The organism is Sorangium sp. So ce426, from assembly GCF_051475585.1.
GTDB lineage: Bacteria > Myxococcota_A > Polyangia > Polyangiales > Polyangiaceae > Sorangium > Sorangium cellulosum_B.
This window is the reverse complement of the sequence record NZ_CP150341.1, coordinates 2,016,120-2,245,840: the sequence shown is the minus strand read 5'-3', so window position 1 is coordinate 2,245,840 and position 229,721 is coordinate 2,016,120. Positions and strand designations below refer to the sequence as shown.

Sequence of the window (229,721 nt, the reverse complement as noted above, 5' to 3'; positions counted from 1 at the left end):
CCACCTCCCTCGCCGACGCGAGGAAGGTCCGCGCGGCCACGAGCGGATAGGCGAGATCCGCGGTGCCCATCACGAGCGCGATGGCCGGCCCCGCGGGCTCGATCGGCAGCGACTGGAGGAAGGAGGCGAGGTCGTTTCTGGGCTCGGAACAGACGATCTTGAGGAAGCTCATGGTGCTCGGCAGGGGCATCCGCGGAGGAGCGCAACCGCCCTCGCCGCCGCCAGGCGGCGTCGAGGGCCGCGCATGGCGCGGAGCGCTCCGCGCCAGGATACGGCGCATCACCCGGCCGGCCGAGACCCGAAAACGCCCGCGCGACCCGGCACACACCGCCGCACCCGGATTACCAAGGTGTGCGCGGCGTCGGGGGATTCCTTGTTTTGCCTCGAGGGAACCCGTCCGCGCGTCACAATCTGCCCCATGGGGCACTTTGGCGCGCCGGCCTGCGGTCTCACCGCGTCAGGGCACGACGTCGACGCGGGCACCGCTCGACGACACCGCTGCTGGTAGCCGCGCGGCGCCACCGGAACCTCGCCCGCTCGCCCCGGACCGACGGGCGCGCGTTCGCCTCTGTATTCGCGGGAAATCCGGCGTGAAGGGCGACCTGGCGAACGAGCGTGCAAACACCCGCCGCGCGCGCTCGAGCCCAGCTCTGCGCGCGCTCGTACCTCCTGTGGCTGTGTACGACTGCGGACCGGACATACGGGCACGATCCTTGAATTCGCTCGCTCCGCGCAGCCATGAAGACCCTTACTTCGGATCGACCCCTGGCGATGAGGAGCAAGCAGACGCGGTCATTGGCTGCGTCCCATCCCGCGGTGTCCACCGCGCGTCATCCCGTCCTGCAGGGCGTGACGATGACGCCGGCGAACGTCTCCGAGGCGCTGATCGCGCTGGAGACGGTCGCCGCGCGGCTGCGCGAGAGGAACGACCCGCGGGCGGTGTTCCCCGACGTCTACGCCGTGATCACGCGCCGGGTGAAAGAGGCGGTCGTCGACGGCTCGGACGGCCGGTTCCTCGAGCCGGCGTGGATCTCGCGCCTGGCGGGGATCTTCTGCGAGTACTACCTGACGGCCCTCGCGGCGTCGCTGGAAGCGCGGTCGACGGGCATCGAGGCGTGGGACGTCGCGTTCCAGTGCGCCAGCGCGGGCGGGTCGGCGGCGGCGGCGCACGGGCTGCTCGGCATCAACGCGCACATCAACTACGACCTGGCCCTCGGGCTCTACCGGAACATCGTCCAGCACGGCGCGGCGCAGGACGCCCGGCTTCTCGACCGCTACCGTCACGACCACGACCTTGTGAATGAAATTCTCGCGGCGGCGATGCCGGAAATCTTCGCGATCCTGCGCGCTCGTTATCGCTGCCCGCTCGCCCGGATCGCGACCTTCAGCCGGGACGTGGAGCGCGCCATCTCGAGCGTCGTGATGTTCCTGCTGAGGCGCTGGCGCGACCGCGTATGGACCGACCTGCTCTCCTTGCTCGCGACGCTCGGGCGCACCGGCGAGACGGGCAAGCGCGCGGTGCTCGTCCGGATGGACCAGCGTTCGGGGAAGATCGCCCGTACGTTCGCGGCGGGCCACGGGGCGCTCCGCGCCGGGGCCCCGCTCGCCCGCGGCGCCGCCCTCACGCTGGCTCTGGCTGCCTGACGCGGGCCATCCCCGCGAGCTGACCGCAGGCGCCGCCCACGTCGCGCCCCCGCGGCCGCCGCACGAGCGTCGTGACGCCGTGGCCGGACAGCCGCGCCACGAAGGCGTCGAGCCGCGCGGCGGACGGCGGGCGCAGCGCCGGATCCGGGCCGGGGTTGCAGGGGATGACGTTCACCCGGCACCGGAGCCCGGCGACGTACGCCGCGAGCAGATCCGCGTCCTCCGGGGCGTCGTTGAAGCGATCGAAGAGCACATACTCGAAGAGCACGCGCCGCCCCGGCGGCAGCGCCCGCGCGATCGCCTCCTTCAGCGCCGCCATCGAGAAGCGCGCGTTCACGGGCATGATCGCCTGCCTGCGGGCGTCGTCCGGGGCGTTGAGGCTGACGGCGAGCTCGGCGCGCGCGTCGCGGAAGAACGGCTCGATCTTGTCCGCCACCCCGACGGTGCTCACGGTGACGTGCGACGGCGCGAACCGGAACGCCCGCGGATCGGTGAGCAGCCGGATGGCCTTCAGCACCTCGCCGAGGTTATCGAACGGCTCGCCCATCCCCATGAAGACGAGGTTCCTGAGGGGCGCGCCGCCGCGCTCGGCCGCGAGCGCCCGGGCGATCCGGACCTGATCGACGATCTCGCCGGCGGCGAGCTGGCGCTCGAGCCCGAGCCGCCCCGTCTCGCAGAACGAGCAGGCCCGGGCGCAGCCGACCTGGCTCGAGACGCAGAGCGTTGTGCGGGCGGGCCCCGGGATCAGCACCGACTCGATGAGCGCGCCGTCGCCCGCGCGCAGGACGAGCCGGAGCGTGTCGTCCTGCGCCGGCGCCCGCTCGGCGATCTCGAGCGACGGCGCCGGATCGAGCGCGAGCAGCGCCTCGTGCGCCCAGGCCCCGACGCCCAGGGCGGCGAGCGCGCGCGCGTCCCAGGCCGGCGCAGGCGCGCCCGGCTCGGCGCCGAAGGCGTGGCGCACCACCTTGCCGGAGACCGCGCGCGCCGCCGACGCCGTGCCGCCGGCCTGCCGGAGCAGCTCCGCGAGCGAGGCCGCGTCGTGGTCGGCGAGCCGCGCGCGCCAGCGTGGGACGCGCGCGCTCCTCCGGATCAGCGGGCGCCCTGCGACCTGCGCCGGCGGGTCGCCGGCGCGCAGGGGCGACGCCATCTCTTCGGGGATCTCCGGAACGCGCATGCGCACCCGCTAGCACGCCGGGCGCGGCGCCGCGCGGCCCAGCGACGCAGCGCCCGGCGCGGCCGCCTCACCCGGACGGCCGCCGGATGGACCGCTCGCCGGGCGCTCTGGCCGGCCGAGCCCCGGCGCCCGCGCGTCCGCCGGATGGACGCTCGCCGGGCGCTCCAGCCGAGCCCCGGCGCCCGCCGCCTCCCCCACCCAGGTCATCGCGAGCTTGTCAATCGCATGTCGATCGCCACCCGAAAGACAAGCGAGAACGCGCCCGGCGCCCCCCATCCGACACGAAACCTGCGCGCCGTCTGGGGCCATCAGGTGGCCAATCTGTGGACAAGCATGTGGACTGTCAAACCGGGCTCGGGAACGTGATTTTTGGGTTGCAGATTGGTTCCGAAGGAGGGAGTTTAGCGCCCGGAAGTCGGGCGGCGCGCCGGGCCACGGAGCGCCAGAAATCGCAGAAAAATCAGTTGCATCGGTGTGGGCGGCGCGTCCATGCCCGGGCTGGCTTCGGCCGGCGCCGGGGCTTGGAGGGGCTGCCGCCCCGCGATCGGCGCAGGACGGGCAGCTCCGCGGAGTTGCCAGGGTCCCACGGGGTTTCCACAACCTGGGAACAACCTGTGGATTATTTGTCCCTCCTGCGTGTGGCGTGTTCCAGGATCGGGTGAGCGGGCTTCCCGTCCCCAAGCTTTTCTGGCGCTCGCTGACACACCGGTGGGCTACGTTGCGCGCCGATGTCCGCACGCAACGGCCCTGTTTCCCGCGCGCCGCGCGCGTCCCCCGCGATCGCGGGGAGCCTCGCCGGGTGGCTCGCCGCGGGCCCGGAGGTCTCCTCCGCGTTCGAGCAGGCGCGCGCGGCCACCGGCGCCGGGGTGACCGGCGCCGATCGAGGCCCTCTCGCCGAGCCTCGCGCTCCGCGCGAGCCTCACCTTTCCTGCCGTGACCGCCGTCCTCTCCCCGGAGGTCGGTCTTTCCCTGGGGTTCTGAATGGCTGACACCTCGGATATGCGCCGGGGGGCGACTCCCCCGGGCGCGCTGCGCAACCCGAAGATCGACGCGGCGATCGAGCGCGCCGCGCAGAGCGGCGATCCGGCCGAGCTGCTCGCGCTGCTCGATCGCAGCTCCGGGCTGCCCGCCCGGCGCGGTGGGGTGCGCGCCCCCGGCCCCGACCTCGGGCCGAACGCCCCCTTGCCGCGCGTGAACCTGGATCTCGCGCGGGCGGTCGGCGCGGCGATCGCGGACCGCGGCGCGCCGGCCGAGCGGCTCGTGCGGGCGCTCTGCGCGACCACCGAGGAGTACGCGCTCATCGTGGCGGCGCAGGCGCTCGCGTCGCTCGCGGTGCAGGGCGCGGCGCGGGCGGGCGGAGCGGGGCAGGCGCCGCGCGCGGGCGGCGCGCGCCGCGGGAAGGGCGGGCTCGATCCGCTCGAGGCGCTCGAGGAGCTGGCCGAGGACCCGCGGCGCATCGTGCGCGACGGGGTTGTGGCGGCGCTCCGCGCCGTCATCGCGGCGCGCGGCGACGCGGTGGTCGGCGAGCTCTCGTCCTGGACCGACGGCTACCTGCAGGCGTACGTCGCGCTCGAGGCGCTCGCCGAGCGCACGCTGCTCGCCGGGCTCTCGGCGGGCGCGGAGGTGGTCGCGCGCCTCGAGGAGGCGTTCGTGCTGTCGGATCGCTCCCCGCGCGCGGACGAGCGGCTGCAGGGCCTGCGCCTGCTCCGGCAGGGGATGCCCGCGCAGATCGCGGCCCTCGCCGGCCGCTTCCCCGAGGTCGTGCGCTGGCTCGAGGAGAAGACGGGGGCGGAGCGCCCCGAGTCGCGCGACGTCGTGGCGGGCGCGATCACCGCGCTCCGGAAGGCGTCGTTCTCGGATGCGGAGGTCGACCGCCTGTCCGCGGCGCTCGGCGCGACCGCCCCGACGCCGCGCTACGCGGCGCGCATCGTCCAGGGGACGCGCAAGCGGAGCAAGGGGCGGCGGTAGGGGCCAGGCGCCAGAGGGGACATCCCGGCAGAACGATTCGCGCTTCGGAAGGGCGCTCTGCAGGCGCCATCGAGGCGAGCCCGGCGCGGGACACGCGGCCTACCGCTTCCGCTCCCGCGTTCTTTTGCGCGCACCAACGGCTGGAGCTTTCGTGGGAGGATGGGCCTTCGCGGCGAGCTTCTCAGCCAGCATTTTCATCTGGGGCCAGCGCATGCCGAGCCTGGACAGGACGATACTCCGCACCATGCCTGCATGCAGGCGCTCCTCACCGCCGAGCGAGACCAGCGCCTCGGCGTGGATCTGCGCACTATCGAGCTTGCCGTCGACGAGCGCCTGTTCGAGCCCTCTCGCGTGCCGGGTCGCGTCCTCCGCGAAGCCCTGCCGGACATGGCGCAGCGATTCACGGCGGGAAAGCCCGAGCGTGCGGATCGTCGCCTCCCCATACTCGCTCCCATGGCGGGCGATGATGTCTCCAAGCGCGCTGAACTCCAGGTGCTCGACGGGATCTTCCACGCCGTACGGGTTCAGGAGCAGCGGCGTGTAGCGCCGGCCCGGCGCGGGCGGGCACGGGTGCGGATGTTCTCGCACCGGAAAGAGCGATCGCTTCCAGCCCGTGTTGCAACGCTCGCACGCAAGCAGCCAGTTATTCCAGTCATAGGCAAGCCAGTGATACCCGGTCGGGCTGATCTGTGCCGTGGCACGATCTCGGACGCCATAGAGCCCGTCCGCCTCGATCCCCTCGCTGGCCAGAGCCTCGACTTCGCCCTTCGGCGCGTAGTGCTCGATGGCTGGGGGGTGGTTCAGCGAGTACGTCTCGCAGTAGCCACATTTGCCGTGCTGTGCGGCCACAAACTTCCGCTTGTACTCGTCCTTGCGCCACAAGGGGAGGAAGTCCGGCACCTGCCCCGCGGCGCACGCGCTCGCCACGGCGCGGCGGACCGCACCGACCTCCTTCGCAAACCCCCTGGGGCGCTTGGGCCGCCGGAACCCGAGCATGTCCCCGCTCAACCTGCTGATTGCTTGGGCCGTCTCGCCTTTGGCTTGCTCTTTATGGGCGCCGGCTTCACCGGCCCCGGCTTTTCATCGAGCATCGCCGCGACCGTCGCCCGAGCCTGCTTCCGCTCCTCGGGCGTCAGCTCGCGCAGATCCTTCTCGACGTGCTCCGCCATCGCTTCGTGCGCCAGCCGCTCCACCCGCGTATCCGCGAACGACCCGAGCCGCCGCCGCAGCTCCTCCTCGAGCTTCACCGCCTCGGGCGCGTCGAGGCCGCGCTCGCGGATCAGCCGCTGGTGCTTGGCGAGCATGTCCAGCGTCTCGTCGTCCAGCGTTGACGGGAGCCCGAACCACTCGCCGGTGAGGATCCGTTCCGCGCCCGCGCCGGGCGGCAGATCCCGCTGGAGGATCTCCACGTTGCCTTGCGCATCCCGCCGTAGCACGTAGATTTCTCCAGGTTGTGCGCCGAGAAGCGTCAGCGGGTTGTGCGTGGTGACCACGAAGCTCATCCGCGGGAAGTGTCCGCGCACCATCGAGATCACGTCACGCTGCCATCGCGGGTGGAGGTGCAGATCGATCTCGTCGACCACGGCGACGCCGGTCATCTTCTCGTGGAAATCACCGTCGACCTCGATGTTGCGCCGCCTCGCTTCCTCGACCCAGCGCGCCACCATGTCGAGGATCCAGCCCATGGTCGTACGGTAGCCGTCGCTCAGCGCTCCAAGCGGCACCCGGCCGAGGGTGGGGCCCTCGACGTCGACCCCCTTTGCGCTCACGTGGACCGCTTTGACGTCAGGAAGCAGCTCGCATAGCGTGGAAAGGATCGCGTCGAAAAAGCGTGCATCCTGCGAATCCTTGCCGCCCTGCAACGCTGCGAGCTGCCATCGGATGAGCCAGGAATCCGGCTGCATCAGGCTGGCGCCCTCGTCGAAGAGGGTCTCGACGGCTGCGAGGGGCGTGGCATCGGCGCTGCGTCCCGAGTCGAGGAGGCCGGACCCGCGGCGGGAGCCGTAGGCCACGACGAAAGGCATGGCGGCTTCGGTGAATGTCCGCCGCCGGAGGACTTCGCCGCCTGGAGATGGCTCCAGGGTGAGCGTCGTGAGATCGTCTTCTTCGTGAGCTCCCAGGCGGATGATGGCCTTGGCACTGCCGGCCCGCACGGTGGGAGAGGTGACCCCCATTCTCCCCAGCACGGCATGAACCACATCGCTCGGAGAGAGTGCGAGCGTGAGGGCGCGCAGGATGGTGGTCTTACCGATCCCGTTGTCGCCAAGGAGGACGGTCCACTGTCCCTGGTCCTGCTTGGCCGGCGGTTTCATCGGAAGCTCTAGCAGGGGAAATCCTCGCACCCACGACAGAGATAGGCGCTTCGCCCAGAAGACTCTCGTGAGGTCGACCTCCCTCTCGGAGGCTGCCTCGGTGGCTGCTGCAACGTGCGCGGCCGCCCGGAGTGGCTCGATGGGACGCGCCTGCAAGAAGGCTAGCGCGAACGATGTGGCCACCCGACAGGCGTACGGAATCCATGCAGGGTCGCGCTCCATGCCGATGATTTCACTGATGCCTCTGATCGACATGATGGGCAGCCCGCGCACATGCGCCGCGCCGTACGCATTCAGGGACTTTACCTCGACGGCGCGGACGCTGTGCCGCAATCCATTAAAAATGGATCTCAGATCGTCGTCGCTCATCACGTAATCGCTCGCGACGATTGCACCTGCCACACAGCGAGACTTCCCGACTTTCACTCGCGGAATCGAATTAGCCAGCGTCGAGGGTGGCGTAAATTGACGCTTAAGCGACAAGGACACTTCATCTTTGAGCGAGACATCTCCTGCAAATTCATGGGCTATACTGGGAGCCGGGCCCGTGAATTCTTGATGGTTCCACCCCGACGAGATCAGCACTGGCAGGCTCGACGCCCATTTCACGACGTCTTTATGCATGTGCTCTATCGAAAGAGGCTGAGATTCACGCATTGCTTTCCTGCTCGCTTTGACGACGGCGGTCGCTACCACGACGTCTCCGAGCGTGACCTCCTCGGACGGTATCCCTGCCGCGATGCCAACGATGAGCAGCAGTCGAGGTGCCAGGTCTTGGACGAGCTCGTCGATGGCCCCCACGACATCGCTGCTGGGGAAGTCCGCGACGCAGCGGGTTACCGCGACGGTGTAGCTCTCACCTTCCTCGATGGGTAACCGGCTAATACTGTAAATCCGCGCTCTGGAGACGGTCGTCTCCCGCGGAAAGCGCTCCAGGACGGCCTCGAGCTCGTCCTCTCGGAAGGTCAAGATCCCGACATCTACCCTCGGCAACGCTTCCCGCATGCGCAGGCCCACGTCATACCACGACCGGAGGCACACGGCGGCCCTTCCGAGCGATCAGGCGTGCCGCGTACGCCGCCGAGGCGCTTGCCGGCCGCAGGTCGCCGTTCAGACGGCCTGCTGCGCCTCGTCGTTCCCCCCGCCAGCGCCCCCCTGCCGCTCCCCGGCGGCCTCGGCGAACAGGAACTGCAGCGCCCCCGGCGCGCGCCGGCGCCATGCGTCCTCGCAGTGGGTCCCGTCCTCGTCCGGGCAGAAGAGCAGGTCGGCCTCGCCGTAGCCGCGCTGGCGCAGGTGAGCCACGAGGCGCGCGGCGTCGCGCAGCACCGAGCCGTCGTCCTCCTGAGCGCCGGCGTCGATATACAGCCGCGAGCTCGCCGGGACGGCCTGGGAGGCGATGAAGTCGAAGATCTTCCGCTCCGCGAACCAGAGCGACGGCGACATGCAGAGCGCGGCCCCGAGCACGTCGGGGCGGCGGAAATGGGCGTAGAGCGCCGCGAGGCCGCCCATGGACGAGCCGCCGATCGCCGTGCCGGCCGGGTCGCGCCGCACCGCGAAGCGCTCCTGTACGGCCGGCACGATCTCGGAGGTGATCCAGCCGAGGAAGTCGTCGAGCCGCCCGTCGCTGCCGTCGCCCGGGAACGGCGACAGCTCGGTCAGCCGCTCGCTCCCGCCGTGATCGATCCCCACGAGGACGGGCGCCACGAGGCCTCGGCCCGAGAGATCGCGCACCGCTTGGTGCAGGTGCCAGCCGCCGCTGTAAGACGGGTCGTCGTGAAAGACGTTCTGCCCATCGAACAGGAAGAGCACAGGCGACGGCCCGGCGGGCGCCCCCTCGCTGGGCAGGTAGACGCGGACGTCGCGCTCCCCCTGGAAGCCGGGAATTCGATAAGGACCGAGGAGATAGATGATGTGTTCCGCCATGAGAGCTTCGAGACGGATGACCGGCGCAGCTCGTTTGCTCCGAGCACACAACCGCTCCGTCGTCCGAAGCTCAAAGCAATCGCCGGGCCGCCACTCGGCCGCTGCTCTCCGGCCGCGGAGCGCGGCGCGGCCCGGGCCATCTCGGCTCCCGGGTCGCGCCGCCCCGCCATGGCAGAACGCCTCATGCGTGACAGGCTGCTGCGAGCAGGCGGCCGCCGCCGCGGGTGCCTGGCCTAATTGCAGCTCGCCTCGGAGCTGCCGCCGAACACCGTGGTCCAGTAGGACCCGTAGGTCCCGCCTCCGGTCGCCCGCCCGATGCCGATGACCTTGTAGGCGGAGCCGAGCATGTTCTTGTTGTGGCCGTCCGAGTTCTTCCACTGCGTGAACGTCGCCTGTGCTGCCGAGTTGCCAGCGGCGATGTTCTCGGCCATGGCGGTGCCCCCGCAGCCGAGCTCGTAGCAGGCGTTGCACATGCGGGTCCAGGGCGTCCGGCCGTCGAGGCTCGTGTGCGAGAAATAGTTCTGATCGCGCATGTCCTCGCTGTGCCCCTGAGCGGCGCGGTTCATCGAGGTGCAGGCCGAGAGCGCCCCGAGGCCGTTCTGCGCGCGATACTGGTTGATGATGGTGAGGAACGCCTGCTCCTCGGTGTCGAGCGGAGTCGTGCTGGGCCCGGCGCCGCTGCACATCTGGCATGCGCCGCAGTCGCTCGAGCAGCTCGAGCAGTCCTCGCCCGCGCCGCAAACCCCATTGCCGCAGACCTCACCGCCCGTGCCTCCGGTGCCGCTCGTCGAGCCGCCCGCGCTCCCGGTGCTGCTCGTCGAGCCTCCCGTACCGCCCGCGCCTCCCGCGCCTCCCTCACCGCCCGTGCCGCTCGTCGAGCCGCTCGCGCCGCTGCCCGGCGTCGCGGGGCCGCACGCCGCCTGCACGTAGAGCCGCTTCGCGGTCCTCCTGCACGGATCACCGGAGAAGGTCGCGTTGCTCGCCCGCACGGCGCAGCTCGCCTTTCCGAGGCACGCGCGCTCCACGACGGCCTTCGACGTCGGCGCGTTGCACGAGGTGGCCGCGTAGCCGCCGCAGACGCCGCGCGGCCTGCCATAACTCGCGAACTGGATCGCCGTGATGACCTCGCCGGCAGGACAGGAGAGCTCCACATCCGAGCCCTCCGACGCGGTATCGCAGACCGCCCCCGCGAGCGGCGAGGACTGGTCGTCCGACAGCTCCGCCGACGGCTCCTCGCCGACCTCGGTCGAGGCGAGACAGCCGACTGCAGAACAGCCAGCGATGAAGGCGAGGACAAGCGTCCTGTGCAAAGCGCTCATATGCATGCTCCTTGGTTCTCTGGGCCCGTCCGAGCTCGGCCCGCCCCTGCGTCGCGGCTCGCGCCAGCACGTACGCCGGGGCACACGACACCTCGACGGGCCACCCCAGTACAGCGTTGTTCAGGGGGCGGAGTAGCGCACAGCGCGATCCCACGCAGCGCAGCGCCTCCCTTCGATTCGCTCACGACACGGTGTCACCTGACCGCTGGCATGTCCAGGCACGAAACACTCTGGCACGCATGATTTGCCGCCGGATCACTGGATCTTTTCAAGACCCATGAAACCGAGCTTCCCGGAGCTCGACGACACAGGATTTCTTCACACGAGGACGGTGTGAGACATGGAGCCATCAGGGCACAACATCTCCCCTGGTCCGAAGGGTGGGTGTCCGTGTCCGACGACAGACCGCGATCGGAAGCCCGTGGGGGCGACCACACCCTGCGAGCCTCCGCCTCCGCCCGCCGTGGATCGCGCGTCGACGCGCGCCGCGGGGAGCCACGCCGCATATCAGCAGCAGGTCAATCGAACGCCCATGAAATCCGCGCGACTCCCCCGCTCCTCGCCACACCGCCACACCGCCACACCCCCACACCGCCTGGCCGCTCGCCTGAGGGCCCTCGCCCGCTCACGTCCGCGGCAGAGCTCGCCCCTGCGTCACGCGCGGGGTGGTGGTGGATGTGGCCTCCCGCCGTACGCGCGCGCCATCTCATCCGCCCGGCACGCCGGCTGCCGCGCTCGTGGAAAGGTGGAAAGGCGGAAAGGCGGCCCGACGGCCCGATGACCCGATGACCGCGCGGCGACCCCGCAGCACGGCCGCTCGACCGCGAACCGCGAGGCCGCACCCGCGGCGGCTCCTGTGCTATGACCGCCGACCATGCGCCTCAAGGACCGCGTCGTCTTCATCACAGGAGCTTCCCGCGGGATCGGACGGGCCGTCGCCCTCGCCTGCGCGCGAGAAGGCGCGGATATCGTCGTCGCCGCGAAGACGGAGGTCGCCGAGAACCCGCGCCTCCCGGGCACGATCCACGACGTCGCCCGCGAGGTCGAGCAGCTCGGCCGCCGCGCGCTGCCCATCAAGCTCGATGTCCGCGACGACGAGGCCTGCAGGGGCGCCGTCGCCACGGCCGTCGAGCGCCTCGGGCGCATCGACGCGCTCATCAACAACGCGGGCGCGCTCTGGTGGGCCGACGTCGTGGACACACCCATGAAGAAGTTCGACCTCATCATGGGCATCAACGTGCGCGCGTCGTTCGCCCTCTCGCAGGCCGTCCTCCCCCAGATGATCGCGCAAAAATACGGCCACATCATCATGATGTCGCCCCCCGTCGACGCCGGGGCCTGCGCCCACCACGGGGCCTATGCGGTCTCCAAATTCGGCATGACGATGATCGCCGACGCCATCGCCGGCGAGTACGCCGAGCACAACATCACGGCCCACGCGCTCTGGCCCGCGACCGCGATCGAGAGCTTCGCCACGATCAACTTCGGCCTCGGCGGCCCGGAGCTCTGGCGCAAGGCGGATATCCTCGCCGACGCGACGCTCGCGCTGCTCTCGCGCGAGCCGTCGGCCCGGCGCGGCAAGGCGTGGATCGACGAGGCCCTGCTCCGCGAGGAGGGCGTCACCGACTTCTCGAAGTACCAGTGCGTGCCCGGCGTGGAGCCGCCGCACTTCCCCTTCACCGCGATCCCCAAGGCGACCACCACCAAACCATGAGGCGCGACCCGTGACCCGCGACGACGACAAGAAGACGCGCACGGCCGCCGGCGGCGGCGTCGATCCCGGGCCAGAGCTCGCCGCGGTCTTCGACGACCTGGAGACGCTGCTCAAGAACGGCGACGTGATCGAGGCGCTCACGGCGCGCGGGATCAACGCGAGCCTCGCGCTACTCGCCGCCGACGCGCTCCGCGCCTACCTTGCGGGCCGCAAGGCCGACGCGGCGGAGGACTTCGCGACCGTCGCGGAGGAGATCCGCGGCCGGCTCGCCGCGAGCGCCGAGGCGCGGGGGTCGGACGACGGATCGCCAGGGGAGCCGTCACGCTCGAACGGGAGGCGCTGAATGGGCACGAGCTTCGAAGCAGAGCAGACACCGAGGCCAGGCGAGGGCGCGCGGCCGGCGCCGCCCTGGGAGCCGGCCGCGGCCCTCTCCGGCGCCGACTACTCGGCCGTCGAGCTGGCGCAGGGCGACGACCGCGTGTTCCTCCTCGAGCAGCGCGAGCTGCCCGAGCGCGAGCGCTACCTCACGCTGACCGACTCCGCCGGCGTCGCCGAGGCCATCCGGACGATGGCGGTCCGCGGCGCCCCGGCCATCGGCATCGCCGCCGCGTACGGGATGGCGCTCGCCGCGCGCGCCGCCCGCGACGAGGGCGCCTCCAGCTACGTCGCCGCCATGCGGGCGGCGGGGGAGCACCTCGCCTCGGCCCGGCCCACCGCCGTGAACCTCGGGTGGGCGGTGCGGCGCGCGATCGCCGCGGCCCTGCAGAACGCCGGGCGCCGCGGCGAGGAGCGCGCGCGGGAGCTCGCCGAGCTCGCCCGCGAGATCCACCGGGAAGACGTCGCCGCCTGCCACCAGATGGGCCGCGCCGGCGCCGCGCGCCTGCCGGAGTCGGGCACGGTCCTCACCCACTGCAACGCGGGCGCGCTCGCGACCGGCGGCTACGGCACGGCGCTCGGCGTGATCCGCGCCGCCATCGAGGAGGGCAAGGCGCTCCGCGTGCTCGCGTGCGAGACCCGCCCGTACCTCCAGGGCGCCCGCCTCACCGCCTGGGAGCTCCAGCGGGACGGCATCCCCGTCGAGGTGATCTCCGACTCGATGGCCGCGTGGTTCATGCAGAAGGGCGAGATCGGCGCCGTCGTCGTCGGGGCCGACCGCATCGCGCGGAACGGCGACGTCGCGAACAAGATCGGGACCTACGGCCTCGCCTGCCTCGCGCGCCACCACGGCATCCCGTTCTACGTGGCCGCCCCGTGGAGCACGATCGACCTCGCCACCGACAGCGGCGCGTCGATCCCGATCGAGGAGCGGAGCCGCGACGAGCTCGCCGTCGTCGGCGGCCGCCGGGTCGTCCCGCCCGGGGTGCCCGTCCGGCACCCGGCGTTCGACGTCACCCCCGCGGAGCTCGTCACGGCCGTCTTCACCGAGCGCGGCAAGCTGACGACGCGCGAGATCAGCCGCTCCGTGCCGCCTGCGCCGCCGGCCGGCTAGCGCACCTCCCCCTCGCGCTCCCCCGCCGCATGGGCTAAGGACACCCCTGATGGCGCAGTTCTCGCCCAAACCTGAATGGCTCAAGGTCCGCGCTCCCGGGGGTGACACGTACCACCACCTCAAGGAGACGTTCCGCAAGCTCGATCTCCACACGGTCTGCGAGGAGGCGCGCTGCCCGAACGTCGGCGAGTGCTGGCGCGAGGGGACCGCGACGGTGATGCTCCTCGGCGACGTGTGCACGCGCGGCTGCCGCTTCTGCGCGGTCACGACGGGCGATCCGCGCGGCGCGGTCGACGTGCGCGAGCCGGAGCACGTGGCCCGCGCCATCGCCCGGCTCTCGCTCCAGTACGTCGTGATGACGATGGTCAACCGCGACGACCTGCTCGACGGCGGGGCCGAGCACGTCGCCCGCACGGTGAGCCGCCTGCACGCGCTCCGGCCCGACCTGCTCATCGAGACGCTGGTCGGCGACTTCCAGGGCCACATGAGCGCCGTCGACATGGTGGTCGACGCCGGGCCCGACGTCTTCGCCCACAACGTCGAGGTCGTCCGCCGCATCACGCGCGTCATCCGCGACGTCCGGTCGAGCTACGACCAGTCGCTCGCCGTGCTCCGGCGCGCGAAGGAGCGCCAGCGGCGCCTCGCCGCCGAGGCCGCGGAGGCCGGCGCGCCCGCGCCGCGGCGGCTCACCAAGAGCTCGATCATGGTCGGCATCGGCGAGACGGACGACGAGGTCCTGGAGGCGCTCCGCGACCTTCGTGAGGCCGGGGTCGACATCGTGACGATCGGCCAGTACCTCCGCCCCTCCTCGAAGCACGCGCCCGTGCAGCGCTTCGTCGAGCCCGAGACCTTCGCCGCGTTCGAGCGCGCGGCGCTCGAGATGGGCTTCCTCTACGCCGCCAGCGCGCCGCTCGTTCGGTCGAGCTACAAGGCGGCCGAGGTCTTCGTCCGCAGCCTGATGGACCGAGGCGGCGCGGCGCTGCCCGCCGGCGCCTCCCCGGGCGGCGCGCCGGCCGTCGAGGCGCTCCTCGAAGAGCGCCTGGCCGTGGCGCGCCGCGAGGCCGCCCGCCTCACCGCAGAGCTCGACCCGGACGAGCCCCGCCCGCCCGACGGCCCGGCGGCCGCGTCCGCCAGCGCCGCGCGCCTCGTCCCGGCGGCCTCCCTCGTCCGCCGCTAGAGCGCCACTCAGCAAGCGGCTTGACGCTTCCGGGCGTTTGGCCGAGCGTGTTGGACGGCAGGAGGGTCCAACACAACGATGTCCGCTCCCATCAACAGGCGCCCCGGCGGCATCGCGCCTCGCGCATCGCGCCTCGGCTCGGAGACGCCGCGCGTGCGCGTGGCGTCGATCCTGGCCCAGGCCGCGAGGGCCTACAGCGCGCGCCCTCCCATCGAAGACATCACGATGCCCACCGGCTTCGATCCGGCCGCGGTGGCGCTCTTCGAGACGATCATCGAGGCCGCGTTCCTCGTCGCGAACGCCGACGGCCACTTCGACGACGAGGAGCGCGGGCGCTTCCAGGCGATCGTCGCCGGCGCCTGCCAGAACCTCGTCCACGAGAAGCAGATCGAGGCGCTCCTCGCCGACCTCGGCGAGATGCTGGCCGAGGACGGGCTGGAGAAGCGCATCAGCATGGTCGCCCGCACGATCGCGCGGACCGAGCACCAGCGCGAGGTGCTCCGCGTGGCGGCGTCCATGGCGCACGCCTCCGGCGGCGTGAGCGCGCAGGAGCACGGCGTGCTCGAGCAGCTCGCGCGCGGCTTCAAGCTCGACGTGGCCGCCGTCGACGAGGCCCTCGCGCAGGCAGCCGAGCCCGTGAACGTCTAGCGTGGACATCAGCGCCGCCGCGTACGGCGGGAGACGCGCATCAGGGCGCGCCGGTTCGAGCTCGCCGCGGCGAGTCAAACCCCGAGGCTGATCGCTGCGACGAGTCAACGTCACCCCAACGTCACGCGTAAAGCGAATGAGCGTACGCCGCGTCTGGGCACTGGTCTCTGGCAGCGCCTTTGGTTAGTGTCCCGCGAACCGATGAGCACCGCGACGTACTCCACCGACCGCCCGCCGAACGTCTCAGGGGCAAGCCTCGAGCCGCAGGCTGCCGTCGCGCGGCACCCGCTCGATACGTGTGCCGACGACGTGATCAAGGTCCTGCGCGACGACGGCTCGCTCGACCCCGCGCACGATCCGAAGCTCGAGCCATCGGAGGTGATCGCCCTCTACAAGGCCATGTTGCGCACGCGCCTGCTCGACGAGCGGCTCGTGGCGCTGCAGCGCCAGGGGCGCATCGGGTTCCACATCGGCTCGCTGGGCGAGGAGGCGACGGTCCTCGGCAGCGTGTCCGCGACGCGGCCCCAGGACTGGGTGTTCCCGTGCTACCGCGAGTTCGGGGCGGCGCTCTGGCGAGGGCTGCCGCTCCAGCGGTACATCGACAACATGTTCGGCAACGCGAACGACACGGTGAAGGGGCGGCAGATGCCGGACCACTACACCTACCGCGAGGGCCACTTCGGCTCGGTGAGCTCGCCAATCGGCACGCAGATCACCCAGGCCGTCGGCTTCGCGTGGGCCGCCAAGCTGAAGCGCGACGAGCTCGTCACGCTGGCCTACTTCGGCGACGGCGCGACGAGCTCGTCGGATTTCCACAGCGGCCTGAACTTCGCTGGCGTGTTCAAGGTGCCGGTCATCTTCCTCTGCCGGAACAACGGCTGGGCGATCAGCGTGCCGACCGAGCGCCAGACGTCGAGCAACACGTTTGCGGGCAAGGGCGCCGCGTACGGCGTCCCCGGGGTGCGGGTCGACGGCAACGACGTGTTCGCCGTCGTGAAGGTGACGCGCGACGCGATCGCGCGCGCCTCGCGCGGCGAGGGCGCGACGCTCATCGAGGCGATGACGTACCGCCTGTCGGGCCACTCGACGAGCGACGACCCGAAGGCGTACCGCCCCGACGCATGGCTCGACCCGTGGCGCCGGCTCGATCCGATCGCGCGGCTGCGGCAGCACCTCGAGCGCACCCAGGGCTGGACGGAGGCGCAGGATCGCGAGATCGAGGCGGCGGTCGACGCGGAGGTCAAGGCGTGCATCGCGGTCTCGGAGAAGGTCCCGCCGCCGCCGCTCGACTCGATGTTCGAGGACGTCTATGCGGAGCCGCCCTGGCACCTCGTGGAGCAGCGGGAGCAGCTCAAGGCGGGCCCGAGGCCCAAGGGCCACGGCGGCCACTAGGCCGCGCGGCCGGCGGCGGCGGCGTGGCGGCTCGCCGGACGGCGGCGCGGCGGGGGTGGCGCCGCTGCCCGCGATCGGCGGGGACCCCCGGGGGACCGGGGCGCCGGTGAGGTTGTACCCCCACCTGTTGGCCGAGAGACGGAGACGAAGAGCATGCCTCAGATGAACATGGTCCAGGCGATCAACGACGCGCTACGCCACGAGATGCGGCGGGACGCGCGGGTCGTCGTGCTCGGCGAGGATGTCGGCAAGGTCGGCGGCGTGTTCCGCGTGACCCAGGGCCTGTTCGACGAGTTCGGGGACGACCGGGTGATCGACACGCCGCTCTCGGAGAACGGGATCGTGGGCACGGCCATCGGGATGGCGCTCTACGGGCTCGTGCCGATCCCGGAGATCCAGTTCGCCGATTTCATCTATCCCGCGTACGACCAGATCGTGTCCGAGCTGGCGAAGTACCGCTACCGCTCGGGGGGCGAGTACCCGTCCAAGCTGGTCATCCGGACGCCGTTCGGCGGCGGCATCCGCGGCGGGCACTACCACTCGCAGTCGCCCGAGGCGCAGTTCATCCACGTGGCGGGCCTGAAGGTCGTGTGCCCGTCGAACCCGGCCGACGCGAAGGGGCTCTTGCTCTCGTCGATCCGGGATCCGGATCCGGTGCTGTTCTTCGAGCCGAAGCGCATCTACCGCGCCGCGAAGGGCGACGTCCCCGAGGGCGAGTACACGGTCCCGCTCGGCCAGGCGAAGGTGGTCCGGCCGGGCTGGCACGTGACGCTCGTCGTCTGGGGCGCGATGCTCTACGAGGCGCTCGACGCGGCGAACCAGGCGGCCGCCCAGGGCGTCGAGTGCGAGGTGATCGACCTGCGCACGCTGTGGCCGCTCGACATCGACACGGTGATCGAGTCGGTGAAGCGGACGGGCCGGTTCATCGTCGTGCACGAGGCGCCGAAGACCTGCGGCCTCGGGGGCGAGCTCGTCGCGCTGGTCAACGAGAAGGCGTTCCTCCACCTGGAGGCGCCCCCGGTCCGGGTCACGGGCTTCGACACCCCGTTCCCGTACACCCTCGAGAACGAGTATCTCCCTCTGTCCCATCGTATCCTTCCGGCGATCCTGGAGACGGCGAGGTACTGACGCATGGGCAAGTACGAGTTCAGGCTTCCGGACATCGGCGAGGGCGTCACCGAGGGCGAGATCGTGACCTGGCTGGTGTCGCCGGGCGACATGGTCGCCGAGGACCAGCCGATGGTCGAGGTGATGACCGACAAGGCGACGGTGACGATCACGTCGCCGCGCACGGGCAGGATCGTGGAGACGCGGGGCAAGGTGGGCGGGGTCGTCCCTGTCCACTCGGTGCTCGTCGTGTTCGACCTCGACGACCGGCCTGGGGCGGCGGCGGCGCCAGCGTCGGGGGCGGGGGTGCGCCAGGCGGCTGCGAAGGCCGGGGCTGCGGAGCCGCCTGCGGCGGCCGCGAAGTCCGGGGCCGCGGAGCCCGCGGCGACGGCGGTCGGCGACATCCGGGAGGACCTCCCGGGGATGAACCTGGTGGCGCCGCCGCGGTCGGCGTGGGCGAACGGCAGCATCGGCGCGGGGTCGCGCGCGGCGGCCTACTTCAACGAGAAGCCGCTCGCGACGCCCGCGACGCGCAAGCTGGCGCGCGACCTCGGGGTCGACCTGCGGCGCGTGCCGCCGACGGGCCCGGCGGGCCGCGTGACGAAGGACGACGTGCGGGCGCTCGAGGCGCCGGAGGTCGAGCCCCCGACGGCTCCGATGGTGTTCGATCCGGGGCATCACCGGGCGGCGGCGCCCCTGGACGCGGGGGAGCGCGCCGCGGCCGGGCGGCCCGAGGAGGACCGCGGGCGCGGGGTGGCCCGGCCCGAGGGGGAGCGCGGCCGGGAGCTGCCGTCGGGGCCAGGCGACGAGCGCATCCCGCTGCGGGGCGTGCGCAAGCGGATCTTCGAGGCGATGTCGCGGTCGAAGCACACGGCGGCGCACTTCACCTTCGTCGAGGAGTGCGACGTCTCCGCGCTGAAGGAGCGCCGCGCGCGCCTGCGGCCGCTGGCCGAGAAGGCGGGCGTGAAGCTCACGTTCCTGCCCTTCTTCGTGAAGGCCGTCGTCGCGGCGCTGAAGAAGCACCCGATGCTGAACAGCGCCTTCGACGAGGCCGCGCAGGAGATCGTCGTCAAGAAGAGCTATCATATCGGCATCGCGTCCGCGACCGAGGCCGGGCTCATCGTGCCTGTCGTGCGCGACGCGGATCGGCGGAGCGTGCTGGAGATCGCGCAGGAGATCGCGCGGCTCGGCGAGGACACGAAGGCGGGGCGGGTGAAGCCGGAGGATCTCGGCGGCTCGACGTTCACGATCACGTCGCTCGGCCAGCAAGGGGGGCTGTTCGCGACGCCGATACTGAACTTCCCGGAGGTCGCGATCCTCGGGATCCACCAGATGAAGCAGAAGCCGGTGGTGCGCGACGGGCAGATCGTGATCGGCGAGGTGATGCTGGTGTCGCTGTCGTTCGACCACCGGATCATCGATGGGCACGTGGGGGCGGCGTTCGCGTACGAGATCATCGGGTACCTGGAGGATCCGGATCGGCTGTTCCTGGAGATGAGCTGAGCGGCTGCTGCGCGCAGCGGCTGCCGCGCGCGGCAGCAACCCACCCACGGCTTGTCGCGCGGGGCCGGAACCGGCAACATCGCGCGCCGTGATCGCGATTCCCAAGACGCTCGAGGACGCGCTGCGCGACCGGTTCGTCGTGCCCTTCGTCGGCGCCGGCGTGTCCATGGCCGCGCTGGACCGGAACGGGAAGCGGATGTTCCCCAGCTGGGGAGACCTGCTCCTCGGGGCAGCCGCGCGCCTCCGCGAGGACGGCAAGCGGCCCGAGGCCAACGTCGTGGAAGGGCTGCTGGAGAAGCGGGCGCCCGACTACTTCGAGGCGGCCCGGCACGCGCGCGAGGGCATGGGGCCGGGCTGGTACCGCTACCTCCGCCAGGTGCTCGATCCGCCGGGCAATCGCATCGACACCGGATCTCTGTCGCTCGCGCGCGCCGTCTGGCAGCTGCCGAGCAGGCTGGTGATCACGACCAACTACGATCAGATCCTCCGTTACGCGCTCGACGATCCGAACGATCTCGTGCAGATCAGCGTCGACGCGACGGCGGAGCTGTCCGCCATGCTGCGCGACGAGATCGATCGCCCGACGGTCTGGCACCTGCACGGCTTCATCCAGCAGCCGCAGCGGCTGATCCTGACGCCGGACGGCTACCGCGAGCTGTACCCGAGCCAGGAGGACGAGGTGCGCTACCGCGGCGCGCTGCAGGCGCTGCGGCACCTCCTTGCGGCGCGCACGTTCCTGTTCGTCGGCTTCAGCCTCGACGACGCGATGTTCGGCAACCAGATCGCGTGGGTCCAGGAGGCCTTCGGCGGCGCCGCGGGGCCGCACTACATGCTCGTCCGGGCGCGCGAGCTGCGCGATACGCAGCGGCGCCTGAGGGACCTGAGCTGCATCGAGTTCCTGCCGTTCGAGGAGTTCGGTGATCCCCTGGTGGCGCTCGTCCACGCCCTCGGTTCCGCCGGGAACCGGGAGCCCACCACGCCGCCGCCGCTCATGGCGGGCGCCCCTCGGCCCACCGCGCACCTCGAGGTGGCAGCCGCGCCGTCCCCCGCCGGGCCCCTCGCATTCCTCGCCGACGAGGTCGAGGTGATGGTCCCTCCCGTCACCCGGGTCGCACACCGCTCGCTCCTCACCGAGGCGGCGCCCGCCCCGCGCGCCGCCACCGCCGCGACGCCTCGAAGCCTCGAGACGGCCGCGGGGGACGGCGGCATCGACATGGCGCTCGTGAGGCAGAGCTATCGGCTCGTCCACCAGTATCAGCGCAGCGTCTTCGATCGGCTGGCAGAGCTGTCCGATGCGCTCGCGGGCATCGGGCTCGCGTTCGAGCGCTGGGATCCGTCCCTGTTCTCGCGTCACCCGAAATCGACCACCGAGTTCTTTCGCCGCAAGTACTGGGCCTGGGATTTCCTGCCTGCGTATCGCCTCCAGCTCGTCTGGCAGTCATCGGCCAGCACCTCGCGGAGCGTGGTCCTCGAGGTCGTGTCGGACACGGGCTTCACGCGCAGCGGGGGTGATGAGCCGGATCCGACGCGCTTCGGCGGCGCGCGCGCGGCGGGCTCCGAGCTGCAGATCAGCCTGATGCGCTCCTCCGTTCGGAACCTGCCCTGGAACCAGATCTGGTCGTCCTTGAGCGAGCAGGAGGACACCATCTACGACGGAAGCGATCACGACCTCGACGCCGGCGGGCGCCCGTGCACCTACCGCTACCTCCGCGTCGATCTCGGCGCCGCGCTGGACAAGGAGGCGTTCAGCGAGCGCGTCATCGCCCCTGTCACCGCCTGGCTCGCTCGGTGATCGAGATCCTCGGACGAGCGCGCCCCGCGCGGGCGCAGGGGGCAGGAGGCTGAATCGATATGCTGTTCGGCGATCGGCTGGACTTCGCCATCGAAGCGGACGTGGAGCCCAACCTGGAGCCCCCGAGCGCAGTGTGGGGGCGCATGTGCGTCTGGTGCCGCGGCGTGGCCCTCGGAGACCTCGGGGAGTCGCACTGTGCGCTGTACCCGGCTTACCGCTCCTTTCGCTGGCTGCCCTCCAACCTCGACCGCCTGTGGTCCGAGAAGCTGGCCGGGCTGGACGACATCGCTGCCTGGAACTTCCTCGACGAGCAATTGTACGGCCATCCAGGAGACGTCGAGGTGCCCGATACCCGAACGGCCGAGGAACGCCGCCGGGACTGGACGTTCTGGAGCGCCCACGATTTCCTGACCAACTGGGGCGAGCAGTTCGGCGGATGCAAAGCATTCATCCTCTGTCCGCCCGGCGGCTCGGTTCGCATCCTCTCTCGCGAGCTACCCGGGCACATGGGCCGCGGCGTGGAGGTGTCGCGGGCCGGGCTCGTTGCGGCCGCCGAGGGGTTCACACGCTGGTTCGAGCAACAGGCGCGGCGTCTGGAAGGTGGTCGGGTCTAGCGCATGGCGCGCACGGAATGCAGCACCCAAGGTCCGGCTGCGCAGCGCGGACGCGGAGGATCTCGTCGCCCGGCACGGCGTCTCCGTCCGGCAGCTCTCGAGCTTCCCACTCGACCAGCCGGTCGCAGTGGACGTGGATCACGGGCTCTCCGCATCGTCTGCTGGCGGCCGCGTCTGATATGCTTCGACGGCGCCCCGCCAGGCTCGACATGGTTTCTCGTCCGCATTCCAGTCCCTGGTCTCATCCATCCAGCGCCCCCAGCCCGGCGCCCACTTTCCCACGCCTTCATCCCAGTGTCGCACATCACCGGATTCGTACAGGCGCACGTGCCCCCCGAAGATCTCCCAGACGCGGCAGGAGAGCGTCGGCGCTGGCGCCTCCCGACCGTCACGCGCTGCGAGGCGTCGCTCCGCGTCGGTGCGGGCCTCTGACTCATTGGTATAGAGCGCGATCTTCGACCGCCGCTCCGCCCAATCGCCGCGGCCAAGGAAGAACATCGTCGCGGTCGACCGGATCAGATCTGCAGGGGTGGACTCGAAGCAGATATCCGCGAGCTCCGCGACTGGCCCAGGGTCCACCACGCACCACATGCGCTCGATCTTCATGCCGTCTCCTCCTGCTGCCGCTCCGACGCCTCGCTCGCCGCCCGCGCGGCCTTCTTCCCTGTCCCGCGTTCGTCCGCGAAGGCCGCCGCTCGGCCAGCGGGCGCGTTACGACATCGGCGCAAGCTACCCCAACGGCAGCGCAATCGTCCCGAACAAATTGACCATGGAGGTCATCGATCGCTCCACCGGACGCAGCGACCTCATGTCGTTCTCGAATCCAGACGGAAGCGGCTCGAACGTTACCTCGGAGAAACACCGCGGGGCTGCGTTGCTCGGCAGCAACGGTCGAGAGCGGACTCGAAGGGGCGATGTCTCGTCGAGGTCGGCGGCAAGCAAGACGCGCTTCGCGTTGACCTCTATGTGGGCGCCGGCCTCGATCCCGCGCTCTTGCCCGAGGCGGACGCGCCTCAGGCTGTCCAGCCACGCCTGACCGCCGGAATCCGAGGCGAGCGCGCCGGAGACCGCCAGCAACGCTAAAAAATTCCTCCCGAGCACGATCGAACAGGCGCGCGCGAAAGCCGCGAAACCGACCTGCCCTCCGTCGCGTAGCACCATCGAACGACGCGCCACGAGCCATCGCTGGTGGAGGCGGGCGCCCGCGCCCGCTCCGGTCTCAGGGGTGTGCCGGAGGACCGATCGCCGCGACGCCGCTCGCCGCGGCGGAGGCGATCCAGGTCGCGTCATCTCAATCACCGCTTCTGGAGGATGGTCATGAAGATTCGGAATCGCGCGCTGTCGGCTCTGCCCCTCGTCCTCACCCTCGCCGCCGCTTGCGGCGACGGCGAAGGCGGCGATACCACCGGCGCCGGTGGCATGGGCGGGGGAGGCGCGAGCGGGCCCGGCGGCGGGGACGCGGCCACGAGCTTCGACGTGACCCTCGAGAACGTGACGCCCGCGCGGGATTACCGGGTGGCCGGCGTGTTCGACACGCCCGTGGGCGAGAGCATGCCCGGGCCGCTCTTCCCCGAGAAGAGCTTCGAATTCCGCGTCGGCGCCCTGCCGGGCGACAGGCTGTCGTTCACGACCATGTTCGGGCAGTCGAACGATCTGTTCTATGCGCCCGATGGCGCCGGGATCGCGCTCTACGACGAGTCGCGCAAGCCGGTGAGCGGGGACGTGACCGACCAGGTCCTGCTGTGGGACGCCGGCAGCGAGGCCAACGAGGAGCCGGGCGCGGGGCCGAACCAGGCGCCCCGGCAGAGCGCCGCGAACACGGGCGCTCCGGACCCGGACAACACAGTGCGGCTGGTCCAGGATGGCTATACCTACCCGGCGGTCGAGGAGGTCATCCAGGTGACGGTGACGCCGGAGCCGGGCAATGAGTTCACGATCCGGATCACCAACATGTCGGAGGTGGGGACGCTGATGCCCGAGGGCGGGGAGCCGGCCGCCGTGCCGCTGTCGCCGGGGCTCTTCGTGGTGCACACGATGGACAACCCGCTGTTCACGGTCGGGCAGGCGTACCCCGACAACGGGCTGGAGGCGCAGTCCGAGGACGGGAACCCGAGGATGCTGCACGAGGGGGTCATTCCCCGCGCGGGGCTGACCTCGCCGGTTGCGCCGGGCGTCGCGGTGGTGCACGGGCCCGGAGCGCCCCTGTTCAGGACGGGCGAGGCGGACCGGGGCAAGGGCCTCGAAATGCTGGCCGAGGACGGGAATCCGACCACGCTCGCGGCGTCGCTGGAGGCCGAGGTCGGGGGCGAGAGCGGGATCTCGTCGGTGCTCGTCTACAACACGCCCGTGGGCGCCTCGGCGCCGGGGCCGCTGCTGCCCGGCGCGAAGTTCAGCTTCACGGTGACCGCGCGGCCCGGCGAGCGGCTGAGCTTCGCGTCGATGCTGGGGCAATCGAACGATCTGTTCTTCGGGCCGAGCGATGCGGGGATCGCGCTGTTCGACGCGAGCGGCGAGCCGGTGAGCGGCGATGTCTCCGACCAGGTCACGATCTGGGACACGGGCACCGAGGCCAACCAGTGGCCCGGCGTGGGCCCCGACCAGGCGCCGCGCCAGGCCGGGCCGCAGACGGGCGCCGACGATCCCAAGGACCAGGTGCGCAACGTCGATGACGGCTATCTGTATCCTGCGTCGAACCAGATGCTGAAGGTGACCATCACCCCGGCGCGGTAGCGGGGGCGCGAGCGGCACCCCAGGGCCGCTGGACCACGGCCCGGGGGTGCCAGGCGGCCGCGCGGGGCGCCTCCGCCCAGCACTGCCATGGTGGCGCCTCCTCAGGGGCCTGCCGCCTACGGAGGAGCCTGCCGGTGCTGGATGGCGTGCTCGGCCTCCATCGTGTACCGGCGGCTCTCGGCCTCGTCGGGCTCGAGCCCCAGCTCACCATAACGATAGGCCATCGCCAGCGCCTGGAGCGCCGCCGGGTGCTCCCGCTCGCCAGCGCTCTCGTAGAGCTCCACGGCTCTTCTGTCATTCCTCGGCACGCCCGCGCCCGCGCGATACGCGTTGGCGAGCAGGAACATCGCGTCCGGCGACCCTCCGCGCGCCGCGCTCTCGAACCAGCGCGCAGCCTCCGCGGGGTCCGCCTTCACGCCATCGCCGTTCTGGCTCATCACGCCGAGGAAATACGCGGCGCTCGGGTGCTGCGAGGGGACGGCGCGCAGCAGCCAGGCGCGGGCGCGCGCCGCGTCCCTGGGGACCGACGGGAGCCCCTTCAGGTAGATCCTTCCGAGCGACACCTGCGCCTCGACGTCTCCCTGCTCGGCCGCCCGCGCGAGTGAATCCATCCCGGCGAGGACCTCCCCGGGATCCGCCAGCGTGAGCAGGCGAAAGCCGAGCGCCCGCGCCTCCATGCCGCTCGAGGGCGGCGCCCCGGGGCGCGACGGCGGCGAGGGCGCCGCGGCGGCCGTGAAGCGCTCCACCTCGGGACGATCGCCCTCGCGCAGCCCTCCAAGGGACAGGGCGGCGGCGCCGCCGAGCACGAGGACGCCGCCGACACGCACGGCGAGCCGCACGGGACGCGGGGCGCTCATCGGCTCAGGTCGATGGAGTAAACCGAGAGCATCTTGCCGCTGCCGTCATCCTGCGCGACGAGCGAGAGGTTGGTCAGCCCGGCGGCCTCCGCCTTCGGGAGCGCGTTCTGCGCGGAGGTGAAGGTCACGGGGCCCATCGTCGTGACCCGGGCGAAGCGCCAGCTGCGGGCAGAGCCGTTCTGGGCCCGCGTAAGGTTCTCGATCTTCTTGATGTACGTGATGAGCACGTCGCGGTTCGTGTCCGGCGCGGCGTAGATCGTCTTCGTGCCGTCGAGGCCTGGGAAGCTGCCGCCGCCGCTCGCGCGGTAGTTGTTCGTGGCCACGATGAACTCCGCGGCCAGATCCATGGGCTCACCGTTCCACTGGAGGTCCTTGATCCGGCCGCTCGCCTTCATCCCCGTGGGCGGGAGCGGCTGGGTCACGTCGATCTCGTACGTGATCCTGCTGTCCGTGAACATGTCGAAGTTGTATCCGGGCATCGCGCTGTTGATGAGCGGCTGAGGCTCCGTCTTGCTCGGATCGATCGGATTGAAGCGCGTCGCGGCCCTCTCCAGCCAGTCGAGGATGTCCGCGCCGGTGACCTTCACCGCCTGGACCGTGTTCGCGTACAGGTAGAGATCGGCCGCGTTGTTGATCGCGATGCTCCCCGCCGGCACGTCGGTGTAGTCGTTGCCGCCCTGAAAGCCGGACTTGAACGGCGCGCTCACCGAGAGCACGGGGAGCGACGCGTACTGGGGCAGGTTCTCCTCGATATAGCGGGCGACGTAGTCGGCCTGGGCCTGGTTGACGATCTGGATCGCGCTGGCGTCCCCCACGTCGGCGAACATCGACGACATCGCGAAATCGCTCGTGCCGATGGGCGTCTTGACGTAGGCGACCGTCGCCTGGTGCTCGGCGTCGAGGAGCGGCGCGAAGGAAGCGTCTGCCGCGACGAGGACCTTCGTCTTGTCCGGCTGCGCGTCGCAGAGGGTCGCGAACGCGCAGGGCGCCCCCGTGCGCCAGCGCTCCATCGCATCACACGCCTCGGGGAGCCCCCCCTTGCAGGTCGTGGCGATCGGCCGGGCCTCGACGACCGTCTTCGCCTTGTCGACCGTCCAGCCCTCGCCGTCGTGGGTGAGCCCCAGCTTGATGACACCGAGGTGCTGGCCCCAGAAATTCGCCATGACGGCGGGGACGCCAGCGACCGTGCCCGCGTCCTTGTCGACCTGCGGCAGGCTGAACTGCGCCACGGTGCTGCTCGGGTTGGGGAAGATCTGGTGCGAGTGGCCCATGAGCATCGCGTCGATGCCGGGCACCTGGGCGAGGTGCCACGCCTGGTTCTCAAGGGTGGGCGAATACGGCGCGTCGTCGAGGCCGCCGTGGATGATGGCGACGACCAGCTCGGCCCCCCTGGAGCGGAGATCGTCCACCAGCGGGGCCGCGACCTCCTTCACCCCCTTCGTGAAGACCTTGCCGTCGAGCCATTTCTTGTCCCAGCTCAGGATCGTCGGCGGCGTGACGTCGATGAAACCGACCTTGACCACGCTCTCGATGGCGCCTCCGCCCGGCGCCGTCGCGGAGAGGGTCTTCTCGACGAGGACGGCCTTCGGGAAGAGCGTCTCGCTCGTCTTCAGGCTGAAGACGTTGGAGTTCACCAGCGGGAACCGAGGGCCCTCGCAGCCCGCCGATGCGGCGAGATCGAGCCCGTCGACGTCGAACGGGGTGTGGGTCACCTGCGAGAGAAAGGCGAGGCCGAAGTTGAACTCGTGATTGCCGATCCCGCCGACGTCGAACCCGAGGTGGTTCATCGCCTTGTAGATGGCCAGCGTCTCGCCGCACGCGATCGGCTCGACGAGCGCCTGATGGTCGGCGAGCACGGTGCCCTGGATCGTGTCGCCGTTGTCGATCAGGAGAGTGTTCGCGAACTCGCCCCGCGCCTGGTGGATCAGGGTCGCGGTGCGCTCGAGGCCAATCGATGGCTCAGCGACCAGCTTGAAGTAATCGAAGCCGAGGAGGTTGGTATGGAGATCGGTGGTCTCGAGCAGCGCGAGGTCGGCCGTGGCGCCGCTCGGCGTCGCGGGCGCCCCTCCCGCGCCGCCTCCTCCCTCCCCGCCTCCTCCCTCCCCGCCTCCTCCCTCCCCGCCTCCCCCCTTGCCGCCTGAGCCTGAGGAGCTGGCGGAGCTGGAGGAGGGGCTGGAGGCCGATGCGCCTGTGTCGCCCTGGTCATCGCCGCACGCGGTCAGCGCGGTCATGGCCAGAATCAGCGACGAAACCGACGCCACCCGTCCGACTCGACCTGTCATCGTGAACACCTTTCCGAGCGCCGCTTCGGCCGATGCCACTCCGCGCGCCGCTGCGTCAATCCGATGGACGGCTGGTAACAGTCTCGTCAACGCTCGCCACGTGCGAAGGACCGCGTGGCCTCAAAACACGATCGTCCAACCCGGATTGCTCACCTGCTGCTTCGTATAGGACACGCCGTCGACCTTCAGCCCTTCGGCGTTGAGCAGCGTGATGAGCCCGCCCTTGTTGGAGAGGACCATCGGAGCCTGGACGACGACCGTCGTCAGCCCGCCCGGCTGAAGCTCTCCGGTGAGCGCCATCCTCGATTTGGCCTTGTCGGCCAGCGACCAGCCAGCGAGGTCGATCTTCCGGTTCGACGTATTCAACAACGTAACGGTCTCTCGCTCGGGTGTGCGCACGTCGTTCACGAGGGCGGCGACGATCCGCACGATCCCGTCGGGCTGCTCCACCGTGGGGAGCCCACCGCCTCCGCCGGCCACGTCCGACGGCGGTCCGGATACCGGGACGTCGAGCGTGTGCCCTGTCTTGTCGTCGGTGTGCCACGCCTGCGTCTGAAACTTCAGGAAGATCGCGACCCACTGGTCCCCACGCGGGAAGTGGATGAGGAGGCCGCCGTCCTGCCAGACACCATCATCCTTCTTGAAGCGGGCGTCGTTGCCCTGGTTCATGTGGATATCGTGGATGCCGTTTCCGGGCAGGAAGCCGAAGATCTTGTCCTTCTTCCCGTTCTCGGGGCCCCAGCGCTCCCCGAAGGCGTACAGGAGCGCCGTCTCGTCGGACATCGCCCGCTGCACGTAGTGATCGAGCTTCTCGTTGAGGTCGTTGTCAGGGCCCGGGGCCGAGAATGGCAGCGGGACGAACTCCGTCCGATCCAGGAGGTTTCCCCGGATGAAGTCGAGCCCGAGCCCGCCCGGCTTGCTCTCCAGCGGATGAAAGCCCGGCTTCAGCTCGTGGATCTCTTGAAGCAGCGGGTGCGCAAAATGGGACTTGACGACATATTCGACCTGGGAGCCGTCCTGCGACTGCACATTGACCGCGATGCGATAGTCTACCGTGTCGTCCACGACGTGGATCTGATAGTGCGGGTTCGCTCCCGACGCGAAACGCCGATCGATCACTGTACCCTTCAATACGCCATAGCTCTTCAGCGGCATGTTGCCTCCCGCATCCATCGGCTGAGCACGGCCGGTGCCCGCCTGTGAGATAGCATCAAAACCCTACTTCACTGCTTCGAATGGCGATGAATCATCCGGCATGCGCTCCCCCCTTGGAGCCGGTGACCGACGGATGTTGAATGGAACGCGCGACAGCGCCTTTTACACCATGTGAATCCGTCATTTCTTTGAAGTCAAGAGTGAACTGCCCGTGGACTCGGAAATTTCGCCGCCCTGTCACGCAATGGTCCATGCAGCGGAACGCCAGGGAGCTGACGCCGGAACCCCATCATCTCTCGAGCGGCCAGCGCCGAGCCGAGGCGCACGCCACTTAACTTACAGGCACATCAAATTCATCATGGATTCGCTCGCGCGGCGGAAGACGCGCTTCGAGTCGATTTCGGCCGCGACGGATCTCGCCGGAGCCGTGTTCGAGGTCGGCCGGACCGCTGCCGGCGCGGTTCGCCTTCACGGTCGACCCACCATCGTCTCACGGCCGGAGGGAGCCGTTATCCGCGGTACTCGCGCAGCGCCGTGCCCTGGGCGCGGCCCAGCATGGCGAATGCGCGGCGCTCCGCCTCCCAGAGGATTCGCTCCTCGTCGAGCGTGAGCAGCTCGTGGTCCTTCATGACGAGCCGCCCCGCGATGATCGAGTGGCGAATGTCGCTGGACCTCGCCGAATACACGATGTTGCCGACCAGGCTAGTGCGAGGCCGGGTGTGCGCGTTCCAGAAGCCGGGCAGGGCGATGAGATCGGTGCCATCGAGCACCTCGTCGGCGAGAAAGCCGGGGGGCGCCTCGCCAACAGCCACGATCGAGCCGCCCTCGATGGCGATATCGACCCCGCGGAGCACATCGCCGGCGTCGTTGAGGGTGATCACGTCGACGGCCTTGCCGAGGAGCGACGGCATGATGTTTTTACATCATTCTTTGCGCGAGGGCTCAAGACCCATGCGCGTTTTCACGACGGACGTGATGGCTCGTCGGGCGGCTGCGCCCGGCGCGCGCCGGGTCGGTCGCCGGCAGCTCCCCGAGGAGGTGGTCGATGCAGGTCCGGACGGCGGCCGTCAGGGCGCGATGCGAGCGATAGAGGAGGCTGACGCCGCCGGCCTCGGCCTCGTAGCCCTTGAGGACGCGGACGAGGCGCTTCGCGGCCACGTCCTCGGCGCAGAACACCTCCGGAAGCAGCGCGATGCCGACGCCCGCGAGCGTCGCGCGGTAGGCGGCGGAGGACTCGCTCACATAGAAGCGGGGCTCGAAGGCGACGCGTCGCCTCCGGCGCCCCTGCCCGAGCGTCCACGTGGCCATTCCGTCCGTCGCGTGCACCGCGATGCAATCGTGACGCGCGAGGTCCTCGACCCGGTGGGGAACGCCCCGCGCCTCGAGGTAACGCGGGCTCGCATACAGCAGCTTCCGCGTCGCCCGCCAGAGCTCTCGCGCCACGAAGTCGGTGGTGTCGTCCACGTGACCCGGGACGATCGCGATGTCGAAGCCCCCGGCGAGGAAATCGACCCGCCGTGAATCGATCTCGAGGTCGACCGAGACGCGGGGGTGCTTCGCGAGATAGGTGCAGACGGCGCTCGCCACCGCGGCGCCGAGGGCGATCGGCGCCACGATCCGCACACGCCCGCGCGGCTCACTCTGGAGCTCGCGGACGTGGTGCGTGCCTCTCGTGAGATCGTCGATCGCCCGCTCGGCGTGGCCGAAGTACGCGCGCCCGGCCTCGGTCAGGTCCAGCCGCCGCGTGGTTCGCTCGAGGAGCCGGACACCGAGCGCGGACTCGAGCCGCGCGATGCGCCGGCTCACCGTGGAGACCGGCACGCCGCGCTCGCGGGCGGCGGCCGAGAAGCTGCGCGTCCGGACGACGCGCACGAGGAGCGCGGCGTCGTTCAGGTCCAGATCGATTCGTGCGTCCACGGCAACAGTTCCTTCCCTCCAGGCACACTAATGCGCTCCGGTGGCCGCCGCTAGGCTCGACGACGTGAAGAAGCCCATCGTCACCGGGCCAAGCGGAGCACGGTGCGCCGCGCCCGCGTGATCCCTGGGATGACCGCGCAGGGTCGCTGCGCCGAACGCAGCAGGAGGAGATTGTCATGATCATCGTCACTGGAGCCAACGGTCACCTCGGCCGAGCCATCATGGAGCGGCTCCTCCAGCGCGTGCCCGCCGCTCGGCTCGGCGTCAGCGTCCGCGATCCGGAGCAGGCCAGCGCGCTCGCCGAGCGCGGCGTCCGCGTGCGCCGGGGGGCCTTCGACGACGCCGCGAGCCTGCGCCGCGCCTTCGAGGGCGCCTCGCATGTCCTGATCGTGTCCATCAACAGCACAGGCGAGGCCGCGGTGCGCCAGCATGAAGCCGCGCTCGAAGCGGCGCGCGCGGCCGGCGCCCGGCGCGTCCTCTACACGAGCCACATGGGCTCGAGCCCGGCGTCCCGCTTCGAGCCCATGCGCGACCACGCGGCCACCGAGGCCTCGCTGCAAAGGTCGGGGGGCGCTTTCACCTCGCTCCGCAACGGGTTTTATGCGGCGTCCGCGCTCATGCTCCTCGAGCGGGCGCTCCAGACGGGCAAGCTCGTCGCGCCAGAGGACGGCCCGGTCTCGTGGACAGAGCACGCCGACCTGGCCGACGCGGCGGTGATCGCGCTGACCGACGAGGCGCGCCTCGACGGGGTGACACCGCCGCTCACCGCCTCCGCGGCCCTCGATCTCACGGAGATCGCGGCGATCGCCTCGGAGCTCGTCGGGCGCTCGATCACGCGGGTGACCGTCAGCGATCGCGCGTTCAGGGAAGACATCATGTCTCACGGCGTCCCCGAACACCGGGCGGACCTGTTTCTGGGCATGTTCGCGGCGAGCCGAGAGCGCGAGTTCGCCGCCGTGGATCCGACCCTGGAGCGCCTGCTCGGCCGAGCGCCGATGTCCATGCGCCACTACCTGACGGCGCGCCTGTCGCGCTGAGGCAGGGGGCGCAACGCGGCGGGGCGCTCACGACCGCAATGGGTCCGGCGGATTCGACCCGGCGCCTTCGCCCGCGTCAACGTCGCGCGCCGTGAGACCGAGGGTGTCTCCCCGCCGCTTCCGGATGCGCACGGGTCTCTCCTCAGAGCCCTCGGCGCGACCGTGTTCCAGGCGACGTTACGCCCACGCGTGAATGAACCGACGAGCCGAGCGCGGCCGGTCGCGTCGGCGGGTCGAGCGCTGAGAGCCCCCTTCCTGCGGGATGGACACCATGGCGGCTACACCGAGCGCCCGCTCGCACACAGGGATCCATCGCTCGCCCCTGGATCACGACGATCTTCGCGGGGTGATCTTTTGGTACTGTGGTCGCAGGCGCCTCGCCTGCCCGATGCGCGCTCGCTCGATCGAGCAGGGCGCGCCGTGTCGGCGCCTGGCGCGCCTGATGGGGTTCGAGGGAGGGGCATGACAACAAAGGCCTTCATCAAGCGAGGGATATTCCGTGCTGTCGCGCTGCTGGCGCTCCCTGCGCTCGGCGCGTGCGGCGCGGAGACACCGCCGTACGACGACCTGCCGCTGCGCGACGCGCTGAGCGCCGCGCCGGAGGTCCTCGCCGCCTTGCCGGAAGAGGTCCTGCGCGACGTGGCGGCGCGGCTGGAGGAGGCGCACGGCGAGCCGGGGGACGAGACGGCGATCGACGGCGCGGAGATCGCGAGCGTCCCCGCGCTGGTCCGCAGCGCGGACGCGGCGCGGGACGAGACGGGGAAGGACGCGATCGTCCTCGGCGCGCTCGATCCGTCGGAGGACGGGTTCGTGCTCCGCTCGGTCACGCCCATCGCGGGGACGCGCGGGCCCGAGGCGCCGCTCGATCGACCTGTGCCCACCCTCGCGGGGCCGCCGGCGTCGCCGGAGACCGCGCCGCTGGAGGACGCGGCGCTCGGCGGCCGGGCGGGCGAGATCCTGGCGGAGCTCGCGCGGCGCGCGGACGCGCAGGCCCTCGTCCGCGTCACCGGCCTGCCGGCGGGCGTCATCGCCCAGGATCACACGGTGTACGTCAACGCCGCGTGGCTCGTCGCGCTGAGCGCCCTCTCGCCCGAGGACGCGCCCGCGCTCCCCACCCCCCCGGGCGGCGCCGCGATGCCCGCGTGGCCCCGGAGCGAGCCGCGATCCGTGCGCATCAACCCCTATCACCTCCCCTCGTCCGTCGCGGAGTGCGCCGCCGAGGTGCGGGACGTATGCACCTGCGCCGTGGCCGGGCAGTGCGAGCACGACCGCACCGACCCGGCGTTCGCGGACGCCCAGGCGGAGTGCTCCTGGGTCAACGCCGGGGCGCTGAACGCCGAGGCGCTCTGCATCCTCGCGCTGCTGAGCATCGACGGGGTCAAGGAGTGCGTCCTCTCCGCGGGCAGCGGCGCGTGCGCCGCGCTGCCGATCGCGGGGCGCGACGGCGCGCTGGCGTTCGCCGGGGACGAGGGCTGCATGGCCGTGCTCGACCGCTGCCTCCAGTACGGCAGCCCGACGGTCCCGGCCGTCACCCCGAGCGCGCCGAGCGGCTCGTCGAGCAGCGACGACTGCGGCAGCTGCGGCGGCTGCGACAGCTGCAACGAGGACGTCTCGGGTTGCAACCAGAACTGCAGCGACTGCAACCAGAACTGCAGCGATTGCAACCAGAACTGCCGCGACTGCAACCAGAACTGCAAGGACGGCGATCCCTCCACCGGCAGCAACTCGAGCTGCAGGCTGAGCGCCGGCCGGCGCGATCCCGGAGGCGGCCTCCCGGGCGCGCCCGTGCCCCTCGGCGCCGCGTTCTGGCTGCTCCTGCCGGCGGGTTACATGCTGCTGCACATCCGGAGGCGGCCGTGAACCGGGCGGTGATGCTCTGGCTCGCGAGCCACGGCCTGCCGCCGTGGCTCGCGCCGACCTACACGATGATGGTCGCCCTCGCGGGGCTCGCCGGGGCGGCGGCGTTCTTCTGGCTCGTGCGCCGGGATCGGGGGGATGTGGCCGTGGAGGGCCGGGCGCTCCTCTCGGGCTACATCGCGGCGCTCCTGGGCGGCTACGTCTTCGAGGCGCTGCGCGCCGCGCCCGAGGCGCTGGCGAGGGGCTCGTGGGGTCCGATGCTCCACGCCGGCCGCGCGGCCTATGGGGGCCTCATCGCCGGCGTCGCCGTGGCCGGCCTGGTCCTCCACCGCCGCGGCGCGGCCGTGCTCCCGTTCCTCGACCGGCTCGTGCCAGGGCTCGGGCTCACCTACGCCTGCGTGCGCACCGGGTGCTTCCTCGCGGGGTGCGACTACGGCCGCGTCACCGGGGGCGCGCTGGGCGTCCGGTTCCCCGCCGGCAGCCCCGCGGCGGCGGACCACGCGGCGGCCGGCTGGGTGCCCCTCGGCGCGCCGAGCCTGCCCGTGCACCCCACGCAGCTCTACGAGGCGGCGCTCGGGGCGATGGCGAGCGCGCTCGCCGCCCTCTGGCTCGCCCGGGGGCACCGCGACGGGCGCGCGTTCGGGACATGGCTCGCGCTCTACGCGGCTGGCCGGTTCTTCATCGAGCTCCTCCGCGGGGACGCCGGGCGCGGCGTGTACGGGGGCCTCAGCACCGCCCAGCTCGTCTCGCTGGCGCTCCTCCTGGGGCTCGCGGCGGCCGTCGTGCTGGCGCGTCGGGCCCGCAGCGCGCGGCGCGCCGCCGCCGTGGCGCCCGCGCTGGTGGCGCTCGCCTCCCTGAGCCTCGCCGCGGGCGAGGCCGCGGCCCAGCCGGCTCGCCCCGCGCCGCCAGCGCCAGCGAGGCCCGAGGCAACGACGCCCGCGGCCGCGAGCTCCGCGCCGGCTCCGGCGCCTGCTCAGAGGCCGTCGCCGGCACCAGCGCCCCACCCGCACGCGCCGCCCCCCGCGGGCGGGCCTCCCGCGCCCTACCCCTACCCGCCGCCCTCGGGCGGGTATCCCGCGCCCTACCCCTACCCGCCGCCGCCCTCGGGCGGGTATCCCGCGCCCTACCCCTACCCGCCGCCCTCGGGCGGGTACCCCGCGCCCTACCCCTACCCGCCGCCGCCCGCAGGTGGCCCTCCCCCGGCCTACCCCTACTACGCGCCGCCGGCGGGCGGATACCCCGCGGCCGCCCCTCCCTCGCCCGCGGGTCCCGCACAGCCGCAGAGGCGCACCCCGGAGACGTCGCCGGGGCCCGCCGCGGAGCAGCGCGCGACGGGTCATCAGGCGGAGGCCAACGCGCGGCGGATGGCGCTCTCGCTCGGGATCTCCGGCTACTTCGTGCCGGGGCGCTTCACGGTGAAGGACGGGATGTCCGTGGATCTCGACGTCCTCGCGCGCCTCCGCCTGAGCGAGACGCGCCGCTTCGAGGTCGGCCTCGAGCTCAGGAGCGTCTCGACAACCGACGTCAACCAGCTCGCGGTTGGCGCGCCGCTCCGGCTCGTGATGGGGGTCGGCTCGCACGTCGAGATGTCGGTCGGGATCACGCCGGGCTACCACCGCATCTTCTTCGACTCCCCCTACTTCGAGAGCGTGGGCGCCTTCGGCGCTCGCTTCGGGTGGGGGATCCAGCTCCCGATCACCTCCCACCTGTTCCTCGGCTTCTCTCCGCTGAGCTTCCTCGTGCTCGCCTCGGACGACGTGGACGCGCTCGTGGCGTACGAGCCCGGGCTCTGGGCCGGCGCAGGATTGCTGTGACCGCCGTCGCTGACGGCAGCTCCTCGACCTCGAGGGCGCGGCCGTTCTCTAGCCGCGACCGATCCTGGTCGCGATGATGAGCCCTGACGACCAGCAGAGCTTCGTCAGCACGAGATCCTGGCGTCGCTCGAGCGCGGCGATCAGCTCTGCCACCTTGGGGGCGTGGTCATCGGGCCAGTTGGGCTGAGGGAGCATGTCGTCGATGACATAGAGCCCGCCGGGCTTGATCAGGCTCAGCGCCTCGTCGAGGGCGTAGTACTTGCCCGGCCATGTATCGGCAAAAACGAGCTCGAATTGCGGACCCTGGACCGAGCGCAAGAAGGCTTCGCCATCCATGTTCTCGAGCGTGAGGCGGGGGTCGCCTCCGAGGTGCTGGCGCGCCACGGCCTGGACCTTCTCGTCGTGCTCCACGGAGACGAGCGTGGAGCTGGCATTCATGCCATCGAGGATCCAGCACGTAGAAATGCCCGTGCCGGTCCCGAGCTCGAGGAGAGCGCCCGACTTGGCGGCGGCGAGCGTACGCAGCATCGAGCCTGTCTGCCTGTCGCTCGCCATGGCAAACCCGATCTCCGCGGTGGCCCGCTCGATCTCCTCGAGCACCGCGGGCGGTCTCAAATTCTCCAGATCCTTCATGACCTGATCCCTCTTCACGCGGCCAGTCGCGCGTCACTCTACAGCACCTCGTTCTGGCGGCCCCCCTGGAAAGAGCCAGCGGTGGAGGGCGTGCTGCGCGGGGGGGCGGCGGGGCAGGCCCCCACAAACCCCGAGCGCCGGCCCGCAGCGCAGCGGGTCGCCCCCTGATCTCGTCTCCCGCACAGCGGGCAATAGCCCCCCAAAAGGCGCGAGTTTGTGGGACAGCCCCGCCGCCCCCCCGCGCAGCACGCCCTCCACCGCTGGCTCCGCTGCAGCCGGCTAGACCGACCGCTCTCCCGCGCCCCCCGCGCCCCCCGCCGGCACCTCAGCGATCTCATCGAAGCGCTCAGCCACCGCGTGGCGGCTCTCCGCGTCCCGCGCCGTCCCCGGCCGGAGCAGCTGCACCGTGCGCATGCCGGCCGCCGCCGCGGCGTCGAGCTCGGCCACGATGTCGGACAGGAACAGCACCTCTCCCGGCTGCAGCCCGAGCGCCTCCGCGATCCGCTGGTAAGCGCCCGCCTCTCGCTTCGGCCCGGTCGTCGTGTCGAAGAACGCCGTGAACAAGCCGGTGAGATCGCCGGCCGTCGTGTGCCGGAAGAGGAGCTGCTGCGCCTCGACGGACCCGGAGCTGAACACGGCGAGCGTCACCCCGAGGTCTCGCCATCTCCGCAGCGCCGGCTCCACGTCCGGATACACGTGGCTCCGGAGCCCCCCCGACTCGTAGGCGCTGCGCCAGATCTTGCCCTGGAGCGCCTTCAGCGTCGTCTCCTTGCGATCCTTGTCGATCCACGCGAGCAGCGCCGCCGCGAGCTCGCCGTCGCTCACCGCCTGCTCGCCCTCGCCCCGCTCGCGCGCGACCGCGCGCCGGGCGGCCTCGACCTCCGGGCTCCCGGCGTGCGCCGCGACGTACGCGGCCAGATCCCGGCGCGCCACGGAGAACAGCGTGTCGTGCACGAAGCGCACGTCGGTCGTCGTCCCCTCGATGTCGACGAGCACCGCGCGCGCAGGGAGCGGCGCCACGCTCACGCCTCGAGCCGCGGGAAGCGCGACGCGATGTCCGACCCGGTGTGCTCGGCGACCCACCCCTTCGGGTCGGAGAACCACCGGATGCAGGTGAACGAGGGCTCCGGCCCCATGTCGAACCAGTGCCGCGTCCCGGCCGGCACGCTGATGAGATCCCCCTTCTCGACGAGGAACGAGAGCACGCGCTCGCCGTGATGGATGCAGAACAGCCCTCGCCCCTCGACGAAGAAGCGCGCCTCGTCCTCGGTGTGGATGTGCTCGTCCAAAAACTTCCGCCTGAGCTCGGCGTGGTTGGGGGTGCCCGGCGACACCGACACGACGTCCGCCGTCACGAACCCGCACGCCTCGGAGAGCTGCTTCACCGGCCCCGCGTACGCCTCGAGCACCCGCTCCTGCGCCGTGCCCGGCGGCAGCGGGCGCTCGGCGGACCAGCGCTCGAAGCGGATCTGCGCCTCGGCGGCGACGCGGGCGATGTCCTCGAGCGTCGTGTATTCGTCGGCCCTCGTCGGGTCGCTCTCCCGGTAAACCCGCAATCGACTCATGATAGCCCCCCTTCCAGCAGCGCGCAGTCCAGCATGAACTCGATGGCCTCGATGTGGCGGATGGTGCTCGCGATGTCCGATCCCCACGTGTACAGGCCGTGACCTGCGATGAGGTAGCCGTACACGGGCGGATGCGCCGACATGAACGCATCGACGTCCTCCGCCAGCCTCCGGATGTCCTGCGTGTTGACGAAGACCGGGAGCAGCACCGTGGCGGAGTGCGTCGTCATCCCGGAGAGCGCCTTCGCCACCTCGTAGCCCGAGAGGGTCACGTATCCCTCCTGCGCGCACCGGCGCGACAGCACCGTCGCCGCCCGCGAGTGGGTGTGCGCGACGGCGCCGATCTCGCTGGAGTGCCGGTAGAGCTGGCAATGCAGCGCCGTCTCGGCCGACGGGCGGGCCGGCGAGGGCCCGGTCAGGCGGCCGTCCGCGTTGACGACGACGATGTCCGACACGCCGAGCGCGCCCTTGGGCCGCCCGGACGCCGTGATCGCCAGGGAGCCGTCGCCGAGCCGGGCGGAGAAATTGCCGCTCGTTGCCGGCGTCCAGCCGCGCTCATGGCAGAAGCGGGACAGCTCGATGAGCTCGGCCGCGACCGAGGAGAACGATGCAAACGACGTCCCGCGTACACTCACGGCGCAAACATACCAAAGCGAACGCGGGCGATCAACGCGCCGCACCGCCGCTCGAGCCGCGTCCGGGCCGCTGAACCCGGGGATCACCCGCGCTGCTCGCGCTCACGGCGCCGGAAGGCGCTCGGCCTCGCGCCGGCCAGCGCCGTCCCGCGCGCCGCGGAGCAGGCCGGCCCAGAACCCGAGCCCGTGCGCGGCGTGCACCGCGGGGAAGATGGCGCAGAGCAGGGGGAAATCGCGCGGCGAGGCGCGCCGCGCGAGCCGGAGCGACTCCGCGATCACGAGCGCGGCATAGGCGAGCAACGCGAGCGCCAGCGCCGGGCGGACCGCCGGCGCGAGCGCCGACGCGAGCGCGAGCAGCGCTCCGGCCGTCACCATGAAGAACGGCAGCGCCGGCCGGAGCGACAGGAACCTGCGGCGGCACAGCAGCGTGCGCGCGCGCCCCTTGCCATACGCGAAATACTGCCGAAAGAGCGCGGCGAACGACGACCGCGGGTAGTAATAGGCGACGATCTCCCGGGACAGGTAGACCGCGCCGCCGGCCTCGATGATGCGCTGGTTCAGCTCGGCGTCCTCGTTGGTGATGGCGGCCGGGTCGTAGAGGCCGGCGATCTCGAACGCCTCGCGCCGGAAAGCCCCGTTGAACACCGACTCGACGAACCCCTCGCGCGACGGGTCCCTGTACGCCGAGCCGCCCACGCCGAGGGGGCTCGAGAGCGCGGCGCAGAGCGCCCGCTGAAAGCCGTTCCGGTGGCGCGGCCGCGCCGCGCCGCCCGCGTTGAGGGCGCCCGTCCTCCGGAGCGCCGCGACCGACGCAGCCACGTAGTCGCCGGCGTAGTCGGCGTGGGCGTCCATCCGGACGATCACCTCACCTCGCGCCCGGCGAATGCCGATGTTCATCGCGGCGGCCTGGATCCGGTCGGGGTTGTGGAGGAGCGTCACCCGTGGATCCTCCGCCGCGACGCGGCCGACGAGCTCCCGTGTGCCGTCGGTCGAGCCGCCGTCGACAACGAAGATCTCGAGGAGCTCTGGAGGATAACGCTGCTCGAGGGCGCAGCGGAGGACGTCCTCGATGTAGCGCTCCTCGTTGTAACAGGGAATGACGATGCTGCACCGCGGCCGCTCGGCGAGCGGGCGCAGAGAGAGACGCCCGCCTCGAGGCGCGCTCGCTGTTCGATCCATGGACTCCCCCTGTCTCTCGCGGGTCGAGTCGACCCGCAGCAGGACTGCGACAGCCGCGGATACAATCGCGGGGCCAGGCGATCTCGCGGGGTCGCCCGGATCGAACTGCACTGCGCGACGCGGCCTGGACCCGGCCGGGGCAGGCCGCTGGGCTCGGGCTGCACACCGGCGGGCTCATGCGAGGGGCGCGCGGCGCGAGCGCGAAGGTACGAGCGCTCGACCTCATGCTGGCAGGGCAGCGGCCCGAAGGGCGCGGCCGCCGGGGCGCGAGCGCCATGGAGCCCGGATCGGGGGGCGCGCGGCCCGCGCGGAGCTCATGCTCCGCTCCACGGCCATGCCCCGGTCCGGTGGGCTTCCCACGGTCCCGCGTGGCCGGCGAGCGAGCTCCTCGAGGAGGCGTGCCGATGGACTTCGATCTCGTGATCTCGCGGGGAACGATCCTCGATGGCAGCGGTCAGCCTCGCTACGTGGCGGACCTGGGGATCCGGAAGGGCAAGGTCGCCGCGATCGCCGGGCCAGGCGCGCTCGCGGGAGGGCGAGCGCTCGACGCCAGCGGGCTCGCCGTCGCGCCCGGCTTCATCGATATCCACTCGCACGTCGACTGGCTGCTCGCGCTGCCCGACCACGAGGACGTCCTCGCGCCGATGGTCGCCCAGGGCATCACGACCGTTGTCGCGGGCAATTGCGGTCATTCGCCTGCCCCGGTCACCGAGGCGTCGATTCCGCTGGTGGAGCACTCCGCGGAGATCCTGAAGGACGGAGCGCTCGCCTACCGGTGGCGCTCGATGGGCGAGCTGCTGGCGGCGCTCGAGGCCGGCGGGCTGCTCGTCAATGCGGCGCTCCTGGTTGGCCACGGCACGCTCCGCCAGGCGGTCATGGGCAACAGCGCCGCTCCCCCGAGCCAGGAGCAGCTGGACGCGCTCTGCGCGCTCGCGCGCGCGTCGCTCCGCGAGGGCGCGTTCGGGCTCTCCGCCGGGCTGGCCTACACGCCCGGGGTCTTCGCGCGGAGGCGCGAGCTCCTGACGCTGCTCCGGGCGGTGGCGGACGAAGGGGGCGTGTTCACGGTCCACGGCCGGGCCTACACGTGGATATCGCCGTTCTACAGGCCGCTGCTCCTCGGCCCGCCGCACAACCTCCGCTCCGTCCGCGAGCTGCTCGGCCTGGCCGAGGAGAGCGGCGCGAAGATCCAGCTCTCGCACCAGATCTTCATCGGCCGGCGGACGTGGCCCACGGTGCCCTGGGTGCTCCGCGCGATCGAGCGGGCCGTGGACAGAGGGGTCGACGCCGCCTTCGACGCGTTCCCCTACACGGTCGGCAACACCACGGTGAACGCCCTCTTCCCCGCCTGGGTGCTCGACGACTTCCGCGCCCGCATCGACGACCCGGCCGTCCTCCGCCGGCTCCGGCGGGAGTTCGCGATGTTCCGGCGGCTCCTCGGGCTCTCGTACGCCGACATCCGGCTGCTCTGGGGCGGAGCGCCGGAGCTCGCGGCGCTGGAGGGGCTCGATTTCGAGGCGATCGCGGGGCGCCTCGGCGGGAGCGGGTTCGACGCCTACGTGCACGTCGCCCGCGTGAGCGACGGCAAGGCGCGCGTCCTCCTGAACACGTACTCGGGCGTCGACGCGCACGACGAGCCGCTCCGGGCCGTGCTCTCGCACCCGCTCTGCGCGTTCGAGACCGACGCGATCCTCACCCGGCGCGGCCAGCACAACCCGGCGTCGTTCGGCGCGTTCCCGCGGGTGCTCGGCCACTACAGCCGCGACGTCGGCCTGTTCCGGCTCGAGGAGGCCGTGCGCCGGATGACCTCGCTGCCCGCCGAGCGGATCGGGCTCCGCGACGTGGGGCGCATCTTGCCCGGGCACTGGGCGGATCTCGTCGTCTTCGATCCGGCCACGGTGGCGGACAACACGACGCCGCGGCGGGCCGACGCGCCGCCGTCGGGGATCCGCGCCGTCCTGATCACCGGCGAGGTGGTGGCGCAGGACGGCGCGCTGACGAGCAAGACCCGGCAGGGGCGCCTCCTGCGCAGGTAGGCGGGGCGGCCAACCCCTTCGTCAGATCCAGTCCGCGCCAGCGGACGCGCGGTTTGTGTTTGGCGGCTCGACCGTCCAGGGAGGACGCCGCTGTTTCAAGCCTCGGGCGCGACGCAGCCTGTTCGAGTAGACTTCGCAGGCATGGGTCTTCCTCGCCGAGCCCGGACAATTGTGATCGACGACGAGCGCTACCGATGGCTCGTTACCGAGCCGGAGCGTTGGATTGAGAACGCCTCCGCATGGGACGATGTCCTCCGGGCCCGCAGGCTCACCCTCGTCGTTCAGCATGAAGGCGGTCGTGGTCAGAAGCTGCTCGCGTGGGTGCCGGTCTATCGCACGCCCATCCACCACGCTGAGGTGACCGTTCCTTGCGGAAACGGCGTCGTCTCCCTGCTCACCCCTCATCAAGAAGCCGTCGTCTCATCGGCTCTCGTACGACGGGTCATCGAGTATACATTGCAGCGAGGGTGGAAACCGTCAGAGTCCGGCAGCGACTTCATCGTTCCAGAAGATGCGCTCGGAACGCTGCTGCACGAATCTCAACCTGGGCTCAAGTAAGAGCTCGCGGCTTGACTGCTATCGCGCGAAGCGCGGTTTCGTTCAAACGCGGATCAGTCGATCGTACTTCTTGTACGCTATGCCAACTGCCGGTCGTCAACGAAAAATTCTTGTCAGGCCGGAATGGCTTGGCGCGGGCTATCCTCGGTGGCACGCCAGCGCGAACGCTTGGACGGCCTCGAGCTCGTCAAGGCGAGCCCGCGGCGTCGCGACGAGCACCGGCGGTCCCTCGGGCCGCTCCTCTCCGCCGTCGTCCCGTCAGCTGAAGACAGCCAGTCTCTCGATCCATTACAATCCTTATTACACGGAGTTGAGATTACCATGCTCAGAAATAAAGTCGTTTTGATCACCGGGGCCACATCGGGGATCGGGGCCGCGACAGCGATCGCGGCGGCGCGGGCCGGCGCCAAGGTGGTGCTGGCCGCGCGACGCCAGGAGATGGGCGACGCGCTCGTGGCCCGCATCAAGGTGGAGGGTGGAAGCGCGCTGTTCGTCCGCACCGACGTCACCGTCGAGGCGGACATCCAGGCTCTGATCGAGCGCACCGTGGAGGCCCATGGGCGGCTGGACAGCGTCTTCAACAACGCCGGTATCGCCACCGCGCTCGGGCCGCTCGCGGACGTGCCGGTCGCCGATTACCTCGCTCTCATGCAGGTCAACCTGCACAGCATCTATCTGTGCATGAGGTATCAAGTGCCCGTCATGAAGAAGGGCGGCGGCGGCTCGATCGTCAACTGCGGCTCGATTGCCTCCACGGTCTCTGCGCCCGGGTTCGGCGTCTATGCCGCGACCAAGCACGCGATCCTCGGCCTCACCAAGTCTGCGGCCATCGACTACGCGGCGGACAAGATTCGCGTCAACGCCATCCTGCCCGGCCCGGTGGAGACCGAGATCTGGGGTCATATGCAAAGCGGCGAGCAGGTGCTCGACGCCTTCGGCGCGGCCACGCTGATGAAGCGGTACGCGCACGCAGACGAGATCGCTCGACCGGCGGTCTTCCTGCTGTCCGACTGGTCGTCGTACATGACCGGCACGCAGCTGACCGTGGACGGCGGCTACACCGCAGTGTGACCCGGGGCAGCGCGCCTCGGAAGATCCAGGCGCGCTGCCGGCACCTACGATCTCGGCGCGCACGTCGAGGCGACGGTCCACGTCCGGCGGATCGAGCCCACGCCGGACTTCGGACCCGGGCGGAGGGCGCCGTCGATTCGGGTCCTGGTCAGTCCTGCGTAGCCTGCGTCTCCGCGGTATTGCCGCCTGCGCTGGCGCCGGAGCAGTCGGCGGCAACGGCCCGGAGCGCCGCGACGCCTCCACGCGGAACGGCGTAGGTGATCGCAAAGGCCTCGCCGGACCAGGCGACCTGCGCGCGCGTCGCTGGCGTCCGGATCGGCCTCGCGCAGGTCGATGTCCTCGCCGACGGTGCGATGGAGCCACGTTCGCCGCCGGAAGCGCCCGCGCTCGCCGTAGGGCTCGACGTACTCGGCGAAGGGCGTCCGGAGCGCGCCGCGCTCGGCGGCGCCGTCGAGGCGCAGCGCGAGGTGGTCGAGGGCGCCGCCGGCGCTGGCCGCGCCGGGAGCGTCGATGGCGTCGAGGACGGCGTACTGGACGGTCTCCATGGAGATCAGCCAGACCTGCCGCGCGACGTGGATCCTGCCGTCGGGCCCCCAGCGGGCCTGGAGGCGGGCGTCGAGGAGCCGCCCGGAGAGCGCGTCGGTGAAGTTGCCTTGTACCGAGCGCACGCCGCCGGGGCCGACGACGCGCAGCGCGCCGCCCTCGTCGAGGAGCAGGAGGGTCGGCGGGCCGGAGCCTCGCACGGGAAGCGCGTAGTCGGCGGCCGGCAGCTCGCTCCTTGTCACCTCGAGCGCGTCGCTGGCCGGCGCGCGTGCGGCGCACGAGCGCACGGCCGGCGCGCGTGCGGCCGGCACGTGGATCGAGATGAAGTCCTTGCCCGTGACGAGCGCGAAGGCGCGGTCCGTCCCGGGGATCACGGCTTCGATGTCGAAGGGGCCGCCCTGGAGAGGCACCCACGCGCCGAGAGCACATCCTGCGGAGTCGGTGCGCTGGGCGACGAGGCCAGCCGGCTCGAGCCCGGGGCACGGGCGCCAGCAGGGCCGGGAACAGACGTGCGGTTGCGGCGTGCCCGCCGGCCACGAGGAGCAGGTCGCGTCGACGCAGCGCGACGCGCAGGCGCGCGGGCGCACGCCGAGGCGCTGGGCGAGCACGACGAAGCCGCCGGCGACGGGCACCACCTCCCGCGGCGCCGCGTCCTTCGGCAAGGCGAGCGCGACCTCGGCGCCCACCGGCTCCGCGAATGCCGTGAGCGGCCTCGCGCGTGCGCCTCCAGGGCCGGCCCACACCGCGAGCCCCCCGCGGTCGCCGAAGCCCAGGGCGAAGGCGCCTCCGGCGGCCAGGGCGCCAAGATCGGAGGGGCCGCGGAGCTGGCAGCGCGCCGCGCCGGCGTTGGCGGTGGTCGCCTCGGGCGGAGGGCGGCGAGGGGCGGCGGGAGGAGGTTCGCTCGCGGCCGCCGGAGCCGGAGCCGGGGCGAGCGTCGGGGCGGGGACGCAGCGGGCCGCGGCGAGCGAGGCGAGGACGGCAGCGCAGGTGCGTCGGGAGGGCATGATCAGGCGCCCTGGAAGCCGCCCGCGCGGTACGTCAGCACCAGCGTGTCGCGATGGCCGAGCTCGCCGGCGGGCTGGATGGGCGTCGTCTCGTGGATCACGCGCTCATCGTCCAGCAACAGCAGGCTCCACGGCTCGGTGAGCGTGAATCGCTGGCCTGCGGGCCCGTCCGCCTGGAAGACACGCGTCTCGCCGCCCTTGATGCCCTCACGCCCGACGAGGAACACCGCCACGAGATCCACGCCGTCGCGGTGCGCGCCTTCCGGCGTGGGGCGGCCGATCCCCCCTTGCGTATCGATGCGGAACTGGTGCGCCTCGACGAACCAGGGCTGCTCGCCCTTGCGGCCGGAAGCGACCTGCCCGAGCGCACGCAGCAGGCGCGCCCAGGCGGGCGGATCCACCACCTGCGGCTGCATCGGCTCGAACCACCGCTGCATGCCGCCGTGCAGCGCGTTGTATTCGACGGGCTGCCAGTGCGCGCGACGCGGCGCCTGGCGCACCGCGCCGCCTTCGACCACGAAGCACGAGTGCCGCCGGCTGCGGTAGCGCCCGCCGTCCTTGAGGTAGCGGTCCGGCGGCAGGTCGTCCCAGGAGGGCCGCAGCGCATGCAGCTCGCCCAGGTCGCAGCCCGTGAGCTCGGCGACGCCCTGCGGGCTGAGCACCGCATAGCCCTGCTGGCGCAGCAGCACGGGCACCTGCGCGGGATAGGTGAAGGCGGGCGTGAGCTCCATCGCCTGCGAGTTTACCAGGCAACCGGCCGCGCTGCCCGCGCTGCACCTGAGCAGCGCGGGCTTCGGCGGTCGCGCGGGCCGCTGATGGACCCGCCACCCTCCTTCAGCCACGCGGGCAGCCGAGCGCGGAGTGACGATCCAGAGCCGCGCGTCGCAGGCGCCGCGCTTCACAGGCGCGCGTCGCAGGCGCCGCGCTTCACAGGCGCGCGTCGCAGGCGCCGCGCTTCACAGGCGCGCGTCGCAGGCGCCGCGCTTCACAGGCGCGCGTCGCAGGCGCCGCGCTTCACAGGCGCGCGTCGCAGGCGCCGCGCTTCACAGGCGCGCGTCGCAGGCGCCGCGCTTCACAGGCGCGCGTCGCAGGCGCCGCGCTTCACAGGCGCGCGTCGCAGGCGCCGCGCGACGCCACCGACACCCCCGCCGCGTTCGCGGTGCAGGCGTTGCTGTACGTCCGCCCGTCGCAGCCGCAGACCGGGTTGTACACATGGAGGCAGGCCTGCGGGGTGGGCTCGCACGTGCCCATCTGATCGCCCGCGCCGCACTGGGCCTCCGGGCTGTAGTCGCAGAAGAACCCGCGCTCGCACGCGAGGCCGGCGATACCGCCGCACGCCTGCTCCCCGACATCCCCGCACTCGCCGGACGACGCAACCGACACGCCCGCCGCGTTCGCGTAACAGGCGTTGCCATACGTCTTCCCGTCGCAGCCGCAGACCGGGTCGTACACGTCCAGGCACGCCTCCGGGATGCGCTCGCAGGTGCCCGTCTGATCGCCCGCGCCGCACTGGGCCTCCGGGCCGTAGTCGCAGAAGAACCCGCGCTCGCACGCGAGGCCGGCGATGCCGCCGCACGCCTGCTCCTCGGGAGCCCCGCACGCGCCGAGCGACGCCACCGACACGCCCGCCGCGTTCGCCGCGCACTCGTTGCCGTACGTCTTGCCGTCGCAGCCGCAGACAGGGTCGTACTCCTTCGTGCACATCTTCGGGATGGGCGTGCAGGCGCCCCACTGATCGCCCGCGCCACACATGGCATCGATCTCGTAATCACAGAAGAAGCCGGGCTTGCAGGTGAGGCCGAGCAGGCCGCCGCAGAGGGCCACCGAGATGGTGCCGCCTGCCCTCGCCTCCTGCGCCTCGGAGGCGATCGGCTCGACGGCCTCGTCGGCCACCTCCACCTGACAGCCCGCGGCGAACGGCGCCATCGAGAGCGCGAGCCAGAGCGCGGAGGCGAATCGATGAGTGTTGATACGACGCTGAACGTTCATGATGTCTCTCCATGGGGCCGCGCCGTTCCCGGCGAGGCGGTTGCAATGCACGAGCATCTCCCTCCGCGGCGGCGACATCCGCAGCGTCGAAGCGAAGGATCGACGCGTTGCTCGACGCGGCGATCGCCGTGTCGAGGACGCCTCGGCGACGCGCCATCGGGGGTCGGTCGCCGTGTTGCGGAGGCGTGGTTCCCTTGGCAGGAGTCGGGCCACGCGGCTTTTGCGGGGTTCACGCCTTTCCGCGGTCCCCGGGCGGTCCGGATCGGGCAGGGGCTTGCTCAAATGGGGTAGAGCTTGCGCAACTTGCGCGACAGCGCCCCGCAGGGGACTCCGGCCCGCGGTTCTTGGTAGGGAGCGCGGATGCACCGCCGCCTTCGCCCCGCCGCCCTCACCGCGCTCCTCAGCAGTTGCAGCGCCACGCCCGACGCCGCCTGACGACACCATGGCCGCGCGGGCGCTCGCTCGCCGGCGCGCCGGCTACCGCGGCGCCCTGGCCGGCGCCGCGCCGCGGGCCGGGAGCGGCATCGCCGATCACCTGGGGGAGAAACGGATGGCCGCGAGCAGGGCATCGAACACTGCGCGGTCGAGGCGGGTGGTGTAGATCATGTACCTGCGGCGCGCGGGAGGAGGCCCCTCGACGTGGGCGACGAGGACCTCCCTTTCATGGCCGAAGAAGTGGCTGGTGCGGCTGACGGTGGCATCGGCGGAGCCCACCTGGACCTTCCAGGTCTCCACGGCTTTCATGGGGCCTCGGTCGCGCGTGGGTGCACCTTCCCAGGCAAAGAAATAGAGGCCCTGTCCGGAGGCGTCCTGGTAGCTCCGGAAGTGCTCCACGGCGGGGCTCCCCGGGATGAGGGAGGAGACCTCCTCGCGGGTATCCGCCTGGAGGGTGAGCCCGGTGGGAAGGGTCAGAACGAGATCGACGAAGGTAGATGTGCTCGATGTCATGGTCGGGCTGGTGCCAGGGGCGGAAGCGGCGGTGGGAGGTGGAGCAGCGTGTTCGGTCGAGGTGCCGCTGGAACAGGAGAGCGCGAGGGCGGAGGCGAGCCCCTGGACCCAAGGTCGCATGCCCGCAGGGTACAGGAGATCGAGCGTGCGAGAGAGCAACTCTGCGGGGCGCCAAGGCGGTGGGCGGCGCGCGCGTCGCCATAAGGAGGGACGCCGCCCCGTCGCCGCGACGCCGCGACGCCGAGGATTACGTCCGGAGTATGCGAAGATGGCCGGAACGGTGCCAGGGGCGTTCTGAAACGGCGGCGTTCGAGGAACGGAACATCGAGCTCACTCCTTCGTGTGAGATCGTCCACCCCACGCTGGTGACAAGACCATGGATAACGAAAAGCCCCAGACCCCCACGCCTTCCCTCACCGATCTGATGGGCGCGATGGCGGCGGCCCAGGCCGCGCAGGAGCCGTTCTTCCTCGGCCGCCTCCGCGGGCACTTCGGCGCCGACCCCCGCACCCTCCCCGTTGTCGCCGAGGAGTTCCCGGCCTCGGACCACCCGAACTTCCAGCTCGCGATCGATACCCACCTCCGCGACGGCGGGTTCACCTCCGAGCTGCTCGGCGTCTCCGGCGGCGACATGTTCCGGGGGGTGAGCCTTCCCGATCTCCTCTCGCCGCCCCCGGCGATGCCCGGGATCGGCGGACCGCCGCCCTCGCAGGGGCCCGTGCAGTACCGCAACGTCCACCTCGACGCGGAGCGCCTCATCGCCTGCGTCGTCGGCGGCCTCTATCTCTTCGCCCGCGGGGGCGACCGCTTCGCGCTCCTGGTGCGCGGCCCCAGCGACGCCGGGTTCCGGCGCAGCCAGCTCGCCGTCGAGCTGATGGCGGGGGACAACGAGCGCGCCCAGCGCCTCCTCGCCGAGCTCCGCGTCCTGATGCGCCGGCTCAACGTCTACCGCAGCCGCGTCGTCACCCTGAGCGAGACAACGGACGGCTTCTCGGCCGCGACCAAGATCGAGCTCCAGAGCCTCCCGCGGATCGAGCGCGACGCGCTCATCCTGCCCGCGGCGCTGCTCGCCCGGCTCGAGCGGTCGACCATCGGCTTCTCCCGGCACAGAGAGATCCTGCTCAGCTCGGGGCGACACCTGAAGCGCGGGCTGCTCCTCTACGGGCCCCCGGGCACCGGCAAGACCCTGACCGCGATGTACCTGGCGGGCCAGATGCGGGAGCGCACCACCCTGCTCGTCACCGGGCTCGGGGTGAAGCTCCTCAAGGAGGCCTGCGCGATGGCGCGCTCGCTCCAGCCCTCGCTCGTGGTGCTCGAGGACGTCGATATCATCGCTCAAGACCGCGAGAGCGCGGACACGAGCTGCCGCTCACCGCTGCTCTTCGATCTCCTGAACCAGATGGACGGCCTCGCGGAGGACACCGACGTGATCTTCGTCTTGACCACCAACCGCCCGCAGGCGCTGGAGCCGGCGCTGGCGGCGCGGCCAGGGCGGATCGATCTCGCCGTGGAGATCCCGCTGCCGGACGCCGACTGCCGGCGGCAGCTGCTCGCGCTCTACGGGCGCGGCCTCTCGCTCGAGGGCGACGACCTCGCGCCGCTCATCGCGCGGACCGAGGGGGTGAGCGCGGCGTTCATCCGCGAGCTCCTGAGGCGGGCGGCGCTGTTCGCGGCCGACGCGGGGCGCGGCACGGCGGTCGACGAGGAGCACCTCAAGGAGGCGCTGCACGAGCTGCTCGTCGACGGGGGGCCGCTCACCCGGAGCCTCCTCGGCGCTCACGCTCACCGCCCCACGTGATCACCGAGACCCACCCATCCGCTACGTTTGCATCTCCGCCGGCGGCGTGCCGGGCGGTTTCACTGCTCGACGCCCTCGAGCGTGTGGCAGCCATTGCACGAGAAGTCGCCGGTGTTGGTCATCGGGTCGTACGCGGCGATCTGCAGCACATCGGCCATCCGAGGCATGACCGTCTCGAACATCCATGTGCCCCACCGCTCGATCTCCGGATCCTTCACGTACTCGGCGAACGCCTCCTCGGTGGCGGGGAGCGGGGGGAGGTCGGGGCTCGGCATCGCGAAGGTCCCGTCGGCCGCGCCGCTGCCGTGACAGGTCACGCACGTCATTCCCTCGAACTTCGCGTCGAACGCGACGAAGGTCTCCTTCATCTCCGGCAGGACGACATCCTCCATGAACGCGAAGCGCTGATCGAAGCTCATGTCCTCCCACGCGACGGGCGCGTCGTCCTCCTCACCCCCACATGCAGCGACGAACAGGCACATCGCGATCAAGACGCGCTTCATGACCATATTCCTTCTCCCTTCGTGACAGCTCGCGCGGCGTCTCATCCGGCGGCTCGAACCGCTCTTCCCGGTCGCGGCGGCGACGAAGGCCGCATGCCCCGAGCGCCGCCGCCGTCCCCGGCGACAGCCGGCGTCATGATCCCGACCGGCTGTACCCCATAGACCCCGCTGCCCGAGGAAACTCATCGCTGAAAAAAACGCGGGGGAGAAAAATCGAACGCCCATCGGCCCAGACCGCCGCCCGGCCTACTGCGCCCTCGAGAAGGACACGCTCCACGTCGGCGCCACCTCGGCAAGGATCTCCCTGAACCGCGGCGGGATGTCCGAGAGCTCCGTCATCTGGTGGATCGTGAGCACCTCGGCGCTCCCGAGCCCGACGGGGCAGCGCAGCGCCCAGGCGATCGCCTCTTCCTTCGAGCCCACCTCGATCAGGTAGAAGCCGCCGACGAGCTCCTTCGACTCGGCGAAGGGCCCGTCGAGCAGGACGCGCTTCCCCCCCGAAATCCCGACGCGCGCGCGCGCCCCGGCGGGATTGAGGCCCTCGGACGCGATCAGCACGCCGGCCTTCTGCATGTCTTCGTTGTATTTCATGTACGCGGCGAACAGCGCCTCGTCCGGGGGCGCATCCTCCGCTGCCTGTGCGTCGTGCTTCGCGTCGTCGGTCGACCGTGCCGCGGTGATCATGAATCGCATCGTCGAGTTTCCTTCCGGTTCGAAGAGGAGCGCCCCGGCGGCGTCGACCGCCCGGCCCCGCCTCCACCGTCACGACGAACGGGCGACCACGCGATCGACACGCGGGGCGATCTTTTTTTGAAAACCACCTAACACTTCGTGATCACGAGGTTTTTTCTGACGGGCGGAAGCACCTGGTCCGTCCTCCGGGAACGGTGTACTGGTCGATGCTCCGGTTCAGACATCGACAGGGGCTCCCGGCGGTCTCCCTCCGCCGGCGTGGGATCGAGGAGGGGCAGCGTGGCCGAGAGATCCCGGAACAACGAAGCAGCGACGGCGCGGCGGGGGCTCGTGGCAGCATGTATCGCAGATGTTCATGGAACCATTGCACACCGGCTACGTCTTCCACGGCGATCTGAACGGGAGGTGATCTGGAATGAGTCGTGACATCAATCACCTGCACCACGTAGGCCATGTGGTGAGCGATATGGAGGAGGGGCTCGAGCTCTACCGGCGCCTCGGCTTTCATCTGTCGCCGCCCGCCTACCCCGCGCTGTCGCCCGCGGAGGGCGAGCCTCCCCGGCCGTTCGGCGCGGCGAACACCCACGCCGACTTCCCGCGCAGCTTTGTCGAGCTGATGACCTGCGTCAGGGACGACGGCTCCGCCCGGATCCCCGCCGGCGCGAAGATCATCCCCCTCCAGGCTCCCCCCGAGCACCTGCCGCGGATCATGCAGGCCATCCGCGCGACGGTCGCCAGGATCGCCGCGTGCCTCGCGCGCTTCCAGGGCCTGCACATCCTCGTGCTCGGCGCGCCCGACGCCGCCGCCCTCGCCGGCCGCCTCAGCGCGGAGGGCGTCCGTCACGGGGGCGTCAACACCGTGCAGCGGCCGGTGGAGACCGCGGAGGGGCTCCGGATGGCGCCGGTCCGCCTGCTCGAGCTCGACAGCGGCGATCTGGAGGAGGCCGGGTCAGGCCGCGTCCCCGAGGGGAGGATCGCGATGGCGGAGGACCTGCAGGCGGAGCTGCTGCAGACGCAGCTGCGCATGGATCATCCGAACGGCGCGGTGGACCTCGTCGACTCCGTGCTCTGCGTGGCCGAAGCTGATCTGCCCGAGGTCGAGCGCCGCTACGAGAAGTACACTGGCCGCAGCGCCCGCGCCGACGGACCGACGCGCGTCTTCGATCTCGAAGGCTCCCGGATCACCCTCGTCGCCGACTCCGATCTGGAGGCGATCTTGCCGGGCGAGCGCGCCCCCGCGCTCCCGGCCTTCGTGGCCTACGCGGTCGCGGTGCGGGACGTCGGCGCCGCGCGGAAGCTGCTGGAGGAGAACGGCTTCCCGCTGAGGGAGTCGGCCTCCGGGGACATCTTCGTTCCAGCCAGCGCGGCGCTCGGGACCGCCGTCATCTTCCGGAGCGCGGGCTGAGCACGCCCGGCGAGCGAAGGTTGCCCGTCCGCGATCGCACAGATCGCCCCCTCGGCGCCCGAAGGCGATCCGCCAGATGATGGCGGCCGAGCACGCCATCCAGCACCGGCAGGCTCCCCCGTGAGCGCCCGGGCGCCCACGCGGTCGCGACGTGTCAGCGCATCGCCCGAGGACCGAGGACCGAGGGTGAGCTGGTCCCTCGCCGGCAGCCAGCCGGGCGCGGCGCGTGCTAAAACGTCCGCATGGAGGCGATGAGGATCGAGGGAAGCGAGCGCGATCTCGAGACGTTCGCGGCGGGGATCCTCCAGGGCGCCGCGCCCATCGAGACGCCCACCCCGTTCGAGCGCCAGGTGCGCTGGGACCTGCAGGGCAACACGGGCCTCATCAGCGCCTCCACGCTGCGCTCCGGCATCTCCCTCTCCGCCACCCGGTTCCGGTGGGCGTGGGCGTCGGGGATGGTCATCGACCACGCGCCGACGGGGCTGGAGTTCGTCCTGTCGCGGGGACCCCACATGCGGGTGAGGAGCAGCGAGGGAGACGGCTTTCTCCTCGGGGGCGGGACATTCCGCATCGGCCAGGTGAAGAGGCCGCTGAAGCTCGTGTGCGAATGGGACGAGTCGACCCTCGGTCAGGATCAGGACAGCCTCTGCCTCACCATCGACGCATGGCGGCTCCGCGCGCTCCTGGGCTCGCAGGTCCTGCCTGCGCCCCTCGAGCGGATCGTGGCCCACACCGGGGGTTACCCGCGCGCGACGCACGCCATGTCGCCGACCCTGTACCGGCTGCTCGACGAGATCCTGGGCTGCGACGCCAGGGGTCTCTCCCGGCAGCTCTACCTGGAGGCCAAGGGGCTCGAGCTGATGGCGGCCATGATCGATCAGCTGGAGGAGAGCGAGAGCTCCGCGTCGCCGCTCCTCTCGCAGCACGACATCGCGCGGCTCGAGCGGGCGCGGCACGCCCTGCTGGCGCGCATGGTGGACCCGCCGACGCTCCCGGAGCTCGCCCGGCACGCCGGGCTGAACGAGGTGAAGCTCAAGGCGGGGTTCCGCGCGCTCTTCGGCGCGCCGGTCTTCGCGTACCTCCGGAGCCACCGGCTGGAAGAGGCCCATCGCCTGTTGCGCCAGCGGGCGTGCAACGTGACCGAGGTGGCGCAGCGGGTGGGGTACGAGAACCCGAGCAAGTTCGCGGCCGCGTTCCGCAAGCGGTTCGGCGTGCCCCCGTCGACGGTGGGCTGAGCGCCCTGGGGGCGACGCTCGCTGCCGCGGACGGCGAGGGGGCGCGCGGGGAGCATCGCCACGAGGGGTAGGCGCTGCCAGGGGCCGGATCGAGGCACGGTCCTCCCGCCGGGAGCTGAAAGGCTCCTGCGTGGAGCGGCGGCGCGCGGCCTCCGGAACCACCATCGCAGCGGGCGGCGAAGGGGCTCGCCCCGGGAGAATGCGATGAAGGCGATTGTTCAGTACGAATACGGTTCGGCGGACAACCTGCGGCTCGAGGAGATCCCCATGCCCGCGCTCAGGGACGACGGTGTGCTCGTGCGGATCGAGGCCGCGTCGGTGAACGCGGCCGACTGGCACATGATGCGGGCGGATCCGTTCTTCCTTCGGTTTCTCGGCTTCGGGCTCTTCGCGCCGAAGCACCGGGTGCCCGGCGCCGACATCGCCGGTCGGGTGGAGGCGGTGGGAAAGAACGTGACCCGGTTCCGGGTGGGCGACGAGGTGTTCGGGGATCTGTCCGCTCACGGGTGGGGAGGCTTTGCGGAATACGTCTGCACGTCGGAGCAGGCGCTGGCCCCGAAGCCGTCGAACGTGAGCTTCGAGGAAGCGGCGGCCGTCCCCTTGGCGGCGCTGGCTGCGCTCCAGGCGCTCCGCGACTGCGGGCGGGCTCGGGCCGGGCAGCGGGTGCTCGTCAACGGCGCCTCCGGAGGGGTGGGGACGTTCGCTGTCCAGATCGCGAAGGCCCTGAACGCGGAGGTGACAGGGGTGTGCAGCACCAGGAACCTCGATCTGGTGCGGTCGCTGGGCGCCGATCACGTCGTCGACTACACGCGCGCGGACGTCACCCGGAGCGGGCACGAGTACGACCTGATCGTGGACGCGGCGGCTTACCGATCCGTCTCGGACTACCGGCGCGTGCTCCGCGATGGCGGCACGTACGTGCTCGTCGGAGGGACCACCGGGGCGTTTCTGCGGGTCGCGCTCCTCGGGCGATGGTCCGGGTCGAAGGCGATGAAGGCGCACGCGTCGCGTCCGAGCGCCGCCGATCTCATCGCCCTGACGAAGCTGATCGAAGCGGGCACGGTCAGGCCGGTGCTCGATCGGCGTTATCCCTTGAGCGGGGTACCGGAGGCGGTCCGCTACCTGGAGAGCCGTCGCGCGCGGGGGAAGGTGGTGGTTACGCCCGCCACCGCCGTCGTCCCGCCGTCGTGACGCCTGGGAGCGGCGATGCAGCCTGATCAGCGACAATTACTGTCGCTTGACACTCCGGACCCCCCAGGACGCCGCCCTCCGATGTCCGCGACCCTGCCAGAGCCGTTCGCCACGCCCTACCTACACCTCGTCGCGCCGCGATCGGGCTTGTTTTACTTACGCGCCACCGCGCTGGAGGACTCCGAGGCTGCGTAGCGGAGGCGAGGACCAACGACCAGGCGCCGGCGTCGAGCCATAGGAATACAGGGCCCCAAGTGGGCGCTCAGGAGGGGTCCGGGGCTGCGCAGGAGGAGTCCGGGGCTGCGCAGGAACCACAAAAACGTGTGATAGGACATGAAATTGGGTACGCGGGAGGGCCGCTGGGACCGCGCAGGAGCCACGCGATCGTACGAAAGGACACCAAAGTGGATGCGCAGGAGGGGCGCCAGGGCCGCGCAGCAGGGCGCCTGAGCCGCGCAGCAGGGTCGGCGGGACCGCGTAGAAGGGCCGCCGGGGCCGCGCAGCAGGGCCGGAAGACCGCGCAGCACGGCCGCAGGGGCCGCGCAGCAGGGCGCCAGGGTGAACGACCGGGAGCCCTGGTAACACGTTAGACCGGGAGCCTAGAGGACCGATCTCGTTGAAACCCGGAGAATTTTCACAGGGAGGCGGGGAGGCGGGGAGGAAGAAAGAATGAATTTCTTTCTCTTGCCGTCTCTCGCTCCCCGCCTCCCCGTCTCCCTGTGAAATTCTTGCTTTTTCTCGTGGTTTCAACCCGTTTGTCGCTCTAGGTGACACTTCCTTGAGCCACGGGCCCCTGCTCCGGGAGGACTGGACACCTACCCGTTGTGCGACGCCCCGTCCGTCATCGATCAGGAAGGAGCCCTCGCCACGCCGCTCGTGGGCCGCTCGGCGGCGCGCGCCGCGCTGGAGGAGCTGGGCGCGTAGCCGTACTGGAGGATGGGGGTGCTGCCCTGGACCGTCGTGCCCTGGAGCACCACCACGCTGCTCCCGGTGCCCTGCAGCTGGAGATCGATGTCGCCGCCGTCCGTGTCGCACTCGGCCTTGAACTTGATCGAGGTGCCATAGAGGTTGTTCGAGGTGTCCGTCCACATGACGGTGAAGTAGTCGTTGCTGCTGGGCACGAGCGCGGCCATCCACCCCTGCGCCAGGGTGCTCTGGCCATTCGCGACGTTCTCCCCGATCCAGCACTCGGTCCACGGGGTCTCGCTGGTGGTGTGCGCGAGCCAGACCTGGCCGATCCCGTAGCCGAGGTTGTTGGAGACGTAGATGTTCACGTAGGTATTGTCGGACATGATGATTCCTCCATGCGCGGTCCACGAGGGGTCCGCGCGGTCTGTCCGCGAGCGAGCGAGATGCCCCTCGCGAGCCGCCGTGGCGCGGGGTGCACGGGTGGAGCGAGCCGTCGCTCCTGCCCGTCGCCCCGCGGGTACAGAGGAGTCTTAAGCCGCCGCGCCCGACAGCGCCATTACACGAGTCTTACGCGCCCGCGCCCGCCGCCGGCATCGGCGTGATCACCAGCCGCTCCGTGCCCACGCGGAGCTGCCGGCTGCTGCGGCGCCGCTCGATCACCGCGGCGGCTCTGGCGAGGCCGGCGGCGCTCATCTCCTGCCGCACCCGGTAGATCTCGACGTTGAGCTTGTTCTCGTCCATCGACAGCATCCGGCAGAGATCGTCGACGAAGACCCAGCCGCGCTGCGGGGGGCCGAGCGACCCCGCGTCGCGGTCCCGGAGCCGGGCGCGCGCCAGCGTGAGCAGCATGTAATGGTGCGAGCGGGGCGGGAGCACGCGCGCGTCTCCGCCTCCCGCCACGGTGAGCTCGACCGCCTCCTCGTCGCGGCTGACCCGGAAGCGCAGCTCGGTCTCGTCGATGCGGGCGGCGTGCTCGCCCGCGTCGTCGGTGGCGGCGGGGGGCGTGGGCAGGTGCAGCGCGAACGCCTCGCCCCCGAGCTGCAGGACCTCGCCGTCCTGGGCCGGGCGCGATTGCCCGTCGATCTCCACAAGGAAGCTCCCGCCCTCGACCTCCACCACGCAGGCGCGCAGATCGTCCGCCGAGGGCAGGGCGAGCAGGGCGCCCGCGCCGGCGAGGAGCGCGCCGTCGGAGAGCCGCCGCGCCATGGGCACGGGCGGCGAGGCGTCGGCGAGGGTCCACGTCGCCTCCGGATCGCCGAACGCGAGCTGGTCGCCCCCGGCCAGGGCTCGCGCGCTCCCGGGCGCGAGGCGCTCGCCGTTGACGAAGGTGCCGTTCTTGCTGCCCAGATCGCGCACCGACCAGGCGCCGTCGCGGTACGACAGGCGCGCGTGCTCCGCGGAGGCGAGCCGCACCTCGATCCGCACCGCGCACACCGACGACCGCCCCACCAGCGCGTGCGCCGCGAGCGCCGCCCGGGTGCCGCCGCCGCGTTGCTCCAGGATCGCCACGGTCGCGAGGCTACCACCGCCCCCCGCGCGGAAAGAAGGGGCAGCTGTAAGGTTCGCGTCATGGATGCTGCCCGGCAGGTGCTTTAAAGGTGGGATCGACAAGGAGGACGAGGATGACGAAGCTCGACGAGGCCGCCGTGGGATCGAAGCCGCGGCCGTATCAGCTCACCCCGGACATGAAATATTCGCTGTCGATCTCGGGCGTGACCAGCGCGTCATGGGCTGTTTACGTGACGGGCCCGGCGTCGGGTTTCGGTGTGACCGACCCGGCGTCATCCAGCAGCAACAGCTACCCGACGAACACGGAGCTCTGGGAGATCGATCCCACCTTCCTCCATGACCTGAAGAACCCCGAGACGGGGACGACCCAGATCACGATCGGACCAGGGGAGGAGCTGGGGAATGCCCCTTCGACCCCGCCGCCGGTCGACATGCCCGCGCAGAGCCTGTGGACACCGGTGACGGCATCGGCGTTGCCCCCGGCCGGCCTGTTCCTCGGCACCAACGCCGCCGGGGACCAGGTAGGGCTCGATTTCGCGCTCAAACACAAGACGCCCTGGCGAGGGACCGTGACCTGGTATGTCGGCACGCAGAGCGGAAGTCCGCCGCAATATGCCGTCGACAGCAACGGAATCACCCTGACCTACGACACGGTGAGCTCCCCCGCCGGCGTCACGTGGTACAAGATGACGCAATCGCCGCTGTCGTGGGGCCAGCCGGCGACCGTCGGCGGCGCCGCGCTCGGCGTGGGGCTCGCGCAGCTGGGCGATACGTTCTACCTCGCATTCACGAACGCCAGCGACAGCACCGTCTCCTGTTCCACCTCCGGGGACGGCGCGACGTGGTCGGACCCGACCTCGATTGGCATATCGGCCGCTGGCGAGCCGGCGCTGGCCTCGCTGGACGGCACGCTGTACCTCGTCTACCAGAAGAGCGGCTCGTCCTCGGTGAAGATGTGCACGAACGCCGGCGAGGGCTGGTCGAAGAGCACCCACACCGGGGCCAGCGCCTCGAGCGCGCCGGCGCTGAGCGTGGTTTCCGCCGGATCGACCAGCGTGTTGTGCATGGCCTACCTGACCGCGTCAGGGAAGCCTCACATGCACGTGCGCACATGGAACGGGTCGCGCTGGTCTCCCAACCATGGCAGCCCGGGTGTCGAGGCGGCGGGCGCGCCCGCGCTCGTTGGCTATAACGGGCAGCTGCTCCTCGCCCAGCAAGGCGCCGCCTCGCAGACCATCGAGATCTACGCGACACACGACGTCCAGGCCTCGCCCGAATCGTGGTCCTGGCACAAGACGGCGCGCCTCTGGGTGGACGCGTCGACCTTCACGGTCACGAGCGATCCTTCGGCGCCGGAGCCCGCGAGCCCCCTCGTTCTCTCGAACCCGAGCTTCTGCGCCTACCTCGACCGGCTGTACCTCGCGTTCACGGACGCGTCCCAGAACGTCTGGATCTGCTCCAGCGACGACGGCAAGAGCTGGTCTGGCTTCGCGCAGCTCCCTGAGCAGATCGCCGGCTGTGAGGCGCTGGCGAATCCGGCTCTCGCGGCGTTCACCCCCAGCAGCGGCATCCCCACGCTCGCCCTCGCGGTCGTCACAGGGAGCGGCGTCTCCGTGCTCACCGCGACCTGATCCCGATCAGCCCGGTGCCGGAAAGGAGCGCGCCGGCCGGATGCCCACGAGCGGCCGGCGGATCCCCGGGCGCGCGCCGAAGCGCACGGCGGCGCGCGAATACGCGATCGAGCTCCCCCAGCCGCCCCCGCGGATGGCGCGGAAATCGTCGTCCTCCGGGTCGGCCGCCTCGAGCCGCAGCCGCCCGCCCTCCACGGGCGGCCCGCCGTGCCGCCACACGTTCGCGCACCAGTCGCGCGCCGTGCCGCCGAGCCCGCGCGCGCCATAAGGGCTCTCGTCGGTGGGCGGCTCGTCCACGGGCCACGGCGTGGGCTCGCCGCGGTGGATCTCCAGCACACACGCGAACGCCGGCTCCGCGTGATCCCCCCAGGGGAACAGCCGCCCGTCGGCGCCGCGCGCCGCCTTCTCGCGCTCGATCTCGTCCGGCAGCCGCCACGGCTTGCCCGTGCGGATCGCCAGCCAGCGCGCATAGGCCCCGGCGACGTGGCCGTCGACGATCGCGGGCCAGCGCTCCTGGGGCGGCGGATCCGGCGTGTCGCGGCGCAGCGCGAAGCGGCCCGCGGCGTCGCGCGTGATCCCCGGCATCCCGAGCGCCTCCGCGAGGACGCCGGGGTGGGCCGCAGGCAGCCCCAGCGCCGCGTTGTCGAGGCCCTGCCGCGCGAGGTCGTCGAGAAACTCCAGGAGCTCGCTGTTGGTCACGGAGAAGCGCCGCAGGACGAAGCCGTCCACCCAGATGCGACGCCGCGGCAGCGCGTCGGCCGCCTCGGGATCGCCGCCGGTCCAGGCGTACCCGGCGGGCACGTAGACCTCGTCGGGGCCGAGATCGCCCTCGCGCGGGAGCGCGATGGGGACGGGCGCGGACGCGCCGGACGGCGTGCTGTCCCAGTGCTCGCCGCGCTCGACGAGCACCGGATAGCGGACCTCCCGGCGCCCCGGCGCCGAGACGCGGAGGAGGTAGCTGCCGTGCGGCAGCGCCGCCGCATGGAGCGGCGTCCGGCCCAGCTCGCCCGCCGGCTCCTCGACGAGGCGCCGCCCCCGGAGCCCGTAACGGTGCACGGTGACGCGCGCGCCCGGCGGATCGGTGACCAGGGTGACGGCCCCGTCGCCGCGCAGGAACGCCGCGTGCCTGCCGCGATCGTGGGCGCGCAGCAGCACCTCGGCGCGGGCGGCGTCGGCGAGGCGGCGCGCGCGCTCGGCGTCGAGCAGCTGATCGCGGTAGTGGTCGGCGAGCGCGCCGTGCGCTTCGGGCAGCTCGGGATCGATCGCCAGCGCGCCGTGCACGGCCTGGATCCACTCCGCCTCCCGGAGCGAGGCCTCGCGCTCCAGCCGCTCGGCCTCGTCCTCGCGCTCCCAGCCCGGCGCCTTGGCCTCGATGGCGTCGGACGGCTTCACGCCCGCGAGCGCGCGCCGCGCCTCGTCGCGCGCCGCCGCCGCCCGCGCCCGCAGATCTGCGCGCGCCTCGCCCAGCGCGCGCACGCCCACGAACGCCGCGAGCGCCCGCTCGCGCCGCCGCGCGCCGTCGAGGAACGCCTCGACGTCGCGCGCCAGCGCGCCCGCGTCCGGGTAGCGCGCCTCCACCTCGAGCGCCATGGCGCGCCGGCAGATGGCCGCGAGCTCCGGCGGCACGTCGGACGTCCCGCGCGCCCCGTCGAGCAGCGGCGGATCGTCCGACGCCACCCTCGTCGACGCGGCGGGCGGCGGGCGGCCGACGAGCACGTCGTGCAGCATGGCCCCGAGCGCGTAGGTGTCCGTCGCGGGCCCGTGGCGCCGCACGTCGCCGCGCGCCTGCTCGGGCGCCATGTACGCGGGGGTCCCGATGACGTCGCCCGCACCCGTCAGCCCGGCCGGCGCCGCCGCTCGGCCCGCCCCCGCGCCGGGCCCGGCGACATCTTCCCGCTCCCCGGCGCTCCGGGCGATCCCCCAGTCCATCACCAGCACCTCCGCAAACGGGCCCACCATCACGTTGGCCGGCTTCAGATCGCGGTGGATGACGCCGCGGCTGTGCGCGTAGGCCACGGTCTCGCAGACGCGCGCGAACACATCGAGCAGCCGGCGCCGCGGCACGTGCCCGCCGCCCGCGCGGAACGCCTGGTCAATGACCGCCCGCAGCGTCCGCCCCCGCACCTCGGCCATCGTGAACCACAGCTGTCCCCCCTCGAGCTCGCCGTAGTCGTGGACCGCCACGATCCCCGGGTGCGACAGCCCCGCGGTCAGCTCGATCTCGGCGAGGAACCGCGCGCGGCGCGCCGCGGACGGCGCCACGTCGGGCCGGAGGATCTTCATGGCCACGGCGCGCTTGAGCTTGCGATCCCAGACGCGCCGCACCTCCCCGAAGCCGCCGCTGCCGAGCTGGCCCCGATCCTCGTAGCGCTCGGGCAGCCCGAGCGCGCCCGCGAGCGCGCCCGCCGCCCCGGCGCCCGTGGCGGTGCTCTCCGTTTCGTCGCTCGGCGAAAGCTTCGAGGCCATGCGGCGCGGCGATGGTACCGGCAAAGCTCGGCCGGGACAGCCCTCGAGGCGCGCGGGAGGCGCGTCGCGAGACGCGATGCGGCGTTACCGGGCGCCTTGCGGCGCAGAACGGTGCGCTTCAACGTTCGGGGCTCCGGGTCGCCTGCGGCGCCCTGCGCCCCGAACCCCCGCTCGGGGCTCCGGGTCGCCTGCGGCGCCCTGCGCCCCGAACCCCCGCTCGGGGCTCCGGGTCGCCTGCGGCGCCCGCCCCGGATCAGGGGCACGTCGCCGCGTCGTCGTTGTTGATCACGGACGCTCGTGGAACGCCGGTCCGCTCACGGAGCTCTTCCACTTCACAGGTGGGGAGCTTCGGGTTCGTCGTGATCTCGAGGCCGTAGTGGATCCGCTCGAGCGAAGAGAGTCCATCGATGCTGGCGAGCTCCGGGTTGTTCGAGATGACGAGATTTTGCTCGATCGCCCGGAGCGCAGAGAGCGCATCGATGGAAGTGAGCACCTCGTTGTCCCTGATGGTGAGATCTTGATAGACCATCTCGATCGCCGAGAGCCCATCGAGGCTCTCGAGCTTCGCGTTGCTCATGACGAGGAGGTTGGCGAGCTGACTCACGCCGTCGAGGCCCTGCAAGCTCTCGAGGGCCGGGTTGGACTTGAGCGCCACCGCGCCCGTGGCGGTCAGGGTGCGCAGCCCGGCGAGGCTCGCCAGGACGGGGTTGTCCTCGATCTGGATGCCAGAGCGCACCGTCGTCAGACTCTCGAGCCCGCCCAGGTCAGCGAGGCGGAGGTTCGAATGGAGGGTCAATGCGCCATCCACGACCTTCAGGCCTTGGAGCCCCGTCATGCTCGCGAGCGCGTCGTTCTTCTCGATCGTGAGCCCCGCCCCGATGGACTCGAGCCGTTCGAGCCCCTCGAGCGTGGCGAGCTTGCGCGTGTACCGGATGGTGACCGTGCCCGTGACGTGCCGTAGACAGCCAAGGCGGTGCAGCTGACTGACGTCTTCACTGAGCGCCAGGTCCCCGCGGATCTCCGAGATGGGCGGCAGATCGTCGAGATCGCCCTGGTATTTCAGATCGACCGAGCTCGGGAACAGCCGCGCCGCGGCGCAGTCCAGCTCCGCGGGCGCCCCCGCGCTCCCGCCGGTTCCATCCGGAGCCCCGCCGCTCGTGCTGCCCACGTCCATGCCGCCCGAGCCCGCCGCCGCGCCGCCGTCACCCGCCCCGGTCGAGCCGAACGGGCCACCCGTGCCGGAGCCGTTGCCCGTGGTCCCGCCCGCGCCGCTTCCTCCCACGCCTCCTCCTGACGCCGTGTTCCCGGCCTCCCCGGAGCCCTCGACCTCGGAGGAGCTCCCCCCTTCCCCGTCGCCCTCGACGCCTGGATCGTCGAGAAGCACCCTGCTGCAAGCCAATGGGCCTCCTGCTGCGACGAGCCCTGCCGCCGCAATCGGCGCCCACCACCAAACCCGCCTGCTACGCACCGGCATGACCGAACCTCCGCCGCCGAGTATAGGGCAAGGCAATGCCCTGGAGCGAGGGTTGGCGCCCGTCGAAGCCGTGCGGATCGAGGACACACCGTCACGCGCGCCGAGGTTTGCGCCAGCATTGATGTAAATGTGCCACGAGCGCGGAGCGCCGGAGCGCCGGGCCCCCGCGGCGCATTCATGACTCGGGCGCGCGACGAGCCTGTCATGAATCGACGGCATCGCTCTCCGGTGCCTGGCAGTGCAGGTGAAGCTCTTTCACATGCGCGGCGCGTGCTCACTCGCCCATCGCTCCCCGACACGCGGCTCCTCGGCGACGGCACGCCGCGTGCTCGCTCGCGCCGAGGTGACGCGCTGGGCAGCGTTCTTCAACACCGACATGCACAGGGCCTTCAAGCAACTCTTCACGCCGCGTCGGCTCCTCGCTGCCCTCAAGCTTCTCCGCTTCAGCGAACGCATGCGCGCCGGCCCGGCCGTGCAGAAGGCGCTCGCGATCGACGCGTACCCTGTTCAACCACGAGGATCCCATGCTCCAGAATCTCCGTTTCGCCTCTCGCACTTCGAAGCTCGTGAAGAGCACCGCCGCCGTGGCGGCCGTCGCGGTGGGCCTGCTCGCCTGCCCCGCTGCCGCCGCGCCCGAGCCGGTCGTCACGACGCTCCTGACGAAGGAGCTCGCGAACATCCCCGGCAAGGAGCTGATGATGCTCATCGTCGACTACCCCCCCGGCGCCGCCGATCCGGTGCACCGTCACGACGCCCACGGCTTCATCTATGTCCTCGAGGGCTCGATCGTGATGGGCGTGAAAGGCGGCAAGGAGGTGACGCTCACCCCGGGCCAGACCTTCTACGAGGGGCCCAGCGACATCCACACCGTCGGCCGGAACGCGAGCGCCAAGAAGCCCGCGAAGTTCCTTGTCGTGCTCGTGAAGGAGCGGGGCGTGGCCCCGCTGCTGCCCGCCCAGTGATGCATCTCGTGCAGGGCCGGTAGCAAGCGGCCAGTCGAGTCAGGTCCAATCCGGTCAAACGCGATCCCACGGGAGAGCTCACCGCCCCCGCGCCCGCCGGGGCGCGGCCGCCTTCTCAGGAGCGGTAGGTCACCGGCGAGTGCTCGCCACGGGCTTGCCGCATCCAGACGAACGACCCATGGGACCCGGCGCCGGCGTGCCCTGCCTGGCACGCACGACGACGAGCGAGCAGGTGCTCGCAGGAAGAGGGGACGCGTGAAGTCGGTCGCTGCCTTGATGGCCGAGAGGGTTGTGTGTCTCGTCGAGGAGGAAGACCGACCGGAGGCTCGGCGGCTGGCGAACGGGCAAGCGCTGCTCCGCACGCTCGCGGTCGGACTGTGCGGGACCGACCGGGAGATCGCCGCGTTCACGTACGGGTCCGCCCCGGCAGGGACCGACCGGCTCGTGCTGGGACACGAGGCGCTCGCCGAGGTCGTGCAGACGGGTGAGGGCATGGTTCGCCTTCGTCCCGGAGATCTCGTGGTGCCGACCGTGCGTCGGCCCTGCACGAGGATCGACTGCCCGGCCTGCCGCGTCGGGCACCAGGACTTCTGCGCGACGGGCGAGTTCATCGAGCGCGGTATCTCCGGGGCGGGCGGCTTCATGACCGAGCTCTTCGTCGAGGAGGAGCGCTACCTCGTCCCCGTCCCTCCGGGCGTCGGCGAGCTCGGCGTCCTCGTCGAGCCGCTGAGCGTCGTGGCCAAAGCGTTCGCCCAGCTCGACGCCGCCCTGACGCGCCTGCCCTGGGAGGACGACGCACCGCGGGGCCTGGTCCTCGGCGCCGGGCCGATCGGCGTGCTCACGGCGATGGGGCTTGTCGCGAACGGTTATCGGGCGGTCGTGTATTCGAGGGAGCCGACGGACGGCGATCAGGCGCGCTTCGTGCGCAGCATCGGCGCCGACTACGTATCGAGCGAGTCCACCGACGTCGCGGGGCTGATGAGGCGCCACGGGCGGTTCGACGTGATCATCGAAGCGGTCGGCGTGCCGGCGTTCGCGTTCAAGACCCTCCCCGCGCTCGCGGCGAACGGCGCGTTCGTCCTCACCGGCATCCCTGCGCCGGGGCCCGCGATGGACTTCGACACATGCGGTCTGATGCGCGATTTCGTCCTCCAGAACCAGCTGATGTTCGGGACCGTGAACGCCGGCCGCAAGTCCTACGAGGCAGCCGTCCGGATGCTCGAGCAGTTCCTGATCCTGTTTCCCGACGCCGCGCGCCGGGTCATCGCGCGGCGGATCTCGCTCGACGAGGCGCCGGCCTTGCTGCGCGCGGGAGCGGGTGGAGCGAAGACGGTGATCCACATCGCGGAGGCCGGAACGGCGGCGCGCGATGAAGGGCTTCGGGCTGCCGGGTAGGCCGTGGCGCCCCTCGTCCAGGAACCGGGAACCGGGAAGGACAGCGATGAACCAGAAGCGAAAGCTGAGGAGCCAGGCATGGTGGGACGACGCGACCAATCCGGAGATGACGGCGCTGTACCTCGAGCGCTACTTGAACTTCGGGCTGACCCGTGAAGAGCTCCAGTCCGGCCGCCCCGTCATCGGGATCGCCCAGACGGGGAGCGACCTCGTTCCGTGCAATCGCCATCATCTGAGCCTCGCCGTCCGGGTCAAGGAGGGCGTGCGTGACGCCGGCGGGATCCCGCTGGAGTTCCCGGCGCACCCCCTCCAGGAGACAGGCAAGAGGCCCACCGCGGCCCTCGACCGGAACCTCGCGTACCTCGGGCTGGTGGAGGTGCTCCACGGATACCCGCTCGACGGCGTCGTCCTCACGACGGGCTGCGACAAGACAACGCCGTCCTGCCTGATGGCGGCGGCGACCGTCGATCTGCCCGCGATCGTGCTCTCGGGCGGGCCGATGTTGAACGGATATTACCGCGGGAGGCTCGCCGGCTCGGGGCTCGTGATCTGGGAGGCTCGACGGCTCCTCGCGGCCGGCAGCATCGACTACACGGAGTTCATGGACATGGTCGCCGCGGCGGCGCCCAGCGTGGGGCACTGCAACACGATGGGAACGGCCCTGTCGATGAACGTCCTCGCCGAGGCCGTCGGGATGTCGCTGCCCGGATGCGCGGCGATCCCGGCGCCCTACCGGGAGCGGGCCCAGATGGCCTACGCGACCGGGCGCCGGATCGTGGAGATGGTGCACGAGGACCTGACGCCGAGCGCGATCATGACCAAAAAGGCGTTCGAGAACGCGATCGCCGTCGCCTCGGCGATCGGCGCGTCGACCAACTGCCCCATCCACATGAACGCCATCGCGCGCCACGTCGGGGTCGACTTGACGAACGACGACTGGCAGCGGGTCGGGCAAGACGTCCACTTGCTCGTCGACTGCCAGCCCGCCGGGCGCTTCCTGGGAGAGGACTTCTATCGCGCGGGGGGCGCGCCCGCCGTCATGAACGAGCTGCTCCGCGCGGGCCGTCTCCACGGGGATGCGCTCACCGTGTCCGGACGAGCCGTGGGGGAGAACGTGGCGAGCGCCGCCGTCGCCAACCGCGACGTGATCCGACCGTACGAAGATCCTCTGCTCCGCGCCGCCGGCCTGCTCGTCCTGAGCGGGAACCTCTTCGACTCGGCCGTCATGAAGAGCAGCGTCATCGGAGAGGTCTTCCGCGGCCGCTACCTGTCGGACCCCGCGAACCCCGATGTCTTCGTGGCGCGGGCCATCGTCTTCGAGGGGCCAGAGGATTACCACGCTCGCATCAACGATCCGTCGCTCGGGATCGACGAGCGCTGCATCCTCGTCATGCGCAACACGGGGCCCATCGCCTATCCGGGCTCCGCGGAGGTCGTGAACATGGATCCGCCCGACGCGCTGGTGCGAGAGGGGATATCCCTGCCGACGCTCGGTGATGGCCGCCAGAGCGGCACCTCGGACAGCCCCTCGATCCTGAACGCGTCGCCCGAGTCCGCGGTGGGCGGCGGCCTCGCGCTGCTCCGGACGGGGGATCGCATCCAGGTCGATCTGCTCCGGCGTCGCGTGGACGTGTTGCTCTCCGACGACGAGATCGAGCAGCGCCGCAGGTCCCTGAAGCTGCCGGAGCTCGAGAGCCAGACGCCATGGCAGGAGATCTACCGGAACGCGGTCGGTCCCCTGTCCACGGGCGCGTGCTTCGAGCCGGCCGTCCGGTACCAGCACCTCGTTCAGCTCCGCGGGCTGCCTCGTCACTCACATTGAACGGCACGGGAACGGAGATAAGGACCATGAGCATGGAACGGACGGGGCAGGTCGTCGTGCTGGACTACGATTTCGGCGACGTCGACATCGAGCGCTCTCTCGTGGAGCCGGCCGGCTTCGAGCTGGTCGCCGCGCAGTGCAAGACCGAGGAGGACGTCGTGGCCGTCGCGCGCGACGCCGTCGGCGTGCTCACGCAGTACGCCGAGGTCAAGGGGCGAGCCATCTCGGGGCTCCGGCGCTGCCAGGTCATCGCTCGGTACGGCACCGGGGTCGACACGGTCGACGTCGCGGCGGCGACCCGCCGTGGGATCCGCGTCACCAACGCGCCGAACGACTGGTGCGCCGACGAGGTCGCCGACCACGCCGTGGCGCTCTTGCTCACGCTCGCCCGCAAGCTGCCCGCGTACGATCGCGCCACGCGCCGTGGATCCTGGTCCTGGCAGGATGGCCGGCCGATCCACCGGATGCGGGGCGCGACCCTGGGGCTCCTGTCGTTCGGCGCGATCGCCCGAAGCATCGCCGCGAAAATGGCGAGCTTCGGTGTGCGCGTCACGGCGCACGACCCCTTTCTCGGCGCGGACGAGATCCGCGCCGCCGGCGCCGACCCCGTGTCCTTCGACGAGCTCCTGGAGCGCTCCGACTACCTCGTCATCCAGGCGCCGCTGACCCAGGGGACCCATGGCCTCTTCGGGGAACGCGAGCTCCGGCGCATGAAGCCGACAGCGATCCTCGTCAACACCGCCCGTGGTCCGATCATCGACGACGGCGCGCTGTACCGGGCGCTCGCGGAGGGATGGATCGCGGGGGCCGGGCTCGACGACCTCGCCGAGGAGCCGGCGAAGCGCCGGGACTGGAGGCCGACGAGCCCGCTCTTCTCGCTCGAGAACGTCGTCATCTCGCCCCACGCTGCCTATTACTCGGAAGAGTCGATCGAGTTCGTCCGACGATTCGCGGCGAGCGAGGTCGTTCGCGTCCTGTCCGGACAGGAGCCGATGTCGCCCGTGAACCTCATGGCCGCCTGAGGCCGCCGCCTCGCCGGAGCCGGCGGGTACGGGGGATGCATTCGGAATGGAGTGAATGGGGTGAATCTGGTGGAGGAACGCGTCGATGCCACAACCAGCCCCGAACCGGGCCCAGGAGCCGCGGGTCGACGTGAGCGTGCCACTCTTGCGCCGGCGGCGATCGGAAGAAACGGAGGAGGTACACCATGGAGCAAACGAACATTCGTGACGTGCCTATCCCCGTGAGCCGGGTCGGCCTCGGGACCTGGGCCATGGGCGGGTATCAATGGGGAGGCGCCGACGACGACGCGTCGGTCCGCACGATCCACGCGGCGCTCGATCTCGGGATCAACCTGATCGACACCGCGCCGGCCTACGGGTTCGGGCACTCCGAGGAGGTCGTCGGACGGGCCATCGCCGAGCGGGGCCAGCGCGAGCGGGTCGTCCTCGCGACCAAAGGGGGCCTCGAGCGGCGCGGCGACGCGCTCTTCCGGAACGGGACGCGCAAGCAGCTCCTGGAGGAGGTCGAGCTCTCGCTCCTCCGCCTGCGCACCGATTACATCGATCTCTATCAGGTTCACTGGCCGGATCCACAGACGCCCTACGAAGAGACGGCCCAGGCCCTCCTCGATCTCCAGCGTCAAGGCAAGATCCGCGCGATCGGCGTCTCCAATTACTCGATCGAGGCGATGCGGCGGTTCCGCGCTGTCGCGCCGATCGCCTCGGCGCAGCCGCCGTTGAACCTCTTCGAGAGGCAGGCGGAGGGGGACATCCTGCCTTGGTGTCGCGACAACGGGGTTGCCACGCTCACCTACGGCGCGCTCTGCCGCGGGCTCCTCAGCGGCGCGATCGACGAGAAGACCGCGTTCAAGGGGGACGACCTCAGGAAGACCGATCCGAAGTTTCAACCTCCTCGCTTCGCGCAGTACCTCGACGCGGTGAGGGGCCTCGATCGGTTCGCGCGCGGCCGCTACGCTCGGGGCGTGCTCGCGCTCGCGGTGCGCTGGGTGCTCGACCACCCGGGTGTCTCGGTGGCTCTCTGGGGGGCTCGACGGCCGGAGGAGCTCGCGCCGATCAACGAGGTGATGGGATGGAGCCTCGACGACGAAGCCCGCGCCCACATCGACGCCGTGCTCACCGGAGCCGTGCGCGACCCGGTGGGTCCCGAGTTCATGGCGCCGCCGGAGCGCCCCGCCGCGGCGCGCAGCGCGGCCTGACGCCGCGAATCCATGGCGACGGCCACGCGCTGGCCGCCGCCATGGCGACTCACGCCGCCCGGAGCCCCGACTCCGGGCGCGCTCGACCGAAGGCGTCGCACCTGCCCCAGCGCCCGCGGATGTCGAGCAGCCGGATCTCCCCGAGCTCGGCGGGGACCGCCGGATCGACGAACAAACGATTGCCCATCGGCTCCAGCCCGAGCACGACGCGCAGAAAGAGCAAGGGAGCCGCGGTGGCCCAGGCCTGGGGGCTGCACGCGGTCGGATACTCGACAGGGAAGCTGGTGAGCTCTCGTGGATACCCGGCGAACGCCTCCGGCAAGCGGTAGTGGAAGAAGGGCGCCGCGGCCAGGTTGCCCGTCGCGACGCGCCCGGCCTCCACGCTGAAGCCGTAACGCCGGAGCCCGAGCGCGATCAGCGAGTTCTCGTGCGGCCAGACCGTGCCCACGTGATATCCGATGGGGTTGTACCCGCCCTCGTCGTCGGCCATGGTGCGCACCCCCCAGCCGCTGAACAGATGCGGTCCGAGGAGGTGCTCCACCACGCGCTCGGCCTTGGACGTGTCGACGATACCGCTCCAGAGCAAGTGGCCGATGTTCGACGTCAACGAGTCGACCCGGCGCTTCTGGCCGTCCAGCGCGAGCGCGAAGAACCCGCGATCGTCGAGCCAGAAGTCCTGATTGAATCGACGCTTCAGCTCGGCCGCGTCTCGCTCGAGGCGCGCCGAGAGCTCGGGGTCGCGCCAGAACTCGCGCGCGAGCCGGGCGCTGCGCACCTTCGCGTCGTAGACGTAGCCCTGGATCTCGCAGCACGCGAGGGGCCGCCGCGCGAGCGATCCGTCATGAAAGACGATGGAGTCCCACGAGTCTTTCCAGCACTGGTTCTCCAGGCCGGTCTCGGGGTTGCGCGTGTCGTACTCGACATACCCGTCCCCGTCGCGGTCGCCCCACTCATCGATCCATCGAAGCGCGGCGCGCGCTGTGTGCTCCATCGACAGGACGAGCTCCGCGTCGCCGGTCCAGCGCTCGTACTCGTCCAGCAGGATGAGGAAGAGCGGCGTCGAGTCGGCAGAGCCGAAGTAGGGGGAGTGCGGCCGCTCCTCGAAGGCGGTCAGCTCGCCCCAGCGCACCTCGTGGAGGATCTTTCCCGGCTCCTCGTCGCGGAAGTCGTCCCGGCGGCTGCCCTGGCGGCGCGCGAGGTAGCGGAGCGTGGAGCGCGAGAGCTCGGGGACGAACGGCAGCGCTTGCAGGCTCGTGATGATGCTGTCGCGGCCGAAGGCCGCCATGAACCACGGTAGACCGGCGGCCGGAATGGCGGCGTCCGGCATCAGCTTGGAGAAGAAGCGCAGCGCGGCCAGGTCGATGAGGCTCCGCTCGTACGTGCGGGCGAGCGTCTCGTTCGAGGTGAGGAGCCGCGGCGCGTGGTCGACCCAGCTCTCGAGGCTGATGCCGATGTTCGGGCGCGCGTGGCTCTCGCCGTGGGCGTACTTCACCCGGGTGTGCCGCTCCTCGAGGCCGTCGATCGCCGCCACGACGTCGAGGCAGGTGCTCCAGCGGCCGTGCGGCGCGATGCTCACCCGAAACGTCAGGCCGCTCGGATCGATCTGCGCGGGCTGCGAGGCGGAGATCCACGTCTCGCGCACGAAGCGCTCGCGTCGATAGCCGAGGACGAGCCGATTGTCCTCGATGCGGTGATAGCGCTCCCCTTTCTTCGGGAGCATGTCCTTGACCTCGAACAGGTCGGCGAAATCGGCGCCGGCCTCGATGCGGACCTCGAGCTCGACGGGGAGCTTGCCGTGGTTCATGAGCAGGAGGTCCTCGTGGAAGCCGTCGCCCGCGAACCGGCTCCGGACGATCGAGAGGGTCGATTCGACGTACATCGCGGCCGGCCTCGGGACGAGGAAGAACTGGGCCTGGAAGTACTGCACGTCGTCGGTGGACAGCGCGGCCGGGACGACGCCGTCGATCGTCAGGATCCATTCGGAGAGAAAGCGCGTGTCGAGGTGAAACAGGCCGAGCGGCCGGCTGACGGAGTGCTCGATGTTGCCGCGCAGATCGCTGACGACGAACGTGCCGCCGTCCAGAATGCTCACTTGCCGTTCCATGGGCCCCCTCCGATGACGGTGGCTCAGCGCGTCGCTTCCGGAGCCTGTTGCTCTCCCGGGGAGAAGACGCTCTGAAACATCTGGGCGACGCCCAGGTCTCCTCGCACGCCGACGCGGCCCTGCATGATCGCCGTGATCAGGTTCTGTTCACCGCGAAAGATCCGCAGGAAATCGTCGAGCGAGCAGGAGAGCTGGCAGTCCTCGCTCGCCCCTTCGGGCGCGATTCCGAAGGACCCGTCGGCGATCTCCACGACGACGCGCTCGTCGTCGCTGAGCTGCACGGCGCACACCTTCCGTGTTCCTCGCAGGCGGGCGTCGTAGCGTCCTGCCGCGAGATCCTGAATGAGCTTTCTTGTTTGCGACATGGCCAAAGAGTGTGTCCGGTTTGCCAACCTGGCCTTCGCGCTCGCCGCGATCCATACCTCGAGCAAGGGGTGTGCCCTTCTGCGCTGCGCGGAGGTCGCCTCTTCACGGTCGCGTTTCGAGCACGCGAGCGCCGCCCACCGCGATCAGGATCATCGACATACCGCCGGTCAGAAGGCTGATCCCGACGAGCAAGCCGAGCACCCGCACGGCCGTGGTGACGCCGCCCGTGATGATCAGCATCCCGAGCCCCACCGAAAGGATGCCGTCGAACACGAGCCATCCCGAGCCCCGCAGCCCGCGGTGCTGATAGGCGCGGATGAGCTTGAGCGCGCCCTCGGAGACGAAGTACGCCGCGGCGATCACCATCAGCGCGAGCTTGCCTGTCATCGGGGCGACAACAAGGAGGAGCCCGAACGCCACCTGCACCAGGGCGCTCACGAGCTCCCAGCGGGCGCCGGCCCAGCCGCGGCTCTGGATGGCGTGACAGCCCTCGGCCACGCCGGCGAGCACGATCAACCAGCCGAGGGCGATGGCGGTGATCCGGGACGCGACGAAGGGCATGACGAACGCGAGCACCCCGAGCGCCATCGTGGCCACGCCGATCGCGAGGAACCAACCGCGGTTCTCCCGCACGGTGTGAAAGTCGACCTGCGCAAAGCGAAGCGACCTCGTGGACTCGCCGAGCGGAGCAACCATGGGAGACCTCTCTGGTTCGTGGAGCACGCGTGTCCCGTCGGTCACCCGCCGCGCGAGGACGGGGTGGCCGGGACCGCGTCGGCTTCGAGCATCGTCCGTGCCAGCGCGCCGGCGAGAACATTGTGCCTGGCGCTCACGGAAGGCTTCGCGGCCGAGGGCGGACAGCAGCGCGCCGCCTGATCAGCGGGCGGCGGCCTTCGCGGCCCTGGTGCTCGGGCTGGTCGCCTGCCGGACCGCGCGCCGCTGGAGCTTCGAGCCCTGCTTCGCGCGATTGGCGCTCTTGCGCGTCGACTTGCGCGACGGGCGGTCCTGCGCCGAGTCTTCGAGCGTCGCGGTGGCCTTCCGTGTCCTCTGCATCGTGTTGCGCCGCGCCGTCGAGCCGCCGCCCGCCTTCCGGTCGGTCGCGCTCTGCCCCGGAGCGGCCGTGTCGACGGGAACGTCACGGCGCGACTTCTCGGGCCGCTCCAGCGCGCGCTCGAGGTTCTCCTTGCCGCGCCCCACGCGCCGCCCGATGAAGCTGCCCTCGGGTGATGGATGACCGCGCCGCGCCGGAGCCGCCGCGCTGCGCTTCGCCGCTCGCGCCGTGGGCTTCGGGCCGCGCGCCGGCGCGCGCGATGCGGCGCGCGGCGCGCGCTCGAGGGCGCTCTGCACGGCCCGCACGATCCCCGGGACGGCCCTGTCGATCGTCTCGCGCGGCTCGTGACCTCGCATCTGGTAGACGACGCTCGGGTGCCCGCTCAGGACGACCTTCACGTCGCACGCGACGTCGACGCCGCCGCGAGGCCCGTTCACGTCCGTGAAGCGCACGGTGAGCCGCTCGATGTCGGGCGCGAACCGCCCGAGCTTCGCCCCGAGGGTCTGGCGCACGTGCGCCCTCGTCGCCTCGTCGACGCCGACGCCGAAGGTCCGCATCGCGAGCGGCGTCCGCTCCGTCGGTGTGCGCCCGGCGCGCGCCCGGACCGGTCGCGGCACGGTGGAAGGGAACTGCGGACGTTGCCCGGTGGATGGTCGCCCCATGCGCACAACATCGAGACCGGCCCCCCGTCGTCAAGCGTCGCCGCCACCGGCGAGATCGGGTTCCTGTCCCCTCCTCCGCACCTCGGCCGGCTGCCCGCCCTCGCCGCCCGGTCCCCCGCGCGTCCGCCGCTGGCGCCGCAGTCCGCCGGCCAGGAGCTCGCGCTGGTGGAGCTCGAACACCGCGAACCTCGGCCGAGGCGGTCAGTCGGCGGGCGGGATGAAGAGGCCCGGACAGGGCTCGTCGCCGAAGACCCTTGCGCCGAGCCGGTACATCGTGATCTTCGGGTTCGGCGCCCAGTTCCAGCTGCCTCCGGCGTGGGAGTAATCGTTCGACTGGTCGAACGGCTGCCAGCTCGACGCGTGGAACGCGATGTTGAACCGGTCGGTGGAGGACGAGGGATCGACCGAGAGGAACGGGAGGCGCACGTCGAGGTAATGCGTCGCGCCCGCGCAGCCGCCCCCGGGCACCTCATGGAAGCTCATCTCGAGCTCGCTCGAGCAACCCCAGCAGGTCGCCTCGAGCGAGCCGGGCGGCTCCTGGCTGAAGTAGTACCGCACGGTCGAGCCCGCGAGGTACACGCTCTCGCTCCCCGTGTTGCGCACCTGGATCCCGGGCGTCACCCAGCTCGGCTGCGGCCCGTGGGAGTCGTACAGCACCTCCAGCTGGCAGTCCGCCGGGCACGACGTGGTGCTCTCGCCGCTGCTGCAGACGCCGTCGCCGCAGGAGCAGTCGCTCGCGCACGACGCCGGGCTCTCGAGCGGGCCGCAGGCGCCGTCACCGCACGAGCACAGGTCCGAGACCGTGCGCTCGCACATGGCCTGGATGGCCCGGAAGGCATAGGTCACGTCCTCGCCGCGGCACGCGTCGTCGGCGCAGGTGAACGGACGCACGCAGTCGCCGTCCTGCACGAAGTCGCGCTCGCCGCGCACCAGGATGCCCACGAGCTCCTTCGTGTTCAGATCGAACACGCCGGACCCGGAGTTGCCCACGAACGTGTCCAGGTTGCCGACGAAGAAGTCGAGGCTCGGCGCGTTGCTCCGGATCGCGGCCCCGTCGGCCAGCTTGAGCGGCAACCCGCGGGGGAAGCCGTGCACGACGAGCGGCGTGCCGATGGCCAGGGGATCGCTCGACACACGCACCGCGGCGGGCGTCCGCCCCACGACCGGCCGATCGAGCCGCACGACCGTGTAGTCCGCGCCCCGCCGGTCCTGGTAATAGCTGACGAAATCCACGCAGCTGTAGACGTCATCGCTGGTGATCTGGCCGAGCTGGCCGGACGGCGTCATCGCATAATCGAAGACGAAGCGGCTGTTATTGCAGTTGTTGATGCAGTGCGCGGCCGTGAGCACCAGGTCGTCGTCGATCAGCGTCCCGCTGCAGTCGGCGAGCGCCGGCTGGGACGCGAAGCGCTCGTCGGCGCACACGCCGTCGCGCCCCGCCCACGTGGGCCCGGCGATCTGGATGTCGTTCGGGTCCGAGTCGTCGACGGCCGACGCGGGGACGAGCGCCACGGTGAAGTCGAGCGCCTGCGCGGCCCAGGCGGGATCCGCGTACGTGAAGGGCTCTTCGCGGTCATCCTGGCCATAGATGACCTCGGCGCGGGCCTCGCCGGCGGCCTCCTCCCCGGCGGGCGCGGGCGCCGCGCACCCCGCGGCGGCCCCCATGGACAAAAAGCCAGCAGCAATGATGAAGTGGTTCGCTCTCATGACAAGCTCCCAAGTGGTGGACGAAGAGCGACGATCACCGGGCGGGCCCGATGACGACGTCTCGATGCCTGGCCGGCGTCGAGCAAGGATCTGACGCCCGACAAGCAAGGACCGCTGAGTGGCACGCTCATCCCGTTCTCAGCGAGGGGGATCTACTTCTTCGTGAGGCGCGCACCAATTCATATGCGCCATGGACCTCATGCACACGCTGCATCGAGCCGGCGCGGCCCGGGGCGCGAGCGCCCGCGAGGGCGCGCCCCTGACGACGGATTGACCATTGTCCAATGGATTGGCGCCGCCTCCAGCAGGCGGACATCCCGGGCTTACCCTCGTCGCATCGGGAGAACGTCCTCCTGGGGAGCACCATCATGAAGGTAGCCATTTTGACCGGCAGCGTGAGGAGCGGGAGACAGTCGCACAAGATCGCCCATCACCTGGAGCGGGAGCTCCGGGAGCGGGGCGCCGAGGCCGATCTCATCGATCTGGCGGAGACGCCGTTGCCGATCCTGGAGGACCGGTCGGGTCGCACCCCGCAGCTCCAGGCGACGGTCCAGGGGCTGAGCGCGCGCCTCCGCCGCGCGGACGCGCTCGTGTTCGTGACGCCGGAATACCACGGGAGCTTCTCGGGCGTGCTGAAGAACGCCCTCGACTATTTCTGGGAGGAGTTCGACAAGAAGCCGATCGGCGTGGTCACGGTCTCCGCGGGGAAGCTCGGGGGCATCAACGCCTCGACGCAGCTCCAGCACGTGATCCTGAGCCTGGGAGCGTTCCCGCTGCCCCTCAAGCTGCTCGTCCCGGAGGTCCAGAGCGTCTTCGACGAGTCGCTCCAGCTCAGGAGCGAGCAGGTCGCGAAGGCGGCCGACAGGTTCCTCGACGAATACCTGTGGTTCGCTCAGGCCATCGTCCAGGCGAAGCAGGCCGGCGAGATCTCCCGGCCTCTTGTCGCCTGAGGCCCCGCGCCGGAGATCGCCCTCGCCGGCAGCGAGGGTCGACGAGGTCGTCCTCCTACATCGACCTCCACGTCCACGCCGACGGCAGGAGCGCGAACGCGCGTGCGGGCACGCGGGCGAGGAGCAGGGCGTCTTGCGGTGTCGCGCGATGTTCGATATCGTCGGTCGTCGGCGGAACGAGCGCCTCAACCACCATCGGATATGGTTCAATACGTTTCTCCTCATCCCGGGATCGAGGGCCCCGGGGCCACCTTCGCGTCGATCGCCACGGCGCTCGGGGCGCACGGGGACATCGGGAAGAGGGTGCTCTCGACGCTGGGCGTGTCCGAGCTGGTCGCGGGCGAGTGGTACCCTCTCCAGATGCTCCTCGACCTGCTGAAGGGCGTGGCCCAGGCGACCGGGGACCACACGCTGCTCGGCATCGGGAAGGCGATCGTGGAGCACGCCGTGTGGCCGGCCATGCCGCCGACCATGGTGGAGGCCCTCCAGCTCGTCGACGTGGCCTACCACATGAATCACCGGCTCGACGGAGAGGTGATGTTCGATCCGGCGACCGGCGTCATGCGGGAGGGGATCGGCCACTACCGCTGTCATCCGGAGAAGCACCAGATCATCATGGTCTGCGATACGCCGTATCCCTCGGAGCTCGATCGTGGGGTCCTGCTCGGCACGGCGCGGCGATGGGCGTCGCGCGGGGTCAGGCCGCGCGTCGACGTCGTGCTCGACGAGTCCCGCCCGTCGCGGAAGCGCGGCGACGACTCCTGTACCTACCGCGTCACCTGGTGAACCTGGGACGTCGATCATCGGCGGGCAGCGCACCTCAGCGCTTCGCTGATCATCGAGGCCCGGACGTGCAGCAGAGCCTCCGCCCCGTCGCGCCGCCTCGTTGGCCGGGCGCGGTCGACCTCGAGACCTCTGGCGGGCAGGAAGCCCAAGCGCATTCGTGGATGTCAAGCGATTTTAGCCTCTCCAGCCTCCGGCCATTCCGTCCCGCCACACATTTGTGAACGCACACACACGCGGCCTTGGCCATGCCGCCTCGGCGCCAGCCGAGCGGACCAGCGAAGCCCGTGATCCTGCGCTCACCGCTCTGAACGCGGCGCTCCGAACGAGCCCTCGTCCGACGCGGCGCTCCGAAGGAGGCCCGCCAGCCGCGTCCTCCCGCGGGATCGAGCACAGCCGCAGGCCGGTCGATTGGAATTGACATCCGGAATGTGAACGTTCACTTTCCTCCTCGTGGGGCATCCTTTTGCTTTGCCGATCGATGACGTATCGATGACGTGCCGCCAGCGTCCGTAAGCGCCTGAAGACCCGTGACCACGTGCCCCGCCAGCACCGCGCCGGGCCGGGCGCTGCCCCATCCGAGCTGCGATAAAGATTCATAGCGTGGGTCGAGTCGAGGGCGACGCCTCGGGGCACACCAGGCGGCCAGCGACTCGAATCGCGGAGAGACGCGAGTGGAGTCCATTTCTTCGATCGCTCGAGGGAATACGGTGTTGTTATGAAGAACAAATCTAGTTTGGCTTTCACCTTGGCCGCGCTGGGCATGATCGCCGGCGCTTGCGGCGGCTCCGATGGCGACGGCGACCCTGGGGGGAGCGGCGGGGCCCCGGCGGGCGCAGGAGGGAGCGTGAGCGGCTCGGGCGGCGAGCAGGCGAGCACCACCGGCGGGCCGCTGCCTTCGGGCTCGAGCAGCTCGCAGAGCACGGCCGGAGGGTCCGACCCCTCCGGCTCGGGCACGGGCGGAGGAGCGCCTGCCGGCGGCGGCGGCGGCGGCGGGGAGATGACGGGCGGGAACGGCGGCTCGGGCGGCGACGGCGGCGGCTTCACCGGCACGTGCACCGAGTCACGACCGGCCGGTGGAAGCCGGTCGGGGAGCGGCCCTCACAAGGTGGTCGTCGAGACGAATTCGGACCCGGGCATCAACCAGGGCACCATCTTTCGCCCGGAGGATCTCGGTGGGAACGCCAAGTATCCGATCTTCGTCTGGGGGCAGGGCGCATGTTCGCGAGACGGGCTCGCGACGGAGGCGGCCATGGCCGAGATTGCCTCGCATGGCTACTTCGTGGTGGCGGACGGGACACCGGGAGGCAAGGAGCCCAACCGCGACCTCGGGGGCGGCGGCGACGTGCTGCTCGCCTACGTCGACTGGGTGATCGCCGAGAACGAGAAGCCTTGCAGCGCCTACTACCGGAAGATCGAGACCACGAAGGTCGCCGCGAACGGCTTCTCCTGCGGCGGCTTGATGGCGGCGGGGACCGCCGCAGATCCCAGGATGACGACCTGGGGACACACGAGCAGCGGCTCTTTCTCGGTGAATCAGGCCTTCTACAAGTCGATCCACACCCCCGTGTTGATCGTCACCGGCACCGCGGACAGCCTGGGCGCGCACGAGAACGGCGCGAGAGACTACGAGAACATCGCCGCCCGGGGTGACATCCCGGTCATGATGTTCGCCAAGGTCGGAGCGGACCACGGGGGCGACCTGTGGGCTCGCAACGGCGGCGAGTTCACCCAGGTCAACCTGGCGTGGCTCAACTGGTGGCTCAAGGGCGACGAATCGGCCACCGGCAAGGGCATGCTCGTCGGCGCGAGCTGTCGCTTCTGCACCGACAGGAGCTGGCAGATCTCTTCCGCCAATCTGCCCTGAGCGGCGGCTCAGGATCAGCGCACCGGCGGGATCGCGCCGGCGACGTCCTCACGATACCTTCTCGCTCAGAAGCGCAGGCCCAGATCGAGCGCTGCCGTCGCGTAGGCGTCGCTCTCGTCGACGGGCTCGGAAAACTGCGCAGAGCTGCCACCCGGCAGATCGTCGACGCGGGCCGCGAGCTGGAGGGCGTAGCCGGCGCCCGCGCAGCCCGACCCCCTGGCTGAAAGCGAACGACCGCCCCTCCTCGAGGAACGACGCGCGGCTCAGCCGCAGCGAGTCCAGGTCGGCGCCCGCAGGTCTCGGCGCGTCCGGGAAGGAGGTCGCTTTTCTCCGCCAACGACCGGCAGTTGACACGACGCACAAAAAGTACGATCCACGGATCCGCCTTCAAAAAAACCAACAGATCCAACGAGCTCACTCGACCGTGTAACATTTCTCACACCACGCCAAGGATTCTTCTTACCCGACCGAACCAGGAAAGGATTGCTGCGATGAGCGAACTGATCATCTGGACCTACGACTGGGTGCCTGAAGGCCCTCGTGGTTTTGTGCGTGATCTGAGGCTGAGATGGGCGTGTGAGGAAGCCGGCCTCATCTACGTGGTCAAGACGATCCCGTTCGATGGTCGCGAGACCAATCATCTCGAGCGCCAGCCGTTTGGCCAAGCTCCGTTCCTGAACGACGGAGAGCTGGAGATATTCGAGAGCGGCGCGGGGCTGCTGCACCTGGCCCGGAAGAGCGACAAGCTGTTGCCGCCTGATCCGGCCGGAGAGGCGGAAACATTGCAATGGACCATCGCCGCGCTCAACTCGATCGAGATGGTCACCGTACCGTGGTGGTTCCTGAAAATATGCGGCGATGAGGACAATCAACTCGCCGGATGGATGGGCAAGCGCCTCGACCAGCTAGAAAAGGTACTGAGCGAGCGAGAGTGGCTCGCGGCCGGCCGCTTCACCGTCGCAGACCTGCTGATGGCGGATGTGCTACGGGTCCCGAAGGTCCGCGCTTTCGGCGATCGGCCGGCGACCGAGGCCTATGTGACCCGTGTGACGGATCGCCCCTCATTCAAGAAAGCCCAGGCCGACCAGATTCGTCTCTTCGAAGCGGCCGACGAGAAGAGAACAGAAAAAGGGGCAAACTGACGAGCGGCTTGGCCTCCGTCATTCGCGCACCGCGCTCGAGCCGTTCGCGCTCGTTCGTGTGAACGAGCTGAGCTCCCGGGTCGCCGCGTCTTCGACGCCTGCTCTCCGTGTTCACGGAGACCAAGCCCCGCGCCGACGAGCGCCGGCTCGACGGCACCCCGATCCTGGAGACCGCCATCGCGCCGATCCACATCGAGCCCGGCGGTCTCGCGCTGAATGCACGTCATCACCGCTCGCAGGGCGTCCATCGCTTCGTCATCGGCCTCGTGAGGAGTGAAGCGGAGGCCGACGAACGGCGGCCCTCCCTGCAACAGCGCCGTGAGGATGCAGCCGCACGCGTACAGATCGGTGCTCGGCCCGCCGCGAGCGAGCGGCACTGCTCCGGGCTCGTGTACTCCGGCGTGCCCGCGACCATGTCCTTCGATCTCTCCGTCGAATCGCGCTGGGAGGCGGGCAAGTCGGCCCGTCTGGGCCATGTGTACCTGATCGAGAACGGGACGCTGCTCGGCGAAGTCGGCGCCTGTTGAGCCCAATCTGCGGTGCGCGCGTCCGTCGTTCACCCACCGAAGCGGCCTGCGGCGCGCAAGGGCAGCGCAAGCGGCGCTCGGCCGGCGCGTCGCCGCTCCCACGCCAGGCGAGCTCGCCTCGATCGGCGCATGCCTTCGTTCATCGCGCCGCGCGGGCCGGGAACGCGAGTTGACCAATGTCCAATCGAGGCGCTCGCAGCACCCCCGACGAGCCTGTCACACGCTCGGCGCAAACGGGCCTCTCTTTACAACTCTTCACAATTGAACTCAAGATTCAGACGATGAATTTTTGTTCGCCAGAGCTTGACGGCCGCGCTCGCATCGAACACTTTTCCGCCTGCATCGAGGCTGGCGCGGCTTGGATCGGTCGCCACCGGCCTCGGGGCGCGGCTCGTTCTGGGCCGCGTCTGGCGGGAGGTTTGCTTAGGAGGCTGGAGCGACCCGTCGAGCTGCGAGGCGCGCTCGCGTCAGTGCGACAAGGAAGAGCAGGAGTACCTGCGGCTGTCTCCGCCCGTTGCGTCCACAATCGTCAACTCGAGCCCGACGCAGCCGCGTTACGTGTCGACTTCGCCCTAGAAGCGCCGGCCGCTCAGCGGCGGAGGCCGAGGCTCCGCCCGCGGGGTGAGCGCGCGTGATGGCCGGCGTGAAGCGAGGGCGCGCGGGGCTCGAGGGCCCGGCGGCGTCGTCTTTCCGTCATCAGCACGAGAGGGACGTGCGCTCGGGAGGGTTCGGCTTGCAGGATCGGCCTTGTTTATTCTCATCCCCGTCGGTGCGACGCGGCGATTGACGGATGTAGTGATGGATAGGATCGACGCAGCTCGGAGCCGCGATACACGCTTCCCGTGTGCGCGAGCCCTGAGCCGGCGCTTCCTCGTTTCAAAGGAGAAGGTTGGTTCATGATGTTGGTTTCCAAGAAGATTAAGTTTAGAAGCCTCGCTGGCGTGCTCGCTGGTTGTGTCGGTCTGGTCGCCGCTCAGGCGTCGGCAGGCGTGGTCGTGGGTAAGCCCACCCCGCACGGCAACACTGCGTACCCCGAAGCCGGGACAACCATGGCACGGGCAGGGACCTTCACCCTGGTCGGCGCGCTTCAAGAGCACGTGAAGATCAGCGGCGAGGCAGAGCCGACGTTCCCCAGCACGATGCAGGGCGCCGTCTACTTGATGAACGGGACGAGCACCACGCCCGAGCGCGTTTACCAGTTCCCGGGGGTCGCCCAGTTCAACCTCCAGGCCGGGAGCCAGCTCGCCATCTCGAATCGCTTCCTTGCATTCGCGACGCGAGGCACGGATTCCGACTCTCCGCAAGCGAACTCCGTGTTCATCGCCCGGAACAACAACGGCTCATGGGCGGAGTGCCCCCTGGTCAGCGGTCAGCGAAATTGCAACGACGCGGTACGCGAGAACGGACAAAACATCAGCCGCGCGCTCACCCGCATCCCGCTCACGTACCCCGCGAACGTCAGCTTCAAAGACATCGCGCTCGCCCTGTCCGACGACTACCTCGTGATCGGCTACAAGCGACAGAGCGTGCTCGAGATATACCGCTACAACACCTCGAACGACACGTGGGTCCTTGAGCTTTCGCTCGACGAGCCGGACGAGCGCTTCACCGGCGCTGCGGTTGCGATCGACGGCGACCTGGTCGCGGTCGGATCGCCGTGGTCTGAGGGTGGCACCGCCGGGGCCGAGCTCGGCTCGGTCCGCATCTTCCGTAGGAATGCCAGCGACAGCACCTGGAGCTCCGTGGCCATCACGAGCGGCTATTTCTCGACCGGCGCCTTCGGCCGAAGTCTCGCCATGGCTTCCGGAAACTTGGCCGTCACGTCCGGCGTGACATTTCCCGTCAACGGCGTTACGCCGCAGCAGCACCTCTCGTTTTACCGTGTGGCGGCCGACGGTGCGATCTCTGCGCGCCAATCTCTAGAAACCGCCTACCCTCACGTGCACTTGGCGCTTCACGGCGACACGTTGGCCAGTACGGTCAGCGGTGGAGACGAGGGCCTTTCGCTCTACAAGCGCGCTGCCGCGTCGGGGCAGTGGGCCTACGAAACCGGTCTGATTCGCGACTTCTACAAAAGCGTCAACAGCTCCGGCGTCGGGTACGGCGGCATCGACCCCATCGGCCTCGTCGGTGATGACCTGGTGCTCGGCTGGCGCGCCTTCTCGGGCCTGCTGGGCGGCGTGATCCACGAGAAGGCCAGCCTAATCGACGCTTGCCGAGATCCTCTCAACCTCGTGAATAATTGTTCTTTCGATAATGTGACCAACACCGCGCTCGCGGGAACCCAGAGCAGCAGCGGCTGGCAGGTCCTCAACTGGAACGGTGCCTCGGCATGGGCGGACTTCAACGGACGCCAGATGCGCATCAACGTGCAGCAGCCCGGCTCCGACATGTGGCACATCCAGGCTCGCACCACGGTCAACTTGCCGCAGGCGGGACGCTACCTGCTGACATTCCGCGCCAAGGCGGACGACGTGCGCACTTTCGTGGTGAACCTGGGGCGCAACGGCAACGGCGACAACAACTGGGCGAGCTACGGTCGCGTGACCGCGGCGGCGGGCCCCGAATGGGTCATCTACTCGTTCGAGCTCCCGAACGTCCCGCAGGATTCCGCAGCGTTCCTCGACTTCAACCTCGGTAACGCAGGGACCGCGGCCGTCACCGTGGATAGCGTGAAGCTCGTCCGTCTGACGCAGTAAACACGTCGCGCAAGTCGCGGAAGAGGGGCTAGCTAGCGCCCCCGGCGCGCCACCCGCGCGATCGTGCGAGACAGCGCGTCCGGCGCGACCGGATAACGCGCCACGTCCGCGACGCCCGCCGCCACGAGCGCGTTCATCCGGTCCGAGGAGAGCCCGGCCGCGCACACGACGGCGCGCACGCCGGGCGCCGCGCGGCCGAGCGCCTCCAGCAGCGCGCACGCGCCCTCCACGTCGGCGCCGGCGTCGATCACCGCCACCCCGAGCCCCGCCTCGAGCAGCGCGGCGGCGTCCGGCACCTCGGCGAGGTGGATCCCCTGCGCGTCGAGCCCGATCTCACACGCCTCGCTGAGCCCCTGCCCCGCCGGCGCGAGCCGGAGCAGCGCGACGGTGCGCTCAGTAGAAGGGCGTTATTCGCGCGTCGCTGCTCGCCGGCCCGACGCCGCTCAAGGACACGCGTCGTTGTCCGAGTAGGGCGTCTCCTGCGCGAGATAGAGGCTGACGTCGGCGTCAGCCGACGAATAGCCGTCCATGTTCTCTCCGAAGGCGTGGAAGAGAAAAAACGTCTCGCCGCCTCCGCTGTGCACTTTCCCGCTCTCGATGGCCGCGTCGACGTCGAGGATCAGCTCCGCCCTGCTGGCGTCGCCGCCGATGCACGAGCCCTTCGGCCCAGGTACGCAGTCGTATTCGGGCGCCGACAGTCCGCCCGCGAGCGGCGTCGTGCTGGGATCGTCGCTCCCGGGCGCGGCCTGCACCTGGACCATGCGCACCTTGCCGGACCAGCGAAGGCGAACGATGTCACCTCGGTTGACCCCGACGTTGTATTCGTACTGGAAGCCGTCGCGGTCGTTGTAGAAGTCGACGACGCGGCATGCCTGGCCCTTGCTCTTGTCGATCGCGCAGCAGCTCCCCTTCGCACCGACGATCGGAGAGCTTCGCGCGCGGAGCAAGTACTGCATGTTGACCCCGGTGGGGCTCGGGTTTCCGGTCTTGCTCGGACAGTCGGCGTGGTTGTACGCGCACTCGTCCGAAATGTGGATCATGCCAGGGCGCCAGTCGGTCGTGTCGATCATGTGCTCGCCGAGCGACGACGAGCCGTTCGAGCACAGATAGTTCGGACCTCCGGTGCAATTGCGCTTCGCTCCGCTCGTGACACCGCCCGGACCGAAGAGCGTGTCCTGAGTGACGTCGTGAACCTGGACGACGCTGTGGTATCCGGTCCAGCGGAAGAGGACGAGATCGCCTTGCTGCGCCGCGAATGTCGGGTCGACCCAGTCGTGGTGCGGCTCGGTCTGGAAGTTGTTGACCTCGTGGATGGTGCAGTCCTCGCGGCCCGCGTACGAGGCGTACCGCCCACCGTAGGCAGCGACGTCGGAGAGCGTGCTGCAAGGCTTTGGATCGAAGTGGTTCTGTCCAAACTCGGGCTCGGTGAGGGACACCGCCGTGACGCCACCGCCACCCGCGCCGTCCTTGAAGTAGTAGAGGCCGGGGCGATAGCCACAAGCGAATCCGCCGACGTTCCAGTCGAACGTCCCGTCGTTCGTCGGCGCGCCGCTGTCGATCCTCCGACCGAGGCTCGCATCGATCGGCGTGCCGTCCCAGTCGGCGACCTGGACGACGCTGTGGGTGCCGCTCCACTTGAAGCGCAGCGTCTGACCCGGCTCGATGGTGTGCCCTGTGTTCGATGCAGCCGGCCAGGCGAGCTCCTTCACCTCGCCGGCCGGGTTGTCCTGCGATGAACAAGGGTTCGTGCCTTCGTCGAAGGGGACACCGGCATCGTCGTTCATCCCTCCGGCCCCCGAGCCGCCGTTTTCCCCTCCTCCACCCGAGCCGCCATGGTCCCCTCCGCCACCCGGGCCACCGTTCCCCTGCCCTCCGCCGGCGCTGCTTCCGCCGCTGGTCGAGCTACAGGCGTTGACGATGAGACCGATGGTCAGTGCGGTCCAGAGTGCGAGGGTTCGACGCTTCGGCATCATGCCTCCAACGATAGCGATGAGCGCCCTCCCATCGCAATACGTGCCGGCCTCGCGCTCCGCGTCGCCGCGCGTCACCTCGCGCGCGGCGGCATGCTCCTGCGCTTCCCGGCGGAGCGCATCGAGCCGGATCCGCGCCTCGTGCCCGCAGGCGGGAGCGCGCTGCACGCGTGGATGCCGGGCTTCGACGCGCTCATCGGCCCGCGTCGCGCGCTCGCCCGTCCTCGAGGCCCAGGACAGGGCCAGCTCGTGTCGGAGTGAGGCTGTTCTGGCAGGCGAGGGCACGCTACCTCGTCGAGCTTTCGGCGCGTCGTTCTTGGAAATATTTACAGAGAAGCGAGGGGTTCCTGCGGGTCCCCCAGCTCCCATCCTTGTGGTTATTGGCGCCGAGAAAGCACGGCCTGCCACTACCAATCCAGCTGCAGCTACGCGGCCACACCTGCAGATGAGCCGCGCGGCGCCTCTTCCGGAAGTCTGAAGTCCGCTTTATGAGACCGCGAAGAGAGCTCTGCCTGCACCTGTTCACCAGCTCTCTCTGAGGAGGTCCCATGCAGTTCCTCGTGTACCGCTCGGCGGGCATAGCCGCTGCCAGTATCGCCTTCTTGTTCGCGTCTCACGGCCTGGCCCGACCTGTGCCGCGCAGGCCAGTCCAGGCGATCTCCGTGAGCAGCAGCCTGTGCCTGGATGTCCCGGGTTTTAACACGAATCCTGGCACCACTCTTCAGCAGTGGGGATGCAATGGCGGCGGCAACCAGCGGTTCTCGCTCGTACGCGCCGGCGGCGGCAATTACAATATTGTCGCCACGCACAGCGGCCTGTGCCTGGATATCCCGGGCTTCAGCACGAGCTTCGGGACGACCATCCAGCAGTGGGGATGCAACGGCGGCCGCAACCAACGGTTCTCGCTGGTACGCGCGGGCGGCGACAGTTATTTCATCGTTTCCGAGAGCAGCGGCCTGTGCCTGGATGTCCCGGGCTTCAGCACGAGCTTCGGGGCAACCATCCAGCAGTGGGGATGCAACGGCGGCGACAACCAACGATTTCGATTTGTCCCGTGATCCCTCAGGATCGATGCGGCTGCGCGCCGTGGGCTGGCGCGACGGGCATACCCTCGCCGGTCTTTTCGACTGGTGACGCCAACTTTGCCTGTGCCACGTAACCGCGGCCACGAGAGCAAGCGGCCCATCACCACTTTGTCACAGCCGGAGGGACCGGAGCCGGTGCTAGCGCCCCCGGCGCACCACCCGCGCGATCTTGCGAGACAGCGCGTCCGGCGCGACCGGATAACGCGCCACGTCCGCGGCGCCCGCCGCGACGAGCGCGTTCATCCGGTCCGAGGAGAGCCCGGACGCGCACACGACGGCGCGCACGCCGGGCGCCGCGCGGCCCAGCGCCTCGAGCAGCGCGCACGCGCCCTCCACGTCGGCGCCGGCGTCGATCACCGCCACGCCGAGCCCCGCATCGAGCAGCGCGGCGGCGTCCGGCACCTCGGCGAGGTGGATCCCCTGCGCGTCGAGCCCGATCTCGCACGCCTCGCTGAGCCCCTGCCCCGCCGGCGCGAGCCGGAGCAGCGCGACCGTGCGCTCCGGCACGGGCGCGAGCTGCGCTGTCTCGCCGTCCGGCCAGGCCTGCGCCCGCTCCGCCCGGTCGCCGTGCGGCGCGCCCGCCTTGCGCGCGGGCAGCCGCCGCGCCTCGGCCTCCCGCGACATCGCCTCGTCGAGCCGCGACCGCGCCGCCGCGGCGCTCTCCGGGCGCTTCTCGGGCAGCTTCGCCAGGAGATCCAGCCGGAGCCGCTCCAGGAGCGGTGGGACCGGCGGAGCCCCGGGCGGCCGGCGCAGCGGCGGCGGGATCGAGAACATGTGCATCGCCATGAGCTCCACCTGCGGGAGGCCGACGAACGGCGGCATTCACGCCGCCATCGGGGATCCGCGCCGTCCTGATCACCGCCGAGGTGGTGGCGCAGGACGGCGCGCTGACAAGCAAGACCCGGCAGGGGCGCCTGGCGCGCAGGTAGGCGGGGCGGCCGTGTCGTTCGTTGGCGCTATCGAAGGGGCCGCGTTCGCTCCGCAGCCTGCGGGGCGTGCGTTACCTCGTCACGACCGGCGGCACAGAGCGCCTGCCGGCACGACCTACACGGTCCCCGGAGGCCTGCCCCTCACCGTGAACAGCTTCGCCGCGCAGGGATATACGGCCAACATCACCGTCCAATATTGACCACCCCGCCACGACTTGCCCGGCTCGGGCGCTGTCTGTGATCGCGTCGCGGCCGCGAGGGACGCTATCGATGGAAGCCATCCGGTCGTTCCCGCCAGGAGGAAGCCCGCCCGTTGCGGAGGAGAAAGCGGCGGCGTAGGATGGCCCCGACAGCTCACGCACGGACCGACGCGTGTTCTGCAGCGGGAGTGAAGGAGGGCGCCATGAAACGAGTGGCTTTTTCATTGATGTTCAGCGTATTGATCGCGACCACATCTGGGGCAGACGCCGACGAATATCTTGCTTCAAACGAGTACATGTTCCCTGGACAGCGCCTGACTGCGCCGAGCTGCTACTACCACGTCGACATGCAGTCGGACGGGAACCTCGTGATCTACGGTGGTCAAGGCACCTCGTACCCAATATGGGCCACCAACACGGTGGGCTGGGGGGGCTACGTTGTCATGCAGCCGGACGGAAACCTGGTCATGTACGACTGGAGCGACGCGCCTGTCTGGTCGACGGACACCTGGGGATACAACTATTCATCCTACGCAATACAGAACGACGGCAACTCCGTCGTCTACTCCAGCACCGGCTACCCGCTGTGGGACTCTGACACGTACGGCGAGAGCCTCGGACAGAGCCCCTGCTCCACGCGTTCGGTAAGCACGCAGCTCGAGCTTGGTTGGGACAGGCCTGGCGGCGACTACATCGGATACTACCTCAACGAGCCACGCGCGAGCCACTGTGCTTATTTCTGCTCGCAAGACTCGCAGTGCAAAGCATTTACCTACGTCCCTCCTGGCGTGCAGGGGACGACGGCCGTCTGCTGGCTCAAGTCCAGCGTGCCGGGTGCATCCTACAACGCTGGCATGGTATCAGGCAGGATCCTTCGGGATTGACGCGCGACGTGCTCTCACAGGGCTCGGTGTTTCGCGAAGCAATGTGCGCTCCAAGCCCTTCACCGCGGAGGTGGTCCAGGATGAACAAGATCGAGGTGGCTGGCAATGGTGTGATGAATGTGAAGCCAGACCTGGAAGATTTGAAAAACGCGCACTTCGGTCCTCTCCGATGATCACATAGGCGAAGCGGCCCTCGGCGACGATCCCGCGAGGCGGCAGCTCTATGGAGCAGACGGTGCTCACCTCGCCGCCCGCCTTCGGGACCCCGCAGATCCTGCGCATGTCCGGATCGATCCAGAGCACGTGGGAGGCGCTCACGGCGATGGTGGGCCCCGTGAGCGCGCGCGACGACAGCTTGGTCGGCACGCTCGCCAGCACCTCCCTCGCGCCCCCCGCCTGCGGCATCCGGACGAGCACCGGATCTGGGGCGGCGTCGGTCTTCGCGTACTCCACCCAGTAGAGGTGGACGGCATCGCTGAGCAGCGCCGCCACGCACGCCGACAGCGAGGCCAGCAACATCGGACCGCCACCCGAAGGCCGCGCCCTCACCAGCTGCGTCGGAGACCAACCGCTATAGGGCGAATCCGCAAAGAGCTCGGGCGTCTCGCGCGCGACAGCCCAGAACGCCTCACCTCCCGTGGTCACGAGATGGCAAAGCTCCTTCTGCTGGCTCGCTATCACGGACGGGGCGAGCGCCCCTCTGCGGTCCACGCGCACCACCATGGACCATTGCCAGCCGCTCCACATTCTCCTCGATGCCGACCCGGCGGGTGGCCTGGAGTAGCCGCTCCCAGAGCGCGTCCGGCACCGCGGCCAGCTCGCTCTTGCGATCCGACAGCGTCGAGAAGTACCGTGCCGCGCCAAGGAGCGTTGCCTCGGCCACCGGCTCGCGCCGCTCCAGCGCGCGAAGCACGGTACCGCTTTCTACCCGGAGGAGGAGCTCGCCGGGGATCGACTCATAAGACGAGTATGCCGACCATGTCGAGGAGGAGTGTGCGAACCACGTCAAGAGGACCAGCGCCCGCTCCTCCGCGGATGGGTACGCCGCAGCGAGCGCCTCCATGGCCTGACCGTAGGCGGGGTCGTCGCCATTGTGCGGAAGGAAACCCCTCCCGAAGAGCGACGGGTCAAGACCGGCGGGAGCGGCCTCGACCCACGCGCGGTAGACACGTTCGGCTTCCTGCTGCTCCCTCTCCTGTTGTTCGAACTTGTGAAGCGGGCCCGAGGCGCCCCGCTCGGCCATCCAGCGGAGCAGCGCCGGGCCGTCGAGCAGCAACGCGTCGGAGTTCCAGCGCTCGAACCGGATAGAGAGGCCATGGTGGAAAGTGATCGTCTCCAGGAGCCCCGCCTCTCCGTGAAGCTCGATGCGGATGTCCCCGTCGCAATCGCAGAAGAATGTTCTCTGATGCTCTTGGATGCGCAGCCGATCCCGGATGGTCGCGACCTCTGCGCGCTCGAGATCGAGCAGGACGATCTGCTCCAGCCACACGTCACAGTCCGGGTCGAGCGTCTGAATTTCCACCCAGCGTTCCTCGATGATCCTGACCCGGCGCGTCTCGCCGAACAGGGCGTCAAGCGCGGCCTGGCTGGGAGCTTCTAGCGAGGGAGGGGTCGATGTCATGGGGGCAATGGACGCTCAAGGGGCTAAGAAATCCAAATGCGATACGAAAGTCAAGCGCCTCGTAGCGGTCGTCCCACCGTACAGCCACGCTGCATGCGCTGGTTGACATAGGACACGTTACGCGACCCACCTCGCTCCTGCGCAAACCAAGCTGAATCAGCAAGAGATCCGAGCCACGTGAGGTGAAGGGAGACATCGAACCACCTCTGAGTTTGTGCCAATTGACTGCGCAGACCGCGTCCCATCGCTCCAGGGCGCGGCCGACGCGCTCCGGGAGCTTCCAACGTGAAGCCGAGAATCGCGGGGCGTCCGGCGAGTCGTGTCAGGTTTGGCAACAGAATTTACTATATTGAGCGCGGGCGATGCAGGACAGCGGCTCACACCGCCACCGACGAAGTGAAGATAGGTGGGCGGGGTCGCCGCCTGGTCGGACGGGATGGGGCGAGCTTACCGCAGCGGAGGTGCAGCTCGCGACCCAGGGAGGGGCAGCATCTGATATCTTGACGAGCATGCGCACCATCGCGGTATCCGACGTTCCCCCTCCAGAGCGGCCCCTCCGGCCCGTGTCGCTCGCCGCGTCGCTCTGGCTGCAGTGCAAGCTGACGGCCGAGGCGCACGGCAGCAACCTCGGGCACCTCGTCTACGGTCCTCAGATCCTCGAGCACGCATTCCTCCAGGCCGTGCATGCTGCGTTCGACCACCATTACCCGCTCGTGCTGTCGCCGGACGATATCTGGCTGTGCATCGCGCAGGGCTTCGGGGTGCACGTGAACCTGCACGCCGAGGAGCTCCGGAGGCGGTTCGTGCGGCACGAGGGCCAAAAGACGCTCTCGATCCAGCGCCCCGCCTTCGTGAAGGGGTCGCCCGACAACGACTGGCCCGGCTGCTTCGCCGAGTTCTCGGACTACATCGCGGAGCACGTGGGCAAGGCGCGCGACCTCGTGGTCGCGTCCTTCTCTACCACAGGCCCCGTCGAGCGGGCAGCCTCCGAGGTCGTGCTGATGAGCGCCATGCAGCGCTATTTCAGATACGAGGTCGTAACCTGGTGCGGCATTCCCGAGATCACGCTGCTCGGGACGCCGGAGGACTGGCGTGCGATCCGGCGCCGGGCTGAGGTGCTCGCGGAATACGGGCTCACGACCTGGATGCGGGGGCTCCTGCCGGTGGTCGACGAATTCGTCGCGGTTGCGTCCGGCGGGGCCGTGAACCGGGGTTTCTGGGCGTCGTTCTACAAGCATCGCAGCACGTCCGGCGACTCTTCCGTGACGGGCTGGATCAATGCACTGTTTCCGTACCTAGAGCACGAGGGGATCCCGCGATGGAACCCGGGCGTCGCGAGCTGGGGCACCAAGTCGCAGGTGGGCGCGTTCCCCAAGGGCCTGTCGCTCGCGCCTTTCACGTGGCAATACCTGGGTAAACCGATCCCGATGGAGCTGCTCGGCGGATTCATCGGGATCTCCCAGGACCCGCAGACCTGGGCCGTGCGACCGGCCATCGGCTGGGCGGTGCGGGACACGATCTCCCCTGCTCAACCACCCGTGGAAGCGCAGCAGGTGCTCGCTGCGATCCACGCAGAATTGGAGGCGAGGGATCGAAAGGGGCGGAAAGACGGCTGGTGAAGCGCTTCCCCGCACGCCCAAGCAGCGCTCCCAGCTTGTCGCGGAGCGCACGGAGGGCCCCATGATGACGAAACAAGAGATCCTCGCCGCGCTCGCTCAGCCGCGGGGGGGCTTCGTGGATGGCAAGAGGCTCGCGCAGGACCCGGAAGGCCGCGCGGTGCTCCTCGAGATCGCTCGCGACGCCGGCAGCGCCGAGCGCGTCGCCGCGGCCGATGCCTCGCTCGCGGAGAGGCTTCGCTGTCCCTGGGTCACGCGTCGCGACGAGGAGGCCGGGTGGTCGATCGTGTGGGCCATCAAGGCGCTCGCAGACGAAGGCCTGGCGCCGCCGCCGGTGCTCTTTCGGGCCCTTGGAGATCCGCACCACTACGTCCGCTACGAGGCCGTTTGCGCGTTGCAGTGGCAGATCCCTGTCCATGAGGCGCAGGTGTTCCTGCGCGCGGAGGCGAGGTACGGCAGCTACAAGGCGACGCAGGCCGGCCTGGAAGCGCTCACGACGGCCGAGGACCTCCGCGCGCTCATCGATCCGATGGAGCCGGACGACCTGCAGTTTGCCGTCCAGTTCTTGAGCTTCGAACATTGGAGCGCCCCCTTGCAGCAGGAGGCCTGCCGCCTGCTCCGGGAGCTCCTGCACCACCCGGACGGGCGCGTGCGCGCCTCGGCAGCGCTCACGCACCCGGACGAAGACGATCCGGCCGTGCGCGCCGCTCTCCTGGACGCCCTCCGTGTGCCCGAGCCCTGGATCCGATGGGTGGCCATCGCGCGGCTCGCGCATGATCCCGCGGCGCACCCGCTCATCCGGGCAGCCTTGCGAGATCCAGATCCGCGGCTCCGCCTGGCGGCGTCAGATTCCTTCGCAGGCGTCGACGAGCCGACGACCCGCGAGATCCTCGGGGATGCCGGCGGCGATCCACCGGATCCCAACCGTAGCCGTGGATGGAGTGACCGGACCTAGCGCCCCCGGCGCACCACCCGCGCGATCTTGCGAGACAGCGCGTCCGGCGCGACCGGATAACGCGCCACGTCCGCGGCGCCCGCCGCGACGAGCGCGTTCATCCGGTCCGAGGAGAGCCCGGCCGCGCACACGACGGCGCGCACGCCGGGCGCCGCGCGGCCCAGCGCCTCGAGCAGCGCGCACGCGCCCTCCACGTCGGCGCCGGCGTCGATCACCGCCACGCCGAGCCCCGCATCGAGCAGCGCGGCGGCGTCCGGCACCTCGGCGAGGTGGAACCCCTGCGCGTCGAGCCCGATCTCGCACGCCTCGCTGAGCCCCTGCCCCGCCGGCGCGAGCCGGAGCAGCGCGACCGTGCGCTCCGGCACGGGCGCGAGCTGCGCTGTCTCGCCGTCCGGCCAGGCCTGCGCCCGCTCCGCCCGGTCGCCGTGCGGCGCGCCCGCCTTGCGCGCGGGCAGCCGCCGCGCCTCGGCCTCCCGCGACATCGCCTCGTCGAGCCGCCACCGCGCCGCCGCGGCGCTCTCCGGGCGCTTCTCGGGCAGCTTCGCCAGGAGATCCAGCCGGAGCCGCTCCAGGAGCGGTGGGACCGGCGGAGCCCCGGGCGGCCGGCGCAGCGGCGGCGGGATCGAGAACATGTGCATCGCCATGAGCTCCACCGCGGGGAGGCCGACGAACGGCGGCGTTCCCTGTAGCAGCGCCGTGAGGATGCAGCCGCACGCGTACAGATCGGTGCTCGGGCCCACCGCGAGCGAGCGGCACTGCTCCGGGCTCATGTACTCCGGCGTGCCCGCGACCATGTCCTTCGAGGTGAGCGTCGGCCCGGCGTCGAGCGGGTCGTCGAGGTGCGCCAGGCCGAAGTCGACGACCTTGGCGACGCGCTCGCCGTCCTGCTCGGCGAGCAGCACGTTCTCCGGCTTGAGGTCGCGGTGGACGATGCCGCTCGCGTGCGCGGCGCCCACGCCGTCGAGGATGTCCGCGAACAGGGCCGCGACCTCCGCGAGCGGCAGCAGCTCGCGCGACGCCCGGAGCAGCGCGCCGAGCGACTGCCCCTTGAGCAGCTCCATCACGAGGTAGATCGAGCCGTCGCCGTCGTCCTCGTCGCCCCCGAGGTCGAGCACCTTGACCACGTTCCGGTGCACGAGCCGCGACGCGGCGCGCGCCTCGCGGAAGAACCTCCGCCGGCTCTCCGGGAGGATCGCGACGTGCGGGTGCATCGTCTTCACCGCGACCGGAACGCCGAGGAGCACGTGCTCCGCCTCGTAGACCTCCCCCATCCCGCCCGCGCCGAGCAGCCGCACGAGGTTGTACTTCCCGCCGAGGACCCGCCCGGCGCGCGTCCGCTGCGCCGCGCCCGCGCCGGGCTCGTCCGAGGGGAGCGTCTCCGCGGCCGCGAAGCGGTCGGCGCGCGGTCGAGGCGCGGGCGCCCGCCCGTCCGGCGCCCGCTGGCCCTTCAGCACGGTGCGGTCGGGGTCGCCGTCCGGCGGCGGGCGCTCGCCGTCGCCCGCGCTCACGGCGACGCCTCGCGGAAGCCCACCGCGATCTGCGCCGTCACCGGGCCCTCGCCCTCGTCGCGCCACGGGCTCGCCCGCAACGACAGCGCCCCGAAGAGCGCGCCGCCCGCCTCCACGCCCGCCGACAGCCCGCCGAGCACGTCGTCCGCCCTGACCTCCCGGTGGACGAGGTGCAGATCCAGCGCGCCGTGCAGCCGGAGCCACGGCGCCGGATCCGCCGTCGCCCCCATCAGCAGGAAGCCCTGCACGTCCGGCGTGGCGGGCTCGCCGCCCGCCGCCGCGCCGTCGCCCCCCGCCGCGCCGTCGCCCGCCCCCACCGCCGCGCCGTCGCCCGAGGCGCGGATGCGGGCCCCGACATCGGCCACCCACGTGAGCCGGCCCGCGGCGCCGCCGAACGCGATCCCGGGCTCGATGCGGAGCGGGGGGCTCCCGTCGGCCATGGGCACGCCCAGGCGGAGCGTGGGGCCGAGCTCGAGCTCCGAGCGCCCGAGGCGCAGGACGCGCGCGCGCGCGCCGAACCAGCCGGTGCTGCCCGCGCCCGCGCCATCCCCCTCGCCGGCCGGGTTCGAGCGGAGCGCGACGTCGAGGCCCAGCGGGCCGATCGCGCCGCTCGCGCGCACCTGCCCCGCGGCGACCCAGCCGCCCCCGGAGCGCGCCGCGGCCGCGCCGACGGCGGCGACCGAGGGCGGCGTCGGCGCGAGCCAGAGCGCGTCGGCCACCCCGGACATCGGCAGCAGCGGGAGGTACGCGCCCAGCACGGGCGCGGCCGGGGGCGCAGGCGGAGGCGCGGCGCGCGGCGCCTCGGGCGCGGCGGGCAGCTCGGCGTCGCTCGTCCCGATCACGCCGCCGCGGCCGTCGGCGACGTCGAGCCGGACGCGCAGCGGCTCACCGGGGCGCAGCGCCTCCCGGGGCAGCGGGATCCGCGCCGTCAGGGCGCCGCCGCGATCGCCGCCGGTGAGCGCGACGGAGCGCACCCCCCCGGGCAGGTGGGCGAAGAGCCGCGGCGCCACCCGCCGCGCGACGTCGACCCCGGCGAGCCCCTCGAGCTCGACCCGGGCCTCGATCGCCGGCCCGCCCGGCCCGCCCGGCGCCGGCGTCACCGCGCGCGCGGCCGAGACCGAGACCACCGCGCCCACCTTCGTGTACCGGACCGGGAGCGACGTCGCCGCGTCGGGAACCGCGCTGCCCCGCTCGCGCAGCCGGAGCGCGCGCGGGGCGCGCTGGAGCAGATCGATGCGCTCGGGGACGGGGCCGAACGGGCCGTCGTCGAGCGAGAGCTCGAGCGCGGGAGACGGCGTGAGCTCGATGATCCCGTACGGGTTCGCGGTGATCTCCTGCGCCGCCGGGACGACGCCCCCGGCGGCCCGCGCGGCGACGAGGTGGAACCTGCGCACCGCGCCCACCCCCAGGTACTCCTCGCGATCGACGACCCGGACCCGGAGGAAATAGGCGCCTGCCGGCATCTTCTCCGCGCGGAACGACAGGACGTCCGGCTTCACCTCCTCGCGGGCGATGAGATCGTTGAACTCCGGGTCGCGCGCGATCTCGACGCGGTAGCCGGCCGCGGCCGGCGCCGGCTTCCACGACGCCGACAGGACGCCGAGCCCCTCCGGGGCGAGCGCGATCTGCGCGGCGTCCGCGGTCGTCCACTCGACCGGCGCCGGCAGCGGGCGCGGGCGCGCGGGCGGCGCCTTGGCCACGAACCGGGTGCCGTGGTCCTTCGGGACCACGACGGAGAGGCCGCCCGACGTGACGCCCGCCTTGCCGTCGAACACCGCGACCGTCGTGCGCTCCCCGCGCCGCTGCACCACCGTGTCCCGCGACGACGCGCTCACGCGGCCGCCCCCGCTCGCGGCGACCTCGACCGACTGGCCCCGCAGCGCGGCGAGCGCGGCCTTCACCTCGCCGTCCGCGAGCTCGACGGCCGCGGGCGGCGTCTTCGACACCCGCGCTCGGCTCGCCGTGCCGTAGATGACGACGAGCGTATTCGGCGCGAGGAGCACCCGAGTCCGATCCACAAACTCGATATCTGCCCTGCCCTCATCCAGCGTGTTGACGCTCGAGTTCGTGAGCAGGGGCATCCCCTGAGCCGCGGGCGACCAGGCGCCGCCGGCCGGCCGCGCGCGCACGTCCGGGTGCATCGACCGGAGCTTCGCGTCGGGGATCGACGTCACCTCGGCCGGGAGGACCAGCGTGAGCCCCTCGGCGAGCGTCGTGCCCGGGCCGCACGCGACGCGGTTGTACCGCTGGATCAGCCCTGCATGCCTGGACGAGCCGTAGAGGACCGCCGCGATGTCGTCGCAGGTCTCTCCCGCCTGCACGCCCCATTGAATGACCGCCTCCGGATATCCGGGCGTCGGCTCTCTGGCGCTCGCCACGCCGACGTATCCAGCGTGGATCGCAGCGTGGGTGGCGCAGCCGAGGAGCACCGAGATAGCGACGGACTGGCCATTTGACGGTGCCACGGCAGCGGCACGCTACCGGATCGAGATCGGCGTTGCAAGGGACCAGGCAATAGGATACGAGCAGACCGATGGAGTATTGGCCGGCGCGCGTCATCGCGCCCCTCCTGGCCTCCCCGCTGCTCGTCGCAGCGGCAACGGCTTCCATGCCGGCCGCAGCGCAGGAGGCCACAGCGCTCGACAGGCTCGCTCCCGCGCCCGCGGGCGACGGGCTATCCACTGTCCCTTCTGCCGGCGTATCGGGGGAGCTCCGGCCCGCGGTCGGACTTCTGTTCTCCTATTCTCATCAACCCCTCAGCCTGCGCGGGACTGCGCCTGCCGGCTCGGTAACGTGGGTGGGCCGGCAGGCGATCGTCCACGCGCTCGCGAGCGTCGAGCTCCTGCGCCGGATCAAGCTCGATCTCGACGCGCCGTTCGTGCTGGACCAGGGCGGCGCGTCCGGCGCGCTCGGGAGCATCCGCGTCACGGCGCCCGCCGGCGGCGCCACGCTCGGCGATCTCCAGGCCGGAGGGAGGGTGACGCTCCTGCCGCAGGAGGGGCTCCGGCCGGCGGCGGCGCTCGGGCTCTCCGTCTGGCTGCCGACGGGAGACGAGGCGGCGTTCGCCGGCGCGGGCGCCGTGCGTTACGCGCCGCGGGTGATCGTGGGGGCCGAGCACCCGGGCTTCCGCTGGTCGGCGTCGGCGGGGGGCCGGTTCCAGAAGGCCTCGGCGGACAGCCTGACGGGCAGCGAGGTCCTCTTCTCCGCGGGCGCGGGCGTCCGCAAGGGCCCGCTGCAGCTCGGGTCGGAGCTCTCCGTCTGGGCCGCCGCCGGCGAGGGGTCGGCGCTCGAGGTCCCGGGCCGCGCGGGGGCCGAGCTCCTGCTCACCGCGCGCTGGTCGCTCGGCCCCCTCACGCTCGACGCGGGCGCGGGCCCTGGCTTCGGGCGGCTGCCCGGCACGCCGAAGGCGCGCTTCTTCGCGGGGATAGGCATCGCCGCGGACGTCGTTCCGCCGGCGCCCGCTGCCGCCGCCCCCTCGGCCGTCGCCGGCGCGTCCACCGGGACGAAGGGCGCTCGCGGCGCGGCGGGGGCCGCGCCTCCGGCCGCCGACTTCGACGGGGACTCGGTCTCCGACGCCGAGGACGCCTGCCCCCGGGTCATCGGCGAGGCGCGCCCGCCGGCCGCGGCGGTGGGCGCCCGGCCGGCGTTCCGCCGCGGCTGCCCGCCGGACCGGGACGACGACGGGATCTACGATGTCGACGATCGCTGCCCGGACGTGCCGGGGGTCAGCAGCGCGGCCGCCGACGCGGGACCCGGCGGCGCGGCTCCCGGGGTCACGTCCGGGCCCTCCGCGAAGGCGGGGTCCCGACCTGCGTCGAGGCACGGGTGCCCCGCGGACACGGACGGCGACGGCATCCCCAACGCCGCGGACGCTTGCCCCTACGAGCGCGGCAAGCCGAGCGAGGATCGCGCGACGCACGGCTGCCCGTTCGCGGTGCGCATCGAGGGCTCGCAGATCGTGATCCTCCAGCAGGTCCAGTTCCGGACGGGCCGGGCCGAGATCGAGCCGGAGAGCTTCGAGCTGCTCTCCGAGGTCGCGGCCGTCCTCGAGGAGCACCCCGAGATCGCCCGGGTCGCGGTCGACGGCCACACGGACAACCAGGGCGCCGCCCAGGCGAACCTGAGCCTCTCGCAGCGCCGCGCGCTCGCCGTCGTCGCGTGGCTGACCGCGCACGGCATCGACGCCCGCCGCCTCGAGGCGCGCGGCTTCGGCGCGCGCCGCCCCCTCGCCGACAACCGCACCCGAGACGGCCGGGCCAGGAACCGCAGGGTGGAGTTCCAGATCCGCAAGCGCACCGACGAGGGCGCGGCCGGCTGGAAGGACGGTCCTCTTGAGTGACGCGTCGCCCGCGGAGGCCTCCGCGTGAGGGAATTCTCGCTCAAGACGAAGGCGATCGCGCTCTTCACGGCGATGGCGCTCGTCCCCGTCGCTGTCGCCGTGACGCTCCTCATCGACGTGAACCGGCGCGCCGTGCGGACCTCCGAGGAGAGGCTGCAGACGGCGATCCTCTCCGAGGTGGCCTCGGCCTCGATCCAGCTCGTCCGCGACGTCGAGAGCGATGCCGTCGCGGCGGCGGCCATCTTCGGCCACGCCGCGGGCGGCTCCATCCGGGACGAGGACGCGGTCGCGTCGGTGCGCGCCCTCGTCGCGACGCGCGGGCTCGTCGAGGCAGTGCGGCTCGAGGTGCCCGACGCGGGGATCAGCACCTTGATCCGCAAGGCGTCATCCGACGCTGACGTCGCCGCCGCGCCGGCAGCGCTGCGCCAGCTCGCTGACGAGCGCGGCGTCGGCTTCGGCGTGGTCGGGCCGGCCCGCGGCCTCCTCGTCGCCCGTGTGCGACCCGCCGGCGACGCGGGCGCCGGGGCCGCGCCGGGCGCTGGCGCCGGCGCCGGCGCCGGCGCGCCGCCTCCCCCGGCCGGCCCGGCCGGCTACGTGGTCGCCGAGGTGCCGCTCGACATGCTCGGGCTCGACCTCGAGGTGATCGCCGGGCGCCGCCTCGGGAGCCGCGCGGTGCGCCTGCTCATCGCGGGCCACGATCGCCAGGCGATCGCGGCGTTCGGGGTGCCGGGCGTCGCGCCGGGCAGCGACGTCTCGTCCTTGCCGATCTGGCACAATCTCCCCCCGGGCGCGGGGTTGAACGACAGGCTCAGCGTGCTCGCCCCGCACGACGAGGGCGGCCAGCGGATGATCGGCGCCATCGAGACGGTGCCCGACCTCGGCTGGGCGGTCGCGATCTGGCGCCCCGAGCCGGAGGCCTTCGCCGCGCTCGACGAGATGCGGCGCCGCGGCGTCGCTGTCGCCGCGGGCGCGCTCGTCCTCGCGCTCGCCCTTGCGCTCGTGACCGCCCGCCACGTGACGCGCCCGATCCTGCACCTCGTCGCGCAGGCGCGGCTCATCGGCGCCCGGCGCTGGCGGGACATCGCGCTCGGCGACGCGCTGCGGGGGCGGCGCGACGAGATCGGCGAGCTCACGACGTCCCTCGGCCGCATGGCCCAGGACCTCGAGCAGGGCGAGGCGGACATCGCCCGGGAGGCGAAGCTCCGCGGCGATCTCGGCCGGTTCATGGACAGGGCCGTCGTCGACGCGATCGTGCGGGGCGAGCACCCGCTCGCCCTCGGCGGCAAGCGGGCGGCCGTGTCGGTGCTCTTCGCCGACGTCGTCGGCTTCACGCCGCTCGCCGAGTCGCGCGACGCCGAGCGGATGGTCGCCCTCCTCAACGAGCTCTTCTCGATGCTCACCGAGATCGTGTTCCGGCACGGGGGCACGGTCGACAAGTTCATCGGCGATTGCATCATGGCCGTCTGGGGCGCCCCGATCGCGCAGGAGGATCACGCGCGCCGCGCGCTCGCGGCCGCGGAGGACATGATGCGCTTCCTCGAGACGGCGAACGAGGAGTGGCGCGAGCGGTACGACGTCGAGGTCCGCCTCGGCGTGGGCGTGAACTCCGGAGAGGCCATCGTCGGCAACATCGGCTCCGACAAGCGGATGGAGTACACGGTGATAGGCGACGTGGTGAACGTCGCCTCGCGGCTCGAGGCGATCGCGGCGCCGAACCAGGTGCTGGTCTCCGAGGCGACCCGGGACCTCGCCGGCGACGCCTTCCCGCTGCGCGCGCTGGGCGAGCGCAACCTGACGGGGCGAAAGACGACAACGGCCGTGTACGCGCTCGATCCGGACTGACTGCGCCCCAATCCCCCCTAGTTCACCAACGCGGTCATGCTCGTGGTCGTGGTCGTGGTCGTGGTCGTGGTCGTGGTCGTGCGCGTGGTCGTGCGCGTGCGCGTGCGCGTGCACGTGCGCGAGACACGTGGCTATATCGGCACATCCTTGTCAGCATGGCGGCGAGCCGTGACAGAAGGTGCTTGCCATGCTCGACGTCCTTGCTCTGGACGACGCCCATGATGCGGCTGACGTCGACCAGGGCCGCGCACTCACGTGCACGCGCACGCGCACGCGCACGCGCACGACCACGCGCACGACCACGACCACGACCACGCGGGACCGGGAGTCTGGGCAGCGGCGGCGCCGGCGGCAGCGGCGACGGCGTGCCCGATTGCTCCCGGCTCCCGCCGTGGGCGCGGGGATACGGGGGGTCCGGCGACGACGTGGGGCTGTCCATCGTGAGCGACGCCGCTGGCAACTTCTACGTCTCGGGTAGCTTCCGAGGAACGGTCGACTTCGGCGCCGGCCCCGTCACCAGCGCAGGGGGGTCGGACGTCTTCTTCCTCAAACTCGATCCCGCAGGCTCGTTGATCTGGAGCAAGCGCTTCGGGACCGAATACAACGACGCGAACGCCACCATGGCCGTCGACGGAAGCGGTGACATCGTGCTCGTCGGGGTCTATGACGGTGGAACTCTCACGCCAGGTCCGGATCTCGGTGCGGGTCCCCTCCCGCCCGTCCTCGATGAGGGCGCGCTGTTCGTGGCCGCATTCGACCCCGGCGGCAATCACATCTGGAGCAACGGCTTCCCTGGCAGACTCGGCACCTCGGGCTGGCCCTGGATGGTACGGCAGGCTGCCGTCGACGGCGCCGGCGATGTGTACGTGCTCCATGTCGTCGATGAAGGTTATCGACTGGCGAAGGTGGGCGCCGGAGGTACCGCCGTCCTCTGGACAGCCCACCTGCAAGGGATGTACAACTATTCACAGGTGAATGGAGCGGGACGCATCGCGCTCGACAGCGCTGGCAACGTGCTCGCTGTGACCCCCAGCTTCGATACGGGCCTGCCCCCGTGGCCGACATTCAACGTCACCAAGCTCGCCCCGACGGGGGCCGTGCTGTGGGAAAATCGGTTTCCGTCGACGGCGACGTACCCCCTGGCGGCGGCCTATTCGGTGGCGGTCAACGCGGCGGACGAGGTCCTCGTGACAGGCATCACGGACGGCACCGTCGACTTCGGCGGCGGCGCGGTGGGGGGGTCCGTGCTGGTCAAGCTGGACGCAGCAGGAGAGGTCATCTCCAGCCACACGATCAGCGCTCCCTTCCACAGGATCTCCCTCGATCCTGACGGCGGAATATTCGTCGCCGGGCCCTCGGGGCTCGCCAAGCTCGACGAGAACGGGACCGAGCTCTGGTCGGTCGTCTTCGACCCGCCCAGCAGCGACTCACACGACCGTTTCGTGGAGGACATCGCCGTATCTCCGAATGGCACGGTTGCGATCACCGGCGGCACGGGCGCGCCGGTCGACTTCGGGACCGGGCCGATCCCCCACGCAGCGGGGAGCGACATCTTCGTCGCCACGTTCAACCCCTGAGGACCTCGCCTCTCCGCCTGCACGTCAGCCTCGCGGAGCGGGAGCTCGAACGCCTTCGCTGCCGCTCCGCGACGTCGGTCGTCGGTGTCGCGCACCGACAGGTCCAGCCCGGTGAACGTGCCCGTGAGGCCGGTCCTCCTGACCGCCATCGCGCCGTCAGATCGCCGGCGCTCTGTAGCCGCCGAGCTCCCGCTCGATGTGGCCGGCCAGGGCGAGGACGACATCCTCGCGGAAGGGGCGGCCGATGATCTGGACGCCGATCGGCGTTCCTCGCGACGACGTGCCCGCGCGCACGACGACCGCCGGCCACCCTGTCATGTTGTAAGCGAACGAGTAGCTGAATCCTGCATAGACCCCGTGCACGACCCACGCATCGTGCGGCAGCGCCTCGAGGACACACGGCGGGCAGACGATGGCGTCGAAGTCCTGCATGAAGCCGAGCATCCGCCCCCGCCAGGCGTCCAGCCGCTCGACCGCCGCGGTCAGCTCACCGCTCGACAGCGGCACGCTCGCGAGCGAGGCGTCCACCTCGGCGCCGGGGTCCGTGGTCCCGGCCAGGTCCAGGAGCCGCTTCAGCCAGGCGCCGCCGTCCGCCCGGAAGATATCCGCGTCTACCGTGAGCACGTCGCTCAGCGCGTCGGGCTTCTTCGACTCCACCCGCGCGCCGCCCGCCTCCAGCGCCGCCGCCGCGTCCACCACCGCCTGGCGCACCGCCGCGTCCGGCGCCGCGATCCCGTTGTCGGTGTGCATCGCGATCCGCAGATCCCTGAGCCGCACGTGCTTCGGGTCGCCGAGCGGCGCCGGGATCAGCGCCGCGTCGCGCCAGTCGGGCCCCGCCAGGACGCTGAAGAGCAGCCAGAGATCGTCGACCGAGCGGGCCATCGGCCCGAGCACGGTGAACGATTGGAGCAGCCCCTCCGCCGGGACGATATGGCCCGTCCGCGAGACGCGGCCGGCGGTCGGCTTGAGCCCGGCGATCCCGCAAAAATGCGACGGCAAGCGGATGCTCCCGCCGGTGTCGCTCCCCACGTCGAACGGCGAGCCGCCCGCGGCCACGATGGCGCCCGCCCCCCCGCTCGAGCCGCCCGGCGACAGGTCGAGGCCATACGGGTTGTTGGTGCGCCCGTACACTGCGTTGTTCGTCTCGTACGACCACGTCATCTCGGGCGTATTGCTCTTGCCCAGCAGGATCGCGCCCGCTTCCTTGAGGCGCCGGACCACGGTGGCGTCCTCCGCCGGAACGAAATTCGTTCGCCCGCTCGTGCCGCCGGTCGTCACGACGCCGGCGGTATCGATGGAATCCTTGATCGTCATCGGCACGCCGTGCAGCGGGCCGAGGTGCTTGCCTCTCGCCAGGGCCTTGTCCGCCGCCCGCGCCTCGGCTCTCGCCTCGTCGGCGCGGAGCTTCACCACGGCGTTCAGCCGCGGGTTGATCTTCGCGATGCGCGCCAGGTGCGCCTCCACGACCTCGAGCGACGACACCCGCTTCCGGCGGATGAGATCCGCCAGCTGCCCCCCGGTCGCCCGTGTGAGCTCCGACCGCGCCTCCGCTGTAGGCGCCTCGACGGGCGTCATCCCGTCGCATGCGCCCGACAGGGCCGCCACGCCCCCGGCGAACGCCCGCAAGAAGAAGCGGCGCGAGATCTCCCCTGTGTGCGCGGCAGCGCCCGGGTCATTGACGTTTGCTGATTCGCTCATGCTCTCTTCCCCACGGGAGCGTCGTGAGCCAGCGTCGCGCGGCTCGCGAGACGCACACCGTGATTCTTCGGGTTCAAATGATGCCTTTACAGGAAACGAGCCATTGCACAGCAGGATACCGGCAATGGCGAACGGGCCGCCATCGCCCCGCGGCCCACGACCCATCTACGGCGCTCACCGCGCGCGGTTGCGGCGCCGACCACCGATTCGACCGGAGGCGCGAACGGCGCCGCAGGCGCCGACGAGGCGCACCTCGCATCACCAGGCTGGAGGCGAAGCCACCGCAGACACACGCACATCTCGCCGCTCGGTAGCACGGTGTAAAGCGTCCGCGGGAGGTCCACACACGTCGTCAGACGTCCGGGAAGGGACGAGGCGCGCTCAGGCGCGCGGCGACAGGCGCATGCCGCCGTGAAGGTCACTCGGGCCGGCTGCAGCGGAAGGAGTAGCCTCGTTCGTGCCGCCTCGACAGGGCGGGTCTCTCTGTCGCGCCCCCGGCGTCGGGCAGCCCGGCGCGGGTCCCGCGGTCGAGGCTTGACATTTCGAGTCGGCTTGGATTTCCTTCCCTCGGGGAAACTTTGACGTGCAACTTTTCACCCGGACGTCGCCGCGCCTCGCTCGAGGCGGCGCGCGCCCGCCTGTAAGCCTGGGAGCATGGATCTATTCCAAGTCTCGGCAGCGCTGCTCTCGCTCGCTGCGATCTTCAGCTTCTTCAACCATCGGGTCCTCAAGCTGCCGACCACGATCGGGTTGATGCTGATCGCGATGACGACGTCCCTCGTCATGGTGGGCATCGGAGAGCTGTTTCCGGAGGTGGAGGCCGAGGCGAAGGAGCACCTCCATGGCATCGACTTCAACAAGACGTTGATGCAGGGGATGCTCGGGTTTCTGCTGTTTGCCGCCGCGTTGCACGTCAACCTGGCGGATCTGAAGAAGCAGCGGGTCGTCATCGGCATCCTGGCCACCGGGGGTGTGCTCATGTCCACCGTGCTGGTGGGCGGCATGACGTACGCCCTGATGACGCTGATGGGCGTGCACATCCGGCCGGTCTACTGCTTGCTCTTCGGCGCGCTCATCTCCCCCACCGATCCCATCGCGGTGCTCGGGGTCCTCAAGCACGTGGGGGCGCCCAAGGAGCTCGAGATGAAGATAGCCGGAGAGTCGCTCTTCAACGACGGCGTGGCGGTCGTGGCGTTCATCGGGCTCCTGGAGATCGCGTCGGGGACGTCGGGCCTCGATCTGCAGCGGCTCTCGCTGCTGTTCGCCCAGGAGGCGATCGGCGGCGTGCTGTACGGCCTCGCGCTCGGCTTCGTGACGCTCGCCATGCTCCGGCAGGTCGACGACTACAAGGTCGAGGTCTTGCTCTCGCTGGCGACCGCGGCGGGCGGCTATGCCCTGGCGTACGCGATCCACGTCTCCGGCCCCATCGCCATGGTGGTGGCCGGGCTCTTCATCGGGAACGAGGCGCGCGCCGGCGCCATGAGCGAGAAGACCCGCGAGCACCTCGACGACTTCTGGGAGCTGATGGACGAGATCCTGAACGCGGTGCTGTTCGTCTTGATCGGCCTCGAGCTCTTGATCGTCGCCTTCGACGCCCAGTCGCTGCTCGCAGGGCTCCTCGCGTTCCCGGTCGTGCTGCTCGCGCGGTTCATCGCTGTCGCGCTGCCGGTGAGCCTCATGAAGAGGCGCAGGGTCTTCACCCCGGGGGCGATCCGCATCCTCACCTGGGGCGGCCTGCGCGGCGGCGTCTCGGTGGCCCTCGCGCTCTCCATCCCCGGAAAGCTCGCGGACGGCACGCTCGTTCCGGAGCGAGAGATGGTGCTGACCATCACCTATGTCGTGGTGGTCGTCTCCATCGTGGTGCAGGGCCTGACCATCGGCCCCTTGCTGCGCCGGACGCTCGCCGCCGCCGCCGCCGCCGAGCCGGAGGAGCCGCTCCCCGTGGAAGCCGCCTGAACGACCTGGAGAAGCGGCGTTCGCCGGAGATCCTCGCCTGTCGCGGCGCCGCTCGCCCGCGGCGCCGCTCGCCCGCGACGGCGCTCAGCGGTGCACGGCGTTGATGATGCCGTCGAAGAACTCGGTGCAACCGATGTTGTCGAGCATGCGGTTCCAGCCGAGCTCGTCGAACGGCTGCGGCAACCCGTGGTTGGTCAGGAGGACGCCGATGATCTCGAGATCCGGATCGACCCACATGAACGTGCCGGCGCCGCCCGCCTTGCCGAAGGCGCGCGGCGACAGGCGCATGCCGCCGTTCGAGAAGCGCCGCGTCCGCATCTCCCACCCGAGGCCCTTCGGGGCGAGGAGCAGGTTGTTGATGGGCGACGTGTCGGTCTCCGCCTCCGTCACGTAAGGCGTGTTGTTCTTCTTCATCTGCCGGACCAGATCGGGCCGCAGGACCTCGGCGCCGCCATAGGCGCCGCCGTTCAAGATCATCTGGCAGAAGACGGCGACATCGAGCGCGGTGCTGAACACGCCGTCACAGCCGGCGATGCCGCCCAGCGCGAAGTCCTGCTCGTCCTGGACCTGCCCCCGCACGAGGCAGCCCCGGCGGGCGGAGTACCCCGTGGCCGCGACGCGCTCGACGAGCTCCGGGGGCGGGTTGTACATCGTGTCGCTCATGCCGAGAGGACGCCAGACGCACTCTCTCGCGATGGCGTCGAGATCTTCCCCCGCGGCGGCCTCCATCATGCGGCCGAGGAGGCGGTAGGTGAGATCGCTGTACAGCGCCGATCTGCCTGTCGCGTATTCGAGCGGCGTCTCGGCCATGATGGACCAGGCCGTCTCGACGTCCTCATCCAAACACTGGTTGTCCAGCGGCAGACCGGACGAGTAACGGAGCATGTCATAGACGGTGACGGCCCCCTTTCCGTTGGCGGCGAACTCCGGCAGGTACCTGGCGACCGGCGCGTCCAGCCGGATCACGCGCTCCTGCACGAGCGCGAGGGCCGCCGCCGCCGTCGAGAGCACCTTGCTCATCGACTGGACGTCGAAGATCGTGTCGAGCGTCACCGGCTCGTCGGCGCCGGGGACCTTGCTGCCGAAGGCCCGGTGACCCACGATGACCCCGCGCCGCGCGACCAGCGCTGTGGCGCCGGGAAACAGGGCGTCGTTCACGCGGCGCTGGATCCGCGCGAAGACGTCCTCCAGCCGCTCCGAGCTCATGCTCACGTCCTCGGGCCGCCCCGCGGTGAGCGTCGTCGAGCAGGCGCCTCTCCATGGGTCCGAACCGAGCGCGGGCGCCGCGGCGGCCACCGAGGCGAACTGGGTCATCCCTTGCAAGAACATCCTGCGGTTGACCGCTCGTCGTTGATCGATCATGGCTCTTCCCAACCTTGCTTTCGTGAAGAACGAATCCTTCCACGGCGCTTGCCCCCCGGAGGGCCGGAGGCGCATTCAGCGTGGGCGTCTGGCGTGAAGGCTCGCAATTTGTACGCCAGCGTGACCTGCCGTCTCCCCTTCGAGCTGCACCGCCAAAAAGAGCTGCTACCTGGCCGCTGGTTTCAGCTGAGAGGTCCGGCGCGTCCCCTTCAATGGAGTTGGCACGACTGGAATGGAAGCGCAATCGATTGCGGGATGACGCAAGCAGATGACATCCTGGACGACCGTGGACGACCGCGGACGAATGGACGCGCTGTTTCCGGGTTCCGGGTTCCGGGTTCCCGGGTTCCCGGGTTCCCGAGTTCCCGAGGGGCCACGGGCCCTCGGGGCCTGACGTCTCCCCCGCTTCCTCTGCCGTCGCCTCTCCCCCCATCACTCGCGCTCTCGCGCGCCAGCGGACGATACGCGAGGGTTCCGCTCACGGCCGAGCTCGGCAGACAGCGTCCGACGGCGCTGCGATCGGCGCGGCTCGCCTTGACCGGCCGTCACGCCGCGGCCGACGCGTCGAGCCGATCATCGGACGCCTGGACCGCCGCGGCGCCGACCGCCCACCGCTGGTATCGATCCTGCCTGTCGATCCGCAGCGCAGCGCAGCGCAGCGCAGGCGCTTTCGAGCGCAGCCGCGCCCCGGGGACATGTGTCACGCCCAGCACGCCAGAGCCATGCAGACAGCGACCGAATACCTCGCGGAGGCCGTGCTGGACGAAGGACCGGATTTCGCGCTCTACCGGGCGCGCGAGCCGGCGGGGCGGAGCGTCCTCGTCAAGGCCCTGAAGGTCGCTCACCCCTCGACGGCCGAGTACGAGGCGCTGCGGCGCGAGCTGGAGGCGACGCGGCTGGTCGGCTGCGACGTGGCCATGGAGGCGGCGCGGATCTGCACGTTCCATGGCCAGCCCGCGCTCGTCCTCCAGGACGACGGAGCGACGCCGCTCGCCCGCCTCATGGGCACCCCCATGGATCTCCGCCGGTTCCTGAGGCTCTCCACCGGCATCGCCGGGGCGCTGGCGACGATCCACGGGCGGCAGATCGTCCACCTCGGCCTCACCCCGCACCGCGTGATGCTCCTGCCCGGCGACGTCATCAAGCTGACCGGGTTCAGCCCCTGGTCGCTCTCGCCGGGCCGGTGTAGCCCCCGATCGGCCCGTCCGTCCCCCTGCACCTGGCCGTACCTGTCGATCGAGCAGGGCGGGCGCCTCGGCCTGGCGATCGATCACCGCTCGGACCTCTACTCCCTCGGGGTGATCCTGTTCGAGCTCCTCACCGGACGGCTGCCGTTCTCCGCGAACGATCTGCTGGGATGGCTCTACTGCCACGCCGCGGTCGTCCCCCCGTCGCCGCTGGTGTCCATGCCCGGGCTGCCCTCGAGCGTCGCCGAGCTCGTCCTGAAGCTGCTCGCGAAGCTCCCCGAGGACAGGTACCAGAGCGCCGCCGGCCTCCAGCACGATCTCGTCCGGTGCCGGGAGGCGCTCCGGACGGAGGGGCGGATCGCGCCGTTCCAGCCGGGCCTCGCCGACGTGCCGCCGCCTCTGCGGCTGGCCCCCGGGCTGTACGGCCGCGCCGGCGAGGTCGCGCGGCTGGAGAGCGCGGTGGCGCGCGTCGGGCGCGATGGCCGGACGGAGCTCGTCCTGATCTCGGGCCCGCCGGGCGTTGGCAAGACGCGCCTTGTCCATCGCCTGGGCGAGTCCGTCCGCGCGCCCGCGGCGCGCTTCACCGGCGGCAGGTGCGAGGCGGCCCCGCGCCACGCCCCGTGCGAGGCGCTCCTCGCGGCGCTGGACGGCGCGCTCGTCCAGGCCCTCGAAGAGGGCGAGGCGTCGCGCGCGGAGCTGCAGCGCGGCCTCGCGGGGACGCTGGGCGCGAACGCGCCGCTGCTGGCCGGCATGCTCCCGGCGCTCGCCCGGATCCTCGGCCAGCGGAGCCCGCCGCCCGAGATCCCGCCCCCCGAGGCCGAGGCGCGGTTCCAGCTGGCGCTCAGCCAGCTCCTCGGCGCGCTCGCGCGGCCGGGGAAGCCGCTCATCGTCTTCCTCGACGATCTCCAGTGGACGGACGCCGAGACGCTGAAGGTCGTCGAGCGCTGGGCGACCGACCCCGGCGTCCACGACACGCTGATCCTCGGCGCGTACCGGAGCAACGAGGTCCCCGATTCCCACGCGGTGCGCCGGATGATCCGCCGGCTCCGCGAGCAGGACGTCGCCGTGACCGAGATCGCGATCGCCCCGCTGTCCGCCGACGCGGTGACCTCGTGGGTGGCCGACTCGCTGCGCGCCCCCCGGGAGGAGGTCGCCCCGCTCGCGGCGAGCCTCCACGAGAAGACAGGGGGAAATCCGCTGTTCATCGCGCAGCTCGCGGGCACGCTCCACCAGGAAGGGCTGATCCGCTTCTCGACCACCGCCCGAGCGTTCCGGTGGGATCTCGAGACGATCCGGGCGAAGCGGTGCTCGGACGACGTCGCCGAGATCATCGCCGCGAACCTCCGCAGCCTCGACGCGGGCACGCAGGACGCCTTGCGGCGGTTCGCCGTGTTCGGCGACGCCGCCGATCTGACGACCCTGGCGCTCCTCCTCGGCTGCCCGGAAGACGCCGTCATCGAGCGCCTCCAGGCGGCCTTCTCCCTGCGGCTCATCGTCCGGATCGACCGCGAGATCCGCTTCCTTCACGACCGCATCCATCAGGTCGCCTACGAGCTCACCCCCGCCGAGCAGCGGCCCGAGGCGCACCTCGCCGCCGCGCGCGCCCTGCTCGACGGCCTCCCGCCCGACCGCGTCGAGGCCCAGCTCTTCGAGATCGTGCGCCAGATCACCCGCGGAGCGCCGCGGATCACGTCCCCGGAGGAGCGGGCGCGGGCCGCCGAGCTCAACCTGCGCGCGGGCCGGAAAGCGCAGGCCGCGACCCACCACGCCGCGGCCATCGGGTTCTTCCTGCTGGGCGCCGAGCTGCTCGCGGGCGCGCGCGGGGAGGCGGCGCGCGCCGGGCTCGCGTTCGAGCTCGACTTCGCGCTGGCCCAGTGCCGGTTCGCGACCGGCGAGCTCGCGGCCGCGGAGCGCATCTGCGCGTCGCTGTGCGAGCGCGCCTCCGGGCGGTGCGTGGCCGCGACCGTGTACGCCCTGCTCGCCGAGATCCAGGTCGCGCAAGGCGCGATGGACGCCGCCGTCGAGAGCTGCGTCGCGGGCTTCGGCAACTGCGGGCTCCCCCTGCCGCGCCACCCGGAGGCCGCCGCGGTGGACGCCGCCGTCGCGGCGGTCCTGGGTCGCCTCGAGGGCGGCGCCCTCGCCATCGCCGCCCTCCCGGACCTGCCGCCCATGACCGACCCGCGCGCCCGGGCCGTCTGCGACCTCGCCGCCACGCTGTACCAGCCCGCTTACCACGCGAGCTGGGACCTCATGGCGGCCGCCGCCAGCGCCGCGGTGGAGCTCTCGCTGACGCACGGGAACACGAGCAGCTCCGCGGCGGCCTACGCGACCTTCGGGCTCGTCCTCGCCGAGCGGCGCGGGCGCCCCGCGGACGCGTTCGCCTTCGGCGAGGCGGGCTATCGGCTCGCCCAGCGCGAGGAGAACTCGCCCTACAGGCCCAGGGCGAGCTTCACGTTCATCGCCTTGCTCGGCTACCTGAGGATGCCTGTCCGACGCTGTCTGGAGCTCGCGCGGCGCGAGCTGGACGCGGCGCTCTCCGCCGGCAACTACCCCTTCTCCTGCTATTTCGGCCACCAGCTCATCGCGTTTCAGCTGTTCGCCGGCGACTCCCTCGACGACGTCGCCGAGGAGGCCTCGCGTCGCCTCGCGCTCGCCGAGCGCACCTGCGGCCCGGCGGACCAGGACATCTTCCGCGATCAGCTGCGGCTGCTCGCGCGGCTGCGCGACCCGTCCACGCCCGGCCGCCCGCCGGGGTGCTCCGCGGAGGAGCTCGCGCGGAGGGCGCCGGTCAGGGCCTTCTATGGCCATCTCCTCGACCTGCAGACGCGCGTGCTCCTCGGCGATCTGGGTGAGGCCGCCGGAGCGGCGGAGCGCGCGGGCGCCTTGCTGCACGCCGCGCGCCGCTTCCTCGGGGCCGCCCAGGTCCACTTCTACGCGGCGCTCGCGCGCTCCGCCGGCCACGCCCGCGCGCCCCCGCCGGCCTGCCTCGAGGCCGTGCGCGCGCACCTCGCCCACCTGGCGGCCCTGGCGGACGCGTCCCCGGAGAACTTCGCACACCAGGTCGCCCTGGTCTCGGCCGAGCTCGCGCGCCTCTCGGGCGATGAGCTCGCCGCGGAGCGCGGGTACGAGCAGGCCCTCGACGGCGCCCGCGCGGGCGGGTTCATCGAGGTCGAGGCGCTCGCCAGCGAGCTCTGCGCGCGCTTCTACGAGCAGCGGGGGCTCGACACGGCGGCGAGCGCCTACCTCGCGCGCGCCCGCGACAGCTACGAGGCCTGGGGCGCGCGGGCGAAGGTCTGCGCCCTGCTCCAGCAGCACCCCGAGCTCGCGCGGCGGCCCGCGTCCTGGGGTGGTGACGTCAAGTACCTGGATATGCTCGGTATTTTGAAGGCCTCGCAGGAGATCTCGAGCGCGCTGGTCCTGCCCCAGCTGCACGCCCGGCTCCTGCTCGTGGCCATGGAGCACGTGGGCGCGCAGCGCGGTTGCCTGCTCCTCTCGTCGCCGGAGGGCCTCGTCCTGGCGGAGGCGAGCGGCGACGGAGAGCGCGCCTTCGGCCCCGCAGGCCACCTCGCGGCGCCGTCGCAGGTGCCCCTGTCGCTCTGCACGGCCGTCGTCCGCGCCCGCAAGCCCATCGCGATCGCCGACGCGGCCGCGCCCCACCGGTTCGCGATGGATCCCTATTTCGGCGACGCGTCGCGCCGCCGGCGCTCGGCCCTCGGCGTGCCCATCGTGCGCCAGGACGAGGCGGTGGGCCTGCTTTACCTCGAGAACAACCTGGTCCCGGACGCCTTCTCCACCGCGGAGCTGGGCGTCCTCGACGTCCTCGCGTCGCAGGCGGCCATCTCGCTCGAGAACGCGCGGCTCTACGGCGAGCTCCAGCAGGAGAACGCGCAGCGCCGGCGCGCGGAGGCGTCCCTGCACGACAGCAACGCGCTCCTGCAGGCCATCCTCGACAACACGCCCGCCGTCGTGTTCGTCAAGGCCCCGGACGGGCGGTACCTGCTCATCAACCGCCGTTACGAGGACGTCGTGCACGTGACCCGCGAGGACATCCTCGGCAAGACCGACCACGAGCTGTTCCCGGCCGAGATCGCCGACGCGGTGCGCGCCAACGATCTCGCCGCGCTGCGGGAGGACCACCCCATCGAGAGGGACGAGTACGTCGCGGCCCCCGACGGCATCCACGCTTTCCTCTCCCTCAAGTTCCCGCTGCGCCACCCGGACGGGCGGTCCTATGCGCTGTGCGGGATCGCGACGGACGTCACCGAGCGCAAGCGCGCCGAGGAGATGCTGCGCCACTCGCACGCGCTGCTCGAGGCCACGCTCGACTCGACGGCGGACGGCATCCTCGTCGTCGACGAGGCGGGCCGCCCCGTGCGGCACAACCGCAGGTTCAGGGAGATGTGGGGGATCCCCGAGCAGGTGCTCCTCTCGCAGGACGATCGCCTGGCGCTCTGCCTCGATCAGCTCGCGGACTCCGAGCAGCTCCTCCAGGAAGCGAGGATGACGAGGAGCGTCGACGACCCCCGCGAGGCGAGCGGCATCGACACCCTGACGTTCGACGACGGGAGGGTCTTCGAGCGCTACTCCCAGCCTCAGCGCGTGAGCGGGCGCATCGTCGGGCGGGTCTGGAGCTTCCGCGACGTCACGACGCGCGTGCAGGCCGAGCAGCAGCGGGACCGCCTGCTCGCGGACGAGCAGCGGGCGCGCGCCCGCGCGGAGGAGGCCGTCCGCGCGCGGGACGAGTTCCTCTCCGTCGCCTCGCACGAGCTCCGGACGCCGCTGACCAGCTTGCAGCTCGCCGTCCACTCGATGGAGAAGAAGCTCTCGCGCGGCGCGGAGGGCATCGAGCGGGCGCGCGCGTCGGTCGATCTCTCGCAGCGGCAGGTCAAGCGCCTCGTCGCCCTCGTCGACATGCTCCTCGACGTCTCCCGCATCCACGCGGGGCGCCTGGAGCTCGACCCGATCGAGATCGATCTCCGCGCGATCGTGGGAGAGGTCACGACGTACCTGGACGACCAGCTCGCGCGGGCGGGCTGCGCGCTCGACGTGCGCGCCGCCGGGCCGGTCGTCGGCCGCTGGGACGCGCAGCGCATCGAGCAGGTCGTGACCAACCTGCTGAGCAACGCGATCAAGTTCGGCGGGGGCAAGCCGCTCGAGCTCACCATCGCGTCGGACGGAGAGATCGCCCGGCTGTCGGTGACCGATCATGGCATCGGCATCCCCGCCGACGTGCGAGAGCAGGTCTTCGAGCGGTATCGCCGGGGCGTCTCGTCGCGTCATTACGGCGGGCTCGGGCTGGGCCTCTACATCACGCGCACCATCGTCGAGGCGCACGGAGGGCGGGTGAGCGTATCGAGCGAGATCGGCGAGGGCTCGACCTTCTCCGTCGAGCTGCCGCTCTCGCGCGACGTCCCCCCGCCCGCGCGCGGCCGGGAGCCGCGGCGGCGGCGGCGGCAGCGCATCGAGTAATCGAGTGGCGAGAGTGGCCAGAGTGGCCAGAGTGGCCAGAGTGGCCAGAGTGGCGAGAGGAGCGAGAGCAGCGACGAGCGCGTTGACAGCGGGCGCGCTGGCGCTACCCTGGGCATACCGGTCAGGAACAGGATCCGTCATTCCACCGACCGACGAGTCATGACGGGCCGCGCTCGCGCCTGGCGACGATGGACCTGAGAGTGTCCCTGATCCCACATGGGGTCTCGGGTGATGAGGTCGCGCCATGCGAAAGGCGGAGATTGAGGCCCTGGTGCGCGCGCACCGGGGCCGTGCCCGTCCCGTCGCGTTCTTTCATGTGCTCCGTCAGCCGTCGCTGGAGCCAGACGATCATGCCTTCCTGTCCGAGCACATCGACGAGCTCGGGACATCCGATCTCCTGCGCTGGAGGGCGCGCTGCGAGAGCGGCTTCAGCGGGCCGGTGATCCGGCAGCTCGCGCGGCTCGCGATCCAGGATCCCGCGCACTTCCAGCACGAGGTGCTGGGCGTGCCGCGCCTCGTGCTCGACGAGGAGGAGTGGATCGAGCTGTCGGATCTCGTGCGCGGCAAGGTCCCGGCGGGGATCTACGAGCGCGTGCTCGAGCGTTGCCGGCGCGAGCCTGTCCAGTGGCCCTCGGGGTTCATCCTCGCGCCCAAGGTCCACAAGGGGCTGCCGCCGCTGCTCGACGGGGACGAGCTCGACGGCCTGAACGGCGAGCGCCCCGCGCTGCGCGATCTGCCCGTCCCGAAGATCCTCGCGGCGCGGCGGGCCGGGGCGCTCTCGCTCGACGACGACGCGCTGGCCACGCTGGCGATGGAGCGCGCGCGCGGCTCGGACGAGGACTGGAGCGTCGATATCCGCCATTTTCCCCCGGCGCTCCGGGACGCGATCCTCGAGAAGGCGCGCCGGACGCCGCGGGGCGCGGAGCGGGCGAACCTGCTCGGCTGGCTCGAGGCGCACGGCGTGGCGCGGGCCGCGCTGATGGACATCGCGCTCGGCGCGATCCGGGCGGGGGACGACGCGTATGCCGTGCTCTCCTGGCTCGCGCGCCAGCTGACGACGCGGGCGGCGTGGGACAAACATGGCCTGGAGACGCTCTCCACGCTGATGTCGGCGCGCGCCTTCTCGGAGATAGGCGAGCTCGTGACGCTCGCGTGGAGCGAGGCCAGCCAGGGCGGCAAGGAGATCTCCCGCGGCTTCCTGGAGGCGATCCAGGTCGCCTTCGCGCTCGTGCTGCTCGGGATGGCGCGGGAGGCGCTCGCGGCGGGCCGCGAGGCGGGCGCGACGGCGGCGCTGTCGGCGCTCGCGTGCCTCGACCCGCCGTCGCGGGTGAGCCGCGCCGTGCACGAGCTCCGGCGGGTCCCGGGCGCGAGCCCGGACGTGGTGGAGCTCATCGCCGTGAACGAGCGGCTGGTGAAGCACAGCGACGCGCGCGACGCCTCCCTGGAGGGCTTCGTGGCGGCCCTCCACGCGATCGCCGACGCGTCATCGTGATCGCCGCCGGCGCGGCGCCGCGCGCGGCGGCAGCGGCGGCGCGTCCGCTCGCCGCCGGCCGCGCGTGACGTAGCGCCGGGGAGCGGCGAGCGGGGCGTACCGCGCGGCGCGCCGTGGGCGAGCCGGGGCGCCCCCAGCGCGGCGCATGAAATCGTGGGGAGAGCGGCCGCCGCCTCCCCTCCCAGCGCAGGAGTCGACAACGGCCGCCGCGCCGAGCGGCGGCCGTTGATCGCCTTCGTTTCCAGTGCGCTTCACGACGGTCTCCATCGCTTCCAAGGCGATGAACGACGGTCGCCTTCGTTTTCAATGCGGGGACGGGCCTTGCCTTCCCTCGAACGTCGACTCTGGAGGAGCACGCCGATGGCGTTCATCAACTATGCGAGCCGGGAGATCTACTGCAAGATCGTCTATTACGGGCCCGGTCTCTGCGGCAAGACGACGAACCTTCAATACGTGTACGACCGGACGGTGCCGGCCGCCAAGGGGCGGCTCATCTCGCTCAAGACCGAGAGCGATCGCACGCTGTTCTTCGATTTCCTGCCGCTCGATCTCGGGGGCCTGTCGGGCTTCCGGACGCGCCTTCAGCTCTACACGGTGCCGGGTCAGATCTTCTACAGGGCGAGCCGGAAGCTCATCCTGAAGGGGCTGGATGGCGTCGTGTTCGTGGCGGACTCGCAGCGCGCCCGGGTCGACGCGAACGTCGAGTCGATGGCGGACCTCTGGGACAACCTCGCCGAGGAGGGCCGCTCGCCCGGCCGGCTGCCGTTCGTCGTCCAGTACAACAAGCGCGATCTCGACGGGATCGCCGATGTCGCAGAGCTCCGGGAGCTCCTCAACCCGGACGGGGCGCCCGAGTTCGAGGCCGCGGCGGCGAGCGGGCGCGGCGTGTTCGATACCCTGAGGGCGATCTCGAAGCTCGCGCTCAAGGAGGTGCAGCGCCGCCACCGGTAGGGCCTTCGCGAGCGCCGATCCGTTGCGGCTCGCGCGCGCCGGGCTCACCCTGCCGGAAAGAGGACACGCCATGACACAGAGATTCGCCTACCACGTCATGCCGGACCCCGACGGCTGGGGCTGGGTGGTCGCCGCCGAGGGATACGTCACCCGCTCGCTCCCGTACGGCACGGTGCAGGAAGCGTTCGAGTCCGCGGAGGACCTCGTCCGCCAGCACCCGGGGAGCACGCTCGTCGTCGACGAGCAGCCGCCCGAGCTCACGCCTATCGAGATAGAGCACCGGCTCGCGGCGTGACCGCGGCCAGATGCATCGCCTCATCGAGGCGATGCGCCGGGCCGTCGAGATCGCCCGGCAAGGTAACCCCGGTGGGTACCCGCCCTCGCCAGGCTCCGGCGGGACGATCACGCATTCTCGCACGCCGCAAAAACTCCCATCTGCCGAAAAACGCGGGGGGTGCGCTGCTTTGGTGACTGGCTCCGAGCGGCTCGGGCAACCAAGGAGGTCATTCATTGATCCTCGGTCTCCGAGCGTCACCGGCCGCAGGGCCGCCGGCGCTGGAGGCCGAGGACCTTTCGCGGATCGCCTCGCGTTCCGCGTGCTCTGAAAGGAACTTTCCATGCGAACTTGCTTGTCGGCGGCGACCGCCGCCGCCCTCGTGCTCCTCGGAGCGTGCGTCGTGGAGGACGCCTACGGGCCGGAAGAGGGGCTCGAGCAACAGGAAGCCTGGGACCAGCCGCTGGCGGGCGAGGGGCTGACCGCCACGCTGACGGTCGCGTCGGACTGGGGGACCGGGTACTGCGCGGACGTCGCCATCCGGAACACGGGGACCACGACGACGACGAGCTGGCGGATCACCACGAACCTGAACGGCTCCACGCTCGCGAACGCGTGGAACGCCACCACGAGCGTGAGCGGGCCGCAGCTGGTCGCCACCCCCGCAGCGCACAACGCGACCCTGGCGGCGGGCGCATCGACGAGCTTCGGGTTCTGCGCCAACGCGAGCGGCGCCTCGCAGCGCCCAGCGCTCACCAGCGTGACGGCGGGCGGGTCCGGCAGCAGCAGCAGCGCCAGCAGCAGCAGCAGCTCCAGTAGCAGCAGCGCCAGCAGCACCAGCGCCACCACCGGCAGCGGCGGCTCCGGCGGCGCGGGCGGCTCCGGCGGCGCGGGCGGCTCCGGCGGCGCGGGCGGCTCCGGCGGCGCGGGCGGCTCCGGCGGCAGCGGCGGCGCCACCCCGACCGGGCATTACCAGATGGAGGACCTCGACCGCGGGGTGGTCGCCGTCAAGGTCTCGAACGGCGTCTACGTCGGATGGCGGATGTTCGGTTACGAGTACGACGCGGCCAACCCGGGCGCGATCTCGTACGATGTGTACCGCAACGGCACGCGCATCGCGAACGTCACGAACAGCACCAACACCCTCGATACCGCCGGCACCAGCTCGTCGGCCTACACGGTCCGGGCCGTCGTCGGCGGCGTCGCACAGGCCGCCTCCCCCGCCGCCGCCACCTGGGGCCAGAGCTACCTCCGCATCCCCCTCACGGCCCCCGCGGGCGGAACGACTCCATCGAAGTGCGATAACGCCGGCGAGAGCTACTCGTACTCCGCGAACGACGCGAGCGTCGGAGACGTCGACGGCGACGGGCAGTACGAGATCATCCTCAAGTGGGATCCCTCGAACGCCAAGGACAACTCCCAGGCCGGCTGCACGGGGCCTGTTTACCTCGACGCCTACAAGCTCGACGGCAAGCGCCTCTTCCGCATCGACCTCGGGAGGAACATCCGGGCGGGCGCGCACTACACGCAGTTCGTCGTGTACGACTTCGACGGCGACGGCAACGCGGAGATCGCGGTGAAGACCGCTCCAGGCACGCGCGACGGCGCGGGCGCCTACCTCAGCCGAGGTCCCGCGGCCTCCGACGACGACGCGGCGGACTACAGGAACGCCGCCGGCTACGTGCTCACCGGCCCCGAGTACCTGACGGTGTTCAGCGGCGCGAGCGGCGCGGAGCTCGCGACCGTCGCCTTCGACGTGGCCCGCGGGACGGTCTCGTCGTGGGGGGACTCGTACGGCAACCGCGTCGATCGGTTCCTCGCGAGCGCGGCGTTCGTGAGCGACCTCGGGGCAGGCCAGGACGCGAGCGGCAAGCCGGCGATCCTGATGGCCCGCGGCTACTACACGCGAGCCACCGTGACGGCCTGGAGCTTCCGCGGCGGCAAGCTCACCCAGATCTGGAAGGCCGACAGCAACGCGAACACCGCCTACACGGGCCAGGGCGCCCACTCGATGGTCGTGGCCGACGTCGACGCCGACGGGGCGCAGGAGGTCATCTACGGGGCCTCGACGATCGACAGCAACGGCACCCGGAAGTGCTCGACGGCGCTCGGGCACGGCGACGCGCTGCACGTCAGCGACTTCATCCTCTCACGCCCGGGGCTCGAGGTGTTCATGCCGCACGAGGACGGCACCAAGCCGACCTACGACATCCACGACGCGAACTCCTGCGCGATCCTCAAGCAGGGCCCCGTCACGGGGGCCGACACCGGGCGCGGCGTGGCGGGCGACGTGCTCGCGAGCAACGCCGGCGCGGAGATGTGGACCAACTCCACGGGAGGGCTCCTGTCCGCGACCAGCGGGTCGAACGTCGGGAGCCAGCCCGCGTCGGCCAACTTCCTGATCTGGTGGGACGCGGACGAGCTGCGCGAGCTGCAGAACAACACGTCGATCACCAAGTACGGCGGCGGCTCGCTCCTCAGCTGCAGCCAGTGCGCCTCGAACAACGGCACGAAGTCGACGCCGGCGCTCACGGCCGACCTGCTCGGCGACTGGCGCGAGGAGATCGTGTGGCGCGAGTCCGACAGTTCGGCGCTGCGGCTGTACACGACGACGAACGTGACGACGCGCCGGCTCTACACGCTGATGCACGATCCCCAGTACCGCATGCAGGTCAGCTCGGAGCAGACCGCCTACAACCAGCCGCCTCACCCGAGCTTCCACATCGGCGGCGGAATGGCGGCGCCCCCCAGGCCGGACATCCACGTGAAGTGACGCCGACGCCCTGACCAGTTCCCTCGTTCTGCTGGCACTTTTATCAAGAGAAGAGATTGAACAGGGAGGCGGGGAGGCGGGGAGGTCCATGGGATTTTACTCCCCGTCTCCCCGCCTCCCTGTGAATTTTTCTGAAATTAGAGAGGATGCTTCAGGTTGATGCCGCGAGCTCGACAGGCGCGTCGGTCCCGTCACTTCCGGTACTGCGCGAGCGTCAGGCCGGCGTCCTCGGTGCCGTCGGCCACCAGGCCCGCCATGACCCGGGCGCCGGTCTCGTTGAAATGGGTTCCGTCGACCGATTTGTCCGCCCGGACGAGGAAGAAGTCCTCGCCCGCCGCCACGCATCCGATCGAGTTCAGGTGGGCGAGCGTCTTCGCGTTGAGATCGATGACGGCCACGTCGAGCTCGTCTCCGAGCTCCCGCATCGCCTGTGAATGGGCGCTCAGGCCGTTGCCGAATTCGTGGCTGTCCCCGGAGCACGATCGCCGCGGGGGCGGGGTGACAAGCACCGGCGTCGCGGAGCGGGCCTGCGCGCCCGCGATGTACCGCTCGAGGTACGATTTGAAGTCCGTCGCGGGGTCCAGGTAATAGGGGATGGTCTCGCCGTCGTGCTCGTACGTCGCGGTCTTGTTGCTGTCGTTCGTGCCGAACTGCACAAGGAAGTAGTCTCCGCTCTGGATGTCCTCGAGGACGTCGTCGAGGCGGCCCTCATCGATGTACCGGCGCGCCGTCCGGCCGCCGATGGCCCGGTTGTCGACGCGCACCCGCTCGTCGAAGAACTCCCCCAGCATCTGGCCCCAGCCCGCCTGGTGAAGTGCGCTGTTCACGTAGGTCTGAACGGTCGAGTCGCCGGCGATGTACACAGTGACGTCCGGCAGCTCGGCGCTCCCGCCGCCGCCTTCCGAGCCGCCTGAAGCGCTCGTCGTCCCTCCGGCCGCGCCTCCGCCGCCACCCTCTCCCGCACCGCCCACCCCCGCGGCGCTGGGGCCGGAAGCGCCGCTCGCACCGCCCGCACCGCTGCTGGCGCTCGTGCTTGCGCCGGTGCTGGCGCTGCTACCGCCGCCACCGCCGCTGCCTGTGGTCTGCGCGGCGGGGTGATCGTCGGGGTCTCCCGAGCTGCAACCCCCGGACGCGAGGCCGATGCCGGCGGCGAAAGAATGAAGCACGACGGTCATGAAGAGAGGTCGAATTCGCATGACGAGCTCCTGCAGGAAAACAGTGCACGATGAGCACGCGTCGGGTGCGTGCCCGGAGGGACGTAGATGGCCAACGTGGGTGAAGACAGCGCGACGCGAACGCCGGGGCCCGAACCCGAGCCAGATCGGCGCCCCGTGATCACCCTCCGAGCTCGGCGAGGCGGCGGCGGGCGTGCTCGACGTACGGCGAGCCCGGGTGCTCCCGGAGCAGGCGCCGCCAGGCCTGCGCCTCGTCGCCGGCGCGCCCGAGCGCCCGCAGGGCGCGCCCGCGGCCATAGAGCGCCTCGACCGCGAGCGGGCGCGGGCCGGCGACGCCGAGGTACCGGTCGAACTGCGCGAGCGCCGCGGCAGGCGAGCCGTCGTGGAGGAGCAGGCCGCCCAGCGACACGAGGGAGAGCGTGGCCTCGGGCGACGACGCGAACCCCCTCTGGAGCGCGCGGTAGAGCTCGATGGCGCGCCGGGAACGGCCGGCGCGCCGCGCGTCGTTGGCCTCCCGGAACAGCCGCTCCGCCGTCGAGGCGGTCGGAGAAGCGCCCGGCGAGGACGCCGCCGCGGCGTAGAGCCAGGCGCTCCGCGCCGGCGCTCCCTCGCACGGCAGGTCGATCACGGCCCTGCCGATCGCGGCGTTCACGATGCGCGCGAGGAGCTCTGCGTCCCCGGGCTCCGCCGCCCCCGCGGCGTCGAAGTCCAGCGCGAGCACCCAGCTCATCCGGCACGACGCGCAGGTGCCGAGGTGGGCGTCGAGGGCGAGCCGGTCCGGCTCCGTCGCGACGCCGCGGCGCACCCGCGTGAGGAGCTCGCTCCGACAGCCGGCGGTCACGTCTCCTTCCCCCGGAAGAGCTCGGCCAGCTTCGCGTTGTTGGCGAGCGCGCGCCGCAGCGCCTCCTTGCCGAGCCGGAGCCGACTCCAGACGGTGTTCGGAGAGACGCGGGCGTGCGCCGCGATCTCGTCGACCGTGTAGCCAAGCACGAAATGGAGGGCCAGCGCCTCCGCGGTCGCCTCGGGCATCCTGTCGAGCACCTCGAGCACCATCTTACGCCGCCGGCTCGAGACCGCCTCGGCGAACGGCGACGCGCCGCTCTCGTCCGGGGCCACGTCGATCGGCGCGCCCGGCTCGTCGAAGCGCGCGCGCGCGCTGAGGCGCCGGCGCGCGCCGAGCGCGGTCATCACGGCGATCCGGTTGGCGAAGTGGAGCACGGTGCACTCCGCGCGAAAGGACGGCAGCGCCTGGAGCAGCGCGAGCACGGCCTCCTGGGTCACGTCCTCGACGTCGGGGTGATGCGGGCCGAGCACCTTCCGCACGCCCCGCAACATGGCGCCGCCGAGCTCGGTGATGAGCGTGCGGATCGCCGCCGGATCGCGCCCCGCGGCGGCGCGCGCGAGCCCGAGCAGCTCGTCCGCCCGCGGAGGCGCTCCCTCCGGCGGCGCGAGGAGGTCAGTCACGGGCTTTCGCCTTCTGGCGACGAGGGTGGAATCCATGAGTCCCGATCATCAGGGCGCGCAGCGCGGAGCCCGGCGGCGGTGGCGCGACTAGGGCCCTCCGGAGCGCGGAAAGCCGTCGGTGTCCCACGCCAGATCGGAGATCCGCAGCGTGGGGGCGCCGTTCGATTGCGCGTCGTAGGCGTGATAGACGTTGTAAGAGCGATCGCCGGAGAACAGCACGGCGTTGTGCCCGGGCCCCCGCCAGCGGGAGCCTCCTTCCACGAGGATGCTGCCGCCGCCGGACATCATCGGTATCCCCTTCTTGTCGACGTACGGGCCTGTGATGCTCTTCGAACGACCGACGGCGATCTTGTACGTGCTGTCCGTCCCACGGCAGCAGGCGTCGAACGAGACGAACAGGTAATAGAAGCCGCAGCGCCGGACGATGAAGGGCGCCTCGAGCGCCCCGCGGGCGTCGGGGCGGGCGGCGAGGGCGTGGAGCTCCCCGTCGGCCCGCTCCCCCGACGGGGCGAGCTTCACCATCTTGATACCGCCCCAGAAGCTCCCGAACACGAGCCACGGCGTCCCCTCCTCATCCATCGCGACGTTGGGATCGATCGCGTTCCAGTCGTCCCGCGCCCCGCCGTCGTTGGAGCAGATGGCGGCGCCGCGGTCCGTCCAGGGACCTGCCGAGTCGAGCGATGCCTTCGTCGCGTGCCCGATGCACGACCGGTTGCTGCCGAACGTGGAGGCGGAGTAGTAGAGATGGTAGGTGTCCCCGAAGCGCGAGATATCGGGCGCCCACAGGTCGGTCACGCCCGGGACCTTCTCTTCCAGCCAGGCGGGCTTCGCGTCGAACACCCGACCGGCGGCCTGCCACGCGGTGAGGTTCGACGAGATCTTCATCGGGAGCCTGTCCCCCGTCTGGAACAGGTAGTACCGGTCGCCCGCCTGGATGATGGCCGGATCGTGGGTCCCCAGGTTCCCGGACAGGGGCAGCGCCTCTGGCGGGCTCGCCGGGTCGTAGAGGGCATCGGCGCACCTGTCCGCGGCCCCTCCCGCGCCGCCGCCCCCGCCAGCGCCGCCGCTCCCGCCGGCGCCGCCGCTCCCGCCGGCGCCGCCGCTGTCTCCGGCGCCGCCGCTGCCGCCCGCGCCGCCGCTCCCGGCGCCACCCACCCCGGCCGTCGCGCTCGGATGGCCTCCCGCGCCGCTGCTCGCCGTGGTGGCGGAAGCGGTGGTCGTGGCGCCGCCGCCGGTGGCGCCGCTGTCCTGGCCGCCTGAGCCGGAGCCCTGCGCCGAGGTCTCCGTGCTGCAGCCCGCGAGCGTTGCGGAGACGCCGATCAGGAGGCTCCACGTGGGCGCGGACACCCGTCGTCGCCGCGACCGGTAAAGCGTGAGACGCATCTTGAACTCCTGAGGATCCATGGGCGGATCATCCGTCGATGTGCTGGCCATGGGGTCGGCTCGATGTCCTTCGGGACGAGCCGTCCCGCGCTCCCACGTGGGCCGGAGCGCCCACGATCCATCATGGGTTGCTCGAGCTCCTCGTGGGGCGTCAAAAACCGTCTTCGAAGAAATTTTACATCGAGACGGCGATGCCACGACGCATCGTGCGACGCGCCGAGCTTCGTAGATGTCGGCCACCCCGCTCCGCGTCGACGCGAAGAACAGGACGGCCCCGTCGGGCGAGAGGGATGGATCGGTGTCGCGCTCTGCGGGAAGGCTCAGCGGCTCACCGAGCGACTCCGCCTCTTCGAAGGCCGCGTCGGTCGACGGCCGTCGCGCCCCAGGACAGGTCTCCTCCGCCCTCGTGGATCGATCGGAGCAGGATCTGGCGGCCCTCGTCGAACACGCTGGATCGAGCCCCGTCCCCGGCGACGCGGGCGGGCCGCCTCAGCCGACGCCGGCCTCGCTCGGCGGCGCGACGGCCGCGTCTCCTCCATCGGCCTGGAGCGGCACGCGGGGGAACCACAGCGCCGCGATGAAGCCGGTGACGCCCATCGCCGCGATGATCCAGAACACCGTCGTGAGGCCGGACGTGAGCGCCTCCCCGAGGTGCTGGAGGATCGACGGATCGAGGTCGCGCGCCCCCTCCGCCGTCAGGAGCCGGCTCGCGGCGTCCGCGGGGATCGACGGGTCCTTCGCGAGCTGGGCCGTCAGGACGCCGCCCATGATGCCCACCGCCACGACGCCGCCGAGCAGCCGCGAGAACATCGTGCTCGCGGTGGCGATCCCCCGCTGATCCCACGCGACGCTGCTCTGCACGGCGATGAGCAGCGCGACGTTGGACAGCCCCATGCCCACGCCGAAGACAAGCGTCGTCGCGCGGAGCATCAGCGGCGTGTCGTGCGCCCCGCCGAGCGCGAGCGCGAGCCCCGCCGTCGCCGTGACGCCGAGGCCGATCCAGATGAGCGGGCGGAACCCGACCCGGGGGATGAGCCGCCCGCCGATCGCGCTCGCGACCGGCCAGCCGATGAGCATCGGCGCGATGGCGCTGCCTGCGTCGGTGGGGGTGCCGCGGAGCACGCCCTGCACGAAGAGCGGCACGAACGTGATCGTGCCCATCATCGCGCCGCCGAGGATCGCGCCGGCCACGTTGGAGATGAGCATCACCGGGCGCCGGAAGAGCGGCAGCGGGATCATCGGCTCGGGGGCCCGGCGCTCGACCGCGAAGAACGCGGCGAACAGCGCCGCCGACGCGACCGCCGCGAGCAGCGTCGTCTCCCCGCCGAGCCTCCCCGTGGCGAGCAGCAGCGCGACAACGCCGGCGGACAGGAGCGCCGCGCCGAGGAAATCGAGCTCATGAGGCCGCCTGTCGATGCGCTCGTGGAACGAGGTCGCCACGAGCGCGACGGACGCGGCGCCGAACGGGATGTTGATGTAGAAGACCCAGCGCCAGGAGAAGTAGTGCACGATGAGCCCGCCCACCATCGGGCCGATGATGCCGAACAGCCCCCAGGCGGCCCCGAAGACGCCCTGGATCCGCGCGCGCTCCTTGAGATCGAAGATGTCGCCCGAGATGGTCATCGCCATCGGCTGCATCGCCCCGGCGCCGGCCCCCTGGAGGGCGCGGAAGGCGATGAGCTGCGGCATCGTCTGCGCCGCGCCGCTGGCGATCGAGCCGAGCAGGAAGACGGCGATACCGAAGAGCATGATCGGCTTGCGGCCGTAGATGTCCGACAGCTTGCCGCAGATGGGCACCAGCACGGACGAGGTGAGCAGGTAGGCGGTGGTGACCCAGGCGTACTGCTGAATCCCCCCGAGATCGCCGATCACGGTGGGCATGGCGGTGGCGACGACGGTCGATTCGAGGGCGGCCATGGCGAGGGCCAGGATCAGCCCGGCGACGGTGAGGGCGCGGTGGGTCTTGCGTTCTGAGGCCATGCGGGCCGTGGGGATGTGGTGTGGATGAGCCGTCGCGGCAAGCGGGGCGCAGCGCCGCGCGCCGGGGCGGAAGGCGCGGAAGGCGCGGCGAGCGCGCCGTGAGGCCACCCGCCGCCGGGAGGTGACCGTCGTGGATCCGCGCCGCGCGGGGATACCGCCGCTCGCGCGGTCGGCGACCGCTGTCGGGGCGAGATGTGCGTCAGCGTCTTGTGCAGAGAGCTCGTCGCATGACGAGCGCCCGGGGGCGGGTCCCGGAGAGGGGGCGGTGCGACGGGAGAGGCTTCAGCCGCGCTGCTTCACGCGGCGAGCACCGACGACCGGGTCATCACCTGGCTCACGCCGTCCGTCTCGGGGTCGGCCACGGGGGCGCTCACGGGGTGCGCGAGGGCATAGCGCAAGAGCTCGTGTGTCCACGGCTCGAATATCGCGTACACCTCGTCCGCGAGCGCGATGTACCGCGCGCGCGTCTCGGCGTCGAGCGGGATGCGCGCGAGCTCGGCGTGATCGGCGTTCACCGCGTGGCCCGACTCGCGCTCGAAATGGAACGAGCCGCAGTAGCGCAGCTGCGTGCCGAGGCGCTCCTCAAGGGCCTCCGCCAGGGGAAGCATCGCCCCGAAGAGCACGTTGCCGGTCTCCTCGATCGCCTCGATGATGACGAGCCGCTCGAGGCCAGTCGTGCCCTTGATGAGCGCGGTGAGCCGCGCGGTGAGGATCCGGTTCTGTATCGTCTCCTCACCCCAGAGGAAGTTCAGCAGGTCCGTGCTCCGGCCCTCGACGTCGTAGCCGAGCTTGGACAGATCCTCCAGGTACCACGGCCAGTGATGGTCGTCCTCGCGTGTGTGGGCGTTGACCATCTCTTGATATTTGTCCGCGGCGTGCTCCTCCCGTAGTACGAATTTGTTCAGATCACCGAAGCTCAGGATGAAGTACGCCATGCATGGATAGAACGCGAGCCGCTCGCTCGGATCGAGCAGTTCGTTACGCATGTGCTCGAACAGGGGTAGACGAGCGTATGCCTGCTTCTTCTCGAAGATGTGCCGCAAGACCTGCCGCATGAGCGATCTCCTTTTCGGCTGTGGGGTGTCAGTTGGTTGAACAATCCCTCTGTTTACGTGAACCAAGCGCCGTGAGCGCCCCGAGAGGCCTCAAGACAAGATCACGGCGCACCGAGCATGGACGCTGCTGCTGGACCTCACCTCGGTTGAAATCCTGCGCTCTCCCCTCGCGCTTCATTCCGAGCTTGATTACTGGAATTTTCCACCAACCACCTCAGACGTTTCTGCAACGCTGCGGGGTGCGTCCAGCCGGTGCATCCACTGTAGCGCACGCCCGGCGTAAGTTGCACCCACAATCTTGGGATCACCATTCAAATTTGAAACGGCGGCCGGTGGGCGAACCGGCGCTGGGGTGCGACACGGCTTGCGACGTTCACGATTGGCTGGCGATTGATCCTGCGAGACGCCCGAGAGCAGGTGGCGACTCAATGGGCCGAATGTGGAAGCGGGCCGCGGTCATTGCCTCGTCCCATGTCTCTCCGGCCTTCACATGGGGCGCATGTCGCGGCTCCACAGTGTTCTGGCGGGGTGCTGGCTGGTCCCACACACGCGTACCTGAACGATGGCGAGCCGGTATCCACGGCGCCGACCGAGGACGGCCGCCGCAAAGGTGCTGCCAAACAGCTTGAATGCCGGCGGTCGAGGCATGTAACTTGCCGGTTGTGCCGTGAAAGACCAACTCGACTCAGCTCTGATGGTGGAACCCGAGAGCCGCGCGGTCCCGAAGAGCGCGCCCATGCGGGCGGAGATCGTGCGGCTGGTCCGTGAGAAGCGCTACGAGGAGGCGCTGGCTGTGCTGTACCGGGCGCGCGCGGAGGCGCCCGGCGATCGCGAGCTGCAGGCGAGCATCGAGCGGATCAAAGAGTTCCTCGCCGGCGCCTACGCCAAGCGGCTCGGGGGCCTCGATCAGGTGGCGGGGCCCATCCCGGTGTCGGCGGGTCGCTCGCCCGACGCGCTCCTGGTCGCGCGGTACATCGACGGCGCCTCGACGTTCGACGACATCATTCAAATGTGCCCGCTCGGGCGGCTCCGCACGCTGCAGGTGCTGGTCGGCCTCTACACGGGGAGGGAGGTGGCGTCGCCGTTCAGCGACCGGCCGTCGGTCTCCTTCCGGCCGCAGCTGGACACGCTGCCGTCCGAGGCCGGCGCCGATCCGGGGCCGCCGACCATGCCGGCGCGCGGTCTGGAGCGGCGCTCGCCGGAAGCTCCCCCCGCGAGCGCGCCGGTTCCCCCCGCGAGCGCGCCGTTCACGCCGCGGGTGTACGAGACCGAGGAGGATCGGCTCTACCGCGAGGCGTTCGCCCGCGGCACCGCCGCGTTCGTGCAGCGCCGCTACGACGCTGCGGTCGAGGCGTTCGAGGCGTGCGCGCGCATGCGCCCGGGCGATACGGCGTCGTCGGTCATGCTGCGCCGAGTGCGGCGCGACACCGGAGGCTGATGGCCATCGTCGTGGTCGCTGTTCCCGATCTGCGCGAGCGCATGCGGTGCATCCGCGTCATCGCCGGGCAGGCGCCGGTGAGCGCCCTCGGCGCCGCGACCTGGGAGGAGCTCGATCAAGCCCTCGACGGCGTGCAGAGCGCGGAGCTCATCATCTATGCGCCGTCGCTCCCGGGTGGGCCGGAGGACGCCGTCGCGCAGCTCTTCCGCCGCACGGCGCGGCTGGTGCTCGCCGTCAACGACGGCGTCGAGGTCCCGGGCGCGGCGAGCGCCACGCGGGTGACGTGGCCCATCGCCGAGGAGACGCTCATCCTCATGGCGCACGCCGCGGGCGCCCAGTCGGCGCCGATCGGGATGAACTTCGTGCCCGTCGACTTCTTGCAGATGATCTGCATGTCCGGCGAGTCGCACGTCCTCGTCGTCAGCAACGCGAGCGCCGACGTGGGCCTGATCGAGGTGCGGCGCGGCCAGGTGTGGACGGCGTTCGACGGTCTCGGCGTGGGCGAGGAGGCGTTCGCGCGGCTCATCCGCCCCGAGATGCGCGTGCGCGTCACCCCGGCCGTCGGCTCGACGAAGGAGCGCACCATCTTCAAGGACCTGGCGGAGCTGGTGCTCGACTCGCTGCGCCGGATCGACGAAGGCAGCGTGGAGGCGCCGCCGCCGATCTCGTCGAGGCGGATCGAGATCGCGCTCATCTCGCCGGAGCAGCGCGCGGCCCGCATCAAGCAGCTCAACGCCGACGCGCGGCGCCTCTTGATGGAACGCAGCTACAGCGAGGCGGCCTGCGTCCTCATCGACCTCTCGACCCTCGACCCCGCATCCAGCCTCGTGCGCGCTAACCTGGAACAGCTACGCAAGCTCGGATACCCAAGATGACCCGATCCATCGCATTCGCCAGCCTCAAGGGCGGAGTGGGAAAGACCACCGTGGCGCTCAACTGCGCCTTCGCCTTCGCGCGCCGAGGCGCGCGGACCCTGCTCGTCGACACGGATCTGCAGGGCGCCATCGGCATGTCGCTCGACGGCGTCAGCGACCGGCCCGGCCTCGCCGCGAACCTCGCGCGAGGCGGCCCCCCGCTCGAGGGCCTGGTGAAGACCCGGCTCCCGGAGCTCTGCCTCTTGCCCATGGGCCCCGTCGACGCGCTCGATGAGGATCGCTTCGCCATCAACGCGCGCGAGGCCAACATCGTGGGGCGCATCCTGGAGCACAGCCAGCGCGACTTCGACCTCGTCCTCTTCGACACGCCGGCCGGGCTCGGCGGGATGTCGCGCATCGCGCTGGAAGAGGTGGACAGCGTCATCGCCGTCGCGCAGTGCGAGCCGCTCGCGCTGCGGGCCATGCCCCGGCTGCTCGAGCTCCTGGCGCGGCTCCGCGACATCGGCTCCGCCTGCTCCCTGCTCGGCGTGGTCGGCACCATGAGCTCGTTCCGCGATCCGGTGCTCTTGGCCTCGCTGGAGGAGCTGTGGTCCCTCTACCGCGATCAGGTCTTCGACACCGCGGTCCCGCGCGACAGCACGTTCCTCCAGGCGAGCCGCGCGGGCGTGCCGCTCGGCCTGCTCAGCCGCCGCCCTCCGGCGGTCTCCGCGGTGTTCGACAAGCTGGTGGCCGAGATCGAGGAGCGCCTGGGCGCCGATGCAGGAGGCGAGGATGACGGTCCGATCCGTCTCGTGGACTGACGCGCAGCGGGTGACCTCGCTCCTCGCGCGGGTGACCGCGACGCGGTCGCGGGAGCCCGCGACGCTCGTGACCGCCATGGGGGCAGCGCGCGCCGGCGCGCCGGGGAAGGCGGCGCCCGTGCCGGCGAAGGCCGCGCCCAAGGAGGTGAAGGAGGTGAAGGAGGTGAAGGAGGTGCCGCGCCTCGTTCAGACCTCCGACAACCCGGCCGATCGGCTCGACGTGCTCGTCGCCTGGACGCTCGATCACCACCCGTGCGTGGGCGCCTTCGTGGCCGACGACAACGGCCTCACGCTGGCGGCGCACGGCATCTCCGAGGCGCACGTGTCCCTCGTGGGGCCGCTGCTCTCGGCGCTGGTCGGCGTCCGCAGCATCCCCGGCGTCGACGCCACGGCGGGCGCGCTCTGGCTGGGCGCGCAGATGATGTCCTGGGTCGAGGCGCGCACGGCGCGCGGCGGCTTCTGCCTCGGCACCGTGGGCGACGAGGCTCTCTCCACGCGGTCGTTCGAGCAGCTGAAGGAGGCGCTCGCGACGACCTTGCGCGGGCTGTAGTACATCCGGTTTTTCAATGCGGGCGCGCGCGCCCAGGAGCGACGGAAGCACGATGATCGACACCAAAGTCCTCGAGGCCGCAGTCCATGATCTCCGCAACATCCTCCGCGACGGGCTGCTGGCCACCGACATCTGGGAACGCTCGGCGGGCCTGTCGCTCGCCGGCTTCAACCAGCAACCGGTGGCGGTGGCCCTCTTCACGCGCATCACCGAGGAGCTGGACAGCTCGCTGCGCGACTCGAACTTCCCTCCGCTAGGGCGGTATTACCTGCTCGACATGGCGGGCAACCACACCGTGGTGGTGCTCAACCACGGGACGCTGCTCCAGGGCATGCTGGTGGACAACAAGCGGGCGAACCTGGGGATCCTCATCTCCGTGGCCATCCCGCGCATGATCGAGACCATTGCGCACGCGAGCGCGCACTGAGCTGCCCGGCACCCCTCACCCGCCTCGGCGCCGCCGCCTGAAAGAGCGACGCCATCAACAACTTATTCAAAAGACCTCCTTCACGCCACGGCGAGCCGCGTCGCCCGCCGCGCCGTGGCCCTGGCGCCGCACACCTCCTCGCGCACCCCGATGGACGTCTGCGTGAGGCCGCCGGACAGGGCGCCGTCGTCGCTGATGCACGAGGTCTGGTTACCAGCACGACCTTGCCTCGAAGGGCCGCCGGCGTGCGCGCATCGGACCGCGCGCGTCGTTCCATCCGACATGCCGCGCGCGCCCGCCCGGGCTCGTCCGTGTCGCCGGTCGCTCGCGTGGATTTGCGCCGGAGCGGCATCCAGCGCCGCGCACATCTACCGATCGGGCGACAGCGTCGTCATAACGACCCAATCCACCGTTTACCGCCGGCTCGCGCGTCCGCCGCCGAGCGAACGGCGTCGAGCGGATCACGGAGCGAGAAAGCAGCATGTCCGGAAAGGAAGCCTCCTCGAAGGAAGGCAGGCTGATATCGACACTCCAGCGCTTGCTCGAGCTGCCGGCGGCCGATCTGAGGCAGTCGCTCAACCAGGCGAGTGACCTCCTCGCCGGCGCGCTCTGCGCCGACAAGATCGACATCTTCCTCTTCGACCCCAGCAGGAACACGCTGCATGCCCTGGGGACGAGCAAGACGCCCATGGGCCGGCTCCAGCGGTCGCTCGGGCTCGACATCCACCCGGTCGCGAACGGCGGGTCGATCGCCCGTGTCTTCACGACCGGCGATCCCCATATCACCGGGCATTCGGAGCAGGAGCCCGGCGAGCTGCCCGGCCTGGTCCACGAGCTCGGCGTGCGGTCGCACATGGCGGTCCGGCTCGTCGTCGACGGCGAGCGGCGCGGCGTCGTCTCCGCTCACTCCGCCGCGCCGGAGTTCTTCTCGGACGAGGATCTCCGCTTCCTCGGCGCGGTCGCGCACTGGATCGGCGCCCTGACGCACCGGGCGGAGCTCGTCGAGCAGGTCACCTCCGCCGCGCTCGCGCAAGGCAGGCGCCAGGCCGCGGAGGAGCTCATCACCGTGCTGGCGCACGATCTGCGAAACCACCTGACCCCGCTCATGGGCCGCCTTGGTCTGCTCCACCGGCGCGCGGCGCTCGCCGGCCGGGTCGACGACGTGCGCGACGCCGACCGGGCGACCGAGTCGGTCGCCCGGCTCGGCCAGCTCATCTCGGATCTGCTGGACGTGGGGCGCATCGAGCAGGGCCTCTTCGAGATCGCGCCTGCGCCCATGGACCTCGTCTCGCTGGCGCGGGACATCGCCGTTGCGCTCGGGACACCCAGCGTCGAGATCCGCGTCGAGGGCCCGCGGGAGCTCGTCGTCGTGGCGGACAGGGACCGCCTCCGCCAGGCCCTGGAGAACCTCGTCAGCAACGCGATCAAGCACTCGCCCCCGGGAAAGGGGGTCCTCATCACGCTCACCAGCGAGCTGATCAAGGGGTCGGAGCACGCCCACGTCGACGTCGTCGACCGCGGACCCGGCGTGCCGCCGGAGATCCTTCCCCGCATCTTCGACCGCTTCGTCACGGACGGCTATGCGTCCGGGATGGGCCTCGGGCTGTACCTGGCGAGCAGGATCGCCGCCGCCCACGGGGCCACGTTGGCCGTGAGCTCCCCTCCCGGGAGCGGCGCGACGTTCCGACTGAGCTTGCCTGCGAGCGGGCCGCCCGTTCGTGGGGACGACCTGTGATCCCGCTGCGGTAGCGGCGCAAGCGCCCCTCGCGCCGTCAGGCGCGGCGCTCCGGCCGCGGTGGCGGGCGCCGCCGGCTCGGCTACACCGCGCGGATGCTCCGCCGGCTCCGTGAATGGCTCGACAGCGCGCTCTCGCCCCGCGCGCCCGCGCCCCCCGATCTCGCCGGGCTCGACGCGCCCGGGGCCGGGCCGCCCGAAGGAGCGCCCGAGCCGCCCGGCGGCGACGGCGTCGTGGTCATGCCGATCGAGGACGCGATCGACCTGCACACGTTCGCCCCGCGCGACGTCGCCTCCGTTGTCGAGGAGTACCTCCACGAGGCGCAGCTGCGCGGGTTCCGCGAGGTGCGCGTCATCCACGGCCGCGGCAAGGGCGTGCAGCGCCGCGTCGTCCAGGCCGTCCTCTCGCGCCACCCGGCCGTCGACGGCTTCCGCGACGCCCCGGCCTCCCGCGGCGGGTGGGGGGCCACCGTCGTGTGGCTCAAGCCGGCGGGCGGCGACCGCTCGCCCTGAGCCGCCGGCAGGGCCGCCTCTGGACGAGCACGGGCTCGCGCGTAAGATGGCGCGCATGCCGCGCCCCCCCGCCACGCCCGACGACCCCGGCCCGCCGAGCCTCGCGGCCTCCACGGAGCCCCGCATGGCGAAGGGCGAGGTGCTCGCGGTGCCCCGGATCGAGCTGTGCGTCGAGCGCGAGGCGGGCAAGCCCGCGAGCCGGGTCATGGTGCTCGACGGCGATTTCATCCGCATCGGCTCCCACCAGAGCAACGACCTGGTGCTCGCCGACCGCGCCGTCTCCCGCTTCCACTGCATCCTCGAGCGCGTGAAGTCCACGTTCCGGCTGACGGACGTCGGCTCGCTCAACGGGACGACCATCGCCGGCGTCCGCGTGCGGGACGCCGACGCCATCCTGCCGGAGTGCCGCATCGAGCTCGGCGAGTCGGTCGTGCGCATCCGCGACGCCGACGCCGTCGCCGAGACCGAGCTCGCGCGCGCGGTCAGCTTCGGGGCGCTCCAGGGCGTGTCGGTCCCCATGCGGCGCCTCTTCCCCGTCCTCGATCGCGTGGCGAAGAGCGCGCCCGACGTGCTGATCGAGGGCGAGAACGGCACGGGCAAGGAGGTCATCGCCACCGAGCTCGTCCAGCGCGGCGCCCGCGCCGACAAGCCGCTCGTCATCGTCGACTGCGGCGCCATCTCGCCGAGCCTCATCGAGAGCGAGCTGTTCGGCCACGTGCGCGGCTCGTTCACGGGCGCCACGCGCGACCGCGCCGGCGCGTTCGAGGAGGCCGACGGCGGAACCGTCTTCCTCGACGAGATCGGCGAGCTGCCGCTGGAGATGCAGCCGAAGCTCCTCCGCGCCCTCGCCTCGCGCGAGGTGCGCAGGCTCGGCGAGAGCCGGGTGCGCAAGGTCGATATCCGGGTGATCGCCGCCACGAACCGGCGCCTGGAGCGCGAGGTGAACAGCGGCAGGTTCCGCGAGGACCTCTATTACCGCCTCTCGGTGCTCACCGTGCGCGTCCCGCCGCTGCGGGAGCGCAAGGAGGACATCGGCCTCCTCGTCCACTGCTTCCTGAACGAGCTCGGCGCCGTCGACAAGGTGCACCTCTTCCCCCCCGAGGTCATCGAGGACATGAAGCGTTACGACTGGCCCGGCAACGTGCGAGAGCTGAGGAACTACGTCGAGCGCCGCGTCGTGCTCGGCGAGGGCGCCGCCATGGGGGCGGCGGCGCCGCCCGAGCGCAGCTCAGCGCCGCAGGGCGCCGCGCCGCCGGGCGCCGCGCCCGAGGAGCCCGCCGCGAACATCGAGATGCCCTTCAAGGAGGCGAAGGACGCGATCATCGACCAGTTCGAGCGGCGCTACCTCGCCGCCCTGCTGGAGTGGTCGAACGGCAACGTGAGCCGCGCCGCGCGCAAAGCAGGGCTCGACCGGATGTACCTCCACCGCCTCCTCCAGCGCCACGGGCTGCGCCGCGCCGCCGCCCTCGACTGAGCCGCGCGCGAACGGGCCACCTCCCGCGCCGGGCCGCATCGGGGCCAGCCCGAGGCCACCCCCCTGCGATAGAAAAGGGCGCAGCGGTGCTGCACATGTCACAGTCGCGTCGCAATGGCGCGATCCGTCCGTGTGCGCAACCTCGCAAAATCTCTGAATATTTCAGAAACCGATCTGCTCCTCTGGCTCGCGGAGCATGCGCCAGCGACGGAGCTCCGCCACCCCGCGGACTTCCTCCCGGCTGAGCTCGCGGGCCAGGCGCAGCAGGCGCTCGGCCGCCCCCGGCCGTCGGCGCCGGCGGAGGAGCGGGTCGAGCGCCGCTGCGCCGAGTGTGTGAAGCTGCCGCCGAAGTCCGGGCTCCGCGTGGTCGAGGTCGGCGCCGACGCCGTCTGCGACCTCTGCGGCAGCTCGGCGAACAAGCGGGCAGCGCTCGCGATGATCGGCGCGTTCCACGCGCGCGGGTTGCGGAGGCTGCTCGTGGTCGGCGGCGGGCCAGGCACGTCCGAGGACCTGCGGCAGCTGCTCGCGGGCGAGGTCGAGATCCGCATCGTGGACGGAGAGGGCCACCGCAATGCGGCGAAGGCCGACGCCGATCTCCGCTGGGCCGACGTTGTCGCGGTCTGGAGCTCGACGATCCTCTCGCACAAGGTGTCGAAGCTCTACACCGATCAGCGCGCCAGCTTCCGCGACAAGCTCGTCACCGTCCCGAGGCGCGGCGTGGCCGCGCTGTGCATGGCCGTCACCGAGAAGGTGAACACGCCGGCGGGATGAGCGGCGCCCGGCCTCCCCGGCCGCCTTCCGCCGGGTGGCGCTTCACCCTTGCTCGGGGCGGTCGGTCAGCCAGCGCCAGCGCGAGCGCTCACGCGGGGCGGCTGCTCAGTCGCACCCGGCGGAAGGTGCGCCGCGCGTGGGGCACCCAGCCGTGGAAGTGCCAGCGCGCGGCCATGACCAGCCCGCGGACCCACTCGTCGGCGGCGTAGGCGACCCAGACGCCGGCGAGCCCCCAGCCGAGGTGGACGCCGAGCAGCCAGGACAGCCCGACGGCCACGGCGAACATCGAGAAGACGCCGAACCCGACGGGAAAGCGGGCGTCGCCGGTGGCGCGGAGCCCGTTGATGACGACCAGGTTGAGCGTGCGGCCCGGCTCGACGAGGAGGGTCAGCCACAGCAGCCGGGAGCCGGTGGCGATCACCTCGGGATCGCGCGAGAAGAGGCCGAGCAGGTGGGGGCCGAGCAGCGCGGTGGCGAGCACCAGGCTCACGCACACGCAGAACCCGATCGCCAGGCCGCCGCGCACCAGCCGATCGGCGCCCTGCAGATCGCCGGCGCCGATGTGGTGCCCGACCACGATCTCGGTCCCGAAGCCGATCGCCATGCCGAACAGGAGCAGAAAGTGCATGATCTGCATCGTGTACGTATGGGTGGTGAGCGCCGTCTGCCCCATGTTGGCGACCATCGCGAGGATGATCATGAAGCTGATGCGATAGACCACGTTCTCGCCCGCCCCCGGCAGGCCGATGTGCAGCATCTCGCGGAGGCGATCGGGGCGAATGCGCCAGAAATCCTCGAAGGTCGGGCGGATGCCGAGGCGCGAGATCCAGAGCTGCCGGTGCATCCAGAACGAGAGCGCGCGCCCGACCACCGCGGCGAGCGCGAGCCCCATCATGCCGAGCCCCGGAGCCCCGGCGACACCGAACATGAGCGGCAGGCTGAGCGCGAGCTGCACCACGTACATGACGACGATGAGGCGCAGCGTGTCGCGGGTGTGGGTGTGCGCGCGCAGCACCGAGCCCATCGAGAAATTCACCGCGTCGAACGCCAGCATCACGCCGACGGCGATCAGGTAAGGCTCCGCGATCGGGAACAGGGAAGGCGGCAGGCGCATCAGCTCGAGCAGCGGCCTCGCGCCGATCGCGATGACGGCGAAGCTGAAGACGCCGAGCCAGAGATTGGCCGCGAGCGACGCCCGCGCGACCTGCTCCGCCCCGGCGCGGTCCCGCGCGCCGAGATACTGGGTGACCACCACGCTCGCGCCGACGCTGACGAAGCGAAAGGTGATCATGAAGGTCAACATGATCTGGTTGGACAGCCCGTACGCGGCGGCGGCCTCGTCCGAGAGGCGGCTGACCAGCCATACGCCGAACACACCGACGAGCATGTGCAGCAGGTTCTCGCTGAAGATGGGCCAGGTGATCTCCAGCAAACGCGGGCGAGGGAGAGCGGGGGCAGGTAGGACCGATTGCAAAGCGCCGCATCCTACTCTGCCGAGGGGCATCTCGCCATGACGGAACACGGCCACGCGGGGCGCGGTGGTACGCGGAACGAAGGTTGGCGCCGCTGTCGCCTGTCTCCTCACGGTCCGCTCGATCGCACGCGCACGGAAACCTGACGAGGCAGAGCGGAACCGAGCGAATGACACCCGACTGCCCCGCGCCGCCCCCGGCGGCGCAGACGGAGAGGAGGGCTCCCGTCAATGCACGCAGGAGCGTGTTCTCGCTCGCATCCTTGCATGGTTGTCCCTTCCCGTATCCGCGCGGTTCGATTACTCTTGGAATGGGCGGAACAGGGCACATTCGCCTCTGTGCGCCTGGAGGATCGAATGGGCATAGTGCACGGCAGCGCCCGATGGCTCCTGGCCGCGGCGGCCATGGCCCCGGCTGTCGCTGGCGGATGCTCCTGCGGCGATTCCGGCGGGACGATCGGCGCCACGTCCGGCGGCGGAGCCGACCAGAGCGCGGGGGGCGGCGGCTCCGGGGGAATCCCCTTCCTGGCGGGGAGCGGCGGGTCAGGGGTCACGAGCGGCGGGTGCGAAGGGCTCGAGTGCCAGCAGATCGCCTGTCCAGCCGGCGGCACGACCACCGTGAGCGGCACCGTGTACGAGCCTGCGGGCAGACTCCCGCTGTACAACGTCACGGTGTACATCCCGAACAGGGAGCTTGAGCCCATCACCGACGGGGCGAGCTGCGATCGGTGCGATGTGACGCTCTCCGGCGATCCGATCGCGACCGCGCTGACGGACACGCACGGGCGATTCGTGCTGGAGGACGTGCCCGTCGGGGTGGATATCCCGCTGGTCGTCCAGCTCGGCAAATGGCGGCGCCAGATCACGCTGCCGAAGGTCGAGGGGTGCGTCGACAACCCGACCGTGGACAGGACGGTCCGCCTGCCGCGCAGCAAAGCGGAGGGCCACCTCCCGAAGATCGCGCTGACGACCGGCGGCTCGGACGTGCTGGAGTGCCTGCTGTACAAGATGGGAATCGACGCGTCGGAGTTCACGCCGGAGGCGGGCGACGGGCGGGTGAACCTGTTCGCCGGGCGCGCCATCGAGGGCGACAGCGCGACGAGCAGGTACCGGGACGGCCTGAACGACGGCGCCCCCTTCTCCCGCGCGCGGGAGTTCTGGGGCTCGCTCGACACCCTGCGTCGATACGACATGGTGATCCTGTCGTGCGAAGGCTCCGAGTTCGAGGACGACAAGCCGGAGGCCGCGCTGCGAGCGATGTTCGACTACGCCTCCGCGGGAGGCCGCGTGTTCGCGTCGCACTGGCACAACACCTGGCTCCGCCTCGGGCCGGAGCGGTTCCCGGAGACGGCCGAATGGGACGAGGAGAGCGATCCCGACGACGGGCTCCCCGTGCTCGTCGACACCACGTTCCCGAAGGGCCTGGCGCTCCGGGACTGGCTCGCCAACGTGGGCGCGTCGACCGTGCCCGGGCAGATCGAGATCGACGATCCGCAGCACTGGGTCGACTCGGTGAACGAGGAGATCGCGACACGGTGGCTCTACAACGAGGCCAACACCGATTTCGACGCGCCCGCGGGGGTCAAATACTTCACCTTCAACACGCCCATCGGCGCGCCGGAAGAGGCGCAGTGCGGCAGGTTCGTGTACACGGACATCCACGTGGCGGCGAGCGACGTCGCCGGGGCGCCGTTCCCGAGCGGCTGTGAAGACCGCGACGGGGCGATGCATGAGCTGACCGCCCAGGAGAAGGCGCTGCTCTTCATGCTGTTCGACCTGTCCGCCTGCATCGCGCCGGACGACGAGCCGCCGCCAGTGCCGGTGCCGACGTGACGAGCGCCTCGACGGCGCGGCGAGACAAACCGGGCGCGGCGCTCGAGGCGTGACATCCCGGGAGCGGTCGCTCGCAATTTCCTGAGCAATATTGACGCCCTGCGCATGGATAGGCGGTTGCCCAGGGTGGTCACCCGACCACCAAGGGGAACACCGTAGCCTGCGTGGACCCGCGCGGCACAGCCCCCCGCACAGACCGGAGACGCAGCGCAGCAGCGTCCGCATCACGGGCTCCGCCAACTGGCATATTTTTTGCGAAATTTCTGTTGCCTGCACACCACGGCTCCCTCAGATCGGCGCCCGTGAAGGCTTCGCCTCACGGTCTCGCTGGAGACCACCGGCCACAGTTGTAACCTGCGCGCAGAATACTGTATTTTGCCATACAAACGGCGTGGATTTCATCCCTTGATCAGAGGCACGCAGAGGGCTTGCCATGGCGCTGAACTGCCCTTCTAATGCCGCGCCATCCGGATACTTCTCTTGGAGGACATGATGAAAAGAGTTTTGCTTCGCGGTGTGCTTGGCAGGTCGAAGTGGTCATTCGGCCTCGCGGTGGTTGCGTTGCAAGCCACCGTGCTGATCGGCTGCGGTGACGCGGGGACGGACGACGGCGTGGGCGGCGTGGGCGGCGCGGGCGGCGCGGGCGGCGGCGGGGCGACCTCCGCGAGCGTGACGACCTCGAGCGCCTCGACGACCTCCGTGGGCGCGACGACCTCGAGCGCCTCGACGACCTCCGCGAGCGCGACGACCTCGAGCGCCTCGACGACCTCGGCGACGACATCGGCCTCGTCCACGACGAGCGCGAGCACCGGGGGGGTGGTGCCCACGGACGGCACGCCGGTCGAGCGTCATGGCCGGCTCCGGGTCATGAACGGCAACATCGTCGGCGAGCACGGGTCCCCGGTCCAGCTCAAGGGCATGAGCCTGTTCTGGAGCCAGTGGAGCAACTACTACAACGGCAATGTCGTCAACTCGCTCGCGGACAACTGGGAGTCGACCGTCGTCCGCGCCGCCATGGGCATCGAGGGCGAAGACGGGTACCTCCAGGACGCGGGCGCCCAGAAGGCCAAGGCGAAGACCATCGCCGACGCGGCGATCGCGAAGGGCATCTACGTCATCCTCGACTGGCACGATCACAACGCGCACCAGCACCTGGACCAGGCGAGGAGCTACTTCCGCGAGGTGGCGCAGGCCTACAAGAACACGCCCAACGTCATCTTCGAGGTCTTCAACGAGCCCCTCAACACGAACACCTGGCCCGCGGTGAAGTCCTACGCCGAGGCGGTGATCTCCGAGATCCGCGGCCAGGGCGCGAACAACCTGGTCATCGTCGGCTCGCCGAACTGGTCGCAGGACGTCGACATCGCCGCGGACAATCCCCTCAGCGATCAGAACGTGGCGTACACCCTCCACTTCTACGCCAACACGCACAAGGCGTCGCTGCGCGACAAGGCCCAGAAGGCCATCAACAAGAAGCTGGCGCTGTTCGTGACCGAGTGGGGGACCTGCTCCGCCGACGGCAACGGCCAGCTCAACCTCGGCGAGTCGCAGACCTGGCTCGACTTCCTTGACTCGCACAACATCAGCTGGGCCAACTGGTCGCTTGGCGACAAGGCCGAGGCGTGCTCCGCGCTCAGGCCCAACGCAAACCAGATGGGCAACTGGAACGACAACGACCTCACCGAGTCGGGCAGGTGGGTGAAGGGGAAGATCGCAGAGTGATCCCCTTGCGGGTCACCGGCCGCTCGCGCCGGTGACCCGGCCCCGACCGAGGGCGCCGCTCACCCGTGCGCTCGTTTGCTCTCCACGGACAGGGGCCGCCCCGCACAGAAGGGGCATTGTTCGTCCGAGCACCAGTCGTCGTCCTCGAGGCCGAGCATCCGGAGCTGCTCCAGCTCCCACGCGCGCGCCTCGGGCGAAAGCGGGGCGGGACAGGTGGACTCGTGGTCTCGCAGGCTGCTCAACATGGACGGTCCCGTTCGGTTGTGCTCCGGAGAGCGATTCCGGGATCTATCGCGCACCGCCCTGCAGCGCCCGCGAAATCGGCCGATCCGCGCCGCGTCCTCCTACATCCGAACGTTTACGTGGTCGTAGTCGTTTACGTGGTCGTGGTCGTCAACGATAGGCCGTGAACGACCACGTCCACGTAAACGTTCACGTTCACGTTCACGTTCACGTTCACACTCACGTTGGTGACGGATGGTGGGGTGGAGGCGGCGCGCTCTTCAGCGGAGCGCCCCGGCGCGGAGCCGCTCGGCGACCTCCCGGCGTCGCAGCTTGCCGCTCGTCGTCTTGGGCAGCTCGCCCGGCGGAACCAGGACGACCTGGTCCACCGTGACGCCGTTCGCCCGCAGCGCCTCCCGCACGCGCTCCACGAGGCCGGCGTGCTCGGACGCCTCGGCGCGCGTCTCGGCCACCACATAGACCGACTCGGTCTGGCGCTCCTCGACGAACAGCCCGACGGCGACAACGCACCCGGCCCGGATCCCGTCGACCCGGGAGGCGATCTCCTCGATCACGGCGGGGATCATCGTGTGACCCCCCTTGATGATCACCTCCTTCTTCCGGCCGGTGACGAACAGCGTCCCGCGATCGATGAACCCGAGATCGCCCGTGCGCAGCCACCCGCCCACGAGCGCCTCGGCGGTCGCCTCGGGCTCGTTGAAATAGCCCTCCATCACCGTCTCCGAGCGCACCTCGATCTCCCCCACCGTGCGCTCCGGGACGGGGCTTCGCTGGGCGTCCACGATCCGGATCTCCGTGTGCGGGATCGGCCTGCCGACGCCGGCGAGCTCCAGCGACAGGGGGCCAGGCGCGGCCTCCTCGACGCGGCCCTCGCGCTCCAGGAGGCCGCGATCCACCGTGAGGGCGCGCGGCTCGGCGTAGAGATCGGGGAAGGTCACGGCGACCGTCGCCTCGGCCAGCCCGTAGACGGGGAAGAACGCCTCGACGCGGAAGCCGCAGGGCGCGAACGCCTCGGCGAAGCGGCGGAGCAAGGCGGGGGAGATCGGCTCGGCGCCGATCATCGCGCACCGCCACGCGCCGAGATCGAGGCCCGCCTCGACGGCGCGGCGGGCGAGGCCGATGCAGATGGCATAGGCGCTCGGCGGCCCGAGCGAGATGACACCCCGGATGCTCGACATCTCCGCGAGCCACGAGAAAGGCCGCGTCCGGAACTCGAGCGGCGAGAGCATGTGAACGGGGAAATCGTTGAAGAGCGGGAAGAGCAGCCCGCCGACGAGGCCCATGTCGTGGTGGAGCGGCAGCCACGAGACGCCCCCCGCGCCCTCGCCGCGCACCGGGAGCCGCTGGCTCATCGCATCGAGGTGCAGCATCAGCCGCTCGTGCGGGATCACCACGCCGCGCGGGTGCCCGGTGCTGCCGCTCGTGAGCTGGATGAGCGCGGGCCCGGGCGCGCGCTCCGGATCGGGCAGCGAGCCCGTGAGGGGCGCGTCGAGCAGCGGCTCGGCGGCGAGCTGGAGGAGGCCGTCCGCCCCCTCTTCGCCCTGCGCGAAGCCGAGCAGCGCGGACGAGACGACGAGCGCGCGCGCGCCGACGCGGGCGGCCGTCCTCCGGAGCTCGCCGAGGAACGCCGCCACGTCCGTGAGCCGGTACGGCACCCCGACCTGGATCGGCACCGCGCCGAGCACCCAGACGCCGAAGAGGCACGGCACCGCCACCTCCACGTCCGTCACGAGCAAGAGCACGCGATCGCCCGGGCGCACCCCCGCCGCGAGCAGGCCCGACGCCGCCGCGCGCGCGCGGCGCCAGTACTCCGCCCACGACCACCCGACGAACTCGCCCTGCTGCTTGTGATAGAATCCGAATCGATCCGGCGTCGCCTCGGCCCGCGCCCTGAGCAGGCCCGCGACCGTCCGCGCAGAGAGCCCGCGGCTCACGGCGCGCGCCCCGGCTCGGGCGAGGGCGCGACGCCGAGGCGCTCGCGGCCGCCGCCCTTCGTCGCCACGATCATGTACTCGAGCGCGGTGCGGCGCGCGAAGGAGAGCCGGCCCACGGTCATGTACGTCTGGAGCAGCCGCGAGAAGCCGGGCGCGCGGGCGTCGATCCGGGCGCGGTTCGCGCGCACGTTGTCGATCCACCGGGCGACCGTGTGCACGTACGAGCTCGTGAGATCCTCGACGCGCCGGACATCGAGGCCGGCCTGCTCGATCATCCCGAGCTCCTCGGCCAGCGAGATCAGGCGGCAATAGCCGAGCGCCTCGACGAAGATGTACTGGGTCGCAGAGCTCTCCCGATCCCCGCGGGCGCGCGCCGGGAAATAACAGTCGGAGATGAGCAGCCTGCCGCCCGGGCGCAGCGCGGCGGCGATCTTCTGGTGGATCCGCTCGCGGTTGTGCATGTGCACGATGCTGCCGACGAACAGCACGGCGTCGAGCGACTCGGGCGCGAGGTCGATGTCCTCGATATGAGCGAGGTCGATGCGGACCCGCGAGGCGACGCCCGCCCGGTCGGCGCGGCGGAGCGCCTCCTGCCGCTGCTTGTCGCTCAGCGTGACGCCATGGAAGCTCCCGCCTGTGCGCTCGGCGAGATAGATGAGGTTCGAGCCCCAGCCGCACCCCACGTCGAGGACGCGCTCTCCGGGGTGGATGTCGAGCTCGCGGCGGACCCAGTCGTACTTCCGCTCTTGCGCCGTCTCGAGGCTCTCGCCAGGATCGAGGAAGATGCCCGTCGCGTAAGCCAGGCGGCTGTCGAGGACCATGGAGAATATCTCCGGGTCGTTCTGGTAATGAGCTGCGACCTCCCGCCGCTCGTGCTCCCGCTGCTCCTCGGGCGTCCGGACGGCGGCCTCGCGCTCGGCGCGCGTGCGCGGGGCGGTCAAGGCGCCCCTCCCCGGCCGCCCCGCGCCGCGATCTGCGCCTCGACGAAGGCGATGACGTCGCCGACCGTGCTGATCTGCGCCTGATCGGGCGCCGCGAAATCGGGCGCCACGATCTGGAATCGCTCCTCGAGCGCGACGTTGACCTCGATGAGCGCCAGTGAATCCACGCCGAGGCCGCTCTCGAGCGACAGGTCGGGAGTCACGGCATCGACGCTCATCCCACATCGCTCTGCAATGATGGTACGGACCTCTCTGGCGATCTCCGGATCTCCCCCGCCCGCCACCTGCGGCTGCTTCCGAAGCGCCGCCTCGCTCTTGTTCATCGCGCTCTCCAGTCCAGGGTTCGGCGCGCGACCATCAGCACGCCAGCGCGATAGATGCTCATGCCAGCGCCGGTCACGGCCGTAGCGCGGCGTACCATGATCACCAGTCGTCGTCCATGGCCGGACGAGCCCGCTCGGCCGCGAGGTCAGCGCGTCGCCGGCGCGCTCGCGAGCTGCGCGCCGGAACCTACGCGCAACAGACGCTCGACGGACGCGCGACACACGCGCGAGGCCCTGCCGCGGCGCCTCGCCGCGGCAGGGCGCGAGCGGCTCAATCGCCGAAATCGCCGTCGAACCCGCCGCCGTCATCGAACCCGCCGCCGTCATCGAACCCGCCGCCGTCGTCGACCCCGCCGCCGTCATCACCCCACGGATCGCCGTCATCCGCCCCGTCCCCCTCGTCGCCCGCCGAGAGGTCGTCGCCGCCGCGATCCGCGCCGCTCAAGAGGTCGGGATTCTCGGCGGCCTCCTGCGCTGTGCCGAGCATCGTGCCCGCGGGGCTCACGAAGAGGACGTGTGGAGGCGTGAGCATGTGCATGAACGAGGTGATGAGCATCACGTCCAGCATCATCCCGAGCGGGCTGGGTGGGTAATAGACGACGAACGGATCATAACCCGGGTGCGTGGGGCCCACGGGAGGCCGCTCGGCGCCCGCGCCGTCGCCCGCTGGAGAGTGCACGACGCGCGCGTCGGCGTGGTGATGGTCCACGCGCGCCTCCGGCATCGTGGCCTTGAGGGCCCCCTCGACCCGCCCGACGAAGGACTCGAACTGCAGCCGCGCCGCCTCGAACAGCGCCGGATCCTTCGCCAGGGGCTCGACGCGGCGGCGGTAGTCCTCCGCGGACTCGCCGGCTCGCGGCTCGAGGTCCCGCAGGCGCCCGCCGATGGAGACGAGCCCCGACGGCTCGTCGTCGGCGTGCTCGGTGCGCGCCCGCGTCTCGATGACCAGGTGCAGCCCCGCTTCCTCGTGCTCGGCGGCGAACCTGAGCTCGCTGAACCCGCGCCCGAACACGGCGGAATGCTCGGACAGCGCGAGCACGAGGTCGGGAAGATCGTCCGGCTTCCCGTCGGTGTCCTGGAAGATGACGGTGTCGTCGATCACGAGCGAGAGGGCGTTCGTGACCCCGAGCTGGACGAGCGCCCGCCGCACCTGATCGACCACGGCGGTGGCCTCGAGCTCGACGCGCACGCGATCGGTGTCGAGATCCACCGTGGCGCCGAAGCTGCGCTTCAGCTTCTCCCAGACGGTGGGGTTGCGCTGGATGATGCTGCCCTTGAGAGAAACGTGGATCTGTCCGATGAGCCGCATACGCGCTACTTAGCACCGCGGCGGCGCGCCATCGTCGACGACGCTCGCGACCGCGGAACGCAGCCGGGGCGCGGGCGCCGGGTGAGCGGCGATCAGCCTCGCGCCTCGCGCCGTACGGCGGCGCAGGAGCCCGGCCGCCCCTGGCCGACGGGGCTAGCCGAACGTGAGCCGCTGCGCCACGCGCTTGTACGCCTGCTCGACGACGCGGCGGGCGTGGTGGATCGCGTTGGAGTGGGGGAACTGCAGCGAGGGCGGCGCGCCCTCGTCGACGCCGCGCTCCCCGTGCGTGGAAGGCGCCGCGTCCGAGAGCCGGCGCGCGAGGGCGCCCACGGTGTCGACCTCGAAATCCCTCGAGTTCTCGTCGAGGAAGCGGCAGAGCCCGCGGAGCCGCTCGACGTTGAGCCGGTTCGGGAAGCCGCGGCGCGCCTCCGCCGAGTCGAGGAAATAGAACTCGAACGAGTGGGTCACCAGCGTGACCTCCTTCACCCCGAGGGCGCGGTAGCGGAGGAGACAGTGCTTGATCTCGTCGAGGGTCACCGCCGTGATCTGAAGGTGCCTGAAGCGCCTCGTGGGCTCGATGAAGTTCGTGACCGGCAGCTCGTACACCCCCGGCTCGGGCGTCTCGAAGAGGCCGAGCCGCGCGCCCGGATACTGCATCTTGCAGTTCTTGCTGAAGTAGCAGGGGTTGTAGTTGCTGCTCAGCACGAGCCCCGCCCGCTTCATCGCCCGCCAGGTGTCGTTGCTCGCGCCGAAATTGCCGGCGCGGTAGCCGAGCAGCTCGCCCGCCGGGACGCCCGCGCGCACGAGCAGGTCGCGCCCCTCGAGGAGGAGCCGCGTCTGCTCCTCGACCGGGTAGTCGGCGATGTCGTCGGAGACGCGGGGCTCGCCCCGGGTGTGCCAGTCCGCGCGCCGCTGCACGGGGTGCACGTGCAGCTGCACGTCGTGGCCGCGGCTGTGGAGCGCCTGGCACACGCTCGTCAGCCCGTCCATCCCGAAGCTGTACGAGCCGATGGCCTCGACGAAGAACGTCCCGCGCTGGCCGTACGCCTCGAGCTCGCGCATGATGAGCTCGATGCCGAGGGGCTCGCGCTGGTTGACGAAGCGACCCCAGATCCGGAGGTCGTAGCCCATCGCGGGAGACTTGGTATCGCCCAGGATGCGCTCCTCGGCGCACTCGACGTCCACGGTGATGTAGACCCGCGTCCTCCCGTCAGCCATCGCCAGCTCCTCCCTCACCGCGCTTCTGAAGAACCATCGTGATCGTCGGGGACACGAAGCCCACGTGCATCCCGAGCGGGCCGAGCAGCCGGTTCGCCGCCGAGAAGGCCATGAGCCGCGGCCCGGACAGCCCCATCTTGGCCTTCAGGTCGACGATCAGCCGGCCCCGATCCTGCTGCGAGATGTCGACATAGTCGCCGAACCCGCGCCGGAGCTCCCAGGGGAATACGCTGTAGATCGACCTGCCCGGGAACAGCGGGCGCAGCGCCCGAGGCACGTAGTTCATCAGGATACGGCGGCTGTGGCACTCGACCGGCCAGAGGCGGTTGCTCGTGCCCAGGATGACGATGAACCCCCACGGCGCGAGCACCCGATCGATCTCGCGCTGGACGGCCGGCAGGCGCTCGGGCGGGACGTACTCGAGCACGCTGTTGCAGGAGACGAGCTCGAACTCCCGGTCGGCGAACGGCATCGCGGTCGTGTCGGGGACGTGATGAACGCGGATCCGGTCCGACATCCCGTGGCGCTCGGCGTTCAGCTGCGCCAGCTCGACGTACATGGGGTCGACGTCGAGCGCGGTCACCTCGGCGCCCAGGGCCGCGAGCACGACCGAGGTTCCGCCGAAGTGGCAGCCGAACTCGAGCACCTTCTTGCCGCGGACCGACGTGAAGAGGTCGTCGTAGGCGTGGCGGCTGCGGCGCCACTCCCACGTGGCATACCCCCCGACCCACGGATCGTCGGGATCCCAGCCGTGGCGCCGCGCGCTCTCGCGGAAGCGGTGATCGGCGTCTGCGTCGCGGACGACCGGCGGGGTGGCGGCGTTCTGGCTCGGCTCGCTCATCGGGGAATGGATCAAGCGTCGGCTGTCCCTGCGGGCAGCAGGGGCGCACGGTAAATGGCGAACAGGAAGGGCGAGAACCAGGGGTTCGTCTCGCCGGGGACCACCCGGCGCGCAATCGCCTTGAGGGGCGGGACGACCTTCCAGACGACACGCCGCGCCAGGAGCGGCGCCTCGTCGTCCAGCCAGAAATCGAAATGGCCGCCCGTGTAGCGGGCCTGGACGATCTCGGCGCCGTTGCGGCGGGCGGCGGCCTCCAGGAACGGCAGGTTCATGATGCGGGTGTTGTGGCCTCTCAGGTTCTTGCGATCGAGCAGCCAGTGGAGCGCCTTCTGCCCGCCGGCGAAGTTCGGCATGCCCACGACCACGGTGCCGCCCGGCTTCACCAGCTCGAAGTGCCGATCCATCACTGCCCCGGCGTCATCGAAGTGCTCGATGAACCCGAAGGAAGCAACGATATCGAACTTCTGCTGGGGCTTCCAGCTGAAGAAATCCCCCTTCTCGATCTTGCCGACCTTGATGCCGCGCTTCCGGATCTCCTGCTCGACGACCTCCGGGTCGCAGGCGTAATCCAGGCCGTACGCCGTGAACCCCAGGCGCCCACAGAAGTCGACAAGGATACGGCCGGGTGCGCAGCCGATCTCGAAGAACGACAGCCCCTCCCCGCGCGGCAGGAACGGAGCGACGTCGTCGTAGATCTCGCAGCCGCCCCCCAGATCGTCGGTGCCGACGTAGCCCTTCCAGTGGTTCTCCCAGTACTCCTGTGACGTGAGCTTCACCGTCGCCTCCTCGATGCCATCGCGAAAAGGGCGGCTCCACGGGGAGCCTCCCGGAGAACCGCAGTCGACCACGCGCGGCGCGGGCGATCGAATGCTGCCGAGATTCGTCCAGTTTGACGAATCCTAGAGGACGGGGAGGCTCACATGCAAGCCGGCCCTCCGCCTTCTTCCCGCGCCTCCACTCCTCAACGCAGGCGCACGCAGGCGCGGCGCGCGGGGTAGACGCGGCGCGCGGCGTGCGTGGTAGACGCGGCGCGCGGCGCCCGGGCCCGCTCCCCGGAGCTCCGCCGCGCCCGCGCGTCGCGCGTCCCCGGCGCTAGGAGGCGGCCCCCTGCTGGAGGCGCTCGCGGAGCAGGACCTCGAGCGAGGCGAGCGCCTTCGCGAAGCCGTCGATGCCCTCGCTCAGCTTGTCGCTGGCCATCCGGTCGGCGGCGTGCATCGCGCGGAACGCCGCCTCATCCATCGGGACCTTCGCGATCTGCAGGGCGCGCGCCGCGTCGGGGTCGAGCTTCCTCGGCAGGTCGCCGCGCGCGGAGGCGAGCTCCGAGAGCAGCTTCGGCGAGATCGTCAGGAGGTCGCAGCCGGCGAGCTCCTTGATCTCGTCGATGTTGCGGAAGCTCGCGCCCATCACCTCGGTCTTGTAGCCGTGCTTCTTGTAGTAGTTGTAGATCTTCGTGACCGAGACGACGCCGGGGTCCTCGGCCGGCGCGTAGCTCGTGCGGCCGGTGTCCTTCAGGTACCAGTCGAGGATGCGCCCGACGAACGGCGAGATGAGCGTCACGCCTGCCTCGGCGCACGCGATCGCCTGGTGCAGCCCGAAGAGCAGCGTGAGGTTGCAGTGGATGCCCTCCTTCTCGAGGACCTCCGCCGCGCGGATGCCCTCCCACGTCGAGGCGATCTTGATGAGGACGCGCTTGCGCGAGACGCCGGCCTCCTCGTAGAGGCGCACGATGCTCCGGCCCTTCTCGATGGTCGCCTGGGTGTCGAAGGAGAGGCGCGCGTCGACCTCGGTCGAGACGCGGCCGGGGATGATCTTCAGGATGCGCAGGCCGAAGTCGACGGCGAGCCGCTCGAACGCGAGGCCCACGACGTCGTCCGGCCCCTTGCCCCGGCCCGCCTCCTTCTGGCCCCAGGCGAGCGCGCCGCTCACGATGTCGGCGTACTCGGGCATCTGGGCCGCCGCCGTGATGAGCGACGGGTTCGTCGTCGCGTCCTGGGGGCGGAATTTCTCGATCGAGTTGATGTCGCCGGTGTCCGCGACGACGACGGTGTACGCCTTGAGGCGCTCCAGCAGGTTCTGGTCCATGGGCGGCATTGTACGAGCAGCCAGCCAGGACGCTTCAAAGCTTTCGTGGCCTTCGTGTGAGGACCACCCCTCCGGCTGGATGCACGGCCGGCGGTGGCCTATGGAGAGGGCCCCGTGGAGCCGCCCCCCAACGCCGTCGCGCAGCACGTCCTGTCCGCCTACGAGGATCGCCTCTCGGTCCTGCGCGCCGAGGCCGGCGCGCTCGAGCGCCGCTCGAAGACGTTCTCGCTGCTGCGCGGCGTCTCGTTCCTGGCGGCGGTCGTGGCCGGGGGGTACGCGCTCTTCGGCGACGTGCCGCGGTGGGTCGCGTACGCCGCCGGGGCGGTGACCGCGGTGTTCCTCGGGCTGCTCGTCGCGCACGCGCGCCTCGTCACCCGGATGACGGAGCTCGAGCAGCGCATCGGCCTCTACGTGCGCGGCAAGCGGCGGGTCGCCGGCGATTTCGCCGATTTCCCGGAGCGCGGCGACCGGTTCGCCGCGCCGGACCACGATTACACGGGCGATCTCGACGTGTTCGGGCAGGCGTCGCTGTTCCAGCTGCTCAACGTGGCGCAGACGGGCGAGGGCGAGGCCACGCTCGCGGCCTTCCTCGCGGAGCCCGCCCCGGCGCCCGCCGTGGCGGCGCGGCAGGAGGCGGTGCGCGAGCTCGCCGGCCTCGGGGCGTTCCGGGAGGATCTCGCGGTGGTGGGCATGCAGGCGGGGGCGCGCGGGCGCGAGGCCGGCCCGCTCATCGCGTGGGCCGAGGCGCCCCCGGCGCTGCTCGGCCCGGAGGCCCGCGCCGGCGGCCTGCCGGTGAGCGCGCTCCTGACCGCGGCGAAGGTGCTCGTGCCGCTGACGCTGGCGCTGCTCGCGGCGCCGCGGTTCATCCCGGCGGAGCAGCTCGGGCTGCTCCGCCACGCCTACCTCCTGCCGCTGGCCGCCCAGATCCTCGTGCTGGTCCTGCTGCGGCCCGCGGTCGAGCCGATCGTCGCCGCGGCCTCGTCGCGCGAGGCGCCGTTCGCCCGGTACCGGCCGATCCTCGCCCGCGTCGAGGAGCAGGCGTTCTCGTCGGCGCTGCTCCGCGAGCTCAAGGCCGAGCTCGCGGGGCCCTCGGGCGTGCTCGCCTCGCGGGAGATGACGGCGCTCGAGAGCCGGGTCGGCTACTCGGACCTGCGCCACAGCGGGCTCGTCCACATCGCCGCCAACCTCTTCCTGCTCTGGGACGTGTGGTGCGCGCTCGCGCTGGAGCGGTGGAAGCTGCGCGCGGGCCGGCACGTGAAGGCGTGGATGCGGACGCTCGGGCACATGGAGGCGCTCGCGAGCCTCGCGACGTTCGCGCACGAGAACCCCGACTACGCGTACCCCGACGTGAAGGACGGCGAGCCGCGCTTCACGGCGGCGGGGCTCGGCCACCCGCTCCTCCCGCGCGACCGGCGGGTGACGAACGACGTCTCGCTGGAGGGCGCGGGCGCCGCGCTGCTCGTGACGGGGTCCAACATGTCGGGCAAGAGCACGCTGCTGCGCGCCGTCGGGGTGAACGCCGCCCTCGCCCTCGCGGGCGCGCCGGTCTGCGCGTCGTCGCTGTCGCTCTCGCCGGTCCGCGTGCGGACGAGCATGCGGATCAAGGACTCGCTCGAGCACGGCGTCTCGCACTTCTACGCCGAGCTGACCCGCCTGAAGCGCGTCGTCGACGGCGCGAACGGCGGCGAGCGGGTGCTGTTCCTGCTCGACGAGATCCTCCACGGCACGAACGCGCGGGAGCGCCAGATCGGGGCGCGGGCGGTCGTGCGGCACCTCGTCGCGCGGGGGGCCATCGGCGCTGTGTCGTCCCACGACATGGGGCTCTCCGTGCTCGAGCAGGAGACCGCAGGGCGGGTGCGCAACATGCACTTCGAGGAGCTCGTGGTCGAGGACAGGATGACCTTCGACTACAAGCTGAAGCCCGGCGTGGTGACGAGCGCGAACGCGCTGCGGCTCATGAAGATCGTCGGGATCGACGTCGACTTCGCGGAGGGCGAGCGGACGGCGATGGCAGCGACGACCGCGGCGGCGGCGCGGGAATGAGCGGCGGCGACGGCGGTGACGATCGCGGCGATGGCTCGGGAATGCGCGCGGCCCCCGGCCGCGTTGAGGGCGCCATGCTTTCTCCGCTCCCCGGATGCCTCTCGCGCCGCGCCCTGGCCTCGGCGCGTCCGTTGCTCTCCTGCACGCTCCTCGCGATCGTCACGACGGCGAGCGCCTGCGCCACGGCGCCGCCGCCGCCGTCCGCTCCCCCGGCGGCGAGCGGCGGGGCGGCCCCGCCCGGCGCGAGCGCGCCGGCCGCGAGCGCGCCGGCCGCGGCGCGGACCGAGATCGACGAGGGCGGGGCGGCGCTCCTCCGCGCGGAGGGCGTGGACGGCGCGTTCGTCCTGTTCGACGCCGCGCAGGGCGTCACCCGCGTCGTGAACCCCGACCGCGCGGCGGCGCGGTACGTGCCCGCCTCGACCTTCAAGATCCCGAACACGATCATCGGCCTGGAGACAGGGGTCATCCCGGACGAGCGCTTCACGCTGCGGTGGGACGGGGTGCAGCGCCGCGTGCCCGACTGGAACCGCGATCACGATCTCGCGTCGGCGATGAAGCACTCGGTCGTCTGGTTCTACCAGGAGGTCGCGCGCCGGATCGGGCCCGAGCGCATGCAGGCGCACCTCGACGCGCTCGGCTACGGCAACCGCGACATCTCGGGGGGCATCGACCAGTTCTGGCTGACCGGGGGGCTCCGCATCTCCCCGCACGAGCAGATCGATTTCCTGCGGCGGCTCCACGCCGGCGCGCTGCCCTGCTCCGCGCGGAGCATGGACATCGTGAAGCGGATCCTGGTGCTGGAGCAGACGCCGGCCTACACGCTGCGCGGCAAGACGGGGATGGAGATGGACGAGCGATCGAGCACCGGCTGGCTGGTCGGCTACGTCGAGCGCGGGGCAGACACCTACTTCTTCGCGACCGTGCTCCTCGGCGCAGGCAGCGACGGCGAGCGCATCATCCCGCTGCGCCGCAGCCTGACCCGCGCCCTGCTCAAGCGGCACGGCGCGCTCCCCGAGGACGCCTGACGCCGGCGCCGCCCCCTACGCCGCCGGCGCCGCGCTCGAGGGCGACGGCGCCGCGCCCGGTGACGCCGTCGAGCGCGCCGCCCACGCGAACGCGGCGATCCGCTCGGCGAAGCGGCGCGGGTCGTCGACCTGCGGGCAGTGCCCGATGCCCTCGGGCTCCTCGATCTCCGCGTGCGGAGGGAGGTGCCGCCGGTAGTACTCGAGGTTGGCGCTCGGCATCAGGCGGTCCGAGCGGCCCCAGATCAGCAGGATCGGCATCGAGAGCGCGCCCAGCTGCTCGGGCGTGAACGCGTGATCGCACCGGGCCGAGCGCCTGAAGGAGAGGATGGTCTCGCGCGAGAACGTCCGCACGACGTCGCCGGCGATGAGCGGGGTGAACCACGGGACGCGGTGGTAGAGGCGCGCGAAGAACGCGTGGGCGTCGGCCCGCGACCGCAGGTTGAACACGCCGAGCAGCTCGGCGAGCTCGGCCTGCTCCATGCAGGCGCCGGCCGGCGACGCGAGCACCAGCGCGCGCACGCGGCCCGGCGAGCTCAGCGCGTAGCTCACCGCGACCGCGCCGCCGAGGGAGTTGCCGACGACGATCGCCGGCTCGTCGAGCTCGCGGTCGAGCAGCTCGTGCATGGCGGCGGCGAGGCACTCCGGCGTGAACGCCGACGCCGGCGCCGCGCTCCACCCGTGCCCCGGCGACTCCGCGGCGATGACGCGGCGGGCGCGCCCCCGGAGTCGCTGCAGCACCGGCGCGTACGGGAGCGCCGAGGAGCCGATGCCGTGGAGCAGGACCACCGTCGGGAGCGGGCCCGTGCCCGGAGCATCGTAGAGGTGCAGCCGGCAGACCGACGTGTCGACCCAGCGGCTCTGCACCCCGGACCTGTTCAGCGCCTTCTTGGCGAGGCGTTCGGCGAGCGGGAGGATGCCCATGCGCCGGGCATAGCAGATCGAAAGGGTTCCCGCGGGGGCGGAAGCGCTGGCGCGCGCGGGGGCGGAGGCGCTGGCGCGCGCAGGGGCTGTCGAGCGATCCGGCGGGCCGCGGACCGGGCCGCGGACGAGGCCCGGTGGCGCGCCCGATTTCCGTTGAGCTCCATGGAGATCCGCGCCACATCTCCCGCCGTGCGATCGCCTCTCCTCGCCGCCGCCGTCACCCTCGTCGCGTGCTCGCGCCCCGAGCCGCCGACGCTCAAGCCCGAGCTCGCGACGGTGACCGCCGTCACCGTCCAGGGCATCGATCTGCGGCTCCAGATCCAGGCGTACAACCCGAACAGCATCGATCTCTCGACGCGCTCGATGAAGGCGAGCGTGCTGCTCGACGGCAAGTACGACGTCGGCACGGTCACCGCGCTCACGCCGCTCGAGCTGCCCGCGAAGAAGTGGACCCGGATCGAGGCGCCGATCTCGGTGAAGTGGCAGGACCTCACGAGCATCGCCGCGCTGGCGGCGCAGAGCCGCGGTATCCCGTACCAGGTGAGCGGCACCGTCGCGATCGGCGGAGAGACGCTCAACGTGGATGTGCCGTTCCGCCTCGCGGGGACGATCACGCACGAGCAGCTCATCACGGCGATCGGCAACTCGCTCCCGGGCCTGCCCCTCCCCGGCCTGCGCTGAGGAGGGCTGTCGCGACCGACGAACAAGCGAGCCGCCTCGGCCGCTCGGGCGTGTCATCGTTCCCGTTCGACCCTCGCCTCGACGACGGCCCTCGCCTCGGGCGTCCGTAGACGCGCTGCCGCAGCTGTCTGTACCCCTCGCGGGAGGCACAGAGGAAATCGACGTCACGCGAGATGCGGAATTCGTCGCAGCGGAGCGATATCGCCGTCCCGCCCGCAAACCAGCACTCGGACTGCCTTAGCAAGGCTGCATCCAGCGACGTGAGCAGGTCGAGGATCCGCCGGTGCTCGTCGCGCTCAGCCATTGAATACGCCTCGGCCGTACCGCGCAACGAGATAGTCGAAGAAGCGCCGCTCGCGCTCGCTCATCGAGGCGCGATCGACCCATTGCCGGTTCGCCTCGTACAGCGCGAGGGCCTCCTCCTCCGTGATTGCGTGATCCTCCCTGTTCCAGAGGAGCAACCGGAGCTGCTCCAGCTCCTCGCCGACGATCATGGCCCAAGGATAGCGGAAGCCGCGGTCGCTGCACTGCTGACAGGGGGCACGCTCGCTGCGCTGCACCGCCGGCGCCCGCGGCGCAGCGCTGGGTGGCGCGCCGTCCTGCCGAGGGTCCAGCGCGCCCTGCTGGTTCCAGCGTTGTCTCGAGCCCACAAAGCTTGCAGAATCGCGGCGGAGGAGACGTCCGTGCCCACCCGCGAGCCCGCCTGTCACGCGCCCCCGCGCTCGTCGATGCGCTCGTCTCCGCCGCCGGAGGGCGCAGCCCCATGTCCGGCGGCCTGATCTTCCACGACGGCGGCGGCGGGGCCGTCGCGCGCTGCACGCGCTGCGGCGCCGAGGCGGCGGGGCCGTGCGCGCGCTGCGGCGCGCCCGTGTGCGGCGACTGCTGCGTGCTCACGGAGGGCGGCGCGCGCGTCTGGGCGATCTGCCTCGCGTGCGAGGATCGCGGCGGCCGCTCCCTCCGCCGCGGCTGGGCGGCGGTCCTCGGGTGGATCGCGCTGCCCATCGCGGCGCTCGCGCTGATCGTCGGGCTGCTCGCGTGGCTGCAAAGCAACTGAAGAGACCGGAGGAGTCATGTTCAGCGTGAAGGAAGTCGAAGGCGCGATTCCCACCATCGAGCTCGCCGACAGCGACGCCGCGAGCCGCGCGGTGCTGGCCCCGGCCCGCGGCGGCATCCTGACCGAGCTGACCGTCGGCGGCCGCGCGCTGCTCTACCTCGATCGCGGCACGCTCGACGATCGCACCGCCAACGTGCGCGGCGGCAACCCGGTGCTCTTCCCCTCGCCCGGCAAGCTCGCCGGCGACGCCTGGTCCGCCGCCGGCGCGGCGGGCCAGATGCGCCAGCACGGCTTCGCCCGCACCCTGCCGTGGTCGCTCGACGACCGTGGCACCCTCGAGTCGGGCGGCGCGTACGCGCGCCTCGTCCTCCGGTCGAGCGAGGCGACGCGCGCGCAGTACCCCTGGGATTTCCGCGCCGAGCTCACCTACACGCTGCGCGGCAGGGCGCTCCGCGTCGATCTGCGCATCACCAACGAGACAGGCGACGGCGCGCCGCCGATGCCGTTCGGCGCCGGGTTTCACCCCTACTTCGCCGTCCCCCAGGCGGACAAGGCCCGCGCCTCGATCGAGACGCGGGCGACGCGCGCGTTCGACAACACGACGAAGCGGGAAGCGCCGTTCTCCGGCTTCGACCTGACCCGGCCCGAGGTCGACCTCCACCTGCTCGACCACGGCTCCACCGAGAGCGCGCTCTCGATCGAGGGCGCCGCGGGGGTGCGCATCGCCGTCCGCGGCTCGCCCGAGTTCACCCACTGGGTCGTGTGGACCTTGCAGGGCAAGGACTTCGTCTGCCTCGAGCCCTGGACCTGCCCCGGCGACGCCCTCAACACCGGAGAGCGCCTCATCCACCTCCGGTCGCGCGAGACTCGGGCGCTCTGGATCGAGCTCTCCGCCTGAAGCGCTGACGGCCGCGCGCGACGCGCTGGAGGACGCGCTGGAGAGCCCGACGAGCCGCGCCGCGTCGGCGGCGGCGCGCGGCTTCCCGGTTGACTGCCGGCCGGAAAACGCGTCGAATCCCGCCATGACTTCTACCGATCTCCTTACCGCACATCGATCCCTGCTCGCCCCCTCCCGGGCGCTCCTCGCGCGGCGACCTCGCCGCTCGCTCTCCACCCTGGCCGCGGCCGCGCTGGCGACGACGCTCACCGCGGGCGCCTCCGCGGCGCCGGTCTGGACCGGAGACTTCGAGACGGGCAATCTGAACCAGTGGAACACGACCCTGAACGGCGAGCACATCTCCGTGGTGACGTCGCCTGTCCTTCAGGGCACGAGGGCCGGGAAGGTCCAGCTCACCAACGACGCGAGGTGGTCGAACGGCATCAAGCGCGTCGAGCTGAACCACAAGCCGGCCGCCGGGCGCACGGCCGAGGGCGCCCAGACCTACTTCGCCTGGAGCTTCTACCTCCCCGAGGCGCTCGCGGCCGACCCGCCGACGCAGATCGGATACTGGGAGTCCGAGAATAGCTATAGCCAGATGATGTCGTTCGAGGTCGTCGGACAGCGCATCAGCTTCGCCACCCGCAAGCCCGACAACAAGGTGCACTGGGAGGCGGCCGGCGCGGTGACGCCCGGCGTGTGGCACCGCATCGCGCTGCACATCCGGTGGTCGACGAACCCGAACCAGGGCTCCGTCGACGTGTGGTTCGACGGCGAGCAGGTCGTCACCGGCGGGAAGGCGCAGACGCTCGCCGACAACAACGCGCACTTCACGCAGATCGGCCTGCTGCGCAACCCGTCCGAGTTCACGGACAGCCCCGTCATCGTCCTCGATGACGCCGTGGAGGGGGACACCCTCGAGGACGTCCGCCCCGCGCTGCCCTCCTCCGGGGAAGGCGGCGCCGGCGGCGCGGGCGGCTCCGGCGCCGCAGGCGGCGCGGGCGGTGAAGGCGGCGCGGGCGGCTCCGGCGGGAGCGGGAGCACCGGGACCGCGGGCGGCGGCGCCACGGGCGGCAGCGACGGCGCGGGCGGCGACGTGGCGCCCGGCCCCAGCGCTTCGAGCTCCTCCTCCGCCGCTTCCGGCGCCGGCTCCACCGGCGCGGGGACCGGCGGCACGGACGAGGTGGAGATGGCCGAGGGGGATGACGGCTGCAGCTGCCGCGCCGCCGGCTCGCCCGCGGCCCCTGCGCCCATGGCCCTCGCCGGCCTCGGCCTCATCGCGGCGCTCGCGTCCGCGCGGCGTCGCCAGCGGCGCTGAGCCGTCGCGAGCGGCACGCGCCGCAGCGCCCCGGGCGGGCCGAAGCCGCGCCGAACGCATGACGAGGGCGGCTCTTAAACAAAATTGATTTTCGGATCAATTTTCATCACCTCGACATTGACAATATTGACCTCGGTGAGGATAATCCACTCATCCCGTGGCAAGATTTGTCGTCCGATGCCCTAGCTGTGATGGGGAGCTGCGCGCGACGCGGCTCGGCTGCCAGAGCTGCGGAACCAACCTGGACGGTCAGTTCGAGATCCCCGCGCTGCTCCAGCTGTCGCCGGACGATCTCGCCTTCGTGACCGCGTTCGTGCGCTCTTCAGGCAGCCTGAAGGCGATGGCTCAGGTCCTTCAGATCAGCTATCCGACGGTGCGAAATCGCCTCGACGAGATCATTGGCCGGCTCGACGCGCTGGAGCAGGGCATCGCGCGGCGCCGGCACGAGATCCTGGATGCGCTCGAGAAGGGGAGGCTCTCCGCGAAGGAGGCCGAGGAGGCTCTGCGCAAGGTGGGATTATGATGATGACCACGCCCGACGAGAGAGTTCGCGCGCTCGTGCGCGACAACGTCATCAAGCCCGCGGAAGGCGAGCGGCTGCTCGCCACGATGTCGCCGCGGCCTCCCGTGCGCGGATGGCGGCTCGCGCTGAATCCATTCGAGCGCTTCGGCGGGGGGCTCGCCGCCGCGGCGGGGCTCGCCGTCGCCGCGCTGAGCGTCGCCGTCACGAGGCTCGGCGTTCGCTTCGACGGCTTCCTCGACCTGCACGCGGCACCTGCCGTCATCCCGTACCGGACGGCGCTCCTCGAGCAGGTCGTCGCGTGGCCTTTGCCCGCCCTGCTCTTCTGGACGTATGCGCGGCTCCTGCGGCGCCGCGTGCGGCTCGTCGACTTTCTCGGGGTGATCGGGCTGTCGCGCGCGCCGCTCGCGCTCGCCGCCGTCGCGCTCGGCCTGCTCGCCCCGCGGCTGCCGGCGAGCGCGCCCGCGTTCACCCCTGAGCTGGCCGTCATCGCCGTCCTCGGGACGGTGTGTCTCGTGTGGTCCTTGACGCTCCTCGTCGGGGGCTTCAGGAACGCCTCTGGCCTGCGGGGCGCGCCTCTGATCGCGGGGCTCATCGGCCTCGTGCTCCTGTCGGAGATCCTCTCGAAGGTCGCGCTCGCGCACCTCGGCTGAGTCATCGATCCTCCCCGGCGCGCCGCCCCGCTCGCGCGGCGCGCTCTCTGGTGCTCGCGCGACCGCGAGGGCGCACCGGTGCGCCCCGGGCGGCGCTGCACCTCTCTCTCATCCTCGGAGGGCTCGTCATGTCATTGCGATCGGTTCTCGTGGTCCCGGCGCGCCGCGCCGCGCTCGCCGTCTCGTGCGCCGCCGCGCTCGCGTCGTCGCCCCTCTGCGCGGGCTGCGGCGCCGGAGAGCGCGCGTCGTCCGCCGGCGGGAGCGGCGCGCTCCCTGACGACACGGACGTGCCTGGCACGGAGACGCCGACAACGCCGGACGCGCCGGGGTGTCCGGCGGCGTCCAGCGCCAGGACCACGGTCGACAACGCACGAGGCACGCTGGTTGGCACGCTGGTGGTGCCGGCCGGGTGCGGGCCGTTCCCTGCAGTCGTGATCATCCCCGGCTCGGGGCCGACCGACCGGGACGGCAATCAGGTCGCCGCGGGCATCGAGCCGGACACGTACAGGCTCCTCGCGGAAGGGCTCCGGGACAGGGGTATCGCGTCGATTCGCTACGACAAGGCCGGCATCGGCGCGAGCGTCTCCGCGGCCCCCCGGACGGAGCAGGAGCTGCTCTTCGAGATGGGCGCCGACGACGCCGGCCTGTGGGTGAAGAAGCTCCGGGAGGACGGGCGCTTCGCGACGATCACGGTGGTGGGGCACAGCGAGGGATCGCTGCTCGGTATGCTGGTCGCCCGGGAGACCGAGATCGACGGGTTCGTCTCGATCGCCGGCGCGGGCCGGCCCATCGGCGATGTCCTGCGCGATCAGCTCGAAGTGCTCCCGGACGCGGATCGCGAGAGGGCAAACGCGATCCTCGACCAGCTCGAGGCCGGGGAGCCCGTCACGGACATCCCGCAAAGTCAGGTGTTCATGAGCCTGTTTCGGCCGAGCGTGCAGCCGTTCGTCATCTCCTGGATGAAGCACGACCCCGCGGTGGAGCTCGCGGCCGTGACGGCGCCGATCCTCCTCCTGCAAGGGACGACCGATCTCCAGACCAAGGTCGAGGACGCGGAGCGGCTCGCCGGCGCGCGGCCGGACGCGACGCTCGTCATCGTCGAGGGGATGAGCCACACGCTCAAGGAGGCGACGCTGTCGAACGCGTCGCAGGCCGACGCGTACACCGATCCGAGCCTGCCTGTCGTACCGCGCGTGTTCGAGGCGATCGAGGCGCTGATCCGGGAGGAGTGACGCGGATCCGGAGGACGAAAGCACCAGCTCGTTCACCTCGTCGAGGGCAGAAGGCCTCAAAGGATCGTGGGCGCGCCGGCATCAACGGACGAGCTCGTGCGGCGGAGTGTCGCTCTGCCCACGCGTCGGAGCGCTGCCGGGCGGTAGCGGCACCTCAACGGTGGCCGCCAGCACGTTGCGCTCGATCGTACCGCAGATCTCGTCGAGGGGCAGATGGCTCAGGCTCGTGATCGCGAATGGGATCTGAAGCTCAGCGCCGATCTGCTCGACCGCCAGGATGGGATACGTGATGAAGAGCGCGGCGATGGGCGTGAACCAGCCGATCGATGACACGAGGGCCAGCGGCAGGGCCAGCAGGTAGACGGCGATGAAGCTGCGGGTCGTGAACGAGTAAATGCTCGGGATCGGCGTCGCGAGGATCCGCTCGCACCCACCGGCGTGCTCGAGCAGCCTGACCCGCTCGCGATCGAGCTGCAGGAACGCGAAGGGGTCCATGTGGTGCTGGTCACGAGCATCGCGCAGCAGCACTGCAAGGCGGGCGCTTGCGTAGCTGGGCATGTGCTCCGCCCCCGCGACCGCGGCGGCGTCGGGCGCGCCGACCAGCATCACGACCTCAGGCAGCGCCCGCTCGGCGCGCAGGCTGCGACGCGTGACATGCGCGAAGACGGCCACCCACCGGGTGATCGCCTGCCGCCACGCAGCGTCGGTCGGCCCGTAGGCGAAGGCGGATACGGTCAGGTTGCGCGCCTGGTTCACGATGCTGCCCCAGAGCGCGCGGGCCTCCCACCATCGCGCGTAGCCTGCGTTGGTGCGGAAGACGAGCAGCAGGCCGAGTACCACGGTCGACGCTTCGATCGGTTCCGGCCGAAGGGCGACGGAAGGTGCCCGCTGGTGCACCAGCACGGAGGCGACGGCCGCCAGCGCGAAGACGAGCATCCGCGGCAGGAGCCGCGCTGCGACGGCGCCCTGCAGCGCGAACGCCTCGTGCCAGAAGTCCGAGCCGGGCAGGACGCGCCGGGCGCTCATGTCGGGACGTCGTCGAAGAAATCCACGGCGCCCGTCGCGAGCGAGTACTCGGCGCCGATGACGACGGCGTCGCCGCGCGCGACCATCTCGACCAGCCGCCCGCTCTGGCTGAGCTCCCGAACCGAGGCGCGCACGTTGGCGCGCGTGGCCGCGGCGAGGATCGCCGCGCGGTCGAGGCCGGGCTGCCTTGCCTCCTCGACCGCCGGCCTGATCCGCGCGAGGATCTCGTGGACAGCCCCGGAGGGCGAGGCGCCGCGCTCCGTCATCCAGTCCAGCGTCGCGGCGAGCGCGCCGCAGTGCGTGTGCCCCATGACGATCACCAGCGCCGTGCCGAACGCAGCGATCGCATACTCGACGCTGCCGACCAGCGTCGGGGCGACGACGTTACCGGCAACGCGCACCACGAACAGGTCCCCGAGCCCCTGATCGAACACGAGCTCGGCCGGGACGCGCGCGTCCGAGCACGACAGGACGATCGCGATCGGCGCCTGGGCTGCGACCAGCGCGTTGCGCGCGGCCTGGCTGAGCATGGTGTCGACGCTCCGCACGTTCTGGGCGAAGCGGCGGTTACCGTCTCGCAGCCTGCGCAGTGCTTCGCCGGCTGGCATCGGCTGACTGCGTGAGAGGCTCGACGGCACGTGAGGACGATCTGAGGGCGTCATGGGGACTGCCTCTAGCATGTCGCAATGGTTGTGCGTGATCGCCTGGTGAAGGTTCGAGGTCCACGCCCGAGCTCATCGTCGAGAAATCCATGAAGCGGGCGCCGGTTTTGCGGATATGCCCGCTGATGCGAGGCTTTCCCGGGAGCTTCTCAGGTATCGCCCGAGGGACGCCGAGAAGGCGCTGCTCCGGAGCGGGCTGCCTATCCGTCGGCCCGCGTGGCGTCGGGCTCCAGGCGGGCGACCTGACGCTTGTCGGGCATCTGGAGGATGCCCATCCAGGCGAACACGCGGATGACCTGATAGGCCGGGTCGATCTCAAACCACCGCACCGCGAAGTTGGGGCTCATCGAGTACTTGTGGTGGTTGTTCTGGAAGAGCTCGCCGAGCGTCACGAGATCGAGCGCCAGCGTGTTGCGCGAGCCGTCGTCGTTGTTGAAGTTGCGGTAGCCGTAGCGGTGGCCGCACCAGTTCACGATCGCCCCGTGCAGCGGGCCCAGGGTCCAGTGCAGCGGGACGAACAGGAACTGCCACCAGTGCGAGGCGAAGACGATGTAGATGACGGCGTAGCCCGCGCCCCACGAGATGCGGCTGAACCACGAGTTGCCGATGCGGTCGAGCGTGCGCCACTCGGGGTAGCCGCCGCGGAAGCGCGGCTCCACGTCGGCGGCGCCGTCGCAGATGGCGTCGTAGAGCTTCTTGGTTCGCCACATCATCGAAGCGGGCTCGGCAAAGTACCGCGGCGAGTGCGGGTCCTTCGGCGTGTCGCTGTACGCGTGGTGCATGCGGTGCAAGATCGCGTAGGCCCAGGGGACGAGGTACGAGGAGCCCTGCGTCAGGTACGTGAGGAGATGGAAGACTCGCTCGGAGCGCTTCGACATCGTGAACATCCGATGCGAGGCGTACCGGTGCAGGAAGAAGGTCTGGAAGAAGACCGCGAACGTGGAGTGCGCGATGAGGAAGATTGCTAGCTCCATGCGCGGTTTGTACACCGGAACCGGACTGACGGTAGGTTAGCGCACTGTCATAATGCAGACGTCCGGATACCATCCGTATTTCGTCCTGCACGTCTCGGATGTGCGTAGTTCCGTCCGTGACGACGATTCGCGACCGTCGAGACCGTTCGGACAGCAGCGGCGACGGGCGATGAGCCTGGCCATTGTCCTTGACGCTGGCACGCTGCGGTCAGGCTCGGCGTGCAGAGGGATCGAGCGTCGGTTGTAGACGCTAACGACAGGGGCGCGCCGGACGCCGTCGGTCGCTCTAAGGGACCGGCGCCGCTGCGGCGAGGATCGCCTTGACCTCCCGCAGCATCTCGGTCGTCTCGGCGCGCTGCGCCCCCTCGGCGAAATACGCCGAAAGCTTCTCCGAGCCCGCCCGGATCGCGTCGCTCTCCTCGCGCACCACGACGCGGAAGATCGGCCGCTCGGCGGTGCCCGCGAGGTCGACGCTGCCGTCGGCGGGCAGCGCGTCGCTCCGGTAGATCGCGAGCCGCTCGTCCCGGAACAGCTCTCGAAGACCCGAGATCTGCTCGGCGGTGAGCTCTCCGCGGAGCGCCGTCGTCCCCTGGTGCCCCTCGAACGTGCCGCTCAGCTCGATCCAGACGACGGTCTCCTCGCCTGCGCCGCGGTTCACCTCGAGCTGCGCCCAGGGCGCCGGCGGGATGTCCGAGCCAGGGTGCCCGGCGCACCCCGCGAGGCACAGCGCGCCCCACAGGAGGCCGCCGAGCAAAAGCCGCCTAACACGTGATGATCTTGCTGCCATTGCTCGTGATGTTGAAGCAGGGATTGACGTCGAACATCGTGTTCAGGATCCGGTTCGCCTCGTCCCTCGCGAAGGCCTTCATCGTCGACGAGCTGTGCTGGGCGTCGGCCTCGAAAGCGTACCACCACAGCCACAGGACCTGGTAGCCGGCCGCGCCCCGCCCGCTGGGCGACCCGATCCCGGAGCACCCATCCAGGTACTTCTCGTCGCACGACTCGCTCTTCGCAGGGCACTTGTTGCTGCCGTCGTTGCCGCTGTGGCCGCACCAGTCCGCGTGGCGCGCCTCGTGGATCAGCGTCCCGGCGCGCTCCACGACGTTCTCGTTGTAAAAGAACGGGATGTAGAGCTCCGTGTAGTCGTCGAACCCGCCCCAGGTCGTGTACGCCCGCTTCGACCCGTCCCCGCACCGCGCGTCGAGCTCGTCGAACTCACGGATCGTGTAGTTGCCGCCCCAGCGCAGGATGTTGCCGTTGAAGTCGTTCGTCTTGAGCGCCTCGTTCGGCGACGCATAGTTGAGCAGCTGGATCGCCTGGAACGTGCGCGCCAGCGGCCGCCTCCGGTCGCACGCGGCCTCCCAGCCGAAGCCGTCGTCCCAGTCCCCCTTGTCGAAGTCGTACGCATCCCAGTAGAAGTCGATCCACGGCTGCGTGCACCAGAAGCTCGTCATCACCCCGGGATCGGTCCCCCGCACGGTGTCGCAGGTGTCGGCGCGGGCCTCGGAGGCGACGCCGAGGAGCAAACAAGACGCAAGAATGGCGCTGATCGTGCTTTTCATGATCGATCCCTCAACGAGTGATGACAGGCGTGTCGGTCCGAGGAGCCACCTTGAATACCTGCGATCCGGGCTTCTCCGGCTGCGCCGGTCGACCGTTGTTCGGGTTGTAATCCTTGACGTCGGCGACGTCCTCCGCGAGCGCCTTGCGCGCGTCGATCAGCTGGATCCCACCGACGTCGATCCCGAGGGCGTAGAGGCTCGCCGCCGCCGGGTTGCGCAGGAGATCGCCCGCGGAGAAGATGGCCTTCAGCTCCTCCGCGGCGCCGAGCGCCTCGAGCCCGGCGATCGCGCGCAGGCGAACGCGGTATTCATCCGCGAAGAGCTGCTCGTCGGCCTCGGGGTCGGGGAGCTTCGTCGTGGCGATCTCGTTCAGCGGCTTGATGCCGTCGCGCGAGCCGAGCAGGCCAAGGAGGTGAGCCGCCCGCCAGCGCATCTCGCCAGGCCTCGCCGATTCGGCCTTGTCCGGCGGGAACGACACCGACCACGCCTTGTAGACCTCGGCGACCACGGGGACGACCGCCGGGCCGATGGCCACGAGCTCCCGGAGCGCCCGCGTGAACTCCTCCTCGTTCCCGAACTCGCCCATCAGCGAGAGCTGCCTGTTCACCATCGCCAGGATGCACTCCTTGCTGCACTCGACGGCCTGCGACTCGACCGCCGTTTCCTCCGGCGCGTCCTTCTCGGCGGGCACGGCGCAGCCCGCGGCCGCGCCGATGAGAATGAAGATCATCGTTGTTTTGATGGAGACCGACGACATGGTTCACCTCGGGTTCGGTTCGTGTCGGGGCGCTCTCGCCCCCAGGGCGGCGCGCGCGGCCGCGGCGCCTCCGCGCCGGCAGGCCCGCGCGCTCGTCTCACGCGAGCGCGATATCGATGCTGGGCAGGCGCTCTTCCCATCCCTCGACGTCATGGTGGGAATCGCCTGACCGACCGTGCGACCGACGGAACAACGGATCGACGTAATTGCAATCGTCAGGCCATGCGCTGGAGGCACGGCTGGGCGGCCCTGCGCGGCGCCGCCGGAGGCCGCGCGCTGGGCGGAATACCCCCGAGTTCGCGGCGCTTGGTTGTGGAGCGAGCGCCGGCTTCGCGTGATCCCGGGTGCCTGCTGGAATGGCCTGGGCCCGCTCGTAGGTCATGCCCTGGAGGCCGCGGCCTCCAGGTGTGGAGGCTGGCCCCTCCAGCGCGGCGCGCCAGGGCCCTTCATGGCCGGCTTTGGCGCGGCCCCGCCATTTCGGTCCTCCCGCCGGCGAGGCGTGCTAGAAGGCGACGACCATGAGCAGGCTCTCCGAACGTGCGTTTGCCGAGATGGTCGAGGCGGGGTGTCCCGCGTGCGGGGGACAGAAGCTCAACCTGCGCTCGTATGTCGACGGGCTCGTGCCGCTCATGGAGGGCGAGCCCGTCGGGCCGGTCAAGTGGGTCTACAAGGGCGAGATGTTCGTCGACGGGCTGTACGAGATCACGTGCGGCGCGTGCCAGCACCTCGTGTTCACGGACGACCGCTGCCCGCGGTGCCACGCCGAAGGCGGCCTCGCGCGCGGGCTCACGACGACCAACGCGTACGCGGTGCCGGAGCGGTGCTCGCGGTGCGAGCACATCGAGGTGCGTTATATCGCGTTCGTGCCAATGCGCGTGAAATACGAGGGAAAGCGCGCGGACAGGGCGCAGACGAGCGTCGAGCTGCACGACCCGGGCTTCCACGGCTATCGCGTCGATTGCAAGGACTGCGGCAAGATCGCCGAGCGCGCGGACGCGTGCCCGATCTGCGAGAGCCCGGCGCCGATCCGGGCGCGCTTCAGCTGATCGTCAGGCGTGGCTCGCGATGAAGCTGGCGGTCGCCTCGGGCGATGAGAGGATCGCCCACTGGCGCTCCGGGTACGAGAAGTTCGTGGCGAACGCGTCGGCCACCGGCTGGCTGCGCGACGCTGCGACGAGGAGGGCCAGCGCGTGGTCCGGCGGCGGCAGGAGGAAGGCGTTCGTCCACTCCGTGGCCGCCCGGAGCCCGTTCCAGAGGCGGTCCTCGAGGTCCGCGCAGAACGCCTCGTCGAACGCGGCGCCGGCGGCCGCCTGCCCGGCGATCTGCTCGGCGGCGAGCGACGCCGCGAGCGTGGCCATGTTCGCGCCCTGGCCGGTTATCGGATCGTGGGTGATGTGGAGATCGCCCAGCGCGAGCGCGAACCTCTCGCCGCCGAGGGGCGCGTACGCGCGGCGCACCACCGGCGTCACGGCGCCCGTCAGGTAGTCGCGCGGGCCGGCCACGCCGAAGCTCGCCCGATCGACGCGCTCGGCCGTGAGCGGCGCGTGCGCGAGCACCGCGTCGAGCAGCGCCGCGTCGAAGCGCGCCGGATCGTCCTCGTAGCGCATCCGCGTGATCGGCTCGAGCGCGCCGCCGGGGATCGCCTCGATGAGCACCGAGGGAACGATCCCGCCGAGCGTGATGTACTGGTTCTCGAAGATCTCGCCGTGCCCCGGGGAGAGCTGGAACATGAACTCCATCGGCCCGGGCGGCATGCGGAGCCCGCGGACGATGCCCGCGAAGAGCCGCCGCATCGGCGCGGCGTGCGGGCTTCGCTCGGGGACCCTCGGGAAGAGGTCCGTGAGGCCCGCCCGCCCCGTGGCGACGACCACGAGGTCGTGCGCCGCGGCGAGGCCGCGGACGCCGGCCGCGTCGAGCGCGGCCCTCACCACGCGGCCGCCACGCGCGACGAAGTCCTCGAGCAGCCGGGGCAGATAGACCCGCATGTCGATGAAGAGCGCTCGATCCGCGAGGCGGCCGACGAAGTCGATCGGCGGCTCGGCCGCGACGCGGATCCGGATGGTCCTCGTGGCATGTTCGGGCCCCTCCCAGTGCGCGACGCCGAGCGCCCGCTGGCGCTCCCGGGTCAGCAGGGAGAGCCCGACGGTGCTGGGCAGGCGCCCCGTCCGGATCTCGTCCGGCGTGCGCTCCTCGTAGAGGCTCACGTCGAGGCCCTCCTTCTGGAGGTGCAGCGCGAGATGCAGGCCGGCCACGCCGGCGCCGACGATCGCAATGGTGGGCATCCTTGTCCTCATCTCCTCTCAGCTGTGCGTGCGAGCTTCACGGCATGGGAGGTCCGCCGGGCTCTCGGCGCCCCCGACCACGGCGACATCACGGGAGCGGATCGCGGCGGCGAAGGCCCCTCGCGCGGCGGCTCCGTCCGGCGGATCCATTGTCGCTACCGTCACCCCTCCGTGGTTCTGACCAGCGTAGTGGAAGTACGAGGACGAGTCGCGGCTTCCGCAGCGGAAGTACGAGGACGAGTCGCGGCTCCCGTCGCGGAAGTACGAGGAAGTACGAGGACGAGCCGCGGCTTCGAGCGCAGCACCGTGACTGGCTTCAGCGCGCGTCGACAGGCATCATCCCATGTCCCCCGCCGCCGGCAGGTACGCAGCGCCGAGCGTCACGCCCTGCGCCGCGCGGATGGCGCGCACCACGGCCAGCGTGCAGACCTCGGCCGCCATGACGCACAGGGTCATCATGCCGAGCGTCGCGCCGGATGCGCCCGTGCCCAGCGCGAAGAGGGCGTCGCCGTCGGAGAGCGTGTGCAGCGGGTTGATCGCGCGCGCCAGGCCGTCGTGCCCCACGGTGGCGAGGCGGCAGGCCTGGCTCTTGGTGAGCACGGCGTCCGTGGCGATCACGCCGATGGTGGTGTTGCTGCCCGCGAGCATGGGCCTCGGCGTGTCGCCCCGCAGCAGCGCGCGCCGCGTGTCCAGCAGGCGCGTGCCGCGCTCCGTGCGCGCGCCGGCGAGCACCTGGCCCGTCTCCGGGTCGACGACGTCGCCCAGCGCGTTGCAGGCGACGATGGCGCCCACGGTCACGCCGCCGACGGTGACGGAGGCGCCGCCGATGCCGCCCTTCATCGCGCGGTGGAAGCCGAAGATCTTGCCGACCACGGCGCCGGCCCCGGCCCCCACGTTGCCTTCGGCGGGCGGCGTGCTCGACGCGGCCTCGCAGGCGGCGTAGCCAGCGGCGGCGTCGGGACGGATACGGTGGTCGCCGAGCGCCAGGTCGAACAGCACGGCGCCGGGCACGATGGGTACCCGGGCGGGGCCGACGGTCATGCCCACGCCGCGCTCGTCCAGCCAGCGCATCACGCCGCAGGCCGCGTCGAGGCCCCAGGCGCTGCCGCCGGCCAGCAGGACGCCGTGGACGCGCTCGACCACGTTGGAGGGCGAGAGCAGGTCGGTCTCGCGCGTGCCAGGCGCGGCGCCGCGCACGTCCGCGCCGGCGACGGCGCCCTCGCGCGCCAGCACCACCGTGCAGCCCGTGGGGCGGCGGCTGTCGGTGAAATGGCCGACCTCGATGCCGGCGACGTCGGTGATCGCGCCGGGGCGCGGGGAGGCGGACGCGGGAGCGCCGGGAGGCATGCGCTCATTGTCCATGGCCCTGAGGAGCCGCGCCATGCGGCCGCGTCCGTCGCGGTGCACACGGCCGCGCGGCGCTGCCGGGCCTCGGCGCCTGCACCTGACGGCTCGGATGGGTCGAGGCGCGGCGTCGTCCTCAGCAGCTGGACGGGTCCGCGAGCATCGCGGCGGCCTCGGCGGAGAGCTCCACGCCGTCGAGGCCCCCGACGAACTCGCTCCACGCCGCGGCGTCGCCCTGGGTCAGCTCGCGGGCGACGCACACCGCCAAACCGTCGAGCGGCGTCGTCGGCGCCGCGCGCAGCAGCTGGCGCAGGGCGGCCAGGGCCTCCGCGTTCTCCGACGCGGTGGGCGCCTTCGTGCGACTCATCCCGTCGAGCGCCTGGTAAAGGAGATCGAACACCTCCGTGGACACGGCGATCTCGGCGAAGAAGGCGCGGAGGGCGGGGACGTGCTCCGGCCGAGCGCGATCGATGTCGAGGCGGATCCTCGTCATGGCGAGCGAGCGCGCGCGCAGCGAGCTGGACTGCCTGGCGACGTTCCCCCACGCCGATACCACCGTCTCGAGCGGCAGCTCGAAGTTGTACAGGAACAGCAGGTGCGCGTCGGAGAGGTCGCCGGCCGGCGGCCCCGCCGCGAGCGCCGACCACGCGTCCGCGTAGAGCGCCAGCGCGTCGACGACCTCGCCGCACGCCCCGTACTCCAGCGACGGCGTGAACTCGGTCCAGCGCGCGAAGGGCGGCCCCGCGAGCAGCGGCGCGAGCGCGCTCGACCACGCCGCGCGCAGCGCTGGATCCAGCGCCGGATCCGCGGCCCTGACGCACGCCGCCGCGACCGCCATGCCCTTGGCGTCCTCGGCGTCGAGACCGTCGAGGAAGTCCGCGAACGCGCCCGGGGCCAGGGTCTCCGGCAAGCCGACATGGAGGGCGGCCGTCTGGTGGACGCCGCCGGCCTCGAGGAGGCTCGCGACCTGCGAGGGGCTCGTGGGAAGGCGAAACGAGGAGAAGCGCGCCGCGTCGTCCTCCGGGTCCAGGCTGGAGTCGACGAGGTAGAACCAGGGGATGTGGCGGTCGAGCGGATCGAAGATCAGCAGCTCGCCCTCCTGCTGCGGGGCGACGTCCGCGCCCTGATCGACCTCGAGCACCTGCGAGCGCGTCGTTCCGTCGTCCGCGATCCAGAGCAGATCGAGCGGCGCGACGAGCGCGCCGTCCGGATCGCGCAGCGTCACGAGCACGCCGCCGGAGGGCGACCGCCCGAGCTCGAGGTGCGGGAGCGCGCTGGCCCGGAGCGCCCGCCGCGCGCGGGCGGTCGCGTCGGGGCCGAGGTGCCGCGCGAAGGCGCCGAGGAACTCGTCCGTACCGATGGCGCCGAAGCGGTGGTCGTTGAGGACGTCGCGCAGCGTGCCCCAGAAAGACTCCTCCCCGATGAGGCTCCGGATCTGGGTGAGCAGCCACGCGGCGCGGTCGTAAGGTCCGCTCGTGTACTTGTCGTCGGGATCGCGGTCCGGATCCACGATGAGGGAGTCCACGACGGCCGCGAAGGAGTCGCCGTTCAGCGTCCCCTCGCCGCTCTCATCCAGGTAGAGGCGCGCGCCCTCCTCCGCGAGCAGCGTCGCCATGCCTTCCTTGATCCACAGATCGTCCCAGGTCTTGACGGTCACGAGGTCTCCGAACCACTGGTGGCCGAGCTCGTGGATCGTGAGCCTCAGGTCGTCGGAGCTGGTCGGAGCGGTGCTCCGGGACTCCCCCTGGAAGGTGATGCCGAGGTTCTCGAGGCCGCCGCCGTACTCCGGCACGAGCACCAGCGCGTACTTCTCGAAGGGATAGGGCACGAGCAGCTCCTCGAAGAGGCCGATCGAGCGGACCACCTCGTCGAGCAGACGATCGTAATCGCCCGGGACGCCGCGCCGGTGCCAGACAGAGACGGGGAGGCTCCCCTTCATCGTGCCCTCGACCTCGAAGTCGCCGATCGCGAAGGCCATGAGGTAGATGGGCACCGTGTAGTCCGTCGCGTACTTCATGCGGCGGCCGGACGCGCCCTGCTCGTCGGAGACGAGCGTGCCGTTCGCGATCATCGTCTCCTGTGCGCCCATCCCGAGGTCGATGGAGAAGACGGCGCGGTCCTCGGGCGTGTTGTGGCACGGCATCCAGAGCGCGGCGTTGAGCGGCTCCGAGAGCGTGTAGACAGCGCGCGACGCGGCGGGGTCCCCCCGGCGGGCGGGGATCGCGTGGAGCGCGTCGCTCTCGGCGGCCTCATAGTCGATCTCCAGCGTGATCGCCTGGTCCGCCGCGATGTCAGGCACGCGCGAGACGTCGATGCGGAGCGCCCGGAGCTCGGCGTCGACCGCAAAAGGCAAGTCCGTGCCCCCGGCCAGCCGGACCGCCTTGACCTCGGCGACCGCGCTGTCGAGGCGCAGCGAGCGCAGGCCGTCGTCGCCTGGCAGGAGCGTCATCGCGACCGTCGCGACCAGCCGCCCCCGGCTCCAGTCGAACTCGCCCGTCACCTCGTAGCGCTGGACGTCGATCGGCGCGCCTGGCGGCGGCTCGGGCTCCGGCGGAGGCTCGGGCGAAAGCTCGGTGTCGTCGGGCGGCGATTGCCCTGGAGCGGCGGGTTCGGCGCCCGAGCACGCGGCCACGCACGACGCCAGGAAGACGGCAGCGAGCCGCGTTCCCGGGCGGACAAGGGATCTGGCAAGGTCCATTCGAACACCTCGATGGACGAAGGGACGCCGTGGACCTCCCTTGATTGGCTCCTCTTCCCGCCGGTTTTGTGCTCCTGGCACGGAGCGAGCGGATCGAGGACACGGCGCACCTCGCGCTGTCGGGGGCTGAGCACGGCCGTGAGGCGAACCGCTCGTCAGTCGTCCTTCGTGGGCGAGAAAGGCACGACGGGCGCGGATTCCTCGATCTCTCGCCTGGGCGGGTTCTTGACGGAGAGCTGGCTGTCGATGAGGACGGCTCGACGCGGGCGCGGCGCGCTGACCTGCGCTTTGCAAAGCTCCTCGACGACGCGGCCGCGCAGCGCATCGTTCACTTCCTTGTTCTTGCCGGGTGGCACGCGCGCGCTGATACGCAGGACGATCGATCCCTCGTTGAGCTCCTCCACGCTGACCTCCACCTGCCCCGGGGCGCCCGTCTGCAGCTCGACCTCCTTCTCGGCGACCCTCGCGAGGAGCTCACGCACCCGCTGCACGTCCTCCTCGTAAGGCACGTGCACGTCGACCACCGCGTTCACGTAAGATCGCGAATGGTTCGCGACCTTGCGCACCTCGCCATTCGGGATCGAATGGAGCACGCCGATCTCGTCGCGGATCTTCGTGATACGAACCCCGATCTCCTCCACGCGCCCCTGGATGCCGCCGATCTCCACGAGATCCCCGACGAGGAGCAGGTTCTCGAAGAGGAGGAAGAAGCCGGCCACGATGTCCCCCACGAACGTCTGCGCGCCGAAGCCGATGGCCACGCCGATGACGCCGGCGCCGGCGAGCAGCGGCGTCGGATCGATGGAAGCCTCGCGCAGACCCAGCACGAGAGCCGAGAAGTAGATGGCGTACCGCACGAAGCCCATGGCCACGGGGACCAGGGTCTTTCGTTGCTGGAGCGTCTGGGGGTTCTCCTCCGCCACCTTCCCGAGGAAGAGGTCGTTGATGAGGAGCACGCAGAGCTCGACGAGGACCCGGCTCGCATAGACGATCGCGATGATCCGGAGCCCGACCCGCCCGGCCTGCGCGAGCCACGTGTCGGGCGTGAGCGCGTCGGCGACCCACGTCGCCGCCGTGATGTACACGCAATAATCGACGACGCGCTTCGTGATCCCGAGCAGGTGCGACAGGCTCCCGAGGTACCTGAGCGGGCTCTCGAGACGGGCGAGCCTCGTGGAGTTGTCGAAGAGGATATCGAGGAGGAGGTATCCGATCCCCGTCGCGAGGCGGCTCACGTAAAACGCGCCCAGCGTGTAGCTGGCGAGCAATACGGCGCGCTGGGTCCCCGGCGCGAGCGCGAGCTTCTCGGTGAGGAGGACCGCGGCGGCGCCGAGGACGACCACGCGGAGCGCCTTGCGCAGGCGTATCGTGACCTCTGCGACCGGCACGCGCCGCTTCTCCAGCCAGTCCGAGCGCGCGACCGCCTTTCCCAGCGCGTCGGCGAGCCCCCGGGCGAGGGCGTCGGCGAAGAGCGCGCCGACGGCGATCCCGAGCGCGGTGAGCAACCGCGTCCTGGCGATCGCGGGATCGTCGCCGGCGAGCCCGACGAGCGCGCTCTTCACCACGTCGAGGGCGCGAATCCCGCGAACCGCGGCGAACGCCGCGCCGCCCATGAGCGCGGCGCCGACGAGCGCGACCCAGACGAGCGCGCGGCGACGGACGCGACGCCGGAACGACTTGCGCTCGTCGGCCGTGACGTGCTCCAGCGTCGGCGAGCGCAAGACGAAGGCGTAGCCCCGATGGATCAGCCTGACCACGAGCTCCGAGAGGAGCAGGAGCACCACGATCGCGATGCACAGCGCGACGAGGTTATGGAGGAGCAGGTCGAGATGCAGAGTCATCGGCGCCGTGGAGACTACCGACCGATCTGGACGTTCTCAAGGACGCCGAGCGCGTCGGGCACCAGCACCGCGGCGGAGTAATAGGTGCTCACAAGGTACGACGTAATGGCCTTTCCGTCGGTCTCCATCCTGCGGGCCGAGACGCCGGGCTCGATCTCCTCGGGGAGGCCCGTGCGGTGGAGGCCGATGACGCCCTGGTGCTCCTGCCCCGTGCGCATGACGAGGATGGAGCTCGTCTTGTCCTCGTTGATCGGGATCTTGTCGCAAGGCAGGATCGGGACGCCGCGCCACGCCGCGACCTGCGTGCCGGAGAGCTCGACGCTGGTCGGGTAGATGCCGCGGCGGCTGCACTCCCGGTGGAAGGCGGCGATCGTGCGCGGGTGCGCCAGGAAGAACTGCGACTTGCGGCGCCGGCAGAGGATCTCGTCCATGTCGTCGGGCGTCGGGGGGCCGCTCCGGGGATGGAGGCGCTGCTTCAGGTCGGCGTTGTGCAGGAGGCCGAAGTCACGGTTGTTGATGAGCTCATACTCCTGCCGCTCGCGCAGGGCCTGGACGGTCAGGCGGAGCTGCTCCTCTCGCTGATCCATCGGATCATTGAAGAGATCCGAGACGCGCGTGTGGAGCCGGAGGACCGTCTGCGCGACGCTGAGCTCGTATTCACGCGGCGCGGTCTCGTAATCGACGAACGTCCCCGGGAGCGCGCGCTCGCCCTTGTGACCGGCGGCGAGGGCGATCGCCGCCTGTCCGAGCTTGTCCTGCGGCTTCTTCAGCCGCTCCTTGAGCGACTCGACGTGCGCGTGGAGCGCCGGGGATCGCGAGATCAGCTCCTCGAAGGCGCGCTGCGGGAGCTCGAGCACGATGCACGGCGTGACGGCCCTGACCGAATAGGTCCATACGTCGTTCGACTCGATGACGGACTGATCCCCGAAATGGTCCCCGTCCGCGAGGACGTCGAGGATCGTGTCGGCGCCGTACTTGCCTGCGCCGAGCTTCTGGGCCTTTCCGTGCGCGAGCAGGAAGATCGTCTCCGCTGGCTTTCCGCGCTCGGCGATCAGCGCGCCGGGCTTGTACTCCCGCTGGACGAACCGGCTCGCCAGGGTGTCGAGCACGGCGTCGTCCGAGAAGCCTTGCAAGAGCGGCAATTCGCAGAGCTCCTGCGGGATCACCTGCACCTTCGCCCCGACGTTGCCGAAGCTCAACCGCCCGTCGCCGACGGCATAACTCAGGCGGCGGTTCACGCGATACGTGCCGCCCGTGACCTCGATCCAGGGCAAGACCCGCAGGAGCCACCGGGACGTGATCCCCTGCATCTGCGGATGCGACTTGGTCGTCGTCGCGAGCCTTCGCGCCCCCAGCGTCCCGAGGCTCGAACGCTCACCATCGTTCCCGATCCCAGGGTTTTCGGCGTTTGCCATGATGTACCTTTCCTTCTGCGGGCTTCGGAGAGCAGAGCGCTCCGCGTGTCCCCGGCGTTCGCGCGGGGCACACGCGGAGCGCCTACCGCTCGCGGCTCACTCGTGGGCGCGTCCGATCTCGACGCTCTCCAGGACGCCGAGCGCGTCGGGGACCAGCACGGCCGTCGAGTAATAGAGGCTGACGAGGTACGACATGATGGCCTTCTCGTTGATCCCCATGAAGCGCACGTTGAGGCTCGGCTCGACCTCGTCCGGAATGCCGGCGTGGTGCAGGCCGATGACGCCCTGGTTCTTCTCGCCCGCGCGCACGAGCAGGATCGAGGTCGTCCGCGTCTCCGAGACCGGGATCTTGTTGCACGGGAAGATCGGAATGCCGCGCCACGCCGGGACGCGGTGGCCGTTCACCTCGATGCTCTGCGGATAGACGCCGACGCGGCTGCACTCCTGGCCGAACGCCGCGATGGCCCGCGGGGGCGCGAGGAAGAACGACGGCTCCCTCCAGACCGTGGCGAGGAGCTCGTCCATGTCGTCCGGCGTCGGGGGGCCGCTGTGGGTGTGGATGCGCTGCTTGAGGTCGGCGTTGTGCAGGAGGCCGAACTCGCGGTTGTTGATGAGCTCGTGCTCCTGGGTCTCCTTCAGGGCCTCGATGGTCAGGCGCAGCTGCTGCTCCGTCTGGTTCATCGGCTCGTTGAACAGATCCGCGACGCGCGTGTGGATGTGGAGCACGGTCTGCGCCACGCTGAGCTCGTACTCGCGGGGCGAGGTCTCGTAATCGACGAACGTGCCGGGGAGGACGGGCTCGCCGGAGTGGCCCGCCGCGATCTCGATCGCCGCCTCGCCCGTGTTGTCCTGCTTCTTCGCGGCGAGCGCCTTGAAGCTGTCGAGGTGCTTCTTCAGCGACGGGTGCTGGGCGACGAGCTCGTCGAAGACGTTCTGCTGGAGCGTCAGCACCGTGACCGCGGTGACGGCCTTGGCCGTGAACGTCCAGTAATCCTGCGTCTCCAGGAGCGCCTGGTAGCTGTAATGGTCGCCGTCCGCGAGGACCGCGAGCACCGTCTCATCGCCGTACTTGCCCGCGCCGATCTTGTTGACCTTGCCGTGCGCGATGAGGCAGATGTGATCGGCCTCCTTGCCGCGCTCGGTGATGACGTCGCCGGGCTTGTATTCACGCTGCACGAAGCGGTTCGCCAGCGCGGTGAGGACCTCGACGTCCTCGTAGCCGCGGAGGAGCGGCAGCTCGCAGAGCTCCTGCGGGATGACCTGGATCTTCGCGCCGGTGTTCGTGAACGTCACCCGCCCGTCGCCCACCGCATAGCTCAGGCGGCGGTTCACGCGGTACACGCCGTTGACGTGCACCCACGGCAGGAGCTTGAGCAGCCACCGCGACGAGATGCCCTGCATCTGCGGCGCCGACTTGGTCGTCGTCGCGAGCTGCCTCGCGGCCGCCGTCGCGAGGCTGGTCTGGTGCTGATCGATCGAACCCAGATTCCCTGTGATAGACATGAGTCCCTCTTTCCCGGACGGCTAGGCCCGCCCGTGCTTCGCCGGCACGGACCGCGCCGTACCCATTGAAAGATCCGCCTTCGCAGCAGGCGCCGCGGCGCCGGCTCTTCCGGCGCCGAAGAAGCTGCTGATACGCGCCGCAGAGGCGCCAAACCCACGCGCGCCGTCGATCGCCCGTTCGATCGGCCGGCGCTCGAGCTCCGCGTCCACGTACCGGCTCGTCACGACGTGCCAGTTGAGGACGCCAGCCATGTACAACCGCTGGTTCTCGACGTACCCGAGCACGGCCTCGCGGGCCGCCTTGTCGAGGTCGAATTCGTCGAGGATGCGGGGCAGCTCGGTCGCCACGATGTGCTCGAACTCCAGCACGCGCGCCGTGATCAGGTCATTGACGACCTCCTTGGCGCGCTGCGCGTCGCATTCGAGGAACCGCTCGGCGACCAGCACGAGGTTGCTGATCTCGCCCTCGAACTCGATCTCCTTGCGGTACGAGTAGAGATCGTTGATCCACCCGCCCACGTCGGCCGTGGTGTTGTCGAGCCCTCGCATCGTCCGCGTGCGGAAGACCGCGGCCGGGACCACATCGCCCAGCGTGAGCTTGGGCAGGCTCATCGTGAGATCGGCGCCGAACGTCTTGCGGCGCATCTCGATGTAATCGACCGGATCCGGGATCCGGTTCTGGATCTGGTTCAGGAGCTCCCAGAGCCAGCTCCCGGTCATGGTCTCGACGCTGCGGCGGAGCGATTGCCGCGAATTCATCGACATGGGGGAGGCCGTGCGGATCCAGAGATCCAGCAGGCCGCTCTCCACCGGGTTCTCGGGCACCGGGGCGCCCGCGCAGTCGAGGGGCATGAACATCGAGAGCCGGGCGTTGAACCGCTTCGCGCCCGCCATGTCCCGCGTCGCGCCGAACACGAGCGGGAAGTAATCGTCGCCGTACGTCCCCCACGTCAGCCAGGCCGAGCTCAGGTCGAGCTCGTGCGGGGACGCGTCCGGGTGAATGCCCGCGGCGCAGATGGGGAAATCGAAGCCGATGAGCCTGCGCTCGTCCCAGATCCCGGACCCGAAGACGCCCGGCACCACGTCGAGCATCGCGAACCTCCGGGCCCACTCGACGGTGCTCCGGCGCGCCGCGGCGAGATGCGGGCTCAAGCGGAGCTTGAATGGCATGGTGATCTTCGGGAGCGGCGTCCTGCCCACAGGCTGGAACGGGGCGTGGGTGAGGGTCTTGATCCGCTGCAAACCCAGGGCGGCGGGCGTGAGCCTGATCCGGAACGCCGAGGTGCCGAGCCCCGCCGGCGTCCCGGGGAAATCGGGGACGCCCGCGGATTTGTCCGCGTTTTCGTTCATGTAGCGGCTCGATCGCATGTGCCATTCGTGGCCGCCAGACTGCCAGTCCTGCAGCCCCTTCACGTACCTGGCGACGTCGAGGGCTTGCGCCGGCGTCAGCCCGTGCTCGACGCAGAGCGCCGGCACCTCGACGAGCGCCGTGTTCTCGAATTGCTGGAGCCGCGACGTCAGGATCTCGTTCGTGAGATCGGCCGCCCTCTGCGTGGGGACGCCGAGGAAACGCTCGAGGACGAGCACGCAGTTGGCGTTCTCCCCTTCGACCTCGACCTCCCGCTGGTACGAGAACAGGTCATTGCGCAGGTGGACGCCGTCCGAGAACGTGTCGCGCAGGACCTCGAGGGGGCGCGTCGCGGCGACGGCGGCCGGGACCTCGGCGCCCACGGCGATCTCGACGAGGCCCGCGGACCAGGGCGCGCCGCCGACCTTGCGGCGCATCTCGATGTATTCGACCGGGTTCGCGACGCGGTTCTCCTGGATATTGGCGAGCTCCCACATGCATTCGAGCATCAGGTTCTTCGTCGCCTCGAGGAAGCGCTCGCGCCAGTGCACCGATGTGAGCGGGACGGTCCGCGCCCAGAGGTCCGCGAGCGCGCGCTCGACCACGTTCGTCGGCTCCGGCGGCGCCCCCGTGGGCACGACGGGCATGAAGAGCGGCAGGCGGTCGAGGTACGCCTTGGCGCCGCGCATGTCCTTGGTGCGCTTGTAACTCTCGAGGAAATGGTCATCGAAGAAGAACACCCAGACATACCAGTCCGTGATCAGATTGAGCTCGGGCGCGGGCGCGTCGGGGTGGGTGTACGCGCAGAGCAGCGCGTAGTCGTGCGCGTCGAGGTCGCGCTCGGTCCAGATGGGCTTTTCCTTCGGGTTCTCCTCCAGGATACCCATCTCGTAGGACCAGGCCTTGGTATGCGCGCGCGCACCTTCGAGGTGCGGATTGAGGCGCGCCGGATGCGGCATGTAGAAGTCGGGCAGCGTGAAAGGTTGCATGTTCGCTGACTTCTCGCGCGCGACGTCGACAGGGGCGACGCGGGCGACCTGAATGTCTTGGCGGTCTGTATTCCGTGCGCACCTCGGCCGCTCGCACACAGACGTGCGACGACGCGTTGGTGAGGCTCTTCCGTACAGGCCGATCGGGATCGTTCGGACGGGGCGGATCTAGACCAGCCCAGCGCTCCCACCAAATTAACGGATGACGAGCTCCAGACCGCAGGAGCTCAAAAACTGCGGCTTGGTGCAGAACCGCTCGAGCCCCGCGGCGACCGCTCGATCCCCGCGGGCGGGCTCCGTCATGACACGATCACCAGCCGGGCCGGGCCGCAGCCTGTGAGCCTCCGACAGCAACCACGTCTCAGCCCGCTCGTTTGCCCTCGGCGCCCGGTGGTGTGGTACCTACCCCGCCCTGCCAGAATGCTGGAACCGCCAGGGCGCCACGGGACGCCGAGATTTTTGTGTTCTTCGTGGCGTGCCGGCGCCCCTTGGCCGGATCTCTGACACACGAAGCTGGGCTATACCCGCGCCGTCTCCTCGAGCTCCTTGCCGCGCGTCTCCGGCAGGAGCCACAGGATGAGCGCGAGCGCGACCAGCGGGAAGAGCGCCGTCGCGGACACCGCCGGTCCCCAGCCGATCTCCTCCGCGGCGAAGCCGACGGCGATCGGAGAGATCATGTAGCCGATCCGGCCGAGCAGGTTGTTCGACCAGGCGATCGCGTCGCTCCGGAGGTGCGTGGGGAAGAGCTCGGTCATGTAGGCGTTCAGCACGGGGAGCACCCCGCTCGCGCCGAAGATGGCGAAGACCAGCGCCGCCGTGAGAGCGCCGCGCGAGCCCAGCGAGTAAGCGCCGAGCACGCCGGCCGCCGCCAGCACATAGATGATCACCGCGCCCTTGCGGCGGCCCACCACGTCGAGCAGCTTGCCCGAGGCGAAGATGAGCGGCATCGAGGCGAGCGCGGCGAACGTGATGCTGCCGCCCACCTCGCCGTCGCTGAGCCCGCGCTCCCGGAGCGCGAACGTCTTCCAGAACGTCACCGCGTTCTGGGTGCAAACGTACGTGAGCCCCCAGATCAAGGCGAGCTGCAGCATCCGCTTGCGATACGGCGTGCGCAGGATGCGCGTGAACGGCGGCGTCCCCTCCCCCTTTCGCTCGGCCGCCACCTGCTCGAACCGGGCTGTCTCGCGCAGGCCGCGCCGCGCGACCGCGATGAGCACGAGCGGGATGCCGCCGACGAGGTACACGCTGCGCCACCCGTACGGCGTCGCGAGGAGCAGCGGCACGACGCCCGCGCACACGATGGATCCGAGGCTCGAGAACGCCTGGATGACGCCGATCACCATCCCGCGCCGATCGCTCGGGTACTCCTCGGCCGCGTACACCATGCTGACCGCCCACTCGCCGAGGAGGAAGATGCGCGCGAGGAGCTGCAAGACGGCAAAGACATAGACGTTCGGCGAGAACGCCGTCAGCACGGAGAAGATCGTGTACCCCGCGATGGTGACCGAGAGCACCCGCCGCCGCCCCCACTGGTCGGCCTTGCGCACGAGCAGATACGCGATCATCGTGCCCGAGTTGATGACCCCGACGAGCAGCCCCTCGTGGCGGGGCAAGAGGCCCATCTGCGCGCCGAAGTTGGGCAATATCTGCGTGAGCGCCAGGAAGTCGTAGCCCTCGAAGAACGAGGCCACGCTCAGGAACCAGAACAGCCGCCGCTGGTACGGCGTGAACGGCGTCTTCTGGTGCGGGGCAGCTGTCGTCATATCACCTGTTCCCTCCGAGCGTGCGCTCGTCGACGCGATAACGCCGGTAAGGCACGCCCCCGGCCGGCGCCGAGCTCGGAGTCCGGCGGCCGGATACGGTGGTTCGCCGGAGGCAGGCCGGCGCTCGCGGGCGTGGCGGCGGCTGGCTGCGTGGCGAGCGGGCGGTCACGTGACGTCTCCTGGCCAGCTCCCTAGCGCAGACGGGCCGCGGCGGGAACAGCGGCCGCCGGGCGCGCCCGCCAGCGCGGAATCTGCGCCGCTGCGCACGCCTTGCGGCCCCGTGCGCCGGCCTGCCGCGGCGTCCCGCGGTCGCCCTTCGCGCCGAGTGCGCTCGTCCCCGCCGCCGGGCCGTCGATCGCCGCTCCGGCCGAGACGTAGCGGCACCTGCCTTGCAAAGCGGCGGGTCGATCATCGAGCATCGATGAACCGGTCCGGCGATAGATGACCCACGAGCGAGATCCCATGACGGAAGGGCAACGGCGAGATGAACCGCCGGAGCCGCCGGCGCGCGAGCGAGCGCGCGGCGGGCGCGGCTCCACAGGAGCCTTGCTCCTCGCGCTCTGCGTCGCGCTCGGCGTGGCCGCCGGGCTCGGCGGGTACACCTTCGTTTATGCGAAGGGCGCCTCGTACCTGGGGAGCGATCCATCGGCGTGCGCCAACTGCCACATCATGAACGAGCAGTTCGCCGGGTGGCAGCGCTCCAGCCACCGGGCCGTGGCAGGATGCAACGACTGTCACGCGCCGCACACGTTCCTGGGTAAATATGCCACGAAGGCGTCGAACGGGTTCTGGCACTCGTTCGCCTTCACCTCGGGCCGTTTCCCGGACCCGATCCGGATCAAGCCCAGCAATCTGCGCATCACGGAGGAGGCCTGTCGCGGGTGCCACGGCGACGTCGTGGACGCGATCGACAGCGAGCACCACGGGGCCGCGGGGCTCTCGTGCGTGCGCTGCCATGAATCGGTGGGCCACCTGCGCTGAGGGGCGCCCGCCGCACGAGGGATGGAATCGATGACGGAGCCGAAGGACGAAGGATCCACGCAGAAGAGCGCGCCCACCGGCAGGCCGCCGGCGCGCTGGCGCTACCTGCCGCTCGCGGCGCTGGCCGCGGCGGCGGCGACCGCCGGGATCGCCGCGCTGCTGGTGAACATCTTCGAGCACAAGCAGGAGGCGAAGAGCCCGTTCTATCGCGTCGTCGAGCTTGACGACACGATGGACGACCCGGCCGTCTGGGGGAAGAACTTCCCCCTCCAGTACGACGGCTACCGGCGCACGGTCGACCAGAAGCGCACGCGCTTCGGCGGGAGCGAGGCGGTGCCGCGCACGCCGACGGAGGCCGATCCGCGCAGCGTGGTCGCGCAATCGAAGCTCGAGGAGGACGGGCGGCTGAAGACGATGTGGGCGGGCTACGCCTTCGCGCGCGACTTCCGGGAGGAGCGCGGGCACGCCCACATGCTCGAGGATCAGGTGTACACCGAGCGGCAGATCGCGGCGAAGCAGCCGGGCACCTGCATTCACTGCCATGCGTCCGTGTACGTGCCGTACAAGAAGCTCGGCGGCGGCGACCTGATGCGCGGGTGGGAGGCGATGAACCAGATGCCCTTCCCCGAGGCGCGCAAGCTGGTGACGCACCCTGTCTCGTGCATCGATTGCCATGACCCGGAGTCGATGCAGCTCCGGGTGACGCGGCCGGGGTTCATCGAGGGGATCCGCGCGCTCAAGGCGTCGATGGGTGAGGCCGATTACGACGTCAACACGATGGCCACGCGCCAGGAGATGCGCTCGTACGTCTGCGGCCAGTGCCACGTGGAGTATTACTTCAAGGGCCCGGAGAAGCGCCTCGTGTACCCGTGGGCGAAGGGCCTCAAGGTCGACGAGATCTACGCCTATTACGAGGAGAGCGGCCACTCGGACTGGACGCACGCGGAGTCGGGCGCGAGGGTGCTGAAGGCGCAGCACCCGGAGTTCGAGATGTGGAATCAGGGCGTCCACGCGCGCTCCGGCGTGGCCTGCGCCGACTGCCACATGCCCTACCAGCGGGTCGGCGCGACGAAGATCAGCGATCACCACGTGCAGAGCCCGCTCCTCAACGTGAACCGCGCGTGCCAGACGTGCCACAAGTGGCCCGAGGACGAGCTCCGGCAGCGCGTGGAGACGATCCAGTCGCGCCATTTCGAGGCGCGCAATCGGGCGATGGACGCCGTGACCGCGCTCATCAGCGATATCCGCCGGGCGAAGGAGGCCGGGATGGCCGAAGAGGCGCTCGCGGGGCCGCGCGCGGCGCAGCGGAAATGTCAGTTCTTCGTCGATTTCGCCGAGGCGGAGAACTCGTCCGGCTTCCACGCGCCGCAGGAGGCGATGCGCATCCTCGCGTCCGCCATCGATATCTGCCGGCGAGGTCAGCTCTCGCTGCGAGACGGGACCCCGCCCGAAGAGTGACCGAACCAACGTAAACGTCCACGTAAACGTTGGGATACAGGAAAACGCGGAGCGAAGACTGGAGCGCCGGACGGCGGGCCGCGCGTCTGCGCGAACAGGCCGAGCGGCCTCGTCATCGCTCACGAACTGACGAGCTGGACCATGACTCCAGAGCTCCGGTGGAGCGCTCGTGTGTCCCTCATTGCATTTGACGCGGCTCGATCCAAAGCTCGACTCATCGCGAGATAGTGCTTGGATAATCCGTTTGAGATCCGTACGGTGTCGCCGAAAGGGGAAGACGCCATGACAACCTGCCGCAATCGTTCGAGCGCCGTCGCCGCGCTGTGGGCCGCCCTTGCGCTCGTCTCGACGTCGTGCGCGTCCGGAGATCCGGGCGCGCCGGCGGCCGGAGAGATCCACGTCTCGCACGTGGGCAAGGATACGGTCAGCACGTTCCTGAACCGGCTCGCGACAGAGACTGGCCAGGTCGTCGTGACCCGCGCCAGCGTCGATGACGCCCGGCAGAGCGTCACTCTGAGAGAAGAGCGCGGGGCCTCGCTCTACCTCGTGGAGGGGCCGCTGCCCAGCGCGGCGCTCCCGGGCGAGCGCGCGCGCGTCGGCGGGATCGCCGCCGTCGCCGTCCCGACGGGCCGCGACCCCCATGACTGGCTCGGCTCGCACCGCCTTCACGCGGAGCCGATCGGGGCGCACGAGGTGGCCCTGTCGCGCGCTCCGGCAGGGCAGGCGACCCGCGCTCCGGCCGGGACGCGCGCGCGGCTCGGCGGCGACGCCGCCGAGCTCCCCGAGCTCCACATCGACGCCGCGTTCCTCGAGGCGCGGCTCAAGGAGCTCTCCGGCGCCGCGCCCGTGACCGTCGGCGGCCGCTCGGCGGTCATCCGCGAGCGCGGCTCCGAGGACGGACGCGCGCTCGCCCGCGCCTGGATGCGCCAGCAATACGAGGCGATCGGGTTCACCGTCGAGGAGCACGCTTATCAAGGCGGCTGGAGCCGGGGCGTCAACCTGACGGCGGACAGGCCCGGCGCCGATCCGTCGCGCGTCCTCATCCTCTCGGCGCACTACGACTCCATGAGCAACGCCGGCGCCGACGACGACGGCTCAGGCATCGTGTCGTCGCTCGCCATCGCCCACGCGCTCAAGGACGCAAAGCTGAGCATCGGGCTCCGCGTCGTCGCCTTCGATCAAGAGGAGGACGGCCTCCTCGGCTCGCGGGCCTATGCGAGCAAGCTCTACCGGAGCGGGCAGATGGATCAGGTGGTCGGCGTCCTGGATCTGGAGATGACAGGCTACGACTCCAACGACGACGGGCACTACCACGTCATCCACTGCAACGAGAACACGTCGTCCGATCTGGCCGCGCTGGTCGAGGAGGCCGCGTCGGGCGGCGATCTCGGCCTGACCCGGGTGGACGCCTGCACGAACCGCAGCGATCACGCGGCGTTCTGGCGCTACGGTGCGCCGGCCGTGGCCATATCGCAGGACTTCTTCGGCGATGACGGCAACCCCTGTTACCACCAGCGCTGCGACAGGGTCGATCGGCTCAACTGGGACTACATGCGGCGGCTGACCGAGGCCGCCGGGCGCGCGGCGGTGAGGCTCCTGATGGAGTGATTCGGGCGATCTCGGCGCGCCCTGCGGCGCTACTCTGCCCGCCTCGCCTTCGTCTTCTTCTCTGACCTGGTCAGCTCGCTGATGGCGGCGGCCAGCGACTGGAAGACGGATATGTCGCGCAGCTCGATCCCGAGGCCGACCATGCCCTGCGCCATCCTGGGCCCGACGCCGACGAGGCTCACGCGCGCGCCGAGCAGCCGGGTCGCCTGCGCCGTCTGCACGAGCGCCGCCGCGATCGCCTCGTCGACATACGGCACGCCGGTGACGTCGAGCAGCACCCACCGCGCCCCCTCTCGCGCGACGCCAGAGAGCGCGGCCTCCATGATCTGCTGCGCCCTCGCGGCGTCGATCGCGCCTATCAGCGAGATGAGCAGCACCCCGGGCAGCAGCGGGATGACGGGACAGCCGAGCTCCCGCACCGTGCTCGCCAGCGCGCGCTCGCGCTCGTAGGCGGCGGCCAGCATGTCGCGCTCCGCGTGCAGCGCGGCCTCCATGTCATGGTGCTCGAACGCGGCGATCAGGAGCGACACCCACATGGCCAGCGGATGGAGGTTGTCCACGAAGCTCTCCAGGTGCAGCCCTCCCAGCACCAGAGTCCCCCAGTCGCGCGTCGCGCTCACGAGCGGGACCAGCAGGAGATAGCCGCCCGGCTCGTCCGGCAAGGCAGCCGCGCGCAGGGCGGGCGGCGGAAAGTCGCCGGCCGGGTACCTGCGCCCCACGAGCCCGGTCAAGTCCGTGTTGTACGGGTACACGGAGTGGACGAGGAACTCCGGCTCGGCCTTGTCCGACGCATCCGCCCAGAGCGCGACGCACCCGACGCCGATGGAGGTCTGCGCCAGCCACTCCAGGCGCTCCTCGGTCCAGGCGTGCTTCGAGGCGAGGAGCCTGCTCATGTGCACCTTGGCGCGGACCAGCCGCTCGAGGCTCTTCACGTTCCGCCGCTCCCACGCGGCGAGGGCCCGCTGCTGCGCGAGCCGCACGCGGTCGAGGAACGTCTCCAGCCGGCGCGCGGCCTCCGGCTCCGGCGCGCCGGCGAGGCGCCGCGCGGCGGTCTGCTCGACGAGCTTCACCACCGCGAGCAGGACCTCGATCTTGTCGTTGTGCGCGACCCCGGCGGCGAAGGCGCGCTGGAGCGTCCCCACGTCCAGCGGCTCGTCCCCGGCGAGCGCCGCGCCGAGGCCCTGCGCGATCACCTCCGCCTCGGGCCAGCCGAGGGGCGCGTCGCCGGACGTCGGGCGCCCCGACCCATCCAAAAGGAGGCTCATCTGCCGGGTCAGCGCGCGCTGCCAGCCGCCCTCCGGCGCCTCGATCGCTGGCGCGACCGGCGCGGCGTTCCACGCGGCGCGACCGCTCCCGCACGAGCGACGCACCACCAGATCGGCCGGGCCGCGGGTCACGAGCTCACGAGGGGGGACGCCGTCGAGCAAGTCGATGAGCCGCTCGACGGCCGTGCTCCCGAGGAGCGCCGGGTCCTGCCGGACCGTGGTAAGCGGCGGATCGCAGTGCTGGGCGGCGTTGATGTCGTCGAACCCCACCACGGCGATGTCGTCGGGCACGCGGTAGCCGTGCGCCCGGATCGCGTTGATGGCGCCAATCGCCATCTCGTCGTTGCCCGCCACGAGCGCGGTACAGAACTTGCCATTACGCGCGAGCAGCTCGTGGAAACGCTGCTCGGTATACAAGATCGTACACTCGTGAAACTCGGAGAGCAGGTTGAGGTCGGCCTCGAGCCCGCGCGCGCGCATCGCCTGATCGAATGCCCGGCTCCGCTCGTGGAAATCGTCCGATCCCGTCATGCCGATGTAAGCGATCCGACGATGTCCGAGCCGGAGGAGGTGCTCGACGAGCACGTGAATCGAGTCGTGGTTCTCCGCGCGGACGACCGGGCAGCGCGCTCCGAGCGGGGGCGCGCAGAAGATGACGCCCGGCTTCCCGTCGGAGAGCAGCTCCTCCAGGCCGTCGATGTTGTACATCGCGATCCAGCCGGCCACCTGGCGAAGCGCCACGCCGCGATCGAAGACGCGCCGAGGCGTCGCGTAGATGAGGAGGAGCTCGTAGCCCCGGGCGCGCGCGGCGCGGTGCATGCCTCGAAAGGCCGTTGCGTTGAAGGAATTGTCGAGGAAGACCGACGCGACGCCGATCACCTTCGATGTGCCCTGATCGACAGGCCCCGTCTTCATCCCGGTCGCGTTCGCCCCCTGATCCCCAGGCGAGCCTACCACCGTCCTCGATGAAACGACTCAAGAACTTCCTCGTCGACCGGCCGCCGCTCGATCCTGCGTGATGCGATGGGTGCGCGCATGTAAACAATCCTGAGCGGCCGCTTCCGCCGAGGCTCACGCGCGGCGCCGGCTCCGCGGGACGGCCGCGCGAGCACCTGTCTCAGGGCGGCAGAGCGCGGGCGCGATCAGTTGCCCTGAGTGCGCCCGACGGGGAGCGCCGGGCCGACGCAGCCGCAGCCGCACGCGTCGGAGAATTGAGCCTCTCCCGGCGCGCAGATGAAGTCGACGAGGTGGCAGTACTCCGGATCGTGAGAGACGTAGCGGACGTCGGGATCCGCGGCGTCAGGGCAGGCCTCCGGCGCGGGGCCGACGCAGCCACAGCCGCACTCGCCGGAGAAGAGCTCCTCGGGTGGTGAGCAATCGAAGTCGATGAGGGCGCACTCGTTCGGATCGTGAGAGACGTAACGGACGCCTGGATCACCCGGGTCCGGGCACGCGGGGGGAGGCGGCTCCTCGTCGATGCAGCCGCAGCCGCACCCGGGCTCGGTCATCAGCCGCTGTCCCTCCGCGCAGACGAAGTCGATGAGCGCGCACTCGTCCGGATCCTGAGAGACGTAGTGGACGCCCGGATCGCTCGGATCCGGGCACGCCCCGCCGCCGCCGCCCGTGGGAGGGTGACAGCCGAGCAGTCCGACGATCGAAGAGGCCGCAAGAAGCAACAAGGCACAGGTTCGCATGTTGGTCTCCATATCTTTCTCGTGTGGGTCGGGAGATGCACCTCCCCCGCGAGGCCCGTCTCGAGCCTCCCGGAGGAGCGGAGAGCTGGAGTCGACTCAGGGAGCGCCGGGCACGAAGAGCGTCACCGCCCGCCGGAAGACCTCCGGTGAAGACACCTCGATCAGCGCCACTTCCTCGCGCGCGGCGGCGCCGGTCGGCCGGTACACAACGCGGAGCTCTCCGGCGCTCCCCGCCTCGAGGACCACGGGGGCCGCCGTTCCCTCGAGGCTGTACTCGGGCGCCGGGGCGCGCAGCGCGATCCTGTCGATCGCGAGCGGCGCGCCGCAGGTGTGCGCGAGCGCGACGGCGCCGCTGGAGGTCGCGCCGGCGGCCGCCTCGGGCAGGGCGAGCTCGCGCTCGACCTCGAAGCAGCCGGCGAGCGGGCGAGGCGACGGCTCGAGGGCGCCGGCGGCGGCGATGAGGTCCACCGGCTCGGAGCGCAGCGCGCCGCGCCGCGCCTGGAGGCGCAGCTCGTCCCCCCGGACGCCGTCGATGTCGAGCGCGAAGCTGCCGTCGCCCGCGACCGGCGCGACGACGGGGGGCGCGGTCCCATCGAGGTTCACCGCCCAGACCACGTCGGCGTCGGTCACGGTCCCGGGCGCGCCGGTGAGCTCCAGCGGGGCGCCGTCGCACACGTCGCACACCGCGCCGACGACGTCGCCGGCGAGCGCCGGCGGCCGCTCGAAGGGCGGCTCCGGGATGGGGTTCACCCCGCACCCGGCGGCGCAAGCGACGAGGAGGACCGCAAGCCAGCGCATCACGCCGCCCCTCTGTTCAAGAGTCGCGCCAATGCGATCCGCGGTGTTCCGCGGAGATCGTGGCCCCCGATTGTACCATTATGTACCATATTGTACCGATGGTACACCACGGCATTGCGCCAGGGGCCGTGGTCGACGGCCGTTACGAGGTCGTGCGCGCGCTCGGGCGCGGCGGGCTCGCCTCGGTCTACGAGGCGCGCGACCGGCTCTTCGATCGCGACGTCGCGATGAAATCGCTGAGCTTCGGCTCCGCGGGCGCGCTCGAGGCGTTCCGGCGGGAGTTCTCGCTGCTCTCGGCCTGCGCTCACCCGCGCCTCCCGCGCGCGTACGACTTCGCCCGGACGACGTCCGGCGGCGCGCCGGGCCAGCCGCTCACGTACGCCACGACGGAGCTCATCCGCGGCCGGACGCTGGCCGAGCACGCGCGGGGGCGCGCCTTCCGCGCGGCCTTGCCCGTGCTGCTCGACGCGCTCGACGCGCTCGGGTGGCTCCACGGCGCCGGCATCGTCCACGGCGACTTCAAGCCCGAGAACGTCCTCGTGCGGGACGACGGCGCGGGCGTGCTCATCGACCTCAGCGCGGCGCGGAGGATGCGCGCGGACGCGGGGGACCTCTCGGGGACGGCGCGGTTCTTCGCGCCGGAGCTCCTCCGGGGGGCCCCGCCGAGCGCGCGCTCCGATCTCTTCGCGGTGGGGCGGACGCTCGAGGCCCTGTTCCCGCTCCTCTCCGGGGCGCCGCCCGCCGCCGTTCGCCGCCTCGCCGAGCGGCTCACCGCCGAGGATCCGGCGAGCCGCCCCTCCGGGGTCGAGGAGGTCCTCGAGGCCCTCTCCGCCGGCGGCCTGCCGCGGCGCGCGCCCGCCGTCGTGAGCGAGCCGGGCGAGATCGTCGGCCGGGAGCGCGAGGTCGAGGCGTTCGGCGCGGCGCTCGAGGCGCTGCTCCGCGGCGAGCGCGGGCCGCGCGCGGTGATCGTCACGGGCGAGGAAGGCGCGGGCAAATCGCGGCTGTTCCGCGAGCTCAAGTGGCGCGCGCAGCTCCGCGCGCAGGTCGTCGAGGGCGCGCCCCGCGGCGACGATCCGCTGCGCGCGCTGCTGGTCCGGGCGCTCGGCGGCGCGGCGCTCCCGGCCGGCGTCGACGCGCTGCTCGGGGCCCGCGGCGAGCTCGCGGGGGCGCGCGGGCGCGAGGGCGAAGCGGCGCGCGGCCCGCGGGATCCGCGCGATCTGCGGGATTCGCGTGATTCGTACGGATTGCCCGCGCCGCGCCGGCCGCGCGTGCTCGCGATCGACGACGCCCACAGGCTGGGCGCGCACGACCGGGCGCTGCTCGAGGCGCTCGTGCGATCGACCGAGCCGACCGACGCCGTCCTCTGGCTGATCGCCTCCGCGGAGCGGCTCGACGTGGGCGGCGGCGCGCTCGTCGAGCTCCCGCTGGGCCCGCTCGGCGAGGACGCGGTCCGGGTCTGGACCGCGCCCCTCGCCACGGCGGCGCGCACGTCGGACCTCCTGCGCGCGAGCGGCGGCCGGCCGCGCGCGCTCAAGGAGCTCTGCGCCGCGCTGGCGCAGCGCAGCCTGAGCGAGGCGGAGCTCGACAGGTTCGTCCACACGACGGGCACCCCGGAGCTCTGGCGACGGCGCGTTGCGGCGCTCGACCGCGGCGAGGCGCGCGCCCTCGCGGCGCTCGCGGTCGCGGATCCGCTCGGGCCCGAGGCCGCCGCCGCGCTCGGCGTGGGGCGCGCGGCGCTCGACGCGCTCGAGGCCGCGGGGCTCGCGCGGCTCGACGGCGAGGGGTTCCGCCTCGGCCAGCCCGGGCAAGCCCGGGCGCTCCTGCCCTGGCTCGACGCGGGCGTCGTGCGCGAGGTCGCGGCCGCGATGGCGGCCCACCTCGGCGGCGCCGACGAGGCGGCCCTCGCGCCTGCGGTCCGCAGCCGGCGCGCGGCGGACCGGGCGAGGGCGCTCGTGCTCGCGGGCGACCACGAGGCGGCGCGACAGGCGCTCGCCGCGTCCGGGCCGATGCTCGAGTGGGCGCCGCGCGCCTGGGTGCGCGCGGCGGACGCCGCCTGCGAGGTCCTGCCGGCGCCGCGGACGCTCGTGGCCGCGGCGTCCGCGATCGAGGCGGCCGGCGACCCGCGGCGCGCGCTCTCGCTGCTCGCGCGGGCGAGGCGCGCGGGGCCGCCCGCCGGCGTCGGCGCGGAGCTCTCGTACCGGGCGGCGCGCTGCTACGAGAAGCTCGGCAAGGTCGAGCGGGCGCTCTGGCAGCTCGGGCGCGCGCGGGCCCTCTCGCCCGGGCCCTGGGGCGGGCGGCTCGCGAGCCTCTCGGCGCGCTGCCTGCTGCGCCTCGGCCGCTACGACGAGGCCCGGCGCGAGGCGGAGGGGGCGCTCGCGGCGCTCGCGGCGCCCGGATCACGCGAGCTCGAGGGCGCGCCCGCGAGCGGCGAGGCGCGCGAGGCCGACGGCGCGCCCGCGAGCGGCAAGGCGCGCGAGGTCGAGGGCGCCCTCGCGAGCGGCCAGGCGCGCGAGGCCGCCGCGGAGCTCGCCGAGACGCTGGGCCTCGCGCTCGGGTACCTGAGCGACCAGGCCGGGGCGCTCCAGAGCCTGGCGCGCGCCGTCGCGCTGCGGCCGGCGTCGGGCTCGCCCCGCGCCCGCGCCCGCACGCTCAGCTACCACGCGCTCCACGCCTACCGCGCCGGCGACGCGGCGCTGGCGGCGCGCGGGTTCCAGGAGGCGCTCGACTTGGCCGAGGCCGAGGGCCTCGGCGACCTGCTCGCGACGGCCGCGCTCAACCTGGGGACGGCGAGGCACCAGCTCGGCGACTGGGGCGCGGCGCTGCGCTGCTACGAGCGCGGGCTCCGGGCGGCGATCGCCTTCGCCAAGGAGCGGACCGAGGCGACCCTGCGCTTCAACCTCGCCAAGATCCACGCGGACGTCGGCCTGCTCGAGCGCGCCGAGCTCGCCGTCGCGCGGATGCGAGCGCCCGAGGGCCCGAGGGCCCCCGAGGAGATCGCCGTCGCGGCGCTCGGGCTCGCCGCGGAGATCGCCGCCGCGCGCGGCGCGCTCGGCGAGGCGGCGCGGCTGCTCGAGGAGGCCCGCGCCGGCCACGCGGCGCGCGGGTCGAAGCGTGAGGCGTGCGAGGCGGTGATCCACGCCGCGGAGGTCGCGCTCGCGGCGCGGGACAGGGCCGCGGCGGGCGCGCGGCTGGCCGAGGCCGCGGCGCTGCTCCGGGAGGCGGACGCGGCGGACCTCGCGCTGCGCCACGCGACCGCGGGCGCGGAGCTCGCGCTGGCCCGCGGCGACACGGGCGCGGCCCTCGCGGAGGTGCAGCGGGGCGCGGGCCTCGTGGCGAGGGTCTCGCAGCTCGAGCTCCACGCGAAGCACGAGGAGGTGTCGGCCGAGGTGCTCCGCCTCCGGTCGGCGGCGGCGCTGGCGGAGCGGCACCGCACGGCCGCGCTCGAGTGCTGGGAGCGCATCGGGAGCACGCTCCCCGCCGAGCTCGCCGAGATCTTCTGGCGGCACCCGCGGCGGGCCGCGCTCCGCGGCGGGCCCGCGCCGCCGGGGGCCCGCATGGAGCTCGTGCTGAAGCTGCTCGAGGTGAACCGGCGCCTGAGCTCGACGCTCGACGCGGAGGAGGTGCTCCGCCTCGCCATGGACGCGGCCATCGAGCTGACCGGCGCCGAGCGGGGGTTCGTGATCCTCGCGTCGCCGTCGCCGTCGCCGGAACCGGGAGGCCACGCGAAGGGCAGGCTCGAGGTCGCTGTCGCGCGGAACCTCGATCGCGAGCGCGTCGGCAAGAGCCAGCTCAAGTTCAGCCACGGGATCGCGAAGCGGGTGGTCGAGCGCGGGGAGGCGGTGCTCACGGTCGACGCGCTGGCCGACGAGCGGTTCCACGGGAACGCGTCCGTGCACGGCCTGCGGCTCCGGTCGATCGTGTGCGTGCCGATCCGCGCGCACGGCGCGGTGCTCGGCGCCGTCTACCTCGACAACCGGTTCCAGCGCGGCAAGTTCGCGGAGGGCGACGCGGATCTGCTCGGCGCGTTCGCGGACCAGATCGCGGTCGCGCTGCACAACGGCAGGCTGATGGCCGAGCTCCGGGACCGCACGCGGGCCCTCGAGGAGGAGCAGCGGCGGGTCGCGGAGCTCATGCGCTCGCAGGCCGACGAGATCGAGCGGCTCTCGCACGAGCTCGAGCGGACCCGGGCGGACGCGCGCCGCGACTTCCCGGAGATCGCCGGGAGGAGCGCGCCGATGCGCGCGGTGCTCGCGCTCTGCGAGCGCGTCGCGGAGAGCGACGTGACCGTGACGGTGACCGGCGAGAGCGGCACGGGCAAGGAGCTCGTCGCGCGCGCGATCCACGCGGGCGGGCCGCGGCGGGACGGGCCGTTCGTGGCGGTCAACTGCGCCGCGCTGCCCGAGGCGCTGCTCGAGTCGGAGCTCTTCGGCCACGTGAAGGGCGCGTTCACCGGCGCGGTCCGCGATCACGGCGGCCTGTTCCTCTCGGCGCGGGGCGGGACGCTGTTCCTCGACGAGCTCGGGGAGGTGCCGCTCGGCGTGCAGGCGAAGCTGCTCCGCGCGCTCCAGGAGCGCTCGATCCGCCCGGTGGGGTCGGACCGGAGCGTCTCGGTGGCCGACGTGCGGGTCGTCTGCGCGTCGAACCGGGATCTGCGGGACGAGGTCGCCCGGGGGCGCTTTCGCGAGGATCTCTACTACCGGGTCAGCGTCATCGAGATCCGCCTGCCGCCGCTGCGCGACCGGCCGGACGACATCCCGGCGATCGCGCAGGCGATCGTCGAGAAGCTCGCGGCGCGCCAGGGCCGCCCGGCGTTCCGGCTGTCCCGGGGCGCGCTCCGGCGGCTCTCGTCGTACGGCTGGCCCGGCAACGTGAGGCAGCTCGAGAACGTGCTCTCGCGCGCGTGCGTGCTCTCGCCGGGCCCGGAGATCGGCGCCGCCGACATCCAGCTGCCGGCCGCGGCGCCCGCGCCGCGTGGCCGGTCGCGCGCCGAGCACCAGGGCGCCGAGGAGGAGCGGATCCGCGCCGCGCTCGAGCTCTCCCGCTGGAACGTGAGCGAGGTGTCGAGGAGCCTCGGGATCCCGAGGATGACGCTGTACCGGAAGCTCGCGCGATACGGGCTCTTGCGGAAGGAGTGAGGGTCAGCGCGCGAGGCGGGTGGCGCCGCGGCCGGGTGAGGGCGAGCGGAGCGCGGCTCGACTCATGGCCGCGTACTCGGCGTCGTCCGCGACGCTTCGATCGAGCCACGCGCGGGCCTGCGCCCGCACGGCAGGGTCGACCTCTGGCTGGCCCGCGATCACCTGCATGAGGCGGATCCTCGCGAGGTGATCGCGCCTGCGCTCCAGGAGAGATGGTCGCTCGTTGAGCTGCAGCACCTCGTCGATCGTGGCTTTGGCGCGCGGGTTCCCCTCGATGGCATAGGCGTACTCGTCGCGAAAGCCGATGCTCCGCTCGGGATCCTCCTGCGCGGGATGAACGAGGAGCGGCGCCTCCGCGGCCAGCCTGGCGCGCGCCGAGCGGGCGCGCTTCCGGGGATCACGCAACGGGAACAGGTTCCTCTTGTGCTTCTCGTTGCAGAGCACGCACGAGAAGAGGAGATTGTCCCACGCGTACGCCAGCCAGTAGTACCCCGGGCGCTCGACGGGCGCCGTCCGCGCCTGCTGCACCGCGGCCTTGGGCCGATAATGCTCCACGTCCCCGTGAGCGACGTGCTTCACCTTCGACTCGCAGTAGCAGCACTTGCCGTGGTGAGCCGCCTCCAGCGCCTTCTTCACGGCGGGGTGGGCATAGACCGCGACCTCGAAGTCGAGCGTCGCCGCGCCGCGCTGGATCGACGCGCGCGCGCCGCGGTACGAAGCGCAGACGGCCGCGCGCGCCGCGGGCGCCTTGTCTCGCAGCTTCCTGGGCGCCTGCTCCGGCTTCTTGACCCGGATCATCTGGACGCGCCGCCACCGGCCTTCTTCAGCGAGCGCGCCGCCTGCTGGATGATGTCCATGGCCTCCATCTGCTCGGGCGTCTCGCCGGTCGGCAGCTCGCCGATCTCTCGCTCGACGCGCTCGAGCGCGCGCCGATCCGCCGTCGAGAGGCGGGGCTTGGTCAGGATCTCCCGGCGTTCGGCGAGGAGCGCGTCGAGCACGGGCGGCCGCGCGCTCGGCAGCCCGAACAGGTCGCTCGTCAGGATCTGATCGACCCGCCAGTTTCGGACCGCCGCGCCGCTGTTGTCGATGACCACGTGGTCGCCCTCACGACGCAGGACGACGATGTTGGCGTTCTCCGCCGCCTGGACCACGAGCGGGCTGTGCGCGGTGACGATGAACTGGACGTTGGGGAAGCGCTCCGAGAGATAGCTGAGCAGCTTCCGCTGCCAGGCCGGATGCAGGTGCAGGTCGATCTCGTCGACGAGGACCACGGCCGGTTCCGCGAGGGGGTTCTCGCTGTCGGGGTAACGCTCGTAGAGGCGGCTGGCGAAGTCGACCATCCACGCGAGCAGGGTCTTGTAGCCGAGGCTCAGGCCCTGGAGGGGCACCCAGCCGTAGGGCGTCTCGAGCAGGATACCGGGGCGGGGGCGTGCAGGGTTATCGTCCAGATCGGCGAGGATCTGGATGTCCTCGACCTCGGGCAGCAGCTCGATGAGCATCGATCGGACCGCGTCCCGGCGGGCGCGAGCCCGCGCCTGGTGCGGCGAGGGCTTGTTCGCGGCGTAGTCGGCCTGGAGGAGCCACTCCTCGGCGTTGCGCAGGGGCACGTGATCGTGGAAGAGGGTGGCGATCGGATCGTCGTCACGGGGATCCGTCAAGGCGCTCGCGCCCATGCGACGGGAGGCTCCGTAGGCAACACAGAAGAGATCGGCCAGCTCGACCCGCTTGGCGATATTGCCACGGCCTCGGGAATGTTCGACCTTGGCACGCAGTGTCTCCGCGCGAAACTTGGATTCAGGTGCAGAGATCAGGCCGCCGAACGAAATACGGTTCTCAAGGTTTGCACTTCGTGCCGAGGAACGTAGCAGTTCTTCCTTGTTGATGAGAAACTTCGATGGCGAAATGATGTGACAGACAACGTACTCCGGCGCTTCGTCAGCCGACACCGGCCGGCTGGCGACGAGCGCCTTCAGCAGCGTCGTCTTCCCGACCCCGTTGTTCCCCAGGATCACGGTCCATTGCCGCGGCTTCCCCTCGCCGTTCGACAGGTCGAGCGTCTGCGCCGGCCCGAAGCAGCGCACGTTCTCCAGCGTGAGCGACAAGAAGTAGACGCCATGGGCGCCCTTGCTCGGCCCCAGCTTCCGCGCGGCCCGGTGCCTGGCCCCGCCCGCCGCTGCCTTCCTCGTCGTCATCTCGCCTCCCTATCGCCCATCAACCCGGCCAGGGCAAGCCCGGCCGGCAAGGGCATGCCCGTGGAGCCAGGAGGTCCTGGTGGCTCCGCCTGCGCGCGCCGGCAGCCCCTCCCCCGGCTGGCGCCGGTACACCCTGGTCGCTGGGTCGTCGAACTGTCGAGGTCACGGTGCAGGCGGGCACGAACAGCGCCTAATCCCAGATGCGCACCACCATGAGCCCCAGGTTCGACCGCTTCCCCGCGGCCACGATGCGGCCGTCACGCTGGACGGTGACGGCGTAGAGATAGTTCTGGTCCGGATGGTCGTCGAGCACGACGGCGCCCGAGGCGCCGAACCCGGCGTCCCTGGAGCCGTCCGGCAGGAACCGCAGGATCGAGGCCGTGATGCCCGAGCTCACGGTGCCGCCCGCGACCGCGCCGAGGATCTTGCCGTCGGCCTGGAGGGCGACACCGTAGCCCCGCACATAGGGCTTCTCCTCGCCGCTCGCGTTCACCATGCCAGTCCCGCCGAACGTCGTATCCGCCGAGCCGTCCGCGTTGAAGCGCGCAAAGGCATGGTGGTTCACGCCGTCGAGCGCATATCCCACGAGGACCGGCTTCCCGTCGCTCCCGAGGGCGAGGTCGTTATCGTTGTAGGGCGTCTGCGAGAGATAGGCGATGCCGCCGGTTCCGAAGCCGGGATCGAGCGCCCCGTCGCGATCGAGCCGCACCGCAAGGAAGGTCGGGCCCGCGTCCCGCTCGGTTCCTCCGGCGACGATCTGCCCGCCCTCTCCGAGCGCGACCGAGTGCAGCGGGCGGTTCTCGAACGAGACGATGCCCGAGCCGCCGAAGTCGCGATCGACATCACCCATGGAAGAGAATCGCACGACGATGCCGCGGTTGCCCGGCTTCCCGACGCCGGCGGCGATGATCCAGCCGTCGCTCTGGACGGCGGCGTCGAAGCCCTCCGAGCCGCTGATCAAGGCAGGATCGAGCCTCGCGACCCCGCTCGCGCCAAAGGCCTGATCGATCCCGCCGCTCGCGTTGAACCGGACCACCGCGAGCTGATCGTCCCGCGTCCCCACGGCCAGAATGCGCCCGTCCGGCTGGAGGGCCAGCGACTTGACCGTTCCCTCCTGGCCGACGACGAGGCCCGCTGTGCCGAACTCCGGATCGAGCGCGCCGCTCGGCAGGAAGCGAGCGAGACCCCAGGTCGCTCCGTCGACGCCGGCGACGAGGATCTTGCCGTCCTCCTGGACGACGATGGCACGCGCCTCGTGGGGCGTGCCGCTGGTGGCGATGCCCTCGCCGTCGAACGATGCGTCGAGCGTCCCCGGCAGATCGGCGACGAGCAGCGAGACCGGCAGTTCCCGATCCTCCAGCCCGGGCGTGCTGGCCACGAGCGAGGGCGCGGCGCCGCCGACCACCGCGAGCGGCTCCGCGGTCAGCGTGAGCACGCCGGTGGCCTCGCCATCCGAGACCACGACCGGGCTCGCCGTGACGCCGCTCGGCAGGCCCGACAGCGAGAGCGCGACGTCACCCACGAAGTCGTCCGAGCGGGTGACGGCGACGGTGAGCGACGTCGAGCCGCCGCGCACCACGCGCGCCGCCGCCGGGTCGAGCGCGATCGAGAAGCCCGCCTGCGGCGCCCCGCCGCCGTTGCCGTGCGCGGACAGGTCGCCGCCGCCGCCGCCCGACGCGGCGGCCCCACCGGCGCCGGCGCCGCCGTCACCGCCGGCCCCGTCGCGCGAGACGTCGTGAATGCCGAGGATGCCCTGGCAGCCGAGCGCGAGGGAGCCCGCGGCCGCCCCGGCGAGGAAGGCCCCGCGCGCGAGCCGGACGCCGCGGGCTGGCCGGGGCAGCGCGCTCCTCTGCGCGAGCGGCGCGATCGGGAGGATCATGCCGGCAGGCTACCACGTCGGCCCCCCGCCGGACGCAGCGCCACGACGGCGCCGGGATCACGCGCTCGGAGACAAGGCGCTCTCGACCTCTTGTGCGAGCTCATTCCACTCGGGGTACCCAGACCGGTACGGCTCGACAGAAAGGCCCTTCAGAAACCGGAGGACCGACCGCGCGATGACGTCCACCTCGTGGCGCGGCGCCATCGGGTGAGAGCGCCATGCATGGAACCGCTCGACCACCTCCCGAGGCTCGAACGGAAGACAGCGCGAGCTCGGGCTCGGCTCGGGATCCGGATAGGAGGCCAGCACCTCGATCTCCTGCCGCAGGAGCTCGAGCGCCCCGCGAGGATCGGCCTCTTGCAGGAGGCGCGCGTACTCCCGGTACGGCGTGTGGTGCGACGGGCTCAGCCGCAGGGCCTTCTCGTAGTAGAACCGCGCCCGATCCGGATTGCCCAGCCGATCGCGGTACAGGTCCCCGAGCCTGCCATACGCCTCGACCGTCCCCGGATAGAACCGCTTCACGTCGTAGTAATCCGGGTGGGAGGAGTACGAGTTCCTCGGGGAGAAATCGGGCTCGAGCTCGGCGAAGCGCGCGTAATGCTCTGCGGCCTGCTCATGAGCGCCCCGGCGCTCGTGGAGCTCTCCCAGGTAGAAATGATTGACCGTGTAGAGGCGCGGGTCGTGATAGGCCCGCGACACGTTCTCCAGATACCGCTCCTTCAAAGGCGCGCGCGGCATGACCTGCGCCGCTCCGCCCCGCCCCCTCGTCATGAGCGTCTCCGCCAGGTGGAAGGAGCGGAGGAGATGGCGCTCCGCCTGGTCCGATCCGTGATAATGCCACAGGAACTGGCTGCTGACGATGTAGGCCCCCAGCGGGTGGATGCTGTCCTCGTCCATGAACGGATCCGCGTGTTGATAGGCGGACTCGGACTGGAACGAAGGCGCGATCTCGTCCCACCAGCGCTCGAGCTGGCGAAGCGACGCGAGCGCGCGCTCCAGCGACATGTTCAGGCTCCGCTCGGAGTACCAATGGTAGATATCGTACGGCATGCGCAGGAAGTCGACGGCCTGCTTGAACGACGTGAGCTCCTCGCTGGACAGCGCCCGCCGCCTGGTCACGTCGTACTCGACGCGAGCGAGCCCCGGGTGCGCCCACCGGATCTGCTCCTCTTCCTCCTCCCGGAGCTCGGTCTGCAGAAGGTCGATCACTGTATCGATGTTCTCCCGGTTCGGCTCGTCGTCCTCGACCTCGCGGGCGGCCTGCAGGACGGGGATGAACCGGGCCCAGCAAACCCTGGTGTCGTAGACGCACCAGGCCGCATGGAACCTGACCAGCGAAGACGGAGACCGCAGCGCGCGCTCGTAGAGCGACGCGATCCGGTCGTCGAGCGCGGCTTCACTGCACGACGCCTCCGCCAAGAGCAGGAGCGGCTCCGCCGTGCGGGCCAGCTCGCGGTCAGCCAGGTCGATCAGCTCATCGCGGGTGTACTGCGAGAGCGCCTCCCTGCCGAGCCGCGTGACCGCATCCTGAGCCATGAACCAGGGATTCAATCACAATGGACACGCAGACACAGGCGTTTCCTTGGTCCGCGATGCCCGGGCGTCCGCCACGCCCGGACGGTCCGCCGCGCCAGGAGCGCCAGGCACAACTGTACATCCGTTCAATGATCTGCTAGCCGATCGGCATGCGCCCCCGCAAGGCCGCCGCCGCCGTCGTCGTCGAAGAGCTGCCGCCCGCCGAGGAACCCATCGACGCGATCCCGCCCGACGACACCGGGGCGGACGAGCCGAGCTCCGCCGTCCGGGAGCCGCTCGATCTCATCTGCATCGACTGCGGCAGCAGCGGCCGCGGTCATGACGGCTGCGCGCACCGCGAGCGCGCCCGCTTCCACGCGCCGCCGCGGGCAGCGCTGGAGCTCGTCGCGCGCCTGCGCCGGGCAGCCGCCGAGCACCGCGCCGCCGCCCGCGCCCTCCGCGCCCTGGTCACCGCCGAGCACGCGCGCGGTCGCGCCGAGATCGAGCGGGCGGATCCGGTCGAACCGCCGCAGCCCGAGGCGGAGCCGGAGCCTCCCTCGCCGCCGCGGCTCGAGATCGCGGCGCCGGAGCCGCCCGCGCCGCCCGCCGTCTGCCCGCGCTGCGCCGAGCAGACCGAGGGCGAGCCGACGGAGTCCGGGGCGCCGCCGCGCCGGCCGAAGCGCAAGGGGCGGGTGGCCCTCGAGCAGCAGGCGTTTCTCTTTTCGAGCGATTCCGAGCAACGCTCGCCGCACGGGACCTGAGCCGCGACCAGGGCGCAGCCGAAGGAATCGGAGACCCGGGATCGGCGTTAGGCTGCGCCGATGTCCCCGAGCCCATCCCGAGCTCCTCGCTTGCGCGCCGGAGGCGGCGCTCTGACCGCCGCGCTGCTCTGGCAACTCGCCTGCACGGGAGGGGCTCCACCGGGAACTCTACCCATGACCGGAGCGCGCCGGTCGCCCGCGCCGCCCCGGCAGGAAGACGCAGCACCACCGCGCCCGCCGCCCGTGGAGCACCAGAGGACGCCTGCGCCGCCGCCAGGGCCAGCCCCGGGTGAAGCGCCGCTTCCAGCCCCGGGTGAAGCGCCGCTTCCACCCGATGTCGTGGCCACGATGCAGGCGCTCGCCGCGCTCGACACCAGCGCGGAAGGCATCGGGCTGAGCGCGCCCCCGGCGGGAGCTCCCGCGCTGCTCCGCGCCTTGAAGGCCGAGCTCCGAGGCGTCGTCGGGCGCGCGCTCGACGCGGTCGAGGGCGCGCCGGCCGCCGCACGCGCCCGCGCGATGGCGGAGCTCGGGCGGCTCGGCGTCCGCCCCGCCGGCGAGGAACGGCGGTGGGGCAGCCTCCTCGACCTCCGCGTCGAGCGGCCCGCGGCGCACCCCGAGCTCCGGGTCGCGCTCCTGACGCTCGCGGTCCCGTGCGGCGAGGACTCGTCTCTCTACGTCTTCGAGCGGGGCCGGGCGGGCTTTCGCCTCGCGCTCGCTCACGAGAGCGATCCGTCGGAGCGGACGTCGGAGGGAAACCGGCTGTCGTACGGCTTCCTGCCGGGCCGACCGAAGGGGCGCTGGGCGCTGGCCGTCTCGAGCGCCGAGTCGTCCTGTGTCTCGCTCTGGAGGACGCTGACCACGAGGGTGCTGCTGGAGGGATCAGACCCGCTGCACCCGCGCGCGGCCTTCGCGAACAGCCTCCGATTCCACATGCCGGCCGGCTACACCCTCGCGGTGTCCGCCGGGGGCTTCACGCTGCGCTGGACAGGCGACCCGACCTTCCTCCCGTGGTACCCGCGCTGGGACGCCCTCGCCGCGCGCTACACGGTGGAAGGCGACAGCGTGCGTCGAGCGCGGCCCCTCGCGCCTGACGCGGAGTCGTTCGTGTACGCCTGGCTCGGGATCGAGTGGGCAGAGGCCGAGCGCTGGCTCTGCCCGGCGGCGTCGCCGTCCGCGGGCGAGCGCTGGCACCGGGAGCTGCGCGCAGCGCTGCCAGGGCTCGCGTCGACACCGCAGCTCGGCGCGTGCGGGGGCCCCGACGGGGAGGATCCCACGAAGTGCGAGGACGTGGAGCTGTGGCTGACGCGCCCGGGCCTCGCCCGGTCCACCGCGACCACCCACGTCCTCCTGGCGAAGCAGGGCGCGGACCGCTGCGTCGAGCGCGTGTTCTCGCGGGTGAAGCCATGAGAGGTCCGGGCGGCGGCTCGGTCGAGAGCAGGATGCTCGCGGCGGCGATCGCGCGACCGGCGCGGCGGCGCCTGCGCGGACTGGCCCTCTCTTGCGCAGCCTGCCTGTCGCTCGCGCTCACGGCGTGCGCGGCCCCCGCGCCCGAGGCGAGAGGACCTCTGGTACCTCGGCCGGCAGCCCGGCCCGCGACGCACGGCGCGCCCGCAGCCCCCGCCGCAGCCCTCCCAACAGCCCCCTCACTCGCCCCCCCAGCGGACGACGCCACGGACCTCGTGAGGGAGGCGCTCGCCCCGTTCTTCGCCGCCCCGAGAACGAGCGCGGCCGACGATCAGGCCATGTGGCTGACCCCGCGGGTGAGCGTGGAGAAGCTGCCGGCGGAGTGCTGGGAGCTGGCGCCGGAGCAGGACGCAGCCGGGCTGGCGATCGTCGCGCTGCACCGGCGCGAGCGCGGCCCCGTCCAGTGCGCTCCGTTCAGCGCGCGCCTCGCGCCGTTCGCCACGTTCGCCGTCGACAGGCGCGCTGGCACCGTGCGCTGGTGGGACGAGGCGGCGCCCCGGCCGATGCGCGAGTTCTTCGCCGCGCGCGAGGAGTCCCTGAGAGCAGCCGTCTCGGCGCTGGAGGAGCGCTTCATCGACGACGCCATCGCCTGGGGAGGCACGACCGCGCTGCGCGTCGAGGGCGAGACGGCCACGCACCTCCATGTGTCCGTGCTCTCGCCCGACGACCGCAAGCGGCTCGCGCGCTTCCGCGTCGACAGGCGCACGCGCGAGCCCTCGTGGGACGACAACGGCGAGCTCCGCGGCTACGCGGCGTTCAAGGCGAGCTGGTACCGGGACCATCACCCGGCGATCACCGCGCTCGGCCAGCTGCTCGAATGGAAGTGGTCCGGGGTCGATTCGCTCACGCTCGAGGCATCCCACGGCCACGCCTTCGATCTCGTCGCCCGGGCCGGGGAGACGTGCTCCCCGGCAAGCCGCATCTGCGCCACGGAGCGATTCCGCGTCGATATGCGGCGCGGCGCGGCGATGTGGCACGACGGCAAGGCCTACGTGCCCATCGAGCGATTTCTTCAGGACCTGGAGCGGAAGGGGCAAAGGGCCGTCCTCCTGGCCAGGGCCTGGGCGCTGAAGCAACGAGGGCCCGCCGGCGCCTCCTGCATCGCCTTCCGGCCCGAGGGCGTCGACAGGGCGAGCGCGCACGTCCGGATGCACCTCGCCCCGCCGTGCAACACCTCCCCGATGCTGATGACGCTGGCCTGGTACTTCGTGGACCTGCGCACAGGCAAGGTGTGCTCGTCCGAGGACGACACGTGCGGTTCGGAGTCCGGGCAGGGGAGACCATGACATGGGCCGGCGGGGCACGGGCCCCATGAGGCCGCCCGCCGCGGCGCCCTTTCGGCGCGCGACAATCGGGGCTGACAAGCATCGCCATCCATCCGATACTCGCGCCGCTTGCCGCACAGCACGGCCATCAGCAGGCGACCGGGAGCCGGACGTGGGGACGCGGGGACGCTGGAGCTCGAGACGACGAGCGCCGGCTCGCGCCGCGAGCGCGCCGCAGAGCGCCATGGCCACACGGGTGTCGCGTGCTACCAGGTTGCGTTTGTGATCGCGCCACGACGGAAGGCGGGCGCTGAGGACCACCGAGGATGCTGCCACCATGTCGCTCGATAGAGCCATCGGCATCATGTGCCCCGACATCTGGGGCAGCTATGTTTGCGAGCTTCTCGGCGGTATCCAGTCGGCCGCCGCGCGCGCCGGATATCGGGTGATCGCCATCAGGGCGTCCCCGCGAGACGTCCACAGGCTGCGGCTCGCGCGAGACCAGGTCGACGGGTGGATCGCGCTCATCGACGCGGCGGAACTCGATCCCTTCCTCGACGACGGCCGGCCCGTCGTGACCCTCAGCGCGCGCGCGAACGATGACGCGCGCTGTCCCTGCGTCCTGCCCGACAACCACGGTGGCGCCCTCTCGGCCGTACGCCACCTGCTCGACCACGGCCACGAGCGGATCGTCTTCGCGGGCCACATGGCGCACGAGGACATCCGGCAGCGCTTCCAGGCCTACCGGGACGCGCTCGAGGAGCGCGGCATCTCGTTCGACCCCGACCTCGTCTTCGATCTTCCGAACAACGAGCGGGCGAGCGGCCGGCTCGCCGTGCGGCGCCTGCTGGAAGAGGGCGTCACCTGCACCGCGATGTTCATGTCGGCCGACAAGGAGGCGCTCGGGGTCCTCGACGCGTTCGCCGAGGCAGGCATCCGCGTCCCCGAGGACATCGCGCTCGTCGGGTTCGACGACATCGAGGCGGCCCGGTACGCCTCGCCGCCGCTGACGACGGTCCGCCAGCGGTTCGACCGGCTCGGCGGGATGGCCGCCGAGCTGCTCATCGACCTCCTCGCCGGGCGGGAGCTCCCCTGCGCGGCGCACATCGCGCCGACGACCCTGGTCCTGCGCCGCTCCTGCGGCTGCTCACCCGCCCCGGCGCAGCGCGACGCGCCCCCGTCGTCCCGCAGCGCCGCGGCGAGCTCCCGCGCGCCCGCGTCGGCCCGCAGCGCCGCCGCGCCGGCCGGCGCGCTCGCGCGGGAGCTCGCCGCGCTCGCGAGCGCCTCGACGGCCCTCGATCCGAGCTCGCCGGCGGAAGAGGTCTGGCCCGGGGCGACGGAGGTGGTCCTCGGGCTCGAGGCGGCCGTCTGGGGCAGGCCCGGCCCCGCTGCCGCGGCGCTGGAGAGGGCCTGGCGAGAGGCCGCGGAGCAGATGCCCGACATCGACCAGCTCCTCGAGATGGTCGACCGGCTGGAGCGGGCCGGCCGGACGATGCTCCGCGGCGCGGCGGACGCCGCCGCCGAGCGGCGCGTCGCGGCGTACATCCGGGCGGCCCGGCGCGCCGTGATGGAGGGCCGGGTCGCGATCGAGGCGGCCCGCGCCGACTACCTGAACAACCTGCTCGACATCAACCTCGTCATCCGGGAGACGCTCCTGGCGGACGCGGGCGGCGGCGGGAGCAAGCTGAGCTGGCTCTCCGCGGTGCAGATGAGCTGGGGCTGCCTCGCCGTGTGGGAAGCGCCCGGGGACACGGCTCCCCAGCTGCGGGTCGTCGAGAGCTGCTCCCCCGGAGCGGCGGCCGCCACGCCGGAAGCGGGCGCGCGCGTCGCGGCCGAGGCGTTCCCGCGCGGCGACTGGCTGCCTGCCGCCGCCCGGCGGAGCGACCACGTCCTCCGGCTCATCCCGCTCCGCAGCGAGGGTGAGGATCGCGGCGTCCTCGCCGTCTGCGCCCCGGTGAGCAGCCCGCTCGGGCTGGATCACCGGGACATGGAGATGTGGGTGGCGATGCTCACCGCGGCGCTCGAGCGCGCGTCGCTGATCGATTCGCTGATCGAGCAGGAGCAGCAGGCGCGCGCCGCCTACGAGCGCGAGCGCGCCCTCGCGGACGACGTGCGCCGGCTCGGGTGCCCGGTCATCCCGCTCGACCAGGGCGTGCTGCTCGTGCCGCTCGTCGGCGCCATCGATCCGGAGCGCGCGCGCCACGTGCTCGAGGTGGTGCTCGCGGAGCTCAGCCAGAAGGAAGCCGAGGTGCTGCTGATGGATATCACCGGCGTGCCCTCCGCCGACATGCAGGTCGCGGGGTCGCTGATGAAGACGACCCGCGCCGCCCTCCTGCTCGGCGCCGAGGTCATCGTCGTGGGGATGCGGCCGCAGGTCGCGCAGGGGTTCATCCGCCTCGGCATCGACCTCCGGGGGATGACGCTCCACCAGACCCTCGGCAGCGCGCTCTCGGCGCTGCGCCGCAGGCGGCAGCCGCTCGACCCGCCGCCGGGCCCCCGGGCCTGAGCCCCCGGCGCGCGCCGCGCCTCGGCTCCGCTACTCCGCTGCGTCCGGCCTCGCCGCGGCGGCCCCGCGGGCACGGCGGCCGCGCTTGCCTTCCCCGGGCTCCCCCGGCGCGCCGCGCGCCGCGCGCGGCTTGCCCTTGCTGACGCCGACCCGCCGCACGAACGACAGGAACTGCCGGAGCGTGGGGGACGCGTCGTCGGCGCGCCACGCGACGAGCAGATCGGTCGACGGCGCCCCGACGATCGGGCGCAGCGCGAGCCCCTTGCGACCGACATTCTTGATGGATTCCGGCAGGATAGAGACGCCGAAGCCCGCCGCCACCAGGCTCAGGATGTCGAGGTGCAGCGCCTCCTGCGCGATGCGCGGGGAGAAGCCCGCGGCGCGGCAGAGCCCCATCACCAGGTCGAAGAAGGCCGACCCGCGCTGGCGCGGGAACACGACGAACGGCTCGCGCGACAGGAGCTCGAGCGGGATGCGCTTCCGCCCGGCGAGCGGGTGATCGGCCGGCAGGGCGACGAGGAGCGGCTCGCGCCGGACGCACTCGGACGCGAGCCGGGCGTCGTCGAGCGGCGCCCTCACGAAGCCGACGTCGATGCGCCCGTCCTTCAGCGCCTCGATCTGCTCCTGCGGCGGCATCTCGCGGAGCGCGAGCTCCACCGCGGGGAGCTCCCCGCGAAAGGTGCGGACCAGCTCGGTGATGCCGCTGTAGGCGAGCGACGACAGGTACCCGACCACGAGGCGCCCTGTCTCGCCCACGCTCGCGCGCCGGGCCTCGTGCACCCCGAGATCGAGCGCGTCGAAGACCCGCCGGACATGGGCGAGGAGCACCGCGCCCGCGGGCGTCAGCTCGACGCGCCGCCGCGAGCGATCGAAGAGCGAGAACCCGAGCTCGGACTCGAGATCCTGGATCTGCCGGCTCAGCGGCGGCTGGGCGATGCCGAGCCGCTGCGCCGCGCGGCCGAAGTGCCGCTCCTCGGCGACGGCCGTGAAGTACCGGAGGTGACGTAGATCCATACCTTGAAGGTATCGTGTGATACGAAAGAATAGATTGGACGAACGTCAAGGGCACCCTAAATGCGGAGCCTGCCCTCAGGCGCCACCCCCGGCCGGGGCGCTCCGGAGGGGGACGGGAATTGGCCCATGTGGCTCGTCCGGATCGCGCTTCAACGCACGTACACGTTCATCGTGATGTCGATGCTGATCGTCATCCTGGGCGTGTTCACCGTCGTCCGGATGCCGACGGACATCTTCCCGGACATCGACATCCCGGTCCTGTCGGTAATTTTCAACTACGGCGGCCTCCCCCCCGAGGAGATGGAGAAGCGCATCGTCAACAACTACGAGCGCTTCCTCACAACCACCGTCAACGACATCGACCACATCGAGAGCCAGTCGCTCACGGGCATCTCGATCATCAAGATCTACCTCCAGCCCGGCGCCAGCATCGAGGCCGCGACGGCGCAGGTCGCGGCGGTCTCGCAGACGGCGATCCGCATGATGCCGCCCGGCATCAGCCCGCCGCTCATCATCCGCTACAGCGCCGCCAGCGTGCCGATCCTGCAGGCCGCCCTGGAGAGCGAGTCGCTGAGCGAGCAGCAGCTCTTCGACTACGCGGTCAACTTCATCCGCGCCGACATCGCCACCATCCGCGGCACGCAGATCCCGTGGCCCTACGGCGGCAAGCAGCGCCAGATCATGGTCGACATCGACCCGCAGCGCCTCTTCGCCTGGGGGCTGTCGCCGCGCGACGTGAACGCGGCGCTCGGGCTGCAGAACGTCATCCTGCCCTCCGGCACGGCCAAGATGGGGGAGAACGAGTACCCCGTCATCATGAACAGCAGCCCCGAGGCGTTCGAGGAGCTCGGCAACCTGCCGCTCAAGACCGTCAACGGGAAGACCGTTTACCTTCGCGACGTCGCGAGCGTGCGCGACGGGAACACGCCGCAGACGAACATGGTGCACGTGGAGGGCAAGCGCAGCGTGCTCCTGAGCATCCTCAAGAACGGGAGCGCGAGCACGCTCGACGTCGCCTCGCGCATCCACGCGATGCTGCCGGCCACGCTGGAGAAGCTCCCGAAGGAGCTCAAGGTCTCGCTGCTCTTCGATCAGTCGGTGTTCGTCCGCGCCGCGGTCTCCGGGGTCGTGCACGAGGCGCTGATCGCCGCGGGGCTCACGGCGCTCATGATCGTGCTGTTCCTCGGGAGCTGGCGCAGCACGCTCATCGTCGTCATCAGCATCCCGCTCTCGATCCTCGTCTCGATCATCGCGCTGAACGCCCTCGGCCACACGCTCAACGTGATGACGCTCGGCGGGATGGCGCTCGCGGTCGGCATCCTCGTCGACGACGCGACCGTGGCCATCGAGAACATCCACAGGAACCTCGGGCAGCGGAAGCCGTTCCTGCGCGCCATCGTCGACGGGGCGCAGGAGATCGCCGTCCCGGCGCTCGTCTCCACGCTCTGCATCTGCATCGTCTTCGTGCCGGTCGCGTTCATCACCGGCGCCGCGCGGTCGCTCTTCGTGCCGATGGCCATGGCGGTCGTCTTCGCCATGCTCACGTCGTACTTCCTGTCGCGGACGCTCGTCCCGACGCTCGTGCGCCTCCTGCTCGAGCGCGAGGCGGCGGAGCACGCGCACGGCCACGCCGCTCCACAGGGCCTCTTCGGGCGCGTCTTCGCCGCGTTCAACCGCGCCTTCGACCGGCTGCGGGCGGCGTACGGCGGGTGGCTCGCCTGGGCGCTCGCGCACCGCGCCCTGTTCGTCGGGGCGTTCCTTGCGCTCGTCGCCGCCTCGGTCGCGCTGATCCCGCTCCTCGGCCGCGACTTCTTCCCGACCGTCGACGCGGGGCTCATCAAGCTCCACGTGCGCGGCCCGCCGGGCACCCGCCTCGAGGAGAGCGAGCGGCGCTTCGCCCGGATCGAGGAGACCATCCGCGGGGCGCTCCCGCCGGGCGAGATCCGCACGATGCTCGACAGCATCGGCATCCCGGCGAGCGGCATCAACCTGTCGCTCAGCGAGGGCGCGCAGATCTCCTCGGCCGACGGGCAGATCTTCATCGCGCTCGCGGAGCACCACCGGCCCACCGCCGAGCACGTCCGGACGCTCCGCGCGAAGCTCAACGCGGCGTACCCCGACACGACGTTCTTCTTCCTCGCCCCCGACATCTCGACGCAGGTGCTGAACTTCGGCCTCGCGGCGCCCATCAACGTCCAGGTGGTCGGCCCGATCGGCAAGGAGGACGAGACCTACGCCGTCGCGCTGAAGATCGCCGAGCGCATGGAGAAGATCCCCGGCGCCGTCGACGTCCACCTCGCGCAGGTGCCGGCGAGGCCGCAGCTCCGCATCGACGTCGACCGCACCATGGCCGACCAGCTGGGGCTCAGCCAGCGCGACGTGGCGAGCGACGTGCTCGTCTCGCTCTCGTCGAGCGGGCAGACGTCGCCGACCTACTGGCTGGACAAGCGCGGCGTGCAGTACCTCGTCGCCGTACAGACGCCCCAGTACGCGATGGCGTCCATCGACGACGTGAACGCCACGCCGCTGTCGACAGGCGACGGCCGCCCCCAGCTCCTGTCCAACGTCGCGTCGATGTCGCGCGCGACCGGGCCGGCGAACATCACCCATTACAACGTCGCGAGGACGTTCGACGTCCAGGCGAACGTCGACGGCACCGACCTCGGCTCGGTCGCGGGCGCCGTCGCGCGCGTCGTCGACGAGCTCAGGCCCGAGCTGCCGCGCGGGACGAGGGTGACCATCAAGGGGCAGGCCGAGAGCATGGACACCTCGTTCACGGGGCTCGGCTACGGGCTCCTCTTCGCTGTCGTGCTCGTCTACCTGCTGATGGTCGTGAACTTCCAGTCGTGGCTCGACCCGCTCATCATCCTGATGGCGCTCCCGGGCGCGGTGGCGGGCATCGCGTGGGTGCTGTTCGTGACGCACACGACGCTGAGCGTGCCCGCGCTCATGGGCTCGATCATGTGCGTCGGCGTCGCCACGGCGAACAGCATCCTCGTCGTGACGTTCGCGAACGACCAGCGCAAGCTGGGCCGCGACGCGGGCACCGCGGCCCTCGCCGCGGGCATGACGCGCCTCAGGCCGGTGCTCATGACGGCGCTCGCGATGATCTTCGGCATGCTGCCCATGTCGCTCGGCCTGGGCGAGGGCGGCGAGCAGAACGCCCCGCTGGGGCGCGCGGTCATCGGCGGTCTGCTCGTCGCGACGCTGAGCACGCTCTTCTTCGTGCCCGTGATGTACAGCCTCCTCCGGAACAAGGCCCCGGCCAGAGACCTGCTCGCAGAGGACCTATGAGCTCCCCCGCCCGCCGCGCCCCTGCCTCCCCTACCACGTCCCCTCCCCCGTCTCCGGGCCACCCTGCCGACGACCTCGGGTTCGATCTGCCGCCGCCCGCCGTGCTGACGAGGACCCGCGGCCTCGCCCTCGGCGTGGGCCTCGTCGTCGTGCTCGGGGCGGCGTTCGCCGCGGCCTACCTGCCCCGCCGCAGCGCCCGCGCCGCGCTCGAGCAGGGCGCCCGGGCCGCCGAGGGCGCGGCCCCGCGCGTGGGGGTCGTCGCGCCGCAGCCGGTGTCGAGCGACCGGGCGCTCGTCCTGCCCGGGAGCATCCAGCCCCTCGCGGAGACGGTCGTCTACCCGCGCGTGAGCGGCTACGTGCGGAGGTGGACCGCGGACATCGGCGACAAGGTCGAGGAGGGGCAGATCCTCGCCGAGATCGACACGCCCGAGCTCGATCAGGAGCTCGCGCAGGCCCGCGCGCAGCTCGTGCAGGCGAGCGCCGGCCTCGTGCAGGCCGAGGCCAACCGCGACCTGTCGAGGTCGAGCGTGAAGCGCTACGAGCAGCTCGTCCCCGCGGGCGTGGCGCCGCAGGAGGAGCTCGAGCAGCGGCAGGGGCAGGCGCACGTCGCCGAGGCGAGCGTCACCGTCGCGCGCGCGGCGATCACCGCGCAGCAGGCGAACGTCCAGCGCATCCTGGATCAGAAGAAGTTCGCGAAGGTCGCCGCGCCGTTCGCGGGGACGGTCACCTCGCGCACGACCGAGCGCGGGGCGCTGGTCACGGCGGGCAACGGGACGCCGCTCTTCACCATCGCGGCGACCGACCCCGTGCGCGTCTTCGTGGGCGTCCCGCAGGACGTGGCGCCCAGCGTGCGGGTCGACGCGCCGGCGAAGGTCACGGTGCGCGAGTTCGCGGGGCAGCCGTTCCAGGGCACGATCGCGCGCACGGCCGGCGCGCTCGACGCGGCGACCCGGACGATGAACACGGAGGTGCGGGTGCCGAACCCCGACGGCCGCCTCCTCGCCGGCATGTACGCGGAGGTCGCGCTGACCTTGCCCACGCCGCACCGCGTGCTCGAGATCCCGGCGACGGCGCTCTACAACGACGCCAAGGGGCTGCGCGTGGCCGTCATCGACCCCGGGAGCAGGATCCGCTTCGCGCCGATCGTCGTCGAGCGCGACACGGGCGCGACGATCCAGGTGTCGACCGGGCTCGACGGGAGCGAGCGGGTCGTGAAGCTCGCGAACGCGGAGCTGAGCGAGGGGATGGCGGTCGAGGTCGTCCCGTGACCAGCCGGCGCCGCCCGCCGCGGGCGGCGTGACGAGGAGGGAGTCCGCCGCGAGGACGGAAAGAGACGACCCTCGATTCGCCTGGCGTCCTGACGATCGTTCGATCCGGACCGCCGTGCCCGGCGGCGCTACTCGGCGAAGTACGCCGGTATGTCGATGAACTCCTGCGTGAACAGCGCTCTGAAGAACTCGATATCGGTGCCGGGCTCCAGATCGAGATAGCGGGTGTACTCCAGCACGGTCTTGTTGCCGCAGGCCCGGGTCAGGTCCCCGAACGCGTAATACTCCTGCATGCCGAGCACCGGCTCGATGAGGCGCACGAGGATCTGGTGCTGCGCCTCGGAGCGGTAGATGATCTCCTCGACGAGCGTGTTGCCCGCCGCGGAGAACTGGAAGCGCGACGGGATCGTCTCCGGGCCCCCGCCGTCCAGCCACATGAACGTCGGCGCCACGTCGGGGAGGACGGCCTCGACGAACCACTCCACGTCGCGGAGCACCGGCCAGACCTCGCCGATCGGAGCGTCGATCAGCACCCGCTGGTAGCTCAGAACCTGATCCTCCCCGACCCTTGTGAGCACGAATACACTCTCTGTGTCATCGTGGCACACGACCTTGCGCGCCGCGTTGTCGGCGGCGCCCGGCGCGCGGTCTTTTGCGGCCGCGTGGCCTGTCCAGAGCAGCGCGGCCATGCAGCTCGCGAGGACGGTCGAAAGGCGGGTGGTGGCTCTCATTGCAAGCTCCTCTCGGTAGAATGCTGCGGAGATGGGCGTCCGCGCGTCGGCGCCGCTTCCCGGGCGTCACGCGCGCTGTCCAGTCCCCGAGGGCTCTCGTGCTCGCGAGCGCGCTGGGCGCTCGCGGGCCAACTCAAGCAGAGTAGCAAGCTCAGAAGTTCGCCGTCGAGCGGAAAACCGACAGCGCCTTGCCCGAGAGCAGGAGACGGCACCGGTCGCGCTGCCGGCCCCGATGAGGAGCAGAATTTCCCACACGGGCCGCTGCGCGATGCCAGAATTTACACCTGGCGAGCGCTCGCATACCATCGCTACAACACAGCACCATCGCTGGCGTGGCCGGCGTTCACCTTGGCTCACGCTCCACGAGCGAGAAGCGAGCACCGACGGACCGGGATGAGAGATCGCATCGGCGTCACGGGGGAAGACAGGGTTGAAGAGACGGCGCCTCTGGACGTCACCCCACCCGAGGGCGCGGAGCGGCGGATAGCCGTGCTGGAGAGGGCGCTGGCGGAGTCGCAGGCGGCGCTGGCGGAGCTGCGCGCGACGCATGAGAGCCTACAGGACATGCTCATGCACGCGCGCACGCCGATCTGCATGTGGCGGGGCGAAGACCTCGTATACTCGCTCGTGAACCCGGCCTACGTCGCCTCCATCCCCGGCCGCCAGCTCCTGGGCAGGTCGCTCCGCGATGTGCTCCGCGAGGTGCTCGGTGAGGAGGCGGCGCGCGGGTTCTGGGATCTCGTGAACGGTGTTTATCGAACCGGCAGCCCGTTCCTCGGCAGCGAGGTGCCCGTGAAGCTGCACGACGCGGAGAACGGCTGCGACGAGCTGCGGTGGTTCAACATCGTGTACGCGCCCGTCCGCGGCGGCGCGGGGGAGATCGTCGGCGTGTGCCACTACGGCGTCGAGATCACCGACCAGGTGCAGGCGCGGCGGGCGGCGGAGGCCAGGGCCGAGGAGCTGCAGCAGAGCGCCGAGCTGATCGCGGCGCAGCAGGAGACGATCCGGGTCCTCGGCACGCCGGTCCTTCCTCTCGCGAAAGGGGTGCTGGCGATGCCGCTGATCGGGCCGCTCGACGCCCGGCGCTCCGAGCAGATCATGGAGGGGCTGCTCCACGGGGTCACGAAGGAGAGCGCCTCGGTGGTGATCCTGGACGTCACCGGCGTGGAGACGATCGACGCGCAGGCCGCGGACGCCGTGGTGCGGGCGGCTCGGGCGGTGCGGCTCCTCGGGGCCCGCGTCCTGGTCACCGGGATTCAGCCGTCGATGGCTCAGGTCCTTGTGCAGCTCGGCGTCGATCTGCGGGGCATCACCACGTACAGCACCTTGCAGTCGGGCATCGCCGCGGCGATGGGCGCGAGCTAAAGCACCGATCACGTTGAAACCCGGAGAATTTTCACAGGGAGGCGGGGAGGCGGGGAGGAAGAAGAAAATGAACTTCTCCCTCTCGCCGTCTCTCGCTCCCCGCCTCCCTGCCTCCCTGTGAAATTCCCTGCCGTGGGCGAAGCGGGGCAGCGCTGGAGCGGTCTCCCGCCAGATGTCACGATGTCACGCTGTGACAATGTCACGATGTCACACCTCCGCGAGCGTGCCCTCGTGCGGCGCAGCAGCGCGCCGAGCCTCTCCCCTCCTCCTCGCGACCGGCGCGGCGACAGGCGGAGGCGACGCCGGGCGCGGCGCTGCCGGGGGGCGTCATGAGCGCGCAAGTGGCTGATATGGGACGCATTTCCGCGGGCTCCAGGCGGCGCCAGGGCCGCTCCTGAGGGGCGCCCGGCCGTCGCCGCGACCACCACGCCGCGCGCGCCGCGCGGCGTGCGCTGCTCGCCGGAGCGCCGTGCGGCCCGCTGGCACGAAGGGTGGATAAGCCCCTGACGGGGCGCGGGCGAAGAGGCGCTCCGAGACCGCAGCCGATGATCCCGACGGCCCTTCGCCCCGCCCCGCGCTGCGCGGAGGCCGCAACACCATTCAAGGAAGGAATCGCGAACATGAGAGCCAGTAGCTTGATCTTCTGTGGAGCCGCGGCCGCCGCCTTCGTCGGCATGGCGCCGTCGGCGCACGCCCAGGACACGTACCCTCAGCAGGCGTCGATCATCTACCCCGTCCGCACGGGCACACCGGAATCGGTGGGTCTGTCCAGCGCCCTCCTCAACCAGGCGGTCAACGAGCTGGAGAATGCGGTCGACGACGGGGATATCAATGGCGCGGTCCTCCTGGTCGCCCGCCGGGGCCGGGTCGTGCTCCACACCGCCGTGGGGACGAGAGACGGCCTGAACGAGGACGATCCGAGCATGCCCTCGGTGCCGATGCCGCCCGATGGGATCTTCGATCTCCAGTCCATGACCAAGCCGTTCACCGTCTTTCTCGCGATGAGGATGCAAGAGTCCGGGGATTTCCCGGGGTTCAACATCAACAACACGGTCGCGACGTATTTCTCGGAGTTCGCCGTCTCCTCGGTCAACAACAAGAGCTCTGTCACGATCAGGGATCTGATGAGCTACGTATCGGGGGAGGAGGTCGACTACTTCGACGACAGCAACCCGAACGGCCTCTTCGACGACGCCGACCCCTGGCACTCGATGCTGGAGGCGCCGCTGGCCTACCCGCGGGGGACGAAGGTCGTCTACAGCGATCTCGGCTTTCGGATCCTGGGTCACGTGCTGGAGACGGTCGGCGGCGACTCGCTCCAGAACCTGATGCAGACGTACATCTTCACCCCGCTGGACATGACGGACACCAGCTATCAGCCGTGGCTCAACATGCCGGAGAAGGAGGACCGCTTCGTCGGCACGGCGTGGTCCGCGGCGCGCGAGCGTTATCTCCGGGGCGAGGTGCAGGACGAGACCGACTACTTCCTCGAAGGGGATGGCCCGGACCCGGCAGAGCACCTCACCGGGTGCGACGGCCTGTTCTCGACCGCGAGCGATCTGGCGAAGTTCGCCCAGATGATGTTGAACCGGGGCAAGCACGTCTACAACTGCGACCGATGGCCTCTCAACATCTGCGTAAGCACCCTGCTCCCCGGCCAGGCCGTGTTCGATATGACCACGACCCAGACGGGCTCGCTCCATCTCAACAGGTCGGCTTGGACGTACTCCGAGAACCTGCTCTACTCGCGCAAGGGGTACGGCTGGGAGATGTGGGACGCAGGCATGTGGCCCGGCGGAGAGTCGGTGTCGACCGTCGCCTACAGCAAGACAGGCGCCGCAGGGACGCTCATGGTGGTCGATCCCGAGCCGAGCCGCGAGATGTTCGCGATCCTGCTCACGAACCACGGGCTGCCGAAGTACGACCATTTCACCGTCGACCCGGCGACGGGCAAGATCTCCTGGGAGGAGTTCGACTGGATGCTCGGTGACATCCGGGCCAACGAGGTCATGACCAAGGTCCACGGGTCCCTCACCTGGTGACCCGGCCCGCGGAGGCGACGCGCGGGCCGAAGCGCTGCGGCCGGGCCTCCACCTCCTCGCGCGGCGTGCTCCGGGCCCATTCGACGGCGCGCGCCGCGCGTGGCGGATAGGCCATGCATTGACCTTCGAGGGGCAAGAACGTTTGCCAGGTGGGGCAAGAACGTTTGCCCTTATCGCGTCTCCGACCGTGGGGTACCACCTCCGTACCCGGTCACGGTCCTCGTACGAGCTCCGCAGCGCGACCACCCCGCCGGAGCGACGGAGACCGAAAGCATGAATGGAGGCAGAGCATGACACACGACATCAAGAGCGCACAAGGCACACTCCTCGAAGGCCAGGACGACTGCACCGCGGCCCGACCCAGGGATGACCGACGAGCTCGGTCGGGCGGGAAGGGCCGAGGCATGAGGTTTCTCGCGAAGCTCAGCGGGATGATCGCGGTCCTCGCCTCCATGGCGCTCGCGGGCTGCATCGCGCAGGAGGGCGACGAGGCCCTGAGCGACGAGTACCTGAGCGAGGAGACCGTGGAAGAGGCGGAGCAGGCGCTCCAGATCGGCCTCACGTCGGTGACCTGCAACAGCGGCTGGCCTGGTACGCGGGGCTGCTTCAAGAAGATCACGAGCGCGACGAACATCGTCGCCGGCACGATCACCGTGCAGATCGACGGCCACAACGGCGCCGTCGGGTTCAGCGCGTCCCAGACCGGGCCCAAGACCATCGAGTTCTCGGCGAGCATCCGCGAGGGCGACGCGTTCAACCCGGGGGCGAACACGACCAAGTTTCTCGTGGCGTGGATGCGCCAGTAGCGGCGGGACCACGACCCGACCCAGGTCGGCGGCGCGGCACGGCTTTGCCGCGCAGGGCCAACCCGGGTCGGGGCCCCCGGGGTCGCCCAACCCGGGACGGACGTGCGCGGATCAGGGGATGGATCGCCCGACCGTCTCGGCCTTCGCCCACATCTGCGCGAAGCCTTCGGCTCCGCTGTAGAGCCGGTCGATGAGCTGCTCTCCGCCCGGAAGCGCCTCGACGTGCTTGAGGAAATCCGGGAAGAGCCCGACGTGAACGACCCCCTCCTCGTTGTAATCCCACGAGCGGCTCCCCATCCGGGCCCTGGGGAAGCTACCGTAATCGACGCACGCCTCGGCCGCCGGATCGACGCAGCGGTACACGATCTCCATGGCCTGCGTACAGAACGCGCGCGTCGCGGCCTGGACACCGGCGCGGCGGTATTCGTCGGGAGTCGGCGCCTTGTAAGAGCAGGACGTCTTGTCGTTGCAGGCGCGGCCGACGAGGCCCGTCAGGTTTCCGCTGGTCTGGATGTCGAGGCAGCCGATGCGCGCGGAGCGCACGTCGATCTCGGCCCCTGTGCACCGGAGCTGCGCGGGCGGGTGGCCCCAGGCGTCGCCTGGCACCGTCACCACCTTGTCCCGGGGCGCCTGGCACTCGGGAGAGCGCGGCATGACGACCATCCCGTTGATGTCGGAGCCGAGGGTGATCTGAAGCGCCTTGCCGCCTGACGTGATCGCCGCCACGGCGGCCGCGTTCCGCAGGAAGGTCCGTGCATCGGAGTCGCCGAAGCCGACGCCCGCGAGCCCGCCGCGCGCGGCGAGCTCCGTGTACTGGGCGCTGGTCCGGCCGTTCTCGTTGCCGCTCGATCCGCGGAGCCCGTTGTGCCCCGAGACGAGCGGATACGCGCCGCCGGGCGTCGTCCGGGTGAACGCGAGCACGTCGCTCACCATCCGCTGCGACATGTGATCGATGTCGATCACCATCCCGAGCCGCATCATCTCGTCGAGGGCGACGCGGCCCATGGGCAGGAGCCCCAGCCGGTTCTTGTGGCCCTCCCCCGACTGGCAGCTCGGGAGCGGGATGTGACCGCCGGCGTCGCCGAGCTTCATCAGCTTGAAGAGGTCGTTCCCCGACTGGATCTGCTTCGTGATGCCCTCTCCGCGGGAGCACTCGAGGTCCCACCATTTCCCCGTCTGGAAGCGGTTGGCGCGCGCCACCTCGTCCTCGTAAGCGGCGGTGCCGCCGAAGAGGTTGTCGGTGAGGTGGACAGGGAACACGTAGCGCACGCCGAGGACGTGGAGGCGCTTGATCTCCGCGCGGATCTGGGCCTCCGTGGGCGACGCTCTGTTCCACGCGAAGTTGCCGATGTCGTCCAGCTCGACACCGACGATCACCGCGAGCTTGTTCTTCTCCACGATGCGCCGGAGATCGGCGGATGAACGCGCGATCTCCATCCACGCGTCGTGCTTGCCGACGAAGCGGACGAGCTCTTCGATCTGGAGATTGCCCGACGCCCTGTCGTCGATGGGCGGGTTTGCCTCGATGCCGTGGGCGAGCGTGCGGCTGTTGACGGCCAGCGCGACCATCACCCGGAGGCCACCCTCCTTCGCGCGGCGGATCCAGTCGACCCACATCTGCTGGTGCAAGATATCGTTGTGCGCCGGGAAGTGCGCGAACGTCGGATACCCCACGGGGCGCTCGACCTCGAACGAGCGGATCCCGTGGGATTTCGCCATTTCCCCGAGCACGATCTGGCGGACGTGATTCCCGCACTTGTTCGTGAGAAAATCGTGACCCCGGTGGGTGCTGTAGCTGGTCCCCAGCGCCTCCGCGATGCTGGCGGCGCGCCGCGCCGACGCATTGCACGTGGCGCCTGACACGCCTTGACCGCTGGGGTCGTAGATGGTCCCCGGCGCCATGAGCACGTCGACGTCGGGAGCGCCGTGGAGCACGTGCCCCCCGAAGCCGAGGTGCGCCATCGGGTGGGTGTGGAGATCGGCGAACCCGCGCAGCGGTCGGCCGGGAGCGTTCAACGCAGGATCGAAGATCGGCGAACGCCGCGCCTGCGCGCTCACCGGGCCGGAGGCCGCGAACGTCGCCGCGGCCGCGGCGATCGCGATCCAGGTCGGAGCCAACGCAGGACCTGTCATTGGGCTGGTTTTCTTCATACCGAGTCATCCTCCCGAGGTGTGCGAGCGACGGAGCCCACGCGAGTCCCCACTTCGCCACCGAGGCGTACCGCGCGGCCAGCGGCGCGATGAGGGCAAATTTTCTTGCCACCCTCACCGCGCGCCGCGCCGCGCGCTCCGTCGTCACACGGGCGCTTCGAGCAGCTCGATGGTGACCTTGGCGCCGCCCTCCGGGAGGTTGGCGCGCAGGACGAGCCCACCGCTCGATTCCACCATGCCGGCCACGAAGCCGAGCCCCTGTCCGGACCCGCCCGGCTTCGGGCTCGGCGTGTCGTGGAACCCGGGGCCGTCGTCCTTCACCTCGATGGCCACCCGTCCGCCGCCCAGCGGGCGCGCGTCCAGCGTCACGCTGGACGCCCCGCGCTCGCCCGTCCCCTCGCACGCGTTGACGAGGAGGTTGAGGAGCACCCGCTCCAGCACGTCGTGCCCCCCCGCGAAAAGGACCGCGGTGCGCTCCGCGCGATCCGTGACGTCGACCTTCACCGCCTGGTAGCGCCGCCGGACGACCCGGAGCGCGCCCCGGGTCGCCTCGCCGATCTCGGCGGGGGCCGTCGCGCGCAGCGCGTCGAGCTCGCGCACCGTCCTGTCGCGGATGTGCCCCATGGTCGACGCGACGTCCTCGATGCTCTCGCGGAGCTGCTCCAGCTTCCGCAACATGCGCTCGGCGCTCGCGGGCTCGACCCGAAGGAGCTCGCGCCGGAGGAGATCGGTGTCGATGAGGGCGGCCGAGAGCGAGGTCTTCACGTCGTGGTGCTCGTGCAGCATGACGCTCAGGTTCCGCTGCGCGCGCTCGGCGCGCAGCGTGGAGCGCGCCCCGAGCTCGACGACGCGGACCGTGCGCATCGTGACGAGCAGCGCCGCGCTGGCGGCCGTCAGGAGCAGGAGGAAGAACAGCGAAGCCGGCGTCCAGAAGGCGTCGTGTTGGCCGCCGTTCAGCGCGCGGTCGAGCGCGATGAGCACGAGCGCCGACAGCGCGTTCGCCGCCGTCGCGAGGAGCACCGCCCGGCGGACGAGCCGGAACGCGCTCACGGACACCGTGATCAGGAGCGCGGCCATATCGGGCAGGTGCAAAATTCCCGGGTAGCCGTCCCAGGGCCAGAGCACGTTCGGCAGCAGCGCCAGAAAACACAGGAGCGCGTCGAGGCCGACCGAGACGAGGATCAGGTGAGGAGGGGCATCGGTGCTCCGGCTCCGCCACCACACGTACAGCGAGGCGGCAACCGCGCCGAGGAGCAGCGGAACCTCGATGAGCGAGCGCGCGAGAGAGCCTGTCGGCGTCAACCCCTCGACGGCGAGGAACCGCGCGAGGAGGGCCGCGCAGAAGACGCTCCGCGCGATCGAGGCGGTGCGCTCACCCCGCAGCGCCTCGCGCGTGATGAGGGCGTCGAGCTGCGCGCCATTTGACAGTGCCGACAGTGCCGGCAGTGCCGACACGGCCGACACCGCCGGGAGGCTGGCCAGCTCCGCCCTCTTGACACTATGCGCCCCCATGAACCGGGGGCATGCTACCATACGATGTTACGCTGGCTGGTCGTGGAGGACGACGCGAGGCTCAGGCGCGCGCTGCGCGAGGCGCTCGAGGCGCGCGGCGCCGAGGTCGTCGCGTGCGCGTCGGTGGCCGAGGCGCACCGCGCGCTCGCGGACGGGGCGTTTCAAGGCATCATCGCCGACGTGATGCTCCCGGACGGGAACGCCGTCGACGTCGTGGAGCGGGCCATGACCTGCGCTGTCGCGCCGACGATCGTGGCCATCAGCGGCTCGGCGAGCCCGGCCGTCTCGTTCCGGCTCGCCCAGATGGGGGTGCGCTCGTTCCTGGCGAAGCCGCTGCGCCTCGAGGAGCTGGAGCGCACGATCGACGACGCGCTGGCCCGGCCGCCCGATCTCCGGCCTCAGGTGCGCGCGGCGGTGGGGCGGGCGTCGATCCAGGACGTCGAGGAGCAGGTGCGCACCGTCATGGTCGACGAGGCGCTCGCGCGCGCCGGGGGAAACCGCCGGAAGGCGGCAAAGCTCCTGAACGTCTCGCGCCAGCTGCTCCAGCACATCCTCCGGCGGCGATCGTAGGAGAGGCCAGCGCCGCCGCGCGCGGGCCGTGAGCCACGGCAAATTCCTCCTCCACCGCAGGCGATGGCGAGCGGGACGCGCCGGGGCCGGCGCCGTCACTGCCCCTGTGTCGCCGCGAACGGGTTGAGCTCGTTCGTGAACAGGTCCTCGGCCTTGATCTGCCCCGCCTCGAGGTCGCCGTCCTTCACCAGCCAGTCGATCCAGATCTGGTATTCCCCGGCCGACAGGAGCCCGCCTTTGCCGGCGACGCCCAGGCTGGTCCAGTACTTCACGAGCGACGCGTCCTCGTTGCGGCCCCGCCGCTCGATGATGCGCTGCAAGCGGGCCACCACCTCCTCGCGCGGCGCGCTCCGGGCCCACTCGATGGCGCGCGCCGCGGCCTCCACGAACTTGCGGGCGCTGTTCGGGCTCTCCTTCAGGAATCGCTTGCTCAGCACGTAGCTGCCGGCGGTGAGCTCGCCGAACAGCTCGTGATCCGCGCGGGCCGCGCCGTGTACGGGCCGAAGACGATCGGCGACATGAGCACGGTGATCAGGAACGAGAGCCCGATGAGCCGGTACGTGCCCGAGAAGCCGAGCGCCTTCGTGAGGCTGGCCGCGAGCATGGGGCCGAGCAGGAACATGCCGACCCTATGCGTGCCGCGGTACCAGCCGGCCTTGCCCTCGCCCACCGTCTCGAGCTGCTGCATGAACACGGTGCTCAGCGAGACGAAGCGCATCGGCATGAAGAAGCTGATCGCCGTCGTGAAGGCCAGCAGGAACACCGGAGACGGGACCGCCGGCAAGGCCATGTAGAGCGACCCGGCCACGAGGCTCCCCAGCACGAACAGCCGCGAGGGCCCGAGGTGATCCACGAGGAGCCCGATGGGGATGCTCATCAGGAGCACCCCGACGCTCTGCGATCCGGAGATCAGCCCGAGCAGCGCCTCGTTCGCCCCGAGCTCCATCGCATAGAGCGTCGTGCTCACCTTGGCCACGCCGACGCTGAGGCCCATGACCGAGGACAGCGCCGCGAACACCAGCAGGAAGCGGTTCTTGTCGATGAAGGAGCGCAGTTGGACCTCGGCGCACGGCGCGGATCAAGCCTGTTGCTCCGCGCCGGCGAACACCCGCGGTCAGCAACCCCCATGCCGCGCCGGAGCGGGCCGGAACGCGGGGCCGGGAGCTCCCTCGCTGCTGCCGGGGCAGCAGCGGGTGGTGATCCGGTGCCCCGGCGCGAGCAGGCGCGACGCGATCAAGCGACCAACCGGCCAATAAACCAAGCGCGCGCGCCGCCGGTAGCAGGTTTTGCACGGAACCGCCCGCGCTTTGTTGTTGCCCTCGTCATTTCGAGGGTGGTACTGGTGCAAGGCATGAAATTCCCTGCGATTCATGCATTGATCGCCGCGAGTGTGCTCTGTTCCACGGCCGCGTGCTCGTGGCAGCCGTATGGCGAGGTCCGCGTCGTGAGGCGGACGAAGGTCGGCGGTGAGCTCGCGATCCTGGGCGATCGCGAGGTGGCCATGCAGAAGGCGAGCCAGACGATGGCCACGACCTGCGGCGGACCCGAGAGCTACGAGATCGTCGAAGAGGGCGAGACCGTGGTCGGGGAAGAGTCCGTGTCGGAGTCCAGCGAGCGCCGCGAGAAGGATTTCTTCGGGCCGAAGAAGCGGAAGCAGGAGAGCACGCAGACGGTGCAGAAGACCGAGTGGCGCGTGAAGTACGAGTGCAAGGCGGACGAGCCGGCGGCCGCCGCGGAGGGGTCGCCCGCGGGCGACGCCGCGCCCACGGAGGCCACCGAGGGCAAGACCGAGGGGCGCCGCGTCCACGAGGTGATCATCCGGTTCTGACGCGCGCGGCGCGCGGCGCGCCGCGGCGACCTGTCCGTCGTGGCGCAGCAAGACCGGCCAACCGGGTCGCTCCCGGTCGCGCCGGCTTTGCCATCGTGCTCCTGGCCTGCCCAGTGGTAGATCTGGTGCAGCATGGACGTTCTTGAATTGGTCGAGCGCGCGGCGGCCACGCCGTCATTGCTGCTCGCGACGGACTTCGACGGGACCATCTCCGAGATCACGGCGGGCGCGGCGGTGGCGGCGCCGCTCGCCCTCGGGGCGCTGGGGGCGCTCTCGCGGGCGCCGGGCACGACCGTCGCGATCGTCACGGGAAGGACGATCCACGATGTCGCGGCGCGCACGGCGGCGCTCGGCGCGGCGTGGCGCGTGGGCGAGCACGGGGCGGAGATCGCGACGCCGGGCGGGGAGTTCGTGTACCGGGCGGAGGCGCCGACCGAGGCGCTCGACGCGCTGGAGCGCGAGGCGGAGGAGGCGGCGCGGCGGGTCCCTGCGCTGTGGGTCGAGCGCAAGCGCTGCTCGATCGCGCTCAACTGGCGGCTCGTCTCGGCGGAGGCTCGGCCGGCGGCGCTCGACGCGCTCGGGGCGTGGGCGGACGCGGCGGCGCGGCGCGGGTTCGTGGTCATGAGGGGGCGCAGCATCCACGAGGCCCGGGACGCCGCGCACGACAAGGGCCGCGCCCTCGCGTTCCTGCTGGCGCGGCTGCCGCCGGGGACGCTGGTGGTCTATGCGGGCGACGACACGACCGACGAGCCGGCGATCGCCCATGCCCGGGCGATCGGCGGCGTGGGCGTCTACATCGCCTCGTCCGAGCGGCCGGACACCGCGGTCGAGCCCGACCTGACGCTCGATGGCCCCGGGGCGTGGATCGCGTTCCTCGCGGCGCTCGCGGCGCGGCGCGGCGGCCAGATCGGCGAGGCGCCGCGCCTCGTCTGAGCGCCGGACTCAAGTTCTCCGTTCTTGCACGCCAGAGAGAAGATCAGGAGAAGCGGTGTTGCGTGCGCCGCGCGCGGAGCACGGATGTAGGGCGGGCAGATGCGGTGGGGTGGTGAGCCGGACGGCGGTGACTCGCCTCGAACGGAGCGCGAGCCCACCTGCGAGCTCCGCCGCCAGCAAACCGAGCGCGCCGTTCGTCCATGGCCGCTCCAAAAAAGAAGTCTGATTAGCGGGTGAGCTGGACCGACAGTAGAGTTCGGCGCATGTGGACATTTCACATCTCAGCACGTCCGCTCCGCCGCACGAGCCGCGTGCAGGCGACATCGGTGCCGCTGTGCCTCGTCGTCGCGCTGGCGGGCTGTTCGCCCAAGGCCCGCAGCTTCCAGGGCTCCGGCGGCGGGGGCGCCGGCGGCGACGGGGATCAAGGGGTAGGGGCCGGTGACCCCGGCGCTGGCTGGGACGGAGAGGCCCCTGCGTGCGCGGCCGAGACGCAGGCGACCGACTGCGACGATGACAATCCATGCACCGCGGACGCGTGCACCAGAGGCGCGTGCGTCAACGTCCCGCTCGACGGCGTGCCGGCCCTGCCGTCCGGGCAGATCGCGGGCGATTGTCAGATCCTCACCTGCGCTGCGGGGCAGCCGTATCCTGCGCCGGACGACGCTGACGCCGACGACGACGGCGACCCATGCACGAGCGACGGGTGTCGGCGAGGGGTCGCCACGCACGTCGTGGCCGCAGGCTCGCCGTGCGGCCAAAGCCGCGTCTGCGACGCAGCGGGCGCTTGCAAGCTGGCGCCCGGCCGGCGGTGTCATGGACACGAGAGCTGCGCGAGCGGCGTCTGCCGCGGGAACGGCCGCTGCGGCGAGTTCCCGGAGGAATGAACTGCCTCGCTCATCTGGCCGCAGCCAGCGCCACCGCGTCGGGGCCGGCCGGGAAGCGGAGCTGCCCTGACGCGTCGTTCGCCGCGCGCCACACCCCTTCGGCCACGTCGGACTCGCTCGTCACCAGCGCCGGCTGCCCGAAGGAGGCGAAGATGCGCTGCGCGAGAGGCGCGTAGGCGTCGGGGATCAGGCCTTCCATGCGGGGTCCCCCGTTGCTCGTGAAGCGCGTCGTCGGGCCGTAGCCCGGCTCGACGAGCTTCACGCGCACGCCGAAGGCCTCGAGCTCGAACGCGAGCGACGCGGTGAACCCCTCGATGGCCATCTTGCTCGCGGTGTACACGGCGACCAGCGGCATCGGCGCGAGCGTCGCGCTCGACGTCACGTTCACCACCACGCCCGATCGCCGCGCGCGGAGCTGGGGCAGCACGGCCTGCGTCATCGCCATCACGCCAAAGGTGTTGGTCTCGAACACCTCGCGCACCGTGGTCATCGGCGTGGCCTCGAAGGCGCCCAGGAGCCCGATGCCGGCGTTGTTGACGAGGACGTCGATGGGCCCGCTCGCCTCGAGCGCAGCCGCGATGCTCTCGGGCTTCGTCACGTCGAGCGCGATGACGCGCAGCCGGTCCGACCGAGGCAGCACGTCCTCGCGCGGCGTTCTCATGGTGGCGACGACGTTCCAGCCCTGCGCGTGGAAGTGGCGCGCGGTTTCGAGTCCATATCCAGAGGAGCAACCCGTGATGAGCACAGTGTTCATGAAGGGAAGATAGCGACGGCGCGCTGGACTATCTACCATTGGTAGTCCACGTTTCGTTTGCTAGAGTCCAGACATGAACGACCCGCTCTCGGAGGTCATCGCGCTGCTCCAGCCGCGCGCCGTGTTCTCGAAGCGCATCAGCGGCGCCGGCCGCTGGGGGGTCCGCTACGCGGACTTCGGCCAGCCGAGCTTCTGCGCCGTGCTGGAGGGCAGCTGTCGTCTCGCCGTCGACGGCGCGCGCGCCCTGACGCTCGAGGCGGGCGACTTCGTGCTGCTGCCGGCGACGCCGGGGTTCACCCTGTCGGGCTTCGAGCCGGTGAGGCCGGAGCGCATCGACCCGAAGGTGACGCCCGCGCCGACGGGCGAGGTCCGCCACGGCGCGCGCGGTGGACGCCCGGACGTGCGGCTGCTCGGCGGCTACTTCCTCTTCGACTCGCCCGACGCGGCGCTGTTCGTGTCGCTGCTGCCAGCGGTGCTGCACGTGCGCGGCGTCGAGCGCCTCTCGGTGCTCGTACGGCTCGTCGGCGACGAATCCAGCGCGCAGCGATCGGGGCGCGACCTCGTGCTCACGCGGCTCGTGGAGGTGCTGCTCATCGAGGCGCTGCGGTCGACCTCGGCGGACGACGCGCCTCCGGGGCTCCTGCGCGGGCTGGCCGATCCGCGGCTCGCGCCGGCGATACGGCAGATGCACGCCCAGCTCGCGCGCTCGTGGACGGTCGCCCAGCTCGCCAGGACCGCGGCCCTCTCACGCTCGGCTTTCTTCGAGCGCTTCACCCGCACCGTGGGCCTGCCGCCCATGGAATACCTGCTCGCCTGGCGCATGGCCGTCGCGAGGGATCTGCTCCGCCGCCACGATCTCGGGATCGCCGAGGTCGCCGGGCGCGTCGGCTACGGCTCGGCGAGCACCTTCAGCACCGCGTTCAGCCGGCACGTGGGCCAGCCTCCGGGTCGCTACGCGCGCGGGGTAGCATGAAGATGTCCAATCAACGGCTGCACAGGCGGCCATGACGGGCCTCCCGCACGCGACGTGGGCGGTTCAGGAGACGGCGCGATGCGCGCGCTTGCCCTCATCGTGTTCGGCCTGAGCGGGTGGTTTACTACGACGCTCTCGTGATCTCGCCGGCCCGCGCGAGCCCATCAAGCGACGCTTGACCTCCCGAAGCCGCTGAGACCTCATGGCAAGCCATGATCGAAGCCCCGGTCCGGCCCGGCGACGTCGTGGCGGGCAAGTACCGCGTGGAGCGTCTGCTCGGCGCGGGGGCGGTGGGGGTCGTCGTCGCGGCGGTCCACGTCGAGCTCGGCCAGCGCGTCGCCGTCAAGTTCATGCGCTCGGCCCAGCACGCCACCGCCGACGCGCGCGCGCGCTTCTTGCGCGAGGCGCGCGCGGCGGTGCGGCTGCGCAGCCAGCACGTCGCCCGCGTGTTCGACGTCGGCGCCCTCGAGAGCGGCGCGCCGTACATCGTCATGGAATTCCTCGAAGGGCGTGATCTCGCCGCGTTGCTCAAGGAGAGTGGGTGTCTCTCGCTCGACGACGCCGTGGAGTACGTTCTTCAGACGTGTGAAGCCGTCGGCGAGGCGCACGCCGCCGGGATTGTGCACCGCGACCTGAAGCCGGCGAACCTCTTCGTCACGCAGGACGTCAGCGGCGCGCCGTGCATCAAGGTCCTCGACTTCGGGATCTCGAAGATCAGCGGCGCGGAGCTCGCCCTCACAGACGACGACCAGCAGCTTGGCACCCCCTACTACATGTCGCCCGAGCAGATGAGCTCGCCGAAGGATGTCGACCCGCGCAGCGACGTCTGGGCGCTCGGCGTCCTCTTGTACGAGCTCATCGCCGGGCAGACGCCATTTCACGCGGAGACCATGGCGGAGTTCTATTGGCGCATGCTCGCGGCCAAGCCCACGCCGCTCCACGAGCGCCGGAGCGACGTGCCGCCGGAGATCGACGCCGTGATCCAGCGTTGTTTGATGCACGATCGCGAGCAGCGCTGGAGCGACGTCGCAGCGTTCGCAGGCGCCCTCGCGCCTCACGCGGCCGCGCGAGCGCCGAGCTATCCGGAGCGGGTCTCGCGGGTGCTCTCCATGTCGCGGTCGTCTTCGCCGGGAGCCAGAGACACGCCGGAGCCGCGCCGCGTGGAGGCCTCCTCGCCGCCGGCCAGCGCCGGCGCAGCGAGGTCGATCGCGCCGCGCCCGCCGGATGCCATGGCGGAAGCAGCGCCCGCCGCGCCCTGGCCCTACAGAGCCTTATCGCCCTTCGTTGTGCTCATGTCGAAGCCGCGCAATCGGGCTCCCCTTCTCCTCGGCGGTGCGTTCTTCGCGGGCGCTGCGGTGGCGGTGATCGCCTGGGGGGGGCAGGATGGGGGGGGACAGGAGCGGGCGCGCTCCCCGGCACCGACAGACCGGCCCGCTGCCTCCTTCGGCGCGCCGAACGCGGCCCCATCCGCGCCTGTTGCCCCCCAGGCTCCCCCCTCCGCGCCCGCCTCTCCTGCCGCGAGCGCGGAAGCGCAGGCGGAGCCCACCTCGCCTTCGCCGGCGGCGACGGCCACGCGGAAGGCGACGAAGCCCGCCCCGCGGGCGAAGCCCCCAGCCAAGGACGTTCTTGCCCCGAAGCCTGAGCCGGCGTTCTCGTACGACGAGCGTCGCTAACCCTGGGACAACGGCGAGGGGTGCCCATATACTGGGATCGGTGCGTGGCCCAGGACCGATGCGTGTGAAGCGCGGTATCATCGCTGCGAGCGCGCTGATTCTATCGTTATCGCTCGCGCCGCGCGCGCTCGCGGATCCGACCGCCGAGGACCGGGCGGCCGCCGATGTGCTCTTCCGCGAGGGGCGCGCGCTCGTCAAGCAGGGCAGCTACGCTCTGGGGTGCTCGAAGCTCGTCGCCAGCCAGAAGCTGGACCCGATGGCCGGGACGCTGCTCGCCCTGGCGGATTGCTATGAGCTCAATGGCGAGACGGCGAGCGCCTGGGCGACCTTCAACGACGCCGAAGCGACGGCGCGCAGAGCGGGCGATGGGCGGCGCTCGAAGGAAGCGGGGCGGCGGGCGGGCCTCCTCGAGCCGCGGCTCTCGAGGCTCGTCATCGAGGTGGCGCCGGAGGCCCGGGTCGAGGGGCTCGAGGTGCGGCGCAACGCGAAGCCGCTCGATGCGGCGATGTTCGGCTCGGCGATCCCGGTCGATCCGGGCGAGCATGCCATCGCGGCGGTGGCGCCTGGCAAAAAGGCATGGAGCACGAAGGTGGTCGTCGAGCCGAAGCCAGGGCAGAGGACGGTGCGCGTCCCTCTGCTCGAGGACGCGCCCGCGCCAGGGCCGGAAGCGCCCGCGCCTGCGGTCACGAGCGCGGCGCCCGCGGCGAGCTCGTGGAGCGCGCAGCGGACCGCTGGGCTCGTGCTGGGCGGGGTGAGCTTGGCGGGGATCGCGGTAGGCGCTGTGTTCGGTGTCGAGACGCTCTCGAAGATGAGCGAAGCGCGTAACCAGCATGGGTGTACCGACGACGACCCTCCTCGATGTGGCGCCGAGGGGGTCAAGCTCCATCAGGACGCCAACACGACCGCGAACATTTCCAACGTGGCGTTCGCGGCGGGAGGCGCGGCGCTCGTCACAGGCCTCGTCGTGTTCCTGACCGCGCCGTCGAGCGAGGCCGTGCCGTCGACGGCGCTGGAGGTGCGCCTGGGGCCTCCGGCCCGGTTGGGAACAGCGGGGCTGTCGTTGCGAGGTAGCTTTTGAGATGGGCCAGATGCGACCATGGGGGCTCGTCGTCGTCGGGGGCGCATTGCTCGTCGCCGGCTGCCAGATCATCGCGGGCGTGCGCGCCGACGCGGAGCTGAACCAAGGAGGCGACGGCGGCGAAGCGTGCAGCGTCTCTTCCGGGTGCCCGAGCGGCGTCTGTCAGGACGGCGTCTGCAAGCCGGCCGAGGCGAAGTGCGCGCTCGACCTCGAGCCGTTCGACATCCTCACGTCCGAGGCCCTCGGCGGCCATGAGGTCGACACCTCCTCGCTCGTGCTGGCAAGCGGACCTGATCGCGTATTTGTCTCGGTCATCGACAAGACTGCCAGCCGGCTCGTGATCGGGACGGTGCACGAGATCGGGGAGCCAGCCGGGTCGAAGACGGAGTTCCCGTTCACCGACGGCGCGGCTTTCGTCACCGGCCACGAATCCGGAGGGCAAGTGATCCTTCAGGGCAGGGTGGGGTACGAGATCGGGCAGCTCGTCTTCCCCACGACCGCCGACGGCGTCTCGTCCGAGGGGACGTTCCAGCGGTTTCCCGCGCTCGCACCGGAGTGCTCGAGCCCCAACGTGGCCGCGTCGATGGCGTTCGTCCAGGCGGGCGATAACACCCTTTACGCCGCGACCTGCGCGGCGCCGGGCGGCTCGACGCGAGCGCTCGTCGTGGGTGGATCGGCCGAGCCTGCGCCGACCCTGGTGGCCCAGGGCCCACGTACCGATGCCTCGCTCAACGTTCACTACTACACCGTCACGAACGGCCAGCACCTCCTCTTGTTGGATGACAAGGCGACCGGAGAAGCGTTCTTCCGAACGGGCGCCTCTCGCGCCGATCTCGGCGTGGCGCACCAGATCCAGTTCAGCCCGTCTCCTGACGAGGTGGAGTCATTCTTTGGGGCGTTCCCGCTGCCCGAGGGCGACGGCGTCACGCTGTTGATCGTGCACCTCGTCCCTCCGCCGAGGCTCGCCCTCTCGGCGGAGGTAGGCGTCGTGAAGGACTTCCTGTCGCTCGGACAGGTTCCCCCGCCCGGCTTTGTCCCTGTCTTCAAGCTCCAGAACGTGAACCAGTACAACCCCCCGGGCCCCGTCGCGAGCGACGGCGAAAACGTGTATCTGACGTTGGTGCCGCCCCCTGGAAAGAGCGTGAGCCTGGGCTGGTTCACGCGAACAGGTGAGAACGTGCTCCCCAACCAGCCTATCTTCTCCCTTCCGGACGGCAGCAGCGCGCAGATCCTCGGCTCGACCGTCGCGCAGCTCGGCGTGAAGCTGCTCGTCGCCTGGATCGAGCAACGCGACGGTGCCTACTCCGTGCGCGGTCAGCGGCTCATCTGCACGCTGCAATGACGCGCCGACCGGCGCGGCCCGCTCGAGCGACCTGTTGGTCGGCAGGCGCCCGCGCTGCGGGGCGAGGCGCCTGGTGGCGAGGGGCGCCGTGCTGTCACGTTCGCTTCAGCGCGTACGCGATGCCGCCCCGCAGCGTCCCCGCCGTGACCAGGCCCCGCAGGTCGACGTCGAGCTCGATGAGCGTCCGCGCGATCGCCGGCTGGATGCCGGTGAGCACCACCTGCGCGCCGAGCAGCCCCACCGCGCGCGCGGACTGCACGAGCATCTCGGCCACCTGGACGTCCACCGCCTTGACACCGGTGATATCGATGATCGCGATGCGGGCCGAGTGCCTCTCCACCCCCTCCAGCAGCGTCTCGATGATCCGGCTCGCCCGCGCGCCGTCGAAGAACCCGATGAGTGGCATCACGAGCACCCCTTCGGCGATCGGCAACAGCGGCGTCACCAGCTCCCGTATCGTGTCCTGCTGCGCCGCGATCAGCTCGTCCCGCGCAGCCTCCCGCTCGCGCTCCGCCGCCTTGACACGCGTGATGTCGACAGAGATGCCGGCGACCGCGCCCTCCGGGATGCCCTCACCCCAGACAGGGAACTTGATCGAGTAGAACGTCTTCTCGCCTCGGGCGTCAGGGACGGGATCCTCGGCCTCGAACGGGGCGCCGTTCCTGCGCACCAGGTCATCGACGTCTTTGTAAATGGACGCAACTTCCGATGGAAAGAAGTCGCTGTCGGTCTTTCCGAGCATGCTGCCCGGGGTCGCCCCGACGAGCGCCTCCACCGAGCGGCTCACCAGGAGAAAGGCGCCTTCCCCGTCCTTTGCATACATGAGGACCGGCGCGTGATCACAGAACGTCGCGAGCAGCGCCTCGCTCCTGTGGAGGCGCTGCTCGCCGCGCTTTCGCGCTGTCACGTCCTCGGCCGACAGGAAGATCTCCCGCGCACCTCCATCCTCGCTGCGCGCGAAGACCTCCGCGCGCACCGCGAAGACGCGCTCGTCTCCCTCGCGGCCTCGCGCCCGGAGCTCCCCCTCGATCACCTCGCCGTCCCGCGCCCCCTTCAGCCGCTCCGCGCTCGCGGCGAGGCCGGCCATGTCGTCCGGGTGGATCCGATCCGAGAGCGCCTCGACGCCGCGTGTCGAGAGCTCTTCGCCCGAACAGCCGAGCGAACGGGCGAGGGCAGCGTTGTGCGCGATGAGCCGCCGCTCGTCGAGGCCCACGACACACAGGATAACCGGCGCCGCGTCGAGCATCTTCTGGGCTCGCGCGCTGAGCGCGTCCTGCTGCTCCTTGGCCCTGGTCTCGTTCATCGCGGCAGGCCTCTCCTCATGGCGGCTCCTTCCAGGCCCGGCGGCGGACGCGCGGACCAGAGCTCGACCATGATAGCCACGGCGCGCGCGCGGCGAAACCGAAGACGCGGCGCCGCCTGCCGGTCGCGGCCGGCCGGCGCGGCGCCGCGGGCTAGCTTACCCCGCGCAAGCGACGATCGTGGCGCGCGTCACGCAATGCAGCCTACCGCGCTGAGCAACGCGGGGCTCAGGGGAGCAAGCTGCACTTCGACAGGGGCGTCCGGTAGTCCATCGCCTGGGTGTTGCGCTCGAACTCCTCCAGGTTGTTCGGACAGACGACGTACCAGCCAGCGTCGGTGAAGGCGCTCACTTGACGGTCGGTGGTGGCCAGATCGTACGCGAGCATGACGGTATCGTAGCCCCAGCCGAACAGCTTCTGGCCGAGGAGCACGTCCACGTACCCCGCGCGCATGCGATCCATGTACTCCGGCAGCGTGTCGAACGCCACCGAGTGGATGGTCTTCTCCTTCGCTCTCGCGGTGAGCGTCTTCGCGTTCGCCGCGAGGTCGGGCTCGCCGAGGAGCTTGCTGTAGGAGAAGAAGAAGCCCGTGATCTCCGGGTCTTCATCCAGGGCCTCATTCGCGGTACGCGCGCAGAAAGGATCCGCGTAGTCGCAGCACACGCAAGGGAGGCTCACGACGTTCGTCATGTCCGGGTACTTCTTCAGCGCCTCGGAGAAGCCGGCGAGCCGGTCGATGAACGTCCCCGCGGGGGTGGGGGTGTAGCCGCCGTCAGCGTCCTCATCCATCATCGTCTGATAGGCGATCTTGCCGGTCTTCCCGTTGATGGTCGCGAGCGCATCCATGAGGAACGCGGCGGCGGCCTTGTTGTCCATGCCGTAGTACGTGTGGCGCTTGCTGGCCGGAGCGTCGCCGCCGTACGTGACGACCTTGATGCCGGCGTCCACCGCCTTGTTGATGAGGTCGTTCTCGCATTCCCCGCTGAAGACATCGACGGAGATCGCATCCACCTTCATGTCGATGACCTCTTGCAGCACGTCCATCTGCGGCCGGGCGAGGTAACAGGCGTCGTCGGGGTCCAGCGGCCTGCCGTCGTCCGTGAGCTCCGGACATTCAGGGTCCAGGATCATCACGTTGACCGGCCGCGCGCTCGTCGTCGACAGCTCGCTCTGCGCCTGCGCGGCGCCCGCGCGACCCAGATCGTGGAACCGATTGCACTTGCTGTGGGTGATGTAAGCGATGGTCAGCGGCGCTTCCGCCGTGCTCTCGCTCGAGCTGCAGGCGAGCACGCTGGTC

At 71.1% G+C, this 229,721-nt stretch carries 187 protein-coding genes and 1 pseudogene (2 of these 188 cut by a window edge); 92 read left to right on the top strand and 96 right to left on the bottom strand.

Features of this window, described 5'->3' with window-relative positions:
- Positions 1–172: the start of a nitric oxide synthase oxygenase gene (locus tag WMF44_RS08545; RefSeq protein WP_437298635.1), read on the bottom strand. The gene continues 3,293 nt to the left of window position 1, outside the view; the window shows 172 of its 3,465 coding nt (coding positions 1–172); its start codon is at positions 170–172; the stop codon falls past the left edge of the window.
- Between the two features lie 683 nt (positions 173–855).
- Between WMF44_RS08545 and WMF44_RS08540 the strand changes: the two genes are divergently transcribed.
- Entirely contained in the window at positions 856–1,644 is a 789-nt protein-coding gene (locus tag WMF44_RS08540; RefSeq protein ID WP_437298634.1) for a DUF5995 family protein, read from the top strand.
- On the opposite strand, the gene rlmN is transcribed toward WMF44_RS08540, so the two are convergent.
- Both rlmN and WMF44_RS08530 read right to left on the bottom strand, forming a co-directional pair.
- Positions 1,622–2,818 (bottom strand): 23S rRNA (adenine(2503)-C(2))-methyltransferase RlmN, encoded by a 1,197-nt coding sequence (gene rlmN / locus WMF44_RS08535; RefSeq protein ID WP_437298633.1) that lies wholly within the window; start codon positions 2,816–2,818, stop codon positions 1,622–1,624. The genes WMF44_RS08540 and rlmN overlap by 23 nt on opposite strands.
- A gap of 9 nt (positions 2,819–2,827) precedes the next feature.
- On the bottom strand, positions 2,828–3,025 hold the full coding sequence (locus WMF44_RS08530) for a hypothetical protein (protein ID WP_437298632.1): 198 nt from the start codon (positions 3,023–3,025) through the stop codon (positions 2,828–2,830).
- A gap of 774 nt (positions 3,026–3,799) precedes the next feature.
- Here WMF44_RS08530 and WMF44_RS08525 point away from each other — a divergent pair.
- Positions 3,800–4,786 (top strand): hypothetical protein, encoded by a 987-nt coding sequence (locus WMF44_RS08525; RefSeq protein ID WP_437298631.1) that lies wholly within the window; start codon positions 3,800–3,802, stop codon positions 4,784–4,786.
- A gap of 99 nt (positions 4,787–4,885) precedes the next feature.
- On the opposite strand, the gene WMF44_RS08520 is transcribed toward WMF44_RS08525, so the two are convergent.
- The 4 genes from WMF44_RS08520 to WMF44_RS08505 form a co-directional block, all read right to left on the bottom strand.
- Positions 4,886–5,782 carry a hypothetical protein gene (locus WMF44_RS08520; protein ID WP_437298630.1) on the bottom strand — a complete coding sequence of 299 codons (897 nt, stop codon included), beginning with the start codon at positions 5,780–5,782 and terminating at the stop codon, positions 4,886–4,888.
- An 8-nt stretch (positions 5,783–5,790) separates the two neighbouring features.
- Positions 5,791–8,067: an AAA family ATPase gene (locus WMF44_RS08515; RefSeq protein WP_437298629.1), complete on the bottom strand. Its 2,277-nt coding sequence runs from the start codon at positions 8,065–8,067 to the stop codon at positions 5,791–5,793.
- Positions 8,068–8,208: 141 nt separating this feature from the next.
- Positions 8,209–9,021 (bottom strand): alpha/beta hydrolase, encoded by an 813-nt coding sequence (locus WMF44_RS08510; RefSeq protein WP_437298628.1) that lies wholly within the window; start codon positions 9,019–9,021, stop codon positions 8,209–8,211.
- Between the two features lie 233 nt (positions 9,022–9,254).
- Entirely contained in the window at positions 9,255–10,340 is a 1,086-nt protein-coding gene (locus WMF44_RS08505) for a CAP domain-containing protein (RefSeq protein ID WP_437298627.1), read from the bottom strand.
- 874 nt (positions 10,341–11,214) lie between these two features.
- On the opposite strand from WMF44_RS08505, the gene WMF44_RS08500 reads away from it, so the two are divergent.
- The 10 genes from WMF44_RS08500 (at position 11,215) to WMF44_RS08455 (ending at position 21,776) form a co-directional block, all read left to right on the top strand.
- A complete protein-coding gene (locus WMF44_RS08500; protein ID WP_437298626.1) occupies positions 11,215–12,054 on the top strand; it encodes an SDR family oxidoreductase in 840 nt (279 codons plus the stop codon).
- Positions 12,055–12,064: 10 nt separating this feature from the next.
- Entirely contained in the window at positions 12,065–12,397 is a 333-nt protein-coding gene (locus WMF44_RS08495; protein WP_437298625.1) for a hypothetical protein, read from the top strand.
- Entirely contained in the window at positions 12,398–13,543 is a 1,146-nt protein-coding gene (mtnA, locus tag WMF44_RS08490) for an S-methyl-5-thioribose-1-phosphate isomerase (protein WP_437298624.1), read from the top strand.
- Between the two features lie 49 nt (positions 13,544–13,592).
- Complete coding sequence (lipA, locus tag WMF44_RS08485; protein ID WP_437298623.1) at positions 13,593–14,720, top strand: lipoyl synthase; 1,128 nt, start codon at positions 13,593–13,595, stop codon at positions 14,718–14,720.
- A 78-nt stretch (positions 14,721–14,798) separates the two neighbouring features.
- Positions 14,799–15,368, top strand: coding sequence for a tellurite resistance TerB family protein (locus tag WMF44_RS08480; RefSeq protein ID WP_437298622.1), 570 nt, complete (start codon positions 14,799–14,801; stop codon positions 15,366–15,368).
- Between the two features lie 201 nt (positions 15,369–15,569).
- Positions 15,570–16,760, top strand: a complete 1,191-nt coding sequence (locus WMF44_RS08475) for a thiamine pyrophosphate-dependent dehydrogenase E1 component subunit alpha (protein ID WP_437298621.1) — start codon at positions 15,570–15,572, stop codon at positions 16,758–16,760.
- A gap of 153 nt (positions 16,761–16,913) precedes the next feature.
- A complete protein-coding gene (locus WMF44_RS08470) occupies positions 16,914–17,888 on the top strand; it encodes an alpha-ketoacid dehydrogenase subunit beta (RefSeq protein WP_012234205.1) in 975 nt (324 codons plus the stop codon).
- Positions 17,889–17,891: 3 nt separating this feature from the next.
- On the top strand, positions 17,892–19,370 hold the full coding sequence (locus WMF44_RS08465) for a dihydrolipoamide acetyltransferase family protein (RefSeq protein WP_437298620.1): 1,479 nt from the start codon (positions 17,892–17,894) through the stop codon (positions 19,368–19,370).
- Between the two features lie 88 nt (positions 19,371–19,458).
- A complete protein-coding gene (locus tag WMF44_RS08460) occupies positions 19,459–21,162 on the top strand; it encodes an SIR2 family NAD-dependent protein deacylase (RefSeq protein ID WP_437298619.1) in 1,704 nt (567 codons plus the stop codon).
- A 59-nt stretch (positions 21,163–21,221) separates the two neighbouring features.
- A complete protein-coding gene (locus tag WMF44_RS08455) occupies positions 21,222–21,776 on the top strand; it encodes a hypothetical protein (RefSeq protein ID WP_437298618.1) in 555 nt (184 codons plus the stop codon).
- Between the two features lie 138 nt (positions 21,777–21,914).
- Here the strand turns inward: WMF44_RS08455 and WMF44_RS08450 are convergent, their stop codons facing one another.
- Both WMF44_RS08450 and WMF44_RS08445 read right to left on the bottom strand, forming a co-directional pair.
- A complete protein-coding gene (locus WMF44_RS08450; protein ID WP_437298617.1) occupies positions 21,915–22,382 on the bottom strand; it encodes a hypothetical protein in 468 nt (155 codons plus the stop codon).
- A 123-nt stretch (positions 22,383–22,505) separates the two neighbouring features.
- The gene (locus tag WMF44_RS08445) at positions 22,506–22,937 is read right to left on the bottom strand and encodes a hypothetical protein (RefSeq protein WP_437298616.1); all 432 of its coding nucleotides are present in this window, start codon (positions 22,935–22,937) and stop codon (positions 22,506–22,508) included.
- A gap of 156 nt (positions 22,938–23,093) precedes the next feature.
- Between WMF44_RS08445 and WMF44_RS08440 the strand changes: the two genes are divergently transcribed.
- A complete protein-coding gene (locus WMF44_RS08440; protein WP_437298615.1) occupies positions 23,094–24,506 on the top strand; it encodes a spondin domain-containing protein in 1,413 nt (470 codons plus the stop codon).
- Between the two features lie 116 nt (positions 24,507–24,622).
- On the opposite strand, the gene WMF44_RS08435 is transcribed toward WMF44_RS08440, so the two are convergent.
- The 5 genes from WMF44_RS08435 to WMF44_RS08415 all read right to left on the bottom strand — a co-directional run bounded on the left by WMF44_RS08435 (position 24,623) and on the right by WMF44_RS08415 (position 30,717).
- Positions 24,623–25,363 carry a tetratricopeptide repeat protein gene (locus WMF44_RS08435; RefSeq protein ID WP_437298614.1) on the bottom strand — a complete coding sequence of 247 codons (741 nt, stop codon included), beginning with the start codon at positions 25,361–25,363 and terminating at the stop codon, positions 24,623–24,625.
- Positions 25,360–27,594 carry a 5'-nucleotidase C-terminal domain-containing protein gene (locus WMF44_RS08430; protein WP_437298613.1) on the bottom strand — a complete coding sequence of 745 codons (2,235 nt, stop codon included), beginning with the start codon at positions 27,592–27,594 and terminating at the stop codon, positions 25,360–25,362. Before WMF44_RS08430 ends, WMF44_RS08435 begins: the two co-directional genes overlap by 4 nt.
- Before the next feature lie 171 nt (positions 27,595–27,765).
- Positions 27,766–28,800 carry a DUF2278 family protein gene (locus tag WMF44_RS08425; protein ID WP_437298612.1) on the bottom strand — a complete coding sequence of 345 codons (1,035 nt, stop codon included), beginning with the start codon at positions 28,798–28,800 and terminating at the stop codon, positions 27,766–27,768.
- A gap of 509 nt (positions 28,801–29,309) precedes the next feature.
- Positions 29,310–29,711, bottom strand: coding sequence for a hypothetical protein (locus tag WMF44_RS08420; RefSeq protein ID WP_437298611.1), 402 nt, complete (start codon positions 29,709–29,711; stop codon positions 29,310–29,312).
- A 31-nt stretch (positions 29,712–29,742) separates the two neighbouring features.
- The gene (locus tag WMF44_RS08415; RefSeq protein ID WP_437298610.1) at positions 29,743–30,717 is read right to left on the bottom strand and encodes a LysR family transcriptional regulator; all 975 of its coding nucleotides are present in this window, start codon (positions 30,715–30,717) and stop codon (positions 29,743–29,745) included.
- 176 nt (positions 30,718–30,893) lie between these two features.
- Between WMF44_RS08415 and WMF44_RS08410 the strand changes: the two genes are divergently transcribed.
- The 3 genes from WMF44_RS08410 to WMF44_RS08400 all read left to right on the top strand — a co-directional run bounded on the left by WMF44_RS08410 (position 30,894) and on the right by WMF44_RS08400 (position 35,425).
- The gene (locus WMF44_RS08410) at positions 30,894–31,754 is read left to right on the top strand and encodes an NmrA family NAD(P)-binding protein (protein WP_437298609.1); all 861 of its coding nucleotides are present in this window, start codon (positions 30,894–30,896) and stop codon (positions 31,752–31,754) included.
- Positions 31,755–32,216: 462 nt separating this feature from the next.
- Positions 32,217–33,614 (top strand): hypothetical protein, encoded by a 1,398-nt coding sequence (locus tag WMF44_RS08405; RefSeq protein ID WP_437298608.1) that lies wholly within the window; start codon positions 32,217–32,219, stop codon positions 33,612–33,614.
- On the top strand, positions 33,611–35,425 hold the full coding sequence (locus WMF44_RS08400) for a prolipoprotein diacylglyceryl transferase (RefSeq protein WP_437298607.1): 1,815 nt from the start codon (positions 33,611–33,613) through the stop codon (positions 35,423–35,425). The genes WMF44_RS08405 and WMF44_RS08400 overlap by 4 nt, the downstream gene beginning before the upstream one ends.
- 48 nt (positions 35,426–35,473) lie before the next feature.
- On the opposite strand, the gene WMF44_RS08395 is transcribed toward WMF44_RS08400, so the two are convergent.
- The 5 genes from WMF44_RS08395 to WMF44_RS08375 form a co-directional block, all read right to left on the bottom strand.
- Complete coding sequence (locus WMF44_RS08395) at positions 35,474–36,058, bottom strand: O-methyltransferase (RefSeq protein WP_437298606.1); 585 nt, start codon at positions 36,056–36,058, stop codon at positions 35,474–35,476.
- Positions 36,059–36,337: 279 nt separating this feature from the next.
- Entirely contained in the window at positions 36,338–37,078 is a 741-nt protein-coding gene (gene mtnC, locus WMF44_RS08390; RefSeq protein ID WP_437298605.1) for an acireductone synthase, read from the bottom strand.
- A gap of 2 nt (positions 37,079–37,080) precedes the next feature.
- Entirely contained in the window at positions 37,081–37,623 is a 543-nt protein-coding gene (locus tag WMF44_RS08385; protein WP_437298604.1) for a 1,2-dihydroxy-3-keto-5-methylthiopentene dioxygenase, read from the bottom strand.
- Positions 37,620–38,258 carry a methylthioribulose 1-phosphate dehydratase gene (locus WMF44_RS08380; RefSeq protein ID WP_437298603.1) on the bottom strand — a complete coding sequence of 213 codons (639 nt, stop codon included), beginning with the start codon at positions 38,256–38,258 and terminating at the stop codon, positions 37,620–37,622. The genes WMF44_RS08385 and WMF44_RS08380 overlap by 4 nt, the downstream gene beginning before the upstream one ends.
- A 102-nt stretch (positions 38,259–38,360) precedes the next feature.
- Positions 38,361–39,437, bottom strand: coding sequence for a glycosyltransferase family 2 protein (locus WMF44_RS08375; RefSeq protein WP_437298602.1), 1,077 nt, complete (start codon positions 39,435–39,437; stop codon positions 38,361–38,363).
- 404 nt (positions 39,438–39,841) lie between these two features.
- On the opposite strand from WMF44_RS08375, the gene WMF44_RS08370 reads away from it, so the two are divergent.
- The 3 genes from WMF44_RS08370 to WMF44_RS08360 all read left to right on the top strand — a co-directional run bounded on the left by WMF44_RS08370 (position 39,842) and on the right by WMF44_RS08360 (position 43,099).
- Positions 39,842–41,470: an N-acyl-D-amino-acid deacylase family protein gene (locus tag WMF44_RS08370; protein ID WP_437298601.1), complete on the top strand. Its 1,629-nt coding sequence runs from the start codon at positions 39,842–39,844 to the stop codon at positions 41,468–41,470.
- A 171-nt stretch (positions 41,471–41,641) separates the two neighbouring features.
- Positions 41,642–42,028 carry a hypothetical protein gene (locus WMF44_RS08365; RefSeq protein ID WP_437298600.1) on the top strand — a complete coding sequence of 129 codons (387 nt, stop codon included), beginning with the start codon at positions 41,642–41,644 and terminating at the stop codon, positions 42,026–42,028.
- A 123-nt stretch (positions 42,029–42,151) separates the two neighbouring features.
- Positions 42,152–43,099, top strand: coding sequence for an SDR family NAD(P)-dependent oxidoreductase (locus WMF44_RS08360; protein WP_437298599.1), 948 nt, complete (start codon positions 42,152–42,154; stop codon positions 43,097–43,099).
- Positions 43,100–43,143: 44 nt separating this feature from the next.
- On the opposite strand, the gene WMF44_RS08355 is transcribed toward WMF44_RS08360, so the two are convergent.
- The 4 genes from WMF44_RS08355 to WMF44_RS08340 form a co-directional block, all read right to left on the bottom strand.
- Positions 43,144–44,646: a hypothetical protein gene (locus tag WMF44_RS08355; RefSeq protein ID WP_437298598.1), complete on the bottom strand. Its 1,503-nt coding sequence runs from the start codon at positions 44,644–44,646 to the stop codon at positions 43,144–43,146.
- Positions 44,647–44,648: 2 nt separating this feature from the next.
- Complete coding sequence (locus WMF44_RS08350; RefSeq protein WP_012234178.1) at positions 44,649–45,377, bottom strand: 2OG-Fe dioxygenase family protein; 729 nt, start codon at positions 45,375–45,377, stop codon at positions 44,649–44,651.
- Between the two features lie 370 nt (positions 45,378–45,747).
- Complete coding sequence (locus WMF44_RS08345) at positions 45,748–46,635, bottom strand: Kazal-type serine protease inhibitor family protein (RefSeq protein WP_437298597.1); 888 nt, start codon at positions 46,633–46,635, stop codon at positions 45,748–45,750.
- 531 nt (positions 46,636–47,166) lie between these two features.
- Positions 47,167–47,703 carry a hypothetical protein gene (locus WMF44_RS08340; protein WP_437298596.1) on the bottom strand — a complete coding sequence of 179 codons (537 nt, stop codon included), beginning with the start codon at positions 47,701–47,703 and terminating at the stop codon, positions 47,167–47,169.
- A 256-nt stretch (positions 47,704–47,959) separates the two neighbouring features.
- Between WMF44_RS08340 and WMF44_RS08335 the strand changes: the two genes are divergently transcribed.
- On the top strand, positions 47,960–49,381 hold the full coding sequence (locus WMF44_RS08335; RefSeq protein ID WP_437298595.1) for an AAA family ATPase: 1,422 nt from the start codon (positions 47,960–47,962) through the stop codon (positions 49,379–49,381).
- 59 nt (positions 49,382–49,440) lie between these two features.
- Here the strand turns inward: WMF44_RS08335 and WMF44_RS08330 are convergent, their stop codons facing one another.
- Positions 49,441–49,884, bottom strand: a complete 444-nt coding sequence (locus WMF44_RS08330; protein WP_157906528.1) for a hypothetical protein — start codon at positions 49,882–49,884, stop codon at positions 49,441–49,443.
- Between the two features lie 246 nt (positions 49,885–50,130).
- A complete protein-coding gene (locus WMF44_RS08325) occupies positions 50,131–50,577 on the bottom strand; it encodes a YciI family protein (protein WP_437298594.1) in 447 nt (148 codons plus the stop codon).
- A gap of 415 nt (positions 50,578–50,992) precedes the next feature.
- Here WMF44_RS08325 and WMF44_RS08320 point away from each other — a divergent pair, with 415 nt between their 5' ends.
- The 3 genes from WMF44_RS08320 to WMF44_RS08310 all read left to right on the top strand — a co-directional run bounded on the left by WMF44_RS08320 (position 50,993) and on the right by WMF44_RS08310 (position 54,408).
- Positions 50,993–51,982: a VOC family protein gene (locus WMF44_RS08320; protein WP_437298593.1), complete on the top strand. Its 990-nt coding sequence runs from the start codon at positions 50,993–50,995 to the stop codon at positions 51,980–51,982.
- 242 nt (positions 51,983–52,224) lie between these two features.
- Positions 52,225–53,217: a helix-turn-helix transcriptional regulator gene (locus tag WMF44_RS08315; RefSeq protein WP_437298592.1), complete on the top strand. Its 993-nt coding sequence runs from the start codon at positions 52,225–52,227 to the stop codon at positions 53,215–53,217.
- A 204-nt stretch (positions 53,218–53,421) separates the two neighbouring features.
- Positions 53,422–54,408 carry an NAD(P)-dependent alcohol dehydrogenase gene (locus tag WMF44_RS08310; RefSeq protein ID WP_437298591.1) on the top strand — a complete coding sequence of 329 codons (987 nt, stop codon included), beginning with the start codon at positions 53,422–53,424 and terminating at the stop codon, positions 54,406–54,408.
- A gap of 848 nt (positions 54,409–55,256) precedes the next feature.
- Here WMF44_RS08310 and WMF44_RS08305 read toward each other — a convergent pair.
- Both WMF44_RS08305 and WMF44_RS08300 read right to left on the bottom strand, forming a co-directional pair.
- On the bottom strand, positions 55,257–55,700 hold the full coding sequence (locus tag WMF44_RS08305; RefSeq protein WP_437298590.1) for a hypothetical protein: 444 nt from the start codon (positions 55,698–55,700) through the stop codon (positions 55,257–55,259).
- A gap of 184 nt (positions 55,701–55,884) precedes the next feature.
- The gene (locus WMF44_RS08300) at positions 55,885–56,826 is read right to left on the bottom strand and encodes an FHA domain-containing protein (protein ID WP_437298589.1); all 942 of its coding nucleotides are present in this window, start codon (positions 56,824–56,826) and stop codon (positions 55,885–55,887) included.
- A 113-nt stretch (positions 56,827–56,939) separates the two neighbouring features.
- Here WMF44_RS08300 and WMF44_RS08295 point away from each other — a divergent pair, with 113 nt between their 5' ends.
- Positions 56,940–58,457, top strand: a complete 1,518-nt coding sequence (locus WMF44_RS08295; protein ID WP_437298588.1) for a hypothetical protein — start codon at positions 56,940–56,942, stop codon at positions 58,455–58,457.
- Between the two features lie 6 nt (positions 58,458–58,463).
- Here the strand turns inward: WMF44_RS08295 and WMF44_RS08290 are convergent, their stop codons facing one another.
- Positions 58,464–60,923, bottom strand: coding sequence for a protein kinase domain-containing protein (locus WMF44_RS08290; RefSeq protein WP_437298587.1), 2,460 nt, complete (start codon positions 60,921–60,923; stop codon positions 58,464–58,466).
- A gap of 253 nt (positions 60,924–61,176) precedes the next feature.
- Positions 61,177–62,307 carry a hypothetical protein gene (locus WMF44_RS08285; protein WP_437298586.1) on the bottom strand — a complete coding sequence of 377 codons (1,131 nt, stop codon included), beginning with the start codon at positions 62,305–62,307 and terminating at the stop codon, positions 61,177–61,179.
- A gap of 614 nt (positions 62,308–62,921) precedes the next feature.
- Here WMF44_RS08285 and WMF44_RS08280 point away from each other — a divergent pair.
- From WMF44_RS08280 to WMF44_RS08260, 5 genes are all read left to right on the top strand, one after another.
- Positions 62,922–63,359 (top strand): cupin domain-containing protein, encoded by a 438-nt coding sequence (locus WMF44_RS08280; RefSeq protein WP_437298585.1) that lies wholly within the window; start codon positions 62,922–62,924, stop codon positions 63,357–63,359.
- 255 nt (positions 63,360–63,614) lie between these two features.
- Positions 63,615–64,754 (top strand): glucose 1-dehydrogenase, encoded by a 1,140-nt coding sequence (locus WMF44_RS08275; protein WP_437298584.1) that lies wholly within the window; start codon positions 63,615–63,617, stop codon positions 64,752–64,754.
- Positions 64,755–64,800: 46 nt separating this feature from the next.
- Positions 64,801–66,576 carry an IlvD/Edd family dehydratase gene (locus WMF44_RS08270; RefSeq protein WP_437298583.1) on the top strand — a complete coding sequence of 592 codons (1,776 nt, stop codon included), beginning with the start codon at positions 64,801–64,803 and terminating at the stop codon, positions 66,574–66,576.
- A gap of 26 nt (positions 66,577–66,602) precedes the next feature.
- Complete coding sequence (locus WMF44_RS08265) at positions 66,603–67,598, top strand: C-terminal binding protein (RefSeq protein ID WP_437298582.1); 996 nt, start codon at positions 66,603–66,605, stop codon at positions 67,596–67,598.
- A gap of 185 nt (positions 67,599–67,783) precedes the next feature.
- Positions 67,784–68,794: an aldo/keto reductase gene (locus WMF44_RS08260; protein WP_437298581.1), complete on the top strand. Its 1,011-nt coding sequence runs from the start codon at positions 67,784–67,786 to the stop codon at positions 68,792–68,794.
- 49 nt (positions 68,795–68,843) lie between these two features.
- On the opposite strand, the gene WMF44_RS08255 is transcribed toward WMF44_RS08260, so the two are convergent.
- The 5 genes from WMF44_RS08255 to WMF44_RS08235 form a co-directional block, all read right to left on the bottom strand.
- Positions 68,844–70,898 (bottom strand): amylo-alpha-1,6-glucosidase, encoded by a 2,055-nt coding sequence (locus WMF44_RS08255; RefSeq protein WP_437298580.1) that lies wholly within the window; start codon positions 70,896–70,898, stop codon positions 68,844–68,846.
- A gap of 23 nt (positions 70,899–70,921) precedes the next feature.
- Positions 70,922–71,263, bottom strand: a complete 342-nt coding sequence (locus WMF44_RS08250) for an SCP2 sterol-binding domain-containing protein (RefSeq protein WP_437298579.1) — start codon at positions 71,261–71,263, stop codon at positions 70,922–70,924.
- A 103-nt stretch (positions 71,264–71,366) separates the two neighbouring features.
- Complete coding sequence (locus WMF44_RS08245) at positions 71,367–71,960, bottom strand: HdeD family acid-resistance protein (protein ID WP_437298578.1); 594 nt, start codon at positions 71,958–71,960, stop codon at positions 71,367–71,369.
- 180 nt (positions 71,961–72,140) lie between these two features.
- Entirely contained in the window at positions 72,141–72,932 is a 792-nt protein-coding gene (locus tag WMF44_RS08240) for a hypothetical protein (RefSeq protein ID WP_437298577.1), read from the bottom strand.
- Positions 72,933–73,178: 246 nt separating this feature from the next.
- Positions 73,179–74,684, bottom strand: a complete 1,506-nt coding sequence (locus WMF44_RS08235) for a trypsin-like peptidase domain-containing protein (RefSeq protein ID WP_437298576.1) — start codon at positions 74,682–74,684, stop codon at positions 73,179–73,181.
- 368 nt (positions 74,685–75,052) lie between these two features.
- Here WMF44_RS08235 and WMF44_RS08230 point away from each other — a divergent pair, with 368 nt between their 5' ends.
- From WMF44_RS08230 to WMF44_RS08205, 6 genes are all read left to right on the top strand, one after another.
- Positions 75,053–75,634, top strand: a complete 582-nt coding sequence (locus tag WMF44_RS08230) for an NADPH-dependent FMN reductase (protein WP_437298575.1) — start codon at positions 75,053–75,055, stop codon at positions 75,632–75,634.
- 201 nt (positions 75,635–75,835) lie between these two features.
- On the top strand, positions 75,836–76,420 hold the full coding sequence (locus tag WMF44_RS08225) for a hypothetical protein (RefSeq protein ID WP_437298574.1): 585 nt from the start codon (positions 75,836–75,838) through the stop codon (positions 76,418–76,420).
- Between the two features lie 733 nt (positions 76,421–77,153).
- A complete protein-coding gene (locus WMF44_RS08220; RefSeq protein ID WP_437298573.1) occupies positions 77,154–78,284 on the top strand; it encodes an alpha/beta hydrolase family protein in 1,131 nt (376 codons plus the stop codon).
- Between the two features lie 491 nt (positions 78,285–78,775).
- The gene (locus WMF44_RS08215; protein ID WP_437298572.1) at positions 78,776–79,426 is read left to right on the top strand and encodes a glutathione S-transferase family protein; all 651 of its coding nucleotides are present in this window, start codon (positions 78,776–78,778) and stop codon (positions 79,424–79,426) included.
- 107 nt (positions 79,427–79,533) lie between these two features.
- Positions 79,534–79,953 (top strand): hypothetical protein, encoded by a 420-nt coding sequence (locus WMF44_RS08210; protein ID WP_437298571.1) that lies wholly within the window; start codon positions 79,534–79,536, stop codon positions 79,951–79,953.
- A gap of 896 nt (positions 79,954–80,849) precedes the next feature.
- The gene (locus WMF44_RS08205) at positions 80,850–82,652 is read left to right on the top strand and encodes a carbohydrate binding domain-containing protein (RefSeq protein ID WP_437298570.1); all 1,803 of its coding nucleotides are present in this window, start codon (positions 80,850–80,852) and stop codon (positions 82,650–82,652) included.
- A gap of 32 nt (positions 82,653–82,684) precedes the next feature.
- Here WMF44_RS08205 and WMF44_RS08200 read toward each other — a convergent pair whose 3' ends face one another.
- A complete protein-coding gene (locus WMF44_RS08200; RefSeq protein ID WP_437298569.1) occupies positions 82,685–82,948 on the bottom strand; it encodes a hypothetical protein in 264 nt (87 codons plus the stop codon).
- Positions 82,949–83,095: 147 nt separating this feature from the next.
- Positions 83,096–84,436, bottom strand: coding sequence for a hypothetical protein (locus tag WMF44_RS08195; protein WP_437298568.1), 1,341 nt, complete (start codon positions 84,434–84,436; stop codon positions 83,096–83,098).
- 279 nt (positions 84,437–84,715) lie between these two features.
- On the opposite strand from WMF44_RS08195, the gene WMF44_RS08190 reads away from it, so the two are divergent.
- Entirely contained in the window at positions 84,716–84,883 is a 168-nt protein-coding gene (locus WMF44_RS08190; protein ID WP_437298567.1) for a hypothetical protein, read from the top strand.
- Positions 84,884–85,170: 287 nt separating this feature from the next.
- Positions 85,171–85,680 carry an RICIN domain-containing protein gene (locus WMF44_RS08185; protein ID WP_437298566.1) on the top strand — a complete coding sequence of 170 codons (510 nt, stop codon included), beginning with the start codon at positions 85,171–85,173 and terminating at the stop codon, positions 85,678–85,680.
- A 165-nt stretch (positions 85,681–85,845) separates the two neighbouring features.
- On the opposite strand, the gene WMF44_RS08180 is transcribed toward WMF44_RS08185, so the two are convergent.
- Positions 85,846–86,529, bottom strand: coding sequence for a hypothetical protein (locus WMF44_RS08180; protein ID WP_437298565.1), 684 nt, complete (start codon positions 86,527–86,529; stop codon positions 85,846–85,848).
- A 510-nt stretch (positions 86,530–87,039) separates the two neighbouring features.
- On the opposite strand from WMF44_RS08180, the gene WMF44_RS08175 reads away from it, so the two are divergent.
- Together WMF44_RS08175 and WMF44_RS08170 are read left to right on the top strand one after the other, a co-directional pair.
- Positions 87,040–87,720 (top strand): PAN domain-containing protein, encoded by a 681-nt coding sequence (locus tag WMF44_RS08175; RefSeq protein WP_437298564.1) that lies wholly within the window; start codon positions 87,040–87,042, stop codon positions 87,718–87,720.
- Positions 87,721–87,943: 223 nt separating this feature from the next.
- Positions 87,944–88,180: a hypothetical protein gene (locus WMF44_RS08170; RefSeq protein ID WP_437298563.1), complete on the top strand. Its 237-nt coding sequence runs from the start codon at positions 87,944–87,946 to the stop codon at positions 88,178–88,180.
- 168 nt (positions 88,181–88,348) lie between these two features.
- Here the strand turns inward: WMF44_RS08170 and WMF44_RS08165 are convergent, their stop codons facing one another.
- Complete coding sequence (locus tag WMF44_RS08165; RefSeq protein WP_437298562.1) at positions 88,349–89,341, bottom strand: hypothetical protein; 993 nt, start codon at positions 89,339–89,341, stop codon at positions 88,349–88,351.
- Between the two features lie 509 nt (positions 89,342–89,850).
- Between WMF44_RS08165 and WMF44_RS08160 the strand changes: the two genes are divergently transcribed.
- A complete protein-coding gene (locus WMF44_RS08160; protein ID WP_437298561.1) occupies positions 89,851–90,960 on the top strand; it encodes a DUF4419 domain-containing protein in 1,110 nt (369 codons plus the stop codon).
- Positions 90,961–91,021: 61 nt separating this feature from the next.
- A complete protein-coding gene (locus WMF44_RS08155; RefSeq protein ID WP_437298560.1) occupies positions 91,022–91,912 on the top strand; it encodes a HEAT repeat domain-containing protein in 891 nt (296 codons plus the stop codon).
- Here WMF44_RS08155 and WMF44_RS08150 read toward each other — a convergent pair.
- Positions 91,909–93,420 carry a protein kinase domain-containing protein gene (locus tag WMF44_RS08150; protein ID WP_437298559.1) on the bottom strand — a complete coding sequence of 504 codons (1,512 nt, stop codon included), beginning with the start codon at positions 93,418–93,420 and terminating at the stop codon, positions 91,909–91,911. The two genes, WMF44_RS08155 and WMF44_RS08150, sit on opposite strands and share 4 nt — an antisense overlap.
- The gene (locus WMF44_RS08145; RefSeq protein ID WP_437298558.1) at positions 93,417–95,885 is read right to left on the bottom strand and encodes a FecR domain-containing protein; all 2,469 of its coding nucleotides are present in this window, start codon (positions 95,883–95,885) and stop codon (positions 93,417–93,419) included. The genes WMF44_RS08150 and WMF44_RS08145 overlap by 4 nt, the downstream gene beginning before the upstream one ends.
- A gap of 68 nt (positions 95,886–95,953) precedes the next feature.
- Between WMF44_RS08145 and WMF44_RS08140 the strand changes: the two genes are divergently transcribed.
- From WMF44_RS08140 to WMF44_RS08130, 3 genes are all read left to right on the top strand, one after another.
- Positions 95,954–97,759 (top strand): OmpA family protein, encoded by a 1,806-nt coding sequence (locus tag WMF44_RS08140; RefSeq protein WP_437298557.1) that lies wholly within the window; start codon positions 95,954–95,956, stop codon positions 97,757–97,759.
- A gap of 24 nt (positions 97,760–97,783) precedes the next feature.
- Positions 97,784–99,601 carry an adenylate/guanylate cyclase domain-containing protein gene (locus tag WMF44_RS08135; protein ID WP_437298556.1) on the top strand — a complete coding sequence of 606 codons (1,818 nt, stop codon included), beginning with the start codon at positions 97,784–97,786 and terminating at the stop codon, positions 99,599–99,601.
- Between the two features lie 365 nt (positions 99,602–99,966).
- Positions 99,967–101,178 carry a hypothetical protein gene (locus WMF44_RS08130; RefSeq protein WP_437298555.1) on the top strand — a complete coding sequence of 404 codons (1,212 nt, stop codon included), beginning with the start codon at positions 99,967–99,969 and terminating at the stop codon, positions 101,176–101,178.
- Between the two features lie 156 nt (positions 101,179–101,334).
- On the opposite strand, the gene WMF44_RS08125 is transcribed toward WMF44_RS08130, so the two are convergent.
- Positions 101,335–102,876 (bottom strand): amidase, encoded by a 1,542-nt coding sequence (locus tag WMF44_RS08125; protein ID WP_437298554.1) that lies wholly within the window; start codon positions 102,874–102,876, stop codon positions 101,335–101,337.
- A gap of 654 nt (positions 102,877–103,530) precedes the next feature.
- Between WMF44_RS08125 and WMF44_RS08120 the strand changes: the two genes are divergently transcribed.
- Positions 103,531–104,832 carry a cation:proton antiporter gene (locus WMF44_RS08120; protein ID WP_437298553.1) on the top strand — a complete coding sequence of 434 codons (1,302 nt, stop codon included), beginning with the start codon at positions 103,531–103,533 and terminating at the stop codon, positions 104,830–104,832.
- Positions 104,833–104,916: 84 nt separating this feature from the next.
- On the opposite strand, the gene WMF44_RS08115 is transcribed toward WMF44_RS08120, so the two are convergent.
- Positions 104,917–106,194: a serine hydrolase domain-containing protein gene (locus WMF44_RS08115; RefSeq protein ID WP_437298552.1), complete on the bottom strand. Its 1,278-nt coding sequence runs from the start codon at positions 106,192–106,194 to the stop codon at positions 104,917–104,919.
- Between the two features lie 545 nt (positions 106,195–106,739).
- The gene (locus tag WMF44_RS08110; protein ID WP_437298551.1) at positions 106,740–106,898 is read right to left on the bottom strand and encodes a hypothetical protein; all 159 of its coding nucleotides are present in this window, start codon (positions 106,896–106,898) and stop codon (positions 106,740–106,742) included.
- An 18-nt stretch (positions 106,899–106,916) separates the two neighbouring features.
- On the opposite strand from WMF44_RS08110, the gene WMF44_RS08105 reads away from it, so the two are divergent.
- The 5 genes from WMF44_RS08105 (at position 106,917) to WMF44_RS08085 (ending at position 118,340) form a co-directional block, all read left to right on the top strand.
- Positions 106,917–112,850, top strand: coding sequence for a PAS domain-containing protein (locus WMF44_RS08105; RefSeq protein WP_437298550.1), 5,934 nt, complete (start codon positions 106,917–106,919; stop codon positions 112,848–112,850).
- Between the two features lie 244 nt (positions 112,851–113,094).
- Positions 113,095–114,342, top strand: coding sequence for a hypothetical protein (locus WMF44_RS08100; protein ID WP_437298549.1), 1,248 nt, complete (start codon positions 113,095–113,097; stop codon positions 114,340–114,342).
- Positions 114,343–114,702: 360 nt separating this feature from the next.
- Entirely contained in the window at positions 114,703–115,293 is a 591-nt protein-coding gene (locus tag WMF44_RS08095) for a GTP-binding protein (protein WP_437298548.1), read from the top strand.
- Between the two features lie 70 nt (positions 115,294–115,363).
- Positions 115,364–115,588, top strand: a complete 225-nt coding sequence (locus WMF44_RS08090) for a DUF2188 domain-containing protein (protein ID WP_437298547.1) — start codon at positions 115,364–115,366, stop codon at positions 115,586–115,588.
- A 322-nt stretch (positions 115,589–115,910) separates the two neighbouring features.
- Positions 115,911–118,340 carry a cellulose binding domain-containing protein gene (locus tag WMF44_RS08085; protein WP_437298546.1) on the top strand — a complete coding sequence of 810 codons (2,430 nt, stop codon included), beginning with the start codon at positions 115,911–115,913 and terminating at the stop codon, positions 118,338–118,340.
- A gap of 191 nt (positions 118,341–118,531) precedes the next feature.
- Here WMF44_RS08085 and WMF44_RS08080 read toward each other — a convergent pair whose 3' ends face one another.
- The 6 genes from WMF44_RS08080 to WMF44_RS08055 all read right to left on the bottom strand — a co-directional run bounded on the left by WMF44_RS08080 (position 118,532) and on the right by WMF44_RS08055 (position 125,397).
- Positions 118,532–119,536, bottom strand: a complete 1,005-nt coding sequence (locus WMF44_RS08080; protein WP_437298545.1) for a rhamnogalacturonan acetylesterase — start codon at positions 119,534–119,536, stop codon at positions 118,532–118,534.
- A 139-nt stretch (positions 119,537–119,675) separates the two neighbouring features.
- A complete protein-coding gene (locus WMF44_RS08075) occupies positions 119,676–120,356 on the bottom strand; it encodes a tetratricopeptide repeat protein (RefSeq protein WP_437298544.1) in 681 nt (226 codons plus the stop codon).
- Positions 120,353–120,979 carry an RNA polymerase sigma factor gene (locus tag WMF44_RS08070; RefSeq protein ID WP_437298543.1) on the bottom strand — a complete coding sequence of 209 codons (627 nt, stop codon included), beginning with the start codon at positions 120,977–120,979 and terminating at the stop codon, positions 120,353–120,355. Before WMF44_RS08070 ends, WMF44_RS08075 begins: the two co-directional genes overlap by 4 nt.
- An 87-nt stretch (positions 120,980–121,066) precedes the next feature.
- Positions 121,067–122,362 carry an arabinan endo-1,5-alpha-L-arabinosidase gene (locus WMF44_RS08065; RefSeq protein ID WP_437298542.1) on the bottom strand — a complete coding sequence of 432 codons (1,296 nt, stop codon included), beginning with the start codon at positions 122,360–122,362 and terminating at the stop codon, positions 121,067–121,069.
- Positions 122,363–122,851: 489 nt separating this feature from the next.
- Complete coding sequence (locus tag WMF44_RS08060; protein WP_437298541.1) at positions 122,852–124,342, bottom strand: MDR family MFS transporter; 1,491 nt, start codon at positions 124,340–124,342, stop codon at positions 122,852–122,854.
- 296 nt (positions 124,343–124,638) lie between these two features.
- Positions 124,639–125,397 (bottom strand): hypothetical protein, encoded by a 759-nt coding sequence (locus tag WMF44_RS08055; protein WP_437298540.1) that lies wholly within the window; start codon positions 125,395–125,397, stop codon positions 124,639–124,641.
- A 694-nt stretch (positions 125,398–126,091) separates the two neighbouring features.
- On the opposite strand from WMF44_RS08055, the gene WMF44_RS08050 reads away from it, so the two are divergent.
- From WMF44_RS08050 to WMF44_RS08030, 5 genes are read left to right on the top strand one after another with little or no spacing between them, the layout of a single operon-like run.
- Positions 126,092–126,835 carry a TRP-like protein gene (locus tag WMF44_RS08050; protein ID WP_437298539.1) on the top strand — a complete coding sequence of 248 codons (744 nt, stop codon included), beginning with the start codon at positions 126,092–126,094 and terminating at the stop codon, positions 126,833–126,835.
- Positions 126,835–127,710, top strand: coding sequence for a DUF4388 domain-containing protein (locus WMF44_RS08045; RefSeq protein WP_437298538.1), 876 nt, complete (start codon positions 126,835–126,837; stop codon positions 127,708–127,710). Before WMF44_RS08050 ends, WMF44_RS08045 begins: the two co-directional genes overlap by 1 nt.
- Positions 127,707–128,510 carry a ParA family protein gene (locus tag WMF44_RS08040; RefSeq protein WP_437298537.1) on the top strand — a complete coding sequence of 268 codons (804 nt, stop codon included), beginning with the start codon at positions 127,707–127,709 and terminating at the stop codon, positions 128,508–128,510. The genes WMF44_RS08045 and WMF44_RS08040 overlap by 4 nt, the downstream gene beginning before the upstream one ends.
- Positions 128,482–129,060, top strand: coding sequence for a hypothetical protein (locus tag WMF44_RS08035; protein WP_437298536.1), 579 nt, complete (start codon positions 128,482–128,484; stop codon positions 129,058–129,060). The genes WMF44_RS08040 and WMF44_RS08035 overlap by 29 nt, the downstream gene beginning before the upstream one ends.
- A gap of 52 nt (positions 129,061–129,112) precedes the next feature.
- Positions 129,113–129,487, top strand: coding sequence for a hypothetical protein (locus WMF44_RS08030; protein ID WP_437298535.1), 375 nt, complete (start codon positions 129,113–129,115; stop codon positions 129,485–129,487).
- Positions 129,488–129,567: 80 nt separating this feature from the next.
- Here WMF44_RS08030 and WMF44_RS08025 read toward each other — a convergent pair whose 3' ends face one another.
- Positions 129,568–129,771 carry a hypothetical protein gene (locus WMF44_RS08025; RefSeq protein ID WP_437298534.1) on the bottom strand — a complete coding sequence of 68 codons (204 nt, stop codon included), beginning with the start codon at positions 129,769–129,771 and terminating at the stop codon, positions 129,568–129,570.
- A 197-nt stretch (positions 129,772–129,968) separates the two neighbouring features.
- Here WMF44_RS08025 and WMF44_RS08020 point away from each other — a divergent pair, with 197 nt between their 5' ends.
- From WMF44_RS08020 to WMF44_RS08005, 4 genes are all read left to right on the top strand, one after another.
- The gene (locus WMF44_RS08020; protein ID WP_437298533.1) at positions 129,969–131,222 is read left to right on the top strand and encodes a GAF domain-containing sensor histidine kinase; all 1,254 of its coding nucleotides are present in this window, start codon (positions 129,969–129,971) and stop codon (positions 131,220–131,222) included.
- 95 nt (positions 131,223–131,317) lie between these two features.
- Positions 131,318–131,734 carry a Smr/MutS family protein gene (locus tag WMF44_RS08015; protein ID WP_437298532.1) on the top strand — a complete coding sequence of 139 codons (417 nt, stop codon included), beginning with the start codon at positions 131,318–131,320 and terminating at the stop codon, positions 131,732–131,734.
- 55 nt (positions 131,735–131,789) lie between these two features.
- Positions 131,790–133,208, top strand: a complete 1,419-nt coding sequence (locus tag WMF44_RS08010) for a sigma 54-interacting transcriptional regulator (RefSeq protein ID WP_437298531.1) — start codon at positions 131,790–131,792, stop codon at positions 133,206–133,208.
- A 132-nt stretch (positions 133,209–133,340) separates the two neighbouring features.
- Entirely contained in the window at positions 133,341–133,979 is a 639-nt protein-coding gene (locus tag WMF44_RS08005; protein ID WP_437298530.1) for a hypothetical protein, read from the top strand.
- An 88-nt stretch (positions 133,980–134,067) separates the two neighbouring features.
- On the opposite strand, the gene WMF44_RS08000 is transcribed toward WMF44_RS08005, so the two are convergent.
- Positions 134,068–135,411 carry an MATE family efflux transporter gene (locus WMF44_RS08000; protein ID WP_437298529.1) on the bottom strand — a complete coding sequence of 448 codons (1,344 nt, stop codon included), beginning with the start codon at positions 135,409–135,411 and terminating at the stop codon, positions 134,068–134,070.
- A 396-nt stretch (positions 135,412–135,807) separates the two neighbouring features.
- Here WMF44_RS08000 and WMF44_RS07995 point away from each other — a divergent pair, with 396 nt between their 5' ends.
- Positions 135,808–137,283, top strand: coding sequence for a carboxypeptidase regulatory-like domain-containing protein (locus WMF44_RS07995; protein ID WP_437298528.1), 1,476 nt, complete (start codon positions 135,808–135,810; stop codon positions 137,281–137,283).
- A 452-nt stretch (positions 137,284–137,735) separates the two neighbouring features.
- On the opposite strand, the gene WMF44_RS07990 is transcribed toward WMF44_RS07995, so the two are convergent.
- Positions 137,736–138,110, bottom strand: coding sequence for a hypothetical protein (locus tag WMF44_RS07990; RefSeq protein WP_437298527.1), 375 nt, complete (start codon positions 138,108–138,110; stop codon positions 137,736–137,738).
- On the opposite strand from WMF44_RS07990, the gene WMF44_RS07985 reads away from it, so the two are divergent.
- A complete protein-coding gene (locus WMF44_RS07985) occupies positions 138,100–139,005 on the top strand; it encodes a glycoside hydrolase family 5 protein (RefSeq protein WP_437298526.1) in 906 nt (301 codons plus the stop codon). The two genes, WMF44_RS07990 and WMF44_RS07985, sit on opposite strands and share 11 nt — an antisense overlap.
- Positions 139,006–139,064: 59 nt before the next feature.
- Here WMF44_RS07985 and WMF44_RS07980 read toward each other — a convergent pair whose 3' ends face one another.
- The 9 genes from WMF44_RS07980 to WMF44_RS07940 form a co-directional block, all read right to left on the bottom strand.
- Positions 139,065–139,250, bottom strand: coding sequence for a hypothetical protein (locus WMF44_RS07980; protein ID WP_437298525.1), 186 nt, complete (start codon positions 139,248–139,250; stop codon positions 139,065–139,067).
- A gap of 258 nt (positions 139,251–139,508) precedes the next feature.
- Positions 139,509–141,182, bottom strand: a complete 1,674-nt coding sequence (locus WMF44_RS07975) for an AMP-binding protein (protein ID WP_437298524.1) — start codon at positions 141,180–141,182, stop codon at positions 139,509–139,511.
- Entirely contained in the window at positions 141,179–142,123 is a 945-nt protein-coding gene (locus WMF44_RS07970; RefSeq protein WP_437298523.1) for an SAM-dependent methyltransferase, read from the bottom strand. The genes WMF44_RS07975 and WMF44_RS07970 overlap by 4 nt, the downstream gene beginning before the upstream one ends.
- A complete protein-coding gene (locus WMF44_RS07965; protein WP_049876196.1) occupies positions 142,120–142,446 on the bottom strand; it encodes an acyl carrier protein in 327 nt (108 codons plus the stop codon). The genes WMF44_RS07970 and WMF44_RS07965 overlap by 4 nt, the downstream gene beginning before the upstream one ends.
- Before the next feature lie 271 nt (positions 142,447–142,717).
- Positions 142,718–143,755 (bottom strand): hypothetical protein, encoded by a 1,038-nt coding sequence (locus WMF44_RS07960; RefSeq protein ID WP_437298522.1) that lies wholly within the window; start codon positions 143,753–143,755, stop codon positions 142,718–142,720.
- Positions 143,756–143,908: 153 nt separating this feature from the next.
- Positions 143,909–144,973 carry a polysaccharide deacetylase family protein gene (locus WMF44_RS07955; protein ID WP_437298521.1) on the bottom strand — a complete coding sequence of 355 codons (1,065 nt, stop codon included), beginning with the start codon at positions 144,971–144,973 and terminating at the stop codon, positions 143,909–143,911.
- Complete coding sequence (locus WMF44_RS07950; RefSeq protein ID WP_437298520.1) at positions 144,966–145,814, bottom strand: methyltransferase domain-containing protein; 849 nt, start codon at positions 145,812–145,814, stop codon at positions 144,966–144,968. The genes WMF44_RS07955 and WMF44_RS07950 overlap by 8 nt, the downstream gene beginning before the upstream one ends.
- Positions 145,815–145,825: 11 nt before the next feature.
- A complete protein-coding gene (locus tag WMF44_RS07945) occupies positions 145,826–146,590 on the bottom strand; it encodes a class I SAM-dependent methyltransferase (protein WP_437298519.1) in 765 nt (254 codons plus the stop codon).
- Between the two features lie 316 nt (positions 146,591–146,906).
- Positions 146,907–147,896, bottom strand: a complete 990-nt coding sequence (locus WMF44_RS07940) for a transaldolase (RefSeq protein ID WP_437298518.1) — start codon at positions 147,894–147,896, stop codon at positions 146,907–146,909.
- A 114-nt stretch (positions 147,897–148,010) separates the two neighbouring features.
- Between WMF44_RS07940 and WMF44_RS07935 the strand changes: the two genes are divergently transcribed.
- Together WMF44_RS07935 and blaOXA are read left to right on the top strand one after the other, a co-directional pair.
- Entirely contained in the window at positions 148,011–149,939 is a 1,929-nt protein-coding gene (locus WMF44_RS07935; protein WP_437298517.1) for a MutS family DNA mismatch repair protein, read from the top strand.
- Between the two features lie 74 nt (positions 149,940–150,013).
- Positions 150,014–150,964: a class D beta-lactamase gene (blaOXA, locus tag WMF44_RS07930; protein WP_437298516.1), complete on the top strand. Its 951-nt coding sequence runs from the start codon at positions 150,014–150,016 to the stop codon at positions 150,962–150,964.
- 15 nt (positions 150,965–150,979) lie between these two features.
- On the opposite strand, the gene WMF44_RS07925 is transcribed toward blaOXA, so the two are convergent.
- Positions 150,980–151,885: an alpha/beta fold hydrolase gene (locus tag WMF44_RS07925; protein ID WP_437298515.1), complete on the bottom strand. Its 906-nt coding sequence runs from the start codon at positions 151,883–151,885 to the stop codon at positions 150,980–150,982.
- Between the two features lie 189 nt (positions 151,886–152,074).
- Between WMF44_RS07925 and WMF44_RS07920 the strand changes: the two genes are divergently transcribed.
- Positions 152,075–152,566, top strand: a complete 492-nt coding sequence (locus WMF44_RS07920) for an LEA type 2 family protein (RefSeq protein WP_437298514.1) — start codon at positions 152,075–152,077, stop codon at positions 152,564–152,566.
- Here WMF44_RS07920 and WMF44_RS07915 read toward each other — a convergent pair.
- Both WMF44_RS07915 and WMF44_RS07910 read right to left on the bottom strand, forming a co-directional pair.
- Entirely contained in the window at positions 152,514–152,870 is a 357-nt protein-coding gene (locus WMF44_RS07915; RefSeq protein ID WP_437298513.1) for a nucleotidyl transferase AbiEii/AbiGii toxin family protein, read from the bottom strand. The genes WMF44_RS07920 and WMF44_RS07915 overlap by 53 nt on opposite strands.
- A complete protein-coding gene (locus tag WMF44_RS07910) occupies positions 152,863–153,060 on the bottom strand; it encodes a hypothetical protein (protein WP_044964272.1) in 198 nt (65 codons plus the stop codon). Before WMF44_RS07910 ends, WMF44_RS07915 begins: the two co-directional genes overlap by 8 nt.
- A gap of 269 nt (positions 153,061–153,329) precedes the next feature.
- On the opposite strand from WMF44_RS07910, the gene WMF44_RS07905 reads away from it, so the two are divergent.
- From WMF44_RS07905 to WMF44_RS07880, 6 genes are all read left to right on the top strand, one after another.
- Entirely contained in the window at positions 153,330–153,620 is a 291-nt protein-coding gene (locus WMF44_RS07905) for a hypothetical protein (RefSeq protein ID WP_437298512.1), read from the top strand.
- A 16-nt stretch (positions 153,621–153,636) separates the two neighbouring features.
- Positions 153,637–154,518 carry a galactose mutarotase gene (locus WMF44_RS07900; protein ID WP_437298511.1) on the top strand — a complete coding sequence of 294 codons (882 nt, stop codon included), beginning with the start codon at positions 153,637–153,639 and terminating at the stop codon, positions 154,516–154,518.
- Positions 154,519–154,642: 124 nt separating this feature from the next.
- Entirely contained in the window at positions 154,643–155,815 is a 1,173-nt protein-coding gene (locus WMF44_RS07895) for a polysaccharide lyase (RefSeq protein ID WP_437298510.1), read from the top strand.
- Between the two features lie 157 nt (positions 155,816–155,972).
- The gene (locus WMF44_RS07890; protein ID WP_012234087.1) at positions 155,973–156,338 is read left to right on the top strand and encodes a DUF2089 domain-containing protein; all 366 of its coding nucleotides are present in this window, start codon (positions 155,973–155,975) and stop codon (positions 156,336–156,338) included.
- Positions 156,335–156,988, top strand: a complete 654-nt coding sequence (locus WMF44_RS07885; protein WP_437298509.1) for a YIP1 family protein — start codon at positions 156,335–156,337, stop codon at positions 156,986–156,988. The genes WMF44_RS07890 and WMF44_RS07885 overlap by 4 nt, the downstream gene beginning before the upstream one ends.
- A 128-nt stretch (positions 156,989–157,116) precedes the next feature.
- The gene (locus tag WMF44_RS07880; protein WP_437298508.1) at positions 157,117–158,220 is read left to right on the top strand and encodes an alpha/beta hydrolase; all 1,104 of its coding nucleotides are present in this window, start codon (positions 157,117–157,119) and stop codon (positions 158,218–158,220) included.
- 81 nt (positions 158,221–158,301) lie between these two features.
- Here the strand turns inward: WMF44_RS07880 and WMF44_RS07875 are convergent, their stop codons facing one another.
- From WMF44_RS07875 to WMF44_RS07850, 6 genes are all read right to left on the bottom strand, one after another.
- Positions 158,302–159,246, bottom strand: coding sequence for a bestrophin family protein (locus WMF44_RS07875; protein ID WP_437298507.1), 945 nt, complete (start codon positions 159,244–159,246; stop codon positions 158,302–158,304).
- Positions 159,243–159,854, bottom strand: a complete 612-nt coding sequence (locus WMF44_RS07870) for a carbonic anhydrase (protein WP_437301543.1) — start codon at positions 159,852–159,854, stop codon at positions 159,243–159,245. Before WMF44_RS07870 ends, WMF44_RS07875 begins: the two co-directional genes overlap by 4 nt.
- Positions 159,855–160,108: 254 nt before the next feature.
- Complete coding sequence (locus tag WMF44_RS07865) at positions 160,109–160,882, bottom strand: acyl-CoA desaturase (RefSeq protein ID WP_437298506.1); 774 nt, start codon at positions 160,880–160,882, stop codon at positions 160,109–160,111.
- 286 nt (positions 160,883–161,168) lie between these two features.
- Positions 161,169–161,636: a hypothetical protein gene (locus tag WMF44_RS07860; RefSeq protein ID WP_437298505.1), complete on the bottom strand. Its 468-nt coding sequence runs from the start codon at positions 161,634–161,636 to the stop codon at positions 161,169–161,171.
- Positions 161,637–161,643: 7 nt separating this feature from the next.
- The gene (locus WMF44_RS07855) at positions 161,644–162,444 is read right to left on the bottom strand and encodes a hypothetical protein (protein WP_437298504.1); all 801 of its coding nucleotides are present in this window, start codon (positions 162,442–162,444) and stop codon (positions 161,644–161,646) included.
- A 10-nt stretch (positions 162,445–162,454) separates the two neighbouring features.
- On the bottom strand, positions 162,455–163,201 hold the full coding sequence (locus tag WMF44_RS07850) for a hypothetical protein (protein WP_437298503.1): 747 nt from the start codon (positions 163,199–163,201) through the stop codon (positions 162,455–162,457).
- A gap of 518 nt (positions 163,202–163,719) precedes the next feature.
- Between WMF44_RS07850 and WMF44_RS07845 the strand changes: the two genes are divergently transcribed.
- Entirely contained in the window at positions 163,720–164,247 is a 528-nt protein-coding gene (locus WMF44_RS07845) for a hypothetical protein (RefSeq protein WP_012234081.1), read from the top strand.
- A 3-nt stretch (positions 164,248–164,250) separates the two neighbouring features.
- On the opposite strand, the gene WMF44_RS07840 is transcribed toward WMF44_RS07845, so the two are convergent.
- The 8 genes from WMF44_RS07840 to WMF44_RS07805 all read right to left on the bottom strand — a co-directional run bounded on the left by WMF44_RS07840 (position 164,251) and on the right by WMF44_RS07805 (position 178,384).
- Positions 164,251–165,483, bottom strand: coding sequence for a styrene monooxygenase/indole monooxygenase family protein (locus tag WMF44_RS07840; RefSeq protein ID WP_437298502.1), 1,233 nt, complete (start codon positions 165,481–165,483; stop codon positions 164,251–164,253).
- 336 nt (positions 165,484–165,819) lie between these two features.
- Entirely contained in the window at positions 165,820–166,830 is a 1,011-nt protein-coding gene (locus tag WMF44_RS07835) for a P1 family peptidase (RefSeq protein ID WP_437298501.1), read from the bottom strand.
- A 133-nt stretch (positions 166,831–166,963) separates the two neighbouring features.
- Positions 166,964–169,525 carry a M1 family metallopeptidase gene (locus WMF44_RS07830; protein WP_437298500.1) on the bottom strand — a complete coding sequence of 854 codons (2,562 nt, stop codon included), beginning with the start codon at positions 169,523–169,525 and terminating at the stop codon, positions 166,964–166,966.
- A 155-nt stretch (positions 169,526–169,680) separates the two neighbouring features.
- Positions 169,681–171,366, bottom strand: coding sequence for a mechanosensitive ion channel family protein (locus WMF44_RS07825; RefSeq protein WP_437298499.1), 1,686 nt, complete (start codon positions 171,364–171,366; stop codon positions 169,681–169,683).
- 14 nt (positions 171,367–171,380) lie between these two features.
- Complete coding sequence (locus tag WMF44_RS07820; protein ID WP_437298498.1) at positions 171,381–172,781, bottom strand: family 2B encapsulin nanocompartment shell protein; 1,401 nt, start codon at positions 172,779–172,781, stop codon at positions 171,381–171,383.
- Positions 172,782–172,877: 96 nt separating this feature from the next.
- Positions 172,878–174,284 carry a family 2B encapsulin nanocompartment shell protein gene (locus tag WMF44_RS07815; RefSeq protein ID WP_437298497.1) on the bottom strand — a complete coding sequence of 469 codons (1,407 nt, stop codon included), beginning with the start codon at positions 174,282–174,284 and terminating at the stop codon, positions 172,878–172,880.
- A gap of 21 nt (positions 174,285–174,305) precedes the next feature.
- The gene (locus tag WMF44_RS07810; RefSeq protein ID WP_437298496.1) at positions 174,306–176,621 is read right to left on the bottom strand and encodes a family 2 encapsulin nanocompartment cargo protein terpene cyclase; all 2,316 of its coding nucleotides are present in this window, start codon (positions 176,619–176,621) and stop codon (positions 174,306–174,308) included.
- A gap of 518 nt (positions 176,622–177,139) precedes the next feature.
- Entirely contained in the window at positions 177,140–178,384 is a 1,245-nt protein-coding gene (locus tag WMF44_RS07805; protein ID WP_437298495.1) for an MFS transporter, read from the bottom strand.
- A 462-nt stretch (positions 178,385–178,846) separates the two neighbouring features.
- Here WMF44_RS07805 and nrfH point away from each other — a divergent pair, with 462 nt between their 5' ends.
- The 3 genes from nrfH (at position 178,847) to WMF44_RS07790 (ending at position 182,431) form a co-directional block, all read left to right on the top strand.
- Positions 178,847–179,365 (top strand): cytochrome c nitrite reductase small subunit, encoded by a 519-nt coding sequence (gene nrfH, locus WMF44_RS07800; RefSeq protein WP_437298494.1) that lies wholly within the window; start codon positions 178,847–178,849, stop codon positions 179,363–179,365.
- A 30-nt stretch (positions 179,366–179,395) separates the two neighbouring features.
- The gene (locus WMF44_RS07795) at positions 179,396–180,823 is read left to right on the top strand and encodes an ammonia-forming cytochrome c nitrite reductase subunit c552 (RefSeq protein ID WP_437298493.1); all 1,428 of its coding nucleotides are present in this window, start codon (positions 179,396–179,398) and stop codon (positions 180,821–180,823) included.
- 282 nt (positions 180,824–181,105) lie between these two features.
- The gene (locus WMF44_RS07790) at positions 181,106–182,431 is read left to right on the top strand and encodes a M28 family metallopeptidase (RefSeq protein WP_437298492.1); all 1,326 of its coding nucleotides are present in this window, start codon (positions 181,106–181,108) and stop codon (positions 182,429–182,431) included.
- 29 nt (positions 182,432–182,460) lie between these two features.
- Here the strand turns inward: WMF44_RS07790 and WMF44_RS07785 are convergent, their stop codons facing one another.
- The 3 genes from WMF44_RS07785 to WMF44_RS07775 form a co-directional block, all read right to left on the bottom strand.
- On the bottom strand, positions 182,461–184,611 hold the full coding sequence (locus tag WMF44_RS07785; protein WP_437298491.1) for a substrate-binding domain-containing protein: 2,151 nt from the start codon (positions 184,609–184,611) through the stop codon (positions 182,461–182,463).
- A 227-nt stretch (positions 184,612–184,838) separates the two neighbouring features.
- Positions 184,839–185,390 (bottom strand): hypothetical protein, encoded by a 552-nt coding sequence (locus tag WMF44_RS07780; protein ID WP_437298490.1) that lies wholly within the window; start codon positions 185,388–185,390, stop codon positions 184,839–184,841.
- A gap of 96 nt (positions 185,391–185,486) precedes the next feature.
- Positions 185,487–186,188 (bottom strand): hypothetical protein, encoded by a 702-nt coding sequence (locus WMF44_RS07775; RefSeq protein WP_437301542.1) that lies wholly within the window; start codon positions 186,186–186,188, stop codon positions 185,487–185,489.
- Between the two features lie 98 nt (positions 186,189–186,286).
- Here WMF44_RS07775 and WMF44_RS07770 point away from each other — a divergent pair, with 98 nt between their 5' ends.
- A complete protein-coding gene (locus WMF44_RS07770) occupies positions 186,287–191,323 on the top strand; it encodes a sigma 54-interacting transcriptional regulator (RefSeq protein WP_437298489.1) in 5,037 nt (1,678 codons plus the stop codon).
- Positions 191,324–191,326: 3 nt separating this feature from the next.
- Here WMF44_RS07770 and WMF44_RS07765 read toward each other — a convergent pair whose 3' ends face one another.
- From WMF44_RS07765 to WMF44_RS07745, 5 genes and pseudogenes are all read right to left on the bottom strand, one after another.
- Positions 191,327–192,121: a hypothetical protein gene (locus WMF44_RS07765; RefSeq protein ID WP_437298488.1), complete on the bottom strand. Its 795-nt coding sequence runs from the start codon at positions 192,119–192,121 to the stop codon at positions 191,327–191,329.
- Complete coding sequence (locus WMF44_RS07760) at positions 192,118–193,131, bottom strand: AAA family ATPase (RefSeq protein WP_437301541.1); 1,014 nt, start codon at positions 193,129–193,131, stop codon at positions 192,118–192,120. Before WMF44_RS07760 ends, WMF44_RS07765 begins: the two co-directional genes overlap by 4 nt.
- Before the next feature lie 84 nt (positions 193,132–193,215).
- Positions 193,216–193,515 (bottom strand): annotated as a pseudogene (locus WMF44_RS07755) (AAA family ATPase); the annotation flags it as partial.
- 190 nt (positions 193,516–193,705) lie between these two features.
- Entirely contained in the window at positions 193,706–195,394 is a 1,689-nt protein-coding gene (locus WMF44_RS07750) for a hypothetical protein (protein WP_437298487.1), read from the bottom strand.
- 57 nt (positions 195,395–195,451) lie between these two features.
- The gene (locus WMF44_RS07745; RefSeq protein WP_437298486.1) at positions 195,452–196,930 is read right to left on the bottom strand and encodes a hypothetical protein; all 1,479 of its coding nucleotides are present in this window, start codon (positions 196,928–196,930) and stop codon (positions 195,452–195,454) included.
- 149 nt (positions 196,931–197,079) lie between these two features.
- On the opposite strand from WMF44_RS07745, the gene WMF44_RS07740 reads away from it, so the two are divergent.
- The 4 genes from WMF44_RS07740 to WMF44_RS07725 all read left to right on the top strand — a co-directional run bounded on the left by WMF44_RS07740 (position 197,080) and on the right by WMF44_RS07725 (position 202,905).
- Positions 197,080–197,670, top strand: coding sequence for a hypothetical protein (locus WMF44_RS07740; RefSeq protein WP_437298485.1), 591 nt, complete (start codon positions 197,080–197,082; stop codon positions 197,668–197,670).
- Positions 197,671–198,009: 339 nt separating this feature from the next.
- Positions 198,010–199,077 (top strand): hypothetical protein, encoded by a 1,068-nt coding sequence (locus WMF44_RS07735; RefSeq protein WP_437298484.1) that lies wholly within the window; start codon positions 198,010–198,012, stop codon positions 199,075–199,077.
- 335 nt (positions 199,078–199,412) lie between these two features.
- Entirely contained in the window at positions 199,413–200,420 is a 1,008-nt protein-coding gene (locus WMF44_RS07730) for a hypothetical protein (protein WP_437298483.1), read from the top strand.
- Positions 200,421–200,736: 316 nt separating this feature from the next.
- Positions 200,737–202,905 carry a substrate-binding domain-containing protein gene (locus tag WMF44_RS07725; RefSeq protein WP_437298482.1) on the top strand — a complete coding sequence of 723 codons (2,169 nt, stop codon included), beginning with the start codon at positions 200,737–200,739 and terminating at the stop codon, positions 202,903–202,905.
- Between the two features lie 30 nt (positions 202,906–202,935).
- Here WMF44_RS07725 and WMF44_RS07720 read toward each other — a convergent pair whose 3' ends face one another.
- Positions 202,936–203,919, bottom strand: coding sequence for a LysR substrate-binding domain-containing protein (locus tag WMF44_RS07720; protein ID WP_437298481.1), 984 nt, complete (start codon positions 203,917–203,919; stop codon positions 202,936–202,938).
- 126 nt (positions 203,920–204,045) lie between these two features.
- On the opposite strand from WMF44_RS07720, the gene WMF44_RS07715 reads away from it, so the two are divergent.
- Together WMF44_RS07715 and WMF44_RS07710 are read left to right on the top strand one after the other, a co-directional pair.
- Positions 204,046–207,213, top strand: coding sequence for an efflux RND transporter permease subunit (locus WMF44_RS07715; RefSeq protein WP_437298480.1), 3,168 nt, complete (start codon positions 204,046–204,048; stop codon positions 207,211–207,213).
- Complete coding sequence (locus tag WMF44_RS07710) at positions 207,210–208,481, top strand: efflux RND transporter periplasmic adaptor subunit (RefSeq protein ID WP_437298479.1); 1,272 nt, start codon at positions 207,210–207,212, stop codon at positions 208,479–208,481. Before WMF44_RS07715 ends, WMF44_RS07710 begins: the two co-directional genes overlap by 4 nt.
- A gap of 128 nt (positions 208,482–208,609) precedes the next feature.
- On the opposite strand, the gene WMF44_RS07705 is transcribed toward WMF44_RS07710, so the two are convergent.
- Positions 208,610–209,212 carry a hypothetical protein gene (locus WMF44_RS07705; RefSeq protein WP_437298478.1) on the bottom strand — a complete coding sequence of 201 codons (603 nt, stop codon included), beginning with the start codon at positions 209,210–209,212 and terminating at the stop codon, positions 208,610–208,612.
- Between the two features lie 393 nt (positions 209,213–209,605).
- Here WMF44_RS07705 and WMF44_RS07700 point away from each other — a divergent pair, with 393 nt between their 5' ends.
- Complete coding sequence (locus WMF44_RS07700; protein ID WP_437298477.1) at positions 209,606–210,577, top strand: STAS domain-containing protein; 972 nt, start codon at positions 209,606–209,608, stop codon at positions 210,575–210,577.
- Positions 210,578–211,197: 620 nt separating this feature from the next.
- The gene (locus tag WMF44_RS07695) at positions 211,198–212,619 is read left to right on the top strand and encodes a serine hydrolase domain-containing protein (protein WP_437298476.1); all 1,422 of its coding nucleotides are present in this window, start codon (positions 211,198–211,200) and stop codon (positions 212,617–212,619) included.
- On the opposite strand, the gene WMF44_RS07690 is transcribed toward WMF44_RS07695, so the two are convergent.
- Positions 212,609–212,734: a hypothetical protein gene (locus tag WMF44_RS07690; protein WP_437298475.1), complete on the bottom strand. Its 126-nt coding sequence runs from the start codon at positions 212,732–212,734 to the stop codon at positions 212,609–212,611. The two genes, WMF44_RS07695 and WMF44_RS07690, sit on opposite strands and share 11 nt — an antisense overlap.
- 289 nt (positions 212,735–213,023) lie before the next feature.
- Between WMF44_RS07690 and WMF44_RS07685 the strand changes: the two genes are divergently transcribed.
- On the top strand, positions 213,024–213,425 hold the full coding sequence (locus tag WMF44_RS07685; RefSeq protein ID WP_437298474.1) for a hypothetical protein: 402 nt from the start codon (positions 213,024–213,026) through the stop codon (positions 213,423–213,425).
- Between the two features lie 111 nt (positions 213,426–213,536).
- On the opposite strand, the gene WMF44_RS07680 is transcribed toward WMF44_RS07685, so the two are convergent.
- Together WMF44_RS07680 and WMF44_RS07675 are read right to left on the bottom strand one after the other, a co-directional pair.
- Positions 213,537–215,558: a membrane dipeptidase gene (locus tag WMF44_RS07680; RefSeq protein ID WP_437298473.1), complete on the bottom strand. Its 2,022-nt coding sequence runs from the start codon at positions 215,556–215,558 to the stop codon at positions 213,537–213,539.
- Between the two features lie 162 nt (positions 215,559–215,720).
- A complete protein-coding gene (locus tag WMF44_RS07675) occupies positions 215,721–217,088 on the bottom strand; it encodes an ATP-binding protein (RefSeq protein WP_437298472.1) in 1,368 nt (455 codons plus the stop codon).
- A 24-nt stretch (positions 217,089–217,112) separates the two neighbouring features.
- Here WMF44_RS07675 and WMF44_RS07670 point away from each other — a divergent pair, with 24 nt between their 5' ends.
- The gene (locus tag WMF44_RS07670; RefSeq protein ID WP_437298471.1) at positions 217,113–217,658 is read left to right on the top strand and encodes a response regulator; all 546 of its coding nucleotides are present in this window, start codon (positions 217,113–217,115) and stop codon (positions 217,656–217,658) included.
- A gap of 95 nt (positions 217,659–217,753) precedes the next feature.
- Here WMF44_RS07670 and WMF44_RS07665 read toward each other — a convergent pair whose 3' ends face one another.
- Both WMF44_RS07665 and WMF44_RS07660 read right to left on the bottom strand, forming a co-directional pair.
- Positions 217,754–218,095 carry a hypothetical protein gene (locus tag WMF44_RS07665; RefSeq protein WP_437298470.1) on the bottom strand — a complete coding sequence of 114 codons (342 nt, stop codon included), beginning with the start codon at positions 218,093–218,095 and terminating at the stop codon, positions 217,754–217,756.
- A complete protein-coding gene (locus WMF44_RS07660; RefSeq protein ID WP_437298469.1) occupies positions 218,089–218,652 on the bottom strand; it encodes an MFS transporter in 564 nt (187 codons plus the stop codon). The genes WMF44_RS07665 and WMF44_RS07660 overlap by 7 nt, the downstream gene beginning before the upstream one ends.
- 357 nt (positions 218,653–219,009) lie before the next feature.
- Here WMF44_RS07660 and WMF44_RS07655 point away from each other — a divergent pair, with 357 nt between their 5' ends.
- The 3 genes from WMF44_RS07655 to WMF44_RS07645 all read left to right on the top strand — a co-directional run bounded on the left by WMF44_RS07655 (position 219,010) and on the right by WMF44_RS07645 (position 221,303).
- Entirely contained in the window at positions 219,010–219,486 is a 477-nt protein-coding gene (locus WMF44_RS07655) for a hypothetical protein (protein ID WP_437298468.1), read from the top strand.
- A 132-nt stretch (positions 219,487–219,618) separates the two neighbouring features.
- Positions 219,619–220,419, top strand: a complete 801-nt coding sequence (gene otsB / locus WMF44_RS07650) for a trehalose-phosphatase (RefSeq protein WP_437298467.1) — start codon at positions 219,619–219,621, stop codon at positions 220,417–220,419.
- Positions 220,420–220,682: 263 nt separating this feature from the next.
- The gene (locus WMF44_RS07645; protein WP_437298466.1) at positions 220,683–221,303 is read left to right on the top strand and encodes a hypothetical protein; all 621 of its coding nucleotides are present in this window, start codon (positions 220,683–220,685) and stop codon (positions 221,301–221,303) included.
- A 10-nt stretch (positions 221,304–221,313) separates the two neighbouring features.
- Here the strand turns inward: WMF44_RS07645 and WMF44_RS07640 are convergent, their stop codons facing one another.
- Positions 221,314–222,057 carry an SDR family oxidoreductase gene (locus WMF44_RS07640; protein WP_437298465.1) on the bottom strand — a complete coding sequence of 248 codons (744 nt, stop codon included), beginning with the start codon at positions 222,055–222,057 and terminating at the stop codon, positions 221,314–221,316.
- Positions 222,058–222,130: 73 nt separating this feature from the next.
- Between WMF44_RS07640 and WMF44_RS07635 the strand changes: the two genes are divergently transcribed.
- The 4 genes from WMF44_RS07635 to WMF44_RS07620 all read left to right on the top strand — a co-directional run bounded on the left by WMF44_RS07635 (position 222,131) and on the right by WMF44_RS07620 (position 227,123).
- Positions 222,131–223,030, top strand: a complete 900-nt coding sequence (locus WMF44_RS07635; RefSeq protein ID WP_437298464.1) for a cupin domain-containing protein — start codon at positions 222,131–222,133, stop codon at positions 223,028–223,030.
- Positions 223,031–223,242: 212 nt separating this feature from the next.
- Positions 223,243–224,703 carry a serine/threonine-protein kinase gene (locus WMF44_RS07630; RefSeq protein ID WP_437298463.1) on the top strand — a complete coding sequence of 487 codons (1,461 nt, stop codon included), beginning with the start codon at positions 223,243–223,245 and terminating at the stop codon, positions 224,701–224,703.
- 58 nt (positions 224,704–224,761) lie between these two features.
- Positions 224,762–225,781 carry a hypothetical protein gene (locus tag WMF44_RS07625; RefSeq protein WP_437298462.1) on the top strand — a complete coding sequence of 340 codons (1,020 nt, stop codon included), beginning with the start codon at positions 224,762–224,764 and terminating at the stop codon, positions 225,779–225,781.
- A 1-nt stretch (position 225,782) separates the two neighbouring features.
- The gene (locus WMF44_RS07620; protein ID WP_437298461.1) at positions 225,783–227,123 is read left to right on the top strand and encodes a hypothetical protein; all 1,341 of its coding nucleotides are present in this window, start codon (positions 225,783–225,785) and stop codon (positions 227,121–227,123) included.
- Between the two features lie 94 nt (positions 227,124–227,217).
- Here the strand turns inward: WMF44_RS07620 and WMF44_RS07615 are convergent, their stop codons facing one another.
- Together WMF44_RS07615 and WMF44_RS07610 are read right to left on the bottom strand one after the other, a co-directional pair.
- Complete coding sequence (locus WMF44_RS07615) at positions 227,218–228,426, bottom strand: PAS domain-containing protein (RefSeq protein ID WP_437298460.1); 1,209 nt, start codon at positions 228,424–228,426, stop codon at positions 227,218–227,220.
- A gap of 226 nt (positions 228,427–228,652) precedes the next feature.
- Positions 228,653–229,721, bottom strand: the 3' portion of a protein-coding gene (locus WMF44_RS07610; RefSeq protein WP_437298459.1) for a substrate-binding domain-containing protein. It continues 38 nt past the right edge of the window; 1,069 of the gene's 1,107 nt are visible here — the last part of the coding sequence; its start codon lies beyond the right edge, outside the window; the stop codon is at positions 228,653–228,655.

Bases quoted from the DNA above. Each gene is read 5' to 3' on its own strand.
- rlmN (WP_437298633.1), bottom strand. From the start codon at position 2,818: ATGCGCGTTCCGGAGATCCCCGAAGAGATGGCGTCGCCCCTGCGCGCC.
- WMF44_RS07820 (WP_437298498.1), bottom strand. From the start codon at position 172,781: ATGGCAAACGCCGAAAACCCTGGGATCGGGAACGATGGTGAGCGTTCG.
- WMF44_RS08435 (WP_437298614.1), bottom strand. From the start codon at position 25,363: ATGAGCGCCCCGCGTCCCGTGCGGCTCGCCGTGCGTGTCGGCGGCGTC.
- WMF44_RS07655 (WP_437298468.1), top strand. From the start codon at position 219,010: ATGAAATTCCCTGCGATTCATGCATTGATCGCCGCGAGTGTGCTCTGT.
- WMF44_RS07870 (WP_437301543.1), bottom strand. From the start codon at position 159,854: ATGCCAGCCGGCGAAGCACTGCGCAGGCTGCGAGACGGTAACCGCCGC.
- WMF44_RS08115 (WP_437298552.1), bottom strand. From the start codon at position 106,194: ATGATCGATCAACGACGAGCGGTCAACCGCAGGATGTTCTTGCAAGGG.
- WMF44_RS07785 (WP_437298491.1), bottom strand. From the start codon at position 184,611: ATGAAGACGGGGCCTGTCGATCAGGGCACATCGAAGGTGATCGGCGTC.
- WMF44_RS08360 (WP_437298599.1), top strand. From the start codon at position 42,152: ATGGCTTGGCGCGGGCTATCCTCGGTGGCACGCCAGCGCGAACGCTTG.
- WMF44_RS08180 (WP_437298565.1), bottom strand. From the start codon at position 86,529: ATGCCGCCGTTCGTCGGCCTCCCGCAGGTGGAGCTCATGGCGATGCAC.
- WMF44_RS07980 (WP_437298525.1), bottom strand. From the start codon at position 139,250: ATGTTGAGCAGCCTGCGAGACCACGAGTCCACCTGTCCCGCCCCGCTT.
- WMF44_RS07910 (WP_044964272.1), bottom strand. From the start codon at position 153,060: ATGATCGTCGGCGAGGAGCTGGAGCAGCTCCGGTTGCTCCTCTGGAAC.
- WMF44_RS08420 (WP_437298611.1), bottom strand. From the start codon at position 29,711: ATGCCGTCGCTCCTCGGCAAGGCCGTCGACGTGATCACCCTCAACGAC.
- WMF44_RS07950 (WP_437298520.1), bottom strand. From the start codon at position 145,814: ATGAGCGAGCCGAGCCAGAACGCCGCCACCCCGCCGGTCGTCCGCGAC.
- WMF44_RS08455 (WP_437298618.1), top strand. From the start codon at position 21,222: ATGCTGTTCGGCGATCGGCTGGACTTCGCCATCGAAGCGGACGTGGAG.
- WMF44_RS08080 (WP_437298545.1), bottom strand. From the start codon at position 119,536: ATGCGAATTCGACCTCTCTTCATGACCGTCGTGCTTCATTCTTTCGCC.
- WMF44_RS08100 (WP_437298549.1), top strand. From the start codon at position 113,095: ATGCGAAAGGCGGAGATTGAGGCCCTGGTGCGCGCGCACCGGGGCCGT.
- WMF44_RS08060 (WP_437298541.1), bottom strand. From the start codon at position 124,342: ATGGCCTCAGAACGCAAGACCCACCGCGCCCTCACCGTCGCCGGGCTG.
- WMF44_RS08245 (WP_437298578.1), bottom strand. From the start codon at position 71,960: ATGGTTGCTCCGCTCGGCGAGTCCACGAGGTCGCTTCGCTTTGCGCAG.
- WMF44_RS07645 (WP_437298466.1), top strand. From the start codon at position 220,683: ATGTGGACATTTCACATCTCAGCACGTCCGCTCCGCCGCACGAGCCGC.
- WMF44_RS07815 (WP_437298497.1), bottom strand. From the start codon at position 174,284: ATGTCTATCACAGGGAATCTGGGTTCGATCGATCAGCACCAGACCAGC.
- WMF44_RS07995 (WP_437298528.1), top strand. From the start codon at position 135,808: ATGGGCATAGTGCACGGCAGCGCCCGATGGCTCCTGGCCGCGGCGGCC.
- WMF44_RS07635 (WP_437298464.1), top strand. From the start codon at position 222,131: ATGAACGACCCGCTCTCGGAGGTCATCGCGCTGCTCCAGCCGCGCGCC.
- WMF44_RS07845 (WP_012234081.1), top strand. From the start codon at position 163,720: ATGAGCAGGCTCTCCGAACGTGCGTTTGCCGAGATGGTCGAGGCGGGG.
- WMF44_RS07640 (WP_437298465.1), bottom strand. From the start codon at position 222,057: ATGAACACTGTGCTCATCACGGGTTGCTCCTCTGGATATGGACTCGAA.
- WMF44_RS08405 (WP_437298608.1), top strand. From the start codon at position 32,217: ATGACAACAAAGGCCTTCATCAAGCGAGGGATATTCCGTGCTGTCGCG.
- WMF44_RS08525 (WP_437298631.1), top strand. From the start codon at position 3,800: ATGGCTGACACCTCGGATATGCGCCGGGGGGCGACTCCCCCGGGCGCG.
- WMF44_RS07955 (WP_437298521.1), bottom strand. From the start codon at position 144,973: ATGGCTGACGGGAGGACGCGGGTCTACATCACCGTGGACGTCGAGTGC.
- WMF44_RS08140 (WP_437298557.1), top strand. From the start codon at position 95,954: ATGGAGTATTGGCCGGCGCGCGTCATCGCGCCCCTCCTGGCCTCCCCG.
- WMF44_RS07690 (WP_437298475.1), bottom strand. From the start codon at position 212,734: ATGGCCTATCCGCCACGCGCGGCGCGCGCCGTCGAATGGGCCCGGAGC.
- WMF44_RS07660 (WP_437298469.1), bottom strand. From the start codon at position 218,652: ATGGGCCTCAGCGTCGGCGTGGCCAAGGTGAGCACGACGCTCTATGCG.
- WMF44_RS07680 (WP_437298473.1), bottom strand. From the start codon at position 215,558: ATGACAGGTCCTGCGTTGGCTCCGACCTGGATCGCGATCGCCGCGGCC.
- WMF44_RS08260 (WP_437298581.1), top strand. From the start codon at position 67,784: ATGGAGCAAACGAACATTCGTGACGTGCCTATCCCCGTGAGCCGGGTC.
- WMF44_RS08350 (WP_012234178.1), bottom strand. From the start codon at position 45,377: ATGGAGCTCACGCCCGCCTTCACCTATCCCGCGCAGGTGCCCGTGCTG.
- WMF44_RS07775 (WP_437301542.1), bottom strand. From the start codon at position 186,188: ATGCGCTGGCTTGCGGTCCTCCTCGTCGCTTGCGCCGCCGGGTGCGGG.
- WMF44_RS07940 (WP_437298518.1), bottom strand. From the start codon at position 147,896: ATGGACCAGAACCTGCTGGAGCGCCTCAAGGCGTACACCGTCGTCGTC.
- WMF44_RS08280 (WP_437298585.1), top strand. From the start codon at position 62,922: ATGCTCCAGAATCTCCGTTTCGCCTCTCGCACTTCGAAGCTCGTGAAG.
- WMF44_RS07895 (WP_437298510.1), top strand. From the start codon at position 154,643: ATGACTTCTACCGATCTCCTTACCGCACATCGATCCCTGCTCGCCCCC.
- WMF44_RS08085 (WP_437298546.1), top strand. From the start codon at position 115,911: ATGCGAACTTGCTTGTCGGCGGCGACCGCCGCCGCCCTCGTGCTCCTC.
- WMF44_RS07795 (WP_437298493.1), top strand. From the start codon at position 179,396: ATGACGGAGCCGAAGGACGAAGGATCCACGCAGAAGAGCGCGCCCACC.
- WMF44_RS07705 (WP_437298478.1), bottom strand. From the start codon at position 209,212: ATGAGAGCCACCACCCGCCTTTCGACCGTCCTCGCGAGCTGCATGGCC.
- lipA (WP_437298623.1), top strand. From the start codon at position 13,593: ATGGCGCAGTTCTCGCCCAAACCTGAATGGCTCAAGGTCCGCGCTCCC.
- WMF44_RS08425 (WP_437298612.1), bottom strand. From the start codon at position 28,800: ATGCCGCTGAAGAGCTATGGCGTATTGAAGGGTACAGTGATCGATCGG.
- WMF44_RS08310 (WP_437298591.1), top strand. From the start codon at position 53,422: ATGAAGGCGATTGTTCAGTACGAATACGGTTCGGCGGACAACCTGCGG.
- WMF44_RS08375 (WP_437298602.1), bottom strand. From the start codon at position 39,437: ATGGATCGAACAGCGAGCGCGCCTCGAGGCGGGCGTCTCTCTCTGCGC.
- WMF44_RS07865 (WP_437298506.1), bottom strand. From the start codon at position 160,882: ATGGAGCTAGCAATCTTCCTCATCGCGCACTCCACGTTCGCGGTCTTC.
- WMF44_RS08385 (WP_437298604.1), bottom strand. From the start codon at position 37,623: ATGAGTCGATTGCGGGTTTACCGGGAGAGCGACCCGACGAGGGCCGAC.
- WMF44_RS07850 (WP_437298503.1), bottom strand. From the start codon at position 163,201: ATGTCGTCGGTCTCCATCAAAACAACGATGATCTTCATTCTCATCGGC.
- WMF44_RS08315 (WP_437298592.1), top strand. From the start codon at position 52,225: ATGGAGGCGATGAGGATCGAGGGAAGCGAGCGCGATCTCGAGACGTTC.
- WMF44_RS08295 (WP_437298588.1), top strand. From the start codon at position 56,940: ATGACGAAGCTCGACGAGGCCGCCGTGGGATCGAAGCCGCGGCCGTAT.
- WMF44_RS08330 (WP_157906528.1), bottom strand. From the start codon at position 49,884: ATGAAGCGCGTCTTGATCGCGATGTGCCTGTTCGTCGCTGCATGTGGG.
- WMF44_RS08170 (WP_437298563.1), top strand. From the start codon at position 87,944: ATGGAGCAGACGGTGCTCACCTCGCCGCCCGCCTTCGGGACCCCGCAG.
- WMF44_RS08195 (WP_437298568.1), bottom strand. From the start codon at position 84,436: ATGAACGACGATGCCGGTGTCCCCTTCGACGAAGGCACGAACCCTTGT.
- WMF44_RS07960 (WP_437298522.1), bottom strand. From the start codon at position 143,755: ATGCGGCTCATCGGACAGATCCACGTTTCTCTCAAGGGCAGCATCATC.
- WMF44_RS08065 (WP_437298542.1), bottom strand. From the start codon at position 122,362: ATGCGTCTCACGCTTTACCGGTCGCGGCGACGACGGGTGTCCGCGCCC.
- WMF44_RS08250 (WP_437298579.1), bottom strand. From the start codon at position 71,263: ATGTCGCAAACAAGAAAGCTCATTCAGGATCTCGCGGCAGGACGCTAC.
- WMF44_RS07840 (WP_437298502.1), bottom strand. From the start codon at position 165,483: ATGCCCACCATTGCGATCGTCGGCGCCGGCGTGGCCGGCCTGCATCTC.
- WMF44_RS07685 (WP_437298474.1), top strand. From the start codon at position 213,024: ATGAGGTTTCTCGCGAAGCTCAGCGGGATGATCGCGGTCCTCGCCTCC.
- WMF44_RS08355 (WP_437298598.1), bottom strand. From the start codon at position 44,646: ATGCCCTCCCGACGCACCTGCGCTGCCGTCCTCGCCTCGCTCGCCGCG.
- WMF44_RS08125 (WP_437298554.1), bottom strand. From the start codon at position 102,876: ATGAGCGAATCAGCAAACGTCAATGACCCGGGCGCTGCCGCGCACACA.
- WMF44_RS08340 (WP_437298596.1), bottom strand. From the start codon at position 47,703: ATGCGACCTTGGGTCCAGGGGCTCGCCTCCGCCCTCGCGCTCTCCTGT.
- WMF44_RS07965 (WP_049876196.1), bottom strand. From the start codon at position 142,446: ATGAACAAGAGCGAGGCGGCGCTTCGGAAGCAGCCGCAGGTGGCGGGC.
- WMF44_RS07875 (WP_437298507.1), bottom strand. From the start codon at position 159,246: ATGAGCGCCCGGCGCGTCCTGCCCGGCTCGGACTTCTGGCACGAGGCG.
- WMF44_RS08370 (WP_437298601.1), top strand. From the start codon at position 39,842: ATGGACTTCGATCTCGTGATCTCGCGGGGAACGATCCTCGATGGCAGC.
- WMF44_RS08105 (WP_437298550.1), top strand. From the start codon at position 106,917: ATGCAGACAGCGACCGAATACCTCGCGGAGGCCGTGCTGGACGAAGGA.
- WMF44_RS08190 (WP_437298567.1), top strand. From the start codon at position 84,716: ATGCTCCTGCGCTTCCCGGCGGAGCGCATCGAGCCGGATCCGCGCCTC.
- WMF44_RS07835 (WP_437298501.1), bottom strand. From the start codon at position 166,830: ATGCCTCCCGGCGCTCCCGCGTCCGCCTCCCCGCGCCCCGGCGCGATC.
- WMF44_RS07675 (WP_437298472.1), bottom strand. From the start codon at position 217,088: ATGGGGGCGCATAGTGTCAAGAGGGCGGAGCTGGCCAGCCTCCCGGCG.
- WMF44_RS07765 (WP_437298488.1), bottom strand. From the start codon at position 192,121: ATGATCCGGGTCAAGAAGCCGGAGCAGGCGCCCAGGAAGCTGCGAGAC.
- nrfH (WP_437298494.1), top strand. From the start codon at position 178,847: ATGACGGAAGGGCAACGGCGAGATGAACCGCCGGAGCCGCCGGCGCGC.
- WMF44_RS08160 (WP_437298561.1), top strand. From the start codon at position 89,851: ATGCGCACCATCGCGGTATCCGACGTTCCCCCTCCAGAGCGGCCCCTC.
- WMF44_RS08270 (WP_437298583.1), top strand. From the start codon at position 64,801: ATGAACCAGAAGCGAAAGCTGAGGAGCCAGGCATGGTGGGACGACGCG.
- WMF44_RS07780 (WP_437298490.1), bottom strand. From the start codon at position 185,390: ATGCGAACCTGTGCCTTGTTGCTTCTTGCGGCCTCTTCGATCGTCGGA.
- WMF44_RS08025 (WP_437298534.1), bottom strand. From the start codon at position 129,771: ATGTCGGATGGAACGACGCGCGCGGTCCGATGCGCGCACGCCGGCGGC.
- WMF44_RS07915 (WP_437298513.1), bottom strand. From the start codon at position 152,870: ATGGCTGAGCGCGACGAGCACCGGCGGATCCTCGACCTGCTCACGTCG.
- WMF44_RS08045 (WP_437298538.1), top strand. From the start codon at position 126,835: ATGGCCATCGTCGTGGTCGCTGTTCCCGATCTGCGCGAGCGCATGCGG.
- WMF44_RS08185 (WP_437298566.1), top strand. From the start codon at position 85,171: ATGCAGTTCCTCGTGTACCGCTCGGCGGGCATAGCCGCTGCCAGTATC.
- WMF44_RS08050 (WP_437298539.1), top strand. From the start codon at position 126,092: ATGGTGGAACCCGAGAGCCGCGCGGTCCCGAAGAGCGCGCCCATGCGG.
- WMF44_RS08095 (WP_437298548.1), top strand. From the start codon at position 114,703: ATGGCGTTCATCAACTATGCGAGCCGGGAGATCTACTGCAAGATCGTC.
- WMF44_RS08475 (WP_437298621.1), top strand. From the start codon at position 15,570: ATGAGCACCGCGACGTACTCCACCGACCGCCCGCCGAACGTCTCAGGG.
- WMF44_RS08055 (WP_437298540.1), bottom strand. From the start codon at position 125,397: ATGCGGCAGGTCTTGCGGCACATCTTCGAGAAGAAGCAGGCATACGCT.
- WMF44_RS08205 (WP_437298570.1), top strand. From the start codon at position 80,850: ATGATGTTGGTTTCCAAGAAGATTAAGTTTAGAAGCCTCGCTGGCGTG.
- blaOXA (WP_437298516.1), top strand. From the start codon at position 150,014: ATGCTTTCTCCGCTCCCCGGATGCCTCTCGCGCCGCGCCCTGGCCTCG.
- WMF44_RS07730 (WP_437298483.1), top strand. From the start codon at position 199,413: ATGTGGCTGACCCCGCGGGTGAGCGTGGAGAAGCTGCCGGCGGAGTGC.
- WMF44_RS08345 (WP_437298597.1), bottom strand. From the start codon at position 46,635: ATGAACGTTCAGCGTCGTATCAACACTCATCGATTCGCCTCCGCGCTC.
- WMF44_RS08010 (WP_437298531.1), top strand. From the start codon at position 131,790: ATGCCGCGCCCCCCCGCCACGCCCGACGACCCCGGCCCGCCGAGCCTC.
- WMF44_RS08165 (WP_437298562.1), bottom strand. From the start codon at position 89,341: ATGACATCGACCCCTCCCTCGCTAGAAGCTCCCAGCCAGGCCGCGCTT.
- WMF44_RS08450 (WP_437298617.1), bottom strand. From the start codon at position 22,382: ATGAAGATCGAGCGCATGTGGTGCGTGGTGGACCCTGGGCCAGTCGCG.
- WMF44_RS07900 (WP_437298511.1), top strand. From the start codon at position 153,637: ATGTTCAGCGTGAAGGAAGTCGAAGGCGCGATTCCCACCATCGAGCTC.
- WMF44_RS07725 (WP_437298482.1), top strand. From the start codon at position 200,737: ATGTCGCTCGATAGAGCCATCGGCATCATGTGCCCCGACATCTGGGGC.
- WMF44_RS08265 (WP_437298582.1), top strand. From the start codon at position 66,603: ATGAGCATGGAACGGACGGGGCAGGTCGTCGTGCTGGACTACGATTTC.
- WMF44_RS07740 (WP_437298485.1), top strand. From the start codon at position 197,080: ATGCGCCCCCGCAAGGCCGCCGCCGCCGTCGTCGTCGAAGAGCTGCCG.
- WMF44_RS07830 (WP_437298500.1), bottom strand. From the start codon at position 169,525: ATGGACCTTGCCAGATCCCTTGTCCGCCCGGGAACGCGGCTCGCTGCC.
- WMF44_RS08030 (WP_437298535.1), top strand. From the start codon at position 129,113: ATGATCGACACCAAAGTCCTCGAGGCCGCAGTCCATGATCTCCGCAAC.
- WMF44_RS08305 (WP_437298590.1), bottom strand. From the start codon at position 55,700: ATGTCCGACAATACCTACGTGAACATCTACGTCTCCAACAACCTCGGC.
- WMF44_RS08505 (WP_437298627.1), bottom strand. From the start codon at position 10,340: ATGAGCGCTTTGCACAGGACGCTTGTCCTCGCCTTCATCGCTGGCTGT.
- WMF44_RS08335 (WP_437298595.1), top strand. From the start codon at position 47,960: ATGGATAACGAAAAGCCCCAGACCCCCACGCCTTCCCTCACCGATCTG.
- WMF44_RS08290 (WP_437298587.1), bottom strand. From the start codon at position 60,923: ATGGCCTCGAAGCTTTCGCCGAGCGACGAAACGGAGAGCACCGCCACG.
- WMF44_RS07695 (WP_437298476.1), top strand. From the start codon at position 211,198: ATGAGAGCCAGTAGCTTGATCTTCTGTGGAGCCGCGGCCGCCGCCTTC.
- WMF44_RS07630 (WP_437298463.1), top strand. From the start codon at position 223,243: ATGATCGAAGCCCCGGTCCGGCCCGGCGACGTCGTGGCGGGCAAGTAC.
- WMF44_RS08410 (WP_437298609.1), top strand. From the start codon at position 30,894: ATGATCATCGTCACTGGAGCCAACGGTCACCTCGGCCGAGCCATCATG.
- WMF44_RS08120 (WP_437298553.1), top strand. From the start codon at position 103,531: ATGGATCTATTCCAAGTCTCGGCAGCGCTGCTCTCGCTCGCTGCGATC.
- WMF44_RS08320 (WP_437298593.1), top strand. From the start codon at position 50,993: ATGAGTCGTGACATCAATCACCTGCACCACGTAGGCCATGTGGTGAGC.
- WMF44_RS07625 (WP_437298462.1), top strand. From the start codon at position 224,762: ATGCGTGTGAAGCGCGGTATCATCGCTGCGAGCGCGCTGATTCTATCG.
- WMF44_RS08540 (WP_437298634.1), top strand. From the start codon at position 856: ATGACGCCGGCGAACGTCTCCGAGGCGCTGATCGCGCTGGAGACGGTC.
- WMF44_RS08215 (WP_437298572.1), top strand. From the start codon at position 78,776: ATGAGCGAACTGATCATCTGGACCTACGACTGGGTGCCTGAAGGCCCT.
- WMF44_RS08035 (WP_437298536.1), top strand. From the start codon at position 128,482: ATGACGGTCCGATCCGTCTCGTGGACTGACGCGCAGCGGGTGACCTCG.
- WMF44_RS07885 (WP_437298509.1), top strand. From the start codon at position 156,335: ATGATGATGACCACGCCCGACGAGAGAGTTCGCGCGCTCGTGCGCGAC.
- WMF44_RS08395 (WP_437298606.1), bottom strand. From the start codon at position 36,058: ATGAAGGATCTGGAGAATTTGAGACCGCCCGCGGTGCTCGAGGAGATC.
- WMF44_RS08510 (WP_437298628.1), bottom strand. From the start codon at position 9,021: ATGGCGGAACACATCATCTATCTCCTCGGTCCTTATCGAATTCCCGGC.
- WMF44_RS07700 (WP_437298477.1), top strand. From the start codon at position 209,606: ATGAGAGATCGCATCGGCGTCACGGGGGAAGACAGGGTTGAAGAGACG.
- WMF44_RS08325 (WP_437298594.1), bottom strand. From the start codon at position 50,577: ATGCGATTCATGATCACCGCGGCACGGTCGACCGACGACGCGAAGCAC.
- WMF44_RS08480 (WP_437298622.1), top strand. From the start codon at position 14,799: ATGTCCGCTCCCATCAACAGGCGCCCCGGCGGCATCGCGCCTCGCGCA.
- WMF44_RS08235 (WP_437298576.1), bottom strand. From the start codon at position 74,684: ATGAGAGCGAACCACTTCATCATTGCTGCTGGCTTTTTGTCCATGGGG.
- WMF44_RS08445 (WP_437298616.1), bottom strand. From the start codon at position 22,937: ATGGTGCTACGCGACGGAGGGCAGGTCGGTTTCGCGGCTTTCGCGCGC.
- WMF44_RS07770 (WP_437298489.1), top strand. From the start codon at position 186,287: ATGGTACACCACGGCATTGCGCCAGGGGCCGTGGTCGACGGCCGTTAC.
- WMF44_RS08255 (WP_437298580.1), bottom strand. From the start codon at position 70,898: ATGGAACGGCAAGTGAGCATTCTGGACGGCGGCACGTTCGTCGTCAGC.
- WMF44_RS08520 (WP_437298630.1), bottom strand. From the start codon at position 5,782: ATGCTCGGGTTCCGGCGGCCCAAGCGCCCCAGGGGGTTTGCGAAGGAG.
- WMF44_RS07925 (WP_437298515.1), bottom strand. From the start codon at position 151,885: ATGGGCATCCTCCCGCTCGCCGAACGCCTCGCCAAGAAGGCGCTGAAC.
- WMF44_RS08470 (WP_012234205.1), top strand. From the start codon at position 16,914: ATGCCTCAGATGAACATGGTCCAGGCGATCAACGACGCGCTACGCCAC.
- otsB (WP_437298467.1), top strand. From the start codon at position 219,619: ATGGACGTTCTTGAATTGGTCGAGCGCGCGGCGGCCACGCCGTCATTG.
- WMF44_RS08225 (WP_437298574.1), top strand. From the start codon at position 75,836: ATGGTTCAATACGTTTCTCCTCATCCCGGGATCGAGGGCCCCGGGGCC.
- WMF44_RS08015 (WP_437298532.1), top strand. From the start codon at position 131,318: ATGCTCCGCCGGCTCCGTGAATGGCTCGACAGCGCGCTCTCGCCCCGC.
- WMF44_RS08465 (WP_437298620.1), top strand. From the start codon at position 17,892: ATGGGCAAGTACGAGTTCAGGCTTCCGGACATCGGCGAGGGCGTCACC.
- WMF44_RS08020 (WP_437298533.1), top strand. From the start codon at position 129,969: ATGTCCGGAAAGGAAGCCTCCTCGAAGGAAGGCAGGCTGATATCGACA.
- WMF44_RS08230 (WP_437298575.1), top strand. From the start codon at position 75,053: ATGAAGGTAGCCATTTTGACCGGCAGCGTGAGGAGCGGGAGACAGTCG.
- WMF44_RS07615 (WP_437298460.1), bottom strand. From the start codon at position 228,426: ATGAACGAGACCAGGGCCAAGGAGCAGCAGGACGCGCTCAGCGCGCGA.
- WMF44_RS08440 (WP_437298615.1), top strand. From the start codon at position 23,094: ATGAAGATTCGGAATCGCGCGCTGTCGGCTCTGCCCCTCGTCCTCACC.
- WMF44_RS08430 (WP_437298613.1), bottom strand. From the start codon at position 27,594: ATGACCGCGCTGACCGCGTGCGGCGATGACCAGGGCGACACAGGCGCA.
- WMF44_RS08090 (WP_437298547.1), top strand. From the start codon at position 115,364: ATGACACAGAGATTCGCCTACCACGTCATGCCGGACCCCGACGGCTGG.
- WMF44_RS07905 (WP_437298512.1), top strand. From the start codon at position 153,330: ATGTCCGGCGGCCTGATCTTCCACGACGGCGGCGGCGGGGCCGTCGCG.
- WMF44_RS07810 (WP_437298496.1), bottom strand. From the start codon at position 176,621: ATGCAACCTTTCACGCTGCCCGACTTCTACATGCCGCATCCGGCGCGC.
- WMF44_RS07620 (WP_437298461.1), top strand. From the start codon at position 225,783: ATGGGCCAGATGCGACCATGGGGGCTCGTCGTCGTCGGGGGCGCATTG.
- WMF44_RS07720 (WP_437298481.1), bottom strand. From the start codon at position 203,919: ATGGATCTACGTCACCTCCGGTACTTCACGGCCGTCGCCGAGGAGCGG.
- WMF44_RS08040 (WP_437298537.1), top strand. From the start codon at position 127,707: ATGACCCGATCCATCGCATTCGCCAGCCTCAAGGGCGGAGTGGGAAAG.
- WMF44_RS07745 (WP_437298486.1), bottom strand. From the start codon at position 196,930: ATGGCTCAGGATGCGGTCACGCGGCTCGGCAGGGAGGCGCTCTCGCAG.
- WMF44_RS08530 (WP_437298632.1), bottom strand. From the start codon at position 3,025: ATGACCTGGGTGGGGGAGGCGGCGGGCGCCGGGGCTCGGCTGGAGCGC.
- WMF44_RS07710 (WP_437298479.1), top strand. From the start codon at position 207,210: ATGAGCTCCCCCGCCCGCCGCGCCCCTGCCTCCCCTACCACGTCCCCT.
- WMF44_RS08500 (WP_437298626.1), top strand. From the start codon at position 11,215: ATGCGCCTCAAGGACCGCGTCGTCTTCATCACAGGAGCTTCCCGCGGG.
- mtnA (WP_437298624.1), top strand. From the start codon at position 12,398: ATGGGCACGAGCTTCGAAGCAGAGCAGACACCGAGGCCAGGCGAGGGC.
- WMF44_RS08175 (WP_437298564.1), top strand. From the start codon at position 87,040: ATGAAACGAGTGGCTTTTTCATTGATGTTCAGCGTATTGATCGCGACC.
- WMF44_RS07855 (WP_437298504.1), bottom strand. From the start codon at position 162,444: ATGAAAAGCACGATCAGCGCCATTCTTGCGTCTTGTTTGCTCCTCGGC.
- WMF44_RS07805 (WP_437298495.1), bottom strand. From the start codon at position 178,384: ATGACGACAGCTGCCCCGCACCAGAAGACGCCGTTCACGCCGTACCAG.
- WMF44_RS07880 (WP_437298508.1), top strand. From the start codon at position 157,117: ATGTCATTGCGATCGGTTCTCGTGGTCCCGGCGCGCCGCGCCGCGCTC.
- WMF44_RS07750 (WP_437298487.1), bottom strand. From the start codon at position 195,394: ATGATCCTCCCGATCGCGCCGCTCGCGCAGAGGAGCGCGCTGCCCCGG.
- WMF44_RS08155 (WP_437298560.1), top strand. From the start codon at position 91,022: ATGATGACGAAACAAGAGATCCTCGCCGCGCTCGCTCAGCCGCGGGGG.
- WMF44_RS07670 (WP_437298471.1), top strand. From the start codon at position 217,113: ATGTTACGCTGGCTGGTCGTGGAGGACGACGCGAGGCTCAGGCGCGCG.
- WMF44_RS07715 (WP_437298480.1), top strand. From the start codon at position 204,046: ATGTGGCTCGTCCGGATCGCGCTTCAACGCACGTACACGTTCATCGTG.
- WMF44_RS07825 (WP_437298499.1), bottom strand. From the start codon at position 171,366: ATGACTCTGCATCTCGACCTGCTCCTCCATAACCTCGTCGCGCTGTGC.
- WMF44_RS07790 (WP_437298492.1), top strand. From the start codon at position 181,106: ATGACAACCTGCCGCAATCGTTCGAGCGCCGTCGCCGCGCTGTGGGCC.